Source organism: Streptomyces rubiginosohelvolus, from assembly GCF_014649875.1.
GTDB lineage: Bacteria > Actinomycetota > Actinomycetes > Streptomycetales > Streptomycetaceae > Streptomyces > Streptomyces rubiginosohelvolus.
The window spans coordinates 112174-290077 of sequence record NZ_BMTW01000006.1 but is presented as its reverse complement, the minus strand read 5'-3'; the positions used below and the strand labels follow the sequence as shown (position 1 = coordinate 290077).

Sequence of the window (177904 nt, the reverse complement as noted above, 5' to 3'; positions counted from 1 at the left end):
CCTGTGCCTCGGCGGGGCTCACCAATATGCAGGCCACCGGCGCGATCATCGCGCGCCTGACGGGCGATGAGGTCCCGGCGACCGGACTGAAGTACGTCGGCAACCACATCAGCCTCGGCCGCCGGGACGCCATCTTCCAGATGGTGGGCGCCGACGCCCGGTCGAAGTCCTGGCATCTGGGCGGCCGGAAGGCGGCGCGGCTCAAGTCGGGGATACTCCGGAGCGCCGGATGGAGTATCGCCCACCCGACCTTCGGCCTGCCGAAGCGCAGGCGGCGGCTGGCCCCGGCGTCCGGCCGGGCCGGTGTGCGGGTCGCCGCCTAGCCCGGCGTGATCGGCAAGACACCTCCTAGGGTGTTCCGCATGGACAGCGCAACCGTCGCGACGTTCGAGGCCGGCAGAGGAAGGCTGGCCTCGCTCGCGTACCGTCTGCTCGGGTCGGCGGCCGACGCGGAGGACGCCGTGCAGGACACCTTCCTGCGCTGGCAGGCGGCGGACCGCGAACGGATCGAGGTGCCGGAGGCGTGGCTGACGAAGGTCGCCACCAACATCTGCCTCGACCGGCTCCGCTCGGCGCAGGCGCGTCACGAGCGGACGGCCGGCGCGTGGCTGCCCGAACCGCTCCTCGACGGCGACCCGATGCTCGGCCCCGCCGACACGTTCGAGCAGCGGGAATCGGTGTCCCTGGCCGTGCTGACCCTCGTCGAGCGCCTCTCGCCGAACGAGCGGGCCGTCTACGTCCTGCGGGAGGCCTTCGCGTACAGCCACGCCGAGATCGCCGCCTTCCTGGACATCACGGAGGCGGCGAGCCAGCAGCACGCCCACCGGGCCCGGACCCGGCTCGCCGACGAACGCCGCCGCAGTGGCGGCGCGGCCGACCCCGCGGCGGCGCGCCGGGTGGTCGAGGAGTTCCTCGCGGCCGCCACGTCGGGGCGGACGGACCGGCTGGTGGCGCTGCTCACCGACGACGTGACGGCGGTCTCGGACGGCGCGGGGCTGGCCAGGCGGCTGCTGCGGTACCGGACGCCGGAGCGCGTCGCCTCCTTCGTACGGGCCGGGTTCAAGTCCACTCCGGCGAAGCGTCGGCTGGCCGGTGGCCCGACGGCGATGTACGTCGCGCGGGTCAACGGCTCCCCGGCCGTCATCGCCGTGGTCGGGGACCGGGTCGTGGGGGCGGTGGCGTTCGACGTCGGCGACGGCAAGGTCGCGGCCTTGTACGGCATCGCCGCCGCACACCGGCTCACGCGCCTGGACGAGGCCTGGCGGCGGCACGACCCGGGTGTTCCGGTCGTCGACGCCTGGTGACTGGCCGTCGGATCACCGGGCGGGCCGGGCCGGCGGGTGCCCGCCCCGCTTCGGGGAAGTGCGGGGCGGGCGGTCGGATGGCCCTCAGGGGGCGGCGGCCAGGGACAGTTGGGTGTTCCAGTAGGAGACCGGCGGCAGGGTGTCCCACGGGTTGCCGTCGGCGATCGTGTCCGGCGTGATGTAGACGTGTCCGGCGTTGCGCTGCTTGCTCAGGGACACCGCTGTGCGCAGCGTGATCTCGTCAGGTGACGCGTAGACCATGTGCCAGATCCTGTCCGCGGGCACGCGTGCCTCCCAGCTCTGCGGGCGGTGGGAGCGGTAGGAGGCGTCATTGCCCTCGAAGGTGACGAGTGTGTCGGCGGCGGCGGTGTAGCACTCCTCCACGCCGGTCCCGGGGTTGTCGACGACCGTGGACGCGGCACCGTGGCGTTGCTCGACGTAGGAGCGCAGTTCGATGTAGCGGTTGACGTCCGCGTTGCCCGCTCCGCACCGGGACAGGGCCTCGTCGAAGAAGATGCCTCCGAGACCGGAACTTCCGTAGAGGCGGTACCAGGTGTCGACGTCGCTCTTGATCTGGCGCATCCACTCGGCGGGGTCGGTCGAGCCGCTCCGGGTCGTGATGCCGGTCGTGCCGAAGTAGCCGGTGGCCACATAGCCGATGACGGTGATGCCGGCGGACCGGGCCCGCTGGATCGCCTGGGTGTACTGCGTGTCGCCGGTACCGGGGCCGTTGTAGGGGTTGGCGATGGCGAGACCGACGCGGTTTCCGGCACCGGTCAGCTGGTCCCAGGTCGCCCCCGGGTAGAAGTAGGCGGGTACCGACACCTTCTGCGCCAGGGCCGCGGGAGAGGCCGATGCCGGTCGGACGTCGTCGGCCGGTGGTGAGCCGGCGGCGGGGGAGGCGAGGGCCGCTACGGCGACGCTGCCGACCGCGGCCGCCAAGGCGCACGAGCGTAAAGCGGAACGTAGAGAAGTCATCGAATCCTCCGGGGCATGGCAGGCCGGAGTTGGGTTCTGGGCGGCCTGCGAACGAATGGGGAGCCGGATGCGGAACGTGAGGGGGAAGCTCCGGGGAGGGTCAACATAGGAGCCCGGCGGGAGTGCGCACAACCAGCGTGTGGAAGAAATTCTCTGGTTGCACGTGTCATTGCGTGGGACAGCGCATCCGATCATGCGTTTACGCCAGGGAAAGCGCGTTCTCCACGGCGGAATGTGGCTGGTTTTACTTCAGGAACGTGGGTGCCAGTTTCGCGGGACGTTCGGGGGGTGCGCGAATCTGCGTGTTTCAGTGATCGAATAAGAAGATTCTTGCTCGTTGCCGTTGCACGGCCACCGCAACGGTTCTAGGTTGACCGCGCCGGAGCCCGCGCATCCCGGCCCTCACACCCCGTCACACCCCAACCGGAGCCGCCCCATGCGATCCCGCAGCCCCTGGAAATCCTTACGCCTTGCAGCCGCGCTGGCCGCGGTCGCGGCGGCCGCCGTGCCGTTGGCACCCTCCGCCTCGGCGGGCTCAGGTGCGGCCGAGCCCGCCGGACACCTGTCGCAGACGGTGAAGTCCGCGGCGTCCATCGTGTACGACCCCGGCATGAAGTGGCGCTGCTACAGCGTCTCCAACGAGACCGCGGGGAGCAATTACGGCAACGACTCCCGGGACTGCGGAAAGATCGTTCACCCGAACCGGGTGAACGCCGACTGCACCTGGTTCGGTTACACCTCCCCTCGGGGCGTGGAGTGCCCCGCATGGCGATTCGTCACCTACAACTGGGGGCAGGACCGCCTGCGCGCCTATCCCGGCTACGACCACCAGGTTCAGGGGGATTCCGGCGCCCCTTTGAAGCTGGTGCTGCAGAACAACTCCCGGGGCCTGAGGGATACCGCCAGCCAGACGCAGAACTGTGAACTGAAGGAGGTCGCCGTCTCCTATGAGTATGTGGGGAGTTCGTTCAAACGGAAGGCCGACGGCAGCACCTACAACTTCACCGACGGCCAGGTGAAGGTCGCCTACGACGCGCTCGTCGAGCAGACCGGCGGCTTCGCCTGCGAGGAGAAGCGCGCCCTGCTCACCACGGACTTCATCTACCGGACAGCACGTGGGATCAACGTCATCTCCGTCGTCCACTTCGACCCGGGCCCCTTCTCCCGGCCGAATGACGACGGCGTGCTGTGGTCCAACAACTGCCGCAAAGCCGACGGGACGGCCGACGGCTGCCGGATGACGGTGCACGGCGAGCAGCTGACCCTCAGTGAGCGCCGGCATCTGGAGGTCGACTTCTCCGGCATCGCGACGAAGTACCGGGGCTACCTCAACGGCGAAGCGGTTCCCAGCGCCTCGCAGATCGAGGCCGTGCAGGTGGTGAACAGCGCCAAGGGCGCCGACCTGAAGGCAGAGATCTCCGGACTGGACGTCACCCTGGGGTAGCGCACCGCGTACGGCACGAACGCCACGGCGCCGTGCGGGTGCCCGGACGCGCCGGACAGCCCGCCTGCGGCGATCGCGTTCATCGACGGCGCCACGAGCGCCGTCGATGACCCCTCCCTCCCCCCTGTCCGGAATGCCGGAGTTTCCACCCTGTGCAACCGGGGGTTGACCGAAGCGGAATGTGTCCTTAGGTTTCTCGCAACCCGCAGGTATATCGATTAACCAAAGTCGTCACCCTCCCGGTTGGAGACATCTCGCTGTGCGCTCACCCCTGAGCCGGCGCGGCTTCCTCGCTGCAGGTTCCGGCCTTGCCGCCGCCGCACTCCCCGCCCTGTCCGGCTGTTCCCCCTTCGCCTCGGCCGACTCCGACCCGGGCACCCTGATCGTCCACACCCAGCTCGGTACGACCGCGCCGGGCTCCCCCACGTACAAGGCCGTGGTCAAGGAGTTCCACGCGGAGCACCCCGGGCTCCGGGTCAAGAACCTCGTGAACGGCGACGACCTCCCCCAGGTGTACGAGACCTCCCGGCTGGCCCGTAAGGAGCCGGACGTCGTCATGGTCAACCTGTACGACAAGACGCTGGCCTGGACCGACGTCGGCGCGACCGTCGACGTGCGGGAGTATCTCGACGACTGGGGGCTGCGCGAGCGGGTGCTGCCCGCCGCGCTCACGGAGTGGACCGACGGCGAGGGGCGCCTCCGCGCCTTTCCGTACTTCGCCACCAACTGGCCCGTCGCGTACAACACCGCCCTGCTGGAGCGGGCCGGAGTCGGCGCCGTCCCCACGACCGGTGACCAGCTCATCGGCGCCGCCCGGAAGTTGCGGGCCAAGGGCATCGCCCCCGTCACCGTCGGCGGCAACGACTGGACCGGGCAGAAGCTGCTGGCCCAGATCATCCAGACCTTCCTCTCCCCCGACGAGGCCCGGAAGGTCTACGCGAGCGGAGACTTCAGCGGGAGCCGGGGCGTACGGGAGGGCATCGACTACTTCGTGGAGCTGCGGGACGCCGGTGTCTTCGCCGACAAGGCGCAGGGGCTGACCTCGGACACCATGACCACGCAGTACAACACCGAGGCCGCGGCGATCCAGTCGGCGATGTCCTCGGCGCTGGCGAAGGTTCCGGCGAGGACCGCGGGGCACACCGCGGTCGGCGGCTGGCCGCTGGCCCCGGGGGCGGCCCACGACAAGCCGACCATCCTGCGTTCGTACACCCTCATCGGCTTCTGGATCAGCCCGAACGGGGTCAGGAAGATCTCATCGGTCGAGAAGTTCCTGCGCTTCATGTACCGGCCCGAGGTCGTCTCGCGCTTCATCACCGAGAGCGGGCGGGACATGGCCCTGGTGACGGACACGGTGAGCAAGGACTTTCCGCTCGTCGCGGAGGCCCAGCGGCTCGGGGACCGGGTCGGGCAGGTGCTGCTGCCGGATCTCCACGTCCCGCCGACGGCGACCCAGCCGCTGATCACCGCGACCAGCACCGCCTTCACGCGGGGGACGAGCGCAGCGGCTGTGCGCTCCGCCCTCGAAGCCGCCTACCGCACGGGCTGATCCCGCGCGCCCGAGCCCTTAGCGAGTCCCCCATGACATTGCTCTCGTCCGCCCCGGGCGGCGCCTCGGTCGCCCGGAAGACCCCGTCCGCTCCCGCCGCTCCCCCGCGCCGCAAGCAGGGCGGGGTCATCCTGGCCGTGCCGGCGCTGGTCTGGTACCTCGTCTTCATGGTCGGCCCGCTGGTCGCCATTTTCGTGATCGCCGCGCTGCACTGGCCGGGCATGCTGCAGCCGGTGTCGTTCGCCGGGCTGCAGAACGTCCGCACCGTTCTGGACGATCCGGTCTTCATGGACGCGGTGACCAACACCGCCGTCCAGCTCGTCGTCGCCCTGCCCCTGATGATCGTCGGCGCGTACATGCTGGGGTACTACGTCGCGCAGCAGCCGCCGGGACACCGGGTCCTGCGCTACCTCCTGTTCATTCCGGGCCTGATATCGACCCCGGCCAAGGCGATGGTGTTCTATGCGGTCCTCTCTCCGGACGGCCTGTTCAACGGGGTGCTGGACAAGGTGGGTCTGGGATCGCTGGCCGACGCCTGGCTGGCCTCGCCGTCGACCGCGCTGGCCTGTCTGATCGTGCTCGACGTGTGGAGCGGCATCGGGTTCACCGCCGTGCTGTTCGCCGCGCGGCTGGGCAGCGTGCCGGACGAGATCGGGGAGGCGGCGCAGCTCGACGGGGCCGGGCACTGGCGGGCCATGTGGCGCATCCACTTCCCCGTCATCAGGGACTTCGTGGGGGTGGTGACGATGCTCCAGTTCCTGTGGACCCTGTTCGGTTCGGCGCAGAACGTGCTGCTGCTCACCCAGGGCGGTCCGGGCTCCTCGTCCACGACCCTGTCCTTCCTCGTGTACCAGAAGGCGTTCATCGCGGCCGACCTCGGCTACAGCCAGACCGTGGGTGTGTTCCTGTTCCTGGTCGGTCTGGCCGGGCTGCTGACCATCCGTCGCGTCTTCCGCCAGAACTACTGATCGGAGCGGTTCCATGAAGTTCGGAAGGTCCTGGCTGCCCGCCCATGTCCTGGCCTGGCTGTACGCGGCGCTGCTCGTCGTCCCTCTCTACTATCTGCTGGTCTCGGCGTTCAAGACGAACGACCAGATCTTCGGGAGCCCGTTCGCGCTGCCGACCTCGCTGTCCGCGCACAACTTCACCGAGGCGTTCTCCTCGGCCGACCTCGGCTCGGCCGTCGTCAACTCGGTGCTGGTGACGGCGCTGGCGCTTGCGCTCACCCTGGGCCTGGCCATTCCGGCGGCGTTCGCCATCGCCCGTACGGAGGGGAGGCTGGGGGCGTTCGTGGAGCGGGTGTTCTCGCTCGGCTTCCTGGTTCCGACGTTCGCCGCGCTGTTCCCGACGTTCCTGCTGGCCGCCGCGACCGGGCTGTTCCACACCCGGGCCTTCATGGTGCTGTTCCTGCCCGCGACGGCGATGCCGCTGTCGGTGGTGATCCTGGTGCAGTTCATGCGGACGATCCCGCGCGAGATGGAGGAGGCGGCTCGGATCGACGGCGCGTCCACCTTCGGCGTGCTGCGGCATGTGTACACCCCGATGTGCATGCCGGGGATCGCCACGATCCTGCTGCTGAACTTCCTGACCTTCTGGAACGAGTACCTCTACTCGCTCGTCATCATCGGGCCGGACCCGGAGCAGCGCACCGTGCAGGTGGCGCTGCCCACCCTCAAGTCCCTGACCGGCACGGACTACGGCATCCTGACCGCCGGTACGGTGCTGACGCTGGTCCCGGTCTGGGCGGTGTACACCGTGCTGCAGAAGCGCATGCAACAGGCACTCGTCAGCGGGGCGGTGAAGATGTGAAGGTACGTCGTGAGGACCGGCCGGGGGAAAGCTTTCCCGGCCCGGTCGAAGAGGGATCCGCCGGCCCGGGACGGCCGACCATCAAAGCGGTGGCGGCCGCGGCGGGAGTCTCCACCGCCACGGTGTCCCAGGCGGTCAACGGAACGGGGCGGATCTCGGAGGCGACCCGGCGCCGGGTCCTGGCGGCGGCGGCCGAGCTGGGCTGGTCGCCCAGTGCGTCGGCGACCGCCCTGCGCCGGGCGCGGACCCGGACGATCGCCCTCGTCGTGCGCCGCCCGACGGACGTCCTCGGGGTCGACCCGCACTTCAGCGAGCTGATCACCGGTCTGGAGGGTGAGCTGGCCCCCCGCGGTTACGGTCTGCTGCTGCATCTGGTCCCGGGGCTGGCCGAGGAGAGCGCGCTGTACGAACGGCTCGTCGCCGAGGGCAGGATCGACGGTGCGGTGCTCACCGAGGCCCGGTCGGACGACCCGCGCCCCGGCCTCCTCCGGCGACTCGGCCTGCCCGCCGTGCTGCTGGGCTCGCCGGAGCGCGGGGGCCCGGTGCCCGGGGTGGGCCTCGGTCAGCAGGGCGCGGGCGTCCGTGAGGCCGTCGCCCATCTGCTGGCGCTGGGCCACCGGCGTATCGCGTACGTCGCGGGTCCGGCCGAGCTGGTGCACACCGGTGCCCGGCGGTCGGCGTTCGAACAGGCGCTGGCCGAGGCGGGGCTGCGGCCCGCCGCCGTCCGGCACACCGATTTCACCGAGGAGGCCGCCGTCGCGGTGACCGAGGAACTCCTCGCGCTGCCGGACCGGCCCACCGCCCTGGTCTTCCCCAATGACTCCATGGCCGTCTGCGGGATGGGCGCGGCTCAGCGCGCCGGCCTCCGGGTGCCCATGGACGTGTCGGTGGTGGGGTACGACAACCTCCCCCTGGGCCGCTGGCTGCACCCACGCCTGAGCAGCGTGGACCAGCAGGTGCAGCGGGTCGGCGCGGCCGCCGCGCTGACGCTGCTCGCCCGCTGCGGCGAGGACGTGCCCACCGCGCTCCTGGAGGGGCGGCCGCGCCTGGTCGTCCGGGAGTCGACCGGCCCCGCGCCTGCCGCTCCCTGATCCATGGACCGTTCACCTCGCACCCCGCGCGGACCGCCGGGACCACCCGTACCCCTTCCTGGTCGGCTCGCATCGCCCCGACGGCGGCCGACCGATCCCGTACACCGAAGAACGCCGGAGAAGGACCATGCGACGCCACAGCGCCCACCTCACCCATGACCATTCCGTGCTCCCCTGGCTCGGTGCCAACTTCTGGTCCCGCACAGGGGGTCCGCTGATGTGGCGGAACTACGAGCCGAAGACGGTGCGCGAGGAGCTGGCCGTCCTGCGGGAGAACGGGCTGACGATGACCCGGTCGTTCTTCTACTGGCCGGACTTCCACCCGGAGCCGGGGAGGATCGACGAGGAACTGTGCGACCGGTTCCGGGACTTCCTCGACGCCCATACGGAGGCGGGGATGGGGACCGTGCCGACGTTCATCGTCGGCCATATGTCCGGGGAGAACTGGGATCCGGTCTGGCGCGGGGGGCGTGATCTCTACGAGGACGTGTGGCTCGTGGGGCGGCAGGCGTGGTTCGTCTCGCAGATGACCCGTCGGTTCAAGGACCACCCCGCGGTGACGGGCTGGCTGATCACCAACGAGATGCCGGGCTACGGGCGTATCTATCAGGTGGACCCGCCCTCCAGTGATGTGGTCACCGCCTGGGCGCAGTTCATGTGCGACGCGGTGCGCGCGGCGGGCGGGACACAGCCCGTGTCGCTCGGCGACGGGGCGTGGGGCATCGAGGTGACGGGCCGCGACAACGGCTTCTCGCTGCGGGACACGGCGGAGTACGTGGACTTCGTGGGGCCGCACGTCTACCGCTCGGACACGGACCGGCCGCGCCAGCACTACCGGGCCGCGTTCGAGTGCGAACTCGCGGCGGTGACCGGGCAGCCGGTCGTGCTGGAGGAGTTCGGGCTCTCCACCGACACGGTCTCGGCGGCGAACGCGGGGATCTTCTACCGGCAGACGCTGCACAATTCGCTGCTCGGCGGGGCCACGGGCTGGATCGCATGGAACAACACGGACTACGACGGCCTCTGGGACCAGTCCCCGTACGACCACCACCCCTTCGAGATGCATTTCGGCATCACCGACAGCACCGGCCGCCCCAAGGAGCCTTTGCGTGAACTGGCATCCTTCGCCGAGGTGTTGAAGCGGGTGGACTTCGCCCGGTGCCGCCGCACCGACGCCGACGCCGCGCTGGTGGTGCCCGCGTTCCTGGAGCGCGGCTACCCCTACAGCCGGCCCGCCGACCGGCCGCTGATCTTCACCTCCCTGCATCAGGGGTACGTGGCGGCGCGCGGCGCGGATCTGCCCGTGGCGTTCGCCCGGGAGGCCGACGGTCTGCCGGACGACGCCGCGTTGTACCTGCTGCCGTCGACCCGTCAGCTGACGACCCGCACCCGGCGGGCGCTGGAGCGTCGGGCCCGTGAGGGGGCCACCGTGTATCTGTCGTTCTGCTCGGGCGAGCACCCGGGGACGCGCGGCCCGTGGTTCGACGATCTGGACGGGCTGTTCGGTGTCGAACTCCAGCTCTCCTACGGGGTGGCGGAGCCGATCGAGGACGACGTCCTGGAGATGACGTTCGCCGAGGGCTTCGGGTCGATCGCGGCGGGCGAGACGCTGGTCTTCCCGGTCGCGGGGAACGAGGACAGCCGCGCTTACCTCCCGGTGGTGCCGACGGGGGCCCGGGTCGTCGCCACCGACGCGCACGGCCGCCCGGCGCTGCTGTGCCACGGGACGGGCGAGGGCCGCACCGTGCTCGCGACCTACCCGCTGGAGCACATGGCCGCCCGCACGGCCCGCGCGAACCCCGAGCAGACGCACCGGCTGTACGCGGCGCTCGCCGAGGTCGCCGGGGCGGCGCGGCCGGTGACGGTGGACAGTCCGTACGTCGCCGCCGACACCCTCGTCCACGAGGACGGGACGCGGTACGTCTGGCTGGTGAGCCAGTCCGAGGCGGAGCTGAGCGTACGACCGGTGGCGGACGGTGAGTTGCATGAGCTGGAGGGCGGTGAGCCGGTGCGGGACGTGGTGATGGCCCCGTACGGCGTGCGTGTCCTCGAACTGCGTTGAGCGGCCCGGCCCTTCCCGCCGTACGACCGTCCTGCCCTGCTTCCGGCCGAGGAGATCCGCGCCATGACCGATGACCCGCTCTTCCGCGACCCCGCCGCGCCTGTCGCCGCCCGGGTGCGGGATCTGCTGGGCCGGATGACCCTGAACGAGAAGGTGGGTCAGGTCAACCAGCGGATGTACGGCTGGGACGCGTACGAGCGGACGGCGACCGGTCATCGGCTCACCGAGGCGTTCCGGGCCGAGGTGGCCGCGTTCGACGGGATGGGCGCGCTGTACGGATTGCAGCGCGCGGACGCCTGGTCGGGCGTGACGGCGGAGTCGGGCATCGGGGCGGCGGAGGGTGCGCGGGTGTCCGACGCCGTCCAGCGCCATGTCGTGGAGCGGACCCGCCTCGGCATCCCCGTCCTGCTGGTGGAGGAGATGCCGCACGGGCTGCAGGCCCTGGACGGCACCCTGATGCCGGTCAATCTGGCGGTCGGCGCGACGTGGAATCCCGAGCTGTACGAGGAGGCGGCCGCGCTCGCGGCGGCACAGCTCCGTTCGCGGGGCGGGCATGTGGCCCTGGTGTCGGCGCTCGATCTGGTGCGGGATCCGCGCTGGGGACGTGCCGAGGAGTGTTTCGGTGAGGACCCTTATCTGGCGGCCCGGTTCACCGAGGCGCTGGTACGCGGGGTGCAGGGGCCGCCGGGCGAGCGGATCGGGCCGGACCGGGCGGCGGTCGTGCTCAAGCACTTCGCGGGGCAGGGCGCGGCGGTCGGGGGCCGCAACAGCGCGGCGACCGAGCTGGGCCTGCGTGAGCTGCGGGAGATCCACCTGGAGGCGGCTCTGGCGGGGGTGCGGGCGGGGGCCGCCGGGGTGATGGCCGCGTACAACGAGTTCGACGGCCTGCCCTGTGCGGCGAACCGGGATCTCCTCACCGGGATCCTGCGCGAGACATGGGGTTTCACGGGTCTGGTGTTGGCCGACGGCCTGGCGCTGGACCGGTTGGTGCGGCTGGCCGGGGATCCGGTGGCCGCCGGGGCGATGGCGCTGGCGGCGGGTACCGATCTGAGCCTGTGGGACGGCTGCTTTCCGCGGCTGGCCGAGGCCGTCGAGGGCGGGCTGGTCGACGAGGCGGTCCTCGACGCGGCCGTGGGACGGGTCCTCGCGCTGAAGTTCCGGCTCGGACTCTTCGAGCGGCCGTACACCGGTGACCGGCCGCCGGCCGCCGGGCCGGAGCGGCTGAGCGAACGCATCGCCCGGGAGTCCGTCACGCTGCTGGCCCACGACCGCGTCACGCTGCCGCTCACCGGCGGGGCCCGCATCGCGGTTCTCGGCCCGAACGCCGACTCCGTACCGCAGCAGATCGGCGACTACACGGCGCCTCAGCGTCCCGGCACCGGGGTGAGCGTCCTCGACGGGCTGCGGGCGGCGGCCCCGGCGGGCACAGAAGTCGTGTACGCGCGGGGCTGCGGGCTCGTCGGGGGCGACCGGTCGGCCCTTCCCGAAGCGGTCGCGCTCACTGCGGGGGCGGATGTCGCGGTGGTGGTGCTCGGCGGGTCGAGTGCGCGGGCGGCGGAGACGCATTTCGATGCCAATGGCGCGGCCGTCGTCACCGGCGACCCCGGCGGGATGACCTGCGGCGAGGGAGTGGATCTGGCGGACCTCTCACTGCCGGAAGGCCAGTTGGCCCTGCTGGACGCGGTGGCCGCCACGGGTACGCCCGTGGCGGTGGTGCTGGTCCAGGGGCGGCCGCACGCGCTGCCGGACCTGGCCGGCCGCGTGGGGGCGGTGCTCAGTGCGTGGTATCCCGGGCCGTGGGGCGGTCGGGCGGTGGCCGACGTGCTCTTCGGCGTGGCGGAGCCGGTGGGCCGGCTCCCGGTGTCGGTGCCCCGGTCGGCCGCCCAGCTGCCGGTCTTCTACAACGGGAAGGACCACGGCTACCGGGGCTACGTCGACCAGCCCGCCACCGCGCGGCATGCCTTCGGCCACGGGCTGACGTACAGCTCGGTGGAGTACGGCGTGCCGCGGCTGTCCCGCTCGGCGGTCGGAGTGGCGGAGTTCGCCGGTGAGGGCCATGCGGTGACTCCCCCGCCGGAGCACGGTGACGGGTACGGCACGGGGCGCGACGACGGGGCGAGGCTCGGCGGCGGGCCGCAGCGCGATGACGGCCCGGGGGCCGGTCGCGGGCCGAGGCCGGTTCACGGGCCGGTCGTGTGCTCGGTCGAGGTGTGCAACACGGGTGAGCGGCCGGTGCGGGAGACGGTCCAGCTGTACGTGCGCCGGGTCCTCGGCGGGTCGTCGTGGCCCCGGGTACGGGAGCTGCGCGGGTTCGAACGGGTAGCCCTGGCACCCGGGGAGTGGGCGGAGGTCTCCTTCACGGTGGACGCGGGGGTGCTGGGGTCCGTGTCACGTTCGGGACGACGGGTGGTCGAGCCCGGGGAGTTCATGATCGAGGCGGGTCCGTCCTCGGACCGTGCACAGGGCGTGCCACTGACGGTGCGGGCTTCCCCGCCGGAGGCGGCCCCCGGCGCAGAAGCTCCTGGCTCTTCGCGTCGGTCCCCGTAAACCTCGGCGCGGTCGATGCTCACGAAGGACGCCCCGGACCGGGAGTTGTGCTCGATCGTCGCCCTGACCCGCAGGGTGTGGTCGCCGTGGCGCCCGCCCGCTCGCTCCAGTGGGCGCCTGGGCGGGCCGGGGCGCCGTCGGCCTATCGGTGCCACCATGGAGAGGTGACCTCGCACGAACAGCGGACCGTCCGGCGTCTGGAGCAGGCGATCCTCGACCTGCTGGAGCGGCGTGGGCCGACCGCGACCATCTGTCCCTCCGATGCCGCACGCTCGGTGTACGGGGGCGACGACGACGGCTGGCGGTCCCTGATGGAGCCCGCACGTCAGGCGGCTCGGCGGCTGGTCGGAGCCGGCCGGGTCGAGATCACCCAGGGTGGCCGGCCGGTCGAGCCGGACGAGGCCCGGGGGCCGATCCGGATCCGCCGCGTCCGCTGACGTCCCCGGAGGCGCACGGACCGGTCGCCCCGCATCAGCGGTGAGGGGTCAGACGGCGGGGCGGGTGTGCACGCTGACCGCGTAGCCGCCGCCGTCGCTGTACGGGTCGCCGCTCCAGGTCGCGTAACGCTGCCGCAAGGTCAGTCCGGCCCGGGCGCACCACTGGTCGAACTGGGCGAGGGTCACCGGCGCTTCCTCCAACGGCAGGTGGGCCGTGTCCAGTCCCATGCCCGTGACCAGGAGACCACCCGGGCGCAGTACGGCGGCCAGTTGCCCGACGACAGCCGGTCCGGTGCCGGGGGCCAGGAGAGGGATGACGTTGCCGGCTGCGAGCACGAGGTCGAAGTCCGTGTCCAGGCCGAGGGTGTCCAGCAGGGCCAGGTCACCGAGGAGCCAGTCCTGTGCGGGTGCCTCGCGGTGTGCGACGGCCAGCATCGAGGCGTCGACGTCGACGCCGGTGCAGTGGTGGCCCAGTTCGGCGAGCCGGATCGCGATGCGGCCGGTGCCGCAGCCCGCGTCGAGCACACGGGCCCCGGGCTTCAGCAGCGCGGTGCAGAAGGTGGCTTCGCCGTGGACGTCTTGGCCCGATGCGGCGAGCCGGGCGAACCGCCGCGCGTACTCCTCCCCCGCCTGTCCACCGGTCAGTTCCGCCCAACGGTCGCGTTGCCCTGTCATGTTTCCGCATGCCTTCCGGTTCGCTCTTCCCTCAGCGGGAGCATAGGAGATCGGGGGACAGGGGCGGCCCGTACGGTCAGCCCGTGGGTTCTTGGGGCTTCTGACCCCACGCCGTGAGCATCCCGGCCGACAGCGCTGCGCATGCGTCGCTCTCCAGGTACCGGACCGCGGCGTCGATGCCGGTGTCGTCGACCAGGCCGGTGGCGACCATGGCTTGCCTGCTGCGCTGCCAGGTGTCGGACCAGAAGCGGCTGATGGCGCTGCCCGGCACCAGCGGTGGGACGTGGATCTCGGCTGCCACGTGGTCGAGCCCGGCCCCGCGCAGGAGGTGCGGGTACGACGGGACCGAGGAGACGTCGGTGCCGATGGTGGCCCGCAGCCCCTGCCACATCGCCCGCATCGCCGTGGAGTACGGGGTGGCCGGTGTCCGCTCACTCGTCAGGTCGACCGCGTCGCTGAGCACCAGCACACCGCCGGGCGTGAGGAGTTCGGCGAACCGGCTGATCAGGCGGTCCCGCTCGGGCAGATGCATCAGCACGAACCGTGCGTGGACGAGCTGAAAGGAACCGGGGGCGAAGTCGGTGGCGGTGACGTCGGCCTGAAGTGTCCGCAGGCCGGGCGCGGGGCGTGCGTCCAGGAACCGTACGTCGCGGTCCACGGCGAGCACGCTCGCCACCGCGGTCTCACCCAGCAGCCGGCGGGAGACGGTGCCCGTTCCGGCTCCGATGTCGAGGCAGCGCCATCCCGGTCCGGCGCCGAGCGCGCGGAGCCGAGCCATCGTGATGTCGTCGTAGGCGAGCGCACCGAAGTCGATGCGCTCCGCCTCCCCCGCCCGGTCGGGGCGGAAGAACGCCTCGCCGTAGCGGCCTTCGCCCGGCGCGTCCCCGGGAGGAGAGGGGTTCACGCCGTCACCCGTACGGCACCGGACCAGGCGCCCCTGTTCCGTCCTGGCCTTCGGCCGCCGACGGCGGGGGTCGGCGGGTCGTCGAGCAGTTCCATGGCCGGGCCTCTCCACGCGACAGGGGTGGTGCGGGCGGCCCCGGTCCGGGACCGCCCGCGGTCATCCTTCACCGGCCGGCGCCCGTGCGGCCGAGGCTCGCCGCGGCTGAGGCCGATCGGTGCACGGCGGGACACCCGCCGGGGTGTGCGGAGTGCCGGTCAGGGTTCAGGGCTGGATCGGCATGGACCAGCAGTTGGAGGTGGACGGTTTGCCCGCGAGCCGGTCGGTCAGCCAGCCGATCGCCTCGCCCTGGTCGGTGAGGAGAGGCACCAGGTGGTTGGTGAGGATCTTGTCACCGAGATTCGGCAGGACGACGGCGTCGTAGGTGATGTCGCCGCCCTTGCGGCACCAGTCGACGGCCAGTCGGCGGGCCTGGGCGTGGGGGACGATGTCGTCGTTGACGCCGGTGGCCAGACGTACGGGGCCGGACGGCTTGAGCGTTCCGATGCGCTGCTTGTCCAGGGCGGCCCGGGCCTTCGGCTCGGCGGCGATGATCTCTCCGATGGATTTCCCGCTGGTGGTCCACTTGCTGCTCCTGGCGAACCCGTAGCCGAAGATCGCGTCGCCGACGCACATGGTGGAGGCATCCGCCAGGGCGGCCTTCCCGGTGGTGCTGATGTTCGCCTCGACGACCGCGCGCAGGTCGGGGTCGGACTGGGCGAACCCGTTGATCGACCAGGCGAGCGCACCGGCGAGCGCGCTGCCGTCAATGCCTTTCATGACCGAGGTCAGGTCGGCGGGCGGCGCGCCGGCGTAAGTGCCGGCGAGGGGTACGTCGGGGGCGTAGGAGGGCTGGAGTTCGGCGGCCGCCGCACTGGCACCGCCGCCCTGGCTGTAGCCGTACAGGCCGGTCCGGGAGTCCGCGGTGACCGAGGCGCCGGGCACGGAGCGCGCGGCACGGGCCGCGTCGAGCAGGGCGTGCCCCTGGTCGAGGCGGTTGACGTAGGTGTGCAGGCGGTCCGTGGCACCCAGGCCGACGTAGTCGGTGACGACGACGGCCGCCCCGGTGGCCAGGATCCGGTAGACGGCCAGCGCCTCGTAGCCGACGGAGACGGTGTCGCCGTTGAGGGTGAGCGGGTGCTGCAGGGCGAAGGACGGTGCGCACTGGTCGCCCTGGCCCATGGTGCCCGAGGCGACGGCGACCAGGGGGCGCGGGCCGGAGCCCTTCCAGACCGCCGAGGGCTCGATGTAGGCGCCGGTCACGGCGACGGGCTTCCCGGCGGAGTCGGTGGACTTGTACATGAGGCGAGTCGCGGTGCCCGGCATCGGGCGGCCGTCGAGGCCGGGGATGTTCAGCCCTAGGGGCAGGGCTTCGGTGCGGATCAACGCCCCGTTCATGGCAGGCAGTTCGGTCGGAGGCGTGTAGAACTCCGGGATGGTGACGCCCCGGGAGACGACGGGCGGCGCCCCGGCCGCGGACGCCGGGACGGCCGACAGGCCCGCGCAGGCGGTCCCGGCGGCCAGAGTGCAGGCCAGGAGGCGCAGACGGATCGGGGGACGGTGGCGGCCGGCCTCTTCCGGCCGGGTGGCGCCCAGGGCCGGGCCCAGGTCCTGGTTCGGGGTGGCGGCGGTACGGAAACGGGTTCTCGTGCGGCTCACGGTGTGTTCCTCGTTTCTCGTGCTGAGGGTTGGGGAAGTGGCCGGCTCGGTGGGGGAAGAAGAGAACGGCGTCGCACATCAAGTCCTCTTCCGAGCAACCTTGTTACTCGCTGGTCAGTTTCGGCAGCGTAGGCCTGTGTGTCACTCAGTGACAAGACGTCTGCATGCGCCATTTCCCTTGCGGGTCGCTATGCTTCCGGGACGGAACGGAGCCATGGACGGGACGGAAGCCGGGGGCGAAGGTGCGCGAACTGCCGCCTGTTGAGGGCCGGCTCCAGGCGGACGGACTCATGGCGGGGGCCGTCGGCAAACCGTCGCTCGCTCAGCGGCGCAGGGCCGCCCTCCGGCTGGAGATCGCGGGCGAGGCGGTCCGTCTGTTCACCTCGCAGGGCGTCACCGGCACCACGGGCGAGGAGATCGCCCGGGCCGTGGGCATCTCGTCCCGCACGCTGTGGCGGCACTTCCCCACCAAGGAGAGTTGCGTCCTGCCCGTGCTCTCGGCGGGGCTCCAGTTCGCCGTGGACCGGCTGGCCGCGTGGCCGCCGGAGATGACGCTGGTGGACTTCGTGACGCGGTCCGGCCGGAGCGGGACCCTGCCTCCCACGGCTCCGGCCATCCTCGATCTGATCCGTATGACGTCCACGGAGCCCGCGCTCCGGGCCGTCTGGCTGCAGGCCCACGACGACGCCTTGCCGGTGCTCGCGGAACTCCTCGCCCGGAGATCCGGCGGCAGCGCCGAGGCCCTGCGGACGAAGGTGCACGCGGCGACGATCAACGGCGCGCTGCGCGCGGCGGCGGAGGAGTTCGCGCATCGGTACGCGGACGATCCCGAGGCGTCGGGCGACGAGATCACGGCGTGCGTCCTGGCCGCGCTGCGAGCCGCTGCGGAGGGCCTGCCGTACTGACCCCGTGGGCGCTGGGCGAAAATGGACTTCAGGTTCCCTTCAGTTCGGGCTGTTAGAGTGCAGTCCTGCGGCGTTAATTCGCCGAGCGGCTTTGACAGTTCGTTCTACGGGCCGAATCGACCGGGACAAGGAGCGTAGGAATGCGCTGCAGGGAGATGCTGGCCCTCTACGCCGGTATCGCCGTGCTCCTGATGATTTCCGCGTTCTCGCTGGGCTCCTCCTCCCAGGCCCTGGGGGCCGTCGACGCGGCAGTGCATTCCGCGGACCGTGCCATGTCCGTCGTCGACACATCGGGGCCGAATGTTCCGCTGGACGGCGTGGACGGTGACGTCACTCTCCAGCAGCGCCACAAAGCGGGAAGCACGACGACGACGTCCCCCGTTCAGGCAGGCGTTCCTTCTTCCGCACCGGATCTGCACGACTGCTCGACGGGCGTCGCCCGGCACCACGCTTCGCCTTCGGGATCGCGAAGCCCCGCCCAGGCCCGGATCCTTCGCTGCTGAGCGATCCCGTGCGATCACCCCGTGATCGTCCGGAATGCGAGCGCTGATCTTCCGCTCGCTCACCTGCGCCGTGGCGTCCCGTTTCGCACGCATCGCGGCTGTGCATTTCCTCTTCCGTCTTTCATATTTCTGAGCCCTTTCTCAGCCCGTGGCCCGCGGAATTCCTTCGCGATACGGGCCGTACGGGATACCCGAAACCTATGACTCAGTCCTGGAGCAGACGTACATGTACCACTTCTCCCTCGCCTCGGAACCGACGAGCGGCATCGCAGGGTGGGCGACCAGCCTCGTCGACACCATGGGCGGCCCCGGGGCCGGGCTGGCGATCGCCCTGGAGAACCTCTTCCCTCCGCTGCCGAGTGAGATCATTCTGCCGCTGACGGGCTTCGCCGCGGGGCAGGGAGTGATCAGCCTGTTCTCCGCCCTCTTCTGGACGACGCTGGGGTCGGTGGTGGGCGCGGTCGCGCTCTACTGGATCGGAGCCGCCTTCGGCCGGGAGCGCATGTACGCCCTGTGGGACCGGCTCCCTCTGGTGAAGGTGTCCGACCTGGAGAAGACCGAGCGATGGTTCCTCAAGCACGGCAGGAAGGCCATCTTCTTCGGCCGGATGATTCCGATTTTCCGCAGCCTGATCAGCGTCCCGGCAGGCGTCGAGCGGATGCCCCTGCCGATCTTCGTTCTCTTCACCACGCTGGGCAGCTTCATATGGAACTTCGTCCTCGTGATGGCCGGATATCTGCTGGGTGACCAATGGGACCTCGTGGAGCGTTACGTCGGGGTGCTCTCCAAGGTGGTGCTCGGGCTGGTCGTCGCGGCGCTCGTCGTGTGGGTCGTCCGCCGGGTGCGTGCCCGACGCGGCGAGCGGCAGACCAACCACGTATGACCGTTCTCCCGGCATGACCGTCAAGGGGCCGCGCGCGGTGCGCGGCCCATCGATCCGATCGACAAGGTGGCAGACATGGCAATGTGGGATCGCCTCAAGGACCAGGCCAAGGGGCTTCAGCAGCAGGCACAGGGCGCGAGGGGCCCCGCCGGTCAGCGGCAGCCGGGAACCGGAGGCCCGGGGGCCTCGGGAGGTTCGGGGGGCTCGAAGGAGAAGCTGGTCGGGCTGCTCAAGTCGCAGCTCGGCTCCCTGAAGACCGAGCTCAAGAGCGGGGCCTACCGGGACGCCAGCATGGCGATGTGCGCGCTGGTCGCGGCCGCCGACGGTTCCGTCGACCCGGCCGAGCGGCACCATGTGGAGAACCTGATCCTGCAGAACGACGTCCTGCAGAACTTCCCGCCCGAGCAGCTGCGGCAGCGGTTCAACAAGCACGTCGACCAGCTGACCTTCAACTTCCAGCAGGGCAAGGCCGATGCCATGCAGGAGATCGCCAAGGCGGCGAAGAAGCCGGTGGAGGCCAAGGCGGTCGTCCAGACCGGCTTCGTGATCGCCGGCGCGGACGGGTACATCGCCCCGGCCGAGGCGCAGGTTCTGCGGGAGGCGTGCATGGCGCTCGGTGTCTCCCCGCAGGAGTTCGGCCTCTGAGCCGTCAGGTTCTGGCAGGACACAGCACAACCTTGGGCGTTCCTTGATCGCCATAGGGCTGCCGGGGCATGCCACGCCCCGGCAGGAGTGCACTGTGCCCAGCTACTGGAGAACCATTGGCCCCGTCTCCGCCCATCCGTTCGCACGCTTCGGCACGGGCGCCGTCGCGACCGCCGGAATCCTGTTGGCCGTCTGTCCGTACCGGCGTCCGCCGCCGAGTCCGACCAGCTGTGGATCGCCGCGCCGTACGAGAAGAACCTGCAGACAGGCCCCGAGGGGGCGACCCCGGTCGAGGTCGGTCTGAACCACGACAACGACACCTTCACCGTCACGGACGGCCGCCTGACCGTCGATGCCTCCGGGCTCGCGGGGGTGGCAGAGGTGATCTGGCCCGAGAACTGCGCGCCCAGCGGGACGACCGAGTGTGCGCCGTCGCCCAGGTGCCGCTGATCGGCCCGGACTACAGCCCGCAGGTACTGCTGGAGGTCCACGCCGCGGAGGGCGCCGAGGCGGGGATGCAGGGCCGGATCACGTACGCGGCTACCGCGACGGGCGGCCCGGAGGGGACGGCTGGGTGACGGTCAACCCGACCCCGGCCGGGACCCGGCGGGGCGGGCGGCTCGCTCCCCCGCCGGGTCCGGTTAGCGGGCCGGTGCGGTGTCCCGGCCCGTCCGTCGCCGTTGCCAGGCGTCGGGGTTCAGTCGTCGGTGAGAGCGACCGCCCCGACCGGGCAGGCCCGTGCGGCTTCCCGTACCAGCGGGTGGGTCTCCGGCACCGCCGGGCCATCGGGGAGCATCTCGCTGAACCCGTCGTCGTCCTGGGTGAACACGTCCGGCGCGGTCAGCGCGCACATGCCGGCCCCCACGCAGCGTTCCCTGTCGACCCGGATGCCCATGACCCTCACCAGGCCACGGGTAGTTCGAGCAGGCCCTGGATGGTGTCACCGGGTTTGTGCCGGATCTCGTTCGCGGGTACGGCCAGCCTGAGGGCCGGCAGCCGCTCGAAGAGGGTGCGCAGGGCGATGTCGAGCTCGGTCCTGGCCAGGTTCTGGCCCAGGCACTGGTGGACGCCGAAGCCGAAGGCGAGATGGTGGCGGGCGGACCGGTCCCAGTCCAGCGTCTCCGGATGCTCGAACACGTCGGCGTCGCGGTTGATGAGCGAGGTCGAGAAGAAGACGCCCTCGCCCTTGCGGATCGTCGTCCCGTCCACCTCGATGTCCTCGGCCGCCAGCCGTTGCAGACCTTCGGCGATGGAGAGGAAGCGCAGAAGTTCCTCGACCACTGCGGCCGTCGTCGTCTCTCCGGATCGCAGCGCCGCCAGTTGACCGGGATGGCGCAGCAGCGTGAACGTGCCGAGCGAGATCATGTTCGCCGTCGTCTCGTGTCCCGCGACAAGCAAGATCAGAGCGAAGGAGACGAGGTCCTCCCGGCCGACGGGCCCGTCCGGGTGGTCCCGGTGGATCAGTTCGTCCAGCAGCCCGTCCCCCGGTTCCGCGCGCTTGCGGTCGATCAACACGCCGAGATAATCCTCCAGTTCGATCCGTGCGCCGTCCACATCGCTCGCGGCGGGGCCGCGCAGAAGGCGGCGCGAGCAGCCCTCGAAGAACGCGTGGTCGGCGTAGGGCACGCCGAGGAGTGCGCAGATCACCATGGACGGCACCGGCAGCGCGAAGTCGGCGACCAGTTCGGAGGGCGGCCCCTGCCGCTCCATCGCGTCCAGCAGCCCGTCCACCGCCTCCTGGATCTGTGGGCGCAGCGCGGCGATCCGCTTCACGGAGAAGCTCGGGATGAGCTTCCTGCGCTGGGCGTTGTGCTCGGGGTCGTCGACGCCGAGGAGCGCCACGCGCCGCTGCCGCGTCTGCGTGAACCGCTCGGCCGGAATCGGGAAGCCGGGGTGGGTGCGGTCGGTGGAGAGCCGGGGATCCGCAAGCAGGCGACGGGCGAGCGCGTGCCCGGTGACGGCCCAGACCGGGCGTCCGTCGAAGAGCGTGACCCGGCTCAACGGGCCCTGCGCACGCAGCGGTTCGTAGCCGGTGGGCGGGTGGTAGGGGCACTCACGGTCCTGCGGGAACGGTGGCGCGGGGGTCGGTTCGGTGGCGGTGCCGGTGAAGGCACGGTCCTGGCGGGCCGGTTCCGTCGTGGATTCCGTCATGGAGCGGTCGCCTCGCAGTGCTCGGTGATGGGTGCGAAGCGGGTCACTCCGCACCTCACCCCAATAAGATGCCTCAGGCACCTATCTGGTCGACGCATGGACCGGCCACATCACGGAGCCTCAGATCTGGCCGGTGTTTTTCGCACGTGATCGAACGCCTGCTCATCCCCTCAGGCAGGGAGGGATGGACGGGCGGGATGCGGGCGGAGCCCTGGCTCACGCGGGGCCCGAATCCGTTCACCAGGCTGTCCGGAACCATACCGTCCGCGCCACTTCGGGCATCCGTCGAGCGGCGGGGCACCCGGGGCGTCAAGCGGTGATCTTGGCGATGAACGCGGCGAGATTCGTCATGGTGCGGTCGATCTGCTGTTCCAGGGTGAGGGACTCGCGCAGCCGCCCGCCCACTCCGGCGTCCTTCTTCCCGCGTACGTAGAGCGAGCAGGCGAGGTCGGTGCACATGTAGGCGCCGACCGAGTTGCCCTGCTTGCCCGCCTTCCCCGGCTTAGGGGCCACCAGCAGGGAGACTCCCCCGGTGTGGACGGTCACGCACATCGAGCACATGCTGCGGCGGGTCTGCGAGGAGCCGGCGGCGGAGGAGCGCAACTGGACCCCGACGTGGCCTTCACCGGACGGCATCACCAGGTAGGCCCGGTCGGGGGCCTGGGGGTCGCGCCAGCCCAGGAAGTCCAGGTCGTCCCAGGGCCGGTCGGCCAGGTCACGGGGGACGGACAGGCGCTTGGCCTCACCCTTGGTGCAGTTCACGAAGGCGCTGCGGATCTCTCGCTCGGTCAGGGGTTTCATGAGATCCACGCTAATTTGCCTAAGACCATTAGGCAAACGTATATTTCTTTAGGCAACTATGGGGCAGTGTTCGGAGGGTGGCATGGCACGAGCGGGACTGGCCGCGGAGCGCGTGGTGCGGGCGGGCGCGGAGCTGGCGGACGAGATCGGCTTCGAGCAGGTGACCCCGTCGGAGCTCGCCCGGAAGCTGGGCATCAAGACCGCGAGCCTGTATTCGCACGTCAAGAACGCCCACGACCTCAAGACCAGGATCGCCCTGCTGGCCCTGGAGGAACTCGCCGACCAGGCGTCGGCGGCCATCGCGGGGCGGGCGGGCAGGGACGCGCTCGGCGCGTTCGCCAACGCCTACCGTGACTACGCGTTCCAGCACCCGGGCCGCTTCGCCGCCGCCCGGTTCCGCCTCGACGCGGCCACGGCGGCCGCGAGCGCGGGCCCGCGCCACTCCCGGATGACACGGGCGCTCCTGCGCGGCTACGACCTGCCCGAGCTTCAGGAGACGCACGCGGTGCGGCTCCTGGGCAGCGTCTTCAACGGCTACGTGGAGCTGGAGATGGCGGGCAGTTTCAGCCACAGCGCCCCCTCCTCCGAGGAGAGCTGGACGGAGATCCTCGACGCGCTCGACTCCCTGCTGCGCAACTGGCCCGCTTCTTCTTCCTGACCCGGACACCCCCTCCCCTCGCGACGAACGAAGAGACCGAGAACATGACCACCCGGCACGACTGGACGACGACACCCATCAGCACCGACATCCTGCGCGGCGCGCTCGACCTGGAGCAGACCGAGCGCGGAGTGCTGCCGCACCGGCTGCCCGCCCGGGCACGGCAACAGATCACCGACGGCCAGCTGGCGATGGCCGAGTCGCAGCCCTCAGGGGTCCGGCTGGCGTTCCGCACCCGGGCCACCGCCGTCGAACTGGACGTGGTCGCCACCAAGCGCGTCTACGTCGGAGCGCCCCCGCGCCCCGACGGTGTGTACGAACTCCTCGTGGACGGCCGTCTCGCGGGCCGGGCCAGTGTCCGCGCCGGCGACACGCTCACCATCGACATGTCCGCGGGGACGGCCCAGACTCGCCCGGGGCCGATCGAGACGCTCCGGTTCACCGGCCTTCCGGACGACGAGAAGGACGTCGAGATCTGGCTGCCCCACGACGAGACGACGCGCCTGGTCGCCCTGCGCACCGACGCTCCGGTCCGCGCTCCCCGGCCGAGCGGCCGCCCGGTCTGGCTGCACCACGGCAGTTCCATCAGCCACGGCTCCAACGCCACCACCCCGACCGGCACCTGGCCGGCCCTGGCCGCGGCCTCCGGCGGCGCCGAACTGATCAACTTGGGGTTCGGCGGCGGCGCCCTGCTCGACCCCTTCACCGCCCGCGCCATGCGCGACACCCCCGCCGACCTGCTCAGCGTCAAGATCGGCATCAACATCGTCAACGCCGACCTGATGCGGCTGCGCGCGTTCGGCCCGGCTGTCCACGGCTTCCTCGACACTCTGCGCGACGGGCACCCCACCGCACCCCTGCTGGTGATCTCGCCGATCTGCTGCCCCATCCACGAGAACACCCCGGGGCCGCTCGCCCCGGACTTCACCGCGATGAGCGAGGGGCGGGTGGGGTTCACAGCCACCGGCGATCCGGCGGAGGTCGCCGCGGGGAAGCTCACTCTCACCGTCATCCGGGACGAGCTGACCCGGATCGTCGGGGAGCGCGCGGCCACCGACCCCCATCTGCACCACCTCGACGGGCTGGCCCTCTACGGCGCGGCCGATCATGCCGAGCTCCCGTTGCCCGACGATCTGCACCCGGATCCCGCCACCCACCGGCGTATCGCCGAACGCTTCTCCCGGCACGCCTTCGGCCTCGGTGGGCCCTTCGCTCCGCAGGAGCGGTGATGCCGAGCGCCCGGCCACCGGCCGGATCCCCGCCCGGCGCCTCGTCCGCCGGTCGACGGGCAGCCGAACACTCTGTTGCCGGTCGGCGGGGAGCCGGTTCGATACGAGCCCGGCTCCCCGCCTTTCGCCGTACGGCCGATTACGGGGCGTCCACCAGGATGCGACCGTCGGCCGGGACGAGGGAGGCGAGGCCGCCCGCGTAGGCGGACTCCACGCGGGACCGCTCGGCCGCGTTCGGAACCGCGTTCGTGCAGCTCGTACCGGCGCTGGAGCCCGACATCAGCTGCGAGCAGGGGCCGGGCTTGGTGTCGGGCAGGCCCAGGCTGTGGCCGAGTTCATGGGCGGCGATACGGGTCTTGTTATGGCCCTGGGTGACCGCCTGGCTGCCCAGCTCGACCCGGGCCTGGCCGCCGGGGCGGACCGGGCCGAGCGTGGCCTGGGGCCAGCCGCTGGTGGCCACGATCTGTATCTCGGCGCGCGTGCCGGGCGCGGCCTCGACGAGCTTGACGTTGCCGACGTTCGCGTTCCAGGAGGCGACCCCTGCGGCGATCGCCGCCTCCCAGCCGCCGGCCCGGCTGTCGTCGTAGCGGAGCGTCACCACGGCCGCCGTGGTCTCCGCGGCCGGGTCCGGCGCGGGAGCGGCGTGCGCCGCCGTGGCCGAGGCCAGGGTGAGCGTCACGGCGACACCGGCCGCCTTGAACCATCTGGAATCCAGCATTGTTCGTCCCTTCACTCATGGGGGGCTCGGCTCCTCGCGGAGCCGGGCGAGTGGGAGAAACGGCCGGTTCGCGGGGAACCGGGCGGCCTCGATGGCCGGTTGCCGTTCCTCCCGGGCCGCAGGACGTATGCCGCGATCGGACCTTGGTCATGCCCCTGTCACGAAATGAGGCCGGAAACCGACCCTTGCCCCGTGGTGGCGCGAGGCCGGCGACACCGGGGGCCGTTTCCGTACCCTGGAGGGCATGCGCATGCGACCCACCCTGAGCTGGACCTCGGCCGAGGAGCTGCCGCCGGGCACGACGGACCTGGAGCCGGTTGCCGAGGCGCTGCGCGGTGGCGGTGTCCTGATCCTGAGCGGGGCGGGCATCTCGACGGAGTCGGGCATCCCCGACTACCGGGGCGAGGGTGGGAGCCTGAGCCGCCACACCCCCATGACCTATCAGGACTTCACGGGCGACGCCGGGGCCCGTCGCCGCTACTGGGCGCGCAGCCATCTCGGCTGGCGTACGTTCGGCCGCGCCCGGCCCAACGCCGGGCACCGGGCCGTGGCCGCGTTCGGGCGGCAGGGCCTGCTGGCGGGGGTGATTACCCAGAACGTGGACGGGCTGCACCAGGCCGCGGGCAGCGAGGAGGTCGTGGACCTGCACGGACGTCTGGACCGGGTCGTCTGCCTCTCCTGCGGCGCCTTCAGCCCGCGCCGCGCGCTGGCGCACCGACTGGAGGCGGCCAACGAGGGTTTCGCTCCGGTGGCCTCCTCGCTGAACCCGGACGGCGACGCGGACCTCACGGACGAGCAGGTCGGGGACTTCCGTGTGGTGGCGTGTGCCGCGTGCGGGGGCGTCCTCAAACCGGACGTGGTGTTCTTCGGCGAGGCCGTGCCCCCGCAGCGGGTCGAGCGCTGCCGCACGCTGGTCCGCGAGGCGCGCACCCTGCTGGTCCTGGGCTCGTCGCTGACCGTGATGTCGGGGCTCCGCTTCGTCCGCCAGGCCGCCGGGGCCGGTACGCCGGTGCTGATCGTCAACCGGGATGCGACCCGGGGCGACCGGCACGCCGTGACCCGTATCGCCCTTCCGCTGGGAGCGGCCCTCACCGCCGCGGCAGGCCGGCTGGGTGTTCACGTCCCCGCCCATGCCGCCGACGCGACGGCAGAGCCCGCGTAGCGGGGCGAGGCCCACCCCTCCCCGCCCCCTCCGTCACTCTGCGCACGCGGGATATTACCGATATAGATGCTTATGGGCAGTTTTCTGCTCGGTCAGTCGGGTACCCCACTGAGAGGCGGCTGCCCCGCCGCATCCCATGCGTCCCCCACACCGCCTTCCGAGGCCGTCGACAGAGCAAGGAGCAACCGTGCCTTCAGTACCGTCCATCACCCTCAACAACGGTGTGACGATCCCCCAGCTCGGCTTCGGGACCTTCCAGATCCCGCCGGACGAGACCTGCGAGACCACGGTCGCCGCGCTGGAGACCGGCTACCGGCACATCGACACGGCGCAGATGTACGGCAACGAGAAGGAGGTCGGCCAGGCCGTCCGGGAATCCGGGCTCGACCGCGCCGACGTCTTCGTCACGAGCAAGCTGAACAACGGGGCGCACGCACCCGACGAGGCGCTCCGGGCGTTCGACCGCTCCCTGGAGGAGCTGGGCTTCGACTACCTGGACCTCTTCCTCATCCACTGGCCCCTGCCGGGCGGTTCGGGCGACTTCGTGGAGACGTGGAAGACGCTGGAGGAGATCTACCGGTCCGGGCGCGCCAAGGCGATCGGGGTCTCCAACTTCCAGGAGAACCATCTGCGCCGGCTGCTGGACAGCAGCACGGTGGTGCCCGCCGTCAACCAGATCGAGGTGCACCCGTACCTCACGCAGGACCCCCTGCGGGCCTTCGGGGCGGAGCACGACATCGCCACGGAGGCGTGGTCGCCCATCGCCCAGGGCAAGGTGCTCTCCGACCCGGCGATCGCGCGGATCGCCGAGCGGGTGGGCAGGACCCCCGCGCAGGTGGTGCTGCGCTGGCATCTGCAGCGCGGGGACATCGTGTTCCCCAAGTCCGTGACGCTGAAGCGGATCCAGGACAACTTCGCGCTCTTCGACTTCGAGCTCACCGAAGGGGACATCGGCGAGATCGCCGCCCTCAACCGTGACGAGCGCACCGGGCCGGACCCGGACACGTTCAACGGCTGACCCGGCCCGGCGGCATGGTGTGCGTACGCGGTGGTCCCCACCGCCTACGCACACCATGGCCCTTCTACCGTGCGAACTTCCTCAGGTCCTCGGCGAGCGAGCTGATCGCCGCCGGATTGCGCGGGCTCTCGACGAGGTCCACGTAGTCGAGGACGACGATCCGGTCGTTCTTGATCGCCGAGACGCCGGCGAGGGGCTTGTAGGACTTCAGGAACTTCCGCTTCTCGTCCGCGCCGGTGTCGCCGTAGTTGTTGATGACGATGACCTCGGGGTCGCGGTCGACGACGGTCTCCCAGCCCACCGTGGTCCAGCTGTCCTTGAGGTCCTTCATGATGTGGTCGCCGCCGGCCTTGGTGATGATGTCGTGCGGTCCGGCGTACGCGCCCGAGGTCAGCGGCTTGTCCTTCCCGTCGTCGTACAGGAAGACGCGGAGGCGGCCGTCGTCCGTGGCCGCCTGGGAGCGCGCGTCGGCGACCTCCTTCCGGAAGGACGTGATGAGGGCGTCCGCCCGGTCCTCCACGTCGAAGATCTTTCCGAGGTTCCGCAGGTCGGTGTAGAGCGCTTCGAGCGGGGGCATGACGCCGCGGGCCTTGCCCTGCCCGTTCCGGCACGACTCGCTGAGCAGGTAGGAGTCGATGCCCACGCGCTTCAGTTCGGCGGGGGTGAAGCCCTCGCCCTCGTTGAATCCGTAGTTCCAGCCGGCGAAGACCAGGTCGGCCCGGGCGTCGAGGACCAGTTCCTTGTTGATGCGCTCCTTGGAGAGCCACTTGGTCTTCTTGTAGCCGTCCTTCCAGGGGACGGACGTCATGTCGCCCTTGTCGTCGGGCATCACGTATCCGGCCATGTGGTCCTCGAGTCCGAGGGCGAACATGATCTCGGTGATGCCGACGTCGTTGGTGACGACGCGCTGCGGGGCCTTGTCGTAGCGCTTCTTCTCACCGCAGTTCTCCACGGTCACCGGGTAGTGGCGGTCGGCCTGTGCGCTGCTGTCCTTCCCGTCGGCTTCCGGGGTGACGTCCGCTCCGCAGGCGGTGAGGGCCAGGGCGGCGGCGAGGACGAGGGCCGCGGGGCGCAGGGGATGGGGCATGAGGGCGGGTCTCCTTCAGGAGGTGGGACGGGCCGGGGGAAGGTCGAAGAGCAGTTGCAGCGCCCCGGTTTCGGGGTGGGTGACGCGATGTGCCCGTACGCCGAAGACGTCGGCCAGCAGGTCGGTGGTCAGGACGTCGTGCGGCGGTCCGGAGGCGACGATCCGGCCGCTGTCGATGACGTGGACGACATCGCAGTGAAGGGCGGCGAGGTTCAGGTCGTGCAGGGCGGTCAGCACCGTCAGGCCGCTGTCGCGGACCAGAGCGAGGACTTCCAACTGGTGGGCGATGTCCAGGTGGTTGGTCGGCTCGTCGAGCACCAGGACCCGGGGCTGCTGGGCGAGCGCGCGGGCGATCAGGACGCGCTGCCGTTCGCCGCCGGAGAGGGTGAGGAAGCCGCGTTCGGCCAGGTGTCCCGCCCCGACGCCTTCCAGCGCCTCGTCGCAGCGGCGGCGGTCCTCGTCGGTCGTGCGGGCCATCGGCCCCTGGTGCGGCAGACGGCCCATGGCGACGATCTCGATGACGGTGAAGTCGAATTCGGCGACCGCGTCCTGCGGAAGCGCGGCCAGCCGTCGGGCGCCTTCCCGGGTGGAGAGGGCGTAGAGGTCCTCACCGCCGATCCTGACGGCGCCGGCGGACGGGCGCAGAGCGCGGTAGACGCAGCGCAACAGGGTGGATTTCCCGCTGCCGTTGGGGCCGACCAGGCCGACGAACTGCCCGTCGGCCGCGCCCAGGGTGACCTGGTCCACCAGGCGTGCGCCGGCGATCTCGACGGTGAGCGCGTCGATGTCGATCCGCATCAGATGCCCCCGAAGGAATAGGCGCGCCGGCGCATGAGGAGGATGAAGCAGGGAACGCCGATGACCGCGGTGAGGACGCCCACCGGCAGTTCGGCCGGGGCGAGCACCACGCGCGAGAGGATATCGACCCAGATCAGCAGGACGGCTCCCGCGAGGGGTGCGACGCCCAGGAGCCGCCGGTGGTCCGCGCCGACCAGCATCCGGGTGGCGTGCGGGACCATCAGGCCGACGAAGCCGATCGCCCCGCTGACCGCGACCACCGCCCCGGTGACGGCCGCGGAGACGAGGAAGAGTTCCTTGCGCAGTCTCCCGGGGGCGACGCCGAGCGCGGCGGCGGTCTCGTCGCCCATGGCGAGGGCGTTCAGACGCCGCGCCGACCAGCCGAGGTGGGCGAGGCCGACGAGCACCGCCCCGGCGGCGATCGGCACGGCACCCCAGTTGGCCCCGCTCAGGCTGCCGAGCAGCCACATCATCGCGGAGCGGGCCGCTTCCCCGCGCTCGGCCGCGAACACCATGAACGTGGTGACGGCGGAGAAGCCGTAGTACATCGCGGTCCCCGTCAGCACGAGCCGGAGCGGGGTGAGACCGCGTTCGGTGCGGGCGACCGCGTACACGAGCAGCATCGCGAGGAGCGCGGAGGCGAACGCCGCCGTGGACAGCGCCCAGATGCCCAGCGCACCCAAGGCCCCGAAGATGAGTACGGCGTTGGCGCCGACCGCCGCGCCCGAGGAGATGCCGAGCACGAACGGATCGGCGAGCGCGTTGCGCACCATGCCCTGGACGGCGACGCCGATGGCCGACAGACCTGCGCCCACGACAGCGGCCAGAACCGCCCGTGGCAGGCGCAGTTCCCAGACGATCGTGTAGGCCGGGACCTCGTCGGAGCCGATGGCTCCGCCGGTCAGCCCCGCCCACAGGTAGCGCGTCACCTCGGCCCAGGAGAGCCCCGAGGCCCCCAGTGCCGCGCCGCAGACGAGTGAGAGCGGAAGGGCGAGGCTCAACCCGGTCACGAGGAGGGGCAGGGGTACGCGGCGGGGCGGCGCCGGTCCGGAGCCGACGCGCGCGGGACTCGGCGGCTTGGCGGGTATGCGGTCGAGAGACGTGGCCACGGCCGGTCGCTTTCGCCTCGGGCCGTGCGTCGCGCAAGGAGGAGCGGCCCCGGACGGCGGCCGTCCCGCGCAGCGCCCTTTTCGCAGTCCACGGCGAATGGTCAGGAGCCTTCTGTGCCGCGGGTGATCGGGCTCACGGACCGGGGGTCCGTCTACCGTTGCGGGTCAGCGCCGGATTTCGACCGGACTTCCCCCGTGGCGAGTCCGCAGCCTAGCGCGTACGTCGGTCCCGGCCTCGGGGAGGGCCGAGGGCGGCGGGCTCGGCATCCCCGCCCGGGCTCCCCGCACGTACGGGCGGGGGAGGCAGGAATTCCGTCATCACCGTGTGCGGCAGCGATGGGTTGGCGGCGGCCGCTTCCGCCGACCGCAGGTCGGCGCCCGCGACGAGATCGGTGACGACCGACTGCGGCAGCGCCGGGTGCCTGGCGGCAACGGGTCGTGCCTCGTCGTCGTCCAGACAGGCGAGGAGCGCCGGGGCCGTCGCGTTGTGGTGCCCGGCGATGAGCCGGAGTGCCTTGCGTACGGGTGGTTCGTGCCGGGCCAGTTCGGCCAGCAGCGCCGGTGTCGCATCGGGATTGGCCGCGATCCCCGCGATGACCCGGGCGCCGTGCCGGCCTGCCAGGGCGCGGAGCTGCGACTCCTCCAACCCGGGGTGCGGGGCGACGGACTTGACCACCTTGGCGTCGGGGTCGGTGGCGAGGGCGTCGCGGATCTCGGCGGGGAGGTCGCGCCGTTGCGCCACGAGCATCCGCGCCGCCGGGTCCGACGACCCGGCCAGTGCCTCGACCTCGGCGAGCGAGGCGGCGGCGATCCTCGGCAACAGGGTGGCGCCGATCCTGGTGCCGCGGGCCAGGCGGGTGAGCACGTCGAGGGGTACGCCCGGGTGATGCGCCGGCCCGCGCCGCACGTCGTGGCAGTCGTCGTCGGCGAGCGCGCGGATCAGGGCGTCGCCGATGGCGGGGTTCTCGGCCAGGCCGGCGCGTACCCCGGGGTCGGGGTCGGAGGCGAGGAGCTCGTACACCGGGGGAGGCAGATCACGGCGGGCCGCCAGCGCCCGCCGCAGCAGGTGCGACGGGTGGTCGACGAAGCCGACGAGGGCCCCGGCCGGGGTGGTCGGGTTACGGAGCGCCGCGTACAGCAGGTCGTGCGTGGTGGACGCGTGGGCACCGTCGCAGGAAGCCCACGGTGGCAGGTCGCGATCGGGTCGCGGGCCGTGCGGATCGTGGGCGAACGGCGGCGTCCGCCGGTCGCATACCAGGCAGTGCCGCGCGGCGGGCAGCCCGTCCCCGGTCACCAGGGCCTCCAGTACGGACGGCGGTGTCGCTTCGTTGGCCGCGGCCATGCGGCGCACCTCGGCGTGCGGATGCGCGGCGAGCCGGGCGGCCACCCGTGCCGGGGCCCAGAGGGCTGCCTCCGCGACGACCCGTATCTCCGGGTCCGCCGCCAGCGTCTCGACCACGTCGGGCGGGAGGCCCGGGCAGGCGGCCAGCTTCTCCCGGTGCTCGACGACCGGATCGGCCGCGAGGAGGCGCGCCCACGCGGCGGGGGCCGCCCCCGTGTCGAGCAGGGCGAGAGCCACGTCGGGCCGGGCCACGGGGTCGACGTCCGCAGCCGTAAGCCGCCCCCTGCACGCGAGGGGCACCCCGCTCTCCTCGACGCGTGCGGCCAGGGCGACGGCCTGGGCGCGGCTGAGGTCCGCCCGGTCGGCGAGGTGGTCGGCGACCTCGGCGTCGGCGACGGCGATCAGCCGGTCGAGCAGGGACGACGGCAGGTTCTCGTTCGCGGCGAGCCCGCACAGGAGGTGGTTCACGGAGGGCATCCTGCCGGGTCCTCGGCCGGGGAGCAGGTGGTTTTCACGCGGTGCGCGCGCCCGGTGGTTTTCACGCGGTGCGCGCGCCCGGCAGCATCATGGAGGGCGGAAGGCTCCGGGTACGTCCTCGGCGTTCACCACATTCATCGTGTTCACCAGCTGATCCGGGCCGCCACGGGCCGGTGGTCGCTGCCGGTGGCGGGCAGCACCCAGGCGCTCTCCGGTTTCACGCCACGTACGAGGATCTGGTCGATCCGTACCACGGGGAGCGTGGACGGCCAGCTGAAGCCGAAGCCGGCCCCCGCCGTCTCCTGGGCCGATTCCATCCGGGAGGTGAGCCCGGCGTACGCGCGGTCGTCCAGGGCGCCGTTCAGATCACCGAGCAGCACCACCCGTTCGTTCTCCTCGGCGGCGACGGCCTGGCCCAGCGACTGCGCGCCGGCGTCCCGCTGGCCCGACGACAGCCCGGCCCTGGGGTTCACGCGTACGGACCCGAGGTGGGCCACGTACACCGCCAGCGGCCCGTGGTCCGTGGTCACCGTGGTCCGCATCCCCCGGTTGTAGGCCATCTTGACCTCGGCGGGCTTGGCGTCCCCCAGCGGTCCGGCGTCCATCTTGACGTCGACCGGGCGGGTGTCCGACAACGGGAACCTGCTCCACAGCCCGACCGTGCCCTGCACCGTGTGGTGCGGGTACGCCGTCGCCAGTTCCTTCTCGTACGTCCCCCGGGCGCGGTCGGCCAGCTCCTCCAGTGCCAGCACGTCCGCACCGGAGCGGGCCAGGGCGCGGGCGGTGCCGACCGGGTCGGGGTTGTCCGCGCCGACGTTGTGGGAGGCCACCGTGAGGTCGCCACCTGGGTGCGACTTGTCGGTGAGCAGTCCACCGAAGAGGTTCAGCCAGGCCACGACCGGCAGGAGCAGGGCGATGAGCGCGGGGGCGGAGCGGCGCAGCAACGCGCCGGCCAGCAGCAGCGGGACGAACAGGCCGCACCACGGCAGGAAGGTCTCGACCAGGCTGCCGAGGTTCCCGATCCGGTTCGGGATGCTCGCGTGCAGCAGCAGGAGCAGGCCCAGCAGCAGCGCCGCCGTCGCGAGGACCCGGCCGCGGCGCCAGATGCCCGAGGCTCGGGGTGTTCCGGGCGTGCGCGACGTGCCCGAATTCTCCGACGGGTCGGCCGCGTCCTTCGTCCGTGCCTCGGCAGCGGCCGCGTCTGCCCCGTTCGCTCGGTCCAACTGCGTCGCCATCGTCTGTCCTCGTTCGCTGCCGGTCACTGTCGCATCCTCGGGTCCTGGGTGGGGTCGGCGTACATGCGCGGGCAGCCTCGGTCCGCCGCGTCCGTGCGCAGCTCGAAGTGCCAGGGCTCGTTCCGGTAGATCCGGCACAGCCCGTACGCGGAGCCGTGTTCGGAGAGCCAGTCCGTCGCCCTGTCGGGCCCGATGTCGACCGCGTCCCCCGCCACGTGGGGAGAGGTCGTCGCGGTGGCGACCCAGCGGGCGGCCTCGGCCTCCGAGCCGTGCTGCGCGACCGCCTTGCGGAGCAGTTCCTTCTGGTACGCGGCGGAACGCCAGCCGCTGTTGACGGTGAACGTGATTCCGTCGTCGGCGGCGTTCTGTGCGGCGCGGCGGAGGGCGTCGAGCAGCTCCGCGTCGAGGTTGGCCACCGCCGGAACCTCGTCGTCGAGGACCGTCACCCCGTCGGGTACGACACCGTCGGACTCGTCGAGCGCGCCCCGGCTCTCGCGGTGCGGGGCGTGCGAAGGCGGCCGGTCGGAGAGGGACGGGGCGGGCAGGAAGGGCGAGAAGTCCTGGCCCGGGGTGGCCGTCGAGTCCGAGGAGGGTTTCAGCAGCGGGTGGCCGAGGGCGACGACGATCGCTGCCAGGACGGCCACCAGGCCGACGACAAGAGGTGTGCGGAACCGGAGGGTCGACGTACGCGCCGACGGCGGGGGTCGAGTCATGCTGCCCAGTCAAGGCAGCGCGGAGTTGCCGGCGCGTATGTGCTTTTCGATACGCCGACGATATGCGGCGACTCCTACCATCAGGGACATGCGTGTGCTGATCGTCGAGGACGAGCCCTATCTGGCGGAAGCCATCCGCGACGGTCTGCGTCTCGAAGCGATCGCGGCCGACATCGCGGGCGACGGCGACACCGCGCTGGAGCTGCTGAGCGTCAACGCCTACGACATCGCCGTCCTCGACCGTGATGTGCCCGGTCCTTCCGGTGACGACATCGCCCGGCACATCGTCGCGTCCGGCAGCGGCACCCCGATCCTCATGCTCACCGCCGCCGACCGGCTCGACGACAAGGCCTCCGGGTTCGAACTCGGCGCCGACGACTACCTCACGAAACCTTTCGAGCTCCGCGAACTCGCCCTCCGGCTCCGGGCGCTCGACCGCAGACGGGCCCACAGCAGGCCGCCCGTGCGGGAGATCGCGGGGCTGCGGCTCGACCCGTTCCGCCGGGAGGTGTACCGGGACGGCCGGTATGTCGCGCTGACGCGGAAGCAGTTCGCCGTGCTCGAAGTCCTGATCGCCGCCGAGGGCGGTGTCGTCAGCGCCGAGGAACTCCTCGAACGGGCCTGGGACGAGAACGCCGATCCGTTCACCAACGCCGTGCGCATCACCGTATCGGCTCTGCGTAAGCGCCTCGGAGAACCCAGGATCATCGCGACCGTTCCCGGCGTCGGCTACCGCATCGAACCGGCTGCCGACGCCGGACGGGGAGACGGGCAGAACGGAGAGAACCGTGGCTAGGGGCGAGCGGACCGCCGCCGGGGCCGAGGGGACGGGGGTCCCGCCCGCCGGGCCCGTGGTCAGGCGGCCCGGGTTGAGCGTCCGCCTCAAGCTGACCCTCAGCTACGCCGGGTTCCTCATGGTCGCGGGGATCCTGCTGCTCACGGCGGTGTGGGTGTATCTCCTGCAGTACGTTCCCGATGACTGGAACCAGCGCATGCTGTACGAGAACCCCAACCGTCAGCTCCTCGCGTACACCTTCGCCCCGGCGGCGGGCACCGTGCTGGTGATCCTGCTCGTCTTCGGGCTCGTGGGCGGATGGTTCCTGGCCGGCCGCATGCTCGCCCCGCTGACCCGGATCACGGAAGCCACCCGCACCACCACGCACGGATCGCTCTCCCACCGGATCCGGCTGCCCGGCCGCAAGGACGAGTTCCGTGAACTCGCCGACGCCTTCGACACGATGCTCGCCCGGCTGGAGGCGCACGTCGCCGAGCAGAAGCGCTTCGCGGCCAACGCCTCCCACGAGTTGCGGACGCCGCTCGCGGTCTCCCGGACGCTGCTGGAGGTGGCCCGCGCCGATCCGGACCACGACACCGGCGAGATCATCGACCGCCTCCATGCCGTCAACAGCAGGGCGATCGACCTCACCGAGGCGCTGCTCCTCCTCAGTCGGGCGGACCGGCGTTCCTTCGCCCGGGAACGCGTCGACCTGTCACTGCTCGCGGAAGAGGCCTCCGAGAGCCTCCTCCCCCTCGCGGAAGAGCGCGGCGTCACCCTGGAGACGCGGGGCGACATCGCCGCCACGACCGGATCGCCGGCGCTTCTGCTGCAGCTGACCACGAACCTCGTGCACAACGCCATCGTCCACAACCTGCCGGCAGGGGGCACCGTCCAGGTCACGACGAGCGTCGGCGCCGAGACCGTGGTGCTGGCGGTCGAGAACACCGGTGTCCCCCTCTCCCCCGAGCTGGTCGCGACGCTCACCGAACCGTTCCAGCGGGGCGCCGAACGCCTGCGTACCCACCACGCCGGGGTGGGCCTCGGCCTGGCCATCGTCGAGACCATCGCTCGCGCACACGACGGGACGCTCGTCCTCGCTCCGCTCACCGGCGGCGGGCTGCGCGTCACGGTCGAGCTCCCGTCGGCCGCCGGGAGCGGGGACGGCTGACCGGCGCGACCTCTTCACTCCCCCTGAAGCGACGGGGCCCGCACCTCGTACGGCAGGATGGTGCCATGAGCGTAGTCAAGATCAATGTGCTGACCGTCCCCCAGGAACAGCGCGAGACGCTGGAGAAGCGCTTCGCGTCCCGCGCCCATGCCGTGGAGAGCTCCGACGGATTCGAATGGTTCGAGCTGCTCCGGCCCGTCGAGGGCACGGACGACTACCTCGTCTACACGCGCTGGCGTGACGAGGCCTCCTTCCAGGCGTGGATGGAGGGTCCGATGAAGGCGGCCCACCAGGGCGGTGACGCCTCCGGCGGCGAGCGCCCCAAGCCTGCGGCGAGCGGGTCCACCGTGTGGTCCTTCGAGGTCGTGCAGCAGGCGGCGCCGAAGGGCGCGTAGGCGAGCGCGCACCGATGTGTGCCCCTGGCCCGGCCGGCCCATGACCGGCCGGGCAGGTCGCTCCCCCTTGGGTGCGGGGCAGCAAGGCCGCTGGGCCGGGCCCCGGTGCGTCAGCGGTCGACGGGCGGCAGTCCGGCCAGGCCGGAGTCGAGCATGATGCGGTGGACGGTCCTGTCCAGAACGCTGTCGGAGCCGATCACGGTCTCCCGTCCGTCGGGCAGTACATCGCGGGGGCGGTACCAGTCGCGCAGTTGGTTCTCGTCGACCTCGTCGGCGATGGGCTTGGTGGCGTGCCGGGCCACGGTCTCGGCGAACGGGACGTCCAGGTAGTACCCGTGGGTCGGGCCCCGGTGGTCGGCGCGCAGCCGGGCGAGCATGTCGCCGTAGTGGTCGGCGTAGAGGATGCCTTCGACCACCACGTGGTAGCCGGCGTCCAGGGCGTAGCGCGCCGTCAGATCGATCAGGCCGATGTTCGCCGCCCCCGGCCGGTCACGTTCGCGCAGCACCGTGCGGCGGAGGTTGTCCTGCGCGACGACGGCCAGTCCGCGGCCGAATCCGTGGCGGAGACCGGCAGCGACGCTCGACTTCCCCGACGCGCTGTTGCCGCGCAGGACGATCAGCCGGGTCTCTTCCGTGCCCACCTTCACGGCGATCACGCTAGCGGCCCCGGGCCCGGCCCGGGGCCGCACTCGTCCATGTCACTCCCAGGGTGCACGCGGTCTCCTCCCGGCGGTTGATTCCCCCCGGGCCGCGCGTTTTTAAGATCATTCTTCGGAGAACCTCCGGGAACTTCGGCGAACTCGCGCAGAACGGATCGATCGACCGGTGGAGCACCACATGACACTTCTGGATGTACTGCTGGACGCGGTCCGTGAAGCCCCCGGGCAGATCGTCGTACACGTCCGTGGCGACGGAAGCGAGCTGACGGTCACCCTGCGCGAGCTTCTGGAGGATTCCCTGCGGGTGGCCGGTGGCTTCCGGGAGGCGGGCGTCGCGCCCGGGACCTGTGTGCCGCTGCTCGCGGATCGCAGCGAGGACTTCCAGCCGATGTTCTGGGGTTCGGTGGCGGCCGGTCTCGTTCCCGTTCCGCTGGCCGCTGACACCCGTCGGGTCCTGCCGGTGTGGGAGCAGCTGGGGCGGCCGCCCCTCGTCGTGGACGCCTCGACCGCGATGCTGGCCGATGAGCTTCCCGACGGCGCACGTGCCCTGACCCTCGATGCCCTGCGCGCGGGGCCGCTGCTGCGGGAACCCGCACCCGGCGGGCGCGACGACGTCGCGTTCCTGCAGTTCTCCTCGGGAAGCACCGGTGCGCCCAAGGGGGTGGAGGTGACGCACCGTGCGGTGCTGGCCAATCTGGAGCAGATACGGGCCGCCTCCGCGCTGAGCGCCGACGACGTGGTGGTCAGCTGGATGCCGTACTTCCACGACATGGGGCTCATCGGTACGCATCTCGCTCCGCTGGCCGCCCGGGCCCGGCAGGTCAAAATCGGTCCACTGTCGTTCGCCAAGCGCCCCCGCCTGTGGTTCGAGGTGGCGGCCCGGCACCGGGCCACGGTGCTCTCCGCGGCCAACTTCGCCCTGGCCCTGGCCGAACGCCGCGTTCCCGACGACGTCCTGGCCCGGCTGGACCTCTCCGCCGTGCGGCTGCTCCTGGTCGGGGCGGAGCCGATCGCGCCCGCGGTGTGGCGTGCCTTCGCGGCCAAGACGCGGCCTGCGGGGCTGGATCCGGCGGCGGCCCAGCCCGTCTACGGCCTGGCGGAGGCGACGCTCGCGGTGACCTTCCCGCCGCCGGGCGAAGTGGCCGAGCCGCTGGTCCTGGACCGGGCGTCACTGAGCGACGGCGTGGCCGTGGACACCGAACCGGGCTACGACGCGGTCGAGTTGATGGACGTCGGGCAGCCGGTGGCCGGCTGCGCCGTGCGCATCGTCGATGACCGGGGCGATGTCCTCGGTGACCGGCGGGTCGGGCACATCATGGTGCGCGGTCCCCAATTGGCCCGTGGCTACCACGGCCTTCCCGGCGTGAGCGCGGAGACGTTCACCGACGGGTGGCTGCGCACCGGTGACCTCGGGTTCCTGCGGGACGGCCGGCTGTGCGTCACGGGCCGCCACAAGGACGTGCTGTTCCTCAACGGCCGTACCTTCCACGCCACGGACCTGGAGGAGGTCGCGGCCGCGACACCCGGGGCGCCTCCCGGCGCCCCGGCGGTGGTCGGTTCGACCGACCCGGTCACGGGTGCGGAGCGCGTCGTGGTGTTCGTCCCCTGGGCGCGGCCCCCTCGCGAGGCGACGGAGGTGCTCGAACACGTCGCGGCGCGGGTGCGCGAGGCGCTGCTCCATGACGACGTGCGGGTGCTGGCCCTGCCTCCGGGGGCGTTCCCCCGTACGACGAGTGGCAAGCTGCAGCGGCGACGGTTGCGGGAGCGATTCGAGGCGGGTGGGTTCGAAGCGGGTGGGTTCGAAGCGGGTGGGTTCGAGGCCCGCGTCTTCCGGGCTGATTCGTTCGGGACTGGTTCGTTCGCGACGGTACGGCCGGCGGCGGAGCCCCGGGCGGACGCCCCCCGCGCGGACGTCCCGCAGGTCGACGTGCCCCGGTCGCGGGCTCAGACCGTCGAGGCCGTCCGGAAGGTGTGGGCGCGCGTGCTGGACCGGACCGCCGAGTCGATCGGTGTGCACGAGCCGTTCGGGAGGCTCGGGGGAACCTCGCTCAAGGCGATGGAGGTCCTGGTGGCGCTGGAGGACGCCTTCGGAGTGACGCTGCCTCCGGCAGTCATCCGTGACCACGGCACGGTGGCCGCCCTCGCCGGTCACCTTCTGACGGTGGTGCCCGGTCCGGCGGTGTCCGCTCCCGGGGCAGCAAGGACCGGAGAAGAGGGGGAAGCCGTCGCAGCCGTCATCGGGATGGCGTGCCGGTTCCCCGGCGCCGACACCCCCGAGGACTTCTGGGACCTGCTCATCGACGGGCACGACGCCATCACCCCCGTACCGCACGGACGTTGGGACGACGACACCCGCGACCGTCAGGCCGCTCCCCCGAAGCGCTGGGCGGGGCTCCTCAAGGACCCGGCCGCCTTCGACGCCGACTACTTCGGTATCGGCGAGGACGAAGCGCGCGCGATCGACCCGCAGGCGCGGCTCTTCCTGGAACTCGCGCACGAGGCACTCGAACGCGCCGGGTACGCGGGGCCCCGTCGGCGCGGTCGCCGGGTCGGTGTGTTCGCGGCGGTCGGCGACAGCGGCTACCGCGAGGTCCTGGACCGGGCTTCGGCCGACGGCTCTCCGCTGCCGACCACGCTCACCGGCAATCTGCCCGCCCTGACAGCCGCCCGCGTCTCGCAGAGCCTCGACCTCGACGGTCCCGCCCTCGCCGTGGACACCGCCTGCTCGTCGGGTCTGGTGGCCCTGCATCTGGCCCGGCGCAGTCTGCTGGACGGCGAGTGCGACCTCGCCGTCGTCGGTGGGGTCAACCTCCACCTGACCGCGACCCCGCACCGGCTCCTGGAAGCGGCGCAGGCCCTGTCCCCCACCGGGCGCAGCCGCGCCTTCAGCGCCGACGCGGACGGCTTCGTCCCTGGTGAGGGCGGGGCGGCGATCGTCCTGACCCGTCTCGACGCGGCCCGGCTCGCGGACGACGAGGTGCTTGCGGTGGTCCGGGGGACGGCCGTCAACAACGACGGCCGGTCGATGAGCCTCATGGCGCCCAATCCGCTGCGGCAGCGCGAGGTCATCACCCGGGCGTACGAGGCGGCGGGCGTCGATCCCGCATCCGTGACCTATGTGGAGGCCCACGGGACGGGCACAGCCGTCGGCGACCCGATCGAGCTGCGGTCGCTGGCCCACGCGTTTCCCGAACGGCCCGACGGCGAGCTGCGGTTGCTCGGCTCGGTGAAGACGAACATCGGGCATCTGCTCAACGCCGCCGCGCTGCCCGCGCTGGTGAAGGTCGTGCTGGCGCTGGGCCACCGTCGGCTGCCGCCGTCGCTGCACCACACCCCGCCCGCGCCGGGCGTGGCCCCTGCGGGCTTCTCCGTGGTCGCCGAGGCTCGCGACTGGACGTCCGCCGGGCCCCTCGTCGCGGGGATCAACGCGTTCGGTTTCGGCGGCACCAACGCCCATGCCGTTCTCGAACAGGCCCCGACCCCGCCGTCGCCGACCGGGTCTGCCTCGTCATCGTCGTCGGCGGGTGCCGTACGTGAAGTCGCCGTCGAGGGGCCTCATTTGCTGACCCTTTCGGCGCAGAGTGCGGGTGCGCTCCGGGACGCGGTGGACCGGCTCGCCACGCATCTGGAAAGCCGTCCGGGACTGCGGGAGGGCGATGTCTGCCGTACCGCGAGCACCGCCTGGGACGAAGGGCCCCACCGGCTCGCCGTCATCGCCGACGGTGATCTACGGGATCGGCTCGCCGCCATCGCCGCCGAGACCGGCGGATCGGGTGGGCGGGCGGGGACGGGCGGAGCGGGCGGGCCCGCTGGGACAGGCGCAACCGGCTTGCCCGGCGCGAGCGTCGTCCGGTCCCGGCCGCGCGTCGTCTTCCTCTTTCCCGGACAGGGCGCCCAGTCCCCCGGCCAGGACCGGGCGCTGTACCGGACGGCGTCGGTGTTCCGGGACACGTTCGACGAGGCGTCCGCGCTCCTCGGCCCTGTCTGCGGGAGGTCTCTGCTGGACTGGGGGCTGGACCCGAAGGTGGATCCGGCCGCGCAGGCCATGACCGAGGTGGCCCAGCCGCTGCTCGTCGCGTCCGGGGTGGCGCTCGCCCGCCAGCTCCGTACCTGGGGTGTGGAGCCCGCAGCGGTCGCCGGGCACAGTGTCGGGGAGATCGCCGCCGCCTGTGTCAGCGGGGTGCTGACGCTCCGGGAGGCAGTACGGTTCGCGGCCGAACGCGGCCGTCTCATGGGTGCGTTCACCGAACCCGGTGCCATGCTCGCCGTTCGCGGGGGTGAGGATGCCGTCGCAGCGGCGGTGGCGCAGTCCGGTGGGGACCTCACCGTGGCCGCGTACAACGGTCCCGGACTCCAAGTCCTGTCCGGCACCGTCTCCGCCGTGGAACGCGCCGCCCTCGCCCTCGACGCCCAGGGGGTCCCCACGCGTCGTCTGCGAGTCTCGCGGGCCTTCCACTCACCGCTGATGCGGCCGGTGTCCGACCAACTCGCCGACGCGGCCCGTGCGCTGCCCCCGCAAGCCCCGTCGGTGCCCCTGATGAGCACGGTCACCGGCGCGTGGCAGCCGGTCCTCGACCCGGAGTACCTGCGCGACCACGCCGAACGCCCGGTGCTGTTCGGGGCGGCCGTGGAACGTCTGGCCCGGGAGGGGTACGACACCTTCGTGGAGGTCGGCCACGGGGCGACGTTGTCGGGTCCGGTCCGCGCGGCGACGGAGGCGTACGCGCCCGGTGAGTCCGGCGGCGGCGTCACGGTGATGAGCGCACTAACGGGACGTTCCGCCGGCCGCACTGAACCCGCACGGCTGCCTGATGACCGGTGCGGTGGACGCGGGGACCTTCTGGGGACCGTCGGCCGGCTCTGGTCGCTCGGCATGCCGCTGGACCGGACCGCGCTGGACGCGGGCCACCACCGCGTTCCCCTGCCCACCTACCCCTTCCAGCGCCGCCGCTACTGGGCCGATCCGCCCGCGCGTCCGCTCCTGCACGAGGTCCTGTGGGAGGACGACGCCCTGCCCGGAAAGGCGGCGAGGTCGGAGGAGTCGGCGAGGTCCGTGCGTTCGGTGCTGCTGACCGGACCCGACCCCGCGTCCGTCGATCGGCTCGCCTCACAGCTTGCCGCCGCAGGTGTACGTCGGTACGAAGCGGGTGACGCCGGGCGGCCGGATGCCGTGGTCCTGGTGGCCGGGCCTGCTCCCGTCCAGGACACCGGCGACGCGCTCGGCCGGGTCCACGACGCCGCGACGGCCGCCTTCGGCGAGGCCCTCGCACGGTTCGATGAATCGCACGCCAGCCGGCTCCTCGTGGTGACCGAGGACGTGCATGCCACAGGCACCGGACGGGAAAGGCCACGGCCCGCCCATGCCGTCCTCGGCGGACTCCTGATGGCGCTGCCTCAGGAGACTCCGCGTGCTGCGGCAACCGCCCTCGATCTCTGCTCGCTGGACACACCGTCCCAGCGTCTGACGGCCGTACTGGCCGAGCTGGGGTCCAGCGATACCCCGGGCAGCACGACCATCGTCGCCCGGCGGGCGGGACGACGGCTCACCCGCCGATTCGTACCGTCGGCGGCCGACGCCTCAGCACCCGCCGAGTCGACACGGTCTGCGCTGCCGCCCGACGGCACCTTCCTCATCACCGGGGGCGGCGGCGGAATCGGCGCCGCCCTCGCCCGGGACCTCGCGGGCCGGGGCCGGCCCACCCTCGTCCTCACCGGGCGCTCCCCCGGGCTTCCCGTGGGGCTGGCCGACGAGCTCCGTACGCTGGGCGCCACCGTCCATTACCGCGTGGCCGACGTCTCGGTGGAGCGGGATGTCGACGCGCTCCTCGCCGAACTGCCCGGCCTCGACGCCCTCTTCCACGCCGCGGGCGTCGTACGCCCCGGCACCCTGCGGAACAGGCGCCCGGAGGAGACGGCGGACGCCCTGGCCGCCAAGGCCCGGGGTACCCTGCTCCTCTCTCTGGCCCTGCGCCGGCACGGGCTCGACCCGGCGGTCCGCGTCGCCTTCTCCTCCGTGAGTGCCGTGCTGCCCGGACTGGCGGGCGCGCTGGGCGACTACGCCGGTGCCAACGCCTTCCTCGACGCGTTCGCCGCGTCGGAACGACACGCGGGCAGGCCCTGGCAGTCCGTGAACCTCGCCGCCCTGGCCGGTACGGGCATGGCGGCGACGCTCGGAACCGGGACGGGAGAGGGCTCCACCACCGTACGGAACTCCGGCGGGCGGCCCGTTGCTCTCGCTCCCGCGCTGGCGGCGCTCCGCATGGCCTGCGGCGTCGACGCGGCGCAGTTGCTGCTCGCTGATCTGACACCGCCTTCGGCTCCTGTGGCCCCGAATTCCCCGGAAGCCCGGGCTACGACAACAGAAGCCACGGAATCGGGATCGGCGGCCTCCGGCCGGACGCCCACCGAGGACAGCGGCACCGGCACGAACACCGCCGCGTTGCTGCGGCGCCTGCTCGCCTCCGCGCTGCGACTGCCCGCCACCGAGGTTCCGGACGACGAACCGTTCCTCGCTCTCGGCCTCGACTCGCTCGCCGCCGTCGACCTCGTCAGGCAGCTCGAACGGGAGCTGGGCACGACCCTGCCCGCCACTCTCTTCTTCGAGTACCGGACCGTCGCCGAACTGGCCGCGCACCTCGACAGCACACCCGCCAGCGTCGTCTCCCCCGCCCTCGCGCGAACGCCGGACCCCGTCCCGGACGGGTCCCCCTTCCCGCTCACCCCCGTCCAACTGGCCCTGCACACCAGCAGCCGGCTCCACCCGGACGTCCCGGCCCACGGTTTCGTCCGCCAGACCGTCCGGGGGCCCCTGGACACCCGGCTCCTGGGCCGGGCGCTCTCCGCGCTCGCCGACCGGCACACCATGCTGCGGATCCGCATCGAGAACACCGCCGGCACCAACAGCACTGAGGACGGGATCGGTTCCGCTGCACCGGCGCAGCACGTCGCGCCGCCCTCCGCCCTGTCCACCTGGTACGAGGTCCGCGAGCTGCCCGGTCGTATCGAAGAGCTCGAAACGGCCCTGTGCAACCGGCCGTTCGATCTCTCCGCCGAGTCTCCCCTGCGGGCGGTCCTCGCGCGGGAGAGCCCGGAGCTGTCCCATCTGGTGCTGGTGATCCACCACGCGGCCGGTGACGGATACAGCCTCAACGTCCTGGCCGGGGAACTCTGGTCGCTCTACACCGCCTTCGCCCACGGCGACGCACCGACACTGCCCGCGCTCGGCACCGACTTCGCGCGGTACGCGGCCGCTGCCGCCGAACAGCGGTCCTCCGCGGACGGCGCACGCGACCTCGCCGCCGACCGGCGGTACTGGACGGGCCGGCTGGCCTCCCGGGGCGAGCCGCTGCGCCTGCCGTACGACGGTGATCCGCGCGCCCTTCCCTCGGCCCCCCTGACCACGCATCAGAGCAGTCTCGACCCGGCGCTGACCGCCGCGTTGGAGAAGCGAGCAGCCGATCAGGGGGTGAGCCTGTTCCATCTGCTGCTCGCCGTGCACGTGCGCTGTCTGGCACGGTGGAGCGGGCAGCGGAAGATCGCGGTGAACGTCGCCCGCGCCCGCCGGGACGACCGGCTGGCGGGCCTGGACCGGCTTGTGGGACCGCTCGCCGACACGCTCCCCCTGCTGACTTCCACGGACCCGGACGAGCCCGTCGGAGCCCTGGCCGAACGGCTGGCGGCGATCTGGCTGGAGAGCGAGCAGCACGCCGGTCTCAGCGGCCTGGACCTGGCACGGCTGCTGCCGACGGACCCCGCCGGGTCCGGCCCCCGGACGGTCAGCCCGGCCGGCTTCAGCTTCTCGCGCTTCCCCGCCGCCCTCGACGAGCGGTGTCCGGTGAGCGTGCGGCCGACCGCCGCCGGCACCGCCACCGCCGCGACCCGGCTGAGCCTGCTGTGCTGGCAGGACGAGACCGTCCTGCGCTTCTCGTGGAACTTCCCCGTCCGGCTCTTCGCCCCGGAGACGGTAGCTCGGCTGGACCGTGAATTCCACGACGAGTTGGCCGCAACGGCGGCCGCCGCCGCGCCCCTCCCGGCCTCCGGGTCCGCCACGCTCGTACGCCGACTGGTCGAGCGGTTCCGGGCCACCCCGGACGCGGTCGCCGTCGACACCGGCGCCGCCACCCTGACGTACGGCGATCTCGACCGTGCCTCGGAGGCTCTCGCGGCCTCTCTCCGCGCCCACGGCGTCACCCCGGGCAGCCTCGTCGGGCTCCTCACCGAACCCGGCGCGGACACCGTCGTCGCCGTCGTCGCGGCCCTGCGCGCCGGGGCGGGCTGGGTTCCGCTGGACGCGGGGCACCCGACCGCGCGCCTGGTCGACCAGCTGACGCGCTCCGGGGCTCGTGCGGTGCTCTGTCACGCACCGACCCGCGCGGTGGGGGAAGCGCTCGGCGACGTGACCCTGGTGCCCGTCGACGTACCGCCGTCGCCGCTCTCACGGGACTTCGTGCGGCACGCGGAGGGGGCGCCCGCGCCCGGCACCCTGGTCGACGCAGACGGCATCGCGTACGTCATCTTCACCTCCGGGTCCACCGGCCGGCCCAAGGCCGTGCCCATCACCCACCGGTCCATGGAGAACTACCTCGACTGGGCCATCGACACCTTCGGCTACGACGAGCACGACCGGCTCGCCCAGACCGCGTCGCCCTGCTTCGACGCCTCCGTCCGCCAGCTCCTCGCCCCGCTGCTCGTCGGCGCCACCGTGGTCACGGTCGGCTGGGACCTGTTGCGCGATCCCGACCGGCTGCTGACCCACGTCGAACGCCGCCGGATCACCGTCTGGAGCTCCGTCCCCACGCTCTGGGAACAGCTCCTCAGCGCCTCCGAGGCACGGGTACGCACCGGCGCACCGCTGCCGGACCTGTCCGCGCTCCGGTGGGTCCATGTCGGCGGCGAAGCCCTGTCACCCGCGCACGTACGCCGCTGGTTCGACCTCTTCGGCGACGGTCAGCGCATCGCCAACCTGTACGGCCCCACCGAGGCCACCATCAACACGAGCTGCCACATCATCAGCGACCGGCCCGACGACCAGGTGCGGCGACTGCCCATCGGCCGCCCGGTGTCGGGCACGGAGGTGGAGGTCGTCGGACCCGACGGGGAGGCGCTCCGCTCCGGTGAGGCGGGCGAACTCCTCATCGCCGGAATCGGCCTGACCCCGGGGTACCTCGGCGAACCGGCCCTGACCGAGGCCGCGTTCACCGTTCGGCGCGGGCGGCGCTGGTACCGCAGCGGCGACCGGGTGCGGTGTTCGAAGGACGGCACCCTGGAGTTCCTCGGGCGGCTGGACGACCAGGTGAAGATCCGCGGCAACCGGGTCGAGCCGGGCGAGATCGAAGCGGTGCTCCAGACGCATCCCGATGTCACCCACGCCGTCGTTCTCGCCGAGGACGGACGCCTTTCCGCCTTCGTGACTCCTGGGCCCGGTTCGTCCGGAGCTTCCGGTTCGTCCGGAGTGGATGCCGTTGCCCTGCGGCGTCACCTTGCGGAGTCGCTGCCCGCGTACATGATTCCGTCCCGGATCACCCGTGTCGACACGATGCCGCTCACCGGCACGGGCAAGATCGACCGCCGTGCGCTGCCGGCCCTCGGAGTAGCGCCACCGCCTTCACCGTCCCGTACGGCAGCGACCCGTACCGCGCCGCGCACGCCGACCGAGATCCGGCTCGCCGCCATCTGGTCCGCGCTGCTCCAGGCCGACGACGTGTGCCGCGAGGACGACTTCTTCGTCCTGGGCGGTGACTCCCTGTTCGTATTGGAGGTGTTCGCCCGACTGGAGAAGCAGGGCGGGCCGCTCCCCCGGCCTACCGTCATCTACCGCAACCGCACACTCGCGGCCCTCGCCTCCGCCGTGGACGCGGCGGCAGCCGAGGCCTCCGACAACGCAGTTGATACCGCCGCCGGTGCCGCCTCCGACGCCGGGGCCCCCACGCCCTTCCCTCTCACCCCCACCCAACGGGGTTTCCTGCTGGCCGAAGCCATCGCACCGGGCACGACCTCGTCCTGGCTCTCTCGGTTCCGCCTTTACGGCCGCCTCGACACCGCCCGCTTCCAGAGCGCGGTGGACACGCTCGTCGGGCGCCACCCGATGCTGCGCACGGTCTTCCCCGCCGGGGCGCGCCCGGCCGTCCAGCAGGAGCTGCCGTCCTCGCTGCGCCTGCCGGTCGACTTCGAGACCCTCACCGACCCGGACCGGGTGGAGGAGCGCGTCGCCGCCGAGCGCGCGCGCCGTTTCGAGCCTTGGGCCTGGCCCCTGCTGCGCCTGCGGGTGCTCACCGTCGCTCCCCACGAGCACGTCCTGGTGGCGCACGCCCACCACATCATCGGTGACGGCTACAGCGCCGCGCTCCTGGTACGCGAGCTGATCACCGTGTACGACACCCTGTCCCGGGGTGACGTACCGGCTCAGGCGCCCTTGCGCAGCACCTTCCGCGACCACGCCGTCCGCCTCGCGGAACGTTCAGCCGCGCCTGCCGCACCCGCGGCGGCCCCGTCCCACGACGGCCGGTGGGCCCGGCTCAGCGCCCCCTACCGGCCACCCGTGCTCTCCGCCGGTACGGACACCAGCGATCGGTCGGACAACGCGACGAACCCGCTCTTCCACACCTACGGGTTCACGGTCGACGCCGACCAGGTGGAGGCGTTGCGCGGGCTCGCCGCGCGCGGCGGAACCACCCTCTACGCACCCGTTCTCACCGCCTACTACCGGGCGCTCGCGGCCACCACCGGCCGGGCGGATCTGGTGCTCGGTCTCGCCGTGAGCGGCCGGGACCACGCCCTGCCCGACGTGCACCGGGTGTTCGGCCCCTTCGCCACGGCTGTTCCGCTCCGGCCCGCGGGTCCGGCGTCGGGGCGGAGGGACGGTGCGGGGTTCGAGGACGATCTGCGGCGCCTCGCCGCGGAGGCCGCCGAGGCACGGACGTACGAGGGGGCCGTGCCTGCGCTTCCCAACGGGCTGCCCCTGGCCTCGCAGTTCTTCTTCACCTATCTGGACTTCTCCGCCCTGGGCCCGGAGAGCGGAGCGGGCCTGACGGTCAGCCGGGAGGACGGCGACAGCGTGTACACGCCGCCTCCGGCCGGTACGGATGTGTTCCTTTCCGCCGGTCCGGAGGGCGGGCGGCTGCGGGTCACCGTCCGCGCGGTCGCCACGGCGTTCACCCCGGAGGCGCTGGCTGCTTTCGCGGACGCGGTACGCGACGGTCTGGCGCACGCGGCGGCCTCCACCGTGCCCAGGACCGGCCCCGGGCGACTCGACGGAGCAGGTCGTCCCAGCCGGCTCGGCGAGCCGGACCTCACCGGCCGGGACGAGCCGGTGGACGCCGCGCTCGTCGGCTATCTGCCGTCCCCGGCCGACCTCGCCCGGCTGGCCGGTCTGCCGGAGGCGGCGTTGCCGCGCGAGGAGTTGCGGAGCCTGCTGTTCCCCGACGGGCGGCCGCGGCTCCTGGAGACTCTGCGTACGCCGCTGGGCCGTTCGGGCTTCGTGTGCGTCCCGCTGTTCGCGGACGAACTCGCCCCCGGAGACGCCCTGCTCGGGCACACCACGCGCGGGGTGGAGCTCGCCTCGGCCCTGGGGGCGCGGGCCGTGTCCCTGGCCGGAATGATCCCGTCTCTCACCGGTTACGGCTTCGACGTCCTGCGGGCCGTCGGGACGACGGACTCCGTCCCTGCCGTCACCACCGGTCACGCGGCGACCGTCGTGTCCGTCGTCAGGACCGTGCACGCCGCTCTCGACGCGACGGAGCAGGAACTGGGCTCCCTCACCGTCGCGTTCGTTGGGCTCGGCTCGATCGGCTCCTCCTCGCTGGAACTGCTGCTCACCCTGGCCGAGGAACCGCCCGCCCGGCTGCTGCTCTGTGACGTACCGGGCAGCGGGCCGCGTCTCAAGGAGCTGGCGGACAGTCTTCTGGAACGAGGCCTCGCCGAGGTCGTGGAGGTGGTCGAGTCGGATCAGGGGCTGCCCGACGCCGTGTACGGGGCCCGTCTGATCGTCGCGGCGGTCAGCGGGGGCGGCACACTTCTGGACATCGATGCTCTCGCCCCGGGTACGACGGTGGTCGACGACTCGTTCCCGCACTGCTTCGACACGTCGCGCGCCTTCGGGCGGATGGAACGGGCGAAGGACGTCCTGGTCGTCGGGGGCGGGCTGCTGAGCGCCGGGGCCGCCGAGCGTCAGGTGGCCGAGGGGCTGCCGGCCGCCGCGGTGGCCGGCTACCTGGCGCAGCCGATGGTGGCGGACGCGATCGCTTCCTGCCGGCTGGAGTCCTTGCTCCACGCCTCGGGTGCCGCGGTGCCGCTCGTCCACGGTCCGGTCGGCGCGGCCACCGGGCTCGCCTACTGGGAGGCGGCCGAGGCGGCGGGCATCCGGGCCGCGCCCCTGCACCTCCTCACCCGCACCATCGGCCCGGGGATGATCGAAGGCGTTGTCAGTGGTCGGGATTAAGTTCGTTGATGTCCCGCCGAGAGGGCGTGGACGTCCCCTTTCGCATGCATGGGAGTTGGCGCGTTGTCGGTCTGGGAGCAGTCGAGTACCGCGCGGGTGATGGCGCCCGCGCGCCCGCGGAAGCTGGCCAAGGTGCCGTTCGTCGAACTGGCCGACGGGCGGTTGCAGGGGGTCGTCTCCAGCGGGTCGGACATCGGGCGGGTCTATGTGTCGTCGGTGGCGGCGCGGACGTACGCGTTCGCGTGCAGCACCAACAACAACCGGCCCTGCGGCGGTGCGCGCGGCATGTTCTGCAAGCACATCCAGGCGCTCGTCGCCGAGGCGGTGCTGCAGTACGGCGCCGAGCGCGTCGCCCGCTATCTCGCGGTGGAGCCCCCGGACGGGGAGCCGGACGCGCAGTCCCTCACCGCCGCCATGACCGCGACGCGGCCGGTGAAGGACGACTCCTCGGCGGCCGCCCAGGTGTTCAGCCGGTTCCTGCGGCACCTCGCCTATCTCGAACTGGCACCGGTCACTTCGCCGCTGCCCGAGATGCAGTGGTTCCCGCCGACGCGGGCGGTGGCCTGATGCGCGGGGATCTGCTGGCCGATCCGGTCGAGGGGCTCGACGAGGCGCTCGCCGCCGTGGACGCGTTCGACGGGGCGCTGGTGGCCGGTCTGCTGCGGCCGGGGCCCGCGCAGGCGGCCGCGGTCGCCGGGCTCGCCGAGGCCGTCGCCGGGACGCCGTTGGCCGCACGGGTCGCGGAGGCGGCCGAGCGGGCGGCGGCCGGGGCCGCCGGGGAGGACCACTTCGTGGCGCTCGCCGCCGCGCGCGGTGCGCTGCTCGGTTCCGTGCACGACGCGTTGGCGCTGCGCATCGACGAGGCTGTCGGCAGGCCCGCTCCTGAGGAGGAGCCCTCTCCGGCCGTAGCCGGGGAGAAGTCGTCTCCGGCCGTCGCCGGGCCGGAACACGGGACGAACCTCCTCGCGGCGGCCCGCAGTTGGCTGTGCGACCTCGCGCGCAGCGGCTGGCGGGGCATCGATCACGAGCTCGTCGCCGGGGCCGCCCCGGTGGTCTCCGCGATGCTGACCGACCCGGAGCTGCGCCGCCGGGCGACGCTGCTCGACGGGTTCGCCGCCGAGCTCGCCGCCTCCTGCCCGGGCGTGACCCTGGAGCGCGTTCCGGTGCGCCGCTGGGCCGATCTGTGGTCGCGCGCCCTGCTGTTGACGGTGCCGGGCTCCACCGGGGAGCGGTCCGACGGCTCGGTGACGGGTCGGCTGCTGCCGCTCGGGGTTGATGTGCAGGAGCATGCGACAGCCGTTCAGGCCCAGGTCCATGCCGTGTTCGAGCCGGCGGACGGGGGTGCGCCCCGTCTGGTGCGTGCCGGGGTGTCGGCGCCGAAGCCCGACACGGTCGTCGGGGCGGGACTGTGGCAGTTGCTGCGTCCCCGGATGTCGTTGCTCGGTGCCGTGAGCGAGGGCCGCTCGATGGAGCTGGACGCCATGCCGGTGACCGCCGAAGGGGATCTGCTCTGGGACGACGAGCGGGCCCGTGCGGGTGAGCCGGCCGATCCCTTCGCCACGGCGCGGGTGAGGCTGTCCGCCGCGACGGCCGCCCGTGTCGCTCCGCTGGACCGGCATCCCGTGCGGATCGCCGTGCCGGTGCTGCTGGAGGGGTATGCCGCACGCAGCGAGGAGGGGCGGCTCGCGTTCGATCTCGCCGGGCAGCTCCTGGCCGTGGACACCGACCGGATACCTGCCGCCGGTCCGCTGACGCCCGAGGCGGTCGCCGCCTCCCACGCCTGCCTCGGGCTGCTGCGCTGGGATGCCGGGGCGTTCATCCTCCAGCCGCTCGCGGTCGAGACGACCGTGCGGAAGAAGACCGTCGCCGTGCACGCCGGGGCGTGGGCGGGCGGCACCACCGACAAGGCCGGTGTCCGGGCGGAGAAGGCCGCCACCGATGCCGTCGCCGTGCTGCGCGAGCGCGCGGGAAGGCTGTTGCGGAAATGACCGAGGACCTCACCGGGCAGTCGCCCGGCCCCGTCGCCGACCTGTCCCCTTCTGGCCCCGACCCGTACGAGAACCGCCGTCAGGTGCTGTACTGGCGGCTCCTGGCCCGTCTCCTCGACGGTGAGGAGCAGCCCGCCCTGGAGTCGGCGAGCCTGGGGGTGGTCGAGGACATCGGCCTGCCGTCCGCGCTGCTGGATCCCGGGACGTCGCTCGACTCGGTCGTGCAGCGCCATCCGGAGCTGGCCGCCGAGTTCGACGGGCTGATGGTGCCGGAGGACGCTGCGGACGGCTCCCGTGACTGGGCTGCGGAAGTACGGCGTGCCGCGCTGGTGTCGAAGGTGCTGCTGAATGTCTTCGCGACCGGTTCGAGCGCGGTGAGCGCCGAGCAGTTGGCGCGCTGGCAGTCCGATGCCGGGTGGCTGGAGCGTGCGCTGGGCTGTCCGCCGGGCGGGCTTCGCGGCGGGCGGGCGTCGGGCGCGGGCCTGGACGGCGGCGGTCTCGGGCCGGAGCTGGCGGCGATCGAGGCGGAGCTCGTGGGGCGGATGCGGTTGCGGGAGGTGCTGGCCGATCCGGCGCTGGCCGCGCGGCTGACGCCCAGTATGTCGCTGATCGAGCAGTTGCTGCGGGACAAGAACAACCTGTCGGGTGTGGCCCTGGCCAACGCGAAGTCCCTCATCCGGCGTTACGTCGACGAGGTCGCCGAGGTGCTGCGTACGCAGGTGGAGAAGGCCACCGTCGGCGAGCTGGACCGTTCGGTGCCGCCCAAGCGTGTCTTCCGCAATCTGGACCTGGACCGCACGATCTGGAAGAACCTGACCAACTGGAGTCCGGAGGAGGAGCGGCTGTATGTGGACCGCCTCTACTACCGGCACACGGTGCGCAGGACGACACCGCAGCGGTTGATCGTCGTGGTGGACCAGTCCGGTTCGATGGTCGACTCGATGGTGAACTGCACCATTCTCGCCTCGATCTTCGCCGGGCTGCCGAAGGTGGACGTCCATCTCATCGCCTACGACACCCGCTCGATCGATCTGACGCCGTGGGTGCACGACCCCTTCGACGTGTTGTTGCGCACCAATCTCGGCGGAGGGAACGACGGCCCCGTCGCGATGGCGATGGCGCGCCCGAAGATGGCCGAGCCGAAGAACACCGTCATGGTGTGGATCTCGGACTTCTACGAGTTCGACCGCTCCCAGCCGCTGTTCGAAGGCATCGAGGCCGTTCACCGCTCCGGGGTGAAGTTCATCCCCGTCGGCTCGGTGACCAGCTCCGGGCGGCAGGAGGTCAACCCGTGGTTCCGGGAGCGGTTCAAGGCCCTGGGCACACCCGTGGTCTCCGGGCACATCAACAAGCTCGTCCACGAACTCAAGACATTCCTCACCTGAGGCCCTGCGGGGTGTGACAGCCGCCCGTCATCCCGTGCGCTCCCCCGTCGTGTCTCTCTTTCCTTCTTTCACTTTCTCGCCTGTTCAGAAAGGCTTTCCGATGTCCGACGTGTTGCGTGCCCCCGCCGAGACCAAGTACGCCGAGGAGCTCGACTGGCTGGAGTCGATCGACGACAGCCCCAAGCCGTTCTCCTGGCGGCTCTCGCCGAAGATGGTCCGGCTGTTCATCCTGGGTTCCGAGCGCGCCGACGGCCTCGACCGGGAGATCTCGCAGAAGTGGTTCGGCGACCGGAGCTTCGTCGAGCGCTCGATCGTCACCCTCGCCTCCGACCGGGGTCTGCTGCTCATAGGGGACCCCGGCACCGGGAAGAGCTGGCTGGCCGAGCTGCTGTCCGCCGCGATCTCGCGCAACTCCACGCTGGTGGTGCAGGGAACGGCCGGGACGACCGAGGACCACATCAAGTACGCGTGGAACGTGTCCATGGTCATCGCCAAGGGACAGTCGCGTGAGTCGATGATCCCGTCGCCGATCATGACCGCGATGGAGACGGGTGCCATCGGCCGTTTCGAGGAACTGACCCGTTCCACCAGCGATGTCCAGGACGCGCTGATCTCGATCCTCTCGGAGAAGTACATCTCCGTCCCCGAGTTGCAGAGCGACGGCACGGACGCGGGCGACAACATCGTCTTCGCGAAGCCCGGTTTCTCGATCATCGCGACCGCCAACAGCCGCGACCGGGGCGTGAACGACCTGTCGTCCGCGCTGAAGCGCCGCTTCAACTTCGTGCGCATCCCGGTCGTGACGAACAAGAAGAGCGAGGCGGAGATCGTCCGGTTCCGCACCGAGGAACTGCTGCGCCGTCACGCGATCGACCTGGACGTGCCGCCGACGCTCCTCGACGTCCTGCTCCAGAGCTTCGCCGATCTGCGGGCGTCGGCAGCGGCGGCGGGCAGCGACGACGAGAAGCTGGAGTCCTCGCTGTCGACGGCGGAGCAGATCGGTGTGCTGGAGGACGCCGTCCTGCACAGCAACTTCTTCGGCGAACGCACGCTGACCGCCCGGGCCCTCGCCTCCTCGCTCGTCGGCTCCCTCGCCCGGCGCGACCCCGAGGACCTGGCCATCTTCAACAAGTACCTGCACGGTGTCGTCGAGCCGCGCAGCAAGCAGGAGGGCGGCTCCTGGCCGGAGTTCCTGGACGGCGGCCGCGACACGATCGCCACGCTGTCATGACCGGGTCCCCCACGAACGGTCCCGGCCGGACACCCTCCACGAACGGATCCGCAGGGCCGTCCGCGAACAGCCCCGGGCAGGCGTCCTTCACTGCGCTGCGCGAGCAGCTGCACGAGGCCGCGACCTCCTTCGCCGACGGGCCCGGCGCCCTGGAGGGCATCCTCCTGGGCATGGTCGACGACGTCGACCGGGCGGTGCGCGAGCCGCTGGAGATCTTCCCGGTCTGCCATCACTCGCCCGCCTCCGCGCTCGCCATGGCCCGCCGGCTGCGCGAGAAGCAGCCCAAGGTCGTGTACCTGGAGCTGTGCGAGGACATGGCGCCGCTCCTGGACGAGCTGCGCAACTGCCGCCTGCCGGTAGCGGTCCAGGCCTTCGCGAGCGACGTCGACGGTTTCCCCGCGGAATGGGCGCCGCTGTCGGTCGTCGCCCCGATCACCGAGGCGTCCGCCGAGTACCAGGCCATCGCGTACGCGCTGGACACCCCGGGCGTCGAGCTGGTCCTCGTCGACCGGTCCTCGGACCATGTCTTCCAGTGGGACAGCCGCCACGGCGAGCGCACCCCGCAGGAGCCTTCCGCTCCGGCGGACGGGGTGCCGGAGCCCGAAGCCGCGCTGCACGGCGAGGCGGTCGGCGTGGAGATCGGCGACCTGCGGCCCCGCTTCGCCGAGCTGGAGGAGCACCTGCTGCGCCACGGCAAGGTGCGGCACTGGTCGGAGTGGTGGCACCAGTACGTCGAGGTGCCGCTCGGCGACAGCGATCACGACGCCTACCGCCAGGTGATGTTCCTCGTCGGCAGTCTGTTCCGGCGGCTCGCTCCCGGCGACGGGGACCGGGTCCGGGTGGACGAGGACCGTGAGCGGTACATGTGGACCCGGATCCGCGAGCATCTGGCGGCCGGCGGGGCGGACCCGGAGGACTGCCTCTACGTGTGCGGCGCCTTCCACGCGGCCAGCCGCGTCGAGGAGTTCGGGGTGGCGGGCAGCGGACCGTTCACCATCTCCCCCCGGTCCGCCACCACCTGGCAGCACGGGCTGATCCCGTCCAGCCACGCGGCGATCGAGGCGCAGTTCGGGCTGGCCCCCGGGTCGGTGTCGATCGCCGCGACGCAGTGGGCGAAGAACCTGAAGCGCACCCGGGTGCAGCCCTACCGGCTGACCGGGCAGGACGGCGCGAAGAAACCCCGCGCGACGAAGAAGGCCGCACCCGCCGTCGCCGCTCCCCCGCCGGAGGCGGCCGAGGACCGGCTCTCCGGGTTCCTGCGGCGGCCGCCGGTCCTCGACACGCTGGACGAGGCCGAGTTGCTGGGCTGGTCGGTGGACATCGTGCGCGCCGCACGGCGCAGCGGCTATCTGGCGTCGACCGCCGACGCCATCGCGGTGTTCGAGACGTCGATCCTGCTCGCCGGGATGCGGGACCGGGCCAAGCCCACCCCGTACGACTTCCAGGACGCGGCGATCACCTGCATCGAGAAGGACGCGGTGCCGGGCCGGCGCGATGTGCGGCGGCTCGTCGAGATCATGATGGGCGGCGACCGGATCGGCCGGGTCGGTTACGACGCGCTGCCGCCGCTGGCCCGTGATGTGCACGACCGGCTCGCCCCGCTGGAGTTGAAACTCCAGCAGCGGGGTGTGCAGCGAGCGCTGCTGGACATGAACTCCCGCCCCGAGCTGGGTGCGTGCTCGGACGTGCTGTGGATGCTGCGCCGGCTGATGCCGCACGGCGCGGCCCGGCCGATCATGGGTGAGCGGAAGCTCGGAGAACGGTCGATCCAGGAGTCGTGGGACCTGGCGCTGGGCACCCATCAGCGGGCGCTCATCGAGCTCGGGTACGAGGGCGTGAGCATCGAGCAGGTCCTCGAACAGCGGCTGCGCCGCGATGCGTACGGGCCGCGGGCGACGACGGCGGGCGTCCTCGCCGCCGTCGAGGACGCGACGCTGTATCTCGGCGGCCGTCGGCTCGCCGATGAGCTGGGCGCCCGCGCCCTGGAGGTTCTCGCCGCCGAGCGCGCGGTGGACGGGGCCCCGGAGGTGCTGCGCCGGGTGCGGGGGCTGCTGGCGTACTACCGGACCGCCGAGCCGGTGCTGCCGCCGTGGGTGGAGTCGTTCGTCAAGGCCGGTTACGCGCACTACTGCACCTTGCTGCCGACGGCGTTCACCGACGAGGACGCAACTGTGGGGCAGGTGGCGGCGATGCTGGGCTTCCTGTTCAGCATGGAGAGCCTCGCGCTGTCCCTGGGCTGCGACCGGGCCCAGCTGGAGCTGGCCGTCGCCCAGTCCCGCCCCACGGACCCGGAGCGGACGGCGCTTCTGTGGGCGGCACAGGTGCAGCTCGGCGCCCTGTCGCGGGCCGAGCTGCGGGAGCGCTGCGGTGAGCTGCTGGCCAACCCGATGGTGGTGCCCGCCTATCCGCGCTATCTGAGCGGCTTCGTGCATGCGTTGGTGCCGGTGCCGGGGCTGGCGGACGTGGTGGTGGAGGCCGTGTCCAACGCGTTCGGGCGGCTGCCGGACCCGGTTCTGCTGCCGTGGCTGCCGAGCCTGATCACGACCCTGCGCGCCGGGGCCGCGGATCTGGCCCCGCTGTTGATCCGGGAGGCGGGGCGCGTCTTCCCGGCTCGGCTCGCGGCGCTGGACGCGTGGGTGCCGCCGTGGCGGGAGGCGCCGGAGGAGGGTGCGCCGGGCGGCGACCGGATGCGGGCGGCCGGTGGCGGGGGCCGTGCCGCAGCCCTGCTCTTCGCGCACCCGGGGACGCTCGACGCGGTCGCGGAGCTGCTGGGCTGCGACGGCGCGTGGGCCGCTGCCGACGAGGGTCCGGCGGACCCGGCCGGCGCTGTACTGACAGCCCGTCACCCGGATACCGCGATCGCGTGGGAGTCGCTGCTCACGGGCGCGTGAGGGTGGTGCGCGGTGCCGGGGCGGTCGCAACCGTCCCGGCACAGGCCCGTCCGCCGCCCGGGCTCGGAGCCGTACCGTCGGCCCCTCCGAGCCCGGCACCGGCCCGTCCGCCCCTCAGAGCCCGATGCCGCCCGTGGCGTCGATGCTCTGGCCCGTGACCCAGCGGGAGTCCTCCGAGGCGAGGAAGGCCACGACGTCGGCGATGTCGGCCGGCTGGCCCATGCGGCCGAACACGGAGTGCGCGGCCAGCACCGCTGCGGCCTCGGGCGTCTCGCGTCGCCGGGCGTTCATGTCGGTCTCCACGAAACCGGGCACCACGGTGTTCGCCGTGATGTCGCGCTCCGCAACTTCCTTTGCCACCGCAAGCGTCAGCGTCTCCAGCGCCCCCTTGGTCATGGCGTAGGTGACGGACTCGGGAAAAGACCGGTGGGCGGCGGCCGACGAAATATTGATGATCCGGCCTCGGTCCCGCATCAGGGTCAAACCCTGCTGGATGAGGAAGAGCGGCGCTTTCACGTTCACCGCGAACAGGCGGTCGAAAACCTCTGGCGAGGCGTCACTTATGCGCCCCGATCCGCTCACACCGGCATTGTTGACCAGAATATCCAGCACCGGATCTTCTCCCCGGTCAGCCATTCCGGCGCCGAACGCCTCGTACAGGACTTCGACGTCTCCCGGAACCCCCAGCAGGGAACCCACCGCGAAAGCCTGTCCGCCCGTATTCGCGATCTCCTCGACCACTTCCTGCGCCACATCTCCCCGCACGCCGTAGTGAACGGCGACCAGGGCCCCGTCGCGCGCAAGTCGCCGGGCAATCGCCCGACCGATGCCGCGGCTGGCACCCGTGACCAACGCGACCTTTCCCGTCAGCGAACCCATAAATCGTTCCCCCTAGCTCGGCCCTTCCGCAGATATCGCGAAACGCATTCACTCTACCCATCGGCCGCGGCGGAATGCGCGACCGCGAAGTGGCGCACACCCCACCCTCGACTGTGGCACCCCGGCGGCGACCGATCCCGGTCGGGGTCCCGTAGGCGGGGGCGGGGCGCCGCGCCTGACGTACGAACCTGACGCCCCTTCTGCTTGATATTGCTCGAAACGCTTGCCTAATATGCAGCTTCGAGCATCGATCGCCGCGAACAGGGAGCACAGATGACGCACGTGGCTCAGGAGCTGGCCAGCCAGCCCGACTGCTGGCAGGTGGCCGCCGGTATGGCGGACGGGCTGGCCCACCGGCTTCCGGCGGCGGGCGAGCGCATCGCCGTGGTCGGCTGCGGGACCTCGTACTTCATGGCCCAGGCCTACGCTGCCCTCCGGGAGGGCAGCGGCCAGGGTGAGACCGACGCCTTCGCCGCGTCCGAGTTCCCGGCCGGGCGCCCCTACGACCGGGTCGTGGCCCTGAGCCGCTCCGGCACCACGACGGAGGTGCTCGGGCTCCTCGGCCGGATCGGTAATACGACCCGCCGCACGGTGGTCATCGGCGACCCCGACACCCCGATGGCCGCCATGGCCGACGACACGATCGTGCTCGAGTTCGCCGACGAGAAGTCCGTCGTGCAGACCCGCTTCGCGACCTCGGCGCTGACCCTGCTCCGCGCCCATCTGGGTCTGCACAGCGACGCGGTCGTCGAGGACGCCCAGGTCGCGCTGGCCGAGCCGCTGCCCGCCGGTCTGGTGGAGTGCAGCCAGTTCACCTTCCTCGGGCAGGGGTGGAGCGTAGGGCTCGCCAACGAGGCGGCGCTGAAGATGCGCGAGGCGGCGCTCGCCTGGACCGAGGCGTACCCGGCGATGGAGTACCGGCACGGCCCGATCAGCATCTCCACCCGCTCCACTGCGACCTGGATGCTCGGTGAGGCCCCGTCGGGGCTGATGGACGAGGTGCACGCGACCGGCGCCCGCTGGGTGGCCGGGGGCCTCGACCCGCTGGCGGAGCTGGTCCGGGTGCAGCGACTGGCGCTGGCCATCGCGAACGCGCGGGGCCTGGACCCGGACCGGCCGCGCCACCTCACCCGCTCGGTCATCCTCAGCACCACGGCCTGACGGCAGCGGCACGGCCTGACCCATCGGGCCCCGCCCCTTCCCCGCCGATCGGTCCTCAGTCCCTCAGCCTCATCCCGGAGTCACCATGCCCCTCGCCGCCACCGGCGATCTGATCGCCGAGGCCGCCGCACAGCACCGTGCGGTCGCCGCCTTCAACGTCATCACCCTGGAACACGCGGAAGCCATCGCCGAGGGCGCGGAGGCGGCGGGGTCGCCGGTGATCCTGCAGATCAGTGAGAACGCGGTCGCCTATCACCGGGGCCGGCCGCGGCCGATCGCGCGCGCCGCGGCGGAGGTGGCGGACCAGGCGGCCGTCCCCGTCTCCCTGCACCTCGACCATGTGCAGTCGACGGAGCTACTGCACCGGGCGGCCGACTGCGGTTTCAGTTCGGCGATGTTCGACGCCGCACGGCTGCCGTACACGGAGAATCTCGCGGCCACGCGCGCCGCCGTCGTCTGGGCGCACGAGCGGGGCCTGTGGCTGGAGGCCGAGCTCGGGCAGGTCGGCGGCAAGAACGGGGAGCCGCCGCTGAACGCCCATGCGCCCGGGGCGCGTACGGACCCCGAGGAGGCGCGGTCGTTCGTCGCGGCCACCGGGGTCGACGCGCTGGCCGTGGCGGTCGGCACCTCGCACGCCATGACCTCGCGGGACGCCGTCATCGACCACGAGCTGCTGGGCGGGCTGCGTGCGGCGGTGCCGGTTCCGCTGGTGCTGCACGGTTCGTCCGGGGCCTCCGACGAGGAGCTGGCCCGCGCCGTGGCGGGTGGGATCCGCAAGGTGAACATCGGGACCGCGCTGAACATCGCGATGACCGGGGCGATACGGGAACGGCTGGCCCAGGACGACCGGGGCGTGGACCCGCGCCGGTATCTCGCGGACGGCCGGGACGCGATGGCCCGGACGGTGACCCGGTTGATGGCGGTGCTCGCCCCGGGGCGGGCGCACGCCGCGTAAGGACCAGGACGCCGGTGGCCGGCGGGCAGCGCGCCCGTCGGCCACCGGCGTCTTCACGTCACCCCGGCTCCTCCGGCCCCCATTCCCGTAGCAGGGCCGTGAGGTCAGTCCGTACCCGCCGCCCCGGGGCCGGCGCGATCGGCGCCGCCGAGGGCACGGCCAGCACCCTGCAGCCCGCCGCCTCCGCCGCGGCCACCCCGGTGGGGCTGTCCTCGACCGCCAGGCAGGCCTCGGGCGGAAGCCCCAGCCGCGCGGCCGCCTTCAGGTAGGGGTCCGGGAAGGGCTTGGAGCGGTCGCTCTCGCCGTCCGCCACCGTCGTACGGAACGCCTCGCCGCCCACCGTACGCAGGACCGTGTCCACCACGCGGCGCGGCGAGGCCGACACCAGAGCCGCGGGCAGGCCCTCCCTCTCCAGCCGGTCCAGCAGGGCGCGCGCTCCGGGCCGCAGTTCCACGCCCGTTTCGACGGCGGCGAGGAACGTGTCCTCCAGTTCGGTCTCCAGCCCGGCGACGGTGGTGGGCTCCGGGCACAGCTCTGCGAGGCCGACGGCGGTGTCGGCGCAGGTGCGGCCGAGGACCGAGGCGCCCTCCTCCTCGGTGAGGTGGTGGCCGTGGGCGGCCGCGACGGCACGGGCCGCCTCCAGCCAGAGGGGCTCGGTGTCGACGAGGGTGCCGTCCATGTCGAAAAGGACACCGCGCGGCACGGTGGGCACCTCGCGGCCGTCGAGCGTCCAGTGCGAGTCGGGCGTACGGTCCAGGGCCGCGTACACCTGGGCGGCGACGTCCTCATGCCGGACCGGGCGGGCGGGGCGGGCCCCGGCGGTGATGTCCGGCCCCGCGCAGGCGAGCCAGGCGGTGCGTTCGGCCGGGCTGCCGCCGCCGTGGCCGCCCTCGTCCCGGTGCCCGTGGTCGGTGACGACGAGGACGGTCCATGCCTCGTTCCCGTAACCGGGCCGGGCGCCCAGGGCGGCGAGGAGGTCGCCCAGGCGGCGGTCGGCGGCCTGGACCGATGACTCGTACGCGTCGCCGCAGCCGAGGTGGTGGGCGGTCTCGTCGGGGGCGCCGAGGTAGACGAAGGACGCCTCGGGATCCTCATGGGTGAGGACGGCCACCGCGTCGCGCACGGTCGAGGCGTCGGCCTCCTCCCAGGCGGCCGGGGTGTCGGCGGCCGGTGCGTGGTGGGTGAGCCGGGTGGGGCGGCGGAGCATCGGACCGCCGTCGGCGACGGTGACCAGAGGTTCCCAGGCGGCCGCGACATAGGTGCGGCGGCCGTCCTGGCGGGCCAGGCGGGTGGCGAAGTCCGGGAAGACGCCGAGGCGGTGGCCGCTGAAGTCGTTGCTCCACACGGCGTGCTTGGTGACGCGGACGCCGGTGACGACGGTGGCCCAGCACGGGCCCGACATGGTGGGGGTGTCCTCCCCCACGGTCACCGGGGCCAGGAACCCGGCGTCGGCGACCGCGTCGAGGTACGGGGTGGGCACCCGGTGCAGGGTGTCGAGGCGCACTCCGTCGATGCCGACGACGAGCACGCGGCGGGCACGGGACATGGCGGGTCTCCCGGAGAGGTACGGGGGTGGGTACGGGGACGGGTTCAGGCCTGCTGGTGCAGGGTGCGGGGGTCCACCGCGTGGGCGAACGGCAGGCCGTGCGCGTACCGTTCGAGTTCGTCGACGGCGGCGTCGGCGAGCCGGTGGAGTTCGCCGCCCTGGGAGCCGGCGATGTGCGGGGTGAGCAGGACGTTCGGCAGGTCGTAGAGCGGCGAGTCGGCGGGCAGGACTTCCGGTTCCGTGTGGTCGAGGACGGCGTTCAGACGTCCGGTGGCCGCTTCCTTCACCAGCGCTTCGGTGTCCACCAGGGAGCCGCGGGCGGTGTTGACGAGGGTCGCCCCGTCCCGCATCAGCGCGAGGCGCGGGGCGTCGAACAGGTGGTAGGTGCCGGGGAGTTCGGGGGCGTGGATGGTGACGACGTCGCTCTCGGCCGCCAGGGTGTCGAGGTCGGTGCGCTCCACACCGAGGGTCCGGGCGTCCGCCTCGTCGAGGTACGGGTCGTGGACCAGGACGCGCAGGTCGTAGGGGCGCAGCAGTTCGACGACACGGCGGCCGATGCGGGAGGCGCCCACGATGCCGACGGTGCGGCGGTAGTTGCCGACGCCGGGGAACCGTTCGAGGAGGTTCACCCGGGAGCGCGCTTCGCGGTAGACGCGGGCGCTCTCCAGGATGTGCTTGTTGGCGAAGAGGATCGCGGCGACCGTGTACTCGGCGACCGGGAAGGCGTTGGCCGTCGCGGCGGTGCTCACCGCGATGCCCCGGTCCCAGACGTCCTGGGTGATGTGGTGCTTGACGGAACCTGCGGCGTGGACGACGGCGCGCAGCCGGGGCATGGCGCTCAGGGCCGCCGGGTCCAGCGGGGGGCAGCCCCAACCGGTGAACAGGACCTCGGCCTCGTGGAGTCCGGTGCGCTGGGCGGGGTCGTCGGCGCCGAAGTCGGTGACGAGGAGGCGGGGGTCGAGGTCGGCGACGCGGGCGAGCCGGTCCAGGGCTTCGGGGGCGAGGATCGCGGCCCGGGTCTCGCCGCTCATCGCCAGGACGGTGCGGGGGCGGGTCACCCGGGGCGTGGCGGGGTGGCTCACTTGACGGCTCCTGCGGTGAGGCCCGAGCGCCAGAAGCGCTGGAGGCAGAGGAAGGCGACGATCAGGGGGACGACGGCGACGAGGGAGCCGATGATGACCAGCGGGTAGAGCTCCGGCTGCTGGTAGACGTTCTGGTTCCACATGAACAGGCCCAGGTTGACCGGGTAGAGCCGGTCGTCGTTGAGCATCATGAGCGCGCCGTAGAAGTTGTTCCAGCTCGCGGTGAAGGAGAACAGGAAGATGGTCACGAAGCCGGGCGCGAGCATCGGCAGGGCGACCTTGACGAAGGTCCGCACCTCGCCGGCTCCGTCGACGCGGGCGGCTTCGAGGACCTCGCCCGGCACGTACCCCTCGGAGAAGACGCGGGCCAGGTAGACGCCGAAGGGGTTGACGAGGCTGGGGATCAGGACGGCCCAGTAGGTGTTGACGAGGCCCAGTTCGGAGGCCATCAGGTACAGCGGGAGCTGGACGACGGTCGAGGGGATGAGGACGCCGACGAGGACGACCCCGAACCACTTCTCCCGGCCGCGGAAGGCGTACTTGTCGAAGGCGTAGCCGCAGGCGACGGAGATGAGGGTGGAGAGCAGGGAGGCGACGACGGTGTAGAGGAGGCTGTTGAGCATCCAGCGGACGAAGACGCCGTCGTTGTATTCCAGCAGGGCGTTCAGGTTCGACAGGAACGCGAAGTCGCCGAGGCTGAACGGATTGGTGGCGAACAGGTCCCGGTAGCTCTTGGTGGAGGCGATGAGGAGCCAGGTCAGCGGCATCAGCGTGTAGACGGCGACGACGGCGAGCACGGCGTTCACCGCCACCCGGGAGGTGAGGCCTCCGGTGCGGTTCCGGCGTGCGGGCGGGCGTGGTGCGGTGCGGCGTCCGGTCCTGTCGCGCCGGGTGACGGCGGCCGGTGCCTCGCGGTGGGCTGTCTGGGTGCTCATGAGGCCTTCCACCGGTTGCCGAGCTTGGTGACGACGAAGGACAGCAGGCCGGCGACGAGGGCGAGCAGGAGGGAGCTCGCGGCGGCCAGGCCGTAGTCGTGGCCCTTGAAGGCCACGGTGTAGATGAACATGGTCGGCGACCAGTCCTCGCCCATGGTGTTGGCGCGGAGTTGGACGAGTTTGGGGGCGTCGAAGAGCTGGATGGCGCCGACGCAGGTGAACAGCAGGGTCAGCACGACGGTCGGCCGGATCATGGGGATCTTGACCTGGAGGGCGGTGCGCAGGGCGCCGGCTCCGTCGACGGTCGCGGCTTCCAGGACCTCGCGGGGAACGGCCTGGAGACCCGCGTAGAAGATGATCATGTTGTACCCGGTCCACTGCCAGGCGGAGATGTTGACGACGGAGAAGATCGCCTCGTCCTCGCCGAAGAAGTTCCAGCTCGCGCCGAACGCGTCGAGGGCGTCGGTGACGGGGCTGAGGCCGGGTGTGTAGAGGTAGAGCCAGATCAGTGAGGCGATCAGGCCGGGCACCGCGTGCGGCAGGAAGTAGGCGATCTGGAAGAAGCGCCTGGCCCGGGCCATGGCCGAGTCGACGAGCAGGGCCAGGATGAGCGCACCGCCGACCATCGCGGGGATGTAGAGGGCGCAGTAGAGGGCGATGTTCCCGAAGGAGCGGAGGAACGCTTCGTTGCCGAGGGCTTCGGTGAAGTTGCCGAACCCGGCGAAGACGCGCTCGGTTCCGCCGAATCCCAGGCCGGAGGACTCCTCCCGGTAGAGGCTCATCCAGGCCGCGTAGATCATCGGCAGGACGGTGACGGCGGCGAAGAGGGCGAAGAACGGGACGGTGAACAGGGCGACGGCCCGGCGCTGTCCGCGGCGTGTGCCGGGGCCGCCCGGGGCACCGGGCCTTCCTGGTCCGGCCGGTCCGGCGGATCCGGCGGGCGGCGGCACGGCCGGGGGTGCCGGGGTCTTGGCCGGCCGGGCGAGTGGGGCTGCCACCTGGTGCTCCTTCGGCGGGTGGGGACGGTCGGGGTGGGGCTGCCCGGCACGGCGAGAGTGCCGGGCAGCCGAGGAATCAGGGCCTTTCGCCAGGCCCTACTTGTCGAGCTTCAGACCGCGGTCGGTCACCGCGGTCTCGCCCTTCGCCTGACCGGAGCTCAGCATCTTCGTGTGGTCTCCGCCCGCGGCCATCTGCACCGAGGTGACCTGCTGCTGGACCGGGCCCCAGGTCCAGCCGGGCACGATGGTGTCGGCTGCCTGACCGGCCACGGCGTAGACGTCCTGGTCCCCGAAGTAGGAGTTGTCGAACTCCTTCGCCGCCGCGGCGCGCATGCCCTCGTTGGCGGGCAGGGCGCTGCTGGGGGCCTTGAGGGAGCTGAGGCGGGCGGTCATGGCCGCCGGGTCGGTCGTGACCCACTTGATGAACTCGGCGGCGGCCTCGGTGTGTTCGCTGCCCTTGGGCACGATGTAGGAGGTTCCGCCGTACATGCCGGTGCTCGCCTTGCCGTCCCAGGTGGGCAGGGGCGCTATGCCCCACTTGCCCTTCGCGTCGGGGTAGCTGACGGGGAAGTTCCCGGCGCTCCAGGCGGCGCCGATGATGGTGGCGACCTTGCCGGTGGCGCGCTCCTTGTTCTCGCCCTCGCCCCAGAGCGGGGTCTTGGAGGCGAGTCCTTCGGCGAGGAGGTCGTCCCAGTAGGCGGCGACCTTGCGGGAGGCCGGGTCGTCGATGTTCACCTTCCAGGCGTCGCCGTTGGTGCCGTACCACCGGGCGCCGGCCTGCCAGGCGAGGCCGGAGAGCAGGGCGGGGTCGCCGCCGCCGAAGTTGGTGATGGTGACGTCGGGGTCGCCGGTGTGGATCTTCTCGGCGGCCGTACGGTATTCGGCCCAGGTCGTCGGCACATCGACGCCGTGCTTCTTGAAGAGGTCCTTGCGGTAGAAGAGCTGGATCGGTGTGACGTCGAAGGGGACCGCCCAGGTGGACCCGCCGAGGTTGACCAGGGACTGGACGGCCTCGGGGAACTCCTTCTTCACCAGGTCGCCGGAGCTGGGGGTGAGGTCCTCCAGGTTGCCCTCGCTCGCGTACTCGGGCAGGGCGGAGTAGTCCATCGTGGCCACGTCGGGGGCGTTGCCGCCCTTGACCGCGTTGGACAGTTTGGTGACGCCCTCGGGGCCCGCGGGGACCATGGAGAACTTCACCTTGATGTCGGTGTGCGTCTTGTTGAAGGCGTCGGCGGTCTCCTTGGCGCCCGCGGTGGCCGACCAGAAGGTGAGGGTGACGGGCTTGCCGTCGCCGGGGCCCGAGGCGTCCGAGCCCGAGCCGCCGCAGGCGGTGGCGAGCAGGGCGAGTGAGGCGGCGGACGCCGCGAGGGCGAGGCGGGACGTGCGGGCGATACAGGGCATGGGCCGGCTCCTACGGGACCTCGAACTGCGGGAGATGAGGTGAACGGCACACATCATTTTGCGCAGAACCGATCGTCGTCAAGAGCAAATGACCAATTCAATCGAATCGATCACCAACGGGTCGGGGTCGCGCCGGTGACGACCGTCGAGCCTCGGAAACGCGAAGAGCCGTGCCCGCAGGGCCTGTTGGCCCGGGCACGGCTCGTCGTGCGGTGCTTCTTGCGTCGCCGCCGGCGTCAGGGCGCGGCGGCGGCCGCCCCGCAGGAGACCCGGACCCGGAGGGTGGGGAGGATGTCCAGATGCCGACGGGCACCGGCACCCGGGCCCGTCGTGTCCGTCGCGCCGGGGTCGGCGACGCCCAGGCGGGCCAGCAGGAGCCGGGCTGCCGCGGCGCCCACGGCCTGCTTGTCGGGGGCCACCGCGGTCAGCGGCAGGTCGGCGAGCGAGGCGACCTCGTCGTCGTACGCGATCACCGCGAGATCCTCGGGCACCCGCACCCCCCTGGCCTGGAGCCGGGGGATGAGGACGATCGCGTCGGCGTCGCTGTGCACGATCGCGGCGGTCACGTGACCGCTCGCCACGCCCTGGCACAGGTACTCCAGGGTTCGCTCGAAACGATCGGCCTCCGACCGCGACGGAGCCTCGTCCAGCGGTGAGGGCGACACCGGGGTCAGCCCCAGCGCCTCCACGGCGGCCCGGTAGCCGACCCGGAGCCGGGGGGCGGTCGGGCTGTCCTGCACGGCGAGCGCGATCGCCCGGTGCCCGAGCCCGGCCAGGTGCGCCACCGCTTCGGCGGCCCCGTGCGCATGGTCCGAACGCACCCGGTCCAGGCGCGCCGCCGGATGACCGAGGGGCGCCGAGCGTTCCACCAGGACGACCGGGGTGTCCTGCTCCACCGTCCACAGCCCTTCGCCCTGCTCCGGGCAGCCGCGCTCCCAGCTCGGCGTGAGCAGCAGCCCGTCGGCGCCGGTGGACAGCAGCCGCCTGGCCTGGGCGGCGTCCTCGTCGGGAAGATAGCGGGAGAGCCCGATCGTCAGCCGGGCGCCCGCGGCCTCGACGGTCTGCCGGGCGCCGCGCACCACGTCCGCGTAGTAGTACTCGGTGGTCGGCACCACCATGCCCACCACCAGCCCCTCGGCGGAGGGTGCGGGGGCCGGGGCGGGCCGGGACTGCCCGGAGGGCCACACCACCGCGCCGTGCAGCCGCTCCACCAGACCCTGGGCCGCCAGCGCCTCGACGTCCCGGCGCAGGGTGACGGCGGACATGCCGAGCTCCTCGGCGAGTTCGGCGACGCGCAGGCTGCCGCGCTCGCGGACGAGTTCGAGCACCCGCTCATGGCGCTGGTCGACGTGCAGTCGCATGGATCCCCCTGGGCTCGGAGACGGCTGAGCTCTCAACCATATCGATCACATCCGCTCGAAACGATCCGAGCGGAGTTTTACCCCCGTGCGACGGCCGCACGCCGGTTCGCCCTCGGGAGTGACATACACGCCCAGAGAACCGATCGATACGATCAATTCGGCCAAAGTCATTGAGCGAGTCGTCAGGAGGCTGCTAGAAAGTGCCCGCCCGCTCAGAACAGTCGGATCCCGGGGTCGGTTCAGTGTCCGCCCATGCACCGCGCGCCGGGTTCCCGCCGGAGACACGTCACCGACCCGGAGCTCTCCCATGACTTCTGCCTGGTCCCGCCGTACCTTCCTGGCCACCTCGGCGGCACTCACCGCCGCGGGCGGCGGAGCGCTGATGCTCGCCGCGCCCGGCGCCGCATCCGCCGCGCCCGAGGACGATCCGTACAGCGCGCTCCGCACCACATGGAGCGCGCTGATCCTCGGCGAGGGGTTCAGCCCGACCGCCGAGCCCTTCAAGAGCCGGCTGGCCGATCTCGGCGCGAAGGCGTCGCAGTGGCTGGAGACGATGGCCCCGGTGGACGGCTCGCTCTGGCCCGACGCCGTCTTCGCGGATCCGGACCCGGACACGGACGCCGAGTCGTACGTCTTCTCGGGGCGGATGGCCGACAGCTTCATCCGCCTGAACACCATGGCCCAGGCATACCGCCAGCAGGGCACCGGGCTGACCGGGAGCACCGCTCTGCGCGACGCCGTGCTCACCGGCCTGGAACACCTCAGCACCCAGGTCTACAACGACGGGCAGACCCGGTACGGCAACTGGTACAGCTGGCAGATCGGTGCGCCGCAGGCCCTGCTGGACGTGTGCGTCCTGATGTACGACGCGATCGCCCCGGAGCGGCTCGCCCGCTACTGCGCCGCCGTCGACCATTTCGTACCGGACTCCGCCGTCGCCTCGTACACCGGGACCAGCACGGGGGCGAACCGGGTCGACCTTTGCCGGGTGCTGGCCCTGCGCGGGGTCGTCGGTGGGACCGCCGCGAAGATCGCGCTGGCCAGGGATGCCCTCTCCCCCGTCTTCCCGCTGGTGACGAAGGGCGACGGGCTGTACGCCGACGGCTCGTTCATCCAGCACACCACCGTGCCCTACACCGGCAGCTACGGATCGGTGATGCTCGGCGGGCTCGGGCTGCTGTTCGCGCTGCTGAAGGGGACCACGTGGGAGGTGACCGACCCGAAGCGGCAGGTGGTGTTCGACGCGGTGGAGAACGCGTGGGCCCCGTTCCTCTACAACGGCCTGGTCATGGACTCCGTCGCGGGGCGCGCGATCAGCCGGGGCGAGGTCGACGACCACCGGCGCGGGCACCCCATCATGGCCTCGATCGTGCTGCTGGGGCGGGGTGCGTCGGCCGCCGAGAACGCCCGGTGGCGGGCGCTCGTCAAGGGCTGGGCGCAGCGCGACTACTACAGCCCGCCGCTGAACAACCCTTCGCTCGGGCTCACCGCCCTGGCCCGGATCAAGAGCGTCCTGGACGACACCTCCCTCACCCCGGTCGCCGAGCCGGCGGGCCACCGGCTCTTCCCCGACATGGCCCGGGCCACTCACCGCCGTCCCGGCTGGACGGCGTCGCTCAGCATGGCCGACCGGCGGATCACCTTCTACGAGACCGGCAACGGCGAGAACCTGCGCGGCTGGCACACCGGGAACGGGATGCTCTACTGGTGGGGCGACACCTTCGCCAACGGCCAGTACAGCGACGCGTTCTGGCCCACCGTCGACCCGTACCGGCTGCCCGGCACGACGGTCTCGCGCAAGGTCCTCGCCGACGGGGCTGGCGGTGACTGGGGCGTCGCGCTCCCGGATGTGAACTGGGTCGGCGGGGTCACCGACGCCAGGCGCGCCGCCGTGGGCCAGTACCTCAAGGGGCTGACCAGCACGCTCATGGCGAAGAAGTCGTGGTTCTTCCTGGACGACACGGTGGTGTGTCTGGGCGCGGGCATCCACGGCCGCGACGGCGCGGCCGTGGAGACCACGGTCGACAACCGGAACCTGGGGCCGACGGGCAACGCCCCGTTCACCGTCGACGGTTCGGCGAAACCGGTCACCGCCCCCTGGTCGGCGACGCTGTCCGGCGCGTCCTGGGCGCACCTGGCCGGGCACGGCGGTTACGTCTTCCCGGGCGGGGCGGGCGTGAAGGCGCTGCGGGAGAACCGGACAGGCCGCTGGCGCGACATCAACCGGGCGGGCTCCACGGATCCGGTCTCCCGGAAGTACCTCACCCTCTGGTTCGACCACGGCACGGACCCGTCGGACGCCACGTACGCGTACCAGCTCCTGCCCGGCGCGTCCGAACAGCGGACGGCGGCGCGGGCGGCGGACAGCGGCTGGCTGCGCGTGCTCGCCAACACGGACGACCAGCAGGGGGTGGCGGTCCCCTCACTCGGGCTGACGGCGGTCAACTTCTGGTTCGGCGGGAGCGTCGGGCCGCTGGTGGCGGACGCCCCGTGCTCGGTGATGGTGACCGAGCACGCCGACGGGACGGCGACGGTGTGCGTGAGCGACCCCATGCGGGCGCGCACCAGCCTGACCCTCACGTGGAAGCGGGCCGTCGCCTCGGTCCTGTCGAAGCCGGCGACGGTGACGTCGGCGACCACGGGCGGGTCGCTGCGCCTCGTCTTCGGTGACCTTTCCGGTACGAGCGGGGCGACGCAGACGGTCAAGGTGCGGCTGGCCTGAGCGAGCCGTCACGCGGGGGCGTTCAGGCGCTCCTCGATCCAGCGGACGCCGAAGTCGACGGCGGGACCGGCATCGAACAGGCGGCTGTCGGCCGCCCCGACGGTGCCGGTCCGGCCGATGCCCGCGTCGAGCATGGCCCGGACGATGACCGCGAACGGGTCCTGTCCCTCGGGCACGACCGGGGAGTAGTCGAACGCGCCGTCCGTAGAGTCGATGTCGTGGAAGGTACGCCATTCCCGGACGCCGTCCACGCGGACGGGCTGCTCGTACGTCACGAACCGCTTGCCGGGCGCCTGGGCCAGCGACTCCGCGAGGTGCAGCAGCGTCATCGTCTCGCCGGGCGCCCCGAGCAGCAGCACCCGGCCGCCGAGGGCGACGAGGCGGGCCAGCGGGCTGCCGGGGCCGTGCGGGTCGTCCCAGGGGTGGTCGGCCATCAGCGCGGCGGCGGACGGGCCGAGCGCCGCGAGGCTCGCGTCAGGGTGGCGGCTGCGCACCGCCCCCGGTCTCCGGCGCAGAGCCTCGGGGAGGCGGCCGTTGCTGTGATCGGCCTCGCTCAGGTCCGGGTCGTACGCGGGGTGGTGGGCCCGCACGGCGTCCTGCCAGGAGCCCGGCCAGGTGGTGAAGTCGTACGGCGGGGCGTCGTTCCAGCCACAGGTGACCATCAGCGTGCCGGTCGGACCGACGACGTCGAGGAGGGCGTCGATGACGGTCTCGGGGCCGCCGGAGACGTAGCCGATCGCGGACAGGCGCGTATGGAACATCACGGTGTCGCCCGGTCCGAGGCCGAGCGCGGCCAGGTCGTCCGCGATCCGGTCTCGGGTCACCGGTCCCCCGGAGCGCCGCAGCAGGTCTCGTACGTCCATGCCGCACAGCCTAGAGGCGGCTGCGCGGAAACCCGGCTGCCCGGGGAACGCCGCGGCGGACATACTGTCGGCCGGCACCACGGAACCGAGGACGATGATCATGAAGACTGACGACCGGGTCGGGCCCCCGCTCCTGGGCAGTGAGCGCGAGACGCTGCGGGCCTTTCTCGACTATCACCGGGAGACCCTGGCCATGAAGTGCGCGGGGCTGAGCGACGAGGAGTTGCGCGAGCGGTCGATGGAACCGTCCACGCTGTCGCTGCTGGCCCTGATGCGGCACATGGCGGAGGTGGAACGCGCCTGGTTCCGGAGGGTGTTCGAGGACGAGGCGGCTCCGATGGTGTGGTCGGAGAAGCCGTTCGACTTCCAGGCGGCGTACGACGCGAGCGCTTCAACCGGGGCCGAGGCGTTCGCCGCCTGGGAGGCGGAGGTGGAGACCTCGCGCCGGATCGAGCGGGAGGCGGGCTCGCTGGACCTGGTGGGACGTCAGCCGCGCTGGGAGAAGGACGTCTCGCTGCGGATGGTCATGGTGCACGTCCTGCTGGAGTACGGCCGCCACAACGGTCACGCGGACCTGCTGCGGGAAGGGGTGGACGGCACGGTGGGGGCGTGAGGACGCGGGGTGGGCACCTGATCGGTCCGGGGGCCCGGTCGGGCGGGGAGCCTGGCCGGTCGGGCGGGAGTCAGGCCCCGTACGCCCGTCGACCGTCGCAGCCCCCCTCATAGACTCGGCTCCATGACTCAGCAGCCGACGCCTTCCGCCCTGGTCTCCACGTTCGCGCCCGGCGGCACCCTGCGGGCCTCGATCAACCTCGGCAACCCGATCCTGGCCCACCGGGATCCGGCGAGCGGGGAGCCGGCCGGGGTCTCCGTCGACCTGGCCCGGGAGTTCGGGCGGCGGCTCGGGGTGCCCGTGGAGCTGATGGCCTTCGAGCGGGCCGCGCTGTCGGTCGACGCGGTGCGGGCCGAGCGGGCGGACATCGGGTTCTTCGCGGTCGACCCGGCGCGGGGCGAGGGGCTGCGGTTCACCGCCCCCTATGTGCTCATCGAGGGCAGCTACCTGGTGCCGGAGCGTGCCCCCGTCACCGAGAACGACCAGGTGGACCGCGAGGGCACCCGCATCTCGGTCGGGGCCGGGTCCGCGTACGACCTCTTCCTCACCCGCGAGATCCGCCACGCCGAGGTCGTCCGGCTGGAGGGCGCCCCGCGCGCCCTCGCTGCCCTGCGGGCGGGGGACGTCGAGGTGGCCGCCGGGATCCGGCAGTTGCTGGAGGCCGAGGCCGCGCAGGAGGAGGGCGTACGGGTGCTGCCGGGGCGATTCATGGTGATCCAGCAGGCCATGGGGGTACCGGCCGGGCGAGGGGCGGCGGCACAGGAGCTGCTGGCGTCGTTCGTGGAGGAGATGAAGGCGGGCGGTTTCGTAGCGGACGCCCTCAAGCGTCATGGCGTCGAGGGCGCGTCGGTGGCCCCCGCCCAGGCGATCTCGGTAGAAGCCAGGTAGGTGAGTCCTCGCTGCTCCCGGAGCCGGCCGGGGTCAGCGGCGGAGGGTCAGCACACGGGTGGTGCTGCCGTCGTCCTCCTCGATGTCCCGCACGTACGCGAAGCCCATCCTGTCCAGCAGGGTCAACGAGGCCTCGTTCGCGGCGGCGACGGTGGCGTGGACCTCGGCCAGTCCGAGGGTGCCGAAGCCGTGGGCGACGACGGCCCGGGCCAGTTCGGTGCCCAGGCCGGAGCCCCACGCCGTGGGTGCGAGGGCGTAGATGATCTCGTGGCCTTCCACGGTGTCGGTCCGCTTGATCTCGGCGTGCCCGATCAGCCGGCCGTCGCGGCGGACGGCCCAGACGGCGAAGAGATCCTGGGCGTAGACCTTGGTGAAGACCCGCCCGAACAGCGCCCGGTCCTCCGCCTCGGAGGAAGGGCCGTCACCCATCCATCGGGACACCCGGGTGTCCTGGAACAGGGCGACGAAGTCCTCTTCGTCCTCGGGGACGTACGGCTCCAGCAGGAGCCTCTCGGTGCGCAGAGTGGGGGTCACGCCGCGTGACGCTACCCGGGCGGCACGCGCCCGGGCAATCGGCTTTTCCCGTACGAGAGGTCCTAGCGACCGGGGTCGGGCGTGGGCTCCTCGCGGAGCAGCCGCAGGGCCTTGGCCCGCAGCCGTCGGCGGTGCTCGGGGTCGGTGGCCCGGTCGGCGGCGCGACCCAGTTCCTCGGCGCGTTCACGGGTGCGGCGGGCTCGCTCCACCGGGCTGTCGTACAGGTTCATGGGGTGTCCTCCGTCGTGGGTCCTCCGTCGGCGACCGTGTTGCGTGCGCGACCGGAGCCCCAGCGTCACCGGAGTCGGTGCGCTCCGCATCTCGTGAGGCTACGTTCGGTGACGATGCCGGGGGATCCCGGTCCGACGGCAGGCATCGGCCCCACCGCCGGTCGGATCGGCGGTGGGGCCGGGAGGGGACGGTTCAGCGCCGGCGCGAGCCGCCGATCCGGGTGCCCGCACCCACGCCCGCGACATGGAGGGCGAGGAGCATGAGGCCGAGCAGCATCACGTTGGTCGACGCGAACACGTCGTTGGTGGAGATGTCGGCCGCGTTGATCAGGAACGCGATGAAGAACAGGACTGCGGCAGCTATACCGAGCATGGGGAGCTCCTTCCGAGCGGTGACCTCCGTGTGCCCGGGATCGCGCGACGTACGCCAGGGTGCGCCTGCCCCAACTCGCGGGGGCAGGAAGTCAGTCGGCCGTGTGGTCCGGATGTCCTTCGGTCCGCCGGGCCGCCTTCATCTCGGCTTCGTAGAGGTGGTCGCGGCCCTCGGCGAGTTCCTGTCTGATCTCCCGTTCGATCGTGCGGAACACGTCGTAGTAGGTGGAGTTGTACTCCTCGACGATCTGGAACGTCCAGCGCCCGGGGATGACGTTGCGGCCGAGGATCTCCCGTTCGACCTGATCGGCCCGGAGCCCGTGGCCCGCCGCGCGGAGCTGTCGTACGGCATCGTCGAGGGCCAGGTCGGCGCTCCCGGTGAGCTGGTGGAAGTCGTACAGCGCGCCCCGGGCACGCTCCGCTGTCTCCAGCGCCTTCGACAGGGCACCGAGCGCCTCGACCGTCGTGTCGGTGACACCTTCGGGGCGCCGGTGCCGCGGATCGGGCGGAGGGGTTCCAGGGCTCATGGGACTCCTTGTCCACGGGGCGGCCGTTCGCTCCCCCCTTCCTACCCGCAATCCCGCGCTCCCGCCGGGCCAGATCGGCGAGGTGGCCGAGCGTCCGGCCCGGCGCGGGCGGGCCGGAGGGGCGGGCAGGCCGGAAGGGCGGGCTGCCCCTTCCGGCCCGGGGCTCCCCCGGGTCAGCCCTCGTCCTCGCTCTCCTCGTCCTCCTCGCCCTCGAAGGCGTCACCGATCTCGTCGACGACCTCGGCCGCGACCATGCCGCCGACGACCCCCACGGCCACGCCCGCCGCGACCCCGGCCACCACCGCGCCCGCGCCGGGGCCCGAGCGGTGCCCGCCGCCGTGCTCGTCTCCGTACGAGGGAGACACGGCATGGCCCTCGTGGCCGGCGACGACCTCCTTCAGCCAGGCGTCGACCTGGGCGTTCCAGTCGGTCTGCGGGGCCGCGTGGTGGGATGTGGTGAAGCGGTGGACCGTGTCGTGGCCCTCGGAGAAGAGCCCGGCGCGCTTGTCCGCCTCGATGACTACCTCCAGGCCGCCCGGTGCGGCGATGAAGGTCACCTCGATCTCGTTCACGGTGTGCGCGTGACCGGCGGGCGGGAGGATCTCGATCTCCTGGTAGCAGGGCAGCTGCTGACCGGTGCCACGAATATGGCCGAGCTCCAGGTCCGCGGACCTGAACGCGTAACCGAGCTGACCGAAGGCCTCCAGGATCGCTTCCTGCGCGGGCAGCGGTCCCACCGCGAGCGCGTCGAGGTCGCCCTTGTCGCGTGCCCCGGCGATCTCCAGCTCCGTCCGGATGCCGAGCACGGGGCCGAGGTGCTGGCCGTGGAGTTCGGTGATCGGCGTCTCCCACGGCAGGGTGACGGTGAAGGGCACCGTGTGGTCGGCCTCCTCCGCCAGCCGGAATCCACCGCCGACGGTGAACCGTTCGAGGACGACCGTGCCCTCGTCCTCTTCCTCCTGGCCCTCCCTCTCGACCCGGGCGACGAGGAGAAGGGAGATCCGGTCGACCGTCACGTCCGACCCGCCGCCCCGCAGGCGGACCTCCCCGGAGAGGGGACCACCGGGCAGGGCCGGGCCGGGCTGCAGAACGGTGTCGACCGAGGGGCCACCGACCCCGAGGGCTCCGAGCAACTTCTTGAACACCATGTGCGGCGTCCGCTCCTTCTGTGGATGGGCGATCGAGGGGCGTGAGCCGCCTCGCCGGGCAGAAGCTCCCGGGAGGTGAAGGATTTCCCAAGCCCGCGACCGCTACGCACGGTTCCGGCCACCAAGATCGCGGTCGGCCGCCCCGCGACCGCGCCGTCACCCGGCGCGAGACACATCCCCGGGACGGCACTCCGTGTGACGCCCGCCACTCCCCATTGCTTTGCGCTCCCTTTACTATCTATCAGGCGGGTTTCACACCCGTCCCCCACCCGTCGATCCCGACGACCCGAACAGAGAAGGAGCTGCGGCACCGCAATGGGTGAGCCTCCCAGTACGAACCGTGTCATCCCTGACCCCACGCACCAGGGGACGGAGGTGACACGGTGAGCGAAGTGGTCCTTCTTCTCCTCGCCCTCGCGCTGACACTGGCCTGTGCGGTGTTCGTCGCGGCGGAGTTCTCGCTCACGACCATCGAGCGGAGCGAGCTCGAACGCGCCGCGAAGGCCGGTGAGCGCGGCGCCGAGAGCGCACTCAAGGCAGCCAAGCGGCTGACTCTCCAGCTCTCCGGCGCCCAGCTCGGCATCACCGTGACCTCCCTGGTCATCGGCATGCTGGCCGAGCCGTCCCTCGCGGTGCTGATGCGCGGCCCGCTGGAGGCCGTCGGGCTGCCGTCCGGCGCCGTGTCCACGGTCGCCACGCTCCTCGGTGTGGCCGTGTCCACCGTGGTCCTCATGGTCGTCGGCGAGCTGGTCCCGAAGAACTGGGCGATCTCCAGCCCGCTCACGGTCGCCAAGGTCGTCTCGACCCCGCAGCGGGCGTTCACTGCGGCTTTCGGCCCGCTGATCCGGCACCTCAACAACACCGCGAACCGCTTCGTGCGGCGCCTGGGCCTGGAGCCGGCCGAGGAGCTGGCCTCGGCCCGTACGCCGCAGGAGCTGATCGCGCTCGCCCAGCACTCCGCCCGCGAGGGCGCCATCGAGCAGGACTCGGCCGAGCTGTTCGTCCGTACCCTGCACCTGGCGGAGCTTTCGGCCGAGAACGTCATGACGCCGCGCGTCGACGTCCGGGCGCTGGAAGCCCATGCCACGGCGGCCGACGCCGCCAACCTCACGCTGGCCACCGGCCTGTCCCGCTTCCCGGTCTACCGGGACAGCCTGGACGAGGTCATCGGCACGGTCCACATCCGCGACGTCCTCGCCCTGGAGGAGTCGGAGCGGCCCCGGACCACGGTCACGGCGCTCGCCACCGAGCCGCTCCTCGTCCCCGACTCGCTGCCCGTCGACCGGCTGCTGGCGCAGTTGCGCAAGCACCGGACGATGGCCGTGGTGATCGACGAGTACGGCGGTACGGCGGGCGTCGCGACGGTCGAGGACATCGTGGAGGAGGTCGTGGGCGAGGTCCGCGACGAGCACGACCCACATGAGCGCCCCGATCTCGCACCGGCCGAGCCGCTCGGCGACGGCCGTCAGGTCTGGGCGGCCGAGGGCAGCATCCGGCTGGACCAGCTCGACCGGATCGGCTTCACCGCGCCGGAAGGCCCGTACGAGACGCTCGCCGGCCTGCTCGCCAACCAGCTGGCCCGCATCCCCGTCCGTGCGGACCGGGTGGAGGTCGAAGGCTGGCAGTTCGACGTGCTCGACATCGAGCACCACCGGGCCGACCGGGTCCGGATCACCGCGCCCGCTCCGGCGCTGGCCCTCGTGGAGGAGGACGCCCGATGACCACGATTCAGCTCGCCATCGGCGCGCTCACCCTCCTCACCAACGCGTTCTTCGTGGGCGCGGAGTTCGCGCTCATCTCGGTCCGCCGCAGCCAGATCGAGCCGCAGGCCGTCCGGGGCAGCCGCCGGGCCAGGAGCACCCTGTGGGGTCTCGAACACCTGTCGGCCGCCATGGCCACCGCGCAGCTCGGCATCACCATCTCCTCGCTGGTGCTGGGCGCCGTCGCGGAACCGGCCATAGCCCATCTGCTGGAGCCGCCGTTCGACGCGGTCGGCGTGCCCGACGCGCTGGTCCACCCGATCGCGTTCGTGATCGCGCTGACGCTGGCGACGTATCTGCACATGCTCATCGGCGAGATGATCCCGAAGAACATCGCGCTGGCCGCCCCCGTCGCCACCGCCCTGGCGCTGGGGCCGTCCCTGGTGGCCTTGACCCGGGCCCTGCGTCCGGTCATCTTCGGCATCAACGCCTTCGCCAACATGCTGCTGCGCCTGCTCAAGGTGGAGCCCAAGGACGAGGTCGCCTCGGTGTTCACCGACGACGAGCTCGTACGTCTGGTGAAGGACTCCAGCGACGCCGGGCTGCTGGCCCCGGCCGACGGCGAGCGGCTGCGGGACGCCCTGGAGCTCGGGACCCGGCCGGTCGGCGAGGTGATGGTCCCGCTGAACCGGACCGTCACCGTCGACCTGGGCATCACCCCGCAGGGTCTGGAGCGGGCCGCGGTCGCCTCGGGCTTCTCCCGGCTGCCGGTCACCGGCCCCGACGACGGGCTGCTGGGCTACTTCCACATCAAGGACGCCCTCGGTGTCGCCGAGCGCACCAAGGCGCTCCCGAAGAGCGCCCTCCACCCGGTCATCCGGGTCGAGATCGACACCCCGCTCGACGACACCCTCACCGCGATGCGCGCCGCCGGTACGCATCTCGCGGCGGTCACCGGAGGCAAGGGCACGGTCATCGGCTTCGTGACCATGGAGGACGTCCTGGACGAGCTGGTGGGAGCCGCCGCGGTCTGACCGGCCCGGCGGTGAACACCGGCGTACGAAACGGAAGAAGGGGCGGACCGTCGCGCGACGGTCCGCCCCTTCACGCTTCCGTGCACAGGGCTCTACCGGCCTGGCCCGAACGCGTAAGCTCGGCGAATGGCCAAGTACTTCGACGTGCATCCCGCAAATCCCCAGCCCCGCACCATCGGCACGGTGGTCGACAGTATCCGGTCCGGTGCGCTCGTCGCGTATCCCACCGACTCGTGCTACGCCCTGGGCTGCCAGTTGGGCAACCGCGACGCCATCGACCGGATCAAGTCGATCCGGAATCTCGACGACCGGCACCACTTCACGCTGGTGTGCCACGACTTCGCTCAGCTGGCGCAGTTCGTCCGTGTGGACAACGACGTGTTCCGCGCGGTCAAGGCGGCGACACCCGGCAGCTACACCTTCATCCTCCCCGCGACGAAGGAGGTCCCCCGCCAGCTGCTCCACCCGAAGAAGAAGACGGTCGGGGTGCGCATCCCCGACCACGTCGTCACCCAGGCACTGGTCTCGGAGCTCGGCGAGCCGCTGCTCTCCAGCACCCTGCTGCTGCCGGACGAGGAGGAGCCGCTGACGCAGGGCTGGGAGATCAAGGAGCGGCTCGACCACGAGGTGGACGCCGTCATCGACTCGGGCGACTGCGGCACCGAGCCGACCACGGTCATCGACTTCTCCGGCGACGAGCCCGAGATCGTACGCCGCGGAGCCGGGGACACGTCCCGCTTCGAGTGATCCGGGGCGGTGGCGGGGCAGACTGGCGGTCGTGACGGGTGAGCGACTGCGGTTCGACGGCTGGATCGCCGGTGTGGGGACGTCCTCGGGCACCCGGCTGGTGGTCGGGCACTGGCCGCGGTCGCCGTTCGGGGCATTCAGCGACGTCATGGTGGAGCATCCGGACGGTGAACGGGTCCTGCTGGCCCCGTCCCGGCGGATCGCGGACTTCGTCGCTGCCACCTACCGCTTCGACCGGATCGAGGTGGTGCCCGTGTCCGTCACCGCCGGCGCCCCGGCCGGGGACTCCACCTGGCTCGTCGAGGCGGGGCCGCTGCGCCTGCGGCTGCGGACCGGGCGCCGGACGGCCCTCGGTCTGCTGCTGTCCGCCGTGCCGGCCCCGTTCGCCCGCAGCCCGGTCTGGGCCGCGCTGTGCGACGTACCGGCCCGGTTGCTGATGCCCGGCGTACGGACCCTGGGCCGCGCGGGCCCGGGGCGGCGCGAGTGGTACGGGGCGCGGGGACTGCGGCCGGTCGTGGCCGCCGACGCCGCGCTGGACGGGGTGAGCCTGGGCGCGCTCGCCCCGCTCGATCCACCGGTCGCCTTCGGGTTCGGCTCCGCCCCGCGCAGCCCATCCCTGGTCAGCGTCACCACAACGGTGGAACTCGCGCCCCCCGGGCAGTGAGGACCCTGTCGGCCCCCGGGGGCGGTGCGGGGGCCTTTTCCGGGCGGTCTTCGGACCGCGCGCGAAGAGGTCGGGCCGGGGATGCGAGGGTGCGGGGCGCGTCGCAGGGTGGACCCATGGCAAATCCCCCGATCGTCATCCACCGGCCGACCCCCTCGGGCGGCCGCCGGGTGACCGTTCACTACGAAGGCCGGGACGAGATACTCGGGCTGGCCCACAGCGACCACGACGTGATCGTGTTCCTGAGCGAGGCCGGCCTCGAAGAAGCGGACCGGCTCCTCGACAACCCGGTCTGGGTGGAGTGGCGGGGCGGGCGGGCCCACAGCTACGAGGCGGCCTGAGAGCCCGCCGCCACCCGCATCGCACCGCCCCCTCCGTGTCACCCCGCCGCGGCCCGCGCGCGGCTCACTCGCGCAGTCCGTCGAGGATGGCCGAAACCGTCTCGTCGGGCGTCTGGCCGGACGTGTCCAGCCACAACCCGATCCGGGGCGTCCCGCCGCGCAGATGCGCGTCGAACGCCTCCACCGTCCACGCCCCGTACCCGGTCTTGCCCCGCCCCTCCTCCCGCTCGCGCACGGTTTCCGGCGAGGGGGCGAGCACGACGACGTGCAGCGGGCGGGTGCGGACCCTGTCGACGTAACGCGGCAGGTCTTCGCCGAGCACGATGTCCTGGACGACGGCCGTCCATCCGTCGTCCGCGTAGGCGTCGGCCACCTGCGCGGAGATCCGCTGGCGCAGGTCGAGCTGGCGCCGCGCCTCCTCGGCCTCGTCGGGTGTCATCTCCGCGCGGCCGGAGACGATCATGCGGCGGAAGACGTCGCCGCGCACATGGACCGCTCGCGGCAGGCTCTCCGCCAGGAGCTGGGCCACGGTGGACTTGCCCGCGGCCATCACCCCGGTGATCAGGACGACGCAGGGGCCCAGGTCGACGCCCGTCATACCGTGCCCGCCTGGGTGGATTCCGCGCTCCCGAACAGTTCACGGATCTCGTCGGCGTCGGTCTCCCGCAGCTCGTCGTCCAGCAGGATCCACCGGGTGATGCCCACGGATTCCAGGAACGGCAGGTCGTGGCTGGCGATCAGGAGCGCGCCCTCGTAGGACTCCAGGGCGCTCGTCAGCTGGCGCACGCTGGCCAGGTCGAGGTTGTTCGTCGGCTCGTCCAGCAGGAGCAGCTGCGGGGCCGGGGCGGCGAGCATCGTCGCCGCGAGCGCGGCCCGGAAGCGTTCGCCGCCGGAGAGCGTGCCGGCCGGCTGCTCGGCGCGGGCGCCCTTGAAGAGGAACCGGGCGAGCTGGGAGCGGATCTGGTTGTCGGTGGTGCCCGGGGCGGTGCGGGCGACGTTGTCGGCGACGCTCAGCGCGTCGTCGAGGACGTCGAGGCGCTGCGGGAGGAATTTCAGCGGCACCGCCGCCGTGGCCTCTCCGGTGCTCGGCGCCAGCTCCCCGGTGAGCGTGCGCAGGAAGGTGGTCTTGCCGGCCCCGTTGCGGCCGATCAGGGCGATGCGCTCGGGTCCCTGGACATGGAGGCTGCCCTCGCGCAGCCGTCCGTAGGGCAGGCTCAGGTCCCGTACGGTCAGGACGGTGCGGCCCGCGGGCACCGCGGTATGGGGCAGGCTCACCTTGATCTCGGCGTCGCGGCGGATGGCCTCGGCGGCTTCCTCCCTGCGCTCGCGGGCCTCGTCGAGGCGGTCCTCGTGCAGTCCGCGCAGCCGGTCTCCGGACTCCTGGGCCGAACGCTTGCGCTCCCCCGCGACGATGCGCGGGGCCTTCCGCTGACCGTCCAGCTTCTTGTCGTGGCGCTGGCGGCGGGCCACCTTGATCCGGGTCTCCTCCAGCTCGCGCTGCTGACGGCGTACGTCGGCGTCGGCGGCGCGCAGCATCCGCCCGGCGGCCTCCTGCTGGACGGCGAGGGCTTCCTGGTACGCGGACCAGCCGCCGCCGTACCAGCTCACCGAGCCCGAGCGGAGTTCGGCGATGCGGTCGACGCGCTCCAGCAGGTCCCGGTCGTGGCTGACGACGATCAGGATGCCGGTGCGCCAGGAGTCGACCGCGTCGTAGAGCCTGCGGCGCGCGAACAGGTCCAGGTTGTTGGTCGGTTCGTCGAGGAGGAGGACGTCCGGCCGTTCCAGGAGCAGCGCGGCCAGGCGCAGCAGGACGGTCTCCCCACCGGACAACTGCCCGACAGTGCGGTCCAGTTCGACGGCGCCGAGCCCGAGGGAGCCGAGGGTGGCCAGGGCGCGTTCCTCGACGTCCCAGTCGTCGCCGACGGTTTCGAAGTGCTCCTCCCGTACGTCGCCGGACTCGATGGCGCGCAGGGCGGCCCGCCGCTCGGCGATGCCGAGGGCGGCGTCGACGCGGAGGCCGGTGTCCAGGGTGATGTTCTGGGGCAGGTAGGCGAGGTTTCCGCCGACGGTGACGGACCCCGACGCGGGGCGCAGGAGTCCCGCGAACAGGCGCAGGAGGGTCGACTTGCCGGCGCCGTTGGCCCCGGCCAGACCGGTGCGGCCCCGGGGGACGGTGAGGGAGAGCCCGTCGAAGAGGTTCGTGCCGTCGGGCCACTGGAAGGTGAGGCTGGAGGCGGTGAGGGAGGCGCCAGGCGCGGTGGGATGGCTCATGGGAGTTCTCGCAGTCGGAAGCGGAGGAACAAGGGGGCTTCGTATGCGAACAGCACGCGGCGACCCGGCCGGGGGCCGGAGAGTGGTGGGGAGAACAGTCCTGCGAAGGTGAGGGACTGCTCAGCACCGAGGTCGCATCCACGCGGAAGTCACGGGCGGCGGAAAAGCCGACAGCGTCGTGACCGTGTACGGGCCAGGGCCGTACCGCGCGATGATCGCGGACCTCAGATGCGCAACGTCCACCTCTATCGGAGACAACAGGACCCGCCCAGCGTATCGGAGGGTCCTGCGGACCGTCGAGGGGATTTGCTTACGGCGCGTTCTGCGGGGCCGGGGAGGGAGCCGGGAAATCGGCGGCCGCGGGGGTGTCCTGGTGCTCTGCGGCGTCCTCGGGGCTGCGCCGGCGGGGCAGCCGGACGCCGGGCGGGGCGACGGGGGTCCGGCGGATCGCGAGCGTACCGAGGACGACGGCGAGTCCGGCGAGGGCGAACCCGTAGGGCGGGGTGGCCCCCATGGGGTGCGTCTCGTACACGAGGGCCGCCGAGAGCACGATCAGGACGGCGGAGAGGCGGCCGTACGGTGCGGTCGCGGCGACGACGGCCATGCCCCAGAGCAGGTACCAGGGCTGGACCATGGGCGAAAGGGCGACCAGCGCGAGCAGGGAGAGGCCGAGCGCGTGGGCAGGCTTGACGGTGCCGCGCAGCGCCCGGCGACCCAGGACGAGGATCAGGCCGAGCGCGACCACCAGGCCCAGTGTCTGGACGGCGGACTTGACCGGCTCCGCGTCGACGTCCAGCAGCAGGTGGGCCAGCTCTCCCAGGCCGAGGCCGAGGTCGCTGGTGACGGAGAGCGCGGTGTGGATGTTCGCGGCGACGCCCTGGGTGGTGAGCCAGCCGAATCCGGTGCCGCTGATCAGCGTGGCCCCGCCGGCGACCGCGCAGGCGATCAGGCCGGGGGCGAGGAGCCCCTTGGCCCAGCGGCGCCACTCGGGGCCCGTCGCCGCGGCGTGGACGAGGACCCCGATGAACAGCAGCGACACGGCCGCCGGTGACTTCACCATCATGGCGAGTCCGACCAGTGCGCTGCCCGCGATCCACTTTCCGCGCAGGGCGAGGGCGAACCCGGCGAGCATCAGGCCGATCATCAGCCCGTCGTTGTGCACGCCGCCGACCACATGGATCAGCAGCAGCGGGTTGAGGGCCCCGAGCCACAGGGCGCGGCTCTCGCTGCGGCCGTGTTCGCGGGCCAGGCGGCGCAGGGACCAGACGATCAGGGCGAGCGAGGCGAGTGCGACGAGCCGCATCGCCAGGACGGCGGGGACGATCGTGGCGCCGGTGGTCCAGGCGACGGCGGCCGAGATCAGGAGGAAGAGCGGACCGTAGGGGGCGGGGGTGTCGCGCCAGTGGTTGCCGACGCTCGCGGCGGCGTCGCCGCCGATTCCGCCGGGGTCCAGGGCGGAGGGACCGACGGTGTAGACGTCGTGCCCTTCGACGACCATCGAGCCCTGGGCGATGTAGCTGTAGACGTCGGCGCTGTAGAGCGGGGGCGCGAGCAGGAACGGAGCCGTCCACCAGGCGAGGGTGACCAGGGTGTCGCGGACGGTGGAGGCGGTCTTGCCGTACTGCCACCAGGCCACGACGAGAACGGTCAGTCCGACGTAGGCGACGGCGGCGGCCACGGCCTTCGTGGCGGATCCGTGGTCGGTCCACAGGCCCCAGGGGTCGTGGACCGGCAGCTTTCCGGCGAACCAGCCGCCGCCGACGATCGCCAGGGATCCCACCGCACCCAGCCGCCGGTACCCGACCGCGCTCAAAGCCCACATGACCGGCCAACCTATCGGACGGCCCGGACAGGCCGTCAGTCACACCCCCGGCTTGCCGGACGACCGGGGGGCGCCCGTGGCGGTCAGCCGGCGAGTGACTGCGTGAGCGCGGCGAGGCCGTCGGCGTAGATGCCGTGGAAGAGGGCGGCGGCCTCGTCGTCACCGATCCCGTCAGGGGTGAAGGTGCCGGACCACTCGACGCGCGCCCGGTCCGGCGCGGAGCCTTCGTGCACGGTGATGGTGGACAGGTAGCCGGTGACGGGGAACGGGGCCCGGAGGATGGAGTAGCTGTAGCTGCGTGCCGCGTTGTCGAAGGCTTCGAGGCGCTCGACGATGACGCCTCCTTCCTCGTTGACGAGAGTGCGGACGCGGCCGCCCTCGCTCAGTTCACTGGTCGGGATGTACGGGAGCCAGTCGGGCAGGGAGTCGAAGCCGCCGATGAGCTGCCAGACGCGGTCGGCGGGTACGGGGAGTTCGGTGGAGGCGGTGGTGCCGGTCATGGGATGACGTCCTTGATGTGGTCGGTGCGGGTGGTTCAGGCGGTGGGGACGGGGGCGTCGGCGGAGATCAGCTTCTCCTCGCGCAGGGCCGCCCAGAAGGCCTCCGGGACCTTCTCGTCGAGGGCGGCGAGGTCTTCGGCGATGCGGCTGGGCCGGGTCGCGCCGGGGATCGCCGCCGCCGTGGCCGGGTGGGCCAGGGCGAACTGGAGCGCGGCGGCCTTGATGCCGATGCCGTGCCGCTCGGCGAGGGCCTTGACACGCTCGACCTTGGCGACGATGTCGGCGGGGGCCTTCTGGTATTCGAAGTGCGCGCCGCCCGCGAGGATGCCGGAGCTGTACGGTCCGCCGACGACGAGGTCGACGTCGTGCTCGGCCGCAGCCGGGAGGAGCCGCTGGAGGGCGCGGTCGTGGTCCAGGAGGGTGTAGCGGCCGGCGAGGAGGAACGCGTCGGGGCGCGGCTCGTCGAGGTCGAGGGTGAGTTCGAGCGGCTCGACCTTGTTGACGCCGAGGCCCCAGGCCTTGATGACGCCTTCCTCGCGCAGCCGGGTCAGCACCCGGAAGGCGCCGGTGCGGGCGCTCTCGTAGGCCGCGAGCCACTCGTCGCCGTAGAAGTCCTGGGCGACGTCGTGGACCCAGACGATGTCCAGGCGGTCGGTGCGCAGCCGCTTCAGGCTGTCCTCGATGGAGCGCAGGGTGGCGTCGGCGGTGTAGTCGTTGATCATCTTGTTGGGGCGGCCGTGCTCGAAGAGCCCGCCCTTCTCGCCGAGATCGCGGGCGGCGGGGTCCTCGGTCTCGTCCAGGACGACCCGGCCGACCTTGGTGGAGAGGACGTAGGCGTCGCGCGGGTGCTGGGCGAGGACATCGCCGAGCCGGATCTCGGAGAGCCCGGCGCCGTAGAAGGGGGCGGTGTCGAAGTAGCGGATGCCCTGGTCCCAGGCGGCCTGCACGGTGGCGGCGGCCTCGTCGTCGGGGATCGCCCGGAACATGTTGCCGAGCGGTGCGGTGCCGAAGCCGAGCCGGCCGGGGAGGAGGTGGGTGATGCTCACGAGTGCGTCCTTCACGGGAGGAAGTCGCCGACGTTTCGTGGGTATTTATCCCTTTACTCACGCTCTGTCGGCCTTACGTATTCGAGGTTAGGATCGACGCCTTGAGACTGTCCAAGACTTGTTCGGGCTCACTTAAGTCTCTGAAGGTCTGACTAGGACGTGACATGCTCGATCTCCGCCAGCTCCGCTATTTCGTCGCCGTCGCCGAGACGGAACACGTCGGCCGCGCCGCCGAGCAGCTCCATATCTCCCAGTCGCCGCTCAGCCGGCAGATCGCCCAGCTGGAGAAGGAGCTCGGTCTGGTCCTGTTCGAGCGGGACCGGCAGCGGATCCGTCTGACGTCCGACGGCCGCGTCTTCCTCACCGAGGCCCGGGCCCTGCTGACCCACGCCGGCCGGCTGGAGAACCTGGGGCGCCGGCTCGGGCGGGGCGAGGAGGGCGGGCTCTGCGTCGGCTACGTACCGGACGCCATGCACACCGGACTCCTGCCCGCCGCACTGCGCACGCTGCGCCTGGAGCGGCCGGGCATCCATGTGGCGCTCTACGGACAGCAGAGCGCCGAGCAGTTCGATGGGCTGCGGCAGCGCAGCCTGGACATCGCCCTGGTCCAGGAGCCTCCGGCCGAGGACGATCCGGATCTGCGCTCGGCGCTGCTGCTGGAGGATCCGCTGCTGCTCGTGCTGCCCTCCGGCCATCCGCTGGCGGAGAAGGCGGACCTCGTGCCGGAGGACCTGGACGGGCAGCCGTGGATCGCGGTGGAGAGCAGCCGCGATCCGAGTTGGCGCGACGCCTTCGTCGCCTCGTGCGTGGCGGCGGGCTTCACACCGGACATCACGCTGGACGCCGCCGAACCCCTCACCGCGCTGGGGCTCGTCGCCTCCGGCTTCGGTCTGGCGCAGGTGCAGCGGAGCATGGTGCGGGGCACCTCGCCCGGCGTGGCCGTCCGTGAACTGCCCTGGCACAGCGGGTCCGCACGCCTGTGGGCGGCCTGGCACCGCGTCGATCTACGGCCCGTGGTGGGGGCGTTCCGCGCCACGGTGCTGGACACCGCACCCGCGTAAACCAGTTGGCGCGAGCCGGGGGGCGTGCCAGGCTTCAGCCCGTACCCAAGGGGCGTAGCTCAGCGGCCAGAGCGGCGGTCTCCAAAACCGTATGTCGCAGGTTCGATTCCTGCCGCCCCTGCCATCACCACCCGGCCTTCGTCAACGCACGTCGCCACGCCAGTCCCACTGGTGGCTGTCCGGCGATCGCGGCCCGTACTCGGCGCGTCCGCCGGGCCCGTAGGCGCCGATCTCGGTGACCAGCCCGACGCCGTCGCGGAGATCCGCCTCGCCCCAGCCGGTGACGTCGAGCAGCAGCCCGTCGAGCGGGCCGCCGACCAGCTCGCGGTAGTCGTGTCCCGGCCTCGGTCCCGGGCGGGGGTCGTCGTGGTCGGTGCCGTACACCCGTCGCTGCCTCATCAGCTCGTCCATGCGGGCAGCATCCCACCGAGCACTGACAACGGCTCGGTACGAGCGTCCATCCGGCCACCGCCCGGCGGCGGACCGTGTGGTGCCGGGCCGTCCGGCCGAGTGCGCGGGCGGCCGCCGGAAATCGGCGCGCGCCTGCCCGTCCGGTGTGGCACGCTCCCCCGGTGACCATCCCACCGCGCCTGATCCCCCTGCTGGAGCAGTTCGACTTCGCCTGTGAGCGGCTCCTCGCCCGCCTGGCCGGTCCCGTCATGGACAGCGGCAACGGCGTCGACATCGGCGTCACCCCGCTCGGCGACGACGAGTACCTCTGGGAACCCGTGCCCGACTGCTGGTCCGTACGCCGTCGCGGCGACGGGCCCGGTGCGCGGGCGACCGCTCTGGCCGGGGCCGGTGACTGGGGACGGGACACGGCGGACTCCCCGCATCCGTTTCCCCCGCCGTTCACCACCATCGCGTGGCGTCTGAGCCATCTCTCCGAGATGCTCGCCCTCCGCGCCGACCACACCCACGGCTGCAGGACGCTCACCCGCGAGGACTACCGCACCCCGGGGGACGCCGCAGGGGCGGTGGCCGCCCTCGAGACCTCGTCCGCCGCCTGGCGCGAGGCCCTGCTCACCGCGGACGACACGGCCCTGGACACCGTCGGGTACAGCACGTATCCGAACGGCAGTGACGCCGAGGATCTCTTTGTCGACATCGTCTGGTGGGTCAACCAGGAGGTGCTGCACCACGGTGCCGAGATCGCCCTGCTCCGCGATCTGTATCGCGCCCGTCCGTCCTGAGCGGCGCGTCACCTCGGCCGTCGGTACGCGGACATCGTCGCGGTCGCCGCAGTCGCCGCTCCGGGTGGCCCGCCATATGATTCAGGGACTTAACGCACCGCGGAGCGGCACATGAACCGGCGTCGGACTCCCCGCTCAGCCAGCGCCGAGGACCTGCTCAACACCTTGCAGGACCTCACCGCGCGTGCTCGGCGCGAGGTGGAGTTCCACCAGGCCAGGGTGGAACTCGCGCAGGCCCTCCAGCGCGACATGCTTCCAGCGGCCCTGCCCACCCTCCCCGGTCTGCAGTCCGCGGCCCGCTACGCACCGGCCCGCCACGGCCTGGACATCGGCGGCGACTGGTACGACGGTTTCCCCCTGGCGGACGGGGCGCTCGGCTTCGCCATCGGCGACGTACAGGGTCATGACGTCGAGGCCGCCGCCTTCATGGGGCAGGTCCGGATCGCGATGCGGGCCATCGCGGGCACGGCGTCCGATCCGGGCGAGATCCTGGGCCGGACGAACGATCTGCTGGTCTCCGTGGACTCGGGGCTCTTCGCGACCTGCACGTTCCTGCGGCTCGACCCGACGACCTGGGAGCTGCACAGCGCCCGGGCCGGGCATGTGGCGTCCGTGTGGGCCTCCACGGGGGGCAGGTCCGGCGTCACGGAGGACCCGGGCGGCCTGCCGCTGGGCATCGAGCCCGGCGAGGGCTATCCCGTCACCCGGCGGACCCTCGACTGCGACGGGGCGATCGTGCTGCTGACCGACGGGGTCGTCGAGGGGCCGTCGCTGCTGATCGAGGACGGCCTGGAGCGGGTCCGGCAGCTGGTGGCCGCGCGCGCCGGGGCGAAAGCGGCACAGCTGGCCGACGAGGTCCTGGGCGCGACCGAGATGACGGGCCACGAGGACGACGCCGCCGTCCTGGTCCTGCGCCATGCCGCCGCCCGCCGCGGAGCCCGGTGACGCAGGGCCGTACCGCGCGTGTCACCTGCCGACTCCCACCGCGGCCGGTGTCTGATGAGTGGTGTGATCCGCAGCAAGGAAGCCAGACGTCGGGCCGTGTACGTGGCGCAGGTCCTCGGCGTGGCCGGCGCCTACTACCTGGCGGGGCGGCTCGGGCTGATGCGCCAGGTCGTCATCGACGGCGCGGTCGTCACTCCGCTGTGGCCGCCCACCGGTATCGCCCTGGCCGCGCTGCTGTGCCTGGGCGTCCGTGTCTGGCCGGGCATCGCGCTGGGCACGCTGGTGACGGTCACCGAGATCGGCGACGCGTTCACGGTGAGCCGTCTGGCCATCATGCTCGGCAACACGGTCGCCCCGCTGGCCGCGTACGCCCTGCTGCGGAGGGTCGGGTTCCGCAATGAGCTGGCCCGGCTGCGGGACGGGGTCTGTCTGGTCTTCCTGGGCGCGTTCGCGGGGATGCTGATCAGCGCCACCATCGGGAGTTTCACCCTGTTGCTCGACGACAAGGTTCCGCCGGGGCGGTTCTGGCTGGTCTGGGCGTCCTGGTGGGCGGGGGACGCGATGGGCGTCCTGGTGGTCACCCCCGTCCTGCTCGTCCTGCGCGGGGCGCGGTGGCCCCGCCGGAGCGACCGCTGGCTGGAGGCGTCGGTTCTCGCGGTCGCCGTGGTCGTGATGTCGCTGATCGCCACGCGCAGCTCGCTGTCGATGATCTACGTGGTGTTCCCGGTGATCATCTGGTCGGCCCTGCGCTTCCAGCTTCCGGGCAGTGCCCCGTGCGCCCTGGTCGTCTCGGTGCTCGCCATTCTCGCCGGTACGGACGCGCTGGGTCCGTTCGCCGGGCACAGCCTGATGGAGATCATGGCCAATCTGTCGCTGCTCAACGGCTGCGTCGCGCTCACCGCGCTGCTGCTCGGGGCGATCGTCGCGGAGCACAGGAACATCCGCCGGGAGACGGAGTACGCCGTCGAGGAGCTGGAGGCCCTGGTGGAGCAGCTCGCGCCGCTGTCGGGGCCGGACCCGGGACGCTACGAGGACAGACCGCGACGGCACGGCCCGCTCGACGGCGGCCCTCACCCGGATGATCCGTGACGCACACGGACGTCCCGTAGCTCGCACGGCCGTATCCAAACCCCTGGGAGGGTGAAGCCGGTCAGTACGGCAGGGGGCGGCCGGACGGGGTACGCAGATCGAGCGGCGGCGGCCCCGAAGGGGGCGGGGGACGACGGACGACAACTCGGATGCGGCCCATTGCCACCACCTCCTCCTGGTCAACCGGTATGTGCCCAGTCGGCGCGGCTTCACACTTCCCGCGCTGCGCGGGTCCGTCGGCCGGGTCCTCGCCGTGTCCCGGCGCGGATGCGGGCAGGGCCCGGTGCGGTGACCCTTGGTGTGTGGGGGGCGAAGAGTCGACGAGGAGGACGCATGTCCGCGATGGACAAGATCAAGAAGATGCTCAAGGGCCACGAGGACCAGGCCGGCAAGGGCGTCGACAAGGCAGGCGACATGGTCGACGACCGTACGCAGGGCAAGTACAAGGACCACGTCGACACCGGCCAGGACAAGCTCAAGCAGCAGTTGGGCACGGACCGCGACCAGGACGGGCCGCCCCGCGCCTGAGCCGGTCCACCGGTGACCGGGCGGCCGACGCCCGGCCGCCCCCTTCCCGCGCACCGGTGTGTGTCACGGATCACCTTCCGTGACACACACCGGTGCGCGGAGCGTGCCGGGGCCGCTGCGCACAGTGCCGCCACGGGCCCGCCGGGGCCGGGCGGCGGAGGTCCGCGGCAAAGGTTTCGGGGTTGCTCGCCGGATTCTTGTTATCGTCCCGCCCTCACCCCATCTCCCGAGTGTGGGAAGTGACAGCACCGGACCCCGGAAGAGTGAGCACAGCATGGGCAAGGATCACCCGACGGTCTTGATCGCGGCCGCGCAGGGCGGCGACCAGCAGGCCAAGGACCAGCTCGTCTCGGCGTACCTGCCGCTGCTGTACAACGTCGTCGGACGTGCGCTGGACGGTCATGCCGACGTGGACGACGTGGTGCAGGAGACGGTGCTGCGCATGCTCCGGGGCCTGCCCGAACTGCGCGACCCGGAGCGCTTCCGTTCCTGGCTGGTGGCGATAGCCATGAACGAGATACGCACGCACTGGCGCGAGAAGCAGGCGGGCGCGATACCGGCGGACCGGCTGGACGCCGCGTACGACCTGCCGGATCCCCGCGCGGACTTCGTCGAGGTGACGATCCTGGAGCTGGGCCTGACCGGCCAGCGGCGGCAGGTGGCGGAGGCGACGCGCTGGCTGGACGAGGACGACCGCGCCCTGTTGTCGCTGTGGTGGCTGGAGACCGCCGGGCATCTGTCCCGGGCCGAGGTCGCCGCCGCTCTCGAACTCACCCCGCAGCACACCGCCGTACGGGTGCAGCGGATGAAGGCCCAGCTGGAGGCGGCGCGGGTCGTCGTGGGCGCACTGGCGGCGGAGCCGCCGTGCGTCCTGCTGGAGGACATCGCCGCCGGCTGGGACGGCGTCCCCTCCGCCCTGTGGCGCAAGCGGCTGGCCCGCCATGCCCGCGAGTGCACGGTGTGCTCGGGCCATGGCTCGGGCCTGGTCCCCGCCGAGGGGCTGCTGGTGGGTCTCGCGCTCGTTCCGGTGGCCGCGGCGGCGGGGGCGGGGGCGGGGGCCGCTCCCGAGCTGCTCGCCACGGCGGCGCACCTCCAGGCACCGGCTCCGGGCGCGGACGGCGCCGGGGCGGGGCGCGCCGAGCGCAGACGGGTGCAGGCCCGGCGGCGCCGTCGCAACTCGGCCATCGCCGCCGTCGTCGCGGTCGCGGCACTGGGCACGGGGGGCGCGGCGGTGCACCTCTACACCGACGGCGACGACCGGGACGCGACGACCGTCACGGCCGATGCTCCGGCCCCGCGTACGGAGGTGCCCACGTCGGCCGCCCCGGCCTCACCCTCCCCCTCGGCGTCCAAGTCGCCCAGCGCCTCGGCGTCTCCGAGCCCCTCGAAGAAGCCGAAGCCGAAGCCCAAGCCCAAGAAGAGCACGACGCCGCCGCCCGCGCCCAGCTCCGCCGCGCCGGCTCCGAAGCCGGACCCGCCCGCTCCCGCGCCGCCCGCCCCGTCGGGGATGGCCGAGCAGGTCGCCCAGCTGGTCAACGCCGAGCGTTCCAAGGAGGGCTGCGGTCCGGTGTCCGTCAACGGTCAGCTCAACACGGCGGCGCAGCGGCACTCCGCCGACATGGCCGCCCAGGACTACTTCTCCCACACCTCGCAGGACGGCAGGGACCCCGGTGCCCGGATCACCGCCGCCGGATACCGCTGGTCGACGTACGGCGAGAACATCGCCAAGGGGCAGCGGACGCCGGCCGACGTGATGCAGTCCTGGATGGACAGCCCGGGGCACCGTGCGAACATCCTCAACTGCTCGTTCAAGGAGATCGGCATGGGGAAGGTGGACTCCGGCGGCGGTCCGGTGTGGACGCAGGTGTTCGGGGCCCGCTGAGCCCGCGCGGCGCACGCGCCGTACGCGGCGGGTGCCTACGATGCGGTCATGATCGCTGAACTGGAGTGCGTGGTCCTGGACTGCCCGGACCCGAGGGAACTGGCCGGCTTCTACGCGTCGTTGCTGGGGGGCGAGGTCGACCGTCCCGACCGGCGGTGGGAGTGCGACGCGGAGTGGTCCACGCTGCACACGCCCGGTGGGCTCGTCCTCGCCTTTCAGCGGGTGGCGGGCTACCGGCCGCCGCGCTGGCCCGGCCAGGAGGCGCCCCAGCAGTTCCACCTGGACTTCGGCGTCACCGACCAGGAGCGGGCGCACGAGGAGGTCCTGGCGGCCGGGGCCACCCTGCTCGGCGCCGGGGACGAGGAGCGTGGCTGGCGGGTGTACGCCGATCCCGCCGGGCATCCCTTCTGCCTGGTGGGCCCCTGACCGTATCCGGCTCCGCTTCCGCGCCCCGGGCCCGTCCGGTGCGGCCGGGAGACCGGCCGCACCGGGGAGCTCCGGGACGCCGTGGGGCGCGGAGATCCGCCGGGGTCAGCGGATGGCCAGGGTCACCGCCGTACCGAGGCAGGTCACCGCGCCCACCGCACCGACCGAGACAGCGACGCAGCGGGCCCGGAGCCGCGCGTAGCGCCCGGTGTACTCCTCGCGCAGTTCTTCCGCGCGGTCGCGGACGCGGGTGAGCGACTCCCGCGAAACGGCGACCCGTTCGGTGATGAACACGCGCTCGACGTCCTCACGCTGCGCCGTGGTCAGCCAGGGCAACTGGTCGGTGAAGCGGCGTGCCTGCCGTCGCGCCCGTTCGACCTCGGCGTTCCACAGCAGAAAGCCCTCCAGTTGCGCCAGGCCCCTGGCGCTGTCCTTGTCGGGTTTCATCCGTCCTCCTCTCCGTCACACCGTCAGGTCCTGGGCCGATGTCACTGCGCGTGCCGGTCCCCCGGGGCGACGATCCTGGAGTTGTCGGGGCGGTTGGTGGCCTCCTGCAGGGTGCGGACCGCCGGGTGGTGCAGATCGAATGCCGGGGATTCGGACCGGATCCGCGGCAGCGTGACGAAGTTGTGCCGCGGCGGCGGGCAGGAGGTCGCCCATTCCAGCGAGCGGCCGTAACCCCAGGGGTCGTCGACCTCGATCTTCTTGCCGTACCTCGCGGTCTTCCAGACGTTGTAGAAGAACGGCAGGATCGACAGGCCGAGCAGGAACGAGGCAATGGTGGAAATGGTGTTCAGCGCGGTGAAACCGTCCGCGTCGAGATAGTCCGCGTAACGGCGCGGCATGCCCTCGGCACCCAGCCAGTGCTGCACGAGGAACGTGCCGTGGAATCCGACGAAGAGCGTCCAGAACGTCATCTTCCCGAGCCGCTCGTCCAGCATCTTCCCGGTGAACTTCGGCCACCAGAAGTGGAATCCGGCGAACATCGCGAACACCACGGTGCCGAACACCACGTAATGGAAGTGTGCGACGACGAAGTACGAGTCGGAGACGTGGAAGTCCAGGGGCGGTGAGGCGAGGATGATTCCGGTCAGACCGCCGAACAGGAAGGTGACCAGAAACCCGACGGCCCACAGCATCGGCGTCTCCAGGGACAGCGACCCTTTCCACATCGTGCCGATCCAGTTGAAGAACTTCACGCCTGTCGGTACGGCGATGAGGAACGTCATGAACGAGAAGAACGGCAGCAGCACCGCGCCCGTGACGAACATGTGGTGCGCCCACACAGTCGCGGAAAGACCGGCGATGGCGATGGTGGCCGCGATCAGTCCGATGTACCCGAACACCGGTTTGCGGCTGAAGACCGGGAAGATCTCGGTGACGATGCCGAAGAACGGCAGAGCGATGATGTAGACCTCGGGGTGGCCGAAGAACCAGAACAGGTGCTGCCACAGCAGTGCGCCGCCGTTGGCCGCGTCGAAGACATGGGCGCCGAACTTACGGTCGGCCTCCAGCGCCAACAGGGCTGCGGCCAGGACCGGGAAGGCCAGCAGGACCAGTACGCCGGTCAGCAGGACGTTCCAGGTGAAGATCGGCATGCGGAACATCGTCATGCCGGGGGCGCGCATGCAGATGATCGTGGTGATGAAGTTGACCGAACCGAGGATGGTGCCGAAGCCGGAGAACGCGAGCCCCATGATCCACATATCGGCGCCGATACCCGGCGAACGGACCGCGTCGTTGAGCGGGGCATAGGCGAACCAGCCGAAGTCCGCCGCGCCCTGCGGGGTGAGAAATCCGGCCACCACGATGAGCGAGCCGAAGAGATAGAGCCAGTACGCGAACATGTTGAGCCGCGGGAACGCCACGTCGGGCGCGCCGATCTGCAGCGGCATGATCCAGTTGGCGAATCCGGCGAACAGCGGCGTCGCGAACATCAGCAGCATGATCGTGCCGTGCATCGTGAACGCCTGATTGAACTGCTCGTTCGAAATCAGCTGGAGTCCGGGCCGGGCCAGCTCGGCCCGCATCACCAGGGCCAGGATTCCCCCCACGCAGAAGAACGCGAAGGAGGTGACGAGGTAGAGCGTACCGATCGTCTTGTGGTCCGTCGTGGTCATCCACTTGATGACCACGTTGCCGGGCTCTCCGCTCCGTACCGGAAGTTCGTCCTCGTCGGCGGTATCGGTCTCCACCGATTGCGAGATGCCCCTCGTCGTCACTACGACGCTCCTTCGGTCGACGGCCCGTGTGGACTCGGCGACCAGAATGGACCCGCGGCGATCGGTGCGGTGGGACATCCTTCCCCGTCCGGCGCGAGCGGCCGACAAGGACACTCAAATGGCCTACGGCGCACGCTCCGTCCTCGGTCGGCGCGACGCGAAGCGCATATCAACGCCCAGGGGCCGATCGGGTATTCCTTCGCGGAGACCGGAATAGCCCCTCCGGAGCCGGAGTTGGTGAAGCGACAGAAGCCACTCCTCTCCACTCGCACAGCTACGGAAGGTCTGATCCATGAAGATCGGCATCATCGGCGCGGGCAACATCGGCGGCAACCTGACACGGCGGCTCACCGCCCTCGGGCACGAGGTCTCGGTCGCCAACTCCCGCGGACCGCAGACGCTCACCGCCCTCGCCGAGGAGACCGGGGCGAAGCCGGTCACCGCGTCGGAGGCCGCGAAGGGCGCCCAGGTCGTCGTGGTCACCGTGCCGCTGAAGGCCGTACCCGATCTGCCCGCCGGCTTTCTCGACGGCGCGGCGGAGGGCGTCACGGTCATCGACACGGGCAACTACTATCCGCAGCGTGACGGCCGCATCGCCGCCATCGAGGACGGGCTGCCCGAGAGCCGGTGGACGGAGCAGCAGATCGGCCACCCCGTGATCAAGGCGTTCAACGGCACCTACGCCCAGGACATCCTGGACCGGGGTCGCCCGCAGGGCACTCCGGACCGCCAGGCGCTCCCGGTGGCCGGCGACGACCCGGCGGCCAAGCAGGCGGTGCGCGACCTCATCGACGAGTTGGGCTTCGACACGGTCGACGGCGGCGGCCTGGACGACTCGTGGCGTCAGCAGCCCGGCACACCGGTGTACGGCAACCGGGGCGACGCCGACGCCATCACGAAGGGCCTCGCGGAGGCATCGCCGGAGCGCACGGCGGAGTTCCGCGCCTGACATCGGGCGCTCTTCCGTCCGACACCTCGCGTCGGTCGGCGGACGGGTGACCGGGCGAAGACTCCGGCCGGGCGGGACACGGGGGTATCCGCCCGGCCGGATCGTCGGCCGCCCTCGGACCGCGCCCTCACGGCGAGGATCTACCCGTGAGTAAGGTGTGGACTCCGGGATGTCGGCTCCACGGTCCGTCCGGCGCCCGGGCGTGGACCGTCGACGGCCGTGGACAAGGAGTCGCGTCATGCCCCGCACCATGTCCGTAGCCGAGAGCATCGTGATCGACACCTCCCCGGCACGGGTCTACGCACAGCTCAGCGACCCCACAGCGATGGGGCGTTGGAGCCCCGAGAACCGGGGCGCGACCGTGCAGGGCGAGCGGAGTGACGCGTACGTCGGCATGGTCTTCGAGGGTCGAAACAAGCGCGGCGCGGCACGCTGGACGACCCGGTGCACGGTGACGGCGGCCGACCCCGGCGAGCGCTTCGCCTTCCGGGTGCACGCGATCGGTCTGCGGCGCCCGCTGCTTCCGGGGCCGATCGCCACGTGGGAGTACCGGTTCGAGGCGGTGGACGGGGCTACCCGGGTCACGGAGACCTGGACCGACGACCGGCGCCGCTGGCCGGACTTCCTCGCCAACGCCTTCGACCGCGTGGCGACGGGCGGCAAGACCTTCGCGCAGTTCCAGGTCGGCAACATCCGTACGACGCTGAAGCGTCTCAAGGCGGCGCTGGAGGAGGACGCGCGGGGAACCGGAGACTGACAGCCGCCGCCCTCACGTCGCCGCTGCTGTGGGCGTGACTCAGTACGCTACGGAGCACGAGGGGGCGCACGTATGGGCACCGAGGAGAGCACCGGTTTCGAACCGGCGACCGGCGACGGACCGCCGATCGCCGAGCCCGCGGCGACGCGGGCCGCTTCGGTGCGGACCGCGTTCGAGGGACTGTTGCAGATCCGCCGCCTGACCGGAACAGGACGGCCCGACCCCGAGGCCGCGCCGGCTCCGTGGGAGCTGAACCGTCCGGTGAGGGCGGTCGCGCTGGCGCTGGAGAGGTCGGGCGCCACGCCTTCGGCCGTCGACCCGTCGGGGCGCCGCGTGTCGGCCGGATACCGGGTGAGCGACGGGGAGTCGGCGGGTTCGGTCCGGGTCGAGTGGACCGGGCCGCCCGGCAGCGGGGCCGCGCACGACGAGGAGGAAGCGCTGGCCGGCTGCGCTGCGGCCCTGCGGGAGGCGGGCTGGACGGTGCTGCTGTATCGGGGGCCGCGCCGACGGCGTTACCTGGAGGTGGAGCCGCCGAGCGGGTTGTCCGGCGGGCACGCCCGGTCGTGAGGCTGTGTTGTCAGACCCATGGGAGATGCTTGACGGTCCGACAGCTCTGAGGAGGAGATGCTGAGATGGACAGCGACGAACTCGCCGCGGCGCAGGCGTACGTCCGCCTGCTGGAGGCCACCAGGGCAGCGCTCGCGGACCCCGACGACGCACCGGTCTACCTGCCGATGCTCACCTCTCCGATGCGCGAGGCCGACCAGGCCCTGCGCAGCGCGGGGCTGACGGGCAACGAGGACCGGCTGTTCGCTCTCGTCCGGGCCCTGCAGCCGAGCCTCTCCGGCAGCGACAGATAGCGCCCGGCGGGGTGGGCCTGTGCCGGGCGCGACGGGCGGCGTCCGTCCTACCCGGCCCGTCCCTCCCCCACCGAGGTGTCCGCGGGCTCCGGAGCGAGACCGAGTTCTTGTTCGCCGGGGCCGAGCGGTGCGAAGAACCGGGCGACCTCCTGGTCGTCGACCTCGGCGAGGGAGCCCGGCTTCCACTGCGGGGCGTTGTCCTTGTCGATGATCCGGGCGCGGACGCCTTCCACGAAATCCGGGTGCTCGAACGCCCGGCTGGAGACCCGGAACTCCTGGTCGAGCACGGCTTCCAGGCTGTCCAGCCGGGCGGCGCGGCGGACCGCGGCCAGCGTGACCTTGAGGGCGAGGGGCGACTTGGTCAGCAGTTCGTCCGCCGCCGTGTCCGCCGCGGGGACGCCGCTCTCGCGCAGCTTCCGGATGATGTCCTCGACGGTATCCCCCGCGTAACAGGCGTCGATCCAGTCGCGCTGCGCGGCGAGGTCTCCGGCGGGCGGCTGGGTGGCGAACCGCTGAACGATGTCCGCGAGGGACACGCCCGGACCGGCCGGCTCCCCCAGTGCTGCGGTCAGGGCCGGGAGGAGGTGGGCAGGTACGTGGTGATCGGCGAGGCCGCAGAGGATGGCGTCGGCTGCCCCGACGGAGCGGCCCGTGAGCGCCAGATGGGGGCCCAGTTCGCCGGGGGCGGCGGCCAGCAGGCGGGTGCCCCCGACGTCCGGCACGAAGCCGATGGCGGTCTCGGGCATGGCGACGCGTGAGCGTTCGGTGACGACGCGGATTCCGGCGTGGGCCGACACGCCGACCCCGCCGCCCATCACGATGCCGTCCATCAGCGCGACGTACGGCTTGGGGAATCGGGCGATGCGGGCGTTGAGGCGGTACTCGTCCCGCCAGAACTCCAGGGAAGCGCGTCCCGAGGCCCGGGCGTCGTCATGCAGGGCGCGGATGTCGCCCCCGGCGCACAGGCCCCGGTCGCCCGCCCCGGACAGCAGCACCGAGTGGATCGCTTCGTCCTGCTCGGCTCGGGCCAAGGCCTCGTCGAGCAGTCGCACCATGGTGTGGCTGAGGGCGTTGAGGGCCCTGGGGCGGTTCAGTGTGAGGTGCATGCATGTGCCCCTCGTCTCCAGCAGGACGGGCCGGTCGTCGTTCATGCGTGCGCTCCGCTCGCTGGGCTCATGGACGCGTAGGGACGCCTCCATGGTCGCGGACGGCTGCCGGCTGCCGTTCTTCGGCCCCCGGATCGGCCGCTGTGGCACTCCGCCGGATGCGGCTCGACAATTGAGGCTTACGGGACGCGCCGACGCCCGGCCCCGCCGGACGACCTCCGGAGCAGGAATGACCGACGACGAACGGCGGCAGGACGCCGAAGCCTCTCCGCTCCGCCGGATCGACCGGAAGACCAACGGTGAGATCCGGCCGACGGAACGCCTCGCCATGAACCGGACCGGCAGCTTCGACTGGGACCTGGACACCCGGACCCTGGACATCGACGAGGCCGGGCTCATGGTGTTCGGCGTGGATCCGGCGACGTTCGACGCCCGCCCGGGCGCCCTGCTGGAGCACCTGGAGCCGGCGGAACGGGCCCGGCTCGACGTCACGATCGACGAGGCCATCACCGGCGGGAGCAATTCCTTCAGCGTCCACTTCCGCGTGCCTCTGAACGACGGGACCACGCAGTGGACCCATGCCCAGGCCCGCATCCTGCGTTCGAAGGACGGAATGGCCCACCGGATCGTGGGGATCGTCCGGGACGCCACGGCGGAGGTCACCCATTCGGCCTTCGTGCTCGATCTGGAAAAGCGGCGGCAGCGCCAGACCAATATCGTTGAACGAACAACGAGTGCCATGTCCCGCGCGGTGACCGTGGACGATGTGACGGCCGCCCTCACCGGACCCGGCGGGCTGGCCCGCCTCGGGGCGGACGGCCTCGCCCTGGGGCTCGTGGAGAACTCCGCGCTGAACATCGTCGCGCTGAGCGGCGAGTCGCTCGAAGTGCTCGACGGGCTCGGCTCCGGTGACCTCGACCGCAACCTTCCCCTCGCGGACACGATCCGCAGCGGACGCCCCCGGTTCATCACCTCGCTGGCCGCCCTGGCCCGTCGCTATCCGGAGCTGGAGCCGCATCTGGGCAGGCTCAGGTTCCGGGCGGCGGCGTACCTCCCGCTGGTGGCCCAGGCGCGGTCGCTCGGCGGTCTGGCCCTCTTCTACCGCGAGCGCACGGTCTTCAACGCGGACGAGCGCATCCTGTGCCTGGGTCTCGCCGCGATCGTGGCCCAGTCCCTGCAGCGGGCGATGCTCTTCGACGAGGAGCGGGAATTCGCCACCCAGCTCCAGTCCGCGATGCTCCCGCCCCGGATACAGGAGGTCGAGGGCGGCGAGATCGCGGTCCGGTACCACGCCGCGTGGAGCGGCCGGCAGGTCGGCGGCGACTGGTACGACGTGATCACTCTGCCGAAGAACCGGTACGGGCTGGTCGTGGGGGACGTCCAGGGCCACGACACCCACGCGGCCGCGATCATGGGCCAGTTGCGCATCGCTCTGCGCGCCTACGCCTCCGAGGGGCACCCTCCGGCCACCGTGCTGGCACGAGCCTCCCGCTTTCTCTCCGAGCTGGACACCGAGCGCTTCGCCACCTGTACGTACGCCCAGGTCGACCTGACGTCCGGAACGGTGAAGGTCGTGCGGGCCGGGCACCTCGGGCCGTTGATCCGCCACGTCGACGGGCGGGTCGGCAGCCCTCAGGTACGCGGCGGGCTGCCCTTGGGCACCTCCACGGACCTCCTGGACGAGGAGTATCCGGAGACCCGGCTCGATCTGGTGCCCGGTGAGACGTTCGTGCTGTACACCGACGGGCTGGTGGAGGAGCCCGGGGCCGATCTCGACGCCGGGATCGACGCGCTGCGCAACGAGGTGAGCGCCGGGCCCGCGGGGGCCGAGGCGCTGGCCGACCATCTGTCGGAACGGCTGTGGGAACGGTGGGGGTCGGGGGACGATGTGGCGCTCCTGGTGCTTCGCCGCAGCCCGGACGTGGGGTCGTCGCACGCGCCGCGGCTCCACCAGTACATCCACCAGGCGGACCCGGAAGGGCTTTCGGACGCCCGAGCGATCGTCCGCCAGGCCCTTGCCGACTGGGACATGGCCGAGTTCGCCGACGATGCGGAGCTCGTCACGGGCGAGTTGCTGGTGAACGTGCTTCTGCACACCGAGGGCGGGGCGGTGCTGACTCTGGAAGTGCTGCCGGAACCGGTGCGGCGGATCCGGCTGTCCGTCCAGGACCGGTCCAGTGCCTGGCCCCGTCGGCGTACACCGGGCGAGACGTCCACTTCCGGCCGGGGACTGCTCCTGCTTGACGCCGTCGCCACGCGGTGGGGCATCGAGCCCCGCGGCGAGGGGAAGGCTGTCTGGTGCGAGATCGGCCCCACTCCCCCGTCGGCCGTCACACCGCCGCCGACGCTCACGGGGAAGTGACGGGCGAGGAGAGCTGCCGGGCGAGGCGTCAGCCCTGGGCGGTACGCCGCTTGCGGACGGCCCAGAGGATGCCGCCACCGGCCGGCAGCACCGATGGAGTGCTTGCCCTCGCCGTCGGCGTCCTTGATCTCCTGGGTAAGGCGGGCGGACCGCTGTCAGGCTGCCCTCCGGAGGTGGCCGAATGAGAGGGTGGGATGTGCATCCATGTGCCGCCGCCCACGCCCCCGAGCCTGGAGCATGACCCGTTCTATGCGATTGCTGCTGATCCGTCACGGCCAGACACCCTCCAACCTCGGCCATTTCCTGGACACCGCACGGCCCGGCCCCGGGCTCACCGACCTCGGGCTGCGGCAGGCGGCGGCTCTGCCCCGGGCGCTCGCCGGGGAGGACATCGCCGCGTTGTACGCCTCCACGCTGACCCGTACGCAACTCACGGCCGCACCCCTGGCTGCGGAGCGGGGCATCGAGGTCCGGATCCGTGACGGGATCCGGGAACTGTCCGCGGGTGACCTGGAGATGCGGGCCGACGAGGAAGCGGTGCGGCAGTACCTGACGACCGTCTTCGCCTGGCCCGCCGGGGACGTCGGCCGCCGACTGCCCGGGGGCGAGGACGGGACGGAGGCGCTGGCCCGCTTCGACGCGGTGGTGGCCGAAGCGGCGGAGGCCGAGGAGCACGGGACAGTGGCGCTCGTCAGTCATGGTGCCGCCATCCGCGTGTGGGCAGCCGCCCGCGCCGGGAACGTCACCGTCGATTTCGCCGCCCGGCACAGCCTGGACAACACGGGTGTGGTGGTGGTCGAGGGCTCGCCGGACTCGGGATGGACGGCCCTCTCCTGGGCCGGGACGGTCGTCCCGGCGGTCACCGCGAGCGGCGAGGCGGACGGCGGCCCGGCAGGCCGCACTGTGCCGGGCCCGGAGTTGGGACCGGCAACGGATCACCCCACCACCTGATCGCCGCTCCTGCTCCTGCTCCTCCTCCTGTTCCTGTTCCTCCTGCTGCTGCTTCTGCTCCCGTTGCTGTTGCTGGGGCGTGGGTGGGCCTAGGGCCTGGGACGGCAGTGCGTCGTCACAGGGCCTTGTGCATGATGTGAACCCCTACATAGCCCTCGGTCGGGTGGTTGAAGCCCTCGGGAAGGGTGCCGATCACGTCGAAGCCGATCGATTGATAGAGCTTCACGGCATGCGTGTTGGTCTCGACCACCGCGTTGAACTGCATGGCCCGATACCCTTCCGCGCGGGCCCAGTCGACCGAGTACTGGCACAGCGCGCGCCCCACGCCCCGGCCGGAGTGGGCGGGGTCGACCATGTAGGTGGCGCTGGCGATGTGGGACCCGTTGCCCATGTGGTTGCGGTTCATCTTCGCCGTGCCGAGCACCGTCCCGGCCTCGTCGACGGCGACGACCACCCGGCTCGGCGCCGGGACGAACCACCATCCCTCGGCATCCTCCTTACCGAGGTCGAGCGGATAGGTGAGCGTCTCGCCCGCGGAGACGATCGTATGGAAGAACGGCCAGATGGCGGGCCAGTCCTCGGAGGTTGCTTCCCTGATCAGCATGCGGACAGGATGGCCCATCCGGGCGATCGGCGCGAAACGTTATCCGGCACCCCGACCACGCCACCCCAGCCTGGCCAGCAGCCCTTTCCTCGTCGTTCGGCCCACCGCGGCGGGACGTGACGCCCCGGTACAGGCGGGAGGTGCGGCCGGCTCGGCGGCAGGCGCCGGACGCACGGCACGGGGCCGGGCTCCGGTCCGGGCGGGCGGTGTCGCCCGGGCTCCTCCGTCGTCCCCGGGGCGCGGGGCGGGCCGGTCCCCGCGAGCGCTGTCCAGCTCCAGCGTCAGGTTGACCCGCCGCCAGAGGATTTCGTCGGGGTCGTCCGCGAGCATCAACTCCGCCATCGCCTCCCTCGCCGCCATGGACCCCGGCCGCCCGAAGACCGGCTCCGGCCGGACCCGGACGAGATAGGCCCGTTCGTAGGGGTCGTCCACCACTTCCGCCAACTGCACCGGGTCCAGCGCCGACGCCTGGACCGCCGTTCGCGCCCAGGGGTCCGTCGTACGGTCCAGCAGCCGGTCGATGCGCTGCGAACGCCAGTTGCGCGCCCGCCAGTCGGCGCCCGACTCCAGCATCGTGCGCATCCCCGGGGGTGTCCGTCCGGCGAGCAGCTCGGGCTCCCGCGCCGCGAACGCGGCGAGCTCGTCCGCGAGATAGAGCCAGACCACGGCGCGATACCGGTTCAGATAGAACGTGACCGGTGAGACGCAGCCCGCCCGTGCCAGCCGGGTGAACCGTGCCGGTGCGATGTCCAGCAGGGCCGCCCCTCGCGCCGTACCGACGGTGCGGACCCGCTCCACCAGCGCGTCGGGGAAACCCGGCTGCTCCCGCAGGCGCGCGATCTCGTCCTCATGCACCCGTGGCCGCCCGCCGCCCGGTGCACCGGTGACGGCGATCAGCCCCAGGTGCACCGCCAGCTCGAACTCCGCACGTCGGACACCCAGTTCCTGCGACGCCCGCCCGGCCGCGACCGTCGCCGCCGGGGCGACGGACGAAGCGTGCCCACCCTCGCCCTTCGTCTCCGCGCTCGCGTCCTCGTGGGCCGCGGAGTGCGCTCGGAGCACTTCCTTGACTGTCATGACGGTTCTCCCCCATCGGCTCGAATACTCTCCGTAATCACGGTAGCCCGAGGGGGTGATCACCCGTCAGCCCTGTGGATAACTCTTCAGCGGCGACGAAAAGTGCAGGTCAGAGGGGATCGATGTCTTCGGGTCCGCCCTGTCGGACGGAGACTCCGAGGTGTTCACCGACCCGGTTGACGAGCAGGGTCATCTCGTAGGCGACCTGGCCGACGTCGGCTTCGGCCGCGGTCAGCACACACAGGCAACTACCGTCGCCCGCGGCCGTCACGAAGAGCAGTGCCTCGTCGAACTCGACCATCGTCTGGCGGGCCCGGCCCGCCCGGAAGTGGCGCCCCGATCCGCGCGCCAGGCTCTGGAGGCCGGACGAGACGGCCGCCAGGTGCTCCGCGTCCTCACGGGCGAGGCCGGTGCTGGCCCCGGTGACCAGCCCGTCGTTCGACAGCACCAACGCGTGCCGTATGTATTGCACCCTGCTGGTGAGATCGTCAAGCAGCCAGTCAAGTCCCCTGTCAAGCGGCATGTGCTCGTCCTCCCCGTACCTTCGTTCCCCGTTCCCCCGCTACGCGCGTAAGCCTCGCGCAACGGTCCCGTGGGGGCAAGCGCCCCTCATCGCCCGGGGTGCCGCTTCGCGCCACGCGGAGTTCGGGCTCAGGATGGGCCCATGGCACACCACATGACCGATGAAGAATGGCGGGCCTTCCTCTCGGAGGGAACCCGCACGGCGAAGGTTTCGACGGTGCGGGCCGACGGCAGTCCGCACATCGCCCCCGTCTGGTTCCTTCTCGACGGCGACTCGGTGGTCTTCAACACCGGCAAGGAGAGTGTGAAGGGGCGCAACCTCGCACGTGACGGGCGGGTCGCCCTCTGCGTCGACGACGACCGGCCCCCGTACGCGTTCGCGGTGGTGCAAGGGCATGCCGAGCTGAGCGAGGACCCCGAGGAACTCCTGCGCTGGGCGACGCGGATCGCCGGCCGCTACGTGGGGGCCAACGCCGCCGAGGAGTTCGGCCGGCGCAACGGGGTGCCCGGCGAACTGGTCGTACGGGTGCGCATCGACAAGGTGGTCGCGATGGCCGACATGGCCGACTGACGGAGGGGGCCCGGGCGCGGGGGCGTCAGCCCACGGAGGCGAGGAGCCGGGCGGTGTGCATGCGCCCGGCATACTCGACCGTACGGATCAGGACTTCTTTTCCCGAGGCCCGGTCGCGGGCGTCGCAGAGCACGACCGGCGTGCCCCCGTCGAGGTCGAGCGCCTGCGCGACATCGTGCTCCGTATGGTCAGGAGCGCCGGGGAAGCGGTTGACGGCGACGACGAACGGGATCCGCCTGCGCTCGAAGTGGTCGACGGCGGCGAAGCAGTCCTCCAGGCGCCGGGTGTCGGCGAGCACGACGGCGGCGAGGGCGCCTTCGCACAGCTCTTCCCAGAGGAACCGGAAGCGGTCCTGGCCCGGCGTGCCGAACAGATGGAGCGACAGGCCGGAGTGGATGGTGATACGGCCGAAATCCATCGCCACGGTCGTGCTGGTCTTCCGCTCCACCCCGCCGGTATCGCCCCGGCCCGGCCCGCTCCCGGTCTCCCTCTCGCTCAGTTCCTCCTCCGAGTGCAGCGGGCGGATCTCGCTGACCGAACCGATCAGAGTCGATTTCCCGGCGCCGAAGCCTCCCGCCACGACGATCTTCAGCGTGAGCGCGATGTCTTCTCCGATCATGGTCCTGCCGACGTTCGCGCGGGCGTGGTGGGTGGCACGGGGGTTCTCGTCGCTGTCGATGGACTCGGAGGGCATGCGTCCCTGCTCTCTTCAGGACTCGCGGCGGGCTGCACGGGTCGCTTCGGGCTTCAGGAACCCGGTCGGGCGGACAGCATGGCAACCGTTCGGCTTCGTTCGAGCCGGTTGATCGCTCTTGACCGATGAGGCTTCGTGTCCGTCGCTCCTTGCCGTATCCCGACCTCGTTGCGTCTCTCCTGGAGCTGTCGGAGGCGTACCGGACGCCCCGGACGAGCCCCGGCCTCTTCCGGCACGACCCCTACACTGGTCTTTTCGGCCGTCCTGAACGGGCAGCGGTTTCGGGTCCCTGCCGGCGGCGGCCCGGGGACGAGGAGATGCGAGCGTGTCGACAGGTTCCGGCGGCGGCTTCCAGGATCCGCCCGCGGAGGTGCTGGCGGAGGCCGCTGCGGCGTTCGGGCTCCTGGCGACACCCGCCCGGCTGCACATCGTGTGGGCTCTGGCCCAGGGCGAGAGCGATGTGACGGGGCTCGCCGAACGGGTGGGCGGGACGCTGCCCTCGGTCAGCCAGCATCTGACGAAGCTGAAGCTGGCCGGTCTCGTCCGGTCGCGCCGTGAAGGGCGGCGGCAGGTCTATCTGGTCGACGATCCCGATGTGGTGACGGTCGTCCGGCTGATGGTCGGCCAGTTGGCAGCGCGCGCCGGGCACCCCTCCCCCGCGCCCGTCCGCCTGCGTGAACTCGGTGCCTGAGAGCAGTCCAGCCGCGGGCCCCGGACACATCACCTCCGGCGTGCCGACAGCCGTCGTACCAGGTCCCGACGTTGTACCCACCCCTCTCCAGACGCTGCGTGCCCTGGGCAGCGGGCCGCGCGGGCTGCTGGAGGCAGAGGCCGAGATCCGGCTCGCCCGGACCGGCGAGAACGTGCTGCCCGCCCGGCGGCCCGTACCCTGGCCCCGCCGCTTTCTGCGCAGCCTCCGGGACCCCTTCACCTCCGTACTCCTCTGCCTCGGTCTGGTGTCGGCCCTCGTCACCGCCTGGGGTACGGCCTGCGTCATCCTGACCCTCGTCGCCGTGAGCTGTCTGCTGCGTTCCACCGAGGAGCACCGCGCGGACCGGTCGAGCGCGGCGCTGCGCGAACTGGTGGCGACCACGGCGACCGTGGTGCGCCGGGTCTCGGACGACTCTCCTCCCCGGGAACGGGAGGTGCCGGTCGCCGATCTGGTGCCGGGGGACGTGATCCGGCTGAGGCCGGGCGATCTCGTGCCCGCCGATGTGCGGTTGCTCCGCGCCGACGGCCTCACCGTGCATCAGTCGGCCCTGACCGGGGAGTCGGCGCCGGTGGTCAAGCAGGCCCTCGACCTCGCCGACCCGGCGCTGTCCGGGGCCGGACCGTTCGCACAGCCGCAGTGGTGCTTCCAGGGCAGCAGTGTCACCTCGGGCAGCGGTACGGCGGTGATCGTGGCGACCGGAGGGGAGACCCGGTTCGCCGCCGCGCATGACGGCCTGGCCGGGCAGCGGGGTGGGAGCGCCTTCGACCGTTCGGTCCGGGGGATCTCCTGGACCCTCATCCGTTTCATGCTCCTGACCCCGCCCCTGGTACTGATGGCCAATGCGGCGCTGCGCGGTCGGGGTCTGGAGACGTTGCCGTTCGCCGTGGCCGTCGCGGTGGGGCTGACCCCGGAGATGCTGCCGGTCATCGTCACGACGACCCTCGCGCGTGGCGCGGCGCGGCTGGCGCGTACCGGTGGAGTGATCGTCAAACGGCTCCCGGCACTGCACGACCTGGGAGCGGTCGATGTGCTGTGCCTGGACAAGACCGGCACGCTGACCGAGGACCGGCCGGTCGTCGCGGCGCCGACCGACGGCAGGGACCGGCACGATCCCGACGTACTGCGGTGGGCTGCGGTCAACGCGCTGTGGACGCTCCAGCTGGCGGACCTGCCCGCCGCCGACGCCCTCGACGAAGCGGTGCTGGCCGCCGTCGACGCGGACGTTCCGGGTGCTGCCGGGGCTGTGGATCCGGACGCGTACGAGGGGGTCGCCGTACTGCCCTTCGATCCGGTGCGCCGCGTCGCGACCGCCGTGGTCAGGCGGCCCGGCCGGCTCGGTGTTCACACCCTGGTCACCAAGGGTGCCGTCGAGGCCGTGCTCGACCGGTGTGCCATGGACGGGGAGGAACGTGACCGGCTGCTCGCCCTGGCGGACCGGAAGGCCGCGTCCGGGCTACGTCTGCTGGCCGTGGCCCGGGCCGACCGGGCGTCCCGGGCGGGCGCGTACACCCCTGCGGACGAGCGGGGCCTGACCTTCCTGGGGCTGGTGGCGCTGCGGGACGCTGTGGCTCCGAGCGCTGCCGACGCGCTCGGGGTGCTCGCGCGGCGGGGTGTACGCGTCAAGGTGCTCACCGGCGACCATCCAGGCACGGCGGCACGGGTGTGCGCGGACCTCGGTCTGCGCCCCGAAGGCCGGTCCGACGCCGACGACGTGGTGACGGCCGAGCTGGTGGACGCCCTGTCGGACGCGGAGCTGGTCGAGGTGGCGGACCGGGCCGTCGTGTTCGCGCGCTGCACCCCCGAGCACAAGGCGCGGATCGTCTCGGCCCTGCGCGCCGGCGGTCGTACGACCGGCTTCCTCGGCGACGGCGTCAACGACCTGCCCGCCCTGCACGCCGCCGATGTCGGCCTCTGCCCCCGCAACGCCGTGGACGTGGCCCGGGAAGCGGCCGATGTCGTGCTGGCGGAGAAGGACCTCACGGCGATCGACCGTGCGGTGCTCGCGGGACGGCGCAGCAGCGGGAACATCGCCGCCTATCTGCGGATCACTCTCTCGTCGAACCTCGGCAATGTCATCGCGATGCTGACGGCCGGGCTGATGCTGCCCTTCCTCCCGATGCTTCCGGCGCAGGTGCTGGTGCAGAACCTCTGCTTCGACGCGGCGCAGCTGGCGTTCGCGTTCGACCGCCCGCCGGCGTCGGTCCTGCGCCGCCCCACCGCGCTGCGGCCGCGTGATTTCCTGCGCTTCATCACGGGTTTCGGTCTGCTCAACGCCGCCGCCGACCTCGCCACCTTCGGGGTACTCGCGCTCGCCCTCCACAACGCGTCCGGGGACGGCGGGGAGGCGGCGTTCCACGCCGGGTGGTTCACGGAGAACCTGCTCACCCAGGCCCTCGTGATGGTTCTGCTGCGGACCGGCCGCAGTGCCGCCGAGCGCGGGGCGGGCGGGCCTCTGCGGGCTGCCGCTGCGGGTCTCGCCGCGGTCGGGGTCGCCCTCCCGCTCACCCCGCTCGGGCCGTTGCTGGGCATGAGCGCCCTGCCGCCCCTCTACTACCTGCTGCTCGGCTCGGTCCTGGGGCTGTACGCCGTCGGGCTCACGGTGGCCCGCCGCCGCTACGAGCGCCGTCACCCGGCCGATGTGCCCGACACCGCGAGGGGGCGCATCGGGGCGTCGAGGGGTGCCCGTTCCGACCGCGCACGCTAGTTGTACAGTTGCGCAATGCGGCAACTGTTGTTGCCGCGGAGAGACCCGTACGGAGAGAAAGGCGGGGCCGGAATGCTGCGCAACGGCCTGGAACCCTGGCACCTGCTGATCCTGGCGGTCGTCGTGATCGCCGTCTTCGGCTCGAAGAAGCTGCCGGACACCGCCCGCGCACTGGGCAAATCCGTGCGCATCCTCAAGAGCGAGGCCAGGGCGATGAAGGACGAGAGCACGCCCTGACGATCCGGGAACCGGGAGTGTCGCGCCGAGCGTTTGTAACGGGTAGCGGCCAACAAAAGTGACAAGTGACAGCAGAACGGCTCCGGTCACCGGAATCGGATGCGGTGAAGCCGCGGATTTCCGGATCACCGGTGCGGACCGACCGAAGACTGGAGGAAATTCATGGGTGTGACCCTGGCCAAGGGTGGCAATGTCTCCCTGTCGAAGGAGGCCCCCGGCCTCACCGCCGTGACGGTCGGACTCGGCTGGGACGTACGGACCACGACCGGGGCCGATCACGACCTGGATGCCAGTGCGCTGCTGTGCTCCGCGGCGGGCAAGGTCCTCTCCGACAGCCACTTCGTCTTCTACAACAACCTCAACAGCCCCGACGGTTCCGTCCGCCACACCGGTGACAACCTGACGGGTGAGGGCGAGGGCGACGACGAGTCGGTCGAGGTCGATCTGTCGTCGGTGCCCGCCGAGGTCGCGAAGATCGTGTTCCCCGTCTCGATCCATGACGCCCAGAGCCGTGGCCAGAGCTTCGGCCAGGTGCGCAACGCGTTCATCCGCGTGGTGAACCGGGCGAACGGCGTCGAGCTCGCCCGTTACGACCTGAGCGAGGACGCCTCCACCGAGACGGCGATGGTCTTCGGCGAGCTGTACCGACACGGTGCCGAGTGGAAGTTCCGGGCCGTCGGCCAGGGTTACGCCTCCGGCCTGGCCGGCATCGCCTCGGACTACGGGGTCAACGTCTGACCGGGCGGGTCTGGTTGCGGCGCTCGCACACCCCCGCCGGTTGCGCGAGCATGTCGTCATGACCGACGACCACACCCACACCCATGTCCTGGACTTCTTCACCCCGCGTGCGGCCGACTGGGACAGCCGGTTCCCCGACGATGGCCCCGCCTATGCGGCGGCGGCCGGCCTGCTGGGGCTGCGCCCCGGCGATGCCGTGCTCGACGCGGGCTGCGGAACGGGGCGTGCGCTGCCCGCGCTGCGAGCGGTGGTCGGGCCCGAGGGCATGGTGCTGGGGGCCGATCTGACCCCGGCCATGCTGGAGGCGGCGGTGCGGGCGGGGCGTGGAGCCAGCGGGACGCTCCTGCGCGCCGATGTCGCGCGACTGCCCCTGCGCGACGGCGCCCTCGACGCGGTGTTCGGAGCCGGGCTGATCTCGCATCTGGCCCGGCCCGAGGCCGATCTGGCGGAGCTCGCGCGCGTGGTCCGGCCGGGCGGGGTGCTCGCCCTGTTCCACCCGATCGGCCGGGCCGCCCTCGCCGCGCGCCAGGGGCGCACCATCACCGACGGCGACCTGCGGGCCGAGCCGAGGCTGCGTGAGCTGCTGGCCGGGGCGGGGTGGCGGCTGGAGTCCTACACGGACGAGGACGACCGCTTCCTCGCGCTCGCCGTCAAGCAGGGCTGAGGGCGACGGTCCCGAGTCCTGCCGCCCTCGCCGCGGCTCGGCGGCGTACCGGCGGGGCAATCACGGCCCCGACCCGACGGCGTACGGGCCGGGCGGTCGCCGTCACTCGGCGGGCGTCTGCTCCGGGCGGTGGCCGGGGACCGGGCAGCCGCGGACCCCCGGTGTGGGGTACGTGCCGAGCCCCGCGATGTCGTACCCGTCCGGGTATCCCTTGATCTCGGGATTCTGGCGCGCGTAGTGGGGCTTTCGCCGGGGCGGCAGCAGCCGGACGGCACGGGCCCGCATCCGCAGCGCTCCCCGGGTCACTCCGCGGGCCACCGGCCCCGGGCGGCGGTAGCGGAACGCCTTGAGCAACGAGTCGTCCAGGAGCGCGAGGCTCGCGCCGCGCACCATCGGGGCGAGAGGCGCCGGGTACCAGGAAGCCATCAGGGCCAAGGTGGCGTCGGAGACCCGTCGGGCTCCTTCGTCCCAGCCGAAATGCTTGTCCTCGTAGGCGTCGAGGGTGCGCTCGAAGTCCTCGTAGGTTTCCGGAACGTCCTTGATGCCCATCCGCGCGCCGAGCGTGCGGTAGTAGGCGGCGAAGGCGGCCAGCTCGTGGCAGCAGAGACGTCGCCAGCCGAAATCGTCCAGCCACCGCTTCGGTGTGACGACGAACGTGCACAGGACGTAGCGCATGTCGTCGTTGCTGATGTCGTAGCTGCGGTGCATCTGGTTGATCCTGCGGACGGCCGTGCGGCCCTCGTCGGTGTCGAAGCCGTGCTCCACCACCGTGTCGAGCAACAGGGCGGTGTCGTCATAGCGCTTCTGGGAGCGCTCCGTCAACTCCGCTGTCTCGTCGAGGAGTCGGCCGATGCTGGGCACCGCATAGGTGCGGTAGAGGGCCAGTTCGAGGGCGCGGGTGACGTCCCAGGGGAACTCGTACGTGACGGTGAGACGGTAGATCTCCAGGAAGTCCCGCTCGGGGTCCAGCCGCTGAATCTCTTTCAGCCGGTCGTACCGCGTCACCATGCTGTCCCCCTCGTTCGGCGCGAAGTCCAACCTTACGCGGAGGCCTCCCGCGCGCCCCTGCTCTTCGGCTCTCCCCACCCGGACGGGGCGGGTCCGCTCCCCTTTCGCCCTTGCTCGCCGGGCCCTCGACGAGAAGGTTACCGAGTAGTTAGGGTGCGCCGACGGACAGGGAACGGCGGGCCCCAGGAACGACAGGCCCGGGAACGACGAACCGAGAAGCGCGGGACGTAGAGATGGGGCGGGCAGGGCGATGAGCGATGGGGAGGGCACCGTGGCCGGTGCGGATGAGGCGGCCGCCGACGACGCACTGCTGGTGCTGACCGCGATGCTGCTGACGCCCTCGCGGTTCCCGAGTGTGCTGGGGGACGACTACGTCGCCGCGTGCGGTGCGCTCGCGCTCGAACCGTACGAGGAGGGCTACGGGCTGATCCTCGGCCAGGACGGTGAGGGCGCGCGGTGGACGGTCGTTGTCGAGGACGCCGCCCAGGTGGCCGTGGCCATCGCCGCCTGGGACTGCGGCATGGAGCACGACCTCTCCCCCGACGAGCGCTCCATGGTGTGCGCCCTGCCGGGCTGGCCGATGGACCTGGCCGTCTCCGCGCCCGGCGTACCGGACCCGCATGATCCGGATACGGACGGGGAGGGCCCGGCGCCGCTCACCCCGCCCGACGCCGAGGCCTGGGGTCCGGCGCAGCGGCGGCTCGGCGCCGACGAGATCGCCGCGCAGTGGTCGGCGTGGCGCGAGCAGATCGACGACACGCAGTTCCCACTGCCCGGCACCACCGGGGAGGCGGCCGGCGACGCCCGGGGAGAGGTGGGACGCGACGCCGAGGCGGACGCGGGAAACGACACCGGAGGGGATCAGGAGAGCGACCTCTCCCGGTCCCCCCGGCACCCCGGGGTCCGCAGGGCCCTGTCGGAGGCGACCGCCTATACGAAGACTCCGCCGCCGCCCGGGCGCATCCGTTCCTCGTACGCCTCGGGCGACGCCCGTACGCTGCGCGTCGACGGCCCGGGGTGGTCGATGGTGGCTCGGACCGACGACATCGCGTTGTTCCTGCTGGACGAGGAGCCGGGCACGGTCATTCCCGTGGGCCGTGGGGCCTCACTGCCCGGCCTGCTCATGGCCCTGGACGGGTTGGCCGCCCAGGCCGTGTGACGTCCTGGGCGGCCCTGCGACGTCCTGGGCGGCCCTGCGACGTCCTGGGTCAGCGGCCGATTTCCTTGCGGTTGATTCTGCGGAGCCTGCGCCTCTGTGACGGGTCCAGCAGCAGATAGCCCGCCACGGGGACACCGATCACGACCAGCAGCGCCCACCAGAATCCGATCAGGGGCCAAAGGACGGCTGCCGCGAGGACACCCCCGATAGCGACCTTCGCACCATTCGACATGGTCCACGCCTCCTTCGCGGCCGGCGCCGCTCCTGTTGTGTGAACGCCTCCGCGCTCCCTTACGTTCCCCGGCTCCCCGCGCTACCGCAGCGGCTCACCGACGTCGTGCATGTGCGCCAGCGCCTGGCGATAGGACTCGATCAGTCCGGTCTCCGTGTACGGCATGCCGATGCCGGCGCAGTGCGCCCTGACCAGGGGCTGGGCGAGCCGCAGGTGGGGGCGGGGCATGCTCGGGAAGAGGTGGTGCTCTATCTGGTAGTTCAGCCCGCCGAGGAACCAGTCGGTCAGGACGCCGCCACGGACGTTGCGCGAGGTCAGGACCTGCCGCTGGAGGTGGCCCCAGCGCTCGCCGTCGGGGTCGGGCATCTCCATCCCCTTGTGGTTGGGGGCGAAGGCCAGGCCCAGGTGGAGGCCGAACAGCGCGTGCAGCACGAGTGCGAAGACGATGGCCTTGCCCGGGGACAGCGTGCTGAACAGCAGCGTCGCGTAGAGGGCGACGTGCGCGGTGAGCAGCAGCGCCGAGACGGCCCGCTCCCGGAGGGGCTGCCGACGCAGGAACTGGAATCCGTAGATCTTCAGCGCGATGCCTTCGAGCAGCAGCATCGGGAAGAACAGCCGGGCCTGGTTCCTGGTCAGCCAACGGGCGAAGCCTTCCCTCTGCTCCGCCTGCTTCTGGGTCCAGACCAGGGCGCCGACGCCGACATCGGGGTCCTTGTCCACGTGGTTGGGGTTGGCGTGGTGGCGTACGTGCTTGTCGTTCCACCACGCCTCGTTCATGCCGAGGAGCAGATTGGCGTGGACAAGAGCGATCAGCCTGCTCGTCCTGCGGTCCGCGGATATCTGGGCATGCCCCGCGTCATGGGCGACGAAGGCCGTACGGGTCCACAGGACCGCCAGCGGCAGGGTGAGGAGCAGGCTCCACCAGGTGTCGCCCAACAGGACGAAGCCGGTGATCAGCGCGCCCAGGGCCGCGAGATTGGCGGCGATGCCGAGCACATACCGGTCCGTGCGGCGCTCCAGCAGACCCTGGTCCCTGGCGGCACGCAACAGCGGCGCGAAGTCGCTCCCGGTCGCCTCGACGTGCGCGGCGGCCCGGCGCTCCGGGCTGCTTTCGTCGGCGGGATCCGCACCGCCGGCTTCGGCGGGATCCGCAGCAGTGGCTGTCGCCTGGGGCATGGACGTCTCCGGTCTCTGGAACCTTCACGGCGCTGACCTCATCGAACGTACGGACCGAGGGCCGATGGCAGCCATGGCGCCACCACCCTGATCCCCCTGGGGCAGACCCCCGTGTCCGGTGGTGGGGCTGGCTGCACCATCGAGACCCGGCCGGCAGGAAGCGTGACGTACGCCACACGAAAGAACGACACGCCGCCGAGCGAAGTGGAGTACCCTCGGCGACTCCGCCCACTAGTCAAGTTTGAGGAATCAGCCATTCCTGTGCACAGGCACCCTGCGGCAAAGCCCTCCGAGATCGCCGAACTGTCCCGCTGCTCCGCGGTCTTCGTCCCCGCGGATCCGGCGCGTAACGGCATGATCGCGTTCTGGAATCCGGACGGTAGCCCCCCTTCCGACACTCCCGGGACCATGTCGGAGCTGACCGTGGTCGACGCCGAGCTGCGGCCCCGTACGGTTTCGGCGCTGTTCCTCCCTGTGCGGGACGCCTTTCCGGTACTGACCCGGGCTCGCGCCGCCGCGCAGGCGTCCCCCGCCACCGCTTTCTGGGGCGCCGGGGCGCTCCTCGCGCTCCAGTTCGTCGCCCGTGGCCTGCTGCTGCCGGGGCTGAGCCCCGGCGACCACGAAGCGTGGCGGATCGGACCGTTGAGCGCCGAGGACCAAGAGCGGGTCCGGGGGCTGGCGGCGTCGATGCCGCCGACCGCGCACGCGACCCCGGTCCCGGACGCGACGGCGAACGACGGCGACGGCGACGGCGACGGCGACGGCGAACCGTTGCTGCCCGAACCGGAGCGCCTGCTGCGTGCGTTCCTCGATGCCGTGGCCGACGCGATGCCCCGGACCCCGGCAGCGGGGTTCGCCGCCGCCGGTCCCGCGTTCACCTCACCGCAGCCCCAGCGCCTGCCCGAGGCACGGGCCTGGGCGGCCGATGTGGCGGCCGGTCACGACGCGGGCGTACGGCTCTCGTTGCGTATCGAGGTGTCGGGCCTCGCGTCGCGGCGGAGCGGAGCCGAAGCGGACCACGAGAGCGCCCGGGGCGCGGAGGGCTCCGGATCCGGTGCGGACGGGGGCGCGCCGTCGTTCCGTGCCGTGCTGCAGATCCACAGCGTCAGCGATCCTTCCCTGGTCGCCGACGCGGCGGAGCTGTGGGCGGGCGGCTCGCGGACCGCTGCCGCGTTCGGGCCGCGGGCCCGGATGGACGCGCTCCTCACGCTGCGGCGGGCCGCCCGGGCCTGGCCCCCGCTGGCGCCGTTGCTCTCCGCCGCGGTGCCGGACTCGGTGGAACCGGCCGACGAGGAGATCGCCGAGCTGCTGGGGTCCGCCTCGCGGGCTCTGGCCGCCGCGGGTGTGCAGGTGCACTGGCCCAAGGAGCTGGCCAGGAAGCTCACCGCACGCGCCGTGATCGGTCCGGACGACCGTGACGCGGCGGACCATGACGGCACGGACCGGGAGGGCGACGGGCAGGGGGCCGTGCCGCGGGGGCGTACGGCCGCGGACGCGCCCTCGTTCCTCTCCGCCGACGCGCTGCTGTCGTTCGACTGGCGGTTCGCGCTGGGCGACCAGAAGCTGACCCGCGAGGAGGTGGACCGGCTCGCCGAGTCGTCCAGGCCCATCGTGCGGCTGCGCGACCAGTGGGTGCTCATCGACCCCGAGGAGGCGCGCCGGGCGCGGGAGACCCAGGACCGCAAGGTCACCCCGATCGACGCGCTGAGCGCGGTGCTGACCGGTTCGACGGAGATGGACGGCCGACGTGTCGAGGTGGCGGCGACCGGCTGGCTGCAGCAGTTGCGGGACCGGCTGGCCGATCCGGAAGCCGCCGCCCGGCAGTCGATCGGGCAGCCCGAGGCGCTCACAGCGACCTTGCGCGACTACCAGGTGCGCGGGCTGAACTGGCTGAACACCATGACCTCGCTGGGCCTCGGCGGCTGTCTCGCCGACGACATGGGCCTCGGCAAGACGATCACGCTCATCGCCCTGCATCTGCACCGGCAGACCGACCGGGACGCCGCAGGACCGACGCTGGTGGTGTGCCCGACGTCGCTGATGGGCAACTGGCAGCGGGAGATCGAGAAGTTCGCCCCGGGCACTCCCGTCCGCCGTTTCCACGGGTCCTCGCGCTCCATGGAGGGTCTGGTGGAGGGCGAGTTCGTGCTGACGACGTACGGCACGATGCGTCTCGACGCGCCCCGGCTCGCCGCCGTGTCCTGGGGCATGGTCGTCATCGACGAGGCCCAGCACGTCAAGAACCCGCACTCGGCGACGGCCAAGCAGCTGCGGACGATCAGTGCCCGGGCCCGGGTAGCGCTCACCGGCACCCCCGTGGAGAACAACCTCTCCGAGCTGTGGGCGATCCTGGACTGGACGACGCCCGGTCTGCTCGGCCGGCTCGGTACCTTCCGTACGCGGTACGCGGCCGCGGTCGAGGGCGGCAACGATCCGGCCGCCGCGGAGCGACTCGCCGCGCTGGTCCGGCCGTTCCTGCTGCGCCGCCGGAAGTCCGACCCGGGCATCGCGCCCGAGCTGCCGCCGAAGACCGAGACCGACCGGGCCGTGTCGCTGACGCCGGAACAGACCGGTCTGTACGAGGCGGTGGTCCGCGAGACCCTGGCGGAGATCTCCGCCGCCGACGGTTTCGAGCGGCGGGGGCTTGTGATGAAGCTGCTGACCTCGCTCAAGCAGATCTGCAATCACCCGGCGCAGTTCCTCAAGGAGGAGCAGCCGCGGATCGCGGACCGGTCGGGGAAGGTCGAGCTGCTGGACGAACTCCTGGACACCATCCTGGCCGAGCGGGGCTCGGTGCTGGTCTTCACGCAGTACGTGCAGATGGCCCGGCTGCTGGAGGAGCACCTGGCGGCGCGCGGGGTGGACACGCAGTTCCTGCACGGTGGTACGCCGGTGGCCCGGCGCGAGGAGATGGTGGCCCGCTTCCAGACGGGCGATGCGCCGGTGTTCCTGCTGTCCCTCAAGGCGGCCGGGACCGGGCTCAACCTCACCCGTGCCGGTCATGTCGTGCACTTCGACCGCTGGTGGAATCCGGCGGTCGAGGCGCAGGCGACGGACCGGGCGTACCGGATCGGCCAGACGCAGCCGGTGCAGGTCCACCGGCTGATCGCCGAGGGCACGATCGAGGACCGGATCGCCGACATGCTCGCCCGCAAGCAGGGCCTCGCGGACGCGGTGCTCGGCTCGGGCGAGGCGGCACTGACCGAACTGACCGATGCGGAACTGGCCGACCTGGTCGAGCTGCGAGGGGGCGCACGATGAGCGATGACTACGGATACGACTACGAGGACGACTCCCCGTACGGGGTGGACGGCTCGGAAGGGGACGACGGGGCCAGCGCTTCGCGGGTCGGCGGGCGCGGACCGGAGCGTACGTTCGCGGCGCTTCCCCCCGCGCACGGCCGGGGTTTCGCCACGTCCTGGTGGGGCCGGGCGTGGCTCCAGGCCCTGGAGGACACGGCGCTGGACGGCCAGCAGCTGAAGCAGGGCCGCCAGTTGGCCCGGAAGGGCGGGGTCGGGGCGGTCTCCGTACGGCCGGGGCGGATCACGGCGATGGTGCGGGACCGCGACGGGACGGCCTACCGCAGCGACGTCCTGCTCCAGCAGCTCGGCGCGGGCGCCTGGGACCGGTTCCTGGACATGGCCGTGGACCGGGCCGGGCACATCGCGGCGCTGCTGGACCGGGAGATGCCGCCGCATCTGGTGGAGGACGCGGCGGGTGCCGGGGTCGAGCTGCTGCCGGGCATCGGGGACCTGGAGCCGGAGTGCACCTGCGGGGCCTGGGACCACTGCCCGCATTCGGGCGCCCTCTGCTACCAGGTGGCGCGGCTGCTGGACGAGGACCCGTTCGTCCTGCTGCTGATGCGAGGGCGCGAGGAGCGGCGGCTGCTGGACGAGCTCCAGGTGCGCAGCGCCGTCCGTGCGGTCCGGCTGGGAGACGGAGAGGAAGGCGAGGCCACCGGCGATGCGGAGCGGGATAATCGCGGGGTCCCGGCCGGGGAGGCGTTCGCGGCGGCCGGCATCCTTCCGCCGCTCCCCGCTCCCCCGTCGGCCCCCGACACTCCAGGGCTCGGGCCGTCGCTGGACACGGAGACCCCGCCCGCGCCCGGCATCGACCCGGCGGCGCTGGAGGTGCTGGCGGCCGACAGCGCGGTGCGGGCCCACCGGATGCTGCTGGACGCGCTGGCCCCGGGGCACGAGGAGCAGCCGCTCGCGGTGGAGCTGACTCCGCAGCAGGACGCGGTACGGCTGGCCGCGGACGCCCGGCCGGATGCGCGGATCGGGGCCCGGCTGGCCGCGGGGTCCGGCCGCCCGTCCGCGGATCTGGACGCGGCAGTGCGCGCCTGGCGGTACGGCGGGGTCGCGGCACTCGCCGTGCTCGACGAGGAGTGGGCGCCGGACCCGGAGGACCTGGGGCGGGCCCGTGCCCGGCTCGGCGAGGCGTGGGAGGCCGGTGAGCGTCCGGCCCTGCGGGCGAGCGGGCGGGCCCGCTGGACCGTGGCGGGCGCCGACCTCCAGCTCCGGTTCGACCGGGACGGGCGGTGGTGGCCCTACCGCAAGGAGCGCGGACGGTGGGTGCCCGCCGGACCGGCGGACGACGATCCGGCGGGGGCGCTGGCGGGTGTTGAGGACGGAGCGGCGGACGGGGTGGGCGTGGCGGTCTGACAGGGCCGGTTCCCGGGGGAGGCTGCGTCCTCCGGGAACCGGAGGACGGATTGGCGTTGTCCGGATGTACGGGAGCCGCACACGTCCGGAGGCGGCTGCGGGGAACCGGACATCCGATGCGCTCGTCATCTGCTGCGGCAGGGGTGATCGACGAGCCGGGGCCCCGGGCCGGCCCATCCCCCGGGTCCGGCCGGTCCAGCCCAGTCCCAGGAGCGCTGTTGCACCGCAGAAGGTTGATCCAGTACGCCGCCGCGACGATGGGTGCGGCGGCCGTCCTGCCGTCGTCGGTGCGGGCCGTGGCCGCGCCCCAGGGCCCGACCGACTACGCGACGGCCCTGTGGGTTCCGGCCGCCCCCGTCAACTACACCGTCCCCACCCGCCCTTCCGAGCGCCGGATCGACCGTGTCGTCATCCATGTCGCCCAGCAGTTGTTCACGCCGACCGCCGGTATCTTCCGCACCCCCTCCAAGCAGGTGTCGGCCCACTACGTGGTGCGCTCCGGCGACGGCCATGTCGCCCAGTGCGTACGGGAGAAGGACATCGCCTGGCACGCGGGCAACTGGAGCTGGAACACCCGGAGCGTCGGTATCGAGCACGAAGGGTGGGTGGACCGCCCGGAGTTCTTCACGGACGTCATGTACCGGCGGTCCGCCGTGCTCACCGCCGACATCTGCGACCGCCACGGCATCCCCAAGGACCGGGACCACATCGTCGGCCACCACGAGGTTCCGGGCAGCGACCACACCGATCCGGGCGTCCACTGGGACTGGGAGCGCTACCTCCGGCTCGTCCGCGACGTCGCCTGAGCTCCCTCCTGCGTCACCCGTGGTGATGACTCTCCGCACCGAGGTTGTCGCGGAGGCCGACGGCGACGACGATGGGAGAGCACGACGGCCCTGGACGGGAGGGTGAGTTGACGGATCCCTGGGTGGCCCTGGCGGCGGACGCCGATCCCGGTGAACGGAGCGGCGTGCTGCGCCGCGCCCACGATGTGTTCACCTCGGCGGGGCGGCTGGAGCGGCCGGTGCGCGCGGTGGTCGGTGCGTCCTGGCGGCGCTCGGCGCGGGCGAGGGTCAGCCCGGACGAGGCCCCCGTCGTGGAGCTCGGCCCGGACGAACTGGGGCCTTACCGGGCGGCACACCCCTTGGCCCGGGCGATGCCCGTGATCCGTGAGCTGATGGGGGCCTACGCCGCGGACGGGGAACATCTGCTGGCCGTCTGCGACGCCCACGGCCGCCTCCTGTGGGTCGAGGGCCACACGGCGGCGCGGCGGGCGGCCGGAGCGATGAACTTCGTGGAGGGCGCCCGCTGGGCCGAGTCCGTGGCGGGGACGAACGCGCCGGGAACGGCCATCGCGGTGGACCGTCCCGTCCAGGTCTTCGCGGCCGAGCACTTCCTGCGGCCGGTCCAGCAGTGGACCTGCGCGGCGGCACCCTTGCACGATCCCCGGACGGGCCGGGTGCTGGGAGCCGTGGACATCACGGGCGGGGACAGGCTCGCCCATCCGCACAGTCTGGCCTTCGTCCAGGCGGTGGCCCGGGCCGCCGAGTCGCACCTCGCGCTGCTGACACCGCCGGCCGGGCCCGACGTCGATGCGGTGCGGCTGAGTGCGCTGGGCCGGGACGAGGCGCTGTTGGTTGCGCACGGACGGCGGCTGCGGCTCAGCCGGCGGCACAGCGAGATCCTGGTCGCCCTGGCCCGTCGTCCGGAGGGCCTGAGCGGGGACGAGTTGCTGATCGAGCTGTACGAGGACGAGTCGGTGACCCCGGTGACGCTGCGGGCGGAGCTCTCCCGGCTCCGGCGGCTGCTGGGACCCGATCTGCTGGACTCACGCCCGTACCGGCTGGCCGTCCCAGTGGACGCCGATTTCGACACGGTGACGCGCCGGCTGGGTTCGGGCGCGGTGGCGGCGGCGCTGGACGCGTACGCGGGCCCGCTGCTGCCGGGGTCCGGGGCCCCCGCGGTCGTACGACTGCGGCGGCGGATCGAGGAGCAGTTGCGGGCCGCGCTGATCGCCCGGGGTGATCCGGGGCTGCTCGCCGACTGGGCGTACAGCCCGTGGGGCGAGGAGGACCTGCCGGTGTGGCGCGCGCTGGCCGGGGCGGTCCCGGCGAACCAGCGGCCGGCGTTGCAGGCCCGGGTCCGCGGGCTCGACGCCGAGCAACGCGGCTGACAGCCGCCCGACGTTGCAACGCGCTTGCAACGTCCCCGTCCCTAGCCTCGCGCCGAGGGCCGTCCAACGGCGGGCGGCACCGGATCCGGGAGGCCACAGAGATGACCCGTTACGCTGCGCCGGGCACCGAGGGCGCGATCGTCACGTACGCGTCCCGCTACGACCACTGGATCGGCGGGGAGTACGTGCCGCCGGCCCGGGGCCAGTACTTCGAGAACCCGAGCCCCGTCAACGGCCGCCCGTTCACCGAGATCGCGCGCGGCACGTCCGAGGACGTCGAACGGGCCCTGGACGCGGCCCATGCGGCGGCTCCGGGCTGGGGCGCCACGTCCGCCGGGGACCGGGCGTCGGTGCTGAACAGGATCGCCGACCGGATGGAGGCCCACCTGGAGGAGCTGGCGGTCGCAGAGAGCTGGGAGAACGGCAAACCCGTGCGGGAGACCCTGGCGGCGGACATCCCGCTCGCCATCGACCACTTCCGCTATTTCGCGGGAGCGCTGCGCGCCCAGGAGGGTTCGCTCAGCGAGATCGACGACGACACCGTCGCGTACCACTTCCACGAGCCGCTGGGCGTGGTCGGGCAGATCATCCCGTGGAACTTCCCCATCCTGATGGCCACCTGGAAGCTCGCCCCGGCGCTCGCCGCGGGCAACGCGGTGGTCCTCAAGCCGGCCGAGCAGACGCCCGCCTCGATCCACTACTGGCTGAGCCTGGTGGCGGATCTGCTGCCGCCGGGCGTCGTCAACGTCGTCAACGGCTTCGGAGCGGAGGCCGGCAAGCCGCTCGCCTCCAGCCCGCGCGTCGCGAAGATCGCCTTCACGGGTGAGACCACGACGGGGCGGCTGATCATGCAGTACGCCTCCGAGAACATCAAGCCGGTGACGCTGGAGCTGGGCGGCAAGTCGCCGAACATCTTCTTCGACGACGTCTCGCGCGCCGACGACGACTTCCTCGACAAGGCCCTCGAAGGGTTCACGATGTTCGCCCTCAACCAGGGCGAGGTGTGTACGTGCCCGTCGCGCGCTCTCATCCAGCGCGGCCACTACGGCGCGTTCCTGGAAGCGGCCATCGCCCGCACGGAACAGATCGTGCCGGGCCACCCGCTGGACACCGACACGATGATCGGCGCCCAGGCCTCCAACGACCAGCTGCAGAAGATCCTTTCGTACCTGGACATCGGCCAGCAGGAGGGGGCGAAGATCCTGACGGGAGGTCAGCGCGTCGAGCACGGCGGTGACCTGGAGGGCGGCTACTACGTCCAGCCGACGGTCTTCGAGGGCGACAACCGGATGCGGGTCTTCCAGGAGGAGATCTTCGGCCCGGTCGTGGCCGTGACGTCCTTCACCGACTTCGACGACGCCATCAGCACGGCGAACGACACCCTGTACGGGCTGGGCGCCGGAGTCTGGACCCGCGACGTGAACACGGCCTACCGGGCGGGGCGCGGGATCAAGGCGGGCAGGGTCTGGACGAACTGCTACCACGCGTACCCGGCGCACGCTGCGTTCGGAGGCTACAAGCAGTCGGGCATCGGCAGGGAGAACCACAAGATGATGCTGGAGCACTACCAGCAGACGAAGAACCTCTTGGTTTCGTACAGCCCGAAGAAGCTCGGGTTCTTCTAGAGCCTCACGTCGGATGCCTGGAGGCGGCGGTCCTCTGCCCGGCCGGGGCCGCCGCGTCAGCCCCTCTCAGTGTTCCGCGTGTCCCGCCGCACGCAGGCGGCGGTGCGACGCGCGGGCGGCCCAGGCGACGGCGAGCAGTCCGACGGCCAGCAGCGGGTAGCCCATGATGATCTTCGCGGTGCCCAGCGTGCCGACCTCGTCGGCCTGGTAGAGGTACTGCTGGACGGCGAAACGGGCGGCGAAGATGACGGTGAGGACGAGTGTGGCGATGGAGAAGTCGCGCCGCGAGCGCCGGTCCTCCTGCCAGGCCGTGCCCCTGCCGGTCATGGAGTTCCACAGCACGCCCGCCAGCGGGCGGCGCGCGAGGACGGAGATCCCGAAGACCAGGGCGGCGGCCAGGTTGGACCAGATGCCGATGAGGAAGTAGTCCTTGGCGGATCCGGTCCACCAGGAGATCCCTGCGGCGATGGCCACGCCGAAGACGCCGCCGACCGCGGGCATGATCGATTCCTTGCGGAGCAGGCGCTCCGCCGCGATCACCACGGAGAGGGCCAGGGCGGCGATGATCGCCGTCTTCAGCCCGCCGATGTTGTTGCCGATGACGAAGGCGAGGACCGGGAGCGCGGAGTAGATCAATCCGCGTACGCCGCCTGCTTGTTCCAGGGCGGAGGGCCGCTGCCGGTGAGCCTGCTCCGGGTGCTGCCGCGCCCCGGGCCCTGCGTCAGGACGAGGTTCGGCCGCAGACGGCCGCTCGTCGGCTTCCGGGACGGGTCGTCCGGCGTCCAGCGGTTGCTGCGTGTGGTGGATCGCCACGGGGGACCTTCTTCCGGCTGTGGGGGACGTCGTGCACCCCGTCACGTCACCGCTCGGACGGGTGCGGCGGCGGAAGCCGCCGTTCCGCGCGCGGTTGCGTGGGGCGCTGTGGGTCAGCGCCTGTCCCGAAAGCCGGGTGTCATGCCGGAAGGCTCGGACCAGGTCGAAGCCGGAGTGCCGTCGTGCCCGATCGGGCACGACGGCACTCCGGAACGATACGAACAAGGTCCCGTTCAGGGCCCGTTCCGGATCGGGGACAGCCGCGGGACCCGGCCCGTTCCGTCGGCCCGCATCTGCCGCCGGCCCGGATCGTTCCACCGGCCCGGTTCCATCCGCGCGGCCCGCTTCCTACTCGTCGCCTCCGGACAGGGCCGCGTCCACCGCCGCCAGGGCGTGCAGCCGGGCGGTGGGGAAGACCGGCACCGGGCTGTCCTCGGGGCCGATGAGCAGTTCGATCTCCGTGCAGCCGAGGATCACCCCCTCCGCGCCGTCCGCCACCAGGCCCCGGATGATCTCCCGGTACGCCTCACGGGATGCGGCACGCACCTCGCCCAGGCACAGTTCGCCGTAGATCACCTCGTGCACCAGGGCCCGGCCCGCCGCGTCCGGGACGCGTACGTCCAGCCCCCGGTCCCGGAGCCGGCCCCGGTAGAAGTCCTGCTCCATGGTGAACGCCGTGCCGAGCAGACCGACCTTCCGCACCCCCGCCGCGCGGACCGCGTCCGCCGTGGCGTCGGCGAGGTGCACCAGCGGGACCGAGACGGCTGCCGCCACCGTGTCGGCCACCTTGTGCATGGTGTTGGTGCAGATCAGCACCATGTCGGCCCCGGCACTCTGCACCGCGCGGGCGGCGTCGGCCAGAACCTCACCGGCCTCCTCCCAGCGCCCCTCCGTCTGGAGCCGCTCGATCTCGGCGAAGTCGACCGAGTAGAGCACGCACCGCGCCGAGTGCAGCCCGCCCAGCCGGTCCCGGGTGTACTCGTTGATGAGCCGGTAGTACTCCGCCGTCGACTCCCAGCTCATGCCGCCGATGAGCCCGATCGTCCTCACTGCCGCGTCCCTCCTCGGTCCGTCGTTCCGTCATCGTCCCGTTCAATCGTGCGTTTTCCCTTGACGGAACATACCGGGGCGGCCAAGGGTGGCCCTCAACCCGTTGACAACGTTGTCCATCGTGGCTTCATCGTACGGCCGTTTCCCCCTGAGCCGTCCGACGACCGCCGCGCGCACCCCCAGAGGAGAACCACCGTGGGCCCCACCTCCCTTCCCCTCGGCCGCCGCCGACTGCTCCAGATCCTCGGCGCGTCCGGAGCCGTGGCCGCGCTGCCGCTCGGCGCGGGTTCGCCGTCGGCGGCCGCGTCCCCGCTCGCCGGGGCCGGCGGGAGCGGCGCGGAGGACGATGTCGCCGCCACGTACTACCGGGTCCTGCTGCGGCACACCCGCTGGTCCGAGACACAGTGGGACGAGGCCCGGGGTGTCTACACGGACAAGTTCTTCGGGTTCGCGGTGGTCCTCGGCCACGCCGTGCTGCTGACACGTGGCAGCTACGACGCGGAGCTGGCGGGGGTGGACCGGGACACGCTCAAGCGGCGGACGCTGGCGACACTGCGGCACTTCGCCGCCTCCAACCGGCTGACCGGCGGCACCCAGTGGGGCCGCACCCTGTTCTTCGACACTACGTTCCAGTCGTACTTCGTGCTGGCCGCCCGGCTGCTCTGGGACGAGCTGGACGAGCGGACCCACTCCCTGGTGGACACCATCGTCCGGGAGCAGGCCGCGTACACGCATGCCCTGGGCACCGGCGACGACCCGGCCTCCGGGTCCTGGACGCCGAACGGGCTGACGGGCGGCCACGTCGGTGACACCAAGCTGGAGGAGATGGGCATCTACGCCCAGGCGCTGGCCCCCGCGCTGGCCTGGGCCCCGGACGACCGCCGACGCTCCGAGTGGGCGGCCGACTACGGCACCTGGTCGCGCAACGAGGCCGGACTGCCGGAGGCCGACCTCGCCAACCCGGCCCGCGTCGACGGCGTGCCGGTGGCCCGGAACACCGCCCGGAACGTCTACGACACGTTCGTCGTCGAGAACCACGGCTCCTTCGGCCCGCACTACCAGGCGGAGCTGTGGCGGACCTCGGGGCGCAACGCGGCGCACTTCCTGGCGGCAGGGGAGCCGCTGCCCGAGGTGCTGACCCGGCAGCCGAACGCCGGGCCGCTGTGGCGGACCCTGCTGGGGGTGATGTCGGACGCGGGTGAGCCGCTGATGCCGATGGTGAACGACCGGGAACACCTCTACGGCCGGGACGTGATCCCGCTGGCGTTCCTGTCCCGGGTGATGGGCGACCGGGCGGCGGCCCGTGCGGAAGTGGAGCTGGCGGCGCGGCTGGAGGCGTACCAGGCGTACCCGCCGGAGCACCGGCTGGCGAAGTTCTCCGGTGAGCCGAAGTACGAGCCGGAGGCCCGCGCCGAACTGGCCATCAGCTACCTGCTGCACGTGTGGCCCGGGGCGGGCCGGCCCGCCGTGCCGCTGTCGCAGCGGGAGCTGTTCGCGTACGCCTCCGGGGTGACGGACTTCGGGGAGGGGCCCGGCCTGGTGTCGCACCAGTCCCCCGCCGCCTGGGCCGGTGCGGTGTCCAAGCCGAAGTTCGTGAAGTTCGCCTGGCAGCCGGGCCACGACGACTGGCTGTTCCGGATCAGCGGCGCCACGCCGATGTTCCTCCCGTCGACGGGCGTGGAGGTCACCGGCCGCTCGGTGCGGACGCACACCCGGCTGCGCGACGGCTTCGACGGGAGCGCGACGCTGCTGCGGCTGAAGGACGGCTTCGCGGGCTTCACCACGCTGCCCAGCGGCGCGGTGGTCCACGCCGCCGAAGGACCGGACACCGCGGGCGGCCGGCTGGAGGTGCACAACCTCACCATGCCGGGCGTGGCGGGCCTGGACGGCAAGCGGACGTACCGCTTCGCCGAGGGATCGGCCACGGTCGCGTCCCGGGACTCCTCCGGTGGCTCGACGGGCCGCGTCGACGAGCTGTCCTTCGACCGTACGACGGTCCGGCACCTGCGGGTCCAGGGCGTGACGCCCGATCCGGCGTACGGCTACTCGCTGTTCGCCGTGGAGGCGCGGGACGGGGCCGACGGGCCCGACCTCGCGCGCGGTGGCCGGGCCACCGCGTCCTCGTCCGCACCGGGCAGGGGGCCGGAGCTGGCCGTGGACGGGGACGGCACGACGCGCTGGGCGGTCTCCACCGCCGACCGGCCGCGCCCCGACAGCTGGCTCGCCGTGGACCTCGGGGAGCCCCGCGCCCTGGACCGGGTCACCCTGCGCTGGGAGAGCGCGGCGGGCCGGAGCTACCTGGTGCAGGGCTCGGACGACGGGGAGAGGTGGACGGACCTGGCGGGCGGCCCCGTACCGGCGCTGCGCAGCGAGGGCGGCTGGCTGGACGTGGACGGCCGTGCGGGCTTGGTGATACGCGGCGTGCGCGGTCCGCTGGCGGTGTACGGGGACACGATCGTCCTGGCGGAGGGCGGCGGTACGGGCCCGCTGCTCGTGGAGGGCCACTGTGGGGTGTCCGCCGACGGCCTGCGCGAACTCGCGCGCCGGCCGGTGCCCACGGCCGGGGACGAGAAGGTGCGGGCGGCGGTGACGGACGGTCACCTGAGTCTGTTCAACCTGTCGGACCGGGCGGCGCGCACCCCGGTCGCCCTGGTGCAGGAGGGCCGCCGCCGGGAGGTCTACGAGGGCGAGCAGGTGGTGACCCGGGACGGCCTGCGGTACGAGGCGCGGCTGGAGGCGGCTTCGGCGCTGCTGCTGCCGCCCCGGTTCACGCTGGTCCCGCTGTCGGGCCGGTCGCTGCCGAACGGGCTGCGGGTGGAGGTCGTGGACGCCGCCACGGTGCGCCTGACCGGGCCGGTCTGCCGGGTGCGGGTCGAGGCACAGGGGCGCAGCACGGTGGCAGTGGTGCGGCCGGGCCGGGGCATCGAGGTCACGGTGCGCGGGGCGCAGGCCTATCCGACGACGGACCTCGCCCTGGGCCGGGCCGTCTTCCCGAACGCGCCGCTGCCGACGGGGATGTCGGAGCCGTCGGCAGCCGTCGACGGCTCCCCGGACACGGTGTGGCGGCCGGGACGCGAGGGCCGTCTGGTCGTGGACCTCGGGGCGCGGCGGGCGGTGGGCCGGGTGGAGGCCGAGTGGTCGGCCGGGCGGGTCCCGGGCCTGTCCGTGGAGTTCAGCGACGACGGGATCAGCTACCGCCGGGCGGGCGCGCTCACCGGTCATGGCCGGGTGCGGAGTCTGCGGGCCACGGGCTCCCCGCGTTATGTGGCGCTGCGGGTGTCGGGCACCCCGGAGGGGCGCGGTGGTCTCGTGCGGCTGTCGGTCCGCTGACGGACCGGCTTCACCGAGCACCGCAGCCGGCCGATCGACCTTCCGTGAGCGTTCTCACCAAAACCCGACATCAGGAGTGCTCAGAGGTGACGGTTTTTGTCACAAGGGTTGACATGGGCATTGGTATGAACCAATCTCCTGCACCAGGTCGGTGGCCACCGATGTCCCCCTCGTTCGCGAACTCCCCCCACGCACCTGGAGATTCCCCGTGGACCGGACGCATCGCAAGAAGCGCAGCAGCAAGCTCCTGGGCGGCAGTGTCGCCCTCGTCCTCGCCACCGGCGGGCTCATGGCGGCCACCACTCTGGGCAGTAGCGCAGGCGCCGCCGAGAGCGGTCAGGCCCGTGCTGCCGTACCCGCACACGCCGTCACCGGCTACTGGCAGAACTTCGACAACGGCGCGACAGTCCAGAAGCTGGGCGACGTCCAGGACGGCTACGACATCATCGCGGTCGCCTTCGCCGACGCCACCGGCACCGACGGCCAGATCGAGTTCAACCTCGACCCGGCGGTCGGCTATTCCTCCGAGGACGACTTCAAGGCCGACATCGCCGCGAAGCAGGAGGCCGGCAAGTCCGTCGTCATCTCGGTCGGCGGCGAGCTCGGGAACGTGACGGTCGACGACTCGGAGTCGGCCCAGCAGTTCGCCGACAGCACGTACGCCCTCATGCAGGAGTACGGCTTCGACGGCGTCGACATCGACCTGGAGCACGGCATCAACGCCCAGTACATGGGCGAGGCACTGAAGTCGCTGTCCGAGAAGGCAGGCGGCAACCTGGTCCTCACCATGGCGCCGCAGACGATCGACATGCAGAGCACCAGCACCGAGTACTTCAAGCTGGCGCTCGACGTGAAGGACATTCTGACCGTCGTCAACATGCAGTACTACAACAGCGGTTCGATGGCCGGCTGCGACGGCAACGTCTACGCCCAGGGCACGGTCGACTTCCTGACCGCGCTGGCCTGCATCCAGTTGGAGAACGGCCTCGATGCCGACCAGGTCGGCATCGGCACCCCTGCCTCCTCCAAGGGCGCCGGCTCCGGCTACGTCGACCCGGCGATCGTCAACGACGCCCTCGACTGCCTGACCAAGGGTGAGAACTGCGGCGAGTTCAAGCCCGAGAAGACGTACCCGGGGCTGCGTGGCGCCATGACCTGGTCCACCAACTGGGACGCGGCGAACGGCGACAACTGGGTCAACAGCGTGGCACCGCACGTCCACGAACTCCCGTAACCCGCCCCCGCACCCTTCGAGCCTGGCTGCCGGAACTCCGGCGGCCAGGCTCGCGGTCTGATGGAAGGTGCCTGACCTCGTCTTTCATCGGTCAGGCAGCTGGAAACCGCTTCGCGGCCGAGCCCGTGGCACCGGTATCCTCCGGTCTCCCGGCCTGCCGTACCGGTGAGCCTCGTACGGACCAGCGGGCCGACGGACCGACCATCCTGGAGCTCTGGGTTCCGGCCAAGAGGCTCGGCGAGATCCAGGTGGTCCACGAGTTCCGCTGAGGCGGGGAAGACGGCTGACAGGGCACGCCGGCATGAACGGGCGCTGTCCCCGCCGGTGAACCGGCGGGGACAGCGCTCAGGGCCGATGGCGACACCCTGGTTCGTGCGGGATCAGATGATGCTCACTCCGTAGACGCTGAGCGCCTCGGTGACGGGCTGGTAGAACGTGGTGCCGCCCGAGGAGCAGTTGCCGCTGCCGCCGGAGGTGAGGCCGAGCGCGGTGCTCCCGGAGAAGAGTGCGCCGCCGCTGTCACCGGGCTCGGCGCAGACGTTGGTCTGGATCAGACCGGAGACGATGCCGTCGGCGCCGTAGTTGACGGTGGCGTTGAGACCGGTGACGGAGCCGCCGTGCAGGCCGGTGGTGCTGCCGCTGCGCTGGACGGACTGGCCGACCGTCGCGTCGGCCGCGCCGTCGATCTCCTGGTAGCTGCCGTTGTAGAGGGAGACACGGCCGTCGGCCGCGCCCGGGTCGGAGTGCCGGATGATGCCGTAGTCGTCGCCGGGGAAGCTCGATCCGGTGGTGGTGCCGATGGACCACGAGCTGCCGATGTTGGTGCAGTGGCCGGCGGTCAGGGCGAACTTGGTTCCCGAGCCGTCCTGCACGTTGAAGCCCAGGGAGCAGCGGGCTCCGCCGGTGGTGATGGCTTCGCCACCCGCGATGAGCTTGGAGAACTTACCGGGGGTGCGCTTGACCACGAGAGCGTCGGCGTTGGCGCCGGCCTCGCTCCTCAGCTTGGCGATCTCGGCCTGGCTGACCGTGCTGTCGGCGGTGACGACGACCTTGCCCGACGCGCCGTCGACGTACCAGGCCGTGCCGCCGACGTCGGCGGTGCGGACAGAGGTGGCGGTCTGGTTGAGCTCGGTGGCGCTGAACGTCTTCGGGGCCGGCTGGGCGGATGCGGCGGTGGCGGGAACCGCGAGCGCCGCCGCGGCGGCGAGGCCGGTGGCCCCGGCGATGAGTCGTGCTCGTCTCGTGAGGCTGTGGGGGCGAGAGAGTCGCACTGTGTTCCTCCAGATCGTGGGGGGAAACTCGGGGCGTTTGGGTGGACGCCCATGACTCGTCATCGGGAACACGATCATTCCGACGTGTCCCTGACAACGTTATTCATGCTGGAGAGGCCGGTGGACCCGCACAAGACCCCCGGAACGGGACTGGCTGAGAAGTGGTTCTTGCGGTGAACTCCGGACCTCAACAAAGCGGTGGATTAACGGCATAGAGAGAGAAGGGGATGGCGGAAAATAGACCATGGAGTGTGCCGCCCTCCCTCGCGTCTTCGGTCATGGTCCGAGCTGCGGGCCGATCTCGGTGCGGGAGGAGACCCCCAGTTTCCGGAGGGCGCGGGCCACATGGTGCTCGACCGTCCGGTGCGAGAGGACCAGCTCGCTCGCGATCTCGCGGTTCGACAGGCCGAGCGAGGCGAGCCGGGCCACCGCCCGCTCCCGGGGCGAGAGGTGGTCGCCGTACCCCAGCGCGCCGGGCCTGCGGACGGTGGTCTGGCCGTGCTCCCGCAGTTCGCGCTGACACCGCAGCACATCCCATACGGCGTCGATGTCCTGGTAGGCCGCGATCGCCTCGTGGAGCACCGTGCGCCCGCCCGGCACACCCGAGGCCAGCAGGTGGAGGCCGCGGGCCTCCTTCACGTACGCGGCTTCGTGCGGTCGCTCCAGCCGCGTCCAGGCGTCTGCCGCGGACGCGTACAGCGCATCGGACGGCGCATGCCCGGACTGCGGGTCGTCCGTGGCGGTGAGCAGGGCCCGGCAGGTCAGCAGGGCGGCCCGGGCCGCCGGTGCGTCCCGGTCGGCGATGCCTGCGGCCAGCTCCGCGACCAGGCGATGTGCCTCCCCGCGACGGTCGTCCCGGACGAGTGCCTCGGTCGCCGGTGGTACGAGGGCGGTCGCCCACACCCACGCCCCCGTACGGCGGACATGGTGCAGCGCTCCCTCCACCGCCTGGACGGCCTGCGACGGCCGGCCGGCCGCCAGATGGACCCGTGCCACGGCAGCCGCGGCAGCGGTCAGCACCACGCCGGTGTCCAGCGCGGTCGTCTCCACGGCCCGCTCCAGGAGACGCCGTGCCACATCCGTCTGCCCCTTGGTGTGCAGGCGCAGCAGTCCGCAGACCAGCAGGGCCTCCGCGTGGAAGTCGGGCACGTCCTGGTACTGCGCTTCGGCACGCTCGGCCCGCCCCAGCAGGCCCTTCCACCGGCCGCTCATGAACGCAGCGACCACGTCCGTCGTCTCGACGAAGGCTTCCAGATAGGGGGCGTGGTTCGTCCGCACCTCCTGCCACGCCCGGGCCTGGAAGGCACGGGCACGCTCCGGGTGGCCCAGGGAGTTCGCGGCGCCCGCCAGATTGGCGTACACCCTCGCCGCCGCCTCTCCGGTGAGGGTGCCGGGCAGATCGGCCACCGCCTCCCACGCCGACGGGTCGCCCATCAGGGCCAGGGCGGTGGCGCGGTTGGCCAGCACGGCGGAGCGCAGGTCCGCCTCCTCGACCCCGGGCAGCAGCCGCTCCGCCTCGGCCAGCAGGCGGCGGTGCTCGCCGACCGGCCAGCCCTTGAGGGAGGGGATGGCCGTGATCGCGAGCGCGCGTGCGGCCTGGCCGGTGGAGACGACGAGGAGGTCGGGGACCGCTCGCGCTATCTCCTCCAGCGCCTCAAGGCCGGAACCCGACTGGTTGCGCAGCAACAGGCCCAGCAGCAGCCGGATCTCACCGCTCGGCCCGGGGCCCAGGGAGTGCTGGTCGAGGACCTGCCGCAGCGCGGCGGGCACCTGGGGTCCTGGCCGGGCGTTCAGCGCGACGCGGGCCAGCTTCAGCGCGACCCGGTCGCGGGCCACGGGCGAGGGGCCGTTGCGCAGGGCGCCGAGGTAGTGAGCCGCGGCCATGCCCGCGTCCCCGTCCCCCGCAGCCCGGTCCGCTGCCGCCTCCAGGCAGCGGGCCGCCTGCGCGGGGCGGCCGGCGCGCCGGTAGTGCTCGGCCATCCCCGCCAGCGGGAAGGGGCTCGTGTGCCGGGCCAGGGCGCGGGCCGCACGCAGGTGCAGAACTGGCCGTTCCGGTTCGGCGACCGCCTCGTACGCGGCCCGGCGCGCCAGGTCGTAGGGGAAGGCGTACCCGCCGTCGCGGGGGGAGGCGAGGAGGACGCCTTCCCCCAGCGCGGCCGCGAGTGCTCCACGCGTCTCCGGCTCGCCCAACCCCGCGACGGACCGCAGCAGTTCAACGGGCGCGGGTTCGCCGAGGACCGCTGCTGCGGCGACCACCTGCCGCGCCGCCGGAGGAAGGCCACGCAGCCGCTCCACCACCACCCGGCGCACGGACGCGGGCAGGGGCGGCTCCCCCGCCGCGCCGGTGGGAAACTCCGCGGAGCCGGGCCATCCGCGCAGCACCTCCTCGACGACGTACGGCAGGCCGCCCGTCCACCGGTGCAGACCGTCGGCGAACTCGTCCGGTACCGCCCGCACACCGAGCAGCCCGGCGGCCAGCTCACCGGTCTCCGCCGCCGACAGCGGTGCGAGGTGCCGCTCGACCACCGTCACGTGGGCCGGTGTGCGCAGCGGGAACGGGAGGCCGTCGCTGCCTTCGGCGTCGCGGTGGGGGACGGTCCCGCTGCGCGCGGTGAGAACGAGCCCCAGGCGAGGTGGCGGGTCGGCGATGACCGTACGGAGAAAGGCGCAGGTCGATGCGTCGGCCCACTGGAGATCCTCGACGACCAGGACGGCGTCCCCCAGCGCTGCCGTGTACGCGTGCAGGGCGCGCAGGACGCGGTGGTGTTCGGCACCCGGGTCTCCCAGGGGAGGCGGCGCGGGCGGGAGGCGGTCCGCGAGGTCGGGCAGCAGAGCGTGCAGGGCCCCGGTCACCGGCGGCAGGTCCGCCGGGAGGGGCCCGGAGCGGAAGTGGTTCAACGCCTCGACGAGCGGTGCGAAGGGGAAAGGTGTGTCCGCCTCCTGGCAGCGGGCGACCAGGGTGACGGCATCCGGTGACGTGGTCCTTGTCCTTCGCAGGAGTTCGTGGACGAATCGGCTCTTCCCGACCCCGGCCTCCCCGGTGATCACCGCGACGGCGGGCCTGCGGCCGAGCTCCGGGGACACCTCGTCCAGGAGGGCGGAGCGTCCGATCAGGAGACCGGGGGCGGAGGGCGGCGACGGCTCGGCGTTCACGGCTTCCTTCCGCGCTCCTGAGCGGCATCGGCAGGACGGATGTGCGGGCGGGCGATGCGACCGGGCCGTCGGAACGGCCTCATGATGGCCCGTTCCGACGGCGCTGGAAAGAGGAGTGGCGTCTGCGGCGCGTGTGCGGGCGACGCAGACGCCTCCGTCCCGGGCCGGTGAGGTTCGCGGAGAGGCTCACCGGCCGGGAGGCGCGAGCCGGGTCAGAACTGGAGGGACCAGGAGTTGATGGAGCCGGTGTCGTTGACCCAGTTGTCGGTGACGCGGAGCTTCCAGACGCCGTTGGCGGGGCTGTTGGAGGCATTGACCGTGAACGTGCCCTGGACGTTGTCGGCGCTGTCGTTGGAGTTGAAGTTCTTCAGGACGGCCGCGCCTCCGCCCGGGGGCAGCAGTTCGACCTTGAGGTCACCGCGGAAGGTGTGGCGGATGTCGAGGGTGACCGACAGGCTGGCGGGGGCGTTGCCGTCGATGCCGGTCACGGTGATGGGGGACTCGACGGTGGCGTTGTCGCGGATCTGGACCTGACCGGTGCTCTCGAACTTCTTGCCGGGCGGGTCGGTGGGGTCCTCGCCGCCGCCGGTGCCGGTGAAGAGCAGGCGGTTGGGTGAGCCGGGGCGGGCGTCGCTGATCTTGTCCGGCGTCGCGTCGGCGACCAGCTTGTCGCGGACCTGGGCGGGGGTGAGCGACGGATTGGCGGCCAGGAGCAGGGCGGCGGCGCCGGCGGTGTGCGGGGATGCCATGGAGGTGCCGCTCATGGACTGGTTGGCGCTGTCGCCCGCGTTGGACGAGGAGATGATCTTGTCGCCTGGGGCGAAGATGTCGAGGCAGGTGCCGTAGTTGGAGGCCTGGCCGTTGCTCCAGCCGGTGGCGCGGGCGTCGGAGCTGTTCGTGGCGCCGACCGTGATCGCCGCCGGGGTGGACGAGGGCGAGTACTGGCAGGAGTCGGCGTTGTTGTTCCCCGCCGCGACGACCCAGGTGATGCCGGAGGCGATGGAGTTGTTGATCGCGTCGTTGATGGACTGGGTCTTGCCGCCGCCGACGCTCATGTTGACCACGGCGGGCTTCTTGGCGTTCTTGGTGACCCAGTCGATACCGCGGAGGACCGGGTCCCAGCTGGTGCCGGAGCTGCCCTGGCAGTTCAGCACGCGGACGCTGACGATCTTGGCGCCCTTGGCGACCCCGTAGGAGCTGCCCGCGGCGGTCCCGGCCACGTGTGTGCCATGCCCATGACAGTCTGATGCGTTGGAGTCGTTGTCGATGAAGTCGTAGCCGCTGGTGGCCCGGCCGCCGAAGTCGCCGTGGCTCATCCGGACACCGGAGTCGACGACGTAGACCGTGACGCTGGAGGCGTCGCTGGGGTAGGTGAAGCTCCTGTCCAGCGGGAGGCTGCGCTGGTCGATGCGGTCCAGGCCGTAACTGGGCGGATTGGGCTGGGTGCCGGTGGCGTACGCCGCGCCGTCGGCTTCCACGCGGGCCACCGAGGGGTCGGCGGCCAGGCGCTTCGCCTTCTCCTCGCTCATCTTCACCGAGAAGCCGCGCAGGGCGGTGGTGTAGGTGCTCCGCACCTGGCCCGCGTGACGCTGGGACAGGGATCGCGCGACGGAGGGTATCTCCGTACGGGCCACGGAGTCCTTGAGCGTGACGATGTAGGAGCCTTCGACCGCGTCGGGGCGGTCCGCACCGACGATGCGGCCTTCGCCACCGCCCGGTGGTACGGGCGCGGCTGTGACTCCGGCGGTCGAGGCGGCGCCGACGAGCAGGGCGGCACCGGCGCCGACGGCGAGCAGTCTCCGCAAGGTGCGAACGGGACGATCCACAGCTTCTCCTCTTGATGCGTCACAGGCCCTGTCGGGCCTGGTGGGGGTGGACCGCCCGGCATGCGGGCACCACGGAAGAAGAGCCGTGGTGACGGGAGATCGGGGCCGGGCGGCCGCGGGGATGACCTGTGATGGGCTTTGCCGCCCAGAGTTTGCGGCGCTCGGACGGCGCCTATCAATACGTAGCCCTACCTAAAGGAAGGGCGGGTGCGACGGCTGCGGCGACAGGCACGCCGAGGTGCGAATCCGCGTCACGCCAGGTGGACGCGCGTCGGCGAACGGTCGCTGCGGCGGGCTCGGGCCCGCATCACGGACCGCGCGACCGGGGATCGTCGCGGCGCGGAAGCCGACCCCCTGAAGCCGATCCCGCGTCCTGCGAGAGAATCCGGCAGTGAGCCCGGAGCAGAAGCAGGGCATCGGCGGCGGGAGCCGCCCGGGCAGAACCTCAGGAGGGCGAGCGTGACCGAGACCAGCGATACCCGATCCGCGGACGGCGCGGCAGGCGGTGCGGCGGAAGAAGCGCCGCGGAGCCGTCTGCAGCGTCTGATGCGCTACATCCCCCTGGTCGCCCCCGTCCTGCTGTGGGCCGTGCCGTGCTGGGTCCTCCTGCACACCGGTCAGCGCTGGCCGCTGCCGGTCGCGCTCGCCGGCACCGGGCTGTTCGTCCTCGGTCTGGTCGGTATGCCGTTCGCGATGGTGCGGGGCCACGGTCGACGTCAGCAGGACCGGGCGGCGATCGTCGGGGACACCCTGCTCGGCGGCATATGGGTCCTGTTCACCTGGTCCGTTCTGCTCGGCGTCCTGTTGCGGCTCGCCCTGACCGTGGCCGGCGTCGGCGACGGGCAGGGCCGGGCACGCATCGTCACCTGGGCCGTCCTCGGTGTCGCCGCCGTGCTGCTCGCCTGGGGGTATGCCGAGGCCCGACGCGTGCCGCGCGTCCGTCGGCTCGATGTGGAACTCCCCCGGCTGGGAGCCGGTTTGGACGGCACCCGGGTCGTCCTGATCACCGACACCCACTACGGTCCGCTCGACCGCGCCCGCTGGTCCGCACGCGTCTGCGAGACGGTGAACACCCTGGAGGCCGATCTCGTCTGCCACACCGGCGACATCGCGGACGGCACGGCCGAACGCCGTCGTGCCCAGGCCGCTCCCCTGGGCACGGTGCAGGCCACCCGGGCCCGGGTCTACGTCACCGGCAACCACGAGTACTACAGCGAGGCCCAGGGCTGGGTCGACCTGATGGACGAGCTGGGGTGGGAGCCGCTGCGCAACCGCCATCTGCTGCTCGAACGCGGCGGTGACAGCCTCGTGGTCGCCGGCGTCGACGACGTCACCGCAGAGTCCTCCGGTCTTGCGGGCCACCGCGCCCATCTCGCGGGAGCCCTCGACGGCGCCGATCCCGGTCTCCCGGTCCTGCTCCTCGCCCATCAGCCCAAGTTCATCGACCGCGCGGCGGCCCACGGCATCGACCTCCAGCTCTCCGGCCACACCCACGGCGGCCAGATCTGGCCGTTCCACTACCTGGTCCGCGTCGACCAGCCGGTCGTCGCCGGGCTCAGCCGCCACGGCGCGCGCACCCTCCTCTACACCAGCCGCGGCACCGGCTTCTGGGGCCCGCCCTTCCGCGTCTTCGCCCCCAGCGAGATCACCCTGCTCGTCCTCCGGTCACCGCAGGGATCCGCCGCGGCCTGAAACGGGCGGTGGACCGGCCATAGCGGGAAGCTCTGAATGGTGATTCACTTCTTCTATGGCCTACCGCAAGACCCCGACCGAAATGCGGCGCCTCGAAGCCGCCCGGGAGCATCTCGTCGTCTGCGCCACCGAAGTGGTGGCGGACGTCGGCTGGGCGCAGGCATCCGTCACCGCCGTCGCCGACGCGGCCGGCATCGCCGCCGGCTCCGTCTACCAGCACTTCTCGTCCAAGTCGGCGCTGGCCGTGGAGGTCTTCCGGCGCGCCGCGCAGCGTGAGGTGGACGTGCTGGGCGAGGTACTGGAGGGCGAGGGTGACCCGGCCGACCGGTTGCGCCGGGGGGTGGAGGTGTTCACCCGCCGCGCCCTGGAGAACCACGGGCTGGCGTACGCGCTGCTCGCGGCGCCCGCCGAGCCGGCGGTCGGCGCGGAACGCCTGGCGTTCCGGCGCCGCTACCGGGCGCTGTTCGCCTCGGTGATCGAGGAAGGGGTCGCCGCGGACCAACTGCCCCGTCAGGACGCGGAGATCACCGCCGCCGCACTCACGGGCGCGATCGGCGAGGTCCTCGTGTATCCGCTGAGCACCCCGGCCGCCGAGGACGCGGACCTGCTCGTCGCCGGCCTGACCGCCGTGGCCCTGCGCTGCGCCGGCGCGGCCCCCTGACCCGGTCCGCGCCTCGCCCTGCCCCGCACTTGGTGTGCCCCGCCGTCCCGCCTCCCGGAGGAGAACCGATGTCCACGCCCACCGCACCACGCAGCAACCCGACCGCCGTGACGCACGAGGTGACCAATCAGGCGCCGCCGCTCACCGGTCATGACGCCGCCGACGACGCGGTGCTGCTCGAAGGGGTGCGCCGTGAGGGCGCCGAGTGGCATCTGGAGGAGCTGCACCGCTTCGGGCGGTACGTCGGCAGCGAGGAGGCGCAGCACTGGGCCGACCAGGCCAACCGGCACGAGCCGGAGCTGCGCACCCACGACCGTTTCGGCCACCGGATCGACGAAGTCGAGTTCCACCCCGCCTATCACTCGCTGATGGACGCCTCGGTACGGGCGGGACTGGCGGGCGCCGCCTGGGCCGACGAGCGCCCCGGGGCCCATGCCGCCCGGGCCGGCGGCTTCATGCTGGCCACGATGCTGGAGCAGGGGCATCTGTGCCCGGTCTCGATGACGTACGCCGTCGTCCCGGCGCTGCGCCGCTCCCCCGATCTCGCGAAGACGTACGAGCCGCTGCTGACCAGCCGGGTGTACGAGCCCGGGCTGAGCACCCCCACGGCCAAGCGCGGTCTGCTCGCCGGGATGGGGATGACGGAGAAGCAGGGCGGCACCGATGTGCGCGCCAACACCACGGCCGCCGTCGAGCAGGCCGACGGCACCTGGCGGCTGCGCGGGCACAAGTGGTTCACGAGTGCGCCGATGAACGACCTCTTCCTGGTGCTCGCCCAGTCGCCCGGCGGTCTGTCGTGCTTCCTGGTGCCGCGCGTGCTGCCGGACGGGAGCCGGAACACCTTCCGCATCCAGCGGCTCAAGGACAAGCTCGGCAACCGGTCCAACGCGTCCAGCGAGCCGGAGTTCGACGACACCGTGGCCTGGCTCGTCGGGGACGAGGGCAAGGGCGTGCGCACGATCATCGACATGGTGACGATGACCCGGCTCGACTGTGTGCTCGGGTCCGCCGCCGGTATCCGGGCCGCTCTGGCGCAGGCGGCCCACCACGCGCGCCACCGCTCGGTGTTCGGCGTCGAGCTGATCGACCAGCCCCTGATGCGCAACGTTCTGGCGGATCTGTCCCTGGAGTCCGAGGCGGCCACGACCCTGGCCCTGCGCCTGGCGGGGGCCGCCGACCGCGCCCACCGGGGCGACGCCGGGGAGCGCGCGTTCCTCCGGCTGGCCACCGCCGTCGGCAAGTACTGGGTGTGCAAGCGGCAGCCCGTCGCGGTCGCCGAGGCCCTGGAGTGCCTCGGCGGCAACGGCTACGACGAGGCCTCCGGGATGCCCCGGCTGTACCGCGAGGCCCCGCTCAACGGCATCTGGGAGGGCTCCGGCAATGTCAATGCCCTCGACATGCTGAGGGCGTTGACGCGGGAGCCCGAGTCCCTGGAGGCCCTGAGCGCCGAGATCGGGGCGGCCGCCGGGGCGGACGCGCGGCTCGACGCGGCCTGGCGGGAGCTGCGGGCCGAGCTGGCGCGCCCCGAGGACGCGCAGCTCCGGGCCCGCCGGGTCGTCGAACGGGCCGCTCTCGTCCTGCAGGGCTCGCTGCTGGTGCGCCATGCTCCGGCGGCGGTGGCCGACGCGTTCTGCGCCTCCCGCCTCGCCGGGGACCAGGGGCTCGCGTTCGGCACCCTACCGGCGGGCACGGACTTCGCGGCCCTGCTGGGGCGGCTGCCCGCCTGACCGGACCTGCTTACATGTCCTGCGCCCGGTGCGCGCCCTGGGCCCGCACCGGCCTCTCACGTTCGCGGAGGTAGGCGTCCAGCTCGGCGGCCCCGGCCAGCATCGCGCGCCCGCGGGCGGCCAGCCGGGCGTGCCAGTCGTCCAAGGCGGCGGCGAGCGGCTCCGGACCGCCGGCCGCCCGCACCTGGGCGATGAGCGGTGCGATCCGCTCCAGGCCGTAGCCGCCCCGCCGGAGCTGGTGGGCCAGGGCGGCGTCCCGTACGTCGGCCGCGTCGAACACCCGGTATCCGGTCCGCGGGTCGCGGCGCGGGGTCACGATCCCGGCGCGCTCCCACTTCCGCAGCGTGGCGGGCCGGATGCCCAGCCTTCCCGCCAGCGGTCCGACGAACATCGCGCCGGGGCCCGCCCTGTCGTCGGGTGCGGGCACGGCTCCGGGCCCCAGGTCGCGGAGGGCCCTTTCGACGGCGTCCAGCGTCCTGCGGTCCTCCAGGAGCTGTGCGTGGCTTTCGTCGATGAGCCGGAACGCCTCGGCCGGCTCGTCGCCGTTCACCGCCCGCATGATCGCGGTCGCGGTCGCGTGCCCATGGCCGGGGATCAGGGCGAGAAATGTCCCCAGGGCGTCGGCGTGCAGCGGTGCGTAGGTGCGGTAGCCGTGGGCGGTGCGCCCGGCGGGCGGGAGGATGCCCGCCGCTTCGTAGTTCCTCACCGCCTGGGTCGACAGACCGTGCCGACGGGCCAGGTCGACGGGGCGCAGGCGACCTGCCGTTTGAAGGTTCTGCCGCATGCAGTCGAGAATATCGCGCAGAAGTTTCAACCGAAGGTTCAACGATACGGTTGAAGCCATGGCAGACGACATCAAGGACATCGCCCACGCCGTCGATGCGGCCTCCGTCATGCGGCTGTTCGCCTCCCCGCCCCGGATGCTGGCCCTGGGCGAACCCACCCACGGGGTGGACGCCCCGCTCCGGCTGCGCAACTCCCTCTTCCGGCAACTCGTCGAACAGGAGGGGTACCGGACCATCGCCGTCGAGAGCGACTGCGTGGCGGGGCTGTTGGTGGACGACTACGTGACGTCGGGCGCGGGCGCGCTGGACGACGTACTGGAGCGGGGGTTCAGCCACGGATTCGGGACATCCGCGGCGAGTCGTGAACTGGTGTGCTGGATGCGCGCGTTCAACGACGGCCGCCCCGCTTCCGACCAGGTCCGCTTCGCCGGCTTCGACGGGCCGCTGGAGATGGCCTGGGCCGCGAGCCCTCGGGAGACGCTCACCGCGCTCCACCGCACCCTCGCCGACCACGTCGACCCGGGGCTGCTTCCCTGCACCGCCGGGACGCTCGACCGCCTGCTCGGCCCCGACGACCGGTGGACCGACCCCGCGGCGATGCTGGACCCGTCCGCGTCCCTCGGGCGGTCGGCCGAGGCCGGGGAGCTGCGACTGCTCGCCGACGATCTGGGGGCGCTGCTCCACGCCTGGGCACCCCACCTGATCGCGGCGGCCTCACGGGATGCGTTCGACCGGGCGCGGCTGTGGGCGCGGGCCGCGTCGGGGCTGCTGCGGTACCACCACTGGATGGCCGACGCCTCGCCGAGCCGGCTGGCGCGGCTGACGGGCCTGCGGGATCAGATGATGGCCGACAACCTCCTCGCGCTCGCGGAGCGGGGGCCGGTCCTGGTCCACGCGCACAACAGCCATCTCCAGCGCGACATCAGCTCGATGCGGATGGGCGGGCAGCGGCTGGAATGGTGGAGCGCGGGCGCCATCGTGCACACCCGCCTGGCTGAGGAGTACGGCTTCCTGGCCACCGCCTTCGGCACGATGCGGCACCAGGGCGTCGACGTCCCGCCGCCGGACACCCTCGAAGGCGCCCTGTACGCGCTCCCTGCCGGGACCTGCCTGGTGGACGCCTCCGCGTCGGGCGCCGCCCTCACCGCCACCGCACGGCGCACATCCCCGTACTTCGGCTATGCCCCGCTCGACCCGGCGCACCTGGCCCGCATCGACGGGATCGTCTTCATGAAGGACGTGCCCGAGGACTGAGGCTGCGCCTCACGGCCCCGGCGGGATCGGGCCCGCACATCCGGTCGGGTGAAAGGCTCTCCGGCCAGGAATAGTCGCGCCGGGCCGTTGTTGATCACACCATGACTTCTGAGACGACCGGAACGGGCAGCACCTTCGGACGCGTGGGGATCTGGAGCAGCGCCCTCCACGCGTCACGCGTGGACGACGCGGGCGGGAGGGCGATCGCGGAGGCGCTCGCCGAACTCGATGAACTGGGGTACGGCACCGTCTGGATCGGGGGCAGTCCGACGCCCGGCGACGCCGCCGCCGTCGTGGCCGCCACCCGCTCGATCACCGTGGCCACCGGCATCCTGAGCATCTGGAACCACACGGCGGAGGAGGTGGCGGCCGCGGTCTCGGCGATCGATCCGGACGCGCGCCGCCGCTTCGTCCTCGGGCTGGGCGTCAGCCACGGCCCGATGGTGCCCCAGTACGCGAAGCCGTACAGCGCGATGGTGGACTACCTCGACGCGCTCGACGCCGCAGAGCCGTCCGTGGGCTCCGGCCATCGGGTCCTGGCAGCTCTCGGGCCGAAGATGCTGAAGCTCGCGGCCGACCGCTCGCTCGGGGCGCACCCCTACCTCGTCACCACCGAGCACACCGCGGAGGCCCGGGCGGCGCTCGGGCCCGACTCCCTGCTCGCCCCGGAGCTGACCGCCGTCCTGGACACGGACCTCGACCGGGCCCGTACCACCGCGCGGACCATGCTGGGGATGTATCTCCAACTGCCCAACTACACAGCAAATCTCCTGCGCCTCGGGTTCACGGAAGGCGACTTCGAGGGTGGCGGCAGCGTCCGTCTCCTCGACGCCCTCTTCGCGCTGGGCGATGCGGAGGTGGTGACGCGCCGGACGCGGGAGTACCTCGACGCGGGCGCGGACCACGTCGCGTTGCAGGTCCTCACCGCCGACGAGGGCGGCGGCGGCCTGCCGCGCGCCGAATGGCGCGAGCTGGCCGAGGCGTTCGGCTCCGAACTCTGACAGCCCGCGCACACCCCCGCTCCACGATTCGGGCAACATTCGGGCGGTGAACGCGCGAAATCGGGCGGCCCGGACAGCCGACACGGCGGCTGTCCGGGCCTGACCAGCACGATCATCCCCGGAAAGCGGGCACGAACGGGCCGAGGGGATTCGGTGAAGCTGCTGGTGGTGGCCCCTGGACTGCTTGTACAAACGACACATGAGCCCGAACGGACTGACGGGCTCCGCCCGAAGCGGGCGCAGCAGCGACCAGGGAAGTGCGCCGTGGACACCGAGGAACGCCGTCGGGGAATTCTGGACACGGCCCGGCGGGAGGGGTCGGTCGGGGTGAACGCCCTCGCGGACCTGTTCAAGGTGGCCAAGGAGACCGTCCGCCGCGATCTGCACGTACTGGAGGAGCACGGGCTCGTCCGCCGGACCCACGGCGGCGCCTATCCGGTGGAGTCGGCCGGCTTCGAGACCACGCTCGCCGTCCGCACCACCCGTAACGTTCCGCAGAAGTCGCGTATCGCGGCCGCGGCGGCCGATCTGCTCGGTGACGCCGAGACGGTCTTCGTCGACGAGGGCTTCACCCCGCAGCTCGTCGCCGAGGCGCTCCCCCAGGACCGGCCGCTGACCGTGGTCACCGCGTCCCTGGCCGTCGCCACCTCCCTCGCCGCCGTCGAGAAGACCTCGGTGCTGCTGCTGGGCGGCCGGGTCCGCGGTTCGACGATGGCGACCGTCGACCACTGGGCCTCCCGGATGCTCTCGGAGTTCGTGATCGACCTGGCGTACGTCGGGGCCAACGGCATCTCCCGCGAGTACGGTCTCACCACCCCGGACCCCGCCGTCGCCGAGGTCAAGGCGCAGGCGCTGCGCAGCTCCCGGCGCAGGATCTTCGCCGGGATCCACAGCAAGTTCGGCGCGGTGAGCTTCTGCCGCTTCGCCGGAGTCGGTGACTTCGAGGCGATCGTCACCGACGCCGGACTCCCCTCGGCCGAGGCCCAGCGCTACTCCCTGCTCGGCCCCCAGGTCATCCGCGTCTGACCCGTCCGACCCGTCCCCACCGCCCGCTCGCAGGGCGCCCGTACCACCGCTCCACTCCCCCACCCGCCGGGGCGTGGTTCGCCATGCCCTCGTCCACCCGATCACCGAGCCGCTACGACTGATCAGGAGCCCCCATGCCTCATCCAGGACGCCGCCGCCGACCACGTAGGCGGGGGCGGACGTGTGCCGTGACCGCCGCACTGGCCCTGCTCGCCACCGGCTGCGCCGGAGCGGGCGGGACCTCCTTCGGGGGCGGCGACGCGCTGAACGTACTGATGGTGAACAACCCGCAGATGGTCGAGCTGCAGAAACTCACCGCGAAGCACTTCACGAAGGAGACCGGCATCAAGGTCCACTTCACGGTGCTGCCCGAGAACGACGTACGCGACAAGATCAGCCAGGACTTCTCCAACCAGGCCGGTCAGTACGACGTCGCCACCATCAGCAACTTCGAGCTGCCGTTCTTCGCGAAGAACGGCTGGCTGCATCCCCTCGACGACTACGCGAAGGCCGACACCGCCTTCGACCAGGAGGACATCCTGGCGCCGCTGCGGGAGTCGCTGACCGCCGAGGACGGCAAGCTCTACGCCCAGCCCTTCTACGGCGAGTCGTCCTTCCTGATGTACCGCAAGGACGTCTTCGAGAAGCAGGGCCTCACCATGCCCGAGAAGCCGACCTGGGAGGAGGTGGCAAAGCTCGCCGAGCGGACGGACGGCGCGGAGCGCGGGATGAAGGGCATCTGCCTGCGCGGGCTGCCCGGCTGGGGCGAGGTCATCGCCCCGCTGACCACCGTCGTCAACACGATGGGCGGTACCTGGTTCACCGAGGACTGGGAACCGCGCCTGACCGCACCGGAGTTCAAGAAGGCGACGAAGTTCTACGTCGATCTCGTGCGCGAGCACGGAGAGCTGGGCGCCCCGCAGTCCGGGTACGCGGAGTGCCTGAACAACATGACGCAGGGCAAGACCGCCATGTGGTACGACGCCACGGCGGGCGCCGGATCCCTGGAGGCGAAGGGCTCCCCGGTGAAGGGGAAGATCGGGTACGTCCCCGCCCCCGTCGAGGAGACCAAGAGCTCCGGCTGGCTCTACACCTGGGCCTGGGGTCTGCAGAAGGCGTCCAAGAAGTCCGACGACGCCTGGAAGTTCGTCTCCTGGGCCTCCAGCAAGGAGTACGAGGAGCTCGTCGGCGCCACCAGCGGCTGGTCCAACGTCCCGGCGGGCAAACGGGCTTCCACCTACGCCAACCCCGACTACCGGGCGGAGGCAGGGGCGTTCGCCGATGTCACCGAGCGGGCGATCTCCGAGGCCGACCCGAAGAACCCGGGCACCCAGCCCCGCCCGACGGCGGGCATCCAGTTCGTCGGCGTACCGGAGTTCACCGATCTGGGCACCCGGGTGGCGCAGGAGATCAGCGCCGCCATCGCGGGCCGCCAGTCGGTGGACGCCGCGCTCGCCGCCTCCCAGAAGCTGGCCGAGAAGGTCGCGGAGGAGTACCGATGACCGTCACCGCGACGAGAGAGACCACAGCCTCCCCGCAGGCTCCGGCGAAGAAGCCGGGCGGCGGTGACCGGCGGCGCGCCTGGGCGACCCGCGCGCCTCTGCTGCCCGCGCTGATCTTCCTGATCGCCGTCACCCAACTGCCCTTCGTGGCAACGCTGGTGATCTCGCTCTTCGACTGGAACTCCCTCAAGCCGGAGAAGCGCCACTTCACCGGCCTTTCCAACTACGCGTCGGTCTTCACCGACGAGGCGTTGCGCGAATCGGTCGTGACAACCGTCGTCCTGACCGCGACGGTCGTGATCGTCAGCGTCGTGCTGGGGCTGGTCTTCGCCCTGCTCCTGGACCGCACGTTCTTCGGCCGGGGGTTCGTGCGCACGCTGCTGATCACCCCGTTCCTGCTGGTGCCGGTCTCCGCCGCGCTGCTGTGGAAGCACGCGCTCTACAACCCCGAGTACGGGCTGTTCAACGGGGCACTCACCTGGTTCGGCGAGCTGTTCGGCATCGAGTCGATCGCACAGCCGGAGTGGACGTCCGAGATGCCGCTGATCGCCATCGAGGCGTCGCTCGTGTGGCAGTGGACGCCGTTCATGATGCTGATCCTGCTGGCCGGGCTGCAGAGCAGGCCGGCGGAGATCATGGAGGCCGCGCGGCTGGACGGGGCCGGGCCATGGCAGATCTTCCGCCATCTGACCCTGCCGCATCTGCGCCGCTATCTCGAACTCGGCATCCTGCTCGGGTCGGTGTACATCGTGCAGAACTTCGACGCGGTGTTCACGATCACCTCCGGCGGTCTGGGCACCGCCAACCTCCCGTACACCGTCTACGAGACCTTCTACCGGGCCCACGAGTACGGGCTGGCGTCGGCGGCGGGCGTGGTCGTGGTGATCGGCACGATCATCATCGCCACCTTCGCGCTCCGGGTGGTCTCCTCCCTCTTCCGTGAGGAGGCGAGCCGCGCATGAGCGCCTCGACCGTGACATCCGCAACCGCCGACGCCACTACGCGCAAGGCCCGTCGGCGCTCGGCCGCCCTGGGTGTGGTCGCCTGGGTCGTGGGCATCGGCTTCTGTCTGCCGGCCCTGTGGATGGTGCTGACGTCCTTCCACGCGGAGGCCGACGCGGCGACCAACCCGCCCTCGCTCGCCGCCGCGCTGACCCTGGACGGCTACCGCACGTTCTTCGGCGGCGGTGGCGGCCCGACGCCGTGGCCCCCGCTGGTCAACTCGCTGGCGGCCTCGTTCTTCTCGACCGTGCTGGTGCTGCTGCTCGCGCTGCCCGCCGCGTACGCACTGTCGATCCGGCGGGTGCGCAAGTGGACGGACGTGATGTTCTTCTTCCTGTCCACGAAGATGCTCCCCGTCGTCGCCGGGCTGCTGCCGGTTTACCTGTTCGCGAAGAACACGGGGCTGCTGGACAACATCTGGCTGCTGGTCCTGCTCTACACCTCGATGAACCTGCCGATCGCGGTGTGGATGATGCAGTCCTTCCTCGCGGACGTGCCCGTCTCCATCATCGAGGCGGCGCAGGTCGACGGGGCCCGGCTGCCGACGGTGCTGCGCCGGGTAGTCGCCCCGGTCGCCGGTCCCGGAATCGCCGCCACCGCCCTGATCTGCTTCATCTTCAGCTGGAACGAGCTGTTGTTCGCACGGGTGCTGACCGGCGTGGTCGCCGGTACCGCCCCGGTCCATCTGACCACCTTCGTCACCAGCCAGGGGCTCTTCCTCGCCCAGTTGTGCGCGGCGTCCGTGGTCGTGTCCCTGCCGGTGCTCGTCGCCGGCTACGCCGCCCAGGACAAACTCGTCCAGGGCCTCTCGCTGGGAGCAGTCAAATGAGGGCAGCCATCGTCGAAGCCGTCGGCAAGGTCTCCGTGACCACCGTCCCGGACCCCACGCCCGGCCCCCGCGACGTGGTCGTCAAGGTGGCGTCGTGCGGGCTGTGCGGGACCGATCTCCACATCCTCCAGGGCGAGTTCGCCCCGACGCTGCCGATCGTGCCGGGTCATGAGTTCGCCGGGGAGGTCGTGGGCCTCGGTGCGGACGTCACCGAGCTGTCCGTCGGCGACAAGGTGGCCGTGGACCCCTCGCTGCACTGTCACGAGTGCCGCTACTGCCGCTCCGGCCGGGGCAACCTCTGCGACAACTGGGCGGCGATCGGCGTCACCGTGCCCGGGGGCGCGGCCGAGTACGCGGTGGCGCCCGTCGCCAACTGCGTACGCCTCCCGGAGCACATCGACGTCCGCGACGCGGCGCTGATCGAGCCGCTGTCCTGCGCGGTGCGCGGCTACGACGTCCTGAACGGCAACCTCGGGGCCCAGGTGCTGATCTACGGGTCCGGGACCATGGGGCTGATGATGCTGGAGCTGGCCAAGCGCACCGGAGCGGCTTCGGTGGACGTGCTGGACATCAACGCACAGCGGCTGGCGACCGCGACGACGCTCGGCTGCACCGGAGCCGCGGCCCGCGCCGAGGAGCTGGACCGCCCGGGCGGCTGGGACGTCGTCATCGACGCCACCGGCAACGCGGGGGCGATCCAGGACGGGCTGGGGAGGGTCGCCAAGGGCGGGACGTTCCTCCAGTTCGGCGTCTCCGACTACGCCACGACCGCGGTGATCGAGCCGTACAAGATCTACAACCAGGAGATCACCATCACCGGGTCGATGGCGGTCCTGCACAGTTACGAGCGGGCCGCCGCGCTCTTCGCGAGCGGGGTGCTGGACGCGTCGGTGTTCATCAGCGACCGGCTGCCGCTGGAGCAGTACCCGCAGGCGATCGAGCGCTTCCAGGCGGGGATCGGCCGCAAGATCGTGGTGGAGCCGTGACGGGCTCCTCGCCCTCGGGTCCCGGCTCCGGCCGGGACCCCCGCTCCGTGCTCGTGCTCGGCGAGGCGCTGGTGGACCTGGTGCCGGCCGGGGAGGACGGCGCGGTCCGGGTGGCCCAGCCGGGCGGTGCGCCGGCGAACGTCGCGGTGGGCCTGGCCCGGCTCGGCGGGCGGCCGTCCTTCGTGGGCGGGCTCGGCGACGACGCCTTCGGCAGCCGCATCGGGGCGTGGCTGACCGGGGCGGGCGTCGATCTCTCGCTGAGCGCCCGCCCGCCGCTGCCCACCGCGCTCGCGGTGGCCGACCCGGGTGACCACGGGAACACGTACCGCTTCCATCTCGGCGACACGGCGACCTTCGCGCTGCCCGACCGCACGGCGGAGGTGCCGCGTTTCGGCGCGGTGTACGTGGGCGGGCTCGCCGCGGTCGTCGAGCCCGCGGCGGAGGTCGTGGCCGCCACCGCACGGGCGGCCGCCCGGAGCGGTGTGCTCGCGGTGGACCCCAATGTGCGCGAGGACCGCACCCTGGACCCCGTACGGAGCCTGGAGCGGCTGCGGGAGCTGTGCGCGCTCGCGCGGGTCGTGAAGGCGAGCGACGAGGATCTGGTGCGGCTGTGGCCGGACGCGGAGCCGGAGGCGAGCTGCCGGAGGCTCGCCGGGCAGGGACGGCTGGTGGTGCTGACCCGGGGTGCCCGGGGCGCCACCGCGTACGTCCGGGACGCTCCGGCGGTCTCCGTCCCCGCCCTTGCGGTGCGGGTGGTGAACACCATCGGCGCGGGTGACGCGTTCATGGCGGGGATGCTGGCCTGGCTCGGGGCGGAGACCGGGTGGCGGACCGAGCTGTCCGGCGCCGAGGCCCGGGCGATGCTGGAATACGCGGCCGCCACGGCCGCTTCGGTCTGCGCCAGGGCGGGAACGGAACCCACGGCCCCGCTTGGGGTGTGAATCGGGCGCCCACCGGGCATCAGCAGGTGGACCCGAGTTCCGCACGGCCCTCCCCCGGCCCACGGAAACCGCAGCGGCCTCGCCGGACCGATCGGTCCGGCGAGGCCGCTGCGCGTCCCGGCCCTTCAGCTCTGGGGACGCTTGCCGTGGTTCGCGCCGTTCTTGCGGCGGGCCTTCTTCTTACGACGTCGCTTCGAGGACATCGAACCCTCCTTATCTGCTCGGTGCCTTGGTGCGGACGGTCAGGCGGGTGAGGTTACCCGGTGATCACCGGGCCGCCTACCCACCCACACCGTGGCAAACACCCGGTGCGCGTGCAACCGGCGGTGCGGTGCCGGGCGGGGGTGGACTGATGTGCGGCGACCGGCGGTCAGGGCCGGTAGCGAAGAGGGTGGTCGTCGGGCACCTCGACGACGGCGATCCGCACACCGTCGGGGTCCTCGATCCACATCTCGACCAGTCCCCAGGGCTCGCGTTTCGGGGGTCGCAGGACGGCAACGCCCTTGGCCCGCAGTTCCTCGTGGGCGGCCTCGGCGTCGTCGACCTGGAGCCAGATCCGCACGGCCGACGAGGGCGGCTCCTCGCCCCGCCCGGAGACCTCCAGGAATCCGCCGCCGAGGAAGTAGACCGTGCCGCGCTCGGGGCCCGTACCGAATTCACGGTAGACGGCGAGGCCCAGGGCCTCGCCGTAGAAGGCGCGGGAACGGTCGGGGTCGGTGGGGTGGAGCAGGATCCTGCTGCCCAGTACATGCACCATGGGCCGAGCGTACGCCGCCGCCCCGGGGGGCGGCGGTTCCTCCGGGATCCGTCAGTTGCTCAGTTCGTCGATGAAGTCCTCCGTGCACCGGTCCTCGGCGGCCTGCCCGTTGGCCTGGTCCACGCACTTCTCGAAGTCCTTGAACTCCTGGGAGTCGAACACGGAGACGGCCACCACGAGGACGATCGCCGACCCGATGAGCCCGAGGGCACCGAACACGGCACCGACTATGGCCATCACGCGGCGCGGTGCGCGGCCCTGTCGGGTGCGGAGCGCGGCGATGATGCCGAAGACGACGGCGAGCAGGCCGAGGAGCAGTCCGCCGACGACGGTCCAGAAGAACAGGCAGGCGAGGAGGCCGAGCACCAGGGCGGCGACGGCGAAGCCGTTCGTCCGGGCGGGCTGCTGACCGCCGTAGGAGTCGTGGTCGGAAACGGGCGGCGCCGAGTACGGGGAATCCGGGTACGAGGGAAGGGACATCGGGAGGGTGCTCCTGTTCTCCTGGCTTCCCGTCCACCTGCCCCGTAGCCCCTTCGCCATGCCGCTGTTTCGGTCACGCTCCGGCAACTAACCGCCCTGGCCGGGCGCTGTTCGGCAGAGCTCGGCCGACAGGTGGTGCTGAAGCGGCCGGCCGACCGCGGCAAGGTCGTGGACGAAGGCGAGCGTGTCCGGATCCGTCAGGGTGTAGCGGCGGCGGGTGGCGTCGACCTCCTTGGCGGTGGGGGCGAGGGAGACCTGTTCGGTGGCGAGGTCGACGGCGCCGTCGCGGGCGTGGCCGGAGAGGATCTCCGCGATGCCGGTGGGCTGGGTGATCAGGGCTTCCACCCGGCCGTCCGGTTGCAGCCGCCACCAGCCGGTCTCCCGGGCGGACGGGCGCAGGGGTTTCCCGTCCGCGTCGAGCAGCCAGGCCCGGGCCTCGTACGCGAGGAAGGGGCGCCCGTCGTGGCTGAACGTGACCTCCTGCGCGTACGTGAAGTCCGCCTCCAGCGTGGGGTACCCGCCGCTCCCCGTGCCCCGCCAGGTGCCGAGGAATCCGGTCACCGGGGCGAGCAGGGGATGCGGCGCCGGGGACGCGTCGGTGCTCAGCGCGTCGGGGAAGGGAAAGGGGACGTCGCGGACGGGGTGGTTCATGCGGGGGTGCGCTCCTGAATCCGTCGGGGCCGGTGCCGGTCGCAGCCTAGGCCCTGGCCCGTACCGGTGCCGCGAGCACGCCGATGGCCCCGCACACGGGGTGCGGGGCCATCGGGCGGCCGGGACTCAGTTGTGGGCCAGCAGGGCGTTCTCGTCGAGGCGGATGATGCGGGGCAGCCGTTTGATGGTGGCCTCGCGGTGGGCGATGACGATGAGGGTGCGGTCGGTGCGCAGGGTGTCGATGGCGGTCTCCAGGGTGCGCGCCGTCTCCGGGTCGATGTCGGCGGTGGCCTCGTCGAGGACGAGGACCGCCGGGTCCAGGAGTGCCGCCCGGACGAGGCCGATGAGCTGGAGTTCACCGGCCGAGAGCCGGCCCGTACCGCGTCCGAGGTCGGTGTGCAGCCCCTCGTCGAGCGAGCGGACCCAGTCGGCGAGGCCCAGGTGGTCGACGGCCTCGGCGATGCGCTGCTCGTCGGGGTCGCCGGGCACCAGCCGGAGGTTGTCGAGGAGGGTGCCCTCGATCAGGTGGACGCGCTGCGGGATGAGCACGATGCAGCGGCGTGCGGCGGAGCAGGTCGCCGGAGGGGCCGCCGAGGCCGCCGCCGCCGGAACCGTTCGAGGAAGCGGAGCGGGGCCCGGGAGAGCCGGGTGACGGCCAGTTCGCGCAGGGCGCGCACGACGCGTTCGCCGACGGAGATGAGCAGCAGTTCGGACTGGCGGAGCAGGACCAGCCGGAGCAGGGCCAGTGCGGTGAGGGCGGCGACGGCGGTAAACAGGCCTGTGCGGTCCCGCTGGAGGATCTGGTCGACGCCCGCACCGATGACGGCGGGGACGGCGACGGTGGTGGCGGTCGCGGCAGCGCCGGCGAGCAGGGCGAGGGTGATGCCCCGGCGTTCGGGGCGCATGTGCGGCCAGGCTCTGCGCAGGACGCGGCGCTGGTCGGGGGTCGCGGTCAGGCGCTGATGCTCAGCCACCGATGGTCACCCGCGGTGACGGTGGCGCTGCGCTCGTGGTGGCGTCGGACCAGGGCGGGTTCGCCGCCGAGGCCGCGGACGGCGGCGCTGGCGGAGAGCAGTTCCTCGACGGCGTCGGCGCGGCTGCCGTGGGCGGCGGAGAGGGCGGTGTTGGCCGCGCCGAACCGCTTCGGGAACCAAGGTGTTGATCCACACCAGGGGCGGGACGCACAGCAGGCAGATCAGGGCGAGGAGCGGGTCGAGCCGCGTGATCGCGACGATCATGACGACGAACCCGGTGACGCCGGTGAGGAACGAGGCGACACCGGAGAGCCAGCCGCGGACCAGGTCCACGTCCCGGGTGCCGCGCATGCCGAGGTCGCCTTCCCCGTACCGGGCGACGGCCCGGGCGTCGAGGCGGGAGACGCGGTCGGCGAGGGCGATGTAGAGCCGGTTGCCCTGGGTGGTGGCGGGCAGGGTGGAGTACCAGCCGAGGACCATCTCGGCGACGGCGGCGAGGATTCCGGCGCCGCCGATGATCAGGGCCCAGCGGAGGAGGGCGGAGTGGTCCTCCTGGACGATGCCCTGGTCGACGGCGCGTTCGATGAACCAGGGCAGGGCGAGCTGGTAGACGAGTCCGCCGAGGACGGCGAGGGCAGCGAGGGCGGGGCGGTCCCGGAGGCAGCCCGCGAGGAGTCTCAGCCCGTCGCGGGTGGTGGGCTCGTACGGGCGCTGCCCGGTCGTGGCGTTCACGTTCCACCCCGCCCGGAGGTACGAGGGCTCTCGCCCCGGCAGGCGGCGGCGTGCGCTGCCTCGGGGCGCACGGCCTCGGGGCGGCGGGCGAAGAAGTCGAGCATGGCGGCGTTGACCTCCGCGGGGCGTTCGAGGTGGCCGTAGTGGCCGCAGCGTTCGATCTCGGTGTAGCGGGCGCCGGGGACGGTGTCGGCGATGTCCCGGCCGGCGGCCGCCGGGATCATGACGTCGTCGGCGAAGCCGATGCACAGCAGCGGTACGTCGAGCCCGGCGTACCGGGGCAGTTGGTCGACGCCGCGCATCGCGTCGTACTGGGCACGGATGCCGGGGCCGGTCGTCGCCTGGGCGTACGTGAAGACGTCGAGCCAGTCCCGGACGGCGCCGGGGTCGCGCAGGGTGTGGGGCGACAGGTAGCACAGGGCCCGGAAGACGGCTTCGTGGGAGGCGGGGACGGCGGCGCCACTGTCGTACAGGTCGCCGGCCGCGCGGGACATGGCGTCGCCGAAGGTGTCGAGCCGGGCCCGCCCGGCCATCAGCACGGCCTGGGAGACGAGTTCGGGCCGGGTGAGGCAGAGTTCGCCGACGATCGACGCGCCGAGGGAGAAGCCGACGAGGCGGCAGGGCGGGAGGGCGAGGTGGTCGATCAGGGCTGCCAGGTCGGCGGCCATGGCCTCCAGGGTGATGCCGCCGGGCGGTAAGGCGTTCGGCGGGATGCCGCGGTTGTCCGGGGCGATGACCCGGTAGCCGGCGGCGACCAGGGCGGGGGTCTGGTGGGCGCGCCAGGCGGTGCGGGTGGCGCCGGTGCCGTTGACGAGCAGCACGGGCTCGCCGTCGCCGCCGGTGTCGTCGAAGACGACGTCGATTCCGTTGAGGGGTGCGGAAGGCATGGTGGGGGTCGGACCTCGCTGTCCTGGGTGAGGGGTGGTGGCGTGCTCGCGCGGGAAGTCTCGTCGGGTACGGGGCAGTTCGACGCGGAGTTCGTCGCTCATGGCGTGCGGACTCCTCGTCACCGATCGGGATCGGCTCCCTGAATCCTGCTCGGAAGCGGTAGGTTAGGCATACCTTACTTGCGGTGGCGTCTTCGTGCGGCCGGAAGATCTTTCCGTTCCCGACGAAGGAGTGACCATGGCACGTTCACGTGTCCAGTCCGGCACGGTGGAGCGCAGGCGTCTCCCCGGCGGACTCACGGGCGCCGCGGCGGCGTTGGGGCTGACGGCCTGTGGCGTGAGCGAGTCCGACGACAAGGCCTCGGACGGCGACTCCAAGGAGACGTCCGGTGCGACGACGCGCAGCCTGGAGACGGACAACGGGACGGTGAAGGTCCCGGAGAACCCCAAGCGGGTGGTGGTTCTGGAGAACTACGACGCGCTGATGCTCCTCGATCTCGGGATCGTTCCCGTCGGCATCCCCGAATGGGCGGCCAACCCCCAGCTGCTGCCCGCGGACAGCTATGAGCAGCTCAAGAACGTCGCCACGATCGGTGCGCCCGAGACGCCCAACTCCCAGGCCATCGCCACCCTCAAGCCCGACCTGATTATCGATCAGTTCTACAAGGAGAAGTCGGCCCCGCTCAAGACCATCGCGCCGGTGGCCTACTTCGACTGGCACACCAGCGGGGCGTTCTGGAACGAGCAGATCGCCAAGGTGGCGAAGCCGTCAACCGCGAGGGTGAGCTGGCGGCGAAGAAGAAGGAGTACGAGGACCGGCTCGCGGAGGTGAAAACCGCCTACCGCAAGCAGATCGAGACCACCACGTGGGCGCCGCTGAGCGGCGGCCCGAGCGGCAAGTTCTTCCTGGGGACGCCGCTGGTCACGGGGGCGCGCGATGTCGGTCTGCGGATCGGCGCGGGGCTGCCCGAAAAGGAGGCGGGCTTCGTATTGAAGAGTTACGAGGAGATGGACGTCCTCAAGGACTGCGACGCCCTGATCTACTCGGTGCAGGCCGACGGCAAGCCGACGCCCACCACCCAGGCGCTCCTGGACCATAAACTGTGGAAGGGCGTGCCCGCGGTCAAGGCCGGACGGGCCTTCCCCTCGCGGCACTTCGTGATGGCCAACTACACCTTCGCCATCGCCACGGTCGACGAGATCGAAGGCATGCTGAAGAAGATGTAACGGGCTGCGACGCCTCGCGGCCCTCCCGTTCCGCCGTCACCGGTGACGGCTCCTCATGCGGGATCGGCCGCCATGCTCTCCATCAGGCTCTTGGGCCGCAGGTCGGTCCAGTTCTGCTCGACGTAGTCCAGGCATGCCTGGCGGGTGTCCTCCGGGTGGGCCACGGTCCATCCGGCGGGCACTTCGGCGAACGCGGGCCACAAGGAGTGCTGTCCCTCGTCGTTGACGAGCACCAGGTAGGTGCCGTCCTCGTCCTCGAACGGATTGGTCACCGCATCCTCCATTGACTTAGGCAAGGCTATCTTCACTTGATCGACGGCAACCTTACCCACTCACCCCACGGTTGACTCGCCGAACCCTGCAACTCACCTGCGCATCACCGGATTCTCCGACTGGTTCCCGGCACTCCCAGCCTCCACCGGACGCCCTCCGGCCGGGGGCTTCTCCTACACGCGGTCCCAGCGCCGCGCCGTTTGAACAGCACCCAGGCGAGGTACACCCCGCCCAGCACGGCGGTGGTGACGCCCACCGGCAGCAGGTTGTTGCGCTGGGACTCCTCCACCACCTCGATCCATCCGACCTGCCGGTCGGCCCAGACCAGGGCGGAGAAGAACTGGCCGGAAGCAAGGTGTGCGGCCGAGAGCGGTCCGGCGGCCACCGCCCCCGCCGAGACCAGGCTGACCCCGGGGCTGCGGCTGACCATGACGGCGATCTGCGCGACGGCCATGATCTGCACGGAGGACCAGCCCCGCCCGTTGAGCGTCCCGACGAGCCAGATGTGGGCGTTCTGGGCGTCGTTGAGGGCGGTCCCGGACCCTGGCGCTCGGTGCGCCGCGGGGCCGGGGAACGCGGAAGCGGACGGGGGCGGTCAGAGCCCGAGGTCGCTGAGGCGGGCCTCGTAGCGGATGGTGAGGTCCTCGGTCTCGCCGCCCGGCGCAGGGTTGTCCCAGAGGGCCTCCAGCTCGGAGCGCACGGCGTCGGGCAGGGCTTCGTACCGCTCGGACCAGGTGTCGGAGTTCGGTATCCAGTAGCCGACGACCTTGAAGCGCTCGGCCGGGAGCCCCAGCTCGCGCCGGAGGTAACGGCGCACGGCACGCAGGGCGTTGGTCTCCCCGGCCACCCAGACGTACCCGCCCGCGAGGTCCGTGCCGGGCGGGACGGCGGCGGCGACCAGGTCGGCCAGACGGCTCGGTCCGTGGCCGTTCCCGCCGTAGGTCCAGGTCACCTTGGAGTCGGCCGGCTCGCGCAGCGGCAGCGCGGCCGAGGGGTCGGGCGCCTCCAGGACCGCCCGGGTCCGGACATGCCCGGGGGTGTTCTCCAGCAGCCGGGCGGCGGCGGGCAGACCGGTCTGGTCGGCGACCAGCACCTGCCAGGAGAGATCGTCCGGGGGGCTGTAGAGCCCGGTGGGGTCGTTGACGCCCACGACGTCGCCGGGACGCGCCTCGGCGGCCCAGCCGGACGCCACACCGCCCTCGTGCAGCACGAAGTCGATGTCGACCTCGCCCGCCTCCGGGCGGACGGCCCGGATCGTGTACGTGCGCATCGGCGCGACCGGCTGCCCCTCGGGGGTCTCCCAGCCGCCCTGCTCGGTGGTCCGGGGCAGGGAGACGTCAGTGCGGTCCGGGCCGTGCGGGAGGAAGATCCGCACGTACTCGTCGCCGACCCCGGTGGTCCGGAAGCCGGCCAGCCCCTCTCCGTGGAGGGTGACACGGGTCATGCTCGGGGTGAGCGGCTGCACTCGGGCGACGACGGCTCGGTGGATCGTCATGGACACTGCCCCTTCGTACGCGTGGTCGGCCTGAGCGCCTCGCCCGCGGGGACGAGAGAACCGAATTGACTTAGGTCAGCCTAACCTTCCGCGCTCAGCGGTTCGAGACGGCCTCGATCGTGCGCCGCCGGCCGACGGCGCCCCCGCCACGAAACCGGCCAGGACCGCGAGCGTCCACGGATCGGCACGGATCCACTATGTGTTCAGCCCCGACGACGACATCCGCTTCACGATCGACGCCGAGGCTGCGCCCTACTCCCGCCCGCTTCCCGGACTGCCCCAGGGGCTGCCCACCGACGCGCGGGGGACGGTGAGCTTCCGCCACATCGTCGCCGCCACGGGGCAGGTCGCCACGGCGAAGGCCCGGGTGGACTGCCTGGTCACCGGGGGCGGCACGGCGACGCTCACCGCCGTGGTCACCCGGTCCGACGTGGGGCCCGTCGGCGAGCGGCTGGGCTTCAGCGTCAGTGAGGGGCGCGCGGGCGAGCCGGACCGGCTCGGGTTCTCGTGGGGCGTGGCGAACGTCGACCCCGAGAAGGCCGACGAGCAGGGAACGTCACCGCTCCGAAGGCGGGGACCTGCATGGCGCCCGCGCCCTTCGCTCCGGCGACCCGGGGCGGCTTCCGCGTCCGCCATGCCGAACTTCCCCTGCAGCCCGCCGAAATTCGCTGACCCGGCGCAGGCGGGTTGTGCCAAGATCCCACGCATGCCCGTTCGATACCCACGCCCCCTGCGCCCCGGTGACCGCATCGGCGTCACCTCCCCTTCGAGCGGAGTGCCCGAGGAACTGCGTGAGCGGCTCGCCGTGGCGGTGCGCGATGTGGAGGCGCGGGGGTACGAGGTCGTGACCGGGCGGTGCATGGACGGCTCCGGGCATGTCAGCGCGCCCGCGGCGGACCGGGCGGCCGAGCTGACGGCGATGCTGACAGACCCAGGCATCCGGGCCGTGGTGCCGCCGTGGGGCGGGGAGACCGCCATCGACCTGCTGCCGCTGATCGACTGGGAAGCGGTGCGGGCGGCGGAGCCGACCTGGGTGGTGGGCTACTCGGACATGTCGACGGTGATGACGCCGCTGACCCTGCTCACCGGGGTGGCGACCGTGCACGGGAACAACCTCATGGACACCCCGTACCGGGTGCCGGAGGGACTGGTGTCCTGGTTCGACGTCGTCGCCGCCCCGCCGGGCCACCGTTTCACCCAGATCCCGCCGGAACGGCACCGGGCCTCGGGCTGGGACGACTGGGCGGCGCACCCCGGCGCCCGTACGCTCACGCTCGACATCCCGGGCCGGTGGACCCGGCTCGACGGCGGCGGCGACGTGGACGTCGAGGGGCGGCTGATCGGGGGCTGCGTCGAGATGCTGTGCAACCTCACCGGAACGCCGTACCTCGACACCTCGGCGTTCGCCCGGACGCACGCCCCGGAGGGCCTTCTCGTGTTCGTGGAGGCCGCCGGCGACGACGCGCTCGCCATCTGCCGCTATCTGCACGGGATGCGCCTGGCCGGGTTCTTCGACGCCGCGAACGCCGTGCTCGTCGGCCGGACGGCGGCTCCGGACACCGTCTCGCTCACCCAGCACCAGGCCGTGATGGACGCGCTCGGACCGCTGAACGTGCCGATCGTCGCCGACGTCGAGTGCGGCCATGTGCCGCCGTACCTGCCGCTCGTCAACGGGGCGCGGTGCCGGGTCGTGCACACCGCCACGCGCAGCGAGGTGACGCAGACGCTCGCCTGACGGCCGACGGTGGACGCAGCCCGGGCCGGCCGGACCGCCCCGCACAAGGTGGCGGGGCCGGGTCAGTTCTCGGCGAGCACCGCATCGATCTCGCCCAGGAAGTCGTCCAGGTCTCCGGGGTTCCGGGAGGTGATCAGCGGCCAGCCCTCGGCGTCGTCGCGGACCACCGGCTTGTCGACCCAGGTGCCGCCCGCGTTGGTGATGTCGGTCCGCAGCGAGGCGTACGAGGTCAGCGTCTTGCCGCGGACATAGCCGCCCTCGATCAGCGCCCACGGCCCGTGGCAGATGGCGGCCACCGGCCGGCCGGAAGCGGCGAACGAGCTCACGATCCGGGTGGTGGCGTCCTCCAGGCGCAGCGAGTCGGCGTTCAGGGTGCCGCCCGGGACCAGGAGGAGGTCGTACGCGGCGGGGTCGACGTCACCGAGGGTGAGGTCGGGCCGCACGGTCTCGCCGGGATCGCGGTCGCCCACGAGGGTGCGGATCTCGTCGGCGGAGACCGCCGCCACGCTGACCTGGGCCCCGTGGTCGCGCAGGTGCTTCACGGGGACGACGAGTTCGTCCTGCTCGACGCCGTAGTTGGTGACGACGGCCAGGATCCGGCGGTCGTCGAGAGCGGTGGTGGACATGGACTGCTCCGTTCCTGTGGTGGCTGATGGGGGTTGATGGGTGGGTGGTTCATCCGGCCGTGATGCGGACGCATTCGGCCACGGTGTCACGCAGACTCCCGGTCCGCGCCAACGTCTCGCGCTGGATCCGTGCCCCGTTCCCGCGCCGGACCACGGTCGCCAGGGCCTTCTCCGCGGCTTCCAGGTCGCCGCTGTCCTTCAGAGCGTCCCGCACATGGTCCAGGAGGGCCGCGAGGACATCGGGCGCGGGCTCCGGCCGCCAGGTCCGGGGGTGGACAAGGCGGCCTTCCAGACCCGAGCGGCCCGCCTGCCAGGAGGCCGCGCGCAGCAGGGACGTACCGGCCCCCGGCGGCGGCTCACCGGCCCGCCACTCCCGGGCGGCCGTCTCCACCAGTCCTCGAACCAGGGTGGCCAGCAGCACGGTGTCGGCCGGGTCCAGACAGACGTCCGCGATCCTGACCTCCACCGTGGGGTAGCGGTGCGAGAGGCGCGCGTCGAAGTAGACCATCCCCTCGTCCTTGAGCACTCCGGTGGCGACCAGGGACCGCACGCCGGCGTGGTACGCCTCGGCGGAGCCGTGGACGTCCACCGGGCCGGCCGAGGGCCACCGCCCCCACACCTGACTGCGGTAGCTGCTGTACCGGCTGTCCTGCCCCTGCCAGAACGGCGAGTTGGCGCTCAGGGCGAGCAGGACGGGCAGCCAGCAGCGCACCCGGTCGAGCACGGCGACGCCCTCCTCGTCCGAGGCCACCGAGACATGGACGTGGCAGCCGCAGGTCAGCTGCTCCTGGGCGGTGAGACCAAAGCGCTCCGCCATCCACCGGTACCGCTCCCCCGTGCCGATCTTCGGGCTGACCGGGAGCGGAGAGGTCGCCAGGGCCGCGACCGACGCCCCGGCGTCGGCGGCGTGCTGCACGGCCTGGGCGCGCCACCGGTGGACCGAGTCGGCGAGCTCGCCCATGTCCGCGCAGGGGTGCGTGGAGAACTCCAGTTGCTGGCGGTGCAGCTCCGCCTCGAAAGGCGACTCCCCGGCCGTGTCCTTCTCGGCGATCGCCAGCACCGCCGATGACAGCGCCCGGGCCTCGCCGCTGTCCTCGTCGACCAGCAGCAATTCTTCCTCGACTCCCACCGTGCGGACCACGGGGCCTCCCCTTCGACGCTCGGCAGGTCAGGCGGACAGGACGGAGTCGTCCTCGGGGCGGGCGCCGGGCAACCGGTGGCGGGCGGCGACCAGCGCGCTGTCCACGTCGCTCGTGCCGGTCGACACGCACAGCGTGTACGCCACGTCGTCCATGCGCTGCCTGGCCTCCTGGCCGCCGTTCTCCGCGTGCAGCACGCGCAGGGCCTCGTACTGCTCGATCAGATTGCGCAGCACCGTGGGGTGGGCCATCAGCATGCGGGGATCCTTCCGCGGGGTCGGTCGGGTGATGTCGCGACCGAGTGGGGGCGACATGGTGCCCCGGTGGGGCATCGCCCCGGGTACCCACGCCCGGGCAGGTCACACTCCGCGAACGGCGCTTCCACCGCCGACTCCCGCGGCACGTGCCGGGCCGGTGGCCCGGAGCTCCCAATATGGCCGGACCACACGGGCCCCGCACCTTCTCATCCGCCTCCCCGGAGCGTGGCGCGGGAGGCCGCGCCCCTGTGTCCCCCGCCTCATCGGGCCGGGTGACTGCTTCGCCCGGCAGCGGGTACCCACCTGGGCGCATCACTCCTCCCCGGTCGCACCGGGGCCGTACGGAAGGAAGCTCTCATGACCGACCGCAGGCCGGAAGGCACCGCCTACACCGGGGCTTCCGGCAGCCCGCCCCCCGTACCGGCGGACATGCCGGACCAGCAGAATCAGGAGGGCGAGGACGCTCTCGACATACCGGTTCCGGACCGGGTGGCCCGCCAGAACGAGGGGCCCGAGCTGGACGAGGCGGGCGCCGGCCGGAACGAGCCCCGCAACGCGGGCGCGCACCCCGATGAGCACCCCGTCCCGGACGAGGCGACGGGCTGACCCGCCGCCTCCGACACCCACGACATGCCGGTGCCCCAGCCCTTCCGAAGGGCTGGGGCACCGGCATGTCGTGGGTTCAGTGGTGCCCGCGCGCGCTGCTCGACGCGCCGCCGAACAGACGGGCCAGCGCCCGGAAGGGCAACGTGACCACGGTGGCAATGGCTCCTCCGATGGAGCGAAGCACGTCCGCGATGGCCTTCAGCATGGATCTGCCCTCCGTTCTCGCTCCCAGAGGTTTCCAGGGGCGTTGGGTTCGCGAGCCACCGCGTACCCACGGTGCGGCCCCCCAATCCCCGGATCATGGCCACCCGACCGGACGACAGCCGGCAAGAACAGGAACCACCCCTTCCCGCGCGGCCCGCCGCCCCGACCGCTGTTTGTCCGGTTTCATCGCCGGGTACCCGCGCTCCGGCCCGAACCACAAGGCCGGGTCGCCGCAGCTGAGGAGTCAGGCGCATGAGCAGAGACGAACCGGTGCTGGGAACGGTCTCGACCCGGGTCCCCGCGCGGCTGGACCGGCTTCCGTGGTCACGGTGGCACTGGATGATCGTGGTCGGCCTCGGGACCGTGTGGATCCTCGACGGCCTGGAAGTCACCGTTGTCGGCAACATCGCGAGCCGCCTGTCCGAGGACGGCAGCGGCCTGGCCATCACGGACGCCCAGGTCACCGGTGTCGCGGCCGCGCTGTATGTGGCGGGTGCCTGCTGCGGGGCCCTCTTCTTCGGCCGCCTCACCGACCTCTACGGCCGCAAGAAGCTGTTCCTGATCACTCTGGCCGTCTACCTCGGGGCCACCGCGCTGACCGCAGTCTCGCTCTCTCCCTGGTGGTTCTTCCTCTGCCGCTTCCTGACCGGTTTCGGCATCGGCGGGGAGTACGCGGCCATCAACTCCGCCATCGACGAACTGATCCCGAGCAAGTACCGTGGCCGGGTCGACCTCATCATCAACGGCAGTTACTGGTTCGGAGCGATGGGCGGCGCCCTGCTCTCGGTCGTCGCCCTCAACACCGACATCTTCCCGAAGGACATCGGCTGGCGGCTCACGTTCGCCCTCGGTGTCGTGCTCGGCCTGGTCATCCTGCTGGTTCGCCGTCATGTTCCGGAGAGCCCCCGGTGGATGTTCATCCACGGCCACGGGGATGCGGCGGAGCGTCTCGTCGACGACGTGGAGCGCACGGTCGAGGAGGAGAAGGGAAAGCCGCTCCCGGAGGCCACGACGGAGATCACCATCCGCCAGCGCAAGAGCGTCGGTTTCCTGGAGATCGGCCGGAGTGTCTTCCGCGACCACCCCCGGCGGGCCACGCTCGGCTTCGCCCTCTTCATCGGGCAGGCGTTCCTCTACAACGCCATCACCTTCGGGTTCGGGTCCATCCTGGTGAAGTTCTTCGACGTCTCCAGCGGAACGACCGGGTATTTCTTCGCCGTCATCGCCTTCGGCAATTTCCTCGGCCCCCTCCTGCTCGGGCACCTGTTCGACACCTGGGGCCGTCGTCCGATGATCTCGGGCACGTACATCCTGTCGGGCGTGCTGCTGTTCGGAACGGCATGGCTGTTCGGCGCGGGGCTGCTGACGGCCACGACCATGACGCTGTGCTGGTGCGTGGTCCTCTTCTTCGCCTCGGCCGGTGCGAGCTCCGCCTACCTGACGGTCAGCGAGATCTTCCCGATGGAGACACGTGCGATGTCGATCGCGTTCTTCTACGCCATCGGCACCGCGGCGGGCGGAATCTCCGGGCCGCTGCTGTTCGCGAGCCTCACCGAGAGCGGCGTGGTGGCCGACGCGGTCATCGCCTTCTGTGTGGGAGCCGCGCTGATGGTGGCGGCAGGCGTGGTCGCGCTCTTCTTCGCGGTGCCCGCCGAGCAGCGCTCGCTGGAGGACATCGCCACCCCTCTGTCGGCCGTGGAGGCCGAGGGCGACGGCCCATCCCGCTGACCCACCGGCCCAGAACGCCCTGGAGCCCCGGAGCGCGTCGCGCTCCGGGGCTCCAGGGTCGGTCAACCCGGATCAGGCGGTGGTGATGTTCTCCGCCTGCGGGCCCTTCTGGCCCTGGGTGATGTCGAAGGTCACCGCCTGGCCTTCCTGGAGCTCACGGAAGCCGGTGGAGTTGATGTTGGAGTAGTGCGCGAAGACGTCGGGGCCGCCGCCGTCCTGCGCGATGAAGCCGAAGCCCTTTTCCGAGTTGAACCACTTGACGGTTCCGCTGGCCATGCCTGTACCTCTCAGCAGTAAACGGATCCGCACCGCGCGGACCCGGAGGTGATCGCCCTGGTTCTCAGGCACTGCACAGCAAAACGCCCGCGCCAGGCGCGGGCAGGTACTGCGAACCACGACATCTGTCGGCGACGCTACACGGCGGGATGACTCCTCACCAGAGAGCAACGCCATTTTGGCGTGGATCACCCTCTTGGTCACCGCCTCGAACCACACCGGTCACCGTCCGTTCAGGGGCGATCGGCTACTGGATGAACCGGGGCAGCCAACGCGCCTGGTAGTCGGGGTGGCCCGCGTACTCGGCGGCGAGCTGCCGGACGGCGAAGCCCAGGCCCACCGCACGGCCGGAGCGGAAGTCCTCGGCCGGGCGGTCGGTGTCCAGGTCGGCCACCTCCTCGTACTCGCCGAGCATGACGCGGTTCGTCTCGATGCGCTCCAGGGTCCGGGCGGGGTTCTGGAGAGCGATGTGCTGGTCGAAGCCCCGGCCCCGCACCGTGAACGCCACCCCGCCGGTGCGGTCGTGGACCTCGCCCGGCACATCGGCCGGGCACCGCCATCGGTCCCCGCCGGCGGCCAGTGCGACGTGTTCCTCGTCGGCGAGCCGCGCCCGGACGAAGGCCACCATCTCTGCGTTGCCGCCCATGTGGATGCCGCTCCCTTGCGCTGATGGATCTCTGCACGCGATACGGGGAGCATTCTGGTGGACCGGATGCGGCGCGATCCACCTTCGCATCCGGTTCACCCCACCGTGTCCCCCGAGTTCCCCCTGTTCCCGGCTGCCTGGTCGGCCAGAAGCTTGTACAGGGGTTCGGTCTCGCGGCGGCGGTACTCCTGCACGGCCCAGCCGTTGCCGTCCGGGTCGGTGAAGTACATGAAGGTCGCCCCGTCGTCGGAGGTGTACCGCTGCGGCTCGGAGACCTCGACGCCCCGGCCGACGAGTTCGGCGTGCGCGGCGTCGATGTCGGTGACGCAGAGCTGAAGGCCGTGGTACGTGCCCGGGTGCGGGGTTCCCGTGGGGCTGGGAAGCCCGTAGGTGAGGGCGATCGAACAGCCGGATCCCGGCGGCGTCAGCTGGACCACTCGGGCGCCCGGCATCACCTCGTCGTCGATGTCGACGTGGAAGCCGAGCTTGTCCCGGTAGAAGTCCCGGGCCCGGTCGATGTCGGTCACGGGAAGCACGATCACTTCGAGGGTCCAGTCCATGGGTCACAGCCCTTTCGTGGGTCGGTCGGTGTCCGGCTCCGGCCGTGGATCGTCCGGGTCGGGCGATGGTACGTCCGGGTCGTGCCGGGTCGCGTCCGGGCCGGGCGTCGGCTCGTCCGCATCGCCGTCGCCCGCCCCCTCCGCCCCGAGCGGCGTCGCGCCGCCCTGGAGGCGGGCCAGGTCGGCGGGGCGGACCTGGATGACGAACAGGGCGACCAGGGCGGCCACCACGGCAAAGCAGGCCGCGACGACGAAGGCGCTGGAGACGCCCGAGGTGAGGATCTCGTCGCCCCAGGGCGGTGGCAGCTGGCCGGTTCTCTGGGCCTCCTCGATCTGGGCTCGCGTGGCTTCCTGGCGGAAGCTCGGCATCTGCTCGCTCGCCTCGTTGCGGCTGGCCGTGCCGAACGTCGTCACCAGAATCGACAGCCCCAGCGAGCCGCCGACCTGTTGGGTGGCGTTGAGGATGCCGGAGGCGGCGCCCGCCTCCTTGGGGGCGACACCCGACACCGCCATCAGGGTCAGCGAAACGAACTGCATGCCCATGCCGAAGCCGAAAACCAGCATCGGGCCGAGGATCGAGCCGAGGTAGGAGCTGTGGACGTCGGTCAGCGTCAGCCAGCCGAGCCCGACCGCGGCGAGGACCGCGCCCACGACCATGAAGGGTTTGGGGCCCCAGCGGGGCAGCAGCTGGGAGGCCAGGCCGGCGCTGATCGCGATGACGGCGCTGACCGGGAGGAAGGCCAGCCCGGCCCGCAGCGGGCTGAAGTCGAGCACGTCCTGCACGAACAGGGTCAGGAAGAAGAACATCCCGAACAGCGCCGCGGAGAGGCTGAGCATCATCGCGTACGACCCGGCGCGATTGCGGTCGCGGAACATCCACAGCGGGGTGATGGGCTGCCGGGAGCGGCGTTCGATGGCGATGAACAAGGCCAGGAGGACAACGGCGGCGGCGAACGAGGCGAGTGTGAGGGAGTCGGTCCAGCCGTCTTCGGACGCGCGGATGAAGCCGTACACCAGCAGCACCATGCCCACCGTGGAACTCAGGGCGCCCGCGATGTCGAAGTGGCCGGCGTGGCGCTCCGACTCGGCGATGTAGCGGGGAGTGGCGAACGCGATGAGCAGGCCGATCGGAACGTTGACGAACAGGACCCAGCGCCAGTCCAGCCACTCCACCAGCATCCCGCCGGCGAGCAGTCCGATCGCGCTGCCGCCCGCCGAGACACCGGCGAACACCCCGAACGCGCGGTTGCGTTCGGGGCCTTCGCGGAAAGTCGTGGTGATCAGCGACAGGGCGGTAGGCGAGGCGATCGCGCCGCCGACGCCCTGGAGGGAGCGGGCGGCCAGCAACTGCCAGCCCTCCTGGGACAGTCCGCCGAGCAGCGAGGCGAAGACGAAGAGGAGCACGCCGAAGATGAAGACCCTGCGGCGGCCGAGGACGTCGCCGAGCCGTCCGCCGAGCAGCAGCAGCCCGCCGAAGGTCAGCGTGTACGCGTTGACGACCCAGGAGAGGTTCTCCGTGGAGAACCCCAGGTCCTTCTGCATGTGCGGCAGCGCGATGTTGACGATGGTGACGTCGAGCACCACCATCAGCTGGCACGAGGCGATGACCAGCAGCGCCAGTCCGCTCCGGTGCCGGTCGTGCGCTGTGGCCGTGGGGGTGGATGTCGCGCGGGAGCCCGTCATGGTGGAGTTCGTCTCTCGTGCCGGGGGCAGTGCCCGGCGTGAGCGCGGGCGATCACCCGACCGACGTTATGCCCGAAATGAGAGGTCCGCCATTCGAGCGAGCGCCCTGCCGCACGCTCCACCGCGACCTCACTGGAGCGCGTGGACCGCGGTGCGGAAGACGGCGGGCGCCCGGTGGGCCGCGGCGACGATCAGCCGGCCCGAGGACGGGTGGCCCGCCGCGCTCAGCAGGGCCGCGGTGAGCAGGCGGTAGCGGCGGGTGACCCGCGCCCACCGGCGAGGGTAGTCCTCGGGCCGTCCGGTGCTCAGGCAGTCGACCGCGGCCGTCGCGGTGGCGACCGCGAGGGCGATGCCCTCCCCGGTGAGGGCGTCGACGTACCCCGCCGCGTCGCCGACGAGCAGGACGCGCCCGGCCCGTCGGCCCAGCGCCCGCTGACGCAGCGGACCGGCTCCGCGTACGGGAGTGGCCCCCGGGCCGTCCGCGAGCCGGGCCGCGAGGGCAGGGAAGGCGGCCAGGTGCTGGTCGTAGGGGCGGCGGTCGCGGCTCAGTACGGCCACGCCCACCAGGCGCTCGCCGACCGGGGTCACGTACGCCTCGCCGTGCCGGGACCAGTGCACTTCGACGTGGTCCGTCCAGGGGGCGAGCGGGTAGTGGCGGCGCAGCCCGTAGCGTCCGGGGCCGGGGACCGGGTGGTCGAGGCCCAGGGCGCGGCGCAGCGGCGAGTGGAGCCCGTCGGCGGCGATGAGCCAGCGTGCGGTGAGTCCGGCGGCGGTGACGGTGTGCTGGTCCTGCCGGATCTCGCCCACCTTGGCGGCGACGGTACTGATGCCGAGGGCTGCGGCCCGCTCGTGCAGGGCCGCGTGGAGTTCGGTGCGGCGGACGCCCGCGCCCGGGCCGCCCCGGAAGGCCGCTTCCGCGCTGCGCCGGCCGTCCGTGTAGCGGATGCCGCGCAGCTCGTGGCCCTTCACCCGGACGCCGAGGTCGCGCAGGGCCGCGACGCCGCCGGGCATGATGCCCTCGCCGCACGCCTTGTCGACGGGGGCGGTGCGCGGCTCGACCACCACCGTTTCCAGGCCCGCGGAGGCGGCCCGGATCGCGGCGGCGAGGCCGGCCGGTCCGCCGCCCGCGACCAGGACGTCGATCACGCCCGTGCGTCCAGGGCCGGGAGGCGGGCCAGCGCCCCGTCCTCGCAGCGGATCCGTACGACCATGAGCGCGGCGTTGAGGGCGGAGAACACCAGGGCCGTCACCCACGCCCCGTGGACCAGGGGCAGCGCGAGGCCTTCGGCGGCGACGGCGACGTAGTTGGGGTGGCCCAGCCACCGGTAGGGGCCGCCGGTGACCCGGGGCAGACCGGGGACGACGATGACGCGGGTGTTCCAGCGGGGGCCGAGCGTACGGATGCACCACCAGCGCAGCGCCTGCGCGGCCACGACGACGGCGACCATGACCCAGCCGAGGACGGGCGGGAAGGGGCGTTCGGCGAACCGGACCTCCGCCAGGCAGCCGGCCAGGAGCGCGGTGTGCAGCGCGACCATCGCCGGATAGTGTCCCCGGCCCGATTCGACGCCGCCCCGGGCGAGGCTCCAGCGGGTGTTGCGTCGGGCCACCACGAGTTCGGCGAGGCGCTCGGCGGCGACGGCGAGCACGAGGGCGGTGTACCAGGTCATGGGCCGTTCCTTCCTACCAGCGCAGCAGCACCAGTTCGCAGCAGAATCCCGGGCCCATGGCGAGCAGCAGCCCGGGGGTGCCCGGCTCCGGCCGGCGCTGTTCGATGGTGTCCCGCAGGACGTGCAGGACCGAGGACGAGGACAGGTTGCCGACGTCGGCCAGCGAGCGCCAGGTGACGTCGAGCGCCCCCTCGCGCAGGTCGAGGACCTCGGTCACCGCCTCCAGGACCTTGGGGCCGCCCGGGTGGCAGACCCAGTGGGCGATGTCCTTCGGTTTGAGTCCGTGTTCGCCGAGGAACTCCCGTACGTCGTCGGCGAGGTAGTGGCGTACGACGTCGGGCACGCCGGGATCGAGGACGACGCGGAATCCGGTGGAGCCGATGTCCCAGCCCATGACGTGCTCGGTGTCCGGGTACAGCCGGCTGCGGGTGGCCACGACCTCGGGCCCGGAGACGGCCCGGCGGCCGCCGAGGGCGACGACGGCGGCCGCCCCGTCCCCGAACAGCGCGGTCGCCACGAGGTTGGCGGGCGAGGTGTCGTGGCGCTGGAAGGTGAGGGAGCAGAGCTCGACCGACAGGAGCACGGCCACGTCGTCGGGGCGGCCGAGGAGGTAGTCGTGCAGCCGGGCCGTTCCGGCGGCTCCGGCGACACAGCCGAGGCCGAAGACCGGCAGCCGTTTGACGTCGGACCGCATGCCCAGCCGGGTGACGAGCCGGGCGTCGATCGAGGGGGCGGCGATACCGGTGACGGAGGTGAACATCAGCAGGTCGACGTCGGTCGGGCGCAGTCCCGCCGTCCGCAGCGCCCCGCGTACGGCCTGGGCGCCGAGGTCGACGGCGGAGCGGATGAACACGTCGTTGGACGGGCCGAAGCCGTCGAGGTCGCTGTAGCCGTCCAGCGGCAGCACGGTGTGCCTGCTGCGCACCCGCGCGTTCTCGTGGAGCCGGTCAAGAACGCGGCGGTCGGCACCGGGCGGCAGACAGGTCCGGGCCACCATGTCGGTGACCTCGCGCTGGGTGTGACGGTGTGACGGCAGAGCCCCGTGCACCGCGGCGATGCGGGTCATCCTGCCTCCTGCTTCGGTGGCGTCATGCCCCCATCCTGCCCACAAGGTGGTGCGAAACGGCGCAAAAGACCCGCCCGGTCGCGGCATTGACGGGGCGACAGCCCCCTACGATCGCCCGATGGACGCCACGGAGAGGGTGAGCCCGGCGGGTTCCGTTCCGGTCGACGCCGCTCCGGCCGGTGCCGGACGGCGAGGCGGATGGGCCTTGGGGCTCGCGCTCGCGTGCCACCCCGGGCCCGCGCTCGCGGTGACCGCGCTCGCCTGCGCCCTCGCGCTGGGCTCCGACCTCGGCGGCCCCCGTTCCGCGCTGGTCACGGCGGCCGTGCTGACCGGCCAGCTCTCGGTGGGCTGGTGCAACGACGCGTACGACGCGCGGCGTGACGCCCGGGCGGGCCGCCGGGGGAAGCCCGCGTCCGACGGCACGGTCGGGACGGGTGCGGTGTGGGCGACGGCGACGGTCGCGCTGGCCGCGTGCGTACCGCTCTCGCTGGCCTGCGGGGTTCTCGCCGGTACGGTGCACCTCGCCGCGGTCGCGGCCGCCTGGCTCTACAACCTGCGCCTCAAGGCGACCGCCCTGTCCTGGCTGCCGTACGTGGCGGGATTCGGGGCCCTGCCCGCCGCCGTCGCCCTCTCCCTGCCCGGCGGGCCGGCGCCCCGGTGGTGGACGGTGGCGGCCGGGGCCCTGCTCGGGTTCGCGGCGCATCTGGCCGACACGCTTCCGGACATCGCGGTGGACCGGGCGGCCGGGATCCGGGGCCTGCCGCACCGGCTGGGCGACACGGGCACCCGGCTGCTGCTGCCGCTGCCGCTCCTCGGCGCGACGGCGGTGCTGGCGCTCGGGCCGCCCGGACCGGTGGACGCCGGGGGTGTGGCGGCGCTCGTCCTGGCCGGAGCTGCGGCGCTCGCGGGCCCGGCGCTCGGCCGCCGGTGGCGCAAGGCGGCACTGGCCGGAGCGGTGGCCGTGGCGGCGGTGGATCTGGTGCTGCTGCTGGTCCGGGGCGTGGCGGCGGGCTGAACGGGCCTGCGCCGAGAGCTGTCTGACACTGAGTCAAGTTACGCGCCCGGATGACATGATCATGCGAAGACCGTTGACAAATCCGAAACAGCGCAGAAATCTGTGAACCTCTGGCCGCAAAAGATTGACTTGTGGACTCAAATATTGTGGAAGCAGAGGACATCATGAGATGGAAGCGACTCACCGGACGGACGGTCGCCGGGCTGCTGACAGCCGGACTGATCTCCGCCGGGCTCCTGCCCGTCACCGCGAGCGCGGCTGAGGCCACGGACCTCGCGCGGGGCAAGACCGTCACCGCCAGCGGATCCCACGGCGGATACCCGGCCGCCAACGCCAACGACGGCAAGGTCGACAGCTACTGGGAATCCAACGGCCACCCCGCCGACCTGACGGTGAAGCTCGGCGCGGACGCGGACCTGGAGTCCGTGGTCGTCAAGCTCAATCCGGACCCGATCTGGGCCACCCGGACCCAGGACATCCAGGTGCTCGGCCGGACGCAGAACGGAGCCGCGTTCACCTCGCTGCGGGCCCGCGCCGGCTATGTGTTCAACCCCGGATCCAACCGGAACACCGTGACCATCCCGGTGGACGGCCGGGTCGCCGACCTCCAGCTGAAGTTCTTCTCCAACACCGAGGCGCCCGGCGCCCAGGTCGCCGAGATCCAGGTCTTCGGGACGGCCGCGCCCAACCCGGACCTGACCGTCAGCGCACTGTCCTGGAGCCCGTCGTCACCGTCCGAGACGGACGACATCACCGTCCAGGGCACCGTCCGCAACGCCGGCTCGGCCGCCTCCCCGGCGACCACCGTCAATGTGAGCCTCGGCGGCGTGGTCGTGGGCAGCGCGCCGGTCGGCCCCCTCGCGGCCGGGGCCTCGGCCCCGGTCTCGGTCAAGGTCGGCAAGCGCCCGCAGGGGTCGTACACCGTCTCGGCTCTGGTGGACCCGACCGACACGGTCGTCGAGTCCGACAACACCAACAACAGCCGGACCACCGCCTCCCCGCTGGTGGTCGGCCAGAGCCCCGGCCCGGACCTGGAGGTCCGCTCCATCACCTCCAGCCCGGCCAACCCGGCCGTCGGCGCGCCGGTCACCTTCACCGTGGCCGTGCACAACCGGGGCACCAGTGCGGTGAGCGCGGGCACCGTCACCCGGCTGACCGTCGGTTCCACCACGCTCAACGGCACCACCCCGGCCATCGCCGCGGGCGCGACCGCGAACGTCACGGTCGGCGGCAGCTGGACGGCCGCGAGCGGCGGCGCGACCCTGACCGCCACCGCCGACGCGACGAACCTGGTCGCGGAGACCAGCGAGACCAACAACACCTTCGCCCGGTCCATCGTGGTCGGACGCGGCGCGGCCGTCCCGTACACCGAGCTGGAGGCGGAGAAGGCGAACTACCAAGGCATGTTGCTCCAGTCCGACGCCGAACGCACTTTCGGGCACACCAACTTCGCCACCGAGTCCTCCGGCCGCGAGTCGGTGCGGCTCAACTCCACCGGCCAGTACGTGGAGTTCACCTCGACCGCCCCGGCGAACTCGATCGTCGTCCGCAACTCCATCCCGGACGCGCCGGGTGGCGGCGGCCGTGAGGCGACCATCAGCCTGTACGCCGACGGCAAGTTCGTCCGCAAGCTCGACCTCTCCTCGAAGCACAGTTGGCTGTACGGCAACACCGACAGCCCCGAGGGGCTCACCAACACGCCGGGCGGCGACGCACGGCGGCTGTTCGACGAGTCCCACGCCCTGCTCACCGAGACCTACCCGGCGGGAACGAAGTTCCGCCTCCAGCGGGACGCGAGTGACAACGCCGCCTTCTACATCATCGACCTGATCGACCTGGAACAGGTGGCGGCGCCCTCCTCGCAGCCGTCCGGCTGTGTCTCCATCACGACGTACGGCGCGGTGGCGAACGACGGGCTCGACGACACGGCCGCGATCCAGCGCGCGGTGACGGCGAACCAGAACGGTGAGATCGACTGCGTCTGGATCCCGGCGGGCCAGTGGCGCCAGGAGCAGAAGATCCTCACCGACGACCCGCTCGACCGGGGCCAGTGGAACCAGGTCGGCATCCGGGACGTGACGATCCGGGGCGCGGGCATGTGGCACTCCCAGCTCTACACGCTGACCCCGCCGCACGAGGCGGGCGGCATCAACCACCCGCACGAGGGCAACTTCGGTTTCGACATCGACGAGAACACGCAAATCTCCGACATCGCGATCTTCGGCTCGGGCACGATCCGGGGCGGTGACGGCAACCACGAGGGCGGCGTCGCGCTCAACGGCCGGTTCGGCAAGAGCACGAAGATCAGCAACGTCTGGATCGAGCACGCCAACGTGGGCGTCTGGGCCGGCCGCGACTTCGACAACATCCAGGAGCTGTGGAACCCGGGCGACGGCGTCGAGTTCACCGGTATGCGGATCCGCAACACCTATGCGGACGGCATCAACTTCGCCAACGGCACCCGGAACTCCACGGTCTACAACTCGTCGTTCCGCAACACCGGCGACGACGCGCTCGCGGTCTGGTCCAGCAAGTACGTCAAGGACCAGTCCGTCGACATCGGCCACGACAACAGCTTCCGCAACAACACCATCCAGCTCCCGTGGCGCGCCAACGGCATCGCGATCTACGGCGGTTACGGCAACAAGATCGAGAACAACCTGATCTCCGACACCATGAACTACCCGGCCATCATGCTGGCGACCGACCACGACCCGCTGCCCTTCTCCGGGCAGACACTGATCGCCAACAACGGCCTGTACCGCACCGGCGGAGCCTTCTGGAACGAGGACCAGGAGTTCGGTGCGATCACCCTCTTCCCGCAGAACCTGCCGATCCCCGGAGTCACGATCCGCGACACGGACATCGTCGACTCCACCTACGACGGCATCCAGTTCAAGACGGGCGGCGGCCTGATGCCGGACGTCAAGATCCAGAACGTGCGGATCGACAAGTCCAACAACGGCTCCGGCATCCTCGCGATGGGCGGCGCACGCGGCAACGCGACGCTCACCGGCGTAACGATCACCGACTCGCGCGACGGCCATGTGCTGATCGAGCCGGGTTCGCAGTTCACGATCTCCGGCACCCCGAACGGTGCCCGCGCCAAGCGCTGAACCCCCTGAACGGTTCCCGGGCCGACGGATCCCCCGCCGGCCCGGGAACACCCCTTCTCCCCGGTGGATTTGGTGGTGTCACGGCTCTGGGAAGTGCAAGGCCCCGGGGCTACCCTCCGCGCATGATTCCCACGGTTGTCTGGGGTACCGGCAACGTCGGCCGCGCGGCGATCCGCGCCGTCGAGGCCCATCCGGCACTGACACTCACCGCCGTCCTCGTGCACGATCCCGCCAAGGCCGGCCGCGACGCCGGTGAACTCGGCGGTCTCGGGCGCACGCTCGGGGTCGCGGCCACCGACGACATCGCCGCCGTCCTGGCCGCCCGCCCCCGGGCGGTGGTCTACGCGGCGTCCGGCGACATCCGTCCCGATGACGCACTGGCCGACATCGGCCGGGCGATCCGGTCCGGTGCGGTGGTCGTCACGCCCTCCCTCTATCCGCTCTACGACCAGCGCAACGCCCCGCCCGAGCTGCGTGACCCGATCCTGGCCGCCGTCGCCGAGGGCGGCGGCTCCCTCTTCGTCTCCGGTGTCGACCCCGGCTGGGGCAACGACGTCCTGCCCCTGCTGATCAGTGGCCTCGGTACCGAGGTGGACGTCATCCGCTGCCAGGAGATCTTCGACTACTCCACCTACGAGCAGGAGGATTCGGTCCGCCATCTCATCGGGATGGGGCACCCGATGGACTATCAGCCGCTGATGCTGGCGGAGAGCGTACCGACGATGGTGTGGGGCGGTCAGGTACGCCTGATGGCGCGGGCGCTGGGCGTCCAGCTCGACGAGATCCGCGAGACGATGGACCGGCGGGCGCTGGAGACGGCGGTGACCACGCGCACGATGGGTGAGTTCGCGGCGGGCACTCAGGGCGCCGTGCGCTTCGAGGTGCAGGGCATCGTGGGCGGCGAGCCCCGGATCGTCATCGAGCACATCACCCGGATCCACGCCTCGTGCGCCCCGGACTGGCCGTCCCCGCCCGACGGGGTGGGCGCGCACCGGGTGGTGATCGAGGGGCGGCCCCGTATCGAGGTGACGGTCGAGGCCTCGGACGAGGGCGAGAACCGGTCGGCGGGCGGGAATGCCACGGCGGTCGGGCGGCTCGTCTCGGCGATCGACTGGCTGGTGGACGCGAAGCCGGGGCTGTACGACGCACTCGACGTTCCGCTGCGGCCTGCGGTCGGCAGGCTGGGAAGGAGACCGGCATGATCATCGACATTCCGGAGGGCCAGGAGCCCATCGGTTACGTGTGGGGGGAGATGGTCCCCGGCATCGGCGTGGCGGCAGCCACGTTCTCGATGTCCGTCTACGAGCACACGACGCTGGGACTGCGGGAGTTCGAGGCGGCCCGGCTGCGGGTGGCGCAGATCAACGGGTGCCTGTTCTGCCTGGACTGGCGGACCGAGCGGGACGGGGCGAAGGTCGAGGAGGAGTTCGCCGAGGCGGTGACCCATTGGCGTACGACCGACGCCTTCGACGAACGGACCCGGCTCGCGGCGGAGTACGCCGAGCGGTACACGCTCGACCACCACGGTCTGGACGACGCCTTCTGGCAGCGGATGACCGCGCACTACAGCCAGGCGGAGATCGTGGAGCTGACGATGAGCATCGGCTCGTGGCTGGCGTTCGGGCGGCTCAACCATGTGCTGGGGATCGACGCGGTGTGCGTTCTGCCCGGTCACTGACGGAGTCCGGGGCCGCCGGGTTGGCACTCCCGGCCCCGGGCTCTCCGTGGGCTCCCCTACGTGCGCGGGTCGCCTACAGGTCGGTCGCGATGATCCGTTCGATGTTGCGCTCGGCGAGCGCGGTGATGGTGACGAACGGGTTCACGCTGGTGTTGCCGGGGATCAGCGCCCCGTCGATGACGTACAGGCCGGAGTAGCCGCGCAGCCGGCCGTAGTTGTCGGTGGCCTTGTCCAGGACCGCACCGCCCAGCGGGTGGTAGGTGAGGTGGTCGCCCCAGATCTTGTAGGTCCCGAAGAGGTCCGTCCGGTAGATCGTCCCCTCCTTCCGGTTGATCTTGTCGAAGATGGTCTTCGCGGCGTCGATGGACGGCTGCTTCCATGCCGTCTGCCAGTCCAGTTCGGCCCTCCCCGCCGCCGCGTTCCAGGTGAACCGGGCGCGGTGGGGGTTCTTGGTGATGGAGAGGTAGAACGACGCCCATGTCTCGATGCCGGTGGGCAGGGGGGCGACCTCGGCGAACGCTCCCCCGGCGTCCCAGTTGTCGATGCCGCCGGTGGGGATGGACGACTGGACCTTCCCGGTCGGGTCCCAGAGGTGGTTGGCCCGGCCGCACATGACGTTGCCGTTGTCGCCCCAGCCCCTGCCGATCTCGTCGTTGAGGAGGGGCAGTGCGCCGGTGGCCTTCAGGCCGACGAGCAGTTTGCTGGTGCCGACGCTGCCCGCGGCGAAGAACACCTTGTCCGCGGTGACGGTCTTGGTGACGGTGGTCCGGCCGCCGGTGTCGAGCTGGTCGATGAGCACGGTGTAGCCGCCGCCCGGGGCCGGGGTGACGGTGGTGACCTTGTGCAGCGGGGAGATGGTGACCCGGCCGGTGGCTCTGATCCGGTCGATGTAGGTCTTCTGGAGCGATTTCTTGCCGTAGTTGTTGCCGTAGAGGATCTCGGCGTCCAGCGCTGACTTGGGAACGGTTCCGGCCGCCTCCTGCTTCATGTAGTCCCAGTCGTAGACGGCTGGGACGAAGAGGAACGGGAAGCCGGAGCGCTGGGCGTGTTTTCGGCCGACCCTGGCGTACTGGTAGCAGTCGACGCTGTCGAACCAGGCGGGGTCGATGGTGGTGACGCCCAACCCGCTGTTGGCGCGCGGGTAGTAGGTGCTGTACATCTCCGCGGCGTTCACCGTCGGGAGGATCGCACCGAAGTTCTCCCGGCGCGGGGTGACCGCCATACCGCCGTTGACCAGGGAACCGCCGCCGACGCCCCGGCCCTGGTAGACCGTGATGCCGCCGAACTCCTCGGCGTCGAGGATGCCGGTGTAGAGGTTGACGTTCTTGTCGATGGGGAAGCCGAGGAAGTTGCTCAGCGGCTGCTTGGTCCGGGTGCGCAGCCAGAAGGACCGGTCGTCCGGCCTGGTGGTGTTGGCGAAGACCTTGCCGTCCGCACCGGGGGTGTCCCAGGCCATGCCCATCTCGACCATGTGGACGTCCGTGCCGGCCTCGGCGAGCCGGAGGGCGGCCACGGAGCCGCCGTATCCGGTGCCGATGACCAGGACCGGTACATGGGCCCCGGACCCGATCGGCGCCGCCGCCGCACGGACACCCGCCCACGCCCGTGGGGCGTGCCCGACGATCGCCGCGGTCCCCAGAAGAGAACCTGTTCCAGTGATGAATCTTCGACGCGAAACACCCTTGGTCCCGCCGTCCTGCTTGGCAGTGTCGCTCATGTGATCTCCCTCACTCTCGGCAGAGTGCAACAGGTTCTACTGCCGTTCGCGTGGTAAGTCACGAGAAACTTGGGGGTAACTTCCCCGGCGGCACCCCGGTACGACGAAGGGGCCCCGGACCGTGCGGTCCGGGGCCCCTCGCGCTGCTCGGTCGCAGGAGGATCAGTAGGCGCCGAAGACGTTGTCGATCGAGCCGTAGCGGTCCGCGGCGTAGTTGCACGCGGCCGTGATGTTGGCGACCGGGTCGTAGCTGTCGGTCGAGGTGCCGGGCACGTGGTAGGCCTGGAACGTCGGGTCGATGACCTGGAGCAGCCCCTTGGACGGGGTGCCCTTGACCGCGTTGGAGTCCCAGTTGTTGATGGCGGCCGGGTTGCCGGAGGACTCGCGCATGATGTTGCGGTGGATGCCCTCGTAGGTGCCGGGGATGCCCTGCTCGGCCATGACCGCCAGCGATTCCTTGATCCAGCCGTCGAGGTCGTTCGTATAGGTGACGGCCTCCTTCTCGGCGGCCGGAGCGGCCTTTGCCACGGGGGCGGCGTCAATGCGCTCCGAACGGTCGGCACGGTCGGCCGAAGCCCCGCGCGCGGCGGACGGGGAAGCCTTGGAGGCCTTGTCGTCCGACGAGGCGGCGGACGTGGCCCCGATGACCAGCTTGATGCCGGGGTGAATGAGGTCGGGATTCGATCCGACGATCTTCCGGTTGCCTTCGTACAGCTTCTTCCAGCCGCCACTGACGGAATGCTCGCGGGCGATCTTGGAAAGGGTTTCGCCGGCCGCCACGGAATGCTTGGCGGGGGCGGCCTTCGCCGCGGAATTCGCCTGGGCGACCACCGCGGCAGGCGCCACGGCCTGCGGTGCGGCGGCGGGCGCGGGAGCAGCGAAGGCGCTGGTGGCGCCGATCACCGGAAGGGCGAGAACGGCTCCACCGGTGGTCACGGCGGCGAGGCCGCGGCCGAGCGAGGTGGACTTGGGACGGCGGTGCTTACCCTGTGCGGGCATGGGGGATTTCCTCTCCGGCGCCTGCGAGGTGAGCTGTCGGGTTCAGACGGGAGATGTCTGGCCGCACGGTCGTGCGACTTCACCCCAAGCCGTTCCGGTTGCGGATCGGCGACTTACCTGGGTCCCCCGCTCCTGCCGTACGCGAGTGGGTTTCGGATTCCCGGACGGCGGCAGGATTCGGCGTTCCATCCGGATTGACGGTGACCGTAGGCGAGAAACATCGGACGGAACAAGCCCCGCATTCCGGATTCCCTTTTCCGCGCATGATCGAATAGCGGAATTCCCGGATCGGGCCGCGCCGTCGTGGCGTCAACTTTCTTCGCACAGAAGGGAACCGATACGTCCGCTTCGACGTCCGCCCCCTCGGACGTGACGCTCACCACTTCTTCACGGCGATGGCGAAAATGCACCCAAACAAATACCCCAGCTACCCCAATAAGCCCTTTATGAACCAGGAGCGTCATAGGGGTCAAATCGGCCATATCGGAATAACAAAACGGGCTAAACGGGCACTCCAGGCGGGGCCGGTCGAGGGCCCGCGCGGCGATCGCTTACGGTGTGGGGTGGAGACTAGTAAGCCAACCCTTACCTCCGACGTACGCTGTACCTGCCCGCGTTCGCCCGCCCCGAAGGATCACCACGCCATGACACGCCCCGTCCGCGTCGCCATTGTCGGAGCCGGCCCCGCCGGTATCTACGCTGCGGACGCGCTGCTCAAATCCGAGGTCTGCCAGGACCCGGGGGTCTCCATCGACCTCTTCGAGCGCATGCCCGCGCCCTTCGGCCTCATCCGCTACGGCGTGGCCCCCGACCACCCGCGGATCAAGGGCATCGTGAAGGCCCTGCACCAGGTGCTGGACAAGCCCCAGATCCGGCTCTTCGGGAACGTCAGCTACCCGCACGACATCGGCCTGGACGACCTGCGGTCGTTCTACGACGCGGTGATCTTCTCCACCGGCGCCGAGGCCGACCGCGCGCTCGACATCCCCGGCATCGAGCTGGACGGCTCCTACGGCGCGGCCGAGTTCGTCTCCTGGTACGACGGGCACCCCGAGGTCCCGCGCACCTGGCCGCTCACCGCGGAGAAGGTCGCCGTGCTCGGCGTCGGGAACGTGGCCCTGGACGTGGCCCGGGTCCTGGCCAAGACGGCCGACGAGCTGCTGCCCACCGAGATCCCGGACAACGTGTACCAGGGCCTCAAGCAGAACAAGGCGCTGGAGGTGCATGTGTTCGGGCGGCGTGGCCCGGCGCAGGCCAAGTTCAGCCCGATGGAGCTGCGGGAGCTGGACCACTCCCCCAACATCGAGGTCATCGTCAACCCCGAGGACATCGAGTACGACGAGGGCTCCATCGCGACCCGTCGCGAGAACAAGCAGGCCAACATGGTCGCGCAGACCCTGGAGAACTGGGCGATCCGCGACATCGGCGACCGCCCGCACAAGCTGTTCCTGCACTTCTTCGAGTCCCCGGTCGAGATCCTCGGCGAGGACGGCAAGGTCACCGCGCTGCGCACCGAGCGCACCGAGCTGGACG

160 protein-coding genes, 1 tRNA gene, 1 pseudogene and 1 riboswitch (1 of these 163 cut by a window edge) are annotated in these 177904 nt (G+C 71.9%); of the genes and pseudogenes, 88 read left to right on the top strand and 74 right to left on the bottom strand.

From position 1 onward, the window contains the following. Positions 1-323 (top strand): annotated as a pseudogene (locus IE134_RS34195) (oxidoreductase); the annotation flags it as partial. 39 nt (positions 324-362) lie between these two features. Then, positions 363-1304: a sigma-70 family RNA polymerase sigma factor gene (locus IE134_RS17100; RefSeq protein WP_098017595.1), complete on the top strand. Its 942-nt coding sequence runs from the start codon at positions 363-365 to the stop codon at positions 1302-1304. An 84-nt stretch (positions 1305-1388) separates the two neighbouring features. Here IE134_RS17100 and IE134_RS17095 read toward each other — a convergent pair whose 3' ends face one another. Then, positions 1389-2246 (bottom strand): spherulation-specific family 4 protein, encoded by an 858-nt coding sequence (locus tag IE134_RS17095; protein WP_189430945.1) that lies wholly within the window; start codon positions 2244-2246, stop codon positions 1389-1391. Positions 2247-2718: 472 nt separating this feature from the next. Here IE134_RS17095 and IE134_RS17090 point away from each other — a divergent pair, with 472 nt between their 5' ends. From IE134_RS17090 to IE134_RS17055, 8 genes are all read left to right on the top strand, one after another. After that, positions 2719-3726 carry a hypothetical protein gene (locus IE134_RS17090; RefSeq protein WP_143668752.1) on the top strand — a complete coding sequence of 336 codons (1008 nt, stop codon included), beginning with the start codon at positions 2719-2721 and terminating at the stop codon, positions 3724-3726. 259 nt (positions 3727-3985) lie between these two features. Next, entirely contained in the window at positions 3986-5275 is a 1290-nt protein-coding gene (locus IE134_RS17085; RefSeq protein WP_126931797.1) for an ABC transporter substrate-binding protein, read from the top strand. 32 nt (positions 5276-5307) lie between these two features. Then, the gene (locus IE134_RS17080) at positions 5308-6243 is read left to right on the top strand and encodes a carbohydrate ABC transporter permease (protein ID WP_098017607.1); all 936 of its coding nucleotides are present in this window, start codon (positions 5308-5310) and stop codon (positions 6241-6243) included. Positions 6244-6256: 13 nt separating this feature from the next. Beyond that, positions 6257-7084, top strand: a complete 828-nt coding sequence (locus IE134_RS17075; RefSeq protein ID WP_030717909.1) for a carbohydrate ABC transporter permease — start codon at positions 6257-6259, stop codon at positions 7082-7084. A gap of 89 nt (positions 7085-7173) precedes the next feature. Further along, entirely contained in the window at positions 7174-8175 is a 1002-nt protein-coding gene (locus IE134_RS17070; RefSeq protein ID WP_030717906.1) for a LacI family DNA-binding transcriptional regulator, read from the top strand. A gap of 127 nt (positions 8176-8302) precedes the next feature. Next, the gene (locus tag IE134_RS17065; protein WP_189430943.1) at positions 8303-10237 is read left to right on the top strand and encodes a glycoside hydrolase 5 family protein; all 1935 of its coding nucleotides are present in this window, start codon (positions 8303-8305) and stop codon (positions 10235-10237) included. Positions 10238-10300: 63 nt separating this feature from the next. Then, entirely contained in the window at positions 10301-12784 is a 2484-nt protein-coding gene (locus tag IE134_RS17060) for a glycoside hydrolase family 3 N-terminal domain-containing protein (RefSeq protein WP_126931799.1), read from the top strand. A 164-nt stretch (positions 12785-12948) separates the two neighbouring features. Beyond that, the gene (locus IE134_RS17055) at positions 12949-13221 is read left to right on the top strand and encodes a DUF3253 domain-containing protein (protein ID WP_030805414.1); all 273 of its coding nucleotides are present in this window, start codon (positions 12949-12951) and stop codon (positions 13219-13221) included. Positions 13222-13269: 48 nt separating this feature from the next. Here the strand turns inward: IE134_RS17055 and IE134_RS17050 are convergent, their stop codons facing one another. From IE134_RS17050 to IE134_RS17040, 3 genes are all read right to left on the bottom strand, one after another. Then, positions 13270-13896 carry a class I SAM-dependent methyltransferase gene (locus tag IE134_RS17050; protein ID WP_189430940.1) on the bottom strand — a complete coding sequence of 209 codons (627 nt, stop codon included), beginning with the start codon at positions 13894-13896 and terminating at the stop codon, positions 13270-13272. A 76-nt stretch (positions 13897-13972) separates the two neighbouring features. After that, complete coding sequence (locus IE134_RS17045) at positions 13973-14800, bottom strand: class I SAM-dependent methyltransferase (protein WP_189430938.1); 828 nt, start codon at positions 14798-14800, stop codon at positions 13973-13975. 261 nt (positions 14801-15061) lie between these two features. After that, positions 15062-16495, bottom strand: coding sequence for a lipase family protein (locus IE134_RS17040; RefSeq protein ID WP_189430936.1), 1434 nt, complete (start codon positions 16493-16495; stop codon positions 15062-15064). 290 nt (positions 16496-16785) lie between these two features. Here IE134_RS17040 and IE134_RS17035 point away from each other — a divergent pair, with 290 nt between their 5' ends. From IE134_RS17035 to IE134_RS34190, 5 genes are all read left to right on the top strand, one after another. After that, positions 16786-17400 (top strand): TetR/AcrR family transcriptional regulator, encoded by a 615-nt coding sequence (locus IE134_RS17035; RefSeq protein WP_030717890.1) that lies wholly within the window; start codon positions 16786-16788, stop codon positions 17398-17400. Positions 17401-17540: 140 nt separating this feature from the next. Beyond that, positions 17541-17903, top strand: coding sequence for a hypothetical protein (locus IE134_RS17030; RefSeq protein ID WP_030717887.1), 363 nt, complete (start codon positions 17541-17543; stop codon positions 17901-17903). A 226-nt stretch (positions 17904-18129) separates the two neighbouring features. Further along, complete coding sequence (locus tag IE134_RS17025) at positions 18130-18786, top strand: DedA family protein (RefSeq protein WP_098894323.1); 657 nt, start codon at positions 18130-18132, stop codon at positions 18784-18786. A 75-nt stretch (positions 18787-18861) separates the two neighbouring features. Continuing rightward, positions 18862-19431 carry a tellurite resistance TerB family protein gene (locus IE134_RS17020; protein ID WP_029182479.1) on the top strand — a complete coding sequence of 190 codons (570 nt, stop codon included), beginning with the start codon at positions 18862-18864 and terminating at the stop codon, positions 19429-19431. Between the two features lie 422 nt (positions 19432-19853). Further along, positions 19854-20009, top strand: a complete 156-nt coding sequence (locus tag IE134_RS34190; protein ID WP_229823618.1) for a hypothetical protein — start codon at positions 19854-19856, stop codon at positions 20007-20009. Positions 20010-20128: 119 nt separating this feature from the next. On the opposite strand, the gene IE134_RS17010 is transcribed toward IE134_RS34190, so the two are convergent. From IE134_RS17010 to IE134_RS17000, 3 genes are all read right to left on the bottom strand, one after another. After that, positions 20129-20326 (bottom strand): ferredoxin, encoded by a 198-nt coding sequence (locus tag IE134_RS17010; RefSeq protein WP_030717884.1) that lies wholly within the window; start codon positions 20324-20326, stop codon positions 20129-20131. A gap of 5 nt (positions 20327-20331) precedes the next feature. Continuing rightward, a complete protein-coding gene (locus IE134_RS17005; RefSeq protein ID WP_126931801.1) occupies positions 20332-21582 on the bottom strand; it encodes a cytochrome P450 in 1251 nt (416 codons plus the stop codon). Positions 21583-21891: 309 nt separating this feature from the next. Continuing rightward, positions 21892-22383, bottom strand: a complete 492-nt coding sequence (locus IE134_RS17000) for an FBP domain-containing protein (protein ID WP_097884373.1) — start codon at positions 22381-22383, stop codon at positions 21892-21894. 82 nt (positions 22384-22465) lie between these two features. On the opposite strand from IE134_RS17000, the gene IE134_RS16995 reads away from it, so the two are divergent. Together IE134_RS16995 and IE134_RS16990 are read left to right on the top strand one after the other, a co-directional pair. Next, positions 22466-23041 carry a TetR/AcrR family transcriptional regulator gene (locus IE134_RS16995; RefSeq protein ID WP_030717876.1) on the top strand — a complete coding sequence of 192 codons (576 nt, stop codon included), beginning with the start codon at positions 22466-22468 and terminating at the stop codon, positions 23039-23041. 44 nt (positions 23042-23085) lie between these two features. Next, positions 23086-24270: an SGNH/GDSL hydrolase family protein gene (locus tag IE134_RS16990; RefSeq protein WP_126931802.1), complete on the top strand. Its 1185-nt coding sequence runs from the start codon at positions 23086-23088 to the stop codon at positions 24268-24270. A 139-nt stretch (positions 24271-24409) separates the two neighbouring features. Here the strand turns inward: IE134_RS16990 and IE134_RS16985 are convergent, their stop codons facing one another. Next, the gene (locus IE134_RS16985; RefSeq protein ID WP_098894326.1) at positions 24410-24988 is read right to left on the bottom strand and encodes a snapalysin family zinc-dependent metalloprotease; all 579 of its coding nucleotides are present in this window, start codon (positions 24986-24988) and stop codon (positions 24410-24412) included. A 244-nt stretch (positions 24989-25232) separates the two neighbouring features. On the opposite strand from IE134_RS16985, the gene IE134_RS16980 reads away from it, so the two are divergent. After that, positions 25233-26150 carry an NAD-dependent protein deacetylase gene (locus IE134_RS16980; protein ID WP_126931803.1) on the top strand — a complete coding sequence of 306 codons (918 nt, stop codon included), beginning with the start codon at positions 25233-25235 and terminating at the stop codon, positions 26148-26150. Between the two features lie 187 nt (positions 26151-26337). Continuing rightward, positions 26338-27168 (top strand): aldo/keto reductase, encoded by an 831-nt coding sequence (locus IE134_RS16975; RefSeq protein WP_030717859.1) that lies wholly within the window; start codon positions 26338-26340, stop codon positions 27166-27168. Between the two features lie 64 nt (positions 27169-27232). On the opposite strand, the gene IE134_RS16970 is transcribed toward IE134_RS16975, so the two are convergent. The 6 genes from IE134_RS16970 to IE134_RS16945 form a co-directional block, all read right to left on the bottom strand. After that, a complete protein-coding gene (locus IE134_RS16970; RefSeq protein WP_098017627.1) occupies positions 27233-28255 on the bottom strand; it encodes an ABC transporter substrate-binding protein in 1023 nt (340 codons plus the stop codon). Between the two features lie 15 nt (positions 28256-28270). Next, complete coding sequence (locus IE134_RS16965; RefSeq protein ID WP_030717852.1) at positions 28271-29053, bottom strand: ABC transporter ATP-binding protein; 783 nt, start codon at positions 29051-29053, stop codon at positions 28271-28273. Further along, complete coding sequence (locus IE134_RS16960; protein WP_189430934.1) at positions 29053-30162, bottom strand: FecCD family ABC transporter permease; 1110 nt, start codon at positions 30160-30162, stop codon at positions 29053-29055. Before IE134_RS16960 ends, IE134_RS16965 begins: the two co-directional genes overlap by 1 nt. A gap of 211 nt (positions 30163-30373) precedes the next feature. Beyond that, entirely contained in the window at positions 30374-31972 is a 1599-nt protein-coding gene (locus IE134_RS16955; protein WP_229823615.1) for a hypothetical protein, read from the bottom strand. 152 nt (positions 31973-32124) lie between these two features. Further along, on the bottom strand, positions 32125-33216 hold the full coding sequence (locus IE134_RS16950; protein WP_229823612.1) for an endonuclease/exonuclease/phosphatase family protein: 1092 nt from the start codon (positions 33214-33216) through the stop codon (positions 32125-32127). Between the two features lie 23 nt (positions 33217-33239). Then, positions 33240-33929 carry a M15 family metallopeptidase gene (locus tag IE134_RS16945; RefSeq protein ID WP_189430930.1) on the bottom strand — a complete coding sequence of 230 codons (690 nt, stop codon included), beginning with the start codon at positions 33927-33929 and terminating at the stop codon, positions 33240-33242. An 88-nt stretch (positions 33930-34017) separates the two neighbouring features. On the opposite strand from IE134_RS16945, the gene IE134_RS16940 reads away from it, so the two are divergent. From IE134_RS16940 to IE134_RS16930, 3 genes are all read left to right on the top strand, one after another. After that, the gene (locus IE134_RS16940) at positions 34018-34725 is read left to right on the top strand and encodes a response regulator transcription factor (RefSeq protein ID WP_189430928.1); all 708 of its coding nucleotides are present in this window, start codon (positions 34018-34020) and stop codon (positions 34723-34725) included. A 55-nt stretch (positions 34726-34780) separates the two neighbouring features. After that, a complete protein-coding gene (locus tag IE134_RS16935) occupies positions 34781-35875 on the top strand; it encodes a sensor histidine kinase (RefSeq protein ID WP_189430987.1) in 1095 nt (364 codons plus the stop codon). A 65-nt stretch (positions 35876-35940) separates the two neighbouring features. Further along, positions 35941-36270, top strand: a complete 330-nt coding sequence (locus IE134_RS16930; RefSeq protein WP_030717837.1) for an antibiotic biosynthesis monooxygenase family protein — start codon at positions 35941-35943, stop codon at positions 36268-36270. Between the two features lie 110 nt (positions 36271-36380). On the opposite strand, the gene IE134_RS16925 is transcribed toward IE134_RS16930, so the two are convergent. Beyond that, the gene (locus IE134_RS16925; RefSeq protein WP_030717835.1) at positions 36381-36926 is read right to left on the bottom strand and encodes an AAA family ATPase; all 546 of its coding nucleotides are present in this window, start codon (positions 36924-36926) and stop codon (positions 36381-36383) included. 169 nt (positions 36927-37095) lie between these two features. Here IE134_RS16925 and IE134_RS16920 point away from each other — a divergent pair, with 169 nt between their 5' ends. From IE134_RS16920 to IE134_RS16895, 6 genes are all read left to right on the top strand, one after another. Beyond that, positions 37096-49365, top strand: coding sequence for a non-ribosomal peptide synthetase/type I polyketide synthase (locus IE134_RS16920; RefSeq protein WP_189430926.1), 12270 nt, complete (start codon positions 37096-37098; stop codon positions 49363-49365). Positions 49366-49413: 48 nt separating this feature from the next. Next, complete coding sequence (locus IE134_RS16915; protein WP_030717829.1) at positions 49414-49932, top strand: hypothetical protein; 519 nt, start codon at positions 49414-49416, stop codon at positions 49930-49932. Continuing rightward, positions 49902-51353, top strand: coding sequence for a hypothetical protein (locus IE134_RS16910; RefSeq protein WP_030717825.1), 1452 nt, complete (start codon positions 49902-49904; stop codon positions 51351-51353). The genes IE134_RS16915 and IE134_RS16910 overlap by 31 nt, the downstream gene beginning before the upstream one ends. Continuing rightward, the gene (locus IE134_RS16905) at positions 51350-52738 is read left to right on the top strand and encodes a VWA domain-containing protein (protein ID WP_189430925.1); all 1389 of its coding nucleotides are present in this window, start codon (positions 51350-51352) and stop codon (positions 52736-52738) included. Before IE134_RS16910 ends, IE134_RS16905 begins: the two co-directional genes overlap by 4 nt. A gap of 100 nt (positions 52739-52838) precedes the next feature. Next, entirely contained in the window at positions 52839-53969 is a 1131-nt protein-coding gene (locus tag IE134_RS16900; protein WP_030717819.1) for an ATP-binding protein, read from the top strand. Continuing rightward, positions 53966-56860, top strand: coding sequence for a DUF5682 family protein (locus tag IE134_RS16895; protein WP_229823611.1), 2895 nt, complete (start codon positions 53966-53968; stop codon positions 56858-56860). The genes IE134_RS16900 and IE134_RS16895 overlap by 4 nt, the downstream gene beginning before the upstream one ends. Positions 56861-56974: 114 nt before the next feature. Here the strand turns inward: IE134_RS16895 and IE134_RS16890 are convergent, their stop codons facing one another. Next, entirely contained in the window at positions 56975-57739 is a 765-nt protein-coding gene (locus tag IE134_RS16890; protein WP_097986337.1) for an SDR family oxidoreductase, read from the bottom strand. A 273-nt stretch (positions 57740-58012) separates the two neighbouring features. Between IE134_RS16890 and IE134_RS16885 the strand changes: the two genes are divergently transcribed. Both IE134_RS16885 and IE134_RS16880 read left to right on the top strand, forming a co-directional pair. Beyond that, entirely contained in the window at positions 58013-58900 is an 888-nt protein-coding gene (locus IE134_RS16885) for an SIS domain-containing protein (RefSeq protein WP_030717810.1), read from the top strand. 85 nt (positions 58901-58985) lie between these two features. Next, complete coding sequence (locus IE134_RS16880; RefSeq protein WP_030717807.1) at positions 58986-59855, top strand: class II fructose-bisphosphate aldolase; 870 nt, start codon at positions 58986-58988, stop codon at positions 59853-59855. A gap of 58 nt (positions 59856-59913) precedes the next feature. Here the strand turns inward: IE134_RS16880 and IE134_RS16875 are convergent, their stop codons facing one another. The 6 genes from IE134_RS16875 to IE134_RS16850 all read right to left on the bottom strand — a co-directional run bounded on the left by IE134_RS16875 (position 59914) and on the right by IE134_RS16850 (position 67178). Then, positions 59914-61401, bottom strand: coding sequence for an HAD-IA family hydrolase (locus IE134_RS16875; protein ID WP_189430923.1), 1488 nt, complete (start codon positions 61399-61401; stop codon positions 59914-59916). 44 nt (positions 61402-61445) lie between these two features. Then, complete coding sequence (locus IE134_RS16870) at positions 61446-62483, bottom strand: hydroxyacid dehydrogenase (RefSeq protein ID WP_098020177.1); 1038 nt, start codon at positions 62481-62483, stop codon at positions 61446-61448. After that, a complete protein-coding gene (locus IE134_RS16865) occupies positions 62480-63418 on the bottom strand; it encodes a carbohydrate ABC transporter permease (protein ID WP_030717800.1) in 939 nt (312 codons plus the stop codon). The genes IE134_RS16870 and IE134_RS16865 overlap by 4 nt, the downstream gene beginning before the upstream one ends. Next, complete coding sequence (locus tag IE134_RS16860) at positions 63415-64416, bottom strand: carbohydrate ABC transporter permease (RefSeq protein ID WP_189430922.1); 1002 nt, start codon at positions 64414-64416, stop codon at positions 63415-63417. Before IE134_RS16860 ends, IE134_RS16865 begins: the two co-directional genes overlap by 4 nt. Before the next feature lie 96 nt (positions 64417-64512). Further along, entirely contained in the window at positions 64513-65817 is a 1305-nt protein-coding gene (locus tag IE134_RS16855; RefSeq protein ID WP_189430921.1) for an ABC transporter substrate-binding protein, read from the bottom strand. A 236-nt stretch (positions 65818-66053) separates the two neighbouring features. Continuing rightward, positions 66054-67178 carry a substrate-binding domain-containing protein gene (locus IE134_RS16850; RefSeq protein WP_189430920.1) on the bottom strand — a complete coding sequence of 375 codons (1125 nt, stop codon included), beginning with the start codon at positions 67176-67178 and terminating at the stop codon, positions 66054-66056. A gap of 307 nt (positions 67179-67485) precedes the next feature. On the opposite strand from IE134_RS16850, the gene IE134_RS16845 reads away from it, so the two are divergent. Next, on the top strand, positions 67486-69900 hold the full coding sequence (locus tag IE134_RS16845; RefSeq protein ID WP_189430919.1) for a polysaccharide lyase 8 family protein: 2415 nt from the start codon (positions 67486-67488) through the stop codon (positions 69898-69900). A gap of 8 nt (positions 69901-69908) precedes the next feature. Here IE134_RS16845 and aac(3) read toward each other — a convergent pair whose 3' ends face one another. Next, positions 69909-70763 (bottom strand): aminoglycoside 3-N-acetyltransferase, encoded by an 855-nt coding sequence (gene aac(3), locus IE134_RS16840; RefSeq protein WP_189430918.1) that lies wholly within the window; start codon positions 70761-70763, stop codon positions 69909-69911. A gap of 100 nt (positions 70764-70863) precedes the next feature. On the opposite strand from aac(3), the gene IE134_RS16835 reads away from it, so the two are divergent. Together IE134_RS16835 and IE134_RS16830 are read left to right on the top strand one after the other, a co-directional pair. Beyond that, positions 70864-71376 (top strand): DinB family protein, encoded by a 513-nt coding sequence (locus IE134_RS16835; RefSeq protein WP_098020181.1) that lies wholly within the window; start codon positions 70864-70866, stop codon positions 71374-71376. A gap of 123 nt (positions 71377-71499) precedes the next feature. Continuing rightward, complete coding sequence (locus tag IE134_RS16830; RefSeq protein ID WP_030717785.1) at positions 71500-72264, top strand: transporter substrate-binding domain-containing protein; 765 nt, start codon at positions 71500-71502, stop codon at positions 72262-72264. Between the two features lie 33 nt (positions 72265-72297). Here IE134_RS16830 and IE134_RS16825 read toward each other — a convergent pair whose 3' ends face one another. The 5 genes from IE134_RS16825 to IE134_RS16805 all read right to left on the bottom strand — a co-directional run bounded on the left by IE134_RS16825 (position 72298) and on the right by IE134_RS16805 (position 75075). After that, positions 72298-72798, bottom strand: a complete 501-nt coding sequence (locus tag IE134_RS16825) for a GNAT family N-acetyltransferase (RefSeq protein WP_189430916.1) — start codon at positions 72796-72798, stop codon at positions 72298-72300. Positions 72799-72860: 62 nt separating this feature from the next. Continuing rightward, the gene (locus tag IE134_RS16820) at positions 72861-73028 is read right to left on the bottom strand and encodes a DUF6381 family protein (protein WP_006129450.1); all 168 of its coding nucleotides are present in this window, start codon (positions 73026-73028) and stop codon (positions 72861-72863) included. 193 nt (positions 73029-73221) lie between these two features. Next, positions 73222-73401, bottom strand: a complete 180-nt coding sequence (locus IE134_RS16815) for a hypothetical protein (protein ID WP_029182475.1) — start codon at positions 73399-73401, stop codon at positions 73222-73224. 91 nt (positions 73402-73492) lie between these two features. Next, on the bottom strand, positions 73493-73927 hold the full coding sequence (locus IE134_RS16810) for a hypothetical protein (protein ID WP_098020184.1): 435 nt from the start codon (positions 73925-73927) through the stop codon (positions 73493-73495). 173 nt (positions 73928-74100) lie between these two features. Then, a complete protein-coding gene (locus tag IE134_RS16805; RefSeq protein WP_030717776.1) occupies positions 74101-75075 on the bottom strand; it encodes a sporulation protein in 975 nt (324 codons plus the stop codon). A 383-nt stretch (positions 75076-75458) separates the two neighbouring features. Between IE134_RS16805 and IE134_RS16800 the strand changes: the two genes are divergently transcribed. From IE134_RS16800 to IE134_RS16780, 5 genes are all read left to right on the top strand, one after another. After that, positions 75459-76796, top strand: coding sequence for a hemolysin family protein (locus tag IE134_RS16800; RefSeq protein WP_098020186.1), 1338 nt, complete (start codon positions 75459-75461; stop codon positions 76794-76796). Next, positions 76793-77809 carry a hemolysin family protein gene (locus IE134_RS16795; protein ID WP_010062444.1) on the top strand — a complete coding sequence of 339 codons (1017 nt, stop codon included), beginning with the start codon at positions 76793-76795 and terminating at the stop codon, positions 77807-77809. Before IE134_RS16800 ends, IE134_RS16795 begins: the two co-directional genes overlap by 4 nt. Positions 77810-77935: 126 nt before the next feature. Next, entirely contained in the window at positions 77936-78556 is a 621-nt protein-coding gene (locus tag IE134_RS16790) for an L-threonylcarbamoyladenylate synthase (RefSeq protein ID WP_030717770.1), read from the top strand. A gap of 31 nt (positions 78557-78587) precedes the next feature. Beyond that, positions 78588-79220: a hypothetical protein gene (locus tag IE134_RS16785; protein WP_030717767.1), complete on the top strand. Its 633-nt coding sequence runs from the start codon at positions 78588-78590 to the stop codon at positions 79218-79220. Positions 79221-79336: 116 nt separating this feature from the next. Continuing rightward, on the top strand, positions 79337-79561 hold the full coding sequence (locus IE134_RS16780; RefSeq protein ID WP_010062441.1) for a hypothetical protein: 225 nt from the start codon (positions 79337-79339) through the stop codon (positions 79559-79561). A gap of 64 nt (positions 79562-79625) precedes the next feature. Here IE134_RS16780 and IE134_RS16775 read toward each other — a convergent pair whose 3' ends face one another. From IE134_RS16775 to IE134_RS16755, 5 genes are all read right to left on the bottom strand, one after another. Further along, entirely contained in the window at positions 79626-80159 is a 534-nt protein-coding gene (locus tag IE134_RS16775) for an AAA family ATPase (RefSeq protein ID WP_189430914.1), read from the bottom strand. Beyond that, complete coding sequence (locus tag IE134_RS16770; protein WP_189430912.1) at positions 80156-81832, bottom strand: ABC-F family ATP-binding cassette domain-containing protein; 1677 nt, start codon at positions 81830-81832, stop codon at positions 80156-80158. The genes IE134_RS16775 and IE134_RS16770 overlap by 4 nt, the downstream gene beginning before the upstream one ends. Positions 81833-82142: 310 nt before the next feature. After that, positions 82143-83654, bottom strand: coding sequence for a polyprenol phosphomannose-dependent alpha 1,6 mannosyltransferase MptB (gene mptB / locus IE134_RS16765; RefSeq protein ID WP_126931817.1), 1512 nt, complete (start codon positions 83652-83654; stop codon positions 82143-82145). Between the two features lie 83 nt (positions 83655-83737). After that, entirely contained in the window at positions 83738-84154 is a 417-nt protein-coding gene (locus IE134_RS16760; protein ID WP_030717747.1) for an SRPBCC family protein, read from the bottom strand. 35 nt (positions 84155-84189) lie between these two features. Continuing rightward, complete coding sequence (locus tag IE134_RS16755; RefSeq protein ID WP_098894588.1) at positions 84190-85200, bottom strand: aldo/keto reductase; 1011 nt, start codon at positions 85198-85200, stop codon at positions 84190-84192. 164 nt (positions 85201-85364) lie between these two features. Between IE134_RS16755 and IE134_RS16750 the strand changes: the two genes are divergently transcribed. Together IE134_RS16750 and IE134_RS16745 are read left to right on the top strand one after the other, a co-directional pair. Continuing rightward, positions 85365-86261, top strand: a complete 897-nt coding sequence (locus IE134_RS16750) for a LysR substrate-binding domain-containing protein (protein ID WP_189430910.1) — start codon at positions 85365-85367, stop codon at positions 86259-86261. A 48-nt stretch (positions 86262-86309) separates the two neighbouring features. Further along, positions 86310-86385, top strand: a tRNA-Trp gene (locus IE134_RS16745). A 17-nt stretch (positions 86386-86402) separates the two neighbouring features. Here IE134_RS16745 and IE134_RS16740 read toward each other — a convergent pair. After that, positions 86403-86672: a hypothetical protein gene (locus IE134_RS16740; protein WP_003964175.1), complete on the bottom strand. Its 270-nt coding sequence runs from the start codon at positions 86670-86672 to the stop codon at positions 86403-86405. A 161-nt stretch (positions 86673-86833) separates the two neighbouring features. On the opposite strand from IE134_RS16740, the gene IE134_RS16735 reads away from it, so the two are divergent. The 6 genes from IE134_RS16735 to IE134_RS16710 all read left to right on the top strand — a co-directional run bounded on the left by IE134_RS16735 (position 86834) and on the right by IE134_RS16710 (position 92324). Continuing rightward, on the top strand, positions 86834-87454 hold the full coding sequence (locus IE134_RS16735) for a DinB family protein (protein ID WP_189430908.1): 621 nt from the start codon (positions 86834-86836) through the stop codon (positions 87452-87454). Positions 87455-87565: 111 nt separating this feature from the next. Continuing rightward, positions 87566-88399, top strand: a complete 834-nt coding sequence (locus tag IE134_RS16730) for a PP2C family protein-serine/threonine phosphatase (RefSeq protein WP_097886055.1) — start codon at positions 87566-87568, stop codon at positions 88397-88399. A 63-nt stretch (positions 88400-88462) separates the two neighbouring features. After that, entirely contained in the window at positions 88463-89488 is a 1026-nt protein-coding gene (locus tag IE134_RS16725; RefSeq protein ID WP_189430906.1) for an MASE1 domain-containing protein, read from the top strand. 333 nt (positions 89489-89821) lie between these two features. Next, entirely contained in the window at positions 89822-90016 is a 195-nt protein-coding gene (locus IE134_RS16720) for an antitoxin (RefSeq protein WP_030717721.1), read from the top strand. Between the two features lie 274 nt (positions 90017-90290). Then, entirely contained in the window at positions 90291-91898 is a 1608-nt protein-coding gene (locus IE134_RS16715) for a sigma-70 family RNA polymerase sigma factor (protein ID WP_189430904.1), read from the top strand. A 48-nt stretch (positions 91899-91946) separates the two neighbouring features. After that, positions 91947-92324, top strand: coding sequence for a VOC family protein (locus IE134_RS16710; protein ID WP_030717714.1), 378 nt, complete (start codon positions 91947-91949; stop codon positions 92322-92324). A gap of 105 nt (positions 92325-92429) precedes the next feature. On the opposite strand, the gene IE134_RS16705 is transcribed toward IE134_RS16710, so the two are convergent. Next, positions 92430-92771: a hypothetical protein gene (locus IE134_RS16705; RefSeq protein ID WP_097986361.1), complete on the bottom strand. Its 342-nt coding sequence runs from the start codon at positions 92769-92771 to the stop codon at positions 92430-92432. A 41-nt stretch (positions 92772-92812) separates the two neighbouring features. Further along, positions 92813-94546: an aa3-type cytochrome oxidase subunit I gene (gene ctaD / locus IE134_RS16700; RefSeq protein ID WP_126931821.1), complete on the bottom strand. Its 1734-nt coding sequence runs from the start codon at positions 94544-94546 to the stop codon at positions 92813-92815. Between the two features lie 292 nt (positions 94547-94838). Between ctaD and IE134_RS16695 the strand changes: the two genes are divergently transcribed. From IE134_RS16695 to IE134_RS16680, 4 genes are all read left to right on the top strand, one after another. Beyond that, complete coding sequence (locus IE134_RS16695; protein WP_030717706.1) at positions 94839-95495, top strand: NADPH-dependent F420 reductase; 657 nt, start codon at positions 94839-94841, stop codon at positions 95493-95495. A 238-nt stretch (positions 95496-95733) separates the two neighbouring features. After that, the gene (locus tag IE134_RS16690; RefSeq protein WP_189430903.1) at positions 95734-96252 is read left to right on the top strand and encodes an SRPBCC family protein; all 519 of its coding nucleotides are present in this window, start codon (positions 95734-95736) and stop codon (positions 96250-96252) included. A gap of 72 nt (positions 96253-96324) precedes the next feature. Beyond that, the gene (locus tag IE134_RS16685; RefSeq protein WP_073821643.1) at positions 96325-96819 is read left to right on the top strand and encodes a hypothetical protein; all 495 of its coding nucleotides are present in this window, start codon (positions 96325-96327) and stop codon (positions 96817-96819) included. Between the two features lie 65 nt (positions 96820-96884). Then, positions 96885-97112, top strand: a complete 228-nt coding sequence (locus IE134_RS16680) for a hypothetical protein (protein ID WP_126931823.1) — start codon at positions 96885-96887, stop codon at positions 97110-97112. A gap of 47 nt (positions 97113-97159) precedes the next feature. Here IE134_RS16680 and IE134_RS16675 read toward each other — a convergent pair whose 3' ends face one another. Next, positions 97160-98263, bottom strand: coding sequence for an enoyl-CoA hydratase/isomerase family protein (locus IE134_RS16675; protein ID WP_098894574.1), 1104 nt, complete (start codon positions 98261-98263; stop codon positions 97160-97162). A 184-nt stretch (positions 98264-98447) separates the two neighbouring features. Between IE134_RS16675 and IE134_RS16670 the strand changes: the two genes are divergently transcribed. Both IE134_RS16670 and IE134_RS16665 read left to right on the top strand, forming a co-directional pair. Continuing rightward, entirely contained in the window at positions 98448-100580 is a 2133-nt protein-coding gene (locus IE134_RS16670) for a SpoIIE family protein phosphatase (protein ID WP_098894575.1), read from the top strand. A 249-nt stretch (positions 100581-100829) separates the two neighbouring features. Beyond that, a complete protein-coding gene (locus tag IE134_RS16665; RefSeq protein ID WP_098894576.1) occupies positions 100830-101531 on the top strand; it encodes a histidine phosphatase family protein in 702 nt (233 codons plus the stop codon). A 115-nt stretch (positions 101532-101646) separates the two neighbouring features. Here the strand turns inward: IE134_RS16665 and IE134_RS16660 are convergent, their stop codons facing one another. From IE134_RS16660 to IE134_RS16650, 3 genes are all read right to left on the bottom strand, one after another. Then, positions 101647-102135, bottom strand: coding sequence for a GNAT family N-acetyltransferase (locus IE134_RS16660; protein ID WP_030717687.1), 489 nt, complete (start codon positions 102133-102135; stop codon positions 101647-101649). 39 nt (positions 102136-102174) lie between these two features. After that, complete coding sequence (locus IE134_RS16655) at positions 102175-103212, bottom strand: DUF6397 family protein (protein WP_189430901.1); 1038 nt, start codon at positions 103210-103212, stop codon at positions 102175-102177. 109 nt (positions 103213-103321) lie between these two features. Further along, entirely contained in the window at positions 103322-103735 is a 414-nt protein-coding gene (locus tag IE134_RS16650) for a roadblock/LC7 domain-containing protein (protein ID WP_189430899.1), read from the bottom strand. A gap of 141 nt (positions 103736-103876) precedes the next feature. Here IE134_RS16650 and IE134_RS16645 point away from each other — a divergent pair, with 141 nt between their 5' ends. Further along, the gene (locus IE134_RS16645) at positions 103877-104305 is read left to right on the top strand and encodes a PPOX class F420-dependent oxidoreductase (protein WP_189430898.1); all 429 of its coding nucleotides are present in this window, start codon (positions 103877-103879) and stop codon (positions 104303-104305) included. 25 nt (positions 104306-104330) lie between these two features. Here IE134_RS16645 and IE134_RS16640 read toward each other — a convergent pair whose 3' ends face one another. Continuing rightward, positions 104331-104999, bottom strand: a complete 669-nt coding sequence (locus IE134_RS16640) for a GTP-binding protein (RefSeq protein WP_189430896.1) — start codon at positions 104997-104999, stop codon at positions 104331-104333. Positions 105000-105324: 325 nt separating this feature from the next. Here IE134_RS16640 and IE134_RS16635 point away from each other — a divergent pair, with 325 nt between their 5' ends. The 5 genes from IE134_RS16635 to IE134_RS16615 all read left to right on the top strand — a co-directional run bounded on the left by IE134_RS16635 (position 105325) and on the right by IE134_RS16615 (position 110054). Beyond that, positions 105325-105690 (top strand): ArsR/SmtB family transcription factor, encoded by a 366-nt coding sequence (locus IE134_RS16635; RefSeq protein ID WP_006129412.1) that lies wholly within the window; start codon positions 105325-105327, stop codon positions 105688-105690. Next, positions 105674-108415, top strand: coding sequence for a magnesium-translocating P-type ATPase (mgtA, locus tag IE134_RS16630; protein ID WP_373296738.1), 2742 nt, complete (start codon positions 105674-105676; stop codon positions 108413-108415). The genes IE134_RS16635 and mgtA overlap by 17 nt, the downstream gene beginning before the upstream one ends. A gap of 72 nt (positions 108416-108487) precedes the next feature. Beyond that, complete coding sequence (tatA, locus tag IE134_RS16625; protein ID WP_030717671.1) at positions 108488-108652, top strand: Sec-independent protein translocase subunit TatA; 165 nt, start codon at positions 108488-108490, stop codon at positions 108650-108652. A 162-nt stretch (positions 108653-108814) separates the two neighbouring features. Beyond that, positions 108815-109390 carry a TerD family protein gene (locus tag IE134_RS16620; protein ID WP_006129409.1) on the top strand — a complete coding sequence of 192 codons (576 nt, stop codon included), beginning with the start codon at positions 108815-108817 and terminating at the stop codon, positions 109388-109390. A 58-nt stretch (positions 109391-109448) separates the two neighbouring features. Further along, the gene (locus IE134_RS16615) at positions 109449-110054 is read left to right on the top strand and encodes a class I SAM-dependent methyltransferase (RefSeq protein ID WP_098894579.1); all 606 of its coding nucleotides are present in this window, start codon (positions 109449-109451) and stop codon (positions 110052-110054) included. 102 nt (positions 110055-110156) lie between these two features. Here the strand turns inward: IE134_RS16615 and IE134_RS16610 are convergent, their stop codons facing one another. Further along, entirely contained in the window at positions 110157-111062 is a 906-nt protein-coding gene (locus tag IE134_RS16610; RefSeq protein WP_098020000.1) for an oxygenase MpaB family protein, read from the bottom strand. A 250-nt stretch (positions 111063-111312) separates the two neighbouring features. On the opposite strand from IE134_RS16610, the gene IE134_RS16605 reads away from it, so the two are divergent. After that, the gene (locus IE134_RS16605) at positions 111313-112221 is read left to right on the top strand and encodes a hypothetical protein (protein WP_189430893.1); all 909 of its coding nucleotides are present in this window, start codon (positions 111313-111315) and stop codon (positions 112219-112221) included. A gap of 49 nt (positions 112222-112270) precedes the next feature. Here the strand turns inward: IE134_RS16605 and IE134_RS16600 are convergent, their stop codons facing one another. Next, on the bottom strand, positions 112271-112453 hold the full coding sequence (locus IE134_RS16600) for a tail-anchor membrane protein (protein WP_030590831.1): 183 nt from the start codon (positions 112451-112453) through the stop codon (positions 112271-112273). An 81-nt stretch (positions 112454-112534) separates the two neighbouring features. Continuing rightward, positions 112535-113629: an acyl-CoA desaturase gene (locus tag IE134_RS16595; protein ID WP_098019993.1), complete on the bottom strand. Its 1095-nt coding sequence runs from the start codon at positions 113627-113629 to the stop codon at positions 112535-112537. Positions 113630-113890: 261 nt separating this feature from the next. Here IE134_RS16595 and IE134_RS16590 point away from each other — a divergent pair, with 261 nt between their 5' ends. From IE134_RS16590 to exaC, 5 genes are all read left to right on the top strand, one after another. Next, entirely contained in the window at positions 113891-116890 is a 3000-nt protein-coding gene (locus IE134_RS16590; RefSeq protein ID WP_189430892.1) for an SCO1167/SCO6262 family helicase, read from the top strand. Then, positions 116887-118293, top strand: a complete 1407-nt coding sequence (locus IE134_RS16585) for an SWF or SNF family helicase (protein WP_189430890.1) — start codon at positions 116887-116889, stop codon at positions 118291-118293. The genes IE134_RS16590 and IE134_RS16585 overlap by 4 nt, the downstream gene beginning before the upstream one ends. A 218-nt stretch (positions 118294-118511) precedes the next feature. Next, entirely contained in the window at positions 118512-119099 is a 588-nt protein-coding gene (locus tag IE134_RS16580; RefSeq protein WP_189430888.1) for an N-acetylmuramoyl-L-alanine amidase, read from the top strand. A 107-nt stretch (positions 119100-119206) separates the two neighbouring features. Then, complete coding sequence (locus tag IE134_RS16575) at positions 119207-120466, top strand: GAF domain-containing protein (RefSeq protein WP_189430887.1); 1260 nt, start codon at positions 119207-119209, stop codon at positions 120464-120466. A 101-nt stretch (positions 120467-120567) separates the two neighbouring features. Continuing rightward, a complete protein-coding gene (gene exaC / locus IE134_RS16570) occupies positions 120568-122091 on the top strand; it encodes an acetaldehyde dehydrogenase ExaC (RefSeq protein ID WP_098894584.1) in 1524 nt (507 codons plus the stop codon). 66 nt (positions 122092-122157) lie between these two features. Here the strand turns inward: exaC and IE134_RS16565 are convergent, their stop codons facing one another. Both IE134_RS16565 and IE134_RS16560 read right to left on the bottom strand, forming a co-directional pair. Continuing rightward, complete coding sequence (locus IE134_RS16565) at positions 122158-122904, bottom strand: DUF3159 domain-containing protein (RefSeq protein WP_229823608.1); 747 nt, start codon at positions 122902-122904, stop codon at positions 122158-122160. Between the two features lie 348 nt (positions 122905-123252). Continuing rightward, the gene (locus tag IE134_RS16560; protein WP_098019996.1) at positions 123253-123954 is read right to left on the bottom strand and encodes an aspartate/glutamate racemase family protein; all 702 of its coding nucleotides are present in this window, start codon (positions 123952-123954) and stop codon (positions 123253-123255) included. Between the two features lie 195 nt (positions 123955-124149). Here IE134_RS16560 and IE134_RS16555 point away from each other — a divergent pair, with 195 nt between their 5' ends. The 3 genes from IE134_RS16555 (at position 124150) to IE134_RS16545 (ending at position 128787) form a co-directional block, all read left to right on the top strand. Then, positions 124150-127284: a discoidin domain-containing protein gene (locus IE134_RS16555; RefSeq protein ID WP_189430885.1), complete on the top strand. Its 3135-nt coding sequence runs from the start codon at positions 124150-124152 to the stop codon at positions 127282-127284. A 208-nt stretch (positions 127285-127492) separates the two neighbouring features. Beyond that, a complete protein-coding gene (locus IE134_RS16550; RefSeq protein ID WP_189430884.1) occupies positions 127493-128518 on the top strand; it encodes a chitinase in 1026 nt (341 codons plus the stop codon). A 125-nt stretch (positions 128519-128643) separates the two neighbouring features. Further along, positions 128644-128787 carry a hypothetical protein gene (locus IE134_RS16545; RefSeq protein ID WP_158634740.1) on the top strand — a complete coding sequence of 48 codons (144 nt, stop codon included), beginning with the start codon at positions 128644-128646 and terminating at the stop codon, positions 128785-128787. A 111-nt stretch (positions 128788-128898) separates the two neighbouring features. On the opposite strand, the gene IE134_RS16540 is transcribed toward IE134_RS16545, so the two are convergent. From IE134_RS16540 to IE134_RS16530, 3 genes are all read right to left on the bottom strand, one after another. Then, a complete protein-coding gene (locus IE134_RS16540) occupies positions 128899-129789 on the bottom strand; it encodes a S1 family peptidase (RefSeq protein ID WP_189430882.1) in 891 nt (296 codons plus the stop codon). 276 nt (positions 129790-130065) lie between these two features. After that, positions 130066-132942 carry an AAA family ATPase gene (locus IE134_RS16535; protein ID WP_189430881.1) on the bottom strand — a complete coding sequence of 959 codons (2877 nt, stop codon included), beginning with the start codon at positions 132940-132942 and terminating at the stop codon, positions 130066-130068. Positions 132943-133154: 212 nt separating this feature from the next. Then, positions 133155-134768 (bottom strand): S8 family peptidase, encoded by a 1614-nt coding sequence (locus IE134_RS16530; protein WP_030717621.1) that lies wholly within the window; start codon positions 134766-134768, stop codon positions 133155-133157. Positions 134769-135227: 459 nt separating this feature from the next. On the opposite strand from IE134_RS16530, the gene IE134_RS16525 reads away from it, so the two are divergent. From IE134_RS16525 to IE134_RS16515, 3 genes are all read left to right on the top strand, one after another. Further along, positions 135228-136460, top strand: coding sequence for a metallophosphoesterase (locus IE134_RS16525; protein ID WP_030717618.1), 1233 nt, complete (start codon positions 135228-135230; stop codon positions 136458-136460). A gap of 55 nt (positions 136461-136515) precedes the next feature. Then, positions 136516-137121 (top strand): TetR/AcrR family transcriptional regulator, encoded by a 606-nt coding sequence (locus tag IE134_RS16520; RefSeq protein ID WP_030717617.1) that lies wholly within the window; start codon positions 136516-136518, stop codon positions 137119-137121. A gap of 68 nt (positions 137122-137189) precedes the next feature. After that, on the top strand, positions 137190-138848 hold the full coding sequence (locus IE134_RS16515) for an acyl-CoA dehydrogenase family protein (protein ID WP_030717615.1): 1659 nt from the start codon (positions 137190-137192) through the stop codon (positions 138846-138848). Between the two features lie 10 nt (positions 138849-138858). Here the strand turns inward: IE134_RS16515 and IE134_RS16510 are convergent, their stop codons facing one another. After that, positions 138859-139632 (bottom strand): TioE family transcriptional regulator, encoded by a 774-nt coding sequence (locus IE134_RS16510; protein WP_189430879.1) that lies wholly within the window; start codon positions 139630-139632, stop codon positions 138859-138861. Positions 139633-139690: 58 nt separating this feature from the next. Between IE134_RS16510 and IE134_RS16505 the strand changes: the two genes are divergently transcribed. From IE134_RS16505 to IE134_RS16470, 8 genes are all read left to right on the top strand, one after another. Next, positions 139691-140887 carry an erythromycin esterase family protein gene (locus IE134_RS16505; RefSeq protein ID WP_126931836.1) on the top strand — a complete coding sequence of 399 codons (1197 nt, stop codon included), beginning with the start codon at positions 139691-139693 and terminating at the stop codon, positions 140885-140887. Between the two features lie 101 nt (positions 140888-140988). After that, positions 140989-141888, top strand: a complete 900-nt coding sequence (locus IE134_RS16500) for an LLM class F420-dependent oxidoreductase (protein WP_126931837.1) — start codon at positions 140989-140991, stop codon at positions 141886-141888. Between the two features lie 264 nt (positions 141889-142152). Continuing rightward, entirely contained in the window at positions 142153-142914 is a 762-nt protein-coding gene (locus IE134_RS16495; protein WP_010059206.1) for a DeoR/GlpR family DNA-binding transcription regulator, read from the top strand. A gap of 134 nt (positions 142915-143048) precedes the next feature. Further along, positions 143049-144416: an ABC transporter substrate-binding protein gene (locus tag IE134_RS16490; protein WP_098017189.1), complete on the top strand. Its 1368-nt coding sequence runs from the start codon at positions 143049-143051 to the stop codon at positions 144414-144416. Then, on the top strand, positions 144413-145378 hold the full coding sequence (locus IE134_RS16485) for a carbohydrate ABC transporter permease (RefSeq protein ID WP_032786426.1): 966 nt from the start codon (positions 144413-144415) through the stop codon (positions 145376-145378). Before IE134_RS16490 ends, IE134_RS16485 begins: the two co-directional genes overlap by 4 nt. Continuing rightward, positions 145375-146247: a carbohydrate ABC transporter permease gene (locus IE134_RS16480; protein ID WP_030717587.1), complete on the top strand. Its 873-nt coding sequence runs from the start codon at positions 145375-145377 to the stop codon at positions 146245-146247. Before IE134_RS16485 ends, IE134_RS16480 begins: the two co-directional genes overlap by 4 nt. Continuing rightward, positions 146244-147233 carry a zinc-dependent alcohol dehydrogenase family protein gene (locus tag IE134_RS16475; protein WP_010059199.1) on the top strand — a complete coding sequence of 330 codons (990 nt, stop codon included), beginning with the start codon at positions 146244-146246 and terminating at the stop codon, positions 147231-147233. The genes IE134_RS16480 and IE134_RS16475 overlap by 4 nt, the downstream gene beginning before the upstream one ends. Beyond that, the gene (locus IE134_RS16470; protein WP_030717584.1) at positions 147230-148174 is read left to right on the top strand and encodes a PfkB family carbohydrate kinase; all 945 of its coding nucleotides are present in this window, start codon (positions 147230-147232) and stop codon (positions 148172-148174) included. The genes IE134_RS16475 and IE134_RS16470 overlap by 4 nt, the downstream gene beginning before the upstream one ends. 125 nt (positions 148175-148299) lie before the next feature. Here IE134_RS16470 and IE134_RS34650 read toward each other — a convergent pair whose 3' ends face one another. The 8 genes from IE134_RS34650 to IE134_RS16440 all read right to left on the bottom strand — a co-directional run bounded on the left by IE134_RS34650 (position 148300) and on the right by IE134_RS16440 (position 152655). Next, positions 148300-148377 carry a 50S ribosomal protein bL37 gene (locus IE134_RS34650; protein WP_370454205.1) on the bottom strand — a complete coding sequence of 26 codons (78 nt, stop codon included), beginning with the start codon at positions 148375-148377 and terminating at the stop codon, positions 148300-148302. Between the two features lie 167 nt (positions 148378-148544). Beyond that, positions 148545-148931 (bottom strand): VOC family protein, encoded by a 387-nt coding sequence (locus IE134_RS16465; protein WP_030717582.1) that lies wholly within the window; start codon positions 148929-148931, stop codon positions 148545-148547. Positions 148932-148982: 51 nt separating this feature from the next. Next, positions 148983-149411: a DUF4190 domain-containing protein gene (locus tag IE134_RS16460; protein WP_030717580.1), complete on the bottom strand. Its 429-nt coding sequence runs from the start codon at positions 149409-149411 to the stop codon at positions 148983-148985. An 87-nt stretch (positions 149412-149498) separates the two neighbouring features. Continuing rightward, the gene (locus tag IE134_RS16455; protein WP_098017186.1) at positions 149499-150062 is read right to left on the bottom strand and encodes a nitrobindin family protein; all 564 of its coding nucleotides are present in this window, start codon (positions 150060-150062) and stop codon (positions 149499-149501) included. Positions 150063-150188: 126 nt separating this feature from the next. After that, positions 150189-150611, bottom strand: coding sequence for an ATP-binding cassette domain-containing protein (locus IE134_RS34185; protein ID WP_229823606.1), 423 nt, complete (start codon positions 150609-150611; stop codon positions 150189-150191). After that, positions 150584-151036: a hypothetical protein gene (locus tag IE134_RS34180; protein WP_229823604.1), complete on the bottom strand. Its 453-nt coding sequence runs from the start codon at positions 151034-151036 to the stop codon at positions 150584-150586. The genes IE134_RS34185 and IE134_RS34180 overlap by 28 nt, the downstream gene beginning before the upstream one ends. Before the next feature lie 6 nt (positions 151037-151042). Continuing rightward, positions 151043-151768: an ABC transporter transmembrane domain-containing protein gene (locus tag IE134_RS16445; protein ID WP_229823602.1), complete on the bottom strand. Its 726-nt coding sequence runs from the start codon at positions 151766-151768 to the stop codon at positions 151043-151045. After that, positions 151765-152655 carry an alpha/beta fold hydrolase gene (locus tag IE134_RS16440; protein WP_030717574.1) on the bottom strand — a complete coding sequence of 297 codons (891 nt, stop codon included), beginning with the start codon at positions 152653-152655 and terminating at the stop codon, positions 151765-151767. Before IE134_RS16440 ends, IE134_RS16445 begins: the two co-directional genes overlap by 4 nt. Positions 152656-152893: 238 nt before the next feature. Here IE134_RS16440 and IE134_RS34175 point away from each other — a divergent pair, with 238 nt between their 5' ends. Together IE134_RS34175 and IE134_RS34170 are read left to right on the top strand one after the other, a co-directional pair. Then, entirely contained in the window at positions 152894-153487 is a 594-nt protein-coding gene (locus tag IE134_RS34175; protein ID WP_229823600.1) for an ABC transporter substrate-binding protein, read from the top strand. Continuing rightward, positions 153484-153882 carry a TroA family protein gene (locus IE134_RS34170; protein WP_229823598.1) on the top strand — a complete coding sequence of 133 codons (399 nt, stop codon included), beginning with the start codon at positions 153484-153486 and terminating at the stop codon, positions 153880-153882. The genes IE134_RS34175 and IE134_RS34170 overlap by 4 nt, the downstream gene beginning before the upstream one ends. A gap of 53 nt (positions 153883-153935) precedes the next feature. On the opposite strand, the gene IE134_RS16430 is transcribed toward IE134_RS34170, so the two are convergent. The 3 genes from IE134_RS16430 to IE134_RS16420 all read right to left on the bottom strand — a co-directional run bounded on the left by IE134_RS16430 (position 153936) and on the right by IE134_RS16420 (position 155650). Next, positions 153936-154154: an MbtH family protein gene (locus tag IE134_RS16430; protein ID WP_030717571.1), complete on the bottom strand. Its 219-nt coding sequence runs from the start codon at positions 154152-154154 to the stop codon at positions 153936-153938. Positions 154155-154258: 104 nt separating this feature from the next. Then, the gene (locus IE134_RS16425) at positions 154259-154609 is read right to left on the bottom strand and encodes a hypothetical protein (protein ID WP_229823596.1); all 351 of its coding nucleotides are present in this window, start codon (positions 154607-154609) and stop codon (positions 154259-154261) included. A 141-nt stretch (positions 154610-154750) separates the two neighbouring features. Continuing rightward, positions 154751-155650 carry a siderophore-interacting protein gene (locus IE134_RS16420; protein ID WP_089118028.1) on the bottom strand — a complete coding sequence of 300 codons (900 nt, stop codon included), beginning with the start codon at positions 155648-155650 and terminating at the stop codon, positions 154751-154753. A gap of 706 nt (positions 155651-156356) precedes the next feature. Between IE134_RS16420 and IE134_RS16410 the strand changes: the two genes are divergently transcribed. Then, positions 156357-157385, top strand: a complete 1029-nt coding sequence (locus tag IE134_RS16410) for a S66 family peptidase (protein WP_189430878.1) — start codon at positions 156357-156359, stop codon at positions 157383-157385. Positions 157386-157447: 62 nt separating this feature from the next. Here the strand turns inward: IE134_RS16410 and IE134_RS16405 are convergent, their stop codons facing one another. Genes IE134_RS16405 through IE134_RS16395 form a run of 3 tightly spaced genes read right to left on the bottom strand, consistent with a single transcriptional unit; the run spans position 157448 to position 159407 of the window. Beyond that, entirely contained in the window at positions 157448-158011 is a 564-nt protein-coding gene (locus IE134_RS16405) for a DJ-1/PfpI/YhbO family deglycase/protease (protein WP_030717562.1), read from the bottom strand. 49 nt (positions 158012-158060) lie between these two features. After that, on the bottom strand, positions 158061-159152 hold the full coding sequence (locus IE134_RS16400) for a glutamate--cysteine ligase 2 (protein ID WP_030717561.1): 1092 nt from the start codon (positions 159150-159152) through the stop codon (positions 158061-158063). A gap of 27 nt (positions 159153-159179) precedes the next feature. After that, positions 159180-159407 (bottom strand): DUF5133 domain-containing protein, encoded by a 228-nt coding sequence (locus tag IE134_RS16395; protein ID WP_098017184.1) that lies wholly within the window; start codon positions 159405-159407, stop codon positions 159180-159182. Between the two features lie 357 nt (positions 159408-159764). Between IE134_RS16395 and IE134_RS16390 the strand changes: the two genes are divergently transcribed. Continuing rightward, a complete protein-coding gene (locus IE134_RS16390) occupies positions 159765-160013 on the top strand; it encodes a hypothetical protein (RefSeq protein ID WP_030717555.1) in 249 nt (82 codons plus the stop codon). 76 nt (positions 160014-160089) lie between these two features. Here IE134_RS16390 and IE134_RS34445 read toward each other — a convergent pair whose 3' ends face one another. Next, positions 160090-160218, bottom strand: coding sequence for an LPFR motif small protein (locus tag IE134_RS34445; RefSeq protein ID WP_003964321.1), 129 nt, complete (start codon positions 160216-160218; stop codon positions 160090-160092). 251 nt (positions 160219-160469) lie between these two features. On the opposite strand from IE134_RS34445, the gene IE134_RS16385 reads away from it, so the two are divergent. Beyond that, positions 160470-161945, top strand: coding sequence for an MFS transporter (locus IE134_RS16385; protein WP_098895507.1), 1476 nt, complete (start codon positions 160470-160472; stop codon positions 161943-161945). Positions 161946-162017: 72 nt separating this feature from the next. Here IE134_RS16385 and IE134_RS16380 read toward each other — a convergent pair whose 3' ends face one another. From IE134_RS16380 to IE134_RS16350, 7 genes are all read right to left on the bottom strand, one after another. Beyond that, positions 162018-162221, bottom strand: coding sequence for a cold-shock protein (locus tag IE134_RS16380; protein ID WP_003964323.1), 204 nt, complete (start codon positions 162219-162221; stop codon positions 162018-162020). A 247-nt stretch (positions 162222-162468) separates the two neighbouring features. Beyond that, positions 162469-162867: a DUF6221 family protein gene (locus IE134_RS16375; protein WP_030717551.1), complete on the bottom strand. Its 399-nt coding sequence runs from the start codon at positions 162865-162867 to the stop codon at positions 162469-162471. Positions 162868-162962: 95 nt separating this feature from the next. Further along, positions 162963-163427 carry a VOC family protein gene (locus IE134_RS16370; RefSeq protein ID WP_030717550.1) on the bottom strand — a complete coding sequence of 155 codons (465 nt, stop codon included), beginning with the start codon at positions 163425-163427 and terminating at the stop codon, positions 162963-162965. A gap of 3 nt (positions 163428-163430) precedes the next feature. Continuing rightward, positions 163431-165110, bottom strand: coding sequence for an MFS transporter (locus IE134_RS16365; RefSeq protein ID WP_098017183.1), 1680 nt, complete (start codon positions 165108-165110; stop codon positions 163431-163433). Positions 165111-165239: 129 nt separating this feature from the next. Next, on the bottom strand, positions 165240-166256 hold the full coding sequence (locus IE134_RS16360) for an NAD(P)/FAD-dependent oxidoreductase (RefSeq protein ID WP_098017182.1): 1017 nt from the start codon (positions 166254-166256) through the stop codon (positions 165240-165242). Continuing rightward, complete coding sequence (locus IE134_RS16355; RefSeq protein WP_030717538.1) at positions 166253-166780, bottom strand: isoprenylcysteine carboxyl methyltransferase family protein; 528 nt, start codon at positions 166778-166780, stop codon at positions 166253-166255. Before IE134_RS16355 ends, IE134_RS16360 begins: the two co-directional genes overlap by 4 nt. A gap of 13 nt (positions 166781-166793) precedes the next feature. After that, complete coding sequence (locus IE134_RS16350; RefSeq protein ID WP_189430877.1) at positions 166794-167846, bottom strand: type III polyketide synthase; 1053 nt, start codon at positions 167844-167846, stop codon at positions 166794-166796. Between the two features lie 118 nt (positions 167847-167964). Here IE134_RS16350 and IE134_RS16345 point away from each other — a divergent pair, with 118 nt between their 5' ends. The 4 genes from IE134_RS16345 to IE134_RS16330 all read left to right on the top strand — a co-directional run bounded on the left by IE134_RS16345 (position 167965) and on the right by IE134_RS16330 (position 173655). Beyond that, positions 167965-168861 carry a UbiA family prenyltransferase gene (locus tag IE134_RS16345; RefSeq protein WP_189430874.1) on the top strand — a complete coding sequence of 299 codons (897 nt, stop codon included), beginning with the start codon at positions 167965-167967 and terminating at the stop codon, positions 168859-168861. Positions 168862-169025: 164 nt separating this feature from the next. Continuing rightward, positions 169026-171977: a CARDB domain-containing protein gene (locus IE134_RS16340; protein WP_189430872.1), complete on the top strand. Its 2952-nt coding sequence runs from the start codon at positions 169026-169028 to the stop codon at positions 171975-171977. Positions 171978-172099: 122 nt separating this feature from the next. Then, on the top strand, positions 172100-173179 hold the full coding sequence (locus IE134_RS16335; RefSeq protein WP_189430870.1) for an NAD(P)H-dependent amine dehydrogenase family protein: 1080 nt from the start codon (positions 172100-172102) through the stop codon (positions 173177-173179). Then, on the top strand, positions 173176-173655 hold the full coding sequence (locus IE134_RS16330; RefSeq protein WP_097876253.1) for a carboxymuconolactone decarboxylase family protein: 480 nt from the start codon (positions 173176-173178) through the stop codon (positions 173653-173655). The genes IE134_RS16335 and IE134_RS16330 overlap by 4 nt, the downstream gene beginning before the upstream one ends. A gap of 73 nt (positions 173656-173728) precedes the next feature. Here the strand turns inward: IE134_RS16330 and IE134_RS16325 are convergent, their stop codons facing one another. Beyond that, a complete protein-coding gene (locus tag IE134_RS16325; RefSeq protein ID WP_189430869.1) occupies positions 173729-175372 on the bottom strand; it encodes a GMC oxidoreductase in 1644 nt (547 codons plus the stop codon). A gap of 162 nt (positions 175373-175534) precedes the next feature. Then, on the bottom strand, positions 175535-176371 hold the full coding sequence (locus tag IE134_RS16320) for a transglycosylase SLT domain-containing protein (RefSeq protein WP_030717522.1): 837 nt from the start codon (positions 176369-176371) through the stop codon (positions 175535-175537). A 5-nt stretch (positions 176372-176376) separates the two neighbouring features. Beyond that, positions 176377-176537: riboswitch (cyclic di-AMP (ydaO/yuaA leader) on the bottom strand. Between the two features lie 478 nt (positions 176538-177015). Here IE134_RS16320 and IE134_RS16315 point away from each other — a divergent pair. Then, on the top strand, positions 177016-177904 hold the 5' portion of the coding sequence (locus IE134_RS16315; protein WP_032786388.1) for an FAD-dependent oxidoreductase. It continues 473 nt past the right edge of the window; only the first 889 of its 1362 coding nucleotides appear in the window; its start codon is at positions 177016-177018; its stop codon lies beyond the right edge, outside the window.

Bases quoted from the DNA above. Each gene is read 5' to 3' on its own strand.
- IE134_RS16905 (WP_189430925.1), top strand. From the start codon at position 51,350: ATGACCGAGGACCTCACCGGGCAGTCGCCCGGCCCCGTCGCCGACCTG.
- IE134_RS16805 (WP_030717776.1), bottom strand. From the start codon at position 75,075: ATGGTGTTCAAGAAGTTGCTCGGAGCCCTCGGGGTCGGTGGCCCCTCG.
- IE134_RS16380 (WP_003964323.1), bottom strand. From the start codon at position 162,221: ATGGCCAGCGGAACCGTCAAGTGGTTCAACTCGGAAAAGGGCTTCGGC.
- IE134_RS16695 (WP_030717706.1), top strand. From the start codon at position 94,839: ATGAAGATCGGCATCATCGGCGCGGGCAACATCGGCGGCAACCTGACA.
- IE134_RS16895 (WP_229823611.1), top strand. From the start codon at position 53,966: ATGACCGGGTCCCCCACGAACGGTCCCGGCCGGACACCCTCCACGAAC.
- IE134_RS16520 (WP_030717617.1), top strand. From the start codon at position 136,516: ATGGCCTACCGCAAGACCCCGACCGAAATGCGGCGCCTCGAAGCCGCC.
- IE134_RS16665 (WP_098894576.1), top strand. From the start codon at position 100,830: ATGCGATTGCTGCTGATCCGTCACGGCCAGACACCCTCCAACCTCGGC.
- IE134_RS17075 (WP_030717909.1), top strand. From the start codon at position 6,257: ATGAAGTTCGGAAGGTCCTGGCTGCCCGCCCATGTCCTGGCCTGGCTG.
- IE134_RS17100 (WP_098017595.1), top strand. From the start codon at position 363: ATGGACAGCGCAACCGTCGCGACGTTCGAGGCCGGCAGAGGAAGGCTG.
- IE134_RS16480 (WP_030717587.1), top strand. From the start codon at position 145,375: ATGAGCGCCTCGACCGTGACATCCGCAACCGCCGACGCCACTACGCGC.
- IE134_RS16595 (WP_098019993.1), bottom strand. From the start codon at position 113,629: ATGCCCCAGGCGACAGCCACTGCTGCGGATCCCGCCGAAGCCGGCGGT.
- IE134_RS34175 (WP_229823600.1), top strand. From the start codon at position 152,894: ATGGCACGTTCACGTGTCCAGTCCGGCACGGTGGAGCGCAGGCGTCTC.
- IE134_RS16875 (WP_189430923.1), bottom strand. From the start codon at position 61,401: ATGTCCCGTGCCCGCCGCGTGCTCGTCGTCGGCATCGACGGAGTGCGC.
- IE134_RS16620 (WP_006129409.1), top strand. From the start codon at position 108,815: ATGGGTGTGACCCTGGCCAAGGGTGGCAATGTCTCCCTGTCGAAGGAG.
- IE134_RS16370 (WP_030717550.1), bottom strand. From the start codon at position 163,427: ATGGACTGGACCCTCGAAGTGATCGTGCTTCCCGTGACCGACATCGAC.
- IE134_RS16790 (WP_030717770.1), top strand. From the start codon at position 77,936: ATGGCCAAGTACTTCGACGTGCATCCCGCAAATCCCCAGCCCCGCACC.
- IE134_RS17060 (WP_126931799.1), top strand. From the start codon at position 10,301: ATGACCGATGACCCGCTCTTCCGCGACCCCGCCGCGCCTGTCGCCGCC.
- IE134_RS16990 (WP_126931802.1), top strand. From the start codon at position 23,086: ATGACCACCCGGCACGACTGGACGACGACACCCATCAGCACCGACATC.
- IE134_RS16780 (WP_010062441.1), top strand. From the start codon at position 79,337: ATGGCAAATCCCCCGATCGTCATCCACCGGCCGACCCCCTCGGGCGGC.
- IE134_RS16685 (WP_073821643.1), top strand. From the start codon at position 96,325: ATGGGCACCGAGGAGAGCACCGGTTTCGAACCGGCGACCGGCGACGGA.
- IE134_RS16510 (WP_189430879.1), bottom strand. From the start codon at position 139,632: ATGCGGCAGAACCTTCAAACGGCAGGTCGCCTGCGCCCCGTCGACCTG.
- IE134_RS16855 (WP_189430921.1), bottom strand. From the start codon at position 65,817: ATGCCCTGTATCGCCCGCACGTCCCGCCTCGCCCTCGCGGCGTCCGCC.
- IE134_RS16940 (WP_189430928.1), top strand. From the start codon at position 34,018: ATGCGTGTGCTGATCGTCGAGGACGAGCCCTATCTGGCGGAAGCCATC.
- IE134_RS17010 (WP_030717884.1), bottom strand. From the start codon at position 20,326: ATGGGCATCCGGGTCGACAGGGAACGCTGCGTGGGGGCCGGCATGTGC.
- IE134_RS16500 (WP_126931837.1), top strand. From the start codon at position 140,989: ATGACTTCTGAGACGACCGGAACGGGCAGCACCTTCGGACGCGTGGGG.
- IE134_RS16365 (WP_098017183.1), bottom strand. From the start codon at position 165,110: ATGACGGGCTCCCGCGCGACATCCACCCCCACGGCCACAGCGCACGAC.
- IE134_RS34650 (WP_370454205.1), bottom strand. From the start codon at position 148,377: ATGTCCTCGAAGCGACGTCGTAAGAAGAAGGCCCGCCGCAAGAACGGC.
- IE134_RS16440 (WP_030717574.1), bottom strand. From the start codon at position 152,655: ATGCCTTCCGCACCCCTCAACGGAATCGACGTCGTCTTCGACGACACC.
- IE134_RS16710 (WP_030717714.1), top strand. From the start codon at position 91,947: ATGATCGCTGAACTGGAGTGCGTGGTCCTGGACTGCCCGGACCCGAGG.
- IE134_RS16355 (WP_030717538.1), bottom strand. From the start codon at position 166,780: ATGACCTGGTACACCGCCCTCGTGCTCGCCGTCGCCGCCGAGCGCCTC.
- IE134_RS16320 (WP_030717522.1), bottom strand. From the start codon at position 176,371: ATGCCCGCACAGGGTAAGCACCGCCGTCCCAAGTCCACCTCGCTCGGC.
- IE134_RS16655 (WP_189430901.1), bottom strand. From the start codon at position 103,212: ATGACAGTCAAGGAAGTGCTCCGAGCGCACTCCGCGGCCCACGAGGAC.
- IE134_RS16980 (WP_126931803.1), top strand. From the start codon at position 25,233: ATGCGCATGCGACCCACCCTGAGCTGGACCTCGGCCGAGGAGCTGCCG.
- IE134_RS16460 (WP_030717580.1), bottom strand. From the start codon at position 149,411: ATGTCCCTTCCCTCGTACCCGGATTCCCCGTACTCGGCGCCGCCCGTT.
- IE134_RS16670 (WP_098894575.1), top strand. From the start codon at position 98,448: ATGACCGACGACGAACGGCGGCAGGACGCCGAAGCCTCTCCGCTCCGC.
- IE134_RS16385 (WP_098895507.1), top strand. From the start codon at position 160,470: ATGAGCAGAGACGAACCGGTGCTGGGAACGGTCTCGACCCGGGTCCCC.
- IE134_RS16795 (WP_010062444.1), top strand. From the start codon at position 76,793: ATGACCACGATTCAGCTCGCCATCGGCGCGCTCACCCTCCTCACCAAC.
- IE134_RS16915 (WP_030717829.1), top strand. From the start codon at position 49,414: ATGGGAGTTGGCGCGTTGTCGGTCTGGGAGCAGTCGAGTACCGCGCGG.
- IE134_RS16330 (WP_097876253.1), top strand. From the start codon at position 173,176: ATGATCATCGACATTCCGGAGGGCCAGGAGCCCATCGGTTACGTGTGG.
- IE134_RS16680 (WP_126931823.1), top strand. From the start codon at position 96,885: ATGGACAGCGACGAACTCGCCGCGGCGCAGGCGTACGTCCGCCTGCTG.
- IE134_RS16645 (WP_189430898.1), top strand. From the start codon at position 103,877: ATGGCACACCACATGACCGATGAAGAATGGCGGGCCTTCCTCTCGGAG.
- IE134_RS16610 (WP_098020000.1), bottom strand. From the start codon at position 111,062: ATGGTGACGCGGTACGACCGGCTGAAAGAGATTCAGCGGCTGGACCCC.
- IE134_RS16490 (WP_098017189.1), top strand. From the start codon at position 143,049: ATGCCTCATCCAGGACGCCGCCGCCGACCACGTAGGCGGGGGCGGACG.
- IE134_RS16720 (WP_030717721.1), top strand. From the start codon at position 89,822: ATGTCCGCGATGGACAAGATCAAGAAGATGCTCAAGGGCCACGAGGAC.
- IE134_RS16675 (WP_098894574.1), bottom strand. From the start codon at position 98,263: ATGAACGACGACCGGCCCGTCCTGCTGGAGACGAGGGGCACATGCATG.
- IE134_RS16810 (WP_098020184.1), bottom strand. From the start codon at position 73,927: ATGAGCCCTGGAACCCCTCCGCCCGATCCGCGGCACCGGCGCCCCGAA.
- IE134_RS16760 (WP_030717747.1), bottom strand. From the start codon at position 84,154: ATGACCGGCACCACCGCCTCCACCGAACTCCCCGTACCCGCCGACCGC.
- IE134_RS16375 (WP_030717551.1), bottom strand. From the start codon at position 162,867: ATGGGCGGCAACGCAGAGATGGTGGCCTTCGTCCGGGCGCGGCTCGCC.
- IE134_RS16455 (WP_098017186.1), bottom strand. From the start codon at position 150,062: ATGAACCACCCCGTCCGCGACGTCCCCTTTCCCTTCCCCGACGCGCTG.
- IE134_RS16505 (WP_126931836.1), top strand. From the start codon at position 139,691: ATGGCAGACGACATCAAGGACATCGCCCACGCCGTCGATGCGGCCTCC.
- IE134_RS16890 (WP_097986337.1), bottom strand. From the start codon at position 57,739: ATGGGTTCGCTGACGGGAAAGGTCGCGTTGGTCACGGGTGCCAGCCGC.
- IE134_RS16965 (WP_030717852.1), bottom strand. From the start codon at position 29,053: ATGCGGATCGACATCGACGCGCTCACCGTCGAGATCGCCGGCGCACGC.
- IE134_RS16845 (WP_189430919.1), top strand. From the start codon at position 67,486: ATGACTTCTGCCTGGTCCCGCCGTACCTTCCTGGCCACCTCGGCGGCA.
- IE134_RS16715 (WP_189430904.1), top strand. From the start codon at position 90,291: ATGGGCAAGGATCACCCGACGGTCTTGATCGCGGCCGCGCAGGGCGGC.
- IE134_RS16410 (WP_189430878.1), top strand. From the start codon at position 156,357: ATGCCCGTTCGATACCCACGCCCCCTGCGCCCCGGTGACCGCATCGGC.
- IE134_RS16885 (WP_030717810.1), top strand. From the start codon at position 58,013: ATGACGCACGTGGCTCAGGAGCTGGCCAGCCAGCCCGACTGCTGGCAG.
- IE134_RS16605 (WP_189430893.1), top strand. From the start codon at position 111,313: ATGAGCGATGGGGAGGGCACCGTGGCCGGTGCGGATGAGGCGGCCGCC.
- IE134_RS16820 (WP_006129450.1), bottom strand. From the start codon at position 73,028: ATGAACCTGTACGACAGCCCGGTGGAGCGAGCCCGCCGCACCCGTGAA.
- IE134_RS16730 (WP_097886055.1), top strand. From the start codon at position 87,566: ATGAACCGGCGTCGGACTCCCCGCTCAGCCAGCGCCGAGGACCTGCTC.
- IE134_RS16880 (WP_030717807.1), top strand. From the start codon at position 58,986: ATGCCCCTCGCCGCCACCGGCGATCTGATCGCCGAGGCCGCCGCACAG.
- IE134_RS16390 (WP_030717555.1), top strand. From the start codon at position 159,765: ATGACCGACCGCAGGCCGGAAGGCACCGCCTACACCGGGGCTTCCGGC.
- IE134_RS16690 (WP_189430903.1), top strand. From the start codon at position 95,734: ATGCCCCGCACCATGTCCGTAGCCGAGAGCATCGTGATCGACACCTCC.
- IE134_RS16740 (WP_003964175.1), bottom strand. From the start codon at position 86,672: ATGGACGAGCTGATGAGGCAGCGACGGGTGTACGGCACCGACCACGAC.
- IE134_RS16515 (WP_030717615.1), top strand. From the start codon at position 137,190: ATGTCCACGCCCACCGCACCACGCAGCAACCCGACCGCCGTGACGCAC.
- IE134_RS16405 (WP_030717562.1), bottom strand. From the start codon at position 158,011: ATGTCCACCACCGCTCTCGACGACCGCCGGATCCTGGCCGTCGTCACC.
- tatA (WP_030717671.1), top strand. From the start codon at position 108,488: ATGCTGCGCAACGGCCTGGAACCCTGGCACCTGCTGATCCTGGCGGTC.
- IE134_RS16945 (WP_189430930.1), bottom strand. From the start codon at position 33,929: ATGACTCGACCCCCGCCGTCGGCGCGTACGTCGACCCTCCGGTTCCGC.
- IE134_RS16395 (WP_098017184.1), bottom strand. From the start codon at position 159,407: ATGCTGATGGCCCACCCCACGGTGCTGCGCAATCTGATCGAGCAGTAC.
- IE134_RS16640 (WP_189430896.1), bottom strand. From the start codon at position 104,999: ATGCCCTCCGAGTCCATCGACAGCGACGAGAACCCCCGTGCCACCCAC.
- IE134_RS16340 (WP_189430872.1), top strand. From the start codon at position 169,026: ATGAGATGGAAGCGACTCACCGGACGGACGGTCGCCGGGCTGCTGACA.
- IE134_RS16615 (WP_098894579.1), top strand. From the start codon at position 109,449: ATGACCGACGACCACACCCACACCCATGTCCTGGACTTCTTCACCCCG.
- IE134_RS16775 (WP_189430914.1), bottom strand. From the start codon at position 80,159: ATGACGGGCGTCGACCTGGGCCCCTGCGTCGTCCTGATCACCGGGGTG.
- IE134_RS16850 (WP_189430920.1), bottom strand. From the start codon at position 67,178: ATGCGACTGCACGTCGACCAGCGCCATGAGCGGGTGCTCGAACTCGTC.
- IE134_RS17005 (WP_126931801.1), bottom strand. From the start codon at position 21,582: ATGACGGAATCCACGACGGAACCGGCCCGCCAGGACCGTGCCTTCACC.
- IE134_RS16815 (WP_029182475.1), bottom strand. From the start codon at position 73,401: ATGCTCGGTATAGCTGCCGCAGTCCTGTTCTTCATCGCGTTCCTGATC.
- IE134_RS16970 (WP_098017627.1), bottom strand. From the start codon at position 28,255: ATGCCCCATCCCCTGCGCCCCGCGGCCCTCGTCCTCGCCGCCGCCCTG.
- IE134_RS16425 (WP_229823596.1), bottom strand. From the start codon at position 154,609: ATGGCCGTCGCGCAGATCGCCGTCATGGTCAGCCGCAGCCCCGGGGTC.
- IE134_RS16900 (WP_030717819.1), top strand. From the start codon at position 52,839: ATGTCCGACGTGTTGCGTGCCCCCGCCGAGACCAAGTACGCCGAGGAG.
- IE134_RS16600 (WP_030590831.1), bottom strand. From the start codon at position 112,453: ATGTCGAATGGTGCGAAGGTCGCTATCGGGGGTGTCCTCGCGGCAGCC.
- exaC (WP_098894584.1), top strand. From the start codon at position 120,568: ATGACCCGTTACGCTGCGCCGGGCACCGAGGGCGCGATCGTCACGTAC.
- IE134_RS17020 (WP_029182479.1), top strand. From the start codon at position 18,862: ATGGCAATGTGGGATCGCCTCAAGGACCAGGCCAAGGGGCTTCAGCAG.
- IE134_RS17065 (WP_189430943.1), top strand. From the start codon at position 8,303: ATGCGACGCCACAGCGCCCACCTCACCCATGACCATTCCGTGCTCCCC.
- IE134_RS16475 (WP_010059199.1), top strand. From the start codon at position 146,244: ATGAGGGCAGCCATCGTCGAAGCCGTCGGCAAGGTCTCCGTGACCACC.
- IE134_RS17080 (WP_098017607.1), top strand. From the start codon at position 5,308: ATGACATTGCTCTCGTCCGCCCCGGGCGGCGCCTCGGTCGCCCGGAAG.
- IE134_RS16750 (WP_189430910.1), top strand. From the start codon at position 85,365: ATGCTCGATCTCCGCCAGCTCCGCTATTTCGTCGCCGTCGCCGAGACG.
- IE134_RS34445 (WP_003964321.1), bottom strand. From the start codon at position 160,218: ATGCTGAAGGCCATCGCGGACGTGCTTCGCTCCATCGGAGGAGCCATT.
- IE134_RS16660 (WP_030717687.1), bottom strand. From the start codon at position 102,135: ATGCTGATCAGGGAAGCAACCTCCGAGGACTGGCCCGCCATCTGGCCG.
- IE134_RS17050 (WP_189430940.1), bottom strand. From the start codon at position 13,896: ATGACAGGGCAACGCGACCGTTGGGCGGAACTGACCGGTGGACAGGCG.
- IE134_RS16350 (WP_189430877.1), bottom strand. From the start codon at position 167,846: ATGACCCGCATCGCCGCGGTGCACGGGGCTCTGCCGTCACACCGTCAC.
- IE134_RS16705 (WP_097986361.1), bottom strand. From the start codon at position 92,771: ATGAAACCCGACAAGGACAGCGCCAGGGGCCTGGCGCAACTGGAGGGC.
- IE134_RS17030 (WP_030717887.1), top strand. From the start codon at position 17,541: ATGCGCTGCAGGGAGATGCTGGCCCTCTACGCCGGTATCGCCGTGCTC.
- IE134_RS16650 (WP_189430899.1), bottom strand. From the start codon at position 103,735: ATGCCGCTTGACAGGGGACTTGACTGGCTGCTTGACGATCTCACCAGC.
- IE134_RS17025 (WP_098894323.1), top strand. From the start codon at position 18,130: ATGTACCACTTCTCCCTCGCCTCGGAACCGACGAGCGGCATCGCAGGG.
- IE134_RS16770 (WP_189430912.1), bottom strand. From the start codon at position 81,832: ATGAGCCATCCCACCGCGCCTGGCGCCTCCCTCACCGCCTCCAGCCTC.
- IE134_RS16345 (WP_189430874.1), top strand. From the start codon at position 167,965: ATGGACGCCACGGAGAGGGTGAGCCCGGCGGGTTCCGTTCCGGTCGAC.
- IE134_RS16985 (WP_098894326.1), bottom strand. From the start codon at position 24,988: ATGCTGGATTCCAGATGGTTCAAGGCGGCCGGTGTCGCCGTGACGCTC.
- IE134_RS16485 (WP_032786426.1), top strand. From the start codon at position 144,413: ATGACCGTCACCGCGACGAGAGAGACCACAGCCTCCCCGCAGGCTCCG.
- IE134_RS17090 (WP_143668752.1), top strand. From the start codon at position 2,719: ATGCGATCCCGCAGCCCCTGGAAATCCTTACGCCTTGCAGCCGCGCTG.
- IE134_RS16465 (WP_030717582.1), bottom strand. From the start codon at position 148,931: ATGGTGCATGTACTGGGCAGCAGGATCCTGCTCCACCCCACCGACCCC.
- IE134_RS16930 (WP_030717837.1), top strand. From the start codon at position 35,941: ATGAGCGTAGTCAAGATCAATGTGCTGACCGTCCCCCAGGAACAGCGC.
- mptB (WP_126931817.1), bottom strand. From the start codon at position 83,654: ATGTGGGCTTTGAGCGCGGTCGGGTACCGGCGGCTGGGTGCGGTGGGA.
- IE134_RS16335 (WP_189430870.1), top strand. From the start codon at position 172,100: ATGATTCCCACGGTTGTCTGGGGTACCGGCAACGTCGGCCGCGCGGCG.
- IE134_RS16325 (WP_189430869.1), bottom strand. From the start codon at position 175,372: ATGAGCGACACTGCCAAGCAGGACGGCGGGACCAAGGGTGTTTCGCGT.
- IE134_RS16950 (WP_229823612.1), bottom strand. From the start codon at position 33,216: ATGGCGACGCAGTTGGACCGAGCGAACGGGGCAGACGCGGCCGCTGCC.
- IE134_RS16830 (WP_030717785.1), top strand. From the start codon at position 71,500: ATGACTCAGCAGCCGACGCCTTCCGCCCTGGTCTCCACGTTCGCGCCC.
- IE134_RS16995 (WP_030717876.1), top strand. From the start codon at position 22,466: ATGGCACGAGCGGGACTGGCCGCGGAGCGCGTGGTGCGGGCGGGCGCG.
- IE134_RS17000 (WP_097884373.1), bottom strand. From the start codon at position 22,383: ATGAAACCCCTGACCGAGCGAGAGATCCGCAGCGCCTTCGTGAACTGC.
- IE134_RS17035 (WP_030717890.1), top strand. From the start codon at position 16,786: ATGGCGGGGGCCGTCGGCAAACCGTCGCTCGCTCAGCGGCGCAGGGCC.
- IE134_RS16835 (WP_098020181.1), top strand. From the start codon at position 70,864: ATGAAGACTGACGACCGGGTCGGGCCCCCGCTCCTGGGCAGTGAGCGC.
- IE134_RS16420 (WP_089118028.1), bottom strand. From the start codon at position 155,650: ATGACGATCCACCGAGCCGTCGTCGCCCGAGTGCAGCCGCTCACCCCG.
- IE134_RS16585 (WP_189430890.1), top strand. From the start codon at position 116,887: ATGAGCGATGACTACGGATACGACTACGAGGACGACTCCCCGTACGGG.
- IE134_RS16865 (WP_030717800.1), bottom strand. From the start codon at position 63,418: ATGAGCACCCAGACAGCCCACCGCGAGGCACCGGCCGCCGTCACCCGG.